At 44.7% G+C, this 230,686-nt stretch carries 215 protein-coding genes, 5 tRNA genes, 1 other RNA gene and 3 pseudogenes (1 of these 224 running past the window's edge); 44 read left to right on the forward strand and 180 right to left on the reverse strand.

Annotated features, from left to right (window positions below; all coding sequences use genetic code 11):
* The 23 genes and pseudogenes from H8698_RS00305 to H8698_RS00410 all read right to left on the reverse strand — a co-directional run.
* A protein-coding gene (locus tag H8698_RS00305) for a glycosyltransferase family 2 protein (RefSeq protein ID WP_249310515.1) crosses the window boundary here: on the reverse strand, positions 1-762 show its 5' portion. Its footprint begins 228 nt before the window's first position; 762 of the gene's 990 nt are visible here — the first part of the coding sequence; its start codon is at positions 760-762; its stop codon lies off the left edge, out of view.
* A gap of 12 nt (positions 763-774) precedes the next feature.
* On the reverse strand, positions 775-1,566 hold the full coding sequence (locus tag H8698_RS00310) for a hypothetical protein (protein WP_249310516.1): 792 nt from the start codon (positions 1,564-1,566) through the stop codon (positions 775-777).
* A complete protein-coding gene (locus tag H8698_RS00315; RefSeq protein ID WP_249310517.1) occupies positions 1,544-2,746 on the reverse strand; it encodes a glycosyltransferase family 4 protein in 1,203 nt (400 codons plus the stop codon). Before H8698_RS00315 ends, H8698_RS00310 begins: the two co-directional genes overlap by 23 nt.
* Positions 2,743-3,267, reverse strand: coding sequence for a glycosyltransferase (locus H8698_RS00320; protein WP_249310518.1), 525 nt, complete (start codon positions 3,265-3,267; stop codon positions 2,743-2,745). Before H8698_RS00320 ends, H8698_RS00315 begins: the two co-directional genes overlap by 4 nt.
* Before the next feature lie 172 nt (positions 3,268-3,439).
* On the reverse strand, positions 3,440-3,646 hold the full coding sequence (locus tag H8698_RS13460; RefSeq protein ID WP_430393554.1) for a glycosyltransferase: 207 nt from the start codon (positions 3,644-3,646) through the stop codon (positions 3,440-3,442).
* A 100-nt stretch (positions 3,647-3,746) separates the two neighbouring features.
* Entirely contained in the window at positions 3,747-4,475 is a 729-nt protein-coding gene (locus H8698_RS00325; RefSeq protein ID WP_249310519.1) for a glycosyltransferase, read from the reverse strand.
* Positions 4,476-4,489: 14 nt separating this feature from the next.
* The gene (locus H8698_RS00330) at positions 4,490-5,719 is read right to left on the reverse strand and encodes a glycosyltransferase (RefSeq protein ID WP_249310520.1); all 1,230 of its coding nucleotides are present in this window, start codon (positions 5,717-5,719) and stop codon (positions 4,490-4,492) included.
* Between the two features lie 15 nt (positions 5,720-5,734).
* Complete coding sequence (locus tag H8698_RS00335; protein WP_249310521.1) at positions 5,735-7,135, reverse strand: glycosyltransferase; 1,401 nt, start codon at positions 7,133-7,135, stop codon at positions 5,735-5,737.
* A 15-nt stretch (positions 7,136-7,150) separates the two neighbouring features.
* Positions 7,151-7,894, reverse strand: a complete 744-nt coding sequence (locus H8698_RS00340) for a CDP-alcohol phosphatidyltransferase family protein (protein WP_249310523.1) — start codon at positions 7,892-7,894, stop codon at positions 7,151-7,153.
* Between the two features lie 21 nt (positions 7,895-7,915).
* Complete coding sequence (locus H8698_RS00345; RefSeq protein WP_249310525.1) at positions 7,916-9,040, reverse strand: glycosyltransferase; 1,125 nt, start codon at positions 9,038-9,040, stop codon at positions 7,916-7,918.
* A complete protein-coding gene (locus tag H8698_RS00350) occupies positions 9,037-9,963 on the reverse strand; it encodes a transketolase family protein (protein WP_249310527.1) in 927 nt (308 codons plus the stop codon). The genes H8698_RS00345 and H8698_RS00350 overlap by 4 nt, the downstream gene beginning before the upstream one ends.
* Entirely contained in the window at positions 9,963-10,946 is a 984-nt protein-coding gene (locus H8698_RS00355; protein WP_249310529.1) for a transketolase, read from the reverse strand. Before H8698_RS00355 ends, H8698_RS00350 begins: the two co-directional genes overlap by 1 nt.
* Positions 10,943-11,878 (reverse strand): aldo/keto reductase, encoded by a 936-nt coding sequence (locus tag H8698_RS00360; RefSeq protein ID WP_249310531.1) that lies wholly within the window; start codon positions 11,876-11,878, stop codon positions 10,943-10,945. The genes H8698_RS00355 and H8698_RS00360 overlap by 4 nt, the downstream gene beginning before the upstream one ends.
* 23 nt (positions 11,879-11,901) lie before the next feature.
* A complete protein-coding gene (locus H8698_RS00365; protein ID WP_249310533.1) occupies positions 11,902-12,630 on the reverse strand; it encodes a sugar transferase in 729 nt (242 codons plus the stop codon).
* An 865-nt stretch (positions 12,631-13,495) separates the two neighbouring features.
* Entirely contained in the window at positions 13,496-13,840 is a 345-nt protein-coding gene (locus H8698_RS13465) for a sugar transferase (RefSeq protein WP_430393561.1), read from the reverse strand.
* Positions 13,841-13,843: 3 nt separating this feature from the next.
* Positions 13,844-14,044, reverse strand: a pseudogene (locus H8698_RS00375) (DegT/DnrJ/EryC1/StrS family aminotransferase); the annotation flags it as partial.
* Positions 14,045-14,196: 152 nt separating this feature from the next.
* Positions 14,197-14,757, reverse strand: coding sequence for a TetR family transcriptional regulator (locus H8698_RS00380; RefSeq protein ID WP_249310535.1), 561 nt, complete (start codon positions 14,755-14,757; stop codon positions 14,197-14,199).
* Between the two features lie 367 nt (positions 14,758-15,124).
* Positions 15,125-15,976, reverse strand: coding sequence for a tyrosine-type recombinase/integrase (locus H8698_RS00385; RefSeq protein WP_249310536.1), 852 nt, complete (start codon positions 15,974-15,976; stop codon positions 15,125-15,127).
* 124 nt (positions 15,977-16,100) lie between these two features.
* Positions 16,101-17,237 carry an N-acetylglucosamine-6-phosphate deacetylase gene (nagA, locus tag H8698_RS00390; protein ID WP_249310537.1) on the reverse strand — a complete coding sequence of 379 codons (1,137 nt, stop codon included), beginning with the start codon at positions 17,235-17,237 and terminating at the stop codon, positions 16,101-16,103.
* A complete protein-coding gene (gene nagB, locus H8698_RS00395) occupies positions 17,221-17,949 on the reverse strand; it encodes a glucosamine-6-phosphate deaminase (protein ID WP_249310538.1) in 729 nt (242 codons plus the stop codon). The genes nagA and nagB overlap by 17 nt, the downstream gene beginning before the upstream one ends.
* Before the next feature lie 14 nt (positions 17,950-17,963).
* Complete coding sequence (locus tag H8698_RS00400) at positions 17,964-18,806, reverse strand: sugar phosphate isomerase/epimerase family protein (RefSeq protein ID WP_249310539.1); 843 nt, start codon at positions 18,804-18,806, stop codon at positions 17,964-17,966.
* A gap of 16 nt (positions 18,807-18,822) precedes the next feature.
* Complete coding sequence (locus H8698_RS00405; RefSeq protein WP_249310541.1) at positions 18,823-19,884, reverse strand: Gfo/Idh/MocA family protein; 1,062 nt, start codon at positions 19,882-19,884, stop codon at positions 18,823-18,825.
* Complete coding sequence (locus tag H8698_RS00410; protein WP_249310543.1) at positions 19,881-20,744, reverse strand: sugar phosphate isomerase/epimerase family protein; 864 nt, start codon at positions 20,742-20,744, stop codon at positions 19,881-19,883. Before H8698_RS00410 ends, H8698_RS00405 begins: the two co-directional genes overlap by 4 nt.
* A gap of 123 nt (positions 20,745-20,867) precedes the next feature.
* Here H8698_RS00410 and H8698_RS00415 point away from each other — a divergent pair, with 123 nt between their 5' ends.
* Positions 20,868-21,695 carry an AraC family transcriptional regulator gene (locus H8698_RS00415; RefSeq protein WP_249310545.1) on the forward strand — a complete coding sequence of 276 codons (828 nt, stop codon included), beginning with the start codon at positions 20,868-20,870 and terminating at the stop codon, positions 21,693-21,695.
* Here H8698_RS00415 and H8698_RS00420 read toward each other — a convergent pair.
* The 9 genes from H8698_RS00420 to rpmH all read right to left on the reverse strand — a co-directional run bounded on the left by H8698_RS00420 (position 21,692) and on the right by rpmH (position 29,296).
* Positions 21,692-23,605, reverse strand: coding sequence for an ABC-F family ATP-binding cassette domain-containing protein (locus H8698_RS00420; protein WP_249310547.1), 1,914 nt, complete (start codon positions 23,603-23,605; stop codon positions 21,692-21,694). The two genes, H8698_RS00415 and H8698_RS00420, sit on opposite strands and share 4 nt — an antisense overlap.
* A gap of 1 nt (position 23,606) precedes the next feature.
* Positions 23,607-24,767, reverse strand: coding sequence for a tRNA uracil 4-sulfurtransferase ThiI (gene thiI / locus H8698_RS00425; protein WP_249310549.1), 1,161 nt, complete (start codon positions 24,765-24,767; stop codon positions 23,607-23,609).
* Entirely contained in the window at positions 24,745-25,539 is a 795-nt protein-coding gene (locus H8698_RS00430) for a class I SAM-dependent DNA methyltransferase (protein ID WP_249310551.1), read from the reverse strand. Before H8698_RS00430 ends, thiI begins: the two co-directional genes overlap by 23 nt.
* A gap of 2 nt (positions 25,540-25,541) precedes the next feature.
* Entirely contained in the window at positions 25,542-26,813 is a 1,272-nt protein-coding gene (locus H8698_RS00435) for a replication-associated recombination protein A (protein ID WP_249310553.1), read from the reverse strand.
* Between the two features lie 76 nt (positions 26,814-26,889).
* Positions 26,890-27,525, reverse strand: a complete 636-nt coding sequence (gene jag, locus H8698_RS00440; protein WP_249310555.1) for an RNA-binding cell elongation regulator Jag/EloR — start codon at positions 27,523-27,525, stop codon at positions 26,890-26,892.
* 66 nt (positions 27,526-27,591) lie between these two features.
* Positions 27,592-28,485 (reverse strand): YidC/Oxa1 family membrane protein insertase, encoded by an 894-nt coding sequence (locus H8698_RS00445; RefSeq protein ID WP_249310557.1) that lies wholly within the window; start codon positions 28,483-28,485, stop codon positions 27,592-27,594.
* Positions 28,482-28,736: a membrane protein insertion efficiency factor YidD gene (gene yidD / locus H8698_RS00450; protein ID WP_177678963.1), complete on the reverse strand. Its 255-nt coding sequence runs from the start codon at positions 28,734-28,736 to the stop codon at positions 28,482-28,484. Before yidD ends, H8698_RS00445 begins: the two co-directional genes overlap by 4 nt.
* A gap of 5 nt (positions 28,737-28,741) precedes the next feature.
* Positions 28,742-29,092 (reverse strand): ribonuclease P protein component, encoded by a 351-nt coding sequence (gene rnpA, locus H8698_RS00455; RefSeq protein WP_177678965.1) that lies wholly within the window; start codon positions 29,090-29,092, stop codon positions 28,742-28,744.
* Between the two features lie 69 nt (positions 29,093-29,161).
* A complete protein-coding gene (gene rpmH, locus H8698_RS00460; protein WP_249310559.1) occupies positions 29,162-29,296 on the reverse strand; it encodes a 50S ribosomal protein L34 in 135 nt (44 codons plus the stop codon).
* Between the two features lie 257 nt (positions 29,297-29,553).
* On the opposite strand from rpmH, the gene H8698_RS00465 reads away from it, so the two are divergent.
* Complete coding sequence (locus tag H8698_RS00465; protein ID WP_249310561.1) at positions 29,554-31,515, forward strand: DUF5050 domain-containing protein; 1,962 nt, start codon at positions 29,554-29,556, stop codon at positions 31,513-31,515.
* A 139-nt stretch (positions 31,516-31,654) separates the two neighbouring features.
* Here H8698_RS00465 and H8698_RS00470 read toward each other — a convergent pair whose 3' ends face one another.
* The 9 genes from H8698_RS00470 to H8698_RS00510 form a co-directional block, all read right to left on the reverse strand.
* On the reverse strand, positions 31,655-32,911 hold the full coding sequence (locus H8698_RS00470) for an S-layer homology domain-containing protein (RefSeq protein ID WP_249310563.1): 1,257 nt from the start codon (positions 32,909-32,911) through the stop codon (positions 31,655-31,657).
* Positions 32,912-33,025: 114 nt separating this feature from the next.
* Positions 33,026-33,811, reverse strand: coding sequence for an amidohydrolase family protein (locus H8698_RS00475; protein ID WP_249310565.1), 786 nt, complete (start codon positions 33,809-33,811; stop codon positions 33,026-33,028).
* Positions 33,812-33,878: 67 nt separating this feature from the next.
* Positions 33,879-34,901, reverse strand: coding sequence for a sugar kinase (locus H8698_RS00480; RefSeq protein WP_249310567.1), 1,023 nt, complete (start codon positions 34,899-34,901; stop codon positions 33,879-33,881).
* 16 nt (positions 34,902-34,917) lie between these two features.
* Positions 34,918-35,568, reverse strand: coding sequence for a bifunctional 2-keto-4-hydroxyglutarate aldolase/2-keto-3-deoxy-6-phosphogluconate aldolase (locus H8698_RS00485; protein ID WP_177679324.1), 651 nt, complete (start codon positions 35,566-35,568; stop codon positions 34,918-34,920).
* Positions 35,569-35,765: 197 nt separating this feature from the next.
* Positions 35,766-36,029 carry a hypothetical protein gene (locus H8698_RS00490; protein ID WP_249310570.1) on the reverse strand — a complete coding sequence of 88 codons (264 nt, stop codon included), beginning with the start codon at positions 36,027-36,029 and terminating at the stop codon, positions 35,766-35,768.
* Between the two features lie 67 nt (positions 36,030-36,096).
* A complete protein-coding gene (locus tag H8698_RS00495; RefSeq protein ID WP_249310572.1) occupies positions 36,097-37,866 on the reverse strand; it encodes a phosphoenolpyruvate carboxykinase (GTP) in 1,770 nt (589 codons plus the stop codon).
* A 164-nt stretch (positions 37,867-38,030) separates the two neighbouring features.
* Positions 38,031-38,900, reverse strand: a complete 870-nt coding sequence (gene rsmA / locus H8698_RS00500; protein WP_249310573.1) for a 16S rRNA (adenine(1518)-N(6)/adenine(1519)-N(6))-dimethyltransferase RsmA — start codon at positions 38,898-38,900, stop codon at positions 38,031-38,033.
* Positions 38,901-39,079: 179 nt separating this feature from the next.
* Positions 39,080-41,176 (reverse strand): type IA DNA topoisomerase, encoded by a 2,097-nt coding sequence (locus tag H8698_RS00505; protein ID WP_249310574.1) that lies wholly within the window; start codon positions 41,174-41,176, stop codon positions 39,080-39,082.
* 70 nt (positions 41,177-41,246) lie between these two features.
* On the reverse strand, positions 41,247-41,519 hold the full coding sequence (locus H8698_RS00510; protein WP_177680244.1) for an HU family DNA-binding protein: 273 nt from the start codon (positions 41,517-41,519) through the stop codon (positions 41,247-41,249).
* A 344-nt stretch (positions 41,520-41,863) separates the two neighbouring features.
* Between H8698_RS00510 and H8698_RS00515 the strand changes: the two genes are divergently transcribed.
* Positions 41,864-41,950, forward strand: a tRNA-Leu gene (locus H8698_RS00515).
* A 105-nt stretch (positions 41,951-42,055) separates the two neighbouring features.
* A complete protein-coding gene (locus H8698_RS00520) occupies positions 42,056-42,862 on the forward strand; it encodes a hypothetical protein (RefSeq protein WP_249310575.1) in 807 nt (268 codons plus the stop codon).
* Positions 42,863-42,947: 85 nt separating this feature from the next.
* Here the strand turns inward: H8698_RS00520 and H8698_RS00525 are convergent, their stop codons facing one another.
* The 10 genes from H8698_RS00525 to H8698_RS00570 all read right to left on the reverse strand — a co-directional run bounded on the left by H8698_RS00525 (position 42,948) and on the right by H8698_RS00570 (position 68,664).
* On the reverse strand, positions 42,948-46,145 hold the full coding sequence (locus tag H8698_RS00525; RefSeq protein WP_249310578.1) for a polysaccharide deacetylase family protein: 3,198 nt from the start codon (positions 46,143-46,145) through the stop codon (positions 42,948-42,950).
* A 76-nt stretch (positions 46,146-46,221) separates the two neighbouring features.
* The gene (locus tag H8698_RS00530) at positions 46,222-49,062 is read right to left on the reverse strand and encodes an S-layer homology domain-containing protein (RefSeq protein WP_249310580.1); all 2,841 of its coding nucleotides are present in this window, start codon (positions 49,060-49,062) and stop codon (positions 46,222-46,224) included.
* A 41-nt stretch (positions 49,063-49,103) separates the two neighbouring features.
* Positions 49,104-50,870: an S-layer homology domain-containing protein gene (locus tag H8698_RS00535; protein ID WP_249310582.1), complete on the reverse strand. Its 1,767-nt coding sequence runs from the start codon at positions 50,868-50,870 to the stop codon at positions 49,104-49,106.
* Between the two features lie 4 nt (positions 50,871-50,874).
* Positions 50,875-55,314 carry a carbohydrate binding domain-containing protein gene (locus H8698_RS00540; RefSeq protein ID WP_249310584.1) on the reverse strand — a complete coding sequence of 1,480 codons (4,440 nt, stop codon included), beginning with the start codon at positions 55,312-55,314 and terminating at the stop codon, positions 50,875-50,877.
* Positions 55,315-55,342: 28 nt separating this feature from the next.
* Positions 55,343-57,403, reverse strand: a complete 2,061-nt coding sequence (locus tag H8698_RS00545) for a carbohydrate binding domain-containing protein (RefSeq protein WP_249310586.1) — start codon at positions 57,401-57,403, stop codon at positions 55,343-55,345.
* A 120-nt stretch (positions 57,404-57,523) separates the two neighbouring features.
* Complete coding sequence (locus H8698_RS00550) at positions 57,524-60,361, reverse strand: carbohydrate binding domain-containing protein (RefSeq protein WP_249310588.1); 2,838 nt, start codon at positions 60,359-60,361, stop codon at positions 57,524-57,526.
* An 85-nt stretch (positions 60,362-60,446) separates the two neighbouring features.
* On the reverse strand, positions 60,447-63,146 hold the full coding sequence (locus tag H8698_RS00555) for an SGNH/GDSL hydrolase family protein (RefSeq protein ID WP_249310590.1): 2,700 nt from the start codon (positions 63,144-63,146) through the stop codon (positions 60,447-60,449).
* Positions 63,147-63,168: 22 nt separating this feature from the next.
* A complete protein-coding gene (locus H8698_RS00560; protein ID WP_249310592.1) occupies positions 63,169-67,485 on the reverse strand; it encodes an S-layer homology domain-containing protein in 4,317 nt (1,438 codons plus the stop codon).
* 362 nt (positions 67,486-67,847) lie between these two features.
* A tRNA-Leu gene (locus H8698_RS00565) sits at positions 67,848-67,936 on the reverse strand.
* A 56-nt stretch (positions 67,937-67,992) separates the two neighbouring features.
* On the reverse strand, positions 67,993-68,664 hold the full coding sequence (locus H8698_RS00570) for a hypothetical protein (protein ID WP_249310594.1): 672 nt from the start codon (positions 68,662-68,664) through the stop codon (positions 67,993-67,995).
* 183 nt (positions 68,665-68,847) lie between these two features.
* Between H8698_RS00570 and H8698_RS00575 the strand changes: the two genes are divergently transcribed.
* Positions 68,848-69,333 (forward strand): QueT transporter family protein, encoded by a 486-nt coding sequence (locus H8698_RS00575; protein WP_177679616.1) that lies wholly within the window; start codon positions 68,848-68,850, stop codon positions 69,331-69,333.
* 51 nt (positions 69,334-69,384) lie between these two features.
* On the opposite strand, the gene H8698_RS00580 is transcribed toward H8698_RS00575, so the two are convergent.
* The 6 genes from H8698_RS00580 to H8698_RS00605 form a co-directional block, all read right to left on the reverse strand.
* Positions 69,385-71,133 (reverse strand): NADH-dependent [FeFe] hydrogenase, group A6, encoded by a 1,749-nt coding sequence (locus H8698_RS00580; RefSeq protein ID WP_249310596.1) that lies wholly within the window; start codon positions 71,131-71,133, stop codon positions 69,385-69,387.
* 21 nt (positions 71,134-71,154) lie between these two features.
* The gene (nuoF, locus tag H8698_RS00585; RefSeq protein ID WP_249310598.1) at positions 71,155-72,951 is read right to left on the reverse strand and encodes an NADH-quinone oxidoreductase subunit NuoF; all 1,797 of its coding nucleotides are present in this window, start codon (positions 72,949-72,951) and stop codon (positions 71,155-71,157) included.
* Positions 72,952-72,970: 19 nt separating this feature from the next.
* Positions 72,971-73,345, reverse strand: coding sequence for a (2Fe-2S) ferredoxin domain-containing protein (locus H8698_RS00590; RefSeq protein WP_177678610.1), 375 nt, complete (start codon positions 73,343-73,345; stop codon positions 72,971-72,973).
* Between the two features lie 31 nt (positions 73,346-73,376).
* Entirely contained in the window at positions 73,377-73,922 is a 546-nt protein-coding gene (locus H8698_RS00595) for an ATP-binding protein (protein ID WP_177678612.1), read from the reverse strand.
* Between the two features lie 15 nt (positions 73,923-73,937).
* Positions 73,938-74,429 (reverse strand): NADH-quinone oxidoreductase subunit NuoE family protein, encoded by a 492-nt coding sequence (locus H8698_RS00600; RefSeq protein ID WP_177678615.1) that lies wholly within the window; start codon positions 74,427-74,429, stop codon positions 73,938-73,940.
* A 240-nt stretch (positions 74,430-74,669) separates the two neighbouring features.
* Positions 74,670-75,227, reverse strand: coding sequence for a helix-turn-helix domain-containing protein (locus tag H8698_RS00605; protein WP_249310600.1), 558 nt, complete (start codon positions 75,225-75,227; stop codon positions 74,670-74,672).
* A 206-nt stretch (positions 75,228-75,433) separates the two neighbouring features.
* Here H8698_RS00605 and H8698_RS00610 point away from each other — a divergent pair, with 206 nt between their 5' ends.
* Genes H8698_RS00610 through ytfJ form a run of 5 tightly spaced genes read left to right on the forward strand, consistent with a single transcriptional unit; the run spans position 75,434 to position 78,478 of the window.
* Positions 75,434-76,081: a site-2 protease family protein gene (locus H8698_RS00610; protein ID WP_177678619.1), complete on the forward strand. Its 648-nt coding sequence runs from the start codon at positions 75,434-75,436 to the stop codon at positions 76,079-76,081.
* Between the two features lie 3 nt (positions 76,082-76,084).
* Positions 76,085-76,843: a segregation and condensation protein A gene (locus H8698_RS00615; RefSeq protein WP_249310602.1), complete on the forward strand. Its 759-nt coding sequence runs from the start codon at positions 76,085-76,087 to the stop codon at positions 76,841-76,843.
* Positions 76,833-77,387, forward strand: coding sequence for an SMC-Scp complex subunit ScpB (gene scpB, locus H8698_RS00620; RefSeq protein WP_249310603.1), 555 nt, complete (start codon positions 76,833-76,835; stop codon positions 77,385-77,387). Before H8698_RS00615 ends, scpB begins: the two co-directional genes overlap by 11 nt.
* 42 nt (positions 77,388-77,429) lie before the next feature.
* Positions 77,430-78,026, forward strand: coding sequence for a DUF2953 domain-containing protein (locus H8698_RS00625; protein WP_249310604.1), 597 nt, complete (start codon positions 77,430-77,432; stop codon positions 78,024-78,026).
* 14 nt (positions 78,027-78,040) lie between these two features.
* On the forward strand, positions 78,041-78,478 hold the full coding sequence (ytfJ, locus tag H8698_RS00630) for a GerW family sporulation protein (RefSeq protein WP_177678627.1): 438 nt from the start codon (positions 78,041-78,043) through the stop codon (positions 78,476-78,478).
* 49 nt (positions 78,479-78,527) lie between these two features.
* Here ytfJ and H8698_RS00635 read toward each other — a convergent pair whose 3' ends face one another.
* Complete coding sequence (locus H8698_RS00635; RefSeq protein WP_249310606.1) at positions 78,528-80,828, reverse strand: ATP-dependent Clp protease ATP-binding subunit; 2,301 nt, start codon at positions 80,826-80,828, stop codon at positions 78,528-78,530.
* Positions 80,829-81,003: 175 nt separating this feature from the next.
* On the opposite strand from H8698_RS00635, the gene sigG reads away from it, so the two are divergent.
* Positions 81,004-81,774 carry an RNA polymerase sporulation sigma factor SigG gene (gene sigG, locus H8698_RS00640; protein WP_249310608.1) on the forward strand — a complete coding sequence of 257 codons (771 nt, stop codon included), beginning with the start codon at positions 81,004-81,006 and terminating at the stop codon, positions 81,772-81,774.
* On the opposite strand, the gene remB is transcribed toward sigG, so the two are convergent.
* The 7 genes from remB to spoIIID all read right to left on the reverse strand — a co-directional run bounded on the left by remB (position 81,771) and on the right by spoIIID (position 86,609).
* The gene (gene remB, locus H8698_RS00645) at positions 81,771-82,034 is read right to left on the reverse strand and encodes an extracellular matrix regulator RemB (RefSeq protein WP_177678633.1); all 264 of its coding nucleotides are present in this window, start codon (positions 82,032-82,034) and stop codon (positions 81,771-81,773) included. The two genes, sigG and remB, sit on opposite strands and share 4 nt — an antisense overlap.
* Positions 82,035-82,049: 15 nt before the next feature.
* The gene (recF, locus tag H8698_RS00650) at positions 82,050-83,123 is read right to left on the reverse strand and encodes a DNA replication/repair protein RecF (RefSeq protein WP_249310610.1); all 1,074 of its coding nucleotides are present in this window, start codon (positions 83,121-83,123) and stop codon (positions 82,050-82,052) included.
* Positions 83,124-83,127: 4 nt separating this feature from the next.
* Positions 83,128-83,349 (reverse strand): RNA-binding S4 domain-containing protein, encoded by a 222-nt coding sequence (locus H8698_RS00655; RefSeq protein WP_249310612.1) that lies wholly within the window; start codon positions 83,347-83,349, stop codon positions 83,128-83,130.
* A 3-nt stretch (positions 83,350-83,352) separates the two neighbouring features.
* Positions 83,353-84,690, reverse strand: coding sequence for a chromosomal replication initiator protein DnaA (gene dnaA, locus H8698_RS00660; protein WP_249310615.1), 1,338 nt, complete (start codon positions 84,688-84,690; stop codon positions 83,353-83,355).
* Positions 84,691-84,712: 22 nt separating this feature from the next.
* Positions 84,713-85,345 (reverse strand): hypothetical protein, encoded by a 633-nt coding sequence (locus tag H8698_RS00665; RefSeq protein WP_249310617.1) that lies wholly within the window; start codon positions 85,343-85,345, stop codon positions 84,713-84,715.
* A 125-nt stretch (positions 85,346-85,470) separates the two neighbouring features.
* Positions 85,471-86,262, reverse strand: a complete 792-nt coding sequence (locus tag H8698_RS00670; protein WP_249310619.1) for an HAD-IIA family hydrolase — start codon at positions 86,260-86,262, stop codon at positions 85,471-85,473.
* An 80-nt stretch (positions 86,263-86,342) separates the two neighbouring features.
* Complete coding sequence (gene spoIIID / locus H8698_RS00675; protein WP_177680216.1) at positions 86,343-86,609, reverse strand: sporulation transcriptional regulator SpoIIID; 267 nt, start codon at positions 86,607-86,609, stop codon at positions 86,343-86,345.
* Positions 86,610-86,811: 202 nt separating this feature from the next.
* Here spoIIID and H8698_RS00680 point away from each other — a divergent pair, with 202 nt between their 5' ends.
* The 6 genes from H8698_RS00680 (at position 86,812) to H8698_RS00705 (ending at position 91,542) form a co-directional block, all read left to right on the forward strand.
* Positions 86,812-88,248, forward strand: a complete 1,437-nt coding sequence (locus tag H8698_RS00680) for an NAD(P)/FAD-dependent oxidoreductase (RefSeq protein ID WP_249310621.1) — start codon at positions 86,812-86,814, stop codon at positions 88,246-88,248.
* Positions 88,245-89,495, forward strand: a complete 1,251-nt coding sequence (locus tag H8698_RS00685; protein ID WP_249310623.1) for an NAD(P)/FAD-dependent oxidoreductase — start codon at positions 88,245-88,247, stop codon at positions 89,493-89,495. The genes H8698_RS00680 and H8698_RS00685 overlap by 4 nt, the downstream gene beginning before the upstream one ends.
* Complete coding sequence (locus H8698_RS00690; protein ID WP_249310625.1) at positions 89,492-89,842, forward strand: DUF1667 domain-containing protein; 351 nt, start codon at positions 89,492-89,494, stop codon at positions 89,840-89,842. Before H8698_RS00685 ends, H8698_RS00690 begins: the two co-directional genes overlap by 4 nt.
* Positions 89,843-89,853: 11 nt before the next feature.
* The gene (locus H8698_RS00695; protein ID WP_177680212.1) at positions 89,854-90,399 is read left to right on the forward strand and encodes a glycerol-3-phosphate responsive antiterminator; all 546 of its coding nucleotides are present in this window, start codon (positions 89,854-89,856) and stop codon (positions 90,397-90,399) included.
* A gap of 10 nt (positions 90,400-90,409) precedes the next feature.
* Complete coding sequence (locus H8698_RS00700; RefSeq protein WP_249310627.1) at positions 90,410-91,234, forward strand: HAD-IIA family hydrolase; 825 nt, start codon at positions 90,410-90,412, stop codon at positions 91,232-91,234.
* Positions 91,235-91,359: 125 nt separating this feature from the next.
* The gene (locus H8698_RS00705; RefSeq protein WP_177680210.1) at positions 91,360-91,542 is read left to right on the forward strand and encodes a hypothetical protein; all 183 of its coding nucleotides are present in this window, start codon (positions 91,360-91,362) and stop codon (positions 91,540-91,542) included.
* 46 nt (positions 91,543-91,588) lie between these two features.
* Here H8698_RS00705 and H8698_RS00710 read toward each other — a convergent pair whose 3' ends face one another.
* The 3 genes from H8698_RS00710 to H8698_RS00720 are packed head-to-tail and all read right to left on the reverse strand — an operon-like array spanning position 91,589 to position 95,760.
* On the reverse strand, positions 91,589-92,956 hold the full coding sequence (locus H8698_RS00710) for a transglutaminase domain-containing protein (protein ID WP_249310630.1): 1,368 nt from the start codon (positions 92,954-92,956) through the stop codon (positions 91,589-91,591).
* 12 nt (positions 92,957-92,968) lie between these two features.
* Entirely contained in the window at positions 92,969-94,846 is a 1,878-nt protein-coding gene (locus H8698_RS00715; RefSeq protein WP_249310632.1) for an HAD-IC family P-type ATPase, read from the reverse strand.
* Between the two features lie 44 nt (positions 94,847-94,890).
* On the reverse strand, positions 94,891-95,760 hold the full coding sequence (locus H8698_RS00720) for an AraC family transcriptional regulator (RefSeq protein WP_177679743.1): 870 nt from the start codon (positions 95,758-95,760) through the stop codon (positions 94,891-94,893).
* A gap of 183 nt (positions 95,761-95,943) precedes the next feature.
* Between H8698_RS00720 and H8698_RS00725 the strand changes: the two genes are divergently transcribed.
* The 3 genes from H8698_RS00725 to H8698_RS00735 are packed head-to-tail and all read left to right on the forward strand — an operon-like array spanning position 95,944 to position 100,030.
* Positions 95,944-97,338: a family 4 glycosyl hydrolase gene (locus H8698_RS00725; protein ID WP_249310635.1), complete on the forward strand. Its 1,395-nt coding sequence runs from the start codon at positions 95,944-95,946 to the stop codon at positions 97,336-97,338.
* A 9-nt stretch (positions 97,339-97,347) separates the two neighbouring features.
* Positions 97,348-98,661 (forward strand): tagaturonate reductase, encoded by a 1,314-nt coding sequence (locus H8698_RS00730; protein ID WP_249310637.1) that lies wholly within the window; start codon positions 97,348-97,350, stop codon positions 98,659-98,661.
* Positions 98,651-100,030, forward strand: coding sequence for a UxaA family hydrolase (locus H8698_RS00735; protein WP_249310641.1), 1,380 nt, complete (start codon positions 98,651-98,653; stop codon positions 100,028-100,030). Before H8698_RS00730 ends, H8698_RS00735 begins: the two co-directional genes overlap by 11 nt.
* Before the next feature lie 50 nt (positions 100,031-100,080).
* Here the strand turns inward: H8698_RS00735 and H8698_RS00740 are convergent, their stop codons facing one another.
* Together H8698_RS00740 and H8698_RS00745 are read right to left on the reverse strand one after the other, a co-directional pair.
* Entirely contained in the window at positions 100,081-101,445 is a 1,365-nt protein-coding gene (locus H8698_RS00740) for a sialidase family protein (RefSeq protein ID WP_249310642.1), read from the reverse strand.
* Positions 101,442-102,224 carry an HpcH/HpaI aldolase family protein gene (locus tag H8698_RS00745; RefSeq protein ID WP_249310643.1) on the reverse strand — a complete coding sequence of 261 codons (783 nt, stop codon included), beginning with the start codon at positions 102,222-102,224 and terminating at the stop codon, positions 101,442-101,444. The genes H8698_RS00740 and H8698_RS00745 overlap by 4 nt, the downstream gene beginning before the upstream one ends.
* Before the next feature lie 111 nt (positions 102,225-102,335).
* Between H8698_RS00745 and H8698_RS00750 the strand changes: the two genes are divergently transcribed.
* Positions 102,336-103,205 (forward strand): helix-turn-helix transcriptional regulator, encoded by an 870-nt coding sequence (locus H8698_RS00750; RefSeq protein WP_249310646.1) that lies wholly within the window; start codon positions 102,336-102,338, stop codon positions 103,203-103,205.
* Positions 103,206-103,245: 40 nt separating this feature from the next.
* Here H8698_RS00750 and H8698_RS00755 read toward each other — a convergent pair whose 3' ends face one another.
* The 29 genes and pseudogenes from H8698_RS00755 to H8698_RS00895 all read right to left on the reverse strand — a co-directional run bounded on the left by H8698_RS00755 (position 103,246) and on the right by H8698_RS00895 (position 134,355).
* Complete coding sequence (locus H8698_RS00755; RefSeq protein ID WP_249310649.1) at positions 103,246-104,430, reverse strand: glycoside hydrolase family 88 protein; 1,185 nt, start codon at positions 104,428-104,430, stop codon at positions 103,246-103,248.
* Between the two features lie 27 nt (positions 104,431-104,457).
* Positions 104,458-105,891: a Gldg family protein gene (locus tag H8698_RS00760; RefSeq protein ID WP_249310652.1), complete on the reverse strand. Its 1,434-nt coding sequence runs from the start codon at positions 105,889-105,891 to the stop codon at positions 104,458-104,460.
* Between the two features lie 4 nt (positions 105,892-105,895).
* On the reverse strand, positions 105,896-106,630 hold the full coding sequence (locus H8698_RS00765; protein WP_177679738.1) for an ABC transporter permease: 735 nt from the start codon (positions 106,628-106,630) through the stop codon (positions 105,896-105,898).
* Positions 106,614-107,651, reverse strand: coding sequence for an ABC transporter ATP-binding protein (locus H8698_RS00770; RefSeq protein ID WP_249310655.1), 1,038 nt, complete (start codon positions 107,649-107,651; stop codon positions 106,614-106,616). The genes H8698_RS00765 and H8698_RS00770 overlap by 17 nt, the downstream gene beginning before the upstream one ends.
* Positions 107,652-107,758: 107 nt before the next feature.
* Entirely contained in the window at positions 107,759-109,552 is a 1,794-nt protein-coding gene (gene aspS / locus H8698_RS00775) for an aspartate--tRNA ligase (RefSeq protein WP_249310658.1), read from the reverse strand.
* Between the two features lie 23 nt (positions 109,553-109,575).
* A complete protein-coding gene (hisS, locus tag H8698_RS00780; RefSeq protein WP_249310660.1) occupies positions 109,576-110,841 on the reverse strand; it encodes a histidine--tRNA ligase in 1,266 nt (421 codons plus the stop codon).
* A gap of 82 nt (positions 110,842-110,923) precedes the next feature.
* Positions 110,924-114,481: a chromosome segregation protein SMC gene (gene smc / locus H8698_RS00785; RefSeq protein WP_249310663.1), complete on the reverse strand. Its 3,558-nt coding sequence runs from the start codon at positions 114,479-114,481 to the stop codon at positions 110,924-110,926.
* Entirely contained in the window at positions 114,471-115,481 is a 1,011-nt protein-coding gene (locus H8698_RS00790; protein WP_249311488.1) for an elongator complex protein 3, read from the reverse strand. Before H8698_RS00790 ends, smc begins: the two co-directional genes overlap by 11 nt.
* Positions 115,481-116,182: a ribonuclease III gene (rnc, locus tag H8698_RS00795; protein WP_249310666.1), complete on the reverse strand. Its 702-nt coding sequence runs from the start codon at positions 116,180-116,182 to the stop codon at positions 115,481-115,483. The genes H8698_RS00790 and rnc overlap by 1 nt, the downstream gene beginning before the upstream one ends.
* A 197-nt stretch (positions 116,183-116,379) precedes the next feature.
* The gene (gene acpP / locus H8698_RS00800) at positions 116,380-116,607 is read right to left on the reverse strand and encodes an acyl carrier protein (protein WP_177677953.1); all 228 of its coding nucleotides are present in this window, start codon (positions 116,605-116,607) and stop codon (positions 116,380-116,382) included.
* A gap of 142 nt (positions 116,608-116,749) precedes the next feature.
* Positions 116,750-117,769 carry a phosphate acyltransferase PlsX gene (gene plsX / locus H8698_RS00805; protein WP_249310670.1) on the reverse strand — a complete coding sequence of 340 codons (1,020 nt, stop codon included), beginning with the start codon at positions 117,767-117,769 and terminating at the stop codon, positions 116,750-116,752.
* Between the two features lie 65 nt (positions 117,770-117,834).
* Entirely contained in the window at positions 117,835-119,694 is a 1,860-nt protein-coding gene (gene uvrC, locus H8698_RS00810; RefSeq protein WP_249310673.1) for an excinuclease ABC subunit UvrC, read from the reverse strand.
* A 103-nt stretch (positions 119,695-119,797) separates the two neighbouring features.
* Entirely contained in the window at positions 119,798-120,061 is a 264-nt protein-coding gene (locus tag H8698_RS00815) for an HPr family phosphocarrier protein (RefSeq protein WP_249310676.1), read from the reverse strand.
* Between the two features lie 153 nt (positions 120,062-120,214).
* Positions 120,215-121,603, reverse strand: coding sequence for a glycine--tRNA ligase (locus H8698_RS00820; protein ID WP_249310678.1), 1,389 nt, complete (start codon positions 121,601-121,603; stop codon positions 120,215-120,217).
* Positions 121,604-121,683: 80 nt separating this feature from the next.
* Positions 121,684-122,559, reverse strand: coding sequence for a tRNA epoxyqueuosine(34) reductase QueG (gene queG, locus H8698_RS00825; protein WP_249310680.1), 876 nt, complete (start codon positions 122,557-122,559; stop codon positions 121,684-121,686).
* Positions 122,560-122,614: 55 nt separating this feature from the next.
* Entirely contained in the window at positions 122,615-122,866 is a 252-nt protein-coding gene (locus tag H8698_RS00830; protein WP_177677751.1) for an IreB family regulatory phosphoprotein, read from the reverse strand.
* 108 nt (positions 122,867-122,974) lie between these two features.
* The gene (gene rnr, locus H8698_RS00835; protein WP_249310682.1) at positions 122,975-125,215 is read right to left on the reverse strand and encodes a ribonuclease R; all 2,241 of its coding nucleotides are present in this window, start codon (positions 125,213-125,215) and stop codon (positions 122,975-122,977) included.
* Positions 125,216-125,337: 122 nt separating this feature from the next.
* Positions 125,338-125,571, reverse strand: coding sequence for a preprotein translocase subunit SecG (gene secG / locus H8698_RS00840; RefSeq protein ID WP_177680933.1), 234 nt, complete (start codon positions 125,569-125,571; stop codon positions 125,338-125,340).
* 38 nt (positions 125,572-125,609) lie between these two features.
* Entirely contained in the window at positions 125,610-125,816 is a 207-nt protein-coding gene (gene rpmE, locus H8698_RS00845) for a 50S ribosomal protein L31 (RefSeq protein WP_177680930.1), read from the reverse strand.
* 158 nt (positions 125,817-125,974) lie between these two features.
* Positions 125,975-126,649: a DNA/RNA nuclease SfsA gene (sfsA, locus tag H8698_RS00850; protein ID WP_249310684.1), complete on the reverse strand. Its 675-nt coding sequence runs from the start codon at positions 126,647-126,649 to the stop codon at positions 125,975-125,977.
* Positions 126,636-127,262 carry an SGNH/GDSL hydrolase family protein gene (locus H8698_RS00855; protein ID WP_249310688.1) on the reverse strand — a complete coding sequence of 209 codons (627 nt, stop codon included), beginning with the start codon at positions 127,260-127,262 and terminating at the stop codon, positions 126,636-126,638. The genes sfsA and H8698_RS00855 overlap by 14 nt, the downstream gene beginning before the upstream one ends.
* Complete coding sequence (locus tag H8698_RS00860; RefSeq protein WP_249310690.1) at positions 127,259-127,972, reverse strand: NAD-dependent protein deacylase; 714 nt, start codon at positions 127,970-127,972, stop codon at positions 127,259-127,261. Before H8698_RS00860 ends, H8698_RS00855 begins: the two co-directional genes overlap by 4 nt.
* Positions 127,973-128,791: a purine-nucleoside phosphorylase gene (locus H8698_RS00865; protein WP_249310692.1), complete on the reverse strand. Its 819-nt coding sequence runs from the start codon at positions 128,789-128,791 to the stop codon at positions 127,973-127,975.
* Positions 128,792-128,841: 50 nt separating this feature from the next.
* Positions 128,842-129,987, reverse strand: coding sequence for an AI-2E family transporter (locus H8698_RS00870; protein WP_249310695.1), 1,146 nt, complete (start codon positions 129,985-129,987; stop codon positions 128,842-128,844).
* A gap of 13 nt (positions 129,988-130,000) precedes the next feature.
* Positions 130,001-130,555, reverse strand: a pseudogene (locus H8698_RS00875) (N-acetylmuramoyl-L-alanine amidase); the annotation flags it as partial.
* A gap of 34 nt (positions 130,556-130,589) precedes the next feature.
* The gene (locus H8698_RS00880) at positions 130,590-132,134 is read right to left on the reverse strand and encodes a recombinase family protein (protein WP_249310700.1); all 1,545 of its coding nucleotides are present in this window, start codon (positions 132,132-132,134) and stop codon (positions 130,590-130,592) included.
* Positions 132,135-132,568: 434 nt separating this feature from the next.
* Positions 132,569-133,225 (reverse strand): SGNH/GDSL hydrolase family protein, encoded by a 657-nt coding sequence (locus H8698_RS00885; RefSeq protein WP_249310704.1) that lies wholly within the window; start codon positions 133,223-133,225, stop codon positions 132,569-132,571.
* A gap of 21 nt (positions 133,226-133,246) precedes the next feature.
* Positions 133,247-133,765: a nitroreductase gene (locus tag H8698_RS00890; protein WP_249310706.1), complete on the reverse strand. Its 519-nt coding sequence runs from the start codon at positions 133,763-133,765 to the stop codon at positions 133,247-133,249.
* Positions 133,766-133,779: 14 nt separating this feature from the next.
* Complete coding sequence (locus tag H8698_RS00895) at positions 133,780-134,355, reverse strand: LOG family protein (RefSeq protein WP_249310709.1); 576 nt, start codon at positions 134,353-134,355, stop codon at positions 133,780-133,782.
* A gap of 188 nt (positions 134,356-134,543) precedes the next feature.
* Between H8698_RS00895 and H8698_RS00900 the strand changes: the two genes are divergently transcribed.
* Together H8698_RS00900 and H8698_RS00905 are read left to right on the forward strand one after the other, a co-directional pair.
* Complete coding sequence (locus tag H8698_RS00900; protein ID WP_249310711.1) at positions 134,544-135,644, forward strand: CobW family GTP-binding protein; 1,101 nt, start codon at positions 134,544-134,546, stop codon at positions 135,642-135,644.
* Positions 135,645-135,660: 16 nt separating this feature from the next.
* Positions 135,661-136,602 carry a TIGR03943 family putative permease subunit gene (locus H8698_RS00905; protein ID WP_249310714.1) on the forward strand — a complete coding sequence of 314 codons (942 nt, stop codon included), beginning with the start codon at positions 135,661-135,663 and terminating at the stop codon, positions 136,600-136,602.
* Between the two features lie 31 nt (positions 136,603-136,633).
* On the opposite strand, the gene H8698_RS00910 is transcribed toward H8698_RS00905, so the two are convergent.
* The 5 genes from H8698_RS00910 to H8698_RS00930 all read right to left on the reverse strand — a co-directional run bounded on the left by H8698_RS00910 (position 136,634) and on the right by H8698_RS00930 (position 141,955).
* Positions 136,634-137,866: a histidine phosphatase family protein gene (locus tag H8698_RS00910; RefSeq protein ID WP_249310716.1), complete on the reverse strand. Its 1,233-nt coding sequence runs from the start codon at positions 137,864-137,866 to the stop codon at positions 136,634-136,636.
* Positions 137,863-139,560 (reverse strand): hypothetical protein, encoded by a 1,698-nt coding sequence (locus H8698_RS00915; RefSeq protein WP_249310718.1) that lies wholly within the window; start codon positions 139,558-139,560, stop codon positions 137,863-137,865. The genes H8698_RS00910 and H8698_RS00915 overlap by 4 nt, the downstream gene beginning before the upstream one ends.
* A 31-nt stretch (positions 139,561-139,591) precedes the next feature.
* Entirely contained in the window at positions 139,592-140,332 is a 741-nt protein-coding gene (locus H8698_RS00920) for an amino acid ABC transporter ATP-binding protein (RefSeq protein ID WP_177680301.1), read from the reverse strand.
* Positions 140,322-141,059: an amino acid ABC transporter permease gene (locus H8698_RS00925; RefSeq protein ID WP_249310721.1), complete on the reverse strand. Its 738-nt coding sequence runs from the start codon at positions 141,057-141,059 to the stop codon at positions 140,322-140,324. The genes H8698_RS00920 and H8698_RS00925 overlap by 11 nt, the downstream gene beginning before the upstream one ends.
* A 71-nt stretch (positions 141,060-141,130) precedes the next feature.
* Positions 141,131-141,955: an ABC transporter substrate-binding protein gene (locus tag H8698_RS00930; RefSeq protein ID WP_249310723.1), complete on the reverse strand. Its 825-nt coding sequence runs from the start codon at positions 141,953-141,955 to the stop codon at positions 141,131-141,133.
* Between the two features lie 340 nt (positions 141,956-142,295).
* Between H8698_RS00930 and murA the strand changes: the two genes are divergently transcribed.
* The 3 genes from murA to pgeF are packed head-to-tail and all read left to right on the forward strand — an operon-like array spanning position 142,296 to position 144,940.
* Positions 142,296-143,558 carry a UDP-N-acetylglucosamine 1-carboxyvinyltransferase gene (gene murA, locus H8698_RS00935; RefSeq protein WP_249310726.1) on the forward strand — a complete coding sequence of 421 codons (1,263 nt, stop codon included), beginning with the start codon at positions 142,296-142,298 and terminating at the stop codon, positions 143,556-143,558.
* Positions 143,559-143,586: 28 nt separating this feature from the next.
* Positions 143,587-144,129, forward strand: coding sequence for a 2-oxoacid:ferredoxin oxidoreductase subunit gamma family protein (locus H8698_RS00940; RefSeq protein WP_249310729.1), 543 nt, complete (start codon positions 143,587-143,589; stop codon positions 144,127-144,129).
* Positions 144,119-144,940, forward strand: a complete 822-nt coding sequence (gene pgeF / locus H8698_RS00945) for a peptidoglycan editing factor PgeF (protein WP_249310733.1) — start codon at positions 144,119-144,121, stop codon at positions 144,938-144,940. Before H8698_RS00940 ends, pgeF begins: the two co-directional genes overlap by 11 nt.
* Before the next feature lie 39 nt (positions 144,941-144,979).
* Here pgeF and H8698_RS00950 read toward each other — a convergent pair whose 3' ends face one another.
* The 3 genes from H8698_RS00950 to metG all read right to left on the reverse strand — a co-directional run bounded on the left by H8698_RS00950 (position 144,980) and on the right by metG (position 149,270).
* Positions 144,980-146,179: an acetate/propionate family kinase gene (locus tag H8698_RS00950; RefSeq protein ID WP_249310735.1), complete on the reverse strand. Its 1,200-nt coding sequence runs from the start codon at positions 146,177-146,179 to the stop codon at positions 144,980-144,982.
* Between the two features lie 38 nt (positions 146,180-146,217).
* Positions 146,218-147,231 carry a phosphate acetyltransferase gene (gene pta, locus H8698_RS00955; protein WP_177680439.1) on the reverse strand — a complete coding sequence of 338 codons (1,014 nt, stop codon included), beginning with the start codon at positions 147,229-147,231 and terminating at the stop codon, positions 146,218-146,220.
* A gap of 89 nt (positions 147,232-147,320) precedes the next feature.
* Positions 147,321-149,270, reverse strand: coding sequence for a methionine--tRNA ligase (metG, locus tag H8698_RS00960; protein WP_249310736.1), 1,950 nt, complete (start codon positions 149,268-149,270; stop codon positions 147,321-147,323).
* 164 nt (positions 149,271-149,434) lie between these two features.
* Between metG and gpr the strand changes: the two genes are divergently transcribed.
* Both gpr and H8698_RS00970 read left to right on the forward strand, forming a co-directional pair.
* On the forward strand, positions 149,435-150,409 hold the full coding sequence (gene gpr / locus H8698_RS00965; protein ID WP_177680441.1) for a GPR endopeptidase: 975 nt from the start codon (positions 149,435-149,437) through the stop codon (positions 150,407-150,409).
* 53 nt (positions 150,410-150,462) lie between these two features.
* Entirely contained in the window at positions 150,463-150,918 is a 456-nt protein-coding gene (locus tag H8698_RS00970) for a superoxide dismutase family protein (RefSeq protein WP_249310738.1), read from the forward strand.
* A 37-nt stretch (positions 150,919-150,955) separates the two neighbouring features.
* On the opposite strand, the gene H8698_RS00975 is transcribed toward H8698_RS00970, so the two are convergent.
* The 18 genes from H8698_RS00975 to H8698_RS01055 form a co-directional block, all read right to left on the reverse strand.
* Entirely contained in the window at positions 150,956-153,157 is a 2,202-nt protein-coding gene (locus H8698_RS00975) for an ATP-dependent helicase (protein ID WP_249310741.1), read from the reverse strand.
* Positions 153,154-154,464, reverse strand: coding sequence for a methylenetetrahydrofolate--tRNA-(uracil(54)-C(5))-methyltransferase (FADH(2)-oxidizing) TrmFO (gene trmFO, locus H8698_RS00980; protein WP_249310743.1), 1,311 nt, complete (start codon positions 154,462-154,464; stop codon positions 153,154-153,156). Before trmFO ends, H8698_RS00975 begins: the two co-directional genes overlap by 4 nt.
* Positions 154,465-154,466: 2 nt before the next feature.
* Positions 154,467-155,348 (reverse strand): DUF2156 domain-containing protein, encoded by an 882-nt coding sequence (locus H8698_RS00985; RefSeq protein WP_249310746.1) that lies wholly within the window; start codon positions 155,346-155,348, stop codon positions 154,467-154,469.
* A gap of 9 nt (positions 155,349-155,357) precedes the next feature.
* The gene (gene aroE, locus H8698_RS00990; protein ID WP_249310749.1) at positions 155,358-156,212 is read right to left on the reverse strand and encodes a shikimate dehydrogenase; all 855 of its coding nucleotides are present in this window, start codon (positions 156,210-156,212) and stop codon (positions 155,358-155,360) included.
* Positions 156,205-156,885 (reverse strand): Mg2+ and Co2+ transporter CorB, encoded by a 681-nt coding sequence (locus tag H8698_RS00995; RefSeq protein ID WP_249310751.1) that lies wholly within the window; start codon positions 156,883-156,885, stop codon positions 156,205-156,207. Before H8698_RS00995 ends, aroE begins: the two co-directional genes overlap by 8 nt.
* Positions 156,886-157,305: 420 nt before the next feature.
* Positions 157,306-157,374 carry an Arc family DNA-binding protein gene (locus H8698_RS13470; protein ID WP_430393562.1) on the reverse strand — a complete coding sequence of 23 codons (69 nt, stop codon included), beginning with the start codon at positions 157,372-157,374 and terminating at the stop codon, positions 157,306-157,308.
* A gap of 307 nt (positions 157,375-157,681) precedes the next feature.
* Positions 157,682-158,134, reverse strand: coding sequence for a divergent PAP2 family protein (locus H8698_RS01000; protein ID WP_177680448.1), 453 nt, complete (start codon positions 158,132-158,134; stop codon positions 157,682-157,684).
* 20 nt (positions 158,135-158,154) lie between these two features.
* Positions 158,155-159,036 carry a polyprenyl synthetase family protein gene (locus H8698_RS01005; RefSeq protein ID WP_249310752.1) on the reverse strand — a complete coding sequence of 294 codons (882 nt, stop codon included), beginning with the start codon at positions 159,034-159,036 and terminating at the stop codon, positions 158,155-158,157.
* Positions 159,037-159,273: an exodeoxyribonuclease VII small subunit gene (gene xseB, locus H8698_RS01010; RefSeq protein ID WP_249310754.1), complete on the reverse strand. Its 237-nt coding sequence runs from the start codon at positions 159,271-159,273 to the stop codon at positions 159,037-159,039. It abuts the gene before it with no gap.
* Complete coding sequence (locus tag H8698_RS01015) at positions 159,266-160,123, reverse strand: DNA-3-methyladenine glycosylase family protein (RefSeq protein WP_249310756.1); 858 nt, start codon at positions 160,121-160,123, stop codon at positions 159,266-159,268. Before H8698_RS01015 ends, xseB begins: the two co-directional genes overlap by 8 nt.
* 11 nt (positions 160,124-160,134) lie before the next feature.
* Complete coding sequence (gene trmL / locus H8698_RS01020) at positions 160,135-160,626, reverse strand: tRNA (uridine(34)/cytosine(34)/5-carboxymethylaminomethyluridine(34)-2'-O)-methyltransferase TrmL (RefSeq protein ID WP_249310758.1); 492 nt, start codon at positions 160,624-160,626, stop codon at positions 160,135-160,137.
* A gap of 20 nt (positions 160,627-160,646) precedes the next feature.
* Positions 160,647-161,810 (reverse strand): aminotransferase class I/II-fold pyridoxal phosphate-dependent enzyme, encoded by a 1,164-nt coding sequence (locus H8698_RS01025; RefSeq protein WP_249311493.1) that lies wholly within the window; start codon positions 161,808-161,810, stop codon positions 160,647-160,649.
* The gene (locus tag H8698_RS01030; protein ID WP_249310759.1) at positions 161,810-162,301 is read right to left on the reverse strand and encodes an Lrp/AsnC family transcriptional regulator; all 492 of its coding nucleotides are present in this window, start codon (positions 162,299-162,301) and stop codon (positions 161,810-161,812) included. The genes H8698_RS01025 and H8698_RS01030 overlap by 1 nt, the downstream gene beginning before the upstream one ends.
* Before the next feature lie 5 nt (positions 162,302-162,306).
* A complete protein-coding gene (gene yihA, locus H8698_RS01035) occupies positions 162,307-162,924 on the reverse strand; it encodes a ribosome biogenesis GTP-binding protein YihA/YsxC (protein WP_249310760.1) in 618 nt (205 codons plus the stop codon).
* An 11-nt stretch (positions 162,925-162,935) separates the two neighbouring features.
* On the reverse strand, positions 162,936-165,263 hold the full coding sequence (gene lon, locus H8698_RS01040; protein WP_249310762.1) for an endopeptidase La: 2,328 nt from the start codon (positions 165,261-165,263) through the stop codon (positions 162,936-162,938).
* Between the two features lie 47 nt (positions 165,264-165,310).
* Positions 165,311-166,123, reverse strand: coding sequence for a Nif3-like dinuclear metal center hexameric protein (locus H8698_RS01045; RefSeq protein ID WP_177680454.1), 813 nt, complete (start codon positions 166,121-166,123; stop codon positions 165,311-165,313).
* Positions 166,117-166,827 (reverse strand): tRNA (adenine(22)-N(1))-methyltransferase, encoded by a 711-nt coding sequence (locus H8698_RS01050; protein WP_249310764.1) that lies wholly within the window; start codon positions 166,825-166,827, stop codon positions 166,117-166,119. Before H8698_RS01050 ends, H8698_RS01045 begins: the two co-directional genes overlap by 7 nt.
* A 2-nt stretch (positions 166,828-166,829) precedes the next feature.
* Positions 166,830-167,174: a phenylpyruvate tautomerase MIF-related protein gene (locus tag H8698_RS01055; protein ID WP_177680456.1), complete on the reverse strand. Its 345-nt coding sequence runs from the start codon at positions 167,172-167,174 to the stop codon at positions 166,830-166,832.
* 149 nt (positions 167,175-167,323) lie between these two features.
* On the opposite strand from H8698_RS01055, the gene H8698_RS01060 reads away from it, so the two are divergent.
* The gene (locus H8698_RS01060; RefSeq protein WP_249310766.1) at positions 167,324-168,268 is read left to right on the forward strand and encodes a helix-turn-helix transcriptional regulator; all 945 of its coding nucleotides are present in this window, start codon (positions 167,324-167,326) and stop codon (positions 168,266-168,268) included.
* 52 nt (positions 168,269-168,320) lie between these two features.
* Here H8698_RS01060 and H8698_RS01065 read toward each other — a convergent pair whose 3' ends face one another.
* The 16 genes from H8698_RS01065 to murJ all read right to left on the reverse strand — a co-directional run bounded on the left by H8698_RS01065 (position 168,321) and on the right by murJ (position 184,115).
* Entirely contained in the window at positions 168,321-168,467 is a 147-nt protein-coding gene (locus H8698_RS01065) for a hypothetical protein (RefSeq protein ID WP_249310767.1), read from the reverse strand.
* Positions 168,468-168,584: 117 nt separating this feature from the next.
* Positions 168,585-170,006, reverse strand: coding sequence for a transcription termination factor Rho (rho, locus tag H8698_RS01070; protein WP_249310769.1), 1,422 nt, complete (start codon positions 170,004-170,006; stop codon positions 168,585-168,587).
* 161 nt (positions 170,007-170,167) lie between these two features.
* The gene (locus tag H8698_RS01075; RefSeq protein ID WP_249310771.1) at positions 170,168-171,229 is read right to left on the reverse strand and encodes a branched-chain amino acid aminotransferase; all 1,062 of its coding nucleotides are present in this window, start codon (positions 171,227-171,229) and stop codon (positions 170,168-170,170) included.
* Positions 171,230-171,298: 69 nt separating this feature from the next.
* Positions 171,299-171,961, reverse strand: a complete 663-nt coding sequence (locus H8698_RS01080; RefSeq protein WP_249310773.1) for a CvpA family protein — start codon at positions 171,959-171,961, stop codon at positions 171,299-171,301.
* Positions 171,962-171,983: 22 nt separating this feature from the next.
* On the reverse strand, positions 171,984-173,111 hold the full coding sequence (locus H8698_RS01085) for a DUF5711 family protein (RefSeq protein ID WP_249310775.1): 1,128 nt from the start codon (positions 173,109-173,111) through the stop codon (positions 171,984-171,986).
* Positions 173,112-173,186: 75 nt separating this feature from the next.
* Complete coding sequence (truA, locus tag H8698_RS01090; protein WP_249310777.1) at positions 173,187-173,927, reverse strand: tRNA pseudouridine(38-40) synthase TruA; 741 nt, start codon at positions 173,925-173,927, stop codon at positions 173,187-173,189.
* A 10-nt stretch (positions 173,928-173,937) separates the two neighbouring features.
* Positions 173,938-174,741, reverse strand: a complete 804-nt coding sequence (locus H8698_RS01095; protein ID WP_346726817.1) for an energy-coupling factor transporter transmembrane component T family protein — start codon at positions 174,739-174,741, stop codon at positions 173,938-173,940.
* Entirely contained in the window at positions 174,734-175,606 is an 873-nt protein-coding gene (locus H8698_RS01100; RefSeq protein ID WP_249310779.1) for an energy-coupling factor transporter ATPase, read from the reverse strand. Before H8698_RS01100 ends, H8698_RS01095 begins: the two co-directional genes overlap by 8 nt.
* Complete coding sequence (locus H8698_RS01105; protein ID WP_177680466.1) at positions 175,596-176,447, reverse strand: energy-coupling factor transporter ATPase; 852 nt, start codon at positions 176,445-176,447, stop codon at positions 175,596-175,598. The genes H8698_RS01100 and H8698_RS01105 overlap by 11 nt, the downstream gene beginning before the upstream one ends.
* Before the next feature lie 3 nt (positions 176,448-176,450).
* Positions 176,451-177,698, reverse strand: coding sequence for a glutamate-5-semialdehyde dehydrogenase (locus tag H8698_RS01110; protein ID WP_249310780.1), 1,248 nt, complete (start codon positions 177,696-177,698; stop codon positions 176,451-176,453).
* Between the two features lie 16 nt (positions 177,699-177,714).
* Positions 177,715-178,500, reverse strand: a complete 786-nt coding sequence (proB, locus tag H8698_RS01115; protein ID WP_177680468.1) for a glutamate 5-kinase — start codon at positions 178,498-178,500, stop codon at positions 177,715-177,717.
* Positions 178,501-178,520: 20 nt separating this feature from the next.
* Positions 178,521-179,057: a DUF4330 family protein gene (locus tag H8698_RS01120; RefSeq protein ID WP_249310781.1), complete on the reverse strand. Its 537-nt coding sequence runs from the start codon at positions 179,055-179,057 to the stop codon at positions 178,521-178,523.
* Positions 179,054-179,575 (reverse strand): DUF4330 domain-containing protein, encoded by a 522-nt coding sequence (locus tag H8698_RS01125; protein WP_177680470.1) that lies wholly within the window; start codon positions 179,573-179,575, stop codon positions 179,054-179,056. Before H8698_RS01125 ends, H8698_RS01120 begins: the two co-directional genes overlap by 4 nt.
* Entirely contained in the window at positions 179,562-180,662 is a 1,101-nt protein-coding gene (locus tag H8698_RS01130; RefSeq protein ID WP_249310784.1) for a glycosyltransferase family 4 protein, read from the reverse strand. The genes H8698_RS01125 and H8698_RS01130 overlap by 14 nt, the downstream gene beginning before the upstream one ends.
* A complete protein-coding gene (locus tag H8698_RS01135) occupies positions 180,659-182,557 on the reverse strand; it encodes an O-antigen ligase family protein (protein ID WP_249310785.1) in 1,899 nt (632 codons plus the stop codon). Before H8698_RS01135 ends, H8698_RS01130 begins: the two co-directional genes overlap by 4 nt.
* A 4-nt stretch (positions 182,558-182,561) precedes the next feature.
* Positions 182,562-184,115, reverse strand: coding sequence for a murein biosynthesis integral membrane protein MurJ (gene murJ / locus H8698_RS01140; RefSeq protein ID WP_249310787.1), 1,554 nt, complete (start codon positions 184,113-184,115; stop codon positions 182,562-182,564).
* A 303-nt stretch (positions 184,116-184,418) separates the two neighbouring features.
* On the opposite strand from murJ, the gene rpsB reads away from it, so the two are divergent.
* The 3 genes from rpsB (at position 184,419) to H8698_RS01155 (ending at position 187,311) form a co-directional block, all read left to right on the forward strand.
* Complete coding sequence (gene rpsB, locus H8698_RS01145; RefSeq protein ID WP_249310789.1) at positions 184,419-185,165, forward strand: 30S ribosomal protein S2; 747 nt, start codon at positions 184,419-184,421, stop codon at positions 185,163-185,165.
* Positions 185,166-185,185: 20 nt separating this feature from the next.
* A complete protein-coding gene (gene tsf / locus H8698_RS01150) occupies positions 185,186-186,097 on the forward strand; it encodes a translation elongation factor Ts (protein WP_249310792.1) in 912 nt (303 codons plus the stop codon).
* 83 nt (positions 186,098-186,180) lie between these two features.
* A complete protein-coding gene (locus H8698_RS01155) occupies positions 186,181-187,311 on the forward strand; it encodes a tRNA(Met) cytidine acetate ligase (protein ID WP_249311494.1) in 1,131 nt (376 codons plus the stop codon).
* A gap of 32 nt (positions 187,312-187,343) precedes the next feature.
* On the opposite strand, the gene ytxC is transcribed toward H8698_RS01155, so the two are convergent.
* Entirely contained in the window at positions 187,344-188,180 is an 837-nt protein-coding gene (gene ytxC / locus H8698_RS01160; protein ID WP_249310793.1) for a putative sporulation protein YtxC, read from the reverse strand.
* Between the two features lie 50 nt (positions 188,181-188,230).
* A complete protein-coding gene (locus H8698_RS01165; RefSeq protein ID WP_249310794.1) occupies positions 188,231-188,929 on the reverse strand; it encodes a DUF6873 family GME fold protein in 699 nt (232 codons plus the stop codon).
* Between the two features lie 94 nt (positions 188,930-189,023).
* On the opposite strand from H8698_RS01165, the gene H8698_RS01170 reads away from it, so the two are divergent.
* A complete protein-coding gene (locus tag H8698_RS01170; protein ID WP_249310796.1) occupies positions 189,024-189,563 on the forward strand; it encodes a DJ-1 family glyoxalase III in 540 nt (179 codons plus the stop codon).
* A gap of 153 nt (positions 189,564-189,716) precedes the next feature.
* Positions 189,717-190,862, forward strand: a complete 1,146-nt coding sequence (locus tag H8698_RS01175; protein ID WP_249310798.1) for a D-alanyl-D-alanine carboxypeptidase family protein — start codon at positions 189,717-189,719, stop codon at positions 190,860-190,862.
* A 145-nt stretch (positions 190,863-191,007) separates the two neighbouring features.
* Here the strand turns inward: H8698_RS01175 and H8698_RS01180 are convergent, their stop codons facing one another.
* On the reverse strand, positions 191,008-191,580 hold the full coding sequence (locus H8698_RS01180) for a helix-turn-helix transcriptional regulator (protein WP_249311496.1): 573 nt from the start codon (positions 191,578-191,580) through the stop codon (positions 191,008-191,010).
* 384 nt (positions 191,581-191,964) lie between these two features.
* Here H8698_RS01180 and H8698_RS01185 point away from each other — a divergent pair, with 384 nt between their 5' ends.
* The 5 genes from H8698_RS01185 to H8698_RS01205 are packed head-to-tail and all read left to right on the forward strand — an operon-like array spanning position 191,965 to position 197,540.
* Positions 191,965-192,903, forward strand: coding sequence for a hypothetical protein (locus tag H8698_RS01185; RefSeq protein ID WP_249310799.1), 939 nt, complete (start codon positions 191,965-191,967; stop codon positions 192,901-192,903).
* 15 nt (positions 192,904-192,918) lie between these two features.
* Complete coding sequence (locus H8698_RS01190; protein WP_249310801.1) at positions 192,919-194,625, forward strand: DUF5696 domain-containing protein; 1,707 nt, start codon at positions 192,919-192,921, stop codon at positions 194,623-194,625.
* Entirely contained in the window at positions 194,612-195,691 is a 1,080-nt protein-coding gene (locus tag H8698_RS01195; protein WP_249310803.1) for a hypothetical protein, read from the forward strand. The genes H8698_RS01190 and H8698_RS01195 overlap by 14 nt, the downstream gene beginning before the upstream one ends.
* A gap of 18 nt (positions 195,692-195,709) precedes the next feature.
* Positions 195,710-196,603 carry a hypothetical protein gene (locus tag H8698_RS01200; RefSeq protein ID WP_249310804.1) on the forward strand — a complete coding sequence of 298 codons (894 nt, stop codon included), beginning with the start codon at positions 195,710-195,712 and terminating at the stop codon, positions 196,601-196,603.
* Position 196,604: 1 nt separating this feature from the next.
* Positions 196,605-197,540: a hypothetical protein gene (locus H8698_RS01205; RefSeq protein WP_249310806.1), complete on the forward strand. Its 936-nt coding sequence runs from the start codon at positions 196,605-196,607 to the stop codon at positions 197,538-197,540.
* Here the strand turns inward: H8698_RS01205 and H8698_RS01210 are convergent.
* From H8698_RS01210 to H8698_RS01255, 10 genes and pseudogenes are all read right to left on the reverse strand, one after another.
* The gene (locus tag H8698_RS01210; RefSeq protein WP_249310807.1) at positions 197,523-198,899 is read right to left on the reverse strand and encodes an MATE family efflux transporter; all 1,377 of its coding nucleotides are present in this window, start codon (positions 198,897-198,899) and stop codon (positions 197,523-197,525) included. The two genes, H8698_RS01205 and H8698_RS01210, sit on opposite strands and share 18 nt — an antisense overlap.
* An 8-nt stretch (positions 198,900-198,907) precedes the next feature.
* Positions 198,908-199,087, reverse strand: coding sequence for a DUF6472 family protein (locus H8698_RS01215; RefSeq protein WP_249310809.1), 180 nt, complete (start codon positions 199,085-199,087; stop codon positions 198,908-198,910).
* Between the two features lie 17 nt (positions 199,088-199,104).
* Positions 199,105-199,851, reverse strand: a complete 747-nt coding sequence (locus H8698_RS01220; protein WP_249310810.1) for a sialate O-acetylesterase — start codon at positions 199,849-199,851, stop codon at positions 199,105-199,107.
* A gap of 60 nt (positions 199,852-199,911) precedes the next feature.
* Positions 199,912-199,985, reverse strand: a tRNA-Gly gene (locus tag H8698_RS01225).
* Positions 199,986-200,106: 121 nt separating this feature from the next.
* Positions 200,107-201,162, reverse strand: coding sequence for a glycoside hydrolase family 172 protein (locus H8698_RS01230; RefSeq protein WP_249310812.1), 1,056 nt, complete (start codon positions 201,160-201,162; stop codon positions 200,107-200,109).
* Positions 201,163-201,177: 15 nt separating this feature from the next.
* Positions 201,178-201,699, reverse strand: coding sequence for a DUF6125 family protein (locus tag H8698_RS01235; RefSeq protein WP_249310813.1), 522 nt, complete (start codon positions 201,697-201,699; stop codon positions 201,178-201,180).
* A gap of 63 nt (positions 201,700-201,762) precedes the next feature.
* Positions 201,763-203,397 (reverse strand): glycerophosphodiester phosphodiesterase family protein, encoded by a 1,635-nt coding sequence (locus H8698_RS01240; RefSeq protein WP_249310815.1) that lies wholly within the window; start codon positions 203,395-203,397, stop codon positions 201,763-201,765.
* Between the two features lie 75 nt (positions 203,398-203,472).
* Positions 203,473-204,006: pseudogene (locus H8698_RS01245) on the reverse strand (manganese catalase family protein).
* A gap of 105 nt (positions 204,007-204,111) precedes the next feature.
* A complete protein-coding gene (locus H8698_RS01250; protein WP_177679139.1) occupies positions 204,112-204,324 on the reverse strand; it encodes a cold-shock protein in 213 nt (70 codons plus the stop codon).
* A gap of 171 nt (positions 204,325-204,495) precedes the next feature.
* Positions 204,496-205,956, reverse strand: coding sequence for a GntR family transcriptional regulator (locus H8698_RS01255; protein WP_249310817.1), 1,461 nt, complete (start codon positions 205,954-205,956; stop codon positions 204,496-204,498).
* A 578-nt stretch (positions 205,957-206,534) separates the two neighbouring features.
* On the opposite strand from H8698_RS01255, the gene H8698_RS01260 reads away from it, so the two are divergent.
* Genes H8698_RS01260 through H8698_RS01270 form a run of 3 tightly spaced genes read left to right on the forward strand, consistent with a single transcriptional unit; the run spans position 206,535 to position 207,566 of the window.
* On the forward strand, positions 206,535-206,954 hold the full coding sequence (locus H8698_RS01260; protein ID WP_249310820.1) for a sensor histidine kinase: 420 nt from the start codon (positions 206,535-206,537) through the stop codon (positions 206,952-206,954).
* Positions 206,869-207,240, forward strand: coding sequence for a sensor histidine kinase (locus H8698_RS01265; protein WP_249310821.1), 372 nt, complete (start codon positions 206,869-206,871; stop codon positions 207,238-207,240). Before H8698_RS01260 ends, H8698_RS01265 begins: the two co-directional genes overlap by 86 nt.
* Positions 207,241-207,290: 50 nt before the next feature.
* On the forward strand, positions 207,291-207,566 hold the full coding sequence (locus H8698_RS01270; protein WP_249310823.1) for a hypothetical protein: 276 nt from the start codon (positions 207,291-207,293) through the stop codon (positions 207,564-207,566).
* Between the two features lie 256 nt (positions 207,567-207,822).
* Here the strand turns inward: H8698_RS01270 and H8698_RS01275 are convergent.
* The 3 genes from H8698_RS01275 to H8698_RS01285 form a co-directional block, all read right to left on the reverse strand.
* Positions 207,823-207,898: transfer RNA gene (locus tag H8698_RS01275), tRNA-Ala, on the reverse strand.
* A gap of 107 nt (positions 207,899-208,005) precedes the next feature.
* On the reverse strand, positions 208,006-208,233 hold the full coding sequence (locus H8698_RS01280) for a hypothetical protein (RefSeq protein WP_249310826.1): 228 nt from the start codon (positions 208,231-208,233) through the stop codon (positions 208,006-208,008).
* Between the two features lie 32 nt (positions 208,234-208,265).
* Positions 208,266-208,349: transfer RNA gene (locus H8698_RS01285), tRNA-Leu, on the reverse strand.
* 103 nt (positions 208,350-208,452) lie between these two features.
* Here H8698_RS01285 and rnpB point away from each other — a divergent pair.
* Both rnpB and H8698_RS01295 read left to right on the forward strand, forming a co-directional pair.
* Positions 208,453-208,836: RNase P RNA component class A (gene rnpB / locus H8698_RS01290), an RNA gene on the forward strand.
* A 157-nt stretch (positions 208,837-208,993) separates the two neighbouring features.
* Positions 208,994-209,779 carry a polysaccharide deacetylase family protein gene (locus tag H8698_RS01295; protein ID WP_249310828.1) on the forward strand — a complete coding sequence of 262 codons (786 nt, stop codon included), beginning with the start codon at positions 208,994-208,996 and terminating at the stop codon, positions 209,777-209,779.
* Positions 209,780-209,799: 20 nt separating this feature from the next.
* Here H8698_RS01295 and H8698_RS01300 read toward each other — a convergent pair whose 3' ends face one another.
* From H8698_RS01300 to H8698_RS01410, 23 genes are all read right to left on the reverse strand, one after another.
* A complete protein-coding gene (locus H8698_RS01300; RefSeq protein WP_249310830.1) occupies positions 209,800-210,057 on the reverse strand; it encodes a GIY-YIG nuclease family protein in 258 nt (85 codons plus the stop codon).
* A 12-nt stretch (positions 210,058-210,069) separates the two neighbouring features.
* On the reverse strand, positions 210,070-210,675 hold the full coding sequence (locus H8698_RS01305) for a haloacid dehalogenase-like hydrolase (protein ID WP_177680904.1): 606 nt from the start codon (positions 210,673-210,675) through the stop codon (positions 210,070-210,072).
* A gap of 12 nt (positions 210,676-210,687) precedes the next feature.
* A complete protein-coding gene (locus H8698_RS01310; RefSeq protein ID WP_249310832.1) occupies positions 210,688-211,593 on the reverse strand; it encodes a DMT family transporter in 906 nt (301 codons plus the stop codon).
* Positions 211,590-212,333: an alpha/beta hydrolase gene (locus H8698_RS01315; protein ID WP_249310834.1), complete on the reverse strand. Its 744-nt coding sequence runs from the start codon at positions 212,331-212,333 to the stop codon at positions 211,590-211,592. The genes H8698_RS01310 and H8698_RS01315 overlap by 4 nt, the downstream gene beginning before the upstream one ends.
* Positions 212,334-212,347: 14 nt before the next feature.
* Positions 212,348-213,781 carry a 4-alpha-glucanotransferase gene (gene malQ, locus H8698_RS01320; protein ID WP_249310836.1) on the reverse strand — a complete coding sequence of 478 codons (1,434 nt, stop codon included), beginning with the start codon at positions 213,779-213,781 and terminating at the stop codon, positions 212,348-212,350.
* A 163-nt stretch (positions 213,782-213,944) separates the two neighbouring features.
* Positions 213,945-214,913 (reverse strand): 50S ribosomal protein L11 methyltransferase, encoded by a 969-nt coding sequence (gene prmA, locus H8698_RS01325; RefSeq protein WP_249310837.1) that lies wholly within the window; start codon positions 214,911-214,913, stop codon positions 213,945-213,947.
* A gap of 10 nt (positions 214,914-214,923) precedes the next feature.
* Positions 214,924-216,420: a threonine synthase gene (gene thrC / locus H8698_RS01330; RefSeq protein WP_249310838.1), complete on the reverse strand. Its 1,497-nt coding sequence runs from the start codon at positions 216,418-216,420 to the stop codon at positions 214,924-214,926.
* Positions 216,421-216,507: 87 nt separating this feature from the next.
* Positions 216,508-217,863, reverse strand: a complete 1,356-nt coding sequence (locus H8698_RS01335) for a glucose-6-phosphate isomerase (protein WP_249311497.1) — start codon at positions 217,861-217,863, stop codon at positions 216,508-216,510.
* A 20-nt stretch (positions 217,864-217,883) separates the two neighbouring features.
* On the reverse strand, positions 217,884-219,077 hold the full coding sequence (locus H8698_RS01340; protein WP_249310839.1) for a pyridoxal phosphate-dependent aminotransferase: 1,194 nt from the start codon (positions 219,075-219,077) through the stop codon (positions 217,884-217,886).
* A 113-nt stretch (positions 219,078-219,190) separates the two neighbouring features.
* Entirely contained in the window at positions 219,191-220,129 is a 939-nt protein-coding gene (locus tag H8698_RS01345) for a dipeptidase (protein WP_249310840.1), read from the reverse strand.
* A gap of 63 nt (positions 220,130-220,192) precedes the next feature.
* On the reverse strand, positions 220,193-220,549 hold the full coding sequence (locus H8698_RS01350) for a YraN family protein (RefSeq protein ID WP_249310841.1): 357 nt from the start codon (positions 220,547-220,549) through the stop codon (positions 220,193-220,195).
* A complete protein-coding gene (rnhB, locus tag H8698_RS01355) occupies positions 220,546-221,160 on the reverse strand; it encodes a ribonuclease HII (protein ID WP_249310842.1) in 615 nt (204 codons plus the stop codon). Before rnhB ends, H8698_RS01350 begins: the two co-directional genes overlap by 4 nt.
* On the reverse strand, positions 221,157-222,023 hold the full coding sequence (ylqF, locus tag H8698_RS01360) for a ribosome biogenesis GTPase YlqF (RefSeq protein ID WP_249310843.1): 867 nt from the start codon (positions 222,021-222,023) through the stop codon (positions 221,157-221,159). Before ylqF ends, rnhB begins: the two co-directional genes overlap by 4 nt.
* A gap of 78 nt (positions 222,024-222,101) precedes the next feature.
* Entirely contained in the window at positions 222,102-222,983 is an 882-nt protein-coding gene (gene lepB, locus H8698_RS01365) for a signal peptidase I (protein WP_249310844.1), read from the reverse strand.
* Positions 222,984-223,150: 167 nt separating this feature from the next.
* On the reverse strand, positions 223,151-223,492 hold the full coding sequence (rplS, locus tag H8698_RS01370) for a 50S ribosomal protein L19 (protein ID WP_249310845.1): 342 nt from the start codon (positions 223,490-223,492) through the stop codon (positions 223,151-223,153).
* Positions 223,493-223,672: 180 nt separating this feature from the next.
* Positions 223,673-223,897 carry a DUF1294 domain-containing protein gene (locus tag H8698_RS01375; RefSeq protein WP_249310846.1) on the reverse strand — a complete coding sequence of 75 codons (225 nt, stop codon included), beginning with the start codon at positions 223,895-223,897 and terminating at the stop codon, positions 223,673-223,675.
* A 48-nt stretch (positions 223,898-223,945) separates the two neighbouring features.
* Positions 223,946-224,758: a TlyA family RNA methyltransferase gene (locus tag H8698_RS01380; RefSeq protein WP_249310847.1), complete on the reverse strand. Its 813-nt coding sequence runs from the start codon at positions 224,756-224,758 to the stop codon at positions 223,946-223,948.
* Entirely contained in the window at positions 224,755-225,402 is a 648-nt protein-coding gene (nth, locus tag H8698_RS01385) for an endonuclease III (RefSeq protein ID WP_177679016.1), read from the reverse strand. The genes H8698_RS01380 and nth overlap by 4 nt, the downstream gene beginning before the upstream one ends.
* A 5-nt stretch (positions 225,403-225,407) precedes the next feature.
* Positions 225,408-227,723, reverse strand: coding sequence for a phosphodiester glycosidase family protein (locus H8698_RS01390; protein ID WP_249310848.1), 2,316 nt, complete (start codon positions 227,721-227,723; stop codon positions 225,408-225,410).
* A gap of 21 nt (positions 227,724-227,744) precedes the next feature.
* Positions 227,745-228,455 (reverse strand): tRNA 2-thiocytidine biosynthesis TtcA family protein, encoded by a 711-nt coding sequence (locus tag H8698_RS01395; RefSeq protein ID WP_249310849.1) that lies wholly within the window; start codon positions 228,453-228,455, stop codon positions 227,745-227,747.
* Between the two features lie 81 nt (positions 228,456-228,536).
* A complete protein-coding gene (locus tag H8698_RS01400; RefSeq protein WP_249310850.1) occupies positions 228,537-228,860 on the reverse strand; it encodes an AzlD domain-containing protein in 324 nt (107 codons plus the stop codon).
* Complete coding sequence (locus H8698_RS01405; RefSeq protein ID WP_337400438.1) at positions 228,857-229,606, reverse strand: AzlC family ABC transporter permease; 750 nt, start codon at positions 229,604-229,606, stop codon at positions 228,857-228,859. Before H8698_RS01405 ends, H8698_RS01400 begins: the two co-directional genes overlap by 4 nt.
* 179 nt (positions 229,607-229,785) lie before the next feature.
* Positions 229,786-230,601, reverse strand: a complete 816-nt coding sequence (locus H8698_RS01410; RefSeq protein ID WP_249310851.1) for a glycoside hydrolase family 16 protein — start codon at positions 230,599-230,601, stop codon at positions 229,786-229,788.
* Positions 230,602-230,686: the final 85 nt, after the last annotated feature.

A 230,686-nucleotide genomic window follows, 5' to 3' on the forward strand; every position in this document is an offset into this window, starting at 1 on the left:
GCCTATCAGTCTTTCATATGCCTTAGTCAAGAATTCCGAATAGTTTTTTTCAACAAATTTATATCTATCCCTAAAGGCTGAAAAGAGATCGTACCCCCACTTCGCATTTTGTGTATAAGAAGTAGAATCCTCCCGGATAAAGTAATGATACTTTCCAGCTGACTTAACCACTACTTTGTCAGCATTTGCAAATACCTCGTGCATGATTGCTATATCTTCATATACTCGTCCTTTCGGAAACAATATTCCATCCCATAAATTTCTATGAAACAATTTGTTGCATGGCTGGCTTCCAATAAGCTCATCATTTAAAAGTTCCTTCATTGCTTGCCTATTATTAAGTATTATTGTTTCTGCCTCTTCCTGTTCTCCGATGATTTCACCTTTTTCTGAAAATTTCTTAAATGAACAGGCAGCTATGTCGCAATTGTTTTCAGTCAGGGTTTTTAAGAGAAACTCATACATATCTTTGTCTACAAAGTCATCGCTATCACAAAAACCTATATAAGTACCTTTTGCAATAGCCAGACCTGCGTTTCTTGCGCTGGCCAGACCTGCGTTTCTTTGATGTAATACGATAACTCTGGAATCTTTTCTTGCAAATTCATCACAGAATTCTCCGCATCGATCTGGAGAACCGTCATCAATCAGGATAATCTCTATATTTTCATAGGTTTGTTCCAGCAAGCTTTCTACGCATTTACAAATGTATTTTTCCACGCGGTATACCGGGACTATAATCGAAATAAGTGGTCTTTTCATGTTGATCCCCTTTTATATCAGCGAACGAATATGGCTGATTTTTTTTATACACCATCTCAGGTCACGTTTTGGCTTTCCTTTAAGCTTAATGGTTTCATAATAGTTTCGTATACATTCCCGACCGGACAAATCAAATTTAATTCCCAACTTATTCTCCAGTCTTTCGACCTCATCTAAATTCCATTTCCCGCCAATTATTGGTTTACCCCAATTGTATGTAAAAACATAATTCTCTTCCGAGGCCCATGCATAAACTTTTTCTTTATATCTTCTGCTTCTAAAACTGCCGTATTTTTCAAATTCCCACGGACTTTCAAATCTCCGAAGCAGTTTTAGAAAATAACTTTTATTCCAAAGCGCCGCCTGGCAATTGATCCTGTATTTATCTCCTGGCATTTGTTCTTCCCATTCTGGATAGTTTTTGCATCTTCCATATGTTCCTTTTCCACAAGTAAATTGAACCACGCCAATCGAATAATCCTGCTCCATACGTAGTACACACTTTTCGAGCTCGTCTGCATCAACCTGTTCTTCAAATATAAAATCATCCAAAATCGTTATAATAAACTCGGAATCAATTCGTTTTAATGCATCTTCTAATCTGCCAGACCATGCTGCCTCACGGACATCGGTACGAATATTTAACGGATTAATATCCAGACCATCACAAGAATAAGATTTTGTTTCCGTATTCAAATATACTTTATATTCACATTTCGGCCAAAACCGTTGAAATTCTTTGAAAAAAACAGGCCATATTTTTTCATATTTATCGCATGTATTAATCAGTATTGATACGCTCATGGAAATCATCCTCTTCTACTTCTTCGATGTATTCTTCTTCGATTATATTAGCTTTGCTCATTGGTCCTTCCGCAAAGAAAAATTGTTCCTTCATGTTATTCATTTGTGATAGTGTGAACAAAAAGCGCTGTGCTACATACCCCGGATTCCATAAATCTGTGATTGTATCTCTGGCTTCCCATGCCATTGATGTTCTAATGTCAGGATTCTCTATCAAAAACCGCACCGCAGATAACAACTCATCATAGCAACCATCTCGATAACATACTCCATTTTTCCACTGCTTAATAAGGTATGGAACCGCTCCTATCATATGGTTTGCAATCGGAACACAACCGCTGTTCATCGCCTCATTTAAAACGGCTCCCCATCCCTCTTGCCTGTCGCTGGTCATTAAAAAAAAGTCCGATTGCTTCATATACGTACGCACTTCCTCAGGAGACATACTACCCGTAAATTCAATATCAGAGTAAGCCGCGGATTTATCTGCCATTTTTTTAATCGAATCAAATAGAGGACCGGATCCAATCATGGTCAAACTCACGTTCTTGTAGCCGATTTTCTTCAAATCCGCCATAACATTAACCGCAAGTTCAGGATGTTTCCAATCAATAAATCTTCCGACCCATAGTAATTTTACCTGTCCGTCTGTTCGTTTTTGAAAATTTTCCATATCTACTTCCGGAAAATATCCCCATTTATACATTTTATTTCTATACAAATGAAAACAGCTAAAATCTAAGGCTGTAAAGGCACTTGCGCATAACACATATACGTTTTTGTTAGAAAAGAAACGATGTTTACTCCAAATTGCAAGCTTTCTTTTGAAAGATACATCTTCAAAGCTATGTTTCTTGAAGATTCTTTCCATATAAAAGAACGTTAATTTATTGTCTCTGATCCTCCTTTTTACGAGATCAATCGGAACCGATCCATATGCGAAAATCACAACGTCACTCTCGTAAAGGATTTCTTTACACCTCTCCGCTTCTCCGAATAAATATGCTAATCTACAAAATGAATATTTATTGTTCATATTCTGATATCCTAATTCACGTCTCTCCTCCGGCAGCATTTCTGTGGCAATAAAGACAAAATCTTCTCCTAATTCACCAAAAAAGGCTTTACATAACGGAAGCTGATGATGATTCAAAAAATTGGAAACAATGGCTAATTTCATCTTTTCTGCTCCTCGGATTCAATAATACTCTGGTAAAGGCCTATGTATTGTTTATATTTAATATCTTTATTAAATGCTGCAGCATGTGCAACACAGCCCTCTTTACAAAAAGGCTTTTCATTACATATACGGATAATTTCCAATTTTAATGCTTCAACATCATCGCAACTAACGACACCTCCGCATGTTGGATCAACTTCTTCCGGGCTCCCCCCGGTATCAAATGTGACAACGGGCGTACCGCAGGCAATTGCCTCCATGTTTACTGTCGGATAATTATCTTCTCTGGACGGATTAACAAACACATCCGCTGCTGTGTAAATCTCTGCTAATTCTTTTTTGTTTTGTGTTCTGTGTATAGATACAATATTATCAGGAAGTAATTTATCAATTTGTTCGTCTGTTCCGACCAAAACGATTTGATATTCATTCCCCAGCATTTTTGCTAATTCAATAAATACATCCAGACCCTTTCGTTTACCCCAACCGAAAGCCACACCCAAAACCATATACTTTTTCATCATAACCTCTCATATAATCTAAATATATTCTTTCATCTTATCAGTATCTGCGAATTCTTTCGCACGTTTCAAACAGCCTTCCAAGCAAACCGCTTTTTTCTCACAAATATTCCTAACAGCCGATATCAACCCTATAATATCTTCCTTCTCTGCAAAAATGCCGCTACTCGCATCAAGACACTCCGGGCATCCTCCAGTTTTGAATGTTTACAACAGGCGTTCCACATAAAAGGCTCTCTATGCTTACCATACCAAACATCTCTTCTCCCGTCGGATTGAGGAAAACATCTGCCACTGAATAAATCTCAGCCAATTGCTTTTGATTAGATGTTCTATGAATCGAAATAATATTAGCCGGCAATTTTATCAACAGCTGCATTTGTTCCAACTAGCATAATTTTATAGTTATTAGACAAGCATACCTCAAAGCTTAATAAACACATCCAGTCCCTTTAATTTACTCCATCCAATCACTACTCCTAAGAGAAGATACTCCCCCCCCCCCCAGATTTTGGAGTAATGCCATGTGTCTCACGGAAATCACTCTCAGTCGGCTTGAATACATTCAAATCAATTCCATTATTAATTACTTTCACAGGATAATCGGACAGGAATGATTGTTTCACTAAATCTGCCAGCCATTGTGAAGGCGTTACAATCGTCATGTTCTCTATTCCTGTAAACCATTTTTTCTTCAATCGATACATCAGTTTGGTTTGATCAACATATGCCTGCGGATATAATCTATATTGCTCACAATCATAACATCCTGTTTTCCATTTATTACACTTTACCATGGTAAAGTGTGGACATTGCCCGGTAAACGACCAGCAATCGTGCAGTGTCCATACCGTGCGGATGTTATGTTTCTTGATATAATGAAACAGCATAGGAAGATTTATGTACCAAAAGTGCAGGTTGTGCAAATGTATGATGTCTGGATTTATCTTCGTGATTTCTTTTAATAATTTGTATGTCCCAAGAAGCGAAAAACAACCATTTAAGCCTGTTATTTGGGATAATACAACATGTACAGCATTCTCCAAATAACTTCCAAATGGAATGGCAATAGCTTCAGCTTTATTGTCTTTCCATTTCCTGCAGTAACACTGTGCCATATTCCCTGTCAGATTTGCATAATGCGTTATATCTTTCATAATGTGTCCAGTACTTCCATACGGAACGGAATTAATAGAAACAATTTTCATTGATAATGTCTCCTCTACTTCTCTCTATGTAAGCTGACATCAATCATGTCAACAACTTTTTTCATCTGTACGTTACTGGCCTTATGATCGAGCACATACATTTGTGCCTTTTTTCCAATCATATTCAATTCTTTTTGCTCCATCTTCATTACCATGGGCAAAGCCTTCTTAAAAGAATCTGTTTGAAATCTTTCCGGCGTAAGAAGATAATCCGCATAAATTGGATCCATTCCGGGCAAAAGATTCATAAATACAGGTCTTCCAGACAGCATATATTCCATCGTCTTAGACGGGAATGAATATTTCGCATCTATTCCATCTACCGGACGCGGATTAACAAGTATCGTTGCTTCCCTCTGCAGCTTCAATATCTCTGGCATTTGCAGAGTTCCAAGGAATACTATGTTAGATTGTTCCTTTTCCGCTTTTTTTACTTCATCCTCCGCGTTTCCACTACCGGCGATAATCAGTTTCCAGTCCTCACTTTCCTCACAGCAAAATGCCGATAATAACTCGCAAATTCCATATTCTCTGTGCAATGAACCTGTATATACCATCGTTTTACCGCTGTTCTCAATAGCATCCTCAAATTTATTCTTCACAGAATACAATCCATCTATCACACAGTAGGGTTTCCGTCCAACTTTCAACATATCTTTCATCTGTTCCGTTAACAATACAAAGGAATCAGCTGCCGACAAATAAAAGTCCAAATGTTTAAGATTATAAGCTATTGTTAACTTGCTGTATAAATCCTTTCGTTCTCCATAATGAGCCAAAAGGCTTGGAATATCAGGGACTATCAAACACGCATGAAATGAAAATCCTCTTTTTTTTAATTTATATACTGCGCTCATCATTGGATAACTCAAAGTATAAATAAAGACTATCTTCCTTTTCTCATCGTAATTTTTCACTAGCCATCGTTTTAAACATGCATAAAACTGTCTAGCCTGATCAAATTGCCGTATGCCACGTATATTAATGAAACCCAGTCCAATATCGTTTGCCCCATTACAGTGTCTCCATGAGAAACTTTTCACTTTTTTGTATTCATACTTAGGATATGTCGGAAGAAAATACGCACTTATCAAATCTACCGGACATTTTAAATTGCTTTCCAAACCTTCTATCATGTTCCACTGATGCAGATTCGCCGCAAACGATAGCTTTCCATGGCTATATTGGAATAGTTCGACCTGTATTTCCTTAGGATATAAACCTCCCAAAAAGATACATTTCATTAGAACACCTCTCAACTATCTTGTCGTCATTTTCTTATGCAACATCACATATAATCGTATCATAATGAACAGGCGATACTTTACACAGAAAAGAAAAACTTTTTTTGATCTGCTTAAAATTTTTCTTCCATTTGACTGATACCAATCCGGATAATTCCTTTCATACTCATCAATATATTTTCTTAATTCTCCATTAGCAGCCCTATTTTCTGTGAGCAGCAGCACCCCTCCATAAAGCAATAATCTGATAGAAGAAATCTGTATTGCAAAATGAAGAGATTTATCTGTATTCTTATAGAGATATGCATACACCTCTGGAAAAACATTTTCTTTGATTCCGTTATGCGATAATGACCCTGCCCTTTGATGAATAAAATATAAGGGTTCCTTGACATACTCAATCACGATACCAGGTGTATGCGAAAAAAGCATCGTATAAAAAGCAAAATCTTCGGCTCTCATAAAATGCGGAAAGTAAATAGCATTATCACAGATTGCTGTTCGCTTAACACATTTTCTGATACCCGGTATGCTAAATGCGATAGCCTCTTCTGCTGTAATCTTTCCAGCACCTTTTCCATACATTGAAGATGCCCGCTGTACAACCTTATTATTTTTGTCATATACCAAGCTGTCATAGATAATACAATCTATCCTATCATCTGCCGAAACACGATCCAGCTTTTCGAAAAAGTCAACACAAAGGCCATCATCGCTATCCAAGAACACAATCCATTTACCAACAGACTTTTTTATCCCCAGGTTTCTTGCCCCACCTGGCCCTCCATTTTCATTTGTTTTAAATAATTTTAAATTAGCTTCACTATCGTTTATATATTGTTCCAGTTGTTCATATGTACGATCCGTCGAACAATCATCAATTAAAATAAACTCTATATCCCTACGTTTTTTATTTTCCTCGACCGTTTTAAAAAAGAAGTTCATAAATTTATACGAATTAAAAACCGGGGTAATAACGGAATATTTGATTCCTGTTTCTTTCTCTTGCAAAGATTTTCTTATTTTTGTCGAAGAAATCCCTTTGGTATAAGGCAAATATACAACATCCACCCCATACGGCTTCAGTGCTTTTTCAGTTGCGATCCACCTTTCGTTTCCTTTCCAGTCATCCCCAATAAAAATCGCATCAAAATGCGTTTGTTGCCAAATTTGCTCTTTATCTAATGAATCAGTCAAAAAGGCATGATCTACTGCCTTAATGTTTTTTATTATTTCCAATCTCATACTATCACTGATATGAGGCGCGTGATTTTTATATTTCATGACCAGATCGTCGCTATTAACGCCAACCACTAATTTATCACAATCTTTTTTAGCCAAGTTTAACAAATTTAAATGCCCCACGTGAAATAAATCGTAAACACCTTGTGTATATCCAATTTTATACTTCTTCATGCAAATATAACCTCTTTAAACTCGCTTGTCTAATGCAAAGCCTTTTTTTACGAAAAAGATTCCACTTCCAAGCATAACCAAAAAGCAATATATACTATAAATCGATATCAAAAAATCAAATTTATGAAAAATACAAGCACAAATAAACAAGGGCATAAATGACGAAGAGAAACCCATATTCTTGATAATTAGATCTGCAATGTGATGAATCCCACTATTTCGCACCTCATCTATATTTTTCTCTTCTTCTATTAAATTTAAACGATATTCTGTCACTATGTATTTCTGATAAATTAGCCTCCCTAAAATGTCCGATACGGAAGCTACTCCTCCCAATACTATAAACCAATAGCTATAATCAGTTGTTATGGTTGTTGTATGGTATGCTGCAACTCCAACAGCAAGGTAAACAAAGGCCGGAGCTGTATATCCGCTTACTGCATCAAAATACTCTCCTCCGTATGAGCTTGTTTTTTTTACTCTGGCAATATTTCCATCGCAACAATCCAATATATGCCATAACACAAACATTCCCACTCCTATTGGTGTAAATCTTCCACCTAACATAATAAATAAACTCGCCAAAAGTGATTCAATCATAGATATTACAGATACCGTATTGGCTGTGAGTCCGCAATTTATAAAAATATATGTTAGCGGAAATGACAAAGGTCTACTAAAAAAGCGTGCCCAAAAGCATGACTTTTTCCTTTTTTCGGGCGTATATGATTGTAATATCTGCTTCATGGTGTACTTCATATTTGTTATCTCCTCATTAATTTAATCCATCAATATATTTATTGTTTTTAAAAGCCTCATTCTAACGTATCGCAAATCAAATTGCTGTACTTTTTCTTTGTTGTATGCTAATATTGAACTTACCTTCCCTATTTTTTCTTTTGCTAAAAGCAATGCCTCCTTGCAGGACTCAACTGAGTTTGGATTGAAATAAATTCCTTTGCCCTTTTCTATGAGATCAACATTTCCTCTTATTTTTGACACAGCGCACAATATCTCATTGGACATTGCTTCCATTAGAGCCACTGATAATCCTTCTTGAAATGTGGAGAAAACAAATACATCAGAAATGCTCAGCAACTCTGCTATGTCGTGACGATATCCCAGTAGATAAACCTTATTTAACAGATTCATATTCAGTATCATTTGTCTTAACTTTTCTTCATGGGAGCCCACGCCGCAAATAATCAAGATAGCATCCTGCATATCTGCTTTAGCAAAAGCTTGAATGGTAGTTTCATGATTCTTTCTTTTTTCTAATTCACCTACAGATATAAATATAGTCTTATCATAAGGAATACCCAACGCATCGCATTTATTCTTTTTATATACACTAGTTGATTTAAATTTAGTTGTATCTACACCAATGCCCGGATACTTCACAACATTAGCTTCTCGAAAATGTTTTTCCGCAAATCTGTAGTCCTCTTCATTAATTGTTATAATCTGATCTGTGTATCTGGACATCCATTTTTCTATTGGGCAAAATAAAGCCCATTTTAACCATGATGCTCCCTTATAAAAATGAAAGCCGTGTGCAACATACAATACACTACATCCTTTTTTTCGTTCCCCTATTGCTGCAAGCCTAGTCATAACGCCCATTACCGGTTCGTTTGTCCAAATTAAGTCAAAATTTCCATTTTCAATAAGGTCTTTTAAATCTTTATACCCTTTCAGATTTCCTAGTTTTAAAGGTTTCCTGCAAAGTCGTACCTCGCGGAACCCTATCTTATTACCGATTTTCTGCTTTATCTCTTCCATTCTATTGCCCACATTTGAACAGGCAATTGTTACTTCGTATCCATTTTTGCTTAAGTAAATAACGTGAGGGATCAAAAATTGAATCATCATAAGATCTGTCGATGTAATTAGTATATTTTTCATACCATCATCTCTTTAATTCGATTAATTATTGTTCCCTTATCCATTCCGTACTGTTCCCTTAAGTAGTTCTGGTTTCCAACGCTCACGCAGTACTGGTCATTAAGTCCTAACCTCACTAATCTGGCTTTTCCGCCGTACTCTGCCATTACTTCCGCAACGGCTCCGCCAAGACCACCAATTACATTGTGTTCCTCTACTGTTACGATATAGTCACAGTTCTTGGCGCAGTTTTTAATGACATCGGTATCAATAGGCTTAACCGTCGGGAAGCTATACTGCGATATTCCATACCCTTCTTTTATAAGCTCATTGCAAGCATCAGTTGTGTCATCCAAAATAGCTCCTGTGGAGAACACTGCTGTCCTTCCTCTTCCCTCAGACTCTCTAATTTTTATCGCTTTTCCGATTCTAAAAGCATCTATCTTCTTATGGACACGTTTCTCTCCTCCGCGTCCAAGCCTTAAATAACATGTCCCCAGCATATTTGCGATAGCCTTAGTCGCTTCTTCTGCCTCAACCAAATCACCAGGGCAGACAACAGTCACATCCGGTAATGTACGTAATACTGCAATATCCTCTGTTGCCTGATGGCTCATTCCCAGGCTTCCATAAACAAAACCACCGCCAATGCAGACTATCTTTACGCTGGCATTGTGATAAGCACAGTCGTTCCTTATCTGCTCGAGACAACGAAGCGTCGGGAAATTTCCTATCGAGTATGTAAAAACTGTCTTCCCTTCCAGCGCCATGCCCGCGGCCATCGTTGTCATGTTCTGCTCCGCAATGCCGACATTTGTAAACTGGTCAGGTAGTGCCTCATAAAACGGCTTTAAAACACCAAATCCCAAGTCACCGGTAATTAGTTCAATATTCTTGTTCTTTTTCGCCTCTTCAATTAAAGTGCGTACAAATGTATCACGCATTACTTGTACCTCCCGGAACAATTCTTTCCCAACTCCACTGAAATCCGTTCTCTTACGGGGTAGCTCGGATGCCACGTATACGTGGTTGTATGGTCATGGTAAATATCGGCATTCTTCCCCGGTAAAGCCGGATTTTTGATTCCTCCCGGCGTGTAGGGATCCTCTATTCCATTGGGCTTTACGGTATAGAGTTCATTTACTGCGCAATCATATTCCCAACCGTCATGCGGGAACCTGTAATGCCACAAAATATCGTTTTCCATAAAGCTGACGCCTTTTCCTTTTGTTGTATTCGCAACAATAACGGTTGGTTTTTCAGCGGATCCATTTGCCTCTCCAAATGCTTTTTTCAGTTCAACATGATTATTTCCGTCTATTTCAATCACATTCCATCCAAAAGCACGCCATTTGCCGCCCATATCAACAACTTCAATTGTGTTATCACAGAAATCCATAGACTGCATATGGTTATAATCCACAACCGCTATCAAATTGTTCAGCCTATTATGGTTTGCAACTTCAGCCGCTTCCCATACAGAACCTTCATTACACTCACCGTCGCCCAAAACAACATATACTCTGTTTTCTTTTCTGTCTTTTTTTAAAGCATATGCCATACCGACACCGGCTGAAAGTCCGTGTCCCAGCGAACCGGTGGAAAAATCTACTCCCGGAAGATGGTGCGATACATGCCCGGAAAGTCTGCTACCGTTTGCGTAATGTGTTTTTAATTCCTCAACCGGGAAAAATCCGGACTCGGCCAGTGCGGCATAAATGGACGCACCCGCATGACCTTTACTAAGAATCATTCGGTCCCTCCCACCCCATTTAGGCTCATCCGGTTTATAATTCAGAACGTCTGCATATAAAACTGCAATAATATCTGCCACAGACATAATCGCCCCGATATGACTGCCCCCGGATAGATGCGTCATTTCAACCCCATGTCTTCTGATTAACCAGGCTAACTGCTCACTTGTCATCTACTTATTTCCTCCAGTTTTTCTATCTGGTCTGCGCTTAACTCCCAGTCAAATGCTTCACAGTTTCCATATAATTGTTTGGGATTTTTCACCCCTGCCAATACAATGGAATTCGGTACATAATCCAAAATAAAACGTATTGCGATTGCAGATAAAGGCTTGTCGACTTCGCCTGCAATTTCTTTCATCGCATCCACTATTTCCAAATTTTTAAGTAATTTCTCTCCGTGAAAGTTCACATAGGTGTCTCGGCTTCTTCGATCATCCCTCCCGAAAGTACTGCTGCGATCATATTTACCTGTCAGGATACCCTGCCCAAGGCTTCCCCACGTGAGCGGTGTCAGCTGAAGTGCTTCGGAAAGTTCAAACATATCCTTCTCATGTTTACGACAAGCCAAACTATATTCGTCCTGGAAAGTGACAAACTTGCCCTTATAATCTTGTAGTTCAGATATATCCTCTTTGTGGATATTGCTTAATCCATAGTAACGTATTTTTCCTTCTTGTTTTAGATTTTCCAGCTCCCCTAAAACTTCGGCAATTGGCGTAATTCCATCTCGATAATGTATTTGATATAAATCGATATAATCTGTTCCAAGTCTTTTCAGGCTGTTTTCTATTGCTGTTCGAATCCAAGCAGGGCTGTTATCATAAAAAGTACTGCCGTTTTCAACACGAACCCCAAATTTAGTTGCAATCACAACATCTTTGCGTTTATTGGCTAACCCCTTCCCCAAGGTAATCTCTGACTGACCGAGTCCATAGGTATCTGCTGTATCAAACATCGTAATTCCTGAATCAAATGCTGCACAAATAGCATCTATCAAATTCTGTTCCTCAACATTGCCCCAGCCATATCCGCCCATCGGGCATCCGCCCATACACAGGCGAGATACCGTTAAATCTGAATTTTTAAGAGTTATGTAATCCATATTATCCTCCGATATGTAAAACCCTACCGATGTTTTCCTTTGAAAAGAAATCCAAATGCTTTCTCAATCACTTTATAAACAGTCATAAAGAATATTTTTATATCAGTTCTCAAGGATACATCAGCAGCATATTTGATTCTAAGCCTATTTTTCTTCGGTAATACTTTCTGCTCGTATATTTCATCGGCATTTCCACTGCCAACAATTTCATCAAGATTAATAAATTCAATCGAACTGTAATCAGTTATTCCCGGACGAACCTCTAAGATCAGTTTTTCAACACCTTTGTATTGATTTGTATATCGCAGAAGCTCCGGTCTTGGTCCGACAAAGCTCATCTGTCCAACCAGAATATTATATAGATTAGGGAATTCATCGATCTTAGTTTTACGCAGAATATTTCCTGTCCTAGTAATCCGTTTATCACGAAGCGCCGTTGTACCTCCGCCGTTCTTATCAGCATTTTTTACCATTGACCGGAATTTACATATTTTAAAAGGCTTGGCGTGTAATCCACCGCGTTCGGCCCGATACAGAATCGGCATTCCATCCTCGATAAAGATTGCAATGGAAGCAATCGCAAGGATTGGAGAAACACAGACTGTAATAACAGAAGCTAATACAAAATCTATTACACGTTTCACCAAACGGTTATATAAACTCTTATATCCTATAACTGTTGACGCATCTATATCCGGCGCTTTCGATATTTCAATCGAAGCCTGCGCATCAACCATCTCATTCACGCTCATTCAATTTTCTCCCTCATAAATCCTTCTTTATTCATTGATTTCGTACTCCGTTAAAGGTTTGTTACTTAATTACGCCCCACCAAAGAGGTTCGGCGCAGCTCCGTATTTTGTGAATGTTCTTTTATCCAGTCCGGCTAACCGTTATTGCAGCCTGCCTGACCAGTATTGCAATCATTTTGGTCTTTGTTGCATTTCGACTGCTCTGCACCTGACCTTTTAGTCTGCTCTATATCCACAGCTGCATCAGTCGTCTTACTCATCTTTCCTATCATATTTCTCCTTCACGTAGCTAGCTTGCTGTGTTCAACTCGCCAAAGCCCGCTAGAATCTCAAATTCTAATGGTCTTTATTCCCATGCATAGTCGGAGAGCTTAGAGTTAAGTTAGCTTCTCATGAATCATATGTTCTTAATACATTAGCTACCAAAATCCTCGTTTTTCTCATCATTTTCTCCAAAATTCCACTTGTTCCTATTATCTCAACATCAAGAAACTCTCTTTTCAATAGGGCAAAATTCCATTTTTTCTTTTCCTCTTAGCTTCTTGTTATTTGTTGAAATGTTTTAACCAAATGAAAGTAATATAAATAGCCTGCTTACCAAAGCAGTAACACAGACCAATAAACTAAACCATATCGTGTTGCAGCGTGATTGTTTGCAATAACAAATTTAGTTTATCAACCATGTACCTTACTCATTTCTCCGTTTGATTTTATGGAATGACAAATAGCCGAGCGATTTTTCCATGCGCGGCTAATTCAACCTCCTTATCAAATTTTGTACGCTTATCAGATTGGGTCAAAATAAGCAATTAAGAAGCCATCGATTTATCGGCTGCCATTGCCTTTCCCAACCTCGCACAAAACCTCATAGCGAAATTGAATTAACCGTGACAATCCTTGAAAAATCAACACTTTTCTTGGTTGTCTCTATTATACCTCTACCCTCTACTAGAGACATGGTTATGGCAACTATGTTCAAAAGTTCAAGCAACTCATCAAGTGACATGCTGCGCAAAAATCTGCCGTAAGTATTCAAGCTCTGAAAGTCTGGAGGTAAGTTACCAGCCTTATCTTTCGCGTTGCTCATCGTTTTAAACTTGAATAGCTTGAAAATTTTTTCATCTTTTTCAGGTCTAAACTGTTCAAAAAAGGGGTTCCCAGTTCCATACGCTGATTGATACCACAGCGCTGGTTCCCGCGCCTGTGTAATTCAATATAAAACCTTTTTCAGACGTTCTTCATCGTCCGACACCAACATTCCACCACCGGACGTAGTGATAATTTTGTTTCCGTTAAAAGAAAAAATACCATATTTCCCGAAAGTGCCCGTTTGTTTTCCTTTATAGGTTGCTCCAAGACTTTCAGCTGCATCTTCAAACAAGAGCACACCATATTCATCACAAATAAGCAGTATAGGTAAAATCTGTGAAAAAGCTGTTTTAACAAACATAAATAAAGCAGCAATGCAAGCTAAAACAAGGATTAATAATTTATGGTTCCACAGATTTAACAGTAAATTTAGTAAATCTATGCCCTCATCATCAATTCGTTCTTTCTCTTTTTCGATCATGCACCGAGCTCCTTATCAATCAAATTATAAATGCAGCTTAATTTTATATTTGCCAGTTCTTCGTTTTCCCACAGGCAGAAATCATGAATGGTTGCAACAAAAAGCAGGAGAATTGATTCAAATTTGTCTTTGTTCAATCCGTAAACAGCTGCCAGCTTATCTGAATACCGAATATATTCCATATAAATATTTGAAAGTTCTCTGCGTCCAAGTTCTCCATACTTAGGGCTTGAAACCACCTGATAAATAAAACGCATCATGAATTTTTCTTTCGTAAACAGCAGAAAAAAACGGCGAACCTCTTCTTTTAAATCGGAAGACAAGCTTTGAAGCTCTTTTTGAAAGATAACGTTAAGATTTCGCATATAAAGCTTGATACATTCAATAATAAGCACATCTTTAGACTTAAAATATTCATACATATTCGATGCATAAATTTCGCAGGCAGATGCAATTCTTCTCATGCTCGTATTCTCAAGCCCATTTTTCACAAACACGTTTAAACTTGTTTCTAAAATTTTTTCTTTCCGAATCTGTTTTTCGTCAAATGAAATCACGATTATCCCCCGCAGAACAAGTGTTCTAAATATAGGCAAAAAAACAGTTCACAACATAATTCTCATTATGTTGTAAACAAGAAGTGTAACAAAGTTATTCACAAGAATATGATACTATATTTATTGCAATTTGTCAATAGCTTTTGTCGTTTTTGGATGTAATTACAATTATTTTGGCATAACAAACAAAACCAATGAAAGTTCAATTTTCTTCATTGGTTATTTTGTCATTCTATTTTACAGTGTGTTTTGCTTTTTTTGAAGTGTGTAAGCAGCCGTGGAGGGCTGCTTTTTATTTTTTACACAACATAATGAGAATTATGTAACATGATACTATATAGCAACAACATAATGAGAATTAGGTTGTTTATTTTTTAATTTGTTGATATAACAAATTTAATTCCTGAATTTGTTGCCTGTGAATTTCTCCGCTCTCCATTGTGTAAATCCTTGTGGTGTTTACACTTGCGTGTCCCAATATATCTGCAAGCCTTACTATGTCTTTGTGCAGAGAATAATAGGTTTTCGCAAATAAATGACGTAGATTGTGAGGAAACACTTTGTCTTTAGAAACGCCAGCAGAATCACAAAGCTTTTTCATATCGGCCCATATATTGCTCCTGTTCAGTGGCCGTCCTGTTCTTGTAACAAAAACAGGCCCTCTTATTATTTTGTTTCGTTTTACATACTCTTTCAAAATTTTGCAAAGCTGTTTTGTCAGCATAACCACGCGCATTTTTCCCTTGCAGTTGATAAAAGCTTCTCTCGACTCTACCGCTTCCACGGTTATAAATTTCAGTTCCGAAACCCTTATTCCTGTAGAACAAATAGTCTGCATCAGGTAGAACAATCTTTCATTGCCATTATTAAGCGCCGCTTTTAACAGCTTTTCATAGTCAGATTTTGTCAGTTCCTTTTCGCTAGATGCAAAAATTTGTTTTTGAATTTTTACAGATTTTATTTTGCAGTCTACGCGGTCACAAAACTCAAAAAAACTGTTTAGCGATGAAATTACCGCATTAACGCTGGCGGGCGCAAGCTTTTGCATTATGCCCTGCTTATATTCCAGCACAAGCTCCTTGCTCATCGTCCGGCTTCCCAGCCAGACAGAAAACACCGTACAGTCGTGAATATACTTTTCCAGCGTTGATGCAGACTTTTCTTCGTTTAGCAAATGCGTTTTAAAGCTTCCAATTAAATTTTCACTTATCGTTCTCATATTGAACAACTCCTTTTTTCTAAATGTAACATTCGTATCAAACTTTTTTAGAAGTTGTCAATAGTTTGTGCAATTCTGTTGAAATCATAAGATAAAAAAAGGACCACATTTTGGTCCTTTTTGTTCAAAAAATTAACGTTCCGCGCAGAATAACGTGTTTTATCGCAAGCTTGTCATTTAAAATTAAAATGTCGGCAAGTTTTCCCGGTGTTAAACTTCCGGTTTTATGATAAATACCTGCTGTTTCTGCCGGATTTTTCGACGCCATCATACAGGCGTCCTCAAGAGGGATGCCCACAGACACCAAATTTTTAACACAGTCAATTAAACAGGAATATCCGCCGGCCAAAGAACCGTCTTCCGTAAAGGTTTTTTTATCTCTCACCGACAGCACTCGTCCGTTCACGCAGTAATCCCCGTCCGGCATGCCTGCGGCAATTTCCGAGTCGGTTATCAGGTTTATCTTGTGCCTGCCCTTAATTTTATAAACCAATTTCACTACCTCAGGGTGAATGTGAACAAAATCGCAAATGAGTTCGCATTTTACCGTTTCATCTGAAAGAAGCGCCCCGGCCGTGCCCGGTTCTCTGTGAGAGAGCGGACGCATGGCGTTAAAAAGGTGCGTTCCCTGCTTTAATCCAAGTGAAAGTGCATGTTTCACTTGTTCAAAAACTGCGTCTGTGTGGCCCGCCGAAACGCAAACGCCTGCTTCACAGGCTTTTTGAATTACGCTGTCTGCACCGGGCAGTTCCGGCGCCATTGTAATAATTTTTAAATATCTCCCTGCGGCATTTAACAGCCTTTCAAATTCCTGAACATCAGGATTTCGAATATTTTCCGGCAGATGCGCCCCCTTATACTTTAAAGAAAAATAGGGGCCTTCTAAATGAATTCCATAAACAGCGGCGCAGTTTTTCTTTGTGTTTTCAGCACAGCTGCGTAAATATTGAATAGAGGAAATCAGCTTTTCCTCTTTTGCTGCCGACAACGCTGGCACCAGCGAGGTAGTTCCGTTTTTTGCTTCAAAACCTGCTATTGTTTCAAATGTGTCTGCATCAAAATCAATAAATGTTTTTCCCATTGCGCCGTGCATATGCGTGTCGATAAACCCCGGCACAACATAGCAGCCGCTGGCGTCAATTGCTTTCGCTTTCTCACAGCTTCCAATTGCTTCAATCTGTTCACCGTTTGTTTGCAGGTCGCCTGTAATAAACTGAAAGTCGTCATTTAAAAGCTTGCCGCCCTTAATCCACATCGCCATACGCCTCCCTGTCGCAGATTAAAACAACATCCGGGTGCACCTTTAACATTGTGGCAGGAACTTCCGTGTCGATTTCTTCTGTTAACAGCTGGCTCACTGCATCATGTTTTTCTTTTCCGTTTGCCAAAAGAATGATTTTTCTGGACTTTAAAATAGTTGCTATCCCCATTGTCAGTGCCTGTTTGGGAACACTCTCAATGCTGTCAAAAAATCTTGCGTTGGCCTCAATGGTGCTTTCTGTCAGGTCAGTAATGTGCGTGGAGGTGTTTAACGCATCATCCGGCTCGTTAAATCCAATGTGGCCGTTTCGTCCAATTCCTAAAATCTGCAAGTCAATTCCGTCACAGCTCTCAATTAATGCGTCAAAAGCATCACATTCTGTTTCCGGGTCATCTGTTTCGCCATTTAAGATGTGAACATTTTCCGGCGCAAGATTTACCCGGCCGCATAAATGCTGATTCATAAAATAGTGATAACTCTGCGGGTTGTCAGGCGAAATGGGATAATATTCGTCTAAGTTAAACGTAACCACGTCTTTAAAATCAATCTCGCCGGCGTTGTAAAGACGCACAAGCTCCTCATACATACCAATTGGCGTTGCGCCTGTGGCAAGCCCCAAAACGCAGTTTGGCTTTAAGCAAATTTGGCTGGCAACCAGCTTTGCTGCGTTTTTCGATAGTTCCTCATAAGTATTACAAAGTATCACCCGCATGTTTTTCTCACCTTTCAAATAATTGTTCTTAAAAATGCTAATCCTTCTGAAAGGGCAGTCGCACAATCTTCCGTCCCTTCAAATTCCACGTCTACAAAGCCATCAAACCCAGCCCGCTTTAAAATTGCCAAACACTGGGCAACGGGAACAATTCCCTGCCCAACCGTTGTTCCCTTCAGGCAGTTGCAGCCCCGGGTTTCGAAATAACCCTCATCGTTTTTGCGGTCTGCAAACGAAATTTTTACAAAATCCTTTGCATGAACCAAAAACGCCAGGTTTGCCACCTTCGACACCGCTCTGGCCGAATCTTCATCGGTGCACAAAAAGTTGCCCATGTCAACAAGCGTTCCAAAGTTGGGATGATTGACAGCGTTCACCAGCCGCTCCACGCGGTCGCTGTCCTGACAGATATAGCCGTGGTTTTCCGTCATTGTTTGAATGCCCAGCGTTTGGGCATATTCCGTTACCTCCCGGATTGCTGCAACAAGTGTTGGCAGCGCCTGGTCGAACGACCTGAAAACGTCATAACCATACATTACATCGTGCCGAAAAAGCTTTGCGCCAAGCGCGTTTGCCACATCAAGACTTGTTTTAAGCCGCTCAATTTCAGCACTGTTGTCCTTTTGCGCCAAATTTGCCCCCACTAAATAGGCTGAAATTTCAATACTGCATTTGTTCGCCTCCGCCTTAATTTGTTTTGCATATTCCGCCTGCGAAACCCCCTCCGGCGGCATGAGTTCTGTAAATTCAATGGCATCGAACCCCAGCTCTTTCGCTTTTGCAACCGCGGTTAGCTGTGTTAATTTTCCACTCTTAATATATTGTGAAAAGGAATAAGAACTTACACCTATTTTCATGCTAATCCAACCTTTCTCATTTTAACAGCACTTCATGGCCTGTGCGGGCAGATTCATAAATCGCCTCTAAAATTTTCATAATCACCACGCCGTCTTCTGCCGGGGCTTTGCAGGGTGTGCCGTTTAAAGCGCAATCCACAAAATGCTCCATTTCTGCGGTGAACATTTCTTTCCCAAACTTGTAGTTTTCCGTATGCGGCGTAACGTCTGCCAAAAAGTTGTTCCATTCCGTATAAATTTTCATTCCATCTGCGTCAATCTTAATTCCGCCTTTTGTTCCAAACAGTTCTTTTTTCGTGGTCTGCTCGCCGTTTAAACTGTAGCTGGTTTCCAATAAAGTGGTTTTGCCGTCTTCATATTTAATCATGGCAACCGCAAAGTCTTCCACATTAAAGGGGTCGTCCGGCTTTGCATCTTTCGGAATCCAGCCTACATTCGTTTTTAAATATTTTCTGTCTTTTAAACGGTCAGACGTGGAGGCAAAAACACTAATTGGTTTCGGGTTTCCCATCAGCTGCCTTGTCAGATCAATTACATGCACGCCCAAGTCAATTACCGGGCCGCCGCCGGACAGTTCCTTATTGGAAAACCAACCACCGGGCGAACCGTGCCGTCTTAAATAGGTGGCTTTTGAGTAATAGATGTCTCCCAGATATCCATTGTCGACAAAGTCCTTTGCAATGCCGCTTTCCGGGTCAAACCGAAGCACAAAGCCAATCATTAAAAGTTTATTGTTTCGTTTTGAAGCCTCCAGCATTTCTTCTGCTTCCTTCACGGAATATGCCATGGGCTTTTCACACAGCACATGGAGCCCTGCGTCAAGAGCGTCAATGGTGCATTTTGCATGATTACAGTTCCACACACACACATCGGCCGCATCTAGCTGTTCGTTTGCCAGCATTTCTGCCTCTGTTGCATATTTTTTTTCAATATTAAATAAGTCGGCTGTCTCATTAAGCCGTTCGGCGTTAATATCGCAAATTGCCGCGATCTCTACATTGTCCAATGTTTGATAGGCATTTAAGTGAACGTTAGCAATGTTTCCCGCGCCAACCATTCCAATTCTTAGCTTTTTCATTTTTTATCGCTCCCTGTCAGTTCTTTTAAATAATCCACGGCAATTTTAATATCCCTTGCAGGATTATCGCCGCACTCGCGCTCAATAGTTAAAAAACCTTCATATCCAATGTCCTCTAAAGCCGCCAAATATTCTGGGAACGGAACCGTTCCTGCACCCAGCGGCACCTCTCTAAAAAAGCCGCCCTCGGTATATTCCGGAGGAATGGGGTGCACCACTCTGTAAATAAATTCCGGGTTCGACTCTTTCAGCTTAATCCCGTCCTTCGCGTGGGTATGAACGATATAATCCTTAAGGGTATAAACTGCCTGCACTGGGTCGTCCCCTGTCACCATCACAAGGTTTGCCGGGTCTAAGTTTACAGCAACGCCTTTTGAGCCGAGTCCGTCTAAAAAAATCTTAAGCGTTTTTGCGGTTTCCGGCCCCGTTTCAATTGCAAAGTGGGAATTTAAACTGTCCGCAAAGCTGGCAAGTTCAAAACATGCCTCCTGCATAATTTGATAGCGCTCTGCATTTTTGTCCTCCGGCACCACGCCAATGTGGGTGGTAACAATGTCACATTCCAGCATCTTTGCAAGCTCCATTATCCGTTTGGATTTTTCAACATTCTCCGCATTTTCTGCGCGGTTACCAAATCCATGGCCTAAATCCCCGCAGATGGCGGAAAACTTTAATCCCCGCGACTTCACAATATTCAGTACCTCCGCGGTTTTTGCAGTTGTCATGTTCTCCGGTGCGAAGTCGCCTTTTGTGCAATACATCTGAAGTCCCTCAGCTCCTAGCTGGCTGGCTTTTGTTACGGCAGTAACAAAGTCCGTCCGAAAAGAATCTACCATAACTCCGATTGGAAAACGATACATAAAATCCCTCCTGTTTTAAAAATGATGTTGCTCTCTTGACAAATTTATTGTATAATGAAATCAGTAAAAAATCAACGAATGATATTGCCCGTGTTTATGACGATATTGCGCAAAGGAGCTTTTATGGAACGAAAAAGTTTTGAATCGCATCTGTTTGGGAGCAAGCAGCTTCCATTTATCTTCCATTTAGACATCCATAAAGAAGACTTAAAAGACGGCCTTGATATGAATTGGCATCCCAGCATAGAGCTGCTTTACTTCACAGAGGGCAGCGGCAAGGTGTTTTGCGGAACGCAGATATTTAACGTCGCCGTCGGAGACCTTTTTATTGTGAATTCCAATATGCCCCACGCCATTGCATCTGAAACGGTTGTTTATTACCACTGTTTAATTGTAGACAACGAGTTCTGCATGGCAAACGACATAGATACCGACAACATCATTTTCAAAACGCCGCTGAAAGAAACCCATGCCGCCGATATGTTTGAGACCGTAGTTCAGGAGTTTCACGCATTTCAACCCTATAAAAATGCCGGAATTAAAGCTGCAGTTTTAAGCCTGCTGGTCTATCTGGCGCGAAACTGCGCCGAAACCATTGCTGTGCCGCAAAGCGCGGTTTCCATGAAGGATGAAAGTATGAAGCTTGCAATTGGGTATATCAAATCACACATCAACGAAAAATTGTCTTTAGATGAAGTTGCAAACGAGGCAGGCTTAAGCAAATATTATTTTTTGCGGGAGTTTAAAAAAATGACAGGCGAAACCCCTGTGTCCTTCATCAACAAAACCAGATGTGAGAATGCAAAAAAAATGCTGAAAACCGGGCGTTATTCCATTAAAGAAGTGTGTGAGAAAAACGGATTTGAAGATTTATCCTACTTCTCCAAGAACTTTAAGCGCTACACGGGGCAAACACCGTCAAAGTATTTAAAAAAGAACACAGCAGATTAATCTGCTGTGTTCTCCTGTAATGTATCCCATTCTGAATAGTAGCTTAACAAAGTTTCATTCATTTCGTCCAGCTTTTGAGAAATTTCAGCACACTTTACATAGTCTGATGCCGTTTCCGGTTTTTCCAGTTCCGCTTTTGCGGCTTCAATGTCATTTTCTAAGACTTCAATGTCCCGCTCTAGCTGTTCTAACTTATTTTTGCGCTTTCGCTGTTCCGACTCTAACTGTTTTCTGCGCAGATAGTCCTCTTTGCCGCTGGTTGTGCTTTTTTCTTTTCCGCCGCTTCCGTCTGCCTTATCTTCCTCTCCGTGCTTTTCTAAATAGTAGCTGTAGTTTCCGGGGAAAGACATCACAACTCCGTTTTCCATCAGCAAAATCCGATTGGCAAGCTTATTAATAAAGTATCGGTCGTGAGAAATTGCAAAAATCGTGCCGTCATATTCTGAAAGCGCGTCCTCCAGCATTTCTCTTGATTGAATATCCAAGTGGTTGGTCGGCTCATCCAGCAATAAAAAATTGGCTTTTTTCAGCATGAGCTTTAGTAACATAAGCCTTGCACGCTCGCCGCCGGAAAGCTCGCTGATGCGCTTAAACACGTCGTCTGCCACAAACAAAAAACCGGCAAGGGCGTTTCTGATTTCCGTATTGGAAAGCGACGGATATGCGTCGCTGATTTCGTCAAAAATTGTTTTAGAGTGGTCCAGCGTTTCCTGCGTCTGGTCGAAATAGCCAATGTCAACATTTGCTCCGATTGAAACACTTCCGCTGTCTGGCTCTAATGCGTTTGTCATAATTTTAAATAACGTGGTTTTTCCGCAGCCATTGGCACCCAATAAAAACGCGCGTTCTTTTCTCCTCAGCAGAAAATTCACATTGCAAAACAACTGCCGCCCGTGAAACCCTTTCGAAAGGTTTACAGCTTCCGCAACATCGTTGCCGCCGGTTTTTGCAATTTGAAACCGCGGCTTAATTCTGTCTAACTCCTCCTGGGGCACAATTAAGTCGGCTTTCAGCCTGTCCACCATTTTTTGCTTGCTCTCGGCGGTTTTAATATTCCGCTCTCTGTTCCAGCGGCGCTGCTGTTCAATGATCCCTTCAATGCGATTAATTTCCCGCATGGTGTTTTCATACCGCCGGGCAATATATTTCTCGTTTTCTTTTTTTTGCTTTTGATACACAGAATAATTCCCGTCATAGCAATTCAGGCGCGCATTTTCAAGTTCAAAAGTTTTATTGGTTACCTTGTCTAAAAAATACCGGTCGTGGGATATCACAATAAATGCGCCCTTGTAGCTTTGCAAAAAGCCCTCCAGCCACTCAACAGACTGAATGTCCAAATGGTTTGTCGGCTCGTCTAACAGCAGCAAATTTGCTTCACTCAGCAAAAGCTTGCAAAGACAAACCCGCGTCTTTTCACCGCCGCTTAAAGCGGAAAAGGGCTTATTAAGGTCTTCCTCCTGAAAACCCATACCAAGGAGCGCAGACTTTGCCAAATTTTTATACGTATACCCGCCCAACGCTTCAAATTGTTCTGTTAAAACGTGGAGCTTTTCGGCATTTTCCTCAGCTTTGCCGATTCCTGCCTCAATTGCGCCGGTTACGTCCAATATCTGTTCTTCCAGTTTTTGCACCCTGGAAAAGATGGTTAACAGCTCGTCACACACGTTTTTATCAGAGTCTGTTCCAATATGCTGTTCTAAATATCCAAACTTTGTTTGCCTGGGAACAAAAATATCTCCGCCGTCAGGGGCGGCTCCATCTAAAATCATATGAAACAGCGTAGTTTTTCCCGTTCCGTTTGCCCCGATTAGCCCCACTTTGTCGTGGTCTTCAACAGAAAACGAAACGTTTTCAAACAAACACCGTTCACCAAAATATTTATTTACTTTCGACAATCCAAGTAAATTCATTTTAAACCTCTATCGTCTCAATTCCCGCAACCGCGCTGGCGACTAATCCTTCAAAATCCAAAAGGCCTTCGGACTTTACAATGTTTTCAAGCTTTGGTTTTGTCAGCGGATGCCGGGGCGTAAAAATCGTGCAGCAGTCCTCATAAGGCAGGACAGACGTTTCAAACGTATCAATCCTGCGGGCAATTTCTACAATTTCCTCTTTGTCCATTCCAATTACAGGTCGAAACACAGGTAAATGCACCGCGTCGTTCGTCACGCAAAGGGCCTCCACAGTCTGGCTCGCCACCTGGCCAATGCTCTCTCCCGTTACCAACGCTTTTGCGTTTACCCTTTGGGCAACCTTTTCAGAAATGGCCATCATAAACCTGCGCATAATCAGGGTTAACTGTTCCGGCGGGCATTTTTCCTTAATTTCGAGCTGTATTTCCGTAAAGGGCACAATATGCACCTTTAGCCCGCCTGTGTAGGCCGCAATAATTTTTGCAAGGGCAAGCACCTTGTCCTTTGCGCGCTGGCTGGTGTATGGATGGGAAAAGAAATGCACGGCCTCTAAGGCCACGCCCCTTTTGGCAACCATAAATCCGGCAACGGGACTGTCAATTCCGCCGGAAAGCAGCAAAACCGCTTTGGAGTTCGAGCCAACAGGCATTCCGCCCAAACCTTTTATGCGGTTGCAGTAGAGATATACATTGGTTTCCCGCACCTCCACCGTGACAAGCTTGTCCGGACGAATTACGTCCACCTTCAGGTTTGGATAGCAGTCGCTTAAAAAGCCACCCAGCTCACGGCAGATATCCGGCGACTTCATGGGATATTTTTTATCTGCCCGCTTTGCCTCCACTTTAAACGTATTCGCGCTTTCCAGTTCTTCTTTTAAGCAATCACGCGCCTCCTGCTTTAACTGTTCAAACTCTTTTGACAATACATAAGCTTTTATGATTGCCACAATGCCAAACACCTTTTTCAGGCGAAAAATGGCCTCGTCCATTTCATTTTCGTTTTTTATATCGGCATAAATCGTCGCCTGCGCGCGCCAAACCTCTGCCTGAATGGGCCCCAGCGCCGCGTAAATGTTTTTAATCAGCATGTCCTCAAAGGTGTGGCGGTTTAAACCTTTTAAGATAATTTCACCGTATTTAATCAAGATTATTTGTTTCAAAAACGTTACCTCCGCGTTGTAAATGTTTCAATTGTATAGAATCAATGTTTTCACAGACATAGAAAACCCGCTCGCTGTCGGTTGTAGCTTTTTTGTTTGTAAACCCGTCGCATTTTTTCTTGACAGAAAACCCGTTTTGCTCTAAAGCACGGCAAATTTCACCGTCTGAATAACAGCGCTCTGTGTGCATCTCGTCAAACCGCTCATAAACATTGCCTTGTTTTACAAAAAAGGTCAAATAAAAATCACAGAGCTTTTCTTCCGCTGAATAGTCATTTTCCCAGGTGTAATAAATGTCTTCGCTGTCAAACGTAAAAATGTTGTCTGATAAAATGTGCTCAAACTTATATTCAGAATTCACGTCAAATAGAAGAAGTCCGCCTGGCTCCAAATAGTTGTTGCAAAGCTTAAAAACTGTGTTCAGCGCGCCGTCCTCCGTTAAATAGTTCAAACTGTCCAAACAGCAGACGATTGCTCCAACCGTGCCATAAAGCTCAAGCTCCTCCATAGGCTGATTTAAAAACAGCACACCGGGATTCTTCTCCCGCGCTTTTATCAGCATTTCTGTGGAACTGTCCGCCCCAATCATTTCATATCCTTTTTGACGCAAAAGGCCGGTCAGCGTACCGGTCCCGCAAGCCAAATCCAGAACAATGCGATTGGCAAGTTTTTGTACTTTTATTTCCCGGTCAATCAGCTCTGCAATTTGGCCGTAGGGCACGTCAAGCATCAATCGGTCATACACACCGGCAAATTTTCCATAAGCGTCCATCTTTAATCGTCCTTTTTTATTTGTTCCCAGTAGTTTTTAATGGCCGTTTCATTTTTATTGTTTTGCGGCCTGTAATATTTTTTCCCCCGGAGTTTTTCGGGTAAATAGTCCTGCTTCACATAATGATTGGGGAATTCATGCGGATATTTGTATTCAATTCCGCGGCCAAGCTTTTTTGCACCGCCGTAATGTGCATCTTTTAAATGCTGAGGAACATCTCCTGTATCGCCCGATTCAATGTCGTGCATGGCTTCGTCAATGGCGCAAATAACGGCGTTTGATTTCGGCGCAGTTGCCAAAAGGAGCACTGCGTGGCAAAGGGGAATCCGCGCTTCCGGAAGGCCCACCTGCAACGCGCTGTCCACACAGGCTTTCACAATGCTTGCCGCCGCCGGATACGCCAAACCAATGTCCTCCGAAGCTGTTACCATCAGCCTGCGGCAGGCCGACTGTAAATCGCCTGCGGCTAAAATCCGCGCAAGATAGTGCACTGCCGCGTCCGGGTCGCTGCCGCGGATAGATTTCTGAAACGCTGACAGAACGTCGTAGTGGCTGTCTCCGTCCCGGTCGTGACGAAACGCCTTTTTAGAAGACGCCTGCTCCACCATTTCAACACTAATATGGAGGGTGCCGTCAAGCGTGTCACCTGCAGACATTACGCACATTTCCAGCGTATTGAGCGCCTTTCTCACGTCGCCGCCGCAAGTTTCGGCAATTGCCTCAAAAGCAAAATCGGAAAACTCAATTTGCAGCTTCAGCTCGTCTTCTAAAATGCAAACGCCGCGGCGTATGGCCTTTAAAATGTCTTTCACTTCCAGCGGCTTAAACTCAAACACCGCAGAACGGCTTAAAATCGCGTTATACACATAAAAATAAGGATTTTCCGTGGTGCTTGCAATCAGCGTAACCGAGCCGTTTTCAATCACCTCCAGCAGGGACTGCTGCTGCTTTTTATTAAAGTTTTGAATTTCATCCAAATAGAGCAAAATGCCGTTTTCACTGCCTAGCGAACCTACGTCAGCAATCACTGCTTTTACATCAGCAACCGAAGCATTGGTAGCGTTTAACTTATACAAGCGTTTATTAGACATTTTTGCAACAATATTTGCCATTGTAGTTTTCCCAGTGCCGGAAGGGCCGAAGAAAATCATATTCGATATTTTTCCAGCATGAATTAAATTATAGAGGAGCTTTCCGGGGGCAATCAGATGACTTTGCCCAACAAAATCTTCTAATGTTTCCGGTCTAATTCTGTCTGCCAGCGGGCCGGTCATATCAATCACTCCCTTTTCGTGTTAAAAAAGGCCTGGTTAACACGAATGTTTAACAGACCTTTTTAAAAATCTTAAATTATTTCTTTTTCGGTGCAATAACCACTTTTCTGTTAGGTTCGTCGCCAATGCTGAACGTGTCCACATTCGGATTGTTCTGCAGCGTAGCGTGAATGATCCGCCGTTCGTTTGAGTGCATAGGCTCAAGTGTAATCTTCCGGTTATTTCGCGTTACAGACGCCGCAAGATTTTTCGCAAGCTTAATCAGCGTCTGCTCCCGTCTTGCGCGGTAATCTTCTGCGTCTAAAATCACTTTCACATATTCGCCGTCGCCTTTATTAACGCACAGGTTTACCAAATGCTCTAAAGCATCTAAGGTGTCGCCGCGTTTTCCAATGATAATTCCTAAATTGTCTCCAATTAAGTTAATCGTCATGATTTTGCCTTCTGTTTTTACGTCCAGTTCAACCCTCAGCCCCATGGAAACAAACACATTGTCTAAAAATTCCCGCGCGCGGCCTTCTAAATTAATGTTGGGCGTCACTTTCACAACCGCATCTTTCGCGCCTAACCCAAACAGCCCTCGGCTGCCCTCTTCAATTACTTCAATTTCAACATTATCCCGATCAAGGCCCAGTTCCGCTAAAGCGAGCTTTACAGCTTCATCAACGGTTTTGGCCGATTTTTCTACACATTTACTCATCTCAAATTTCATAGCCTTTCCTCCCGCATAATCGATGTTTATGGTTATATCCGCGGGCAGAATATAAACCAGAACAACTTATTTCTTCTTTTTCTTACGCTCTCTGTAGTGCGCAGGCCTGTCCTCGTCCACAGGCACATCTACCGTGATATGCTTGTTCATTAAATACATCTGCAAAATCTGAAACAGGTTTGAAACCGTCCAATAAAGGCCTAAGCCAGCAGGAAGTGTAACCGCAAACCACGCTGTCATCAACGGGAACAAATAGTTCATAACTTTCATGCTGGATGCAGTGGGGTTATTTTCCTGCGACGCCATTCCGCTCATCTTGTTTGAGATATGGGACACTAAAAACGTAGTACCGCCGGCTACTATCGGAATTAAAACATAAATCCAATGTTCGGAAATATACTGCAGCGTCGGCGTAACCGACAGGTTAAATCCAAAAAAGTCAAAATTAATCAGATCGTGGGAGCTGATAAACTCGCCTACTTTATCGAAGGAGCCCCGCATTTTATTGGCCAGGTCAATCTGGTCAATCCGGGCAAAATCAGCGGCGGCGGAACCGTTTATCCGCTCGTAAATCTGCATGATAACGTCGTTCGACAGCATCATAACATAGCTGATTGGCTTTCTGATGATATTATACAGCGCAATCAGAATTGGGAACTGGATCAGCATCGGCAGGCAACCACCCATGGGGTTTACGCCGGCCTCCTGATAAAGCTTCATTGTTTCCTGATTCAGTTTTTCCTGATCATATTTATACTTCTCCTGAATTTTAGCAAGCTTCGGCTGAATCGCCTGCGTTTTTTTCATTGATCTTTGCTGTTTTAAAGTGAGCGGAAACAGAATCAGCTTCATGATAAGCGTAAATAAAATGATTGTCCAGCCGTAATTCCCAACTACATAATAAATCCACTTGAACAGATAACCAAGAGGAACGTTGATAATATCAAAAACAGAGTTCAAGATTTTCCTCCTTCAATTTTTCCAGTAATGTTTGTATCCGTCTTCTCTACAGGGTCGAATCCGCCTTTTCCAAACGGATTGCATCGAAGCACACGCCATACCGACATAAATCCCCCCCGGATTACGCCCTTCTTTTCAATCGCCTCAATCGCATAGGACGAGCACGTGGGGTAAAACCGGCAACAGGGTCTTTTCAGCGGTGAAACATATTTTTGATAAAGACGAATCAATCGAATTAAAAGTGTTTTCATACCTTTTACTTGCCGGTGCGCAAGAATAGTCCGGCGCGGCCAAAAAGCCTGTCCGTTATGTGCGAAATGTCTTCCAGCGAATCAATGGTCAGGCTGCCTTCCCGAGCCGCCAGAATCAAATCATATCCCGGTTTGATGTTTGCTTCCGAAAGCCTGTAGCTTTCTTTTAAAAGCCTTCTTACACGGTTGCGTTTCACGGCTTTGGCTAATTTTTTTCCAACTCTAAAACCCAAACGGTTCTGATTAAGCCCGTTGGGCAAATAGTACAGCGTAAAGTATTTGTGGTATGACCTTTTTCCGTTTCTGTAGACGGATAAAAACTGTTCGTTTCTGTTTAAACTTATCGTATTTTTCATGTTTTTGTAAACTATGAATAAAGTCGCTGAAGAAATGCCCTCAGCGACCAAATGTTCATAAATTCAAGGTTATGCAGATAAAACCTTTCTGCCCTTCAGTCTTCTTCTGGCTAAAACCTTTCTACCCGAACGAGAACTCATTCTGTTTCTGAAGCCATGATCTTTTTTTCTTTTGCGCCTATTCGGCTGATATGTTCTGAGCAAGTGCCACACCTCCTGTAAATAACTGTCACAGCACACCACAAATTCCCTGTGTATCCTTGAATATTATACATAAATAATCTTTAAATGTCAATACCTTTTTCAAAATTTAAAGAATTTTGTTTTGCGCATTGCCCGCAAATTATATGAATAAATAGTAAAATTTTAATAAAACACTTGTTATCCTTTTTTATCCTGTGATATAATGAAATACATTGTACAAGTCTTTATAGACGAATATTTTTTTGGGAGGAACATTTATGCAAATTGATTTGTCCTGTCCTGTTGAAAATCAAGGGACAATTGTAAAAACCAATTCCGAAACAAACGAACCTTATCTTTTACTAAAGCTTTTCAATTTAAGCGAAAAGGAAATTGCTGCTTTAACCTTTCACGTTTTGGCCTACGACGCGAACGGCGGTGAGCTAGGAACAGTTCCTGTTACGTTAGACGGGCTAAACGCACAGCCTAAAACATTTTTTGCAGAATCGAAAGCCGTTTCCCTGGTAGGAATTGAAGACGCAAAACACTTTGTTGTAGTAGTTGACAGCGTAACATTTTCCGATGACACCTCCTATGAACCGTCGGAAAACCACACCGTTGATGCTGATGATTCGGAAGCCTCTATAGACGATGCAATGCTTCTGCGCCAGTTTGTGCCGGAGGCGGTATGCTTTTCGTCTGAACACGGCAACTATTGGAGATGCGTGTGCGGACGGGCAAACTTTGTTGATGCAGAAAACTGCGTTCGCTGCGGACGGGCGAAAAGCGATGTTTTGGCAAAGTTCAGTTCCAGAGATGCCTTAAGAGAAACCATTGTAAAGGCACAGGAAGAGGCTGAAAAACAAAGGCTTGAAGAAGAGGAACGCTTAAAAGCGGAAAAAGAACTGAAAAAAGCAAAATTAAAGAAATCCTTGCTGATTGCATTAATCGTACTTATTGCAGCCGCAATTGTGGCTTGCGCCGGCTTCTTTATTTACCGGGCCGTGTTAAATTCCAGCGCTGACAAGGCGCTGCAAAGCGGTGACTATTTAAAAGCCTATGAAAACTATGAAAAAACCGGCAACGTAAAACTTGCGGAAGTAACGGAACATATTCAGGGCAACACTCCGGCAAACCTGATGTTCCAGAGCGGGCTGATTGCTTCAGACGAGGAAAACGTGTATTATCTTGCGCTGGATAACACGTCTTATAACTTCCACTTGATTAAAGAAAACAAAATTTCAAAAGAAAAAACAACCTTAACCGACGCAGCCGGCGGTTCATTAAACGTTACAAAAGACTGGATTTATTTTGTAGATGTTGAAAACGGCTATGTAAAACGCATCTCGAAAGACGGTCAGACCATCGAGCCAGTTTTGGACACGGGCGCTTCGTTCCTCTCGGTGCTCGGAAACACCATGTATTACATCAAGGTGGATTACGACAATCCGGACAAACTGCCGGAAGAACAATGTCAGACTCTGGCCGCACAGGGACAGATGAAAACATTCCGCCATCTTTATAAGATGGACTTAGACAGCAAAAAGTCCAAACTCATCAGCGAGGAAAGCATTAGCGCATGCTCCATTTACGGCGACAGAATTTATTACCTCACCGACAATGAAGACGAGTGGCAGGCATATAATCTGTACTCTATGGATCTAAACGGCAAAGACAAACAAGTGGTAATTGACGTGCCGGTTGCTTCTTTCTTAATCAACGGCGACGATTTATACTATGTAAGAATGTATAACGACGCATCCAAAGGCAACAAGATTTCCAGCGGTGCAGATTTGGATTATACCATCGTACGCAAAAACTTAAAAGACGGCGGGGTTTCCGAACTTGGCCAGCAGTATATGGTTACTTATATGAATGCCAACAGCGACAAGCTTTTCTTCATTGGTTTAAACAGAGAGGACTATTTAAATTCGCTGTCAGGTGAATCGGAAGCGCAGGCTGCACCGGCGCTCTATGCCATGGATTTTGCCACAGGCGACATCAAACAGCTGGTTTCTGGCGAAGTGCAGATCTTTAATGTGTTGGATGACGACGTAATTATTTACATTGCTACCCAGGGTATGTGCAGGGTGAAAGCTGACGGTACAGGCTTTGAGCAGCTGTTAACCAGTGACGCCGCGCCGCAGGCGCCGCAGGACGGGGTCAGCCAGAATACCGACACTCCGGAAGGCGACCAGGCGAACGTTTCTCAGGCTCCTGATGCTGAGCCTGCCGAATAAAAAATAAAGTTCTATGTATAAATAAAAAATAATGTGAGCATAATGAAAATAGACCTCACAAAATACATTTGGCATCTACGCGATGCTGTCCCCCTTTTTTAAAAAACGGGATTGCCTGACAGGCAGTCCCGTTTTTTTGTTAATCTCCGTAAATAACGGTTGTAAACACCGCGTTTGAGGTTCGTTTCGCATCTAAAAATTTTAAAGCCTGCCAAATCATTTCAGCAGCCTGTGCGCGGGTGATGCTGGTATATGGCCGGATTGTGTTGTCCTCATACCCTTGAATAATGCCATATGCCTCTAAATTTTTCACAGACTGCATTGCCCAGTCTGGAATGTTTGTCACATCTTTAAACTCCGCTTCGTCCACACCATAGGAATCAAGCCGCAGGGCATAGTCCACAATCGTAATTGCTTCAGCCCTTGTAATTGAGTCATAGGGATTAAAATAAAGCAGCCCATCCTTCCCCTTTGTGCCTGCAATAATATCATATTCATAGGCCGCAATGCCCACTCGCATTACATAAGAGGGAACGTTTTTGTCTGAAAACGGATTGTCGGCCAGGCTGTCTTTTGGTTTCACGCCAAAAATGGCGTTAACCATCAGCACAAATTCAAACCGGTTGATTTTTTCGTCAGGATTAAAATAAAAATTGTTTCCGAAATCTTCACCAATTACATAGCCCCGCGATGCAAGCATACCAGCAGAATATGCACCCCAGTGAGAAAGCATATCCTCATATCTGAGAGGCTTTAACTCGTTATTTTGGCTGGGCGCCGCTTCTTTCGTTTCTTCCTGCTTCACTTCTGCATTTTGCTGTGCATTGTTTTCAGATTTGCCGTCATAATTTTCTTTTTCAGCATAATTCTCCTGCTGGGGCTGCTGGGTTTCGCCTTTTTCCGGAACTGCCGGCGTCTGTGACTCCTGCGGCGTTTCGCCCTCCTCTGTTTGCTCTCCCTCCGGGATTACAGAAGGGGTTTCCACTCCTGAGCCAATTGTTATGACAACAGCACCGGGATAAGGCGACTGTGCCCCCCCATAGTTTGCCGTCCAGGTGAAAATTGCTTCGCCTTCATATCCGGTTGTGGGTACAAAGGTCAGACCGTTTAAATCGCCCACAGAAACGGTGTTCCCCTTACCCACCACACTTCCATTAAGCTTTAAATTTCCGGCTGTGGGGTTTGTCACCTGGTCAAACCGAATAAAAACCAAACTCTTCCCGCTGGGCGGGTTTGCGCTTCCTATAAAATCGTTTGCGCTGAAAGAAAGCGTCGTATCCCTGGGGGTAGATTTTGTAAAATCGTTTGCAACCAAGGTTTGTGCGAACGCCGTCAGTGGATATAATAACAACTGAAACATAAAAACTGTTATAAATGTTACCGATAATTTTTTCATTTCACACCTCCAAAATTAAATTTGAAAACATCTAATGTTGATATTTTCATACATTTAATTTCTGCATGCAAAGCAAATATATTCCCGATACATTTTAACAGTTTTGTAAGAATATTATTTTAAATTTAATAATTGGAATGCATTTTTCCAATAAATTTTTTCATATTCATCATTTGTTAAATTTAGCTTTTTCATACATTCAAATTCAAATTTATGATTTGAAAGCGGATAATCCGTTCCGAATAGAACCCTGTCAGTCCCATGAGCCCTAATAATGGCCGCAGACTCTTCCGGCGGCAGGAACCGAATGGAACTTGAGGTATCAATATACACATTTTTACCAATAAGGTATTTTTTTGCTTCCTCCCACTCGCCATATCCGCCTAAATGAGCGGCGATAAAGGTCACCTGGGGCAGCTCTTTCATAACGCTTGCCAACCGCCCTGGCGTTGCGTCTTTCACGTTTTTGTCGCCCACGTGAATCAGCACGGGAAACTTGCTGCCAATTTTTTCATACATTTGCATGGCCTTGTCATCGTCAATTTTAAAGCCTTGAAAAATCGGATGAAACTTAATCCCCGATAGGCCCAGTTCTTTGAAACGGTTTATTTCAGCGTCCATTTCGTCAAAATCGCAGTGCAGCGTTCCAAAGCCAACAATGTGTTCGCTTAAAAGCGAGGAAACATAGTCGTTAATCATCTGCACCTGTTTTGGTTTTGTGGCGGTTGCACAAACCACCAGCTTATCAATTTTATTTTTTTTCGCGCTCTCCGTCAGGTGCACCAGCCTTCCGTCTGCTGCCGGCTGAATATCGTAATAATGGTGCAAATTTTCAGTTGCTTTTACCGCAATTTTGTCGTCAAACGCATGTGCATGAATATCTACTATTTTTTCAGGCAATATTTTCACTCCCAAACATGAAACGGCACAGCTTACAAAAGCTGCGCCGCTGATAAAACAGAATCAACTATCTCTGTACCCGTCCTGAACCGTCGCCGCCCATTAAAGCTTTTACTTCGGACTCAGAAACTAAATTAAAGTCACCCTCGATGGTATGTTTTAAACAAGACGCAGCAACCGCATATTCAATGGTATCCTGCATGCTGTAATTCTCCAGCAGCGCGTGAATTAAACCGCCGCCGAAAGAATCGCCTCCGCCGACTCTGTCTACAATGTTAATGGTATATTTTTTTGATTTATAAAAATCTTTTCCATCATAAAGCAGTGCCGACCAATTATTCACAGAAGCCGAAATGCTCTCACGCAGTGTAATTGCAACCTTTTTCACACCAAACCTGTCAATTAATTGCTGGCAAACCTCTTTGTAGCCTTCGTCGCTGAGCTTTCCTGATGTGATGTCCGTCTGAGAGGCTTTAATGCCAAACACCTTTTCCGCATCTTCTTCATTGGCAATGACCACGTCAACATACTGCATAAGCTCGCCCATTACCTTGCCGGCCTTTTCGCTGGACCAAAGTTTTTTTCTAAAGTTTAAGTCACAGCTTATTTCCACGCCTCTTGCCTTCGCAGCTTTGCAGGCCTCAAGGCTGATTTTCGCTGCATCATCGGAAACAGCCGGAGTGATGCCGGTAAAGTGGAACCACTTTGCACCGTCAAAAATCTTATCCCAATCAAAATCCTCTGTTTTTGCTGTGGAAATAGAAGAATGTGCCCGGTCATACACAACGTTAGACGCCCTCTGTGACGCGCCCTTTTCAACAAAATAGATGCCCAAACGCTCGCCGCCGCGGGCAATATAATCGGTATGAACGCCGTATTTTCTAAGCTCCGACTCACATGCCGCTCCCAGTGGATTTTCCGGAAGCTTGGTTACGTAGTAAGCGTCGTGTCCATAGTTTGCAAGGGAAACTGCAACGTTTGCTTCTCCGCCGCCGTAAACCGCATCAAAACTTTTTGCCTGTATGTATCTCTGATAATCCGGCGTCTGCAGTCTGAGCATAATTTCGCCGAATGTTACTACCTTTGCCATATTTATTTACCTCCAATCATGAATTAAGGCCTCTGGCCTCTTTAATTTTTTGAATGAACTCGCGGCCAGTTTTCGTAATCTGCGCATAGTCGCCTGTTTTAGCGCCTGCGGTTAACGCGCCGCCGGCTCCAACTGCAACTGCACCGTTTTTGATCCACTCGCCGACATTATTTACGTCAACACCGCCGGTAGGCATTAATTTTGCCTGCGGGATAGGTCCTTTAATTGCTTTTAAGATTTTCGGCCCAAATGCTTCGCCTGGGAACACTTTTACAATGTCTGCACCGGCTTCCATTGCCTCAACCACTTCTTTAATCGTCATGGCGCCGGGCATACACGGAACCCTGTAACGATTACAAAGCTTAACAGAATCTGCATTAAAGTAGGGACTTACAATATACTGTGCACCGGATAAAATCGCAACTCTTGCTGTTTCTGAATCCAGCACAGTGCCCGCGCCCAAAATAATTTCTTCAGGGGTATATCGTTTTGCCAATTCTTCAATTACCCGATGTGCGCCAGGAACAGTAAATGTAAGCTCAATTGCAGCAACACCGCCCTCAATGCAGGCGTCGGTAATCCGCATTGCCTGCTCGCTGTCAGACGCTCTGACAACAGCAACAATACCAGCGTCACAAATTCTGGTAATTACCTTTTCCTTATCCATATTTCGTCACTCCTTGTAAATTTTAACTCAAATCCAATCCAGATTATACTTTACCATATTCCGCGAAAAAAGTCAATAAAATTTCTTGCTTTCATGCCATGAAAGGTTTACCTAAAAATGCTGAAAAAAGCCGTGCACTTTAAAAGTGCACGGCCTAACTTATCTTTAGTAATTTTAAAATTTTGTCAATTGTAGATTTACTCTGCCGCAGCCGCTGCGTTCGGCGAAGCGCTTGCCGCCGGAGAACCGGAGGGGCTTGCTTCCGCTGTTGTGGGAGCCGCAGAGGATTTGGTTTCAGGTGTTGTAGTTTCTGGCTTTGCAGACGCCGCAGGCGACACAGTTGTTTTTGCAGGTGCCTCCGTGTTTGTTGCAGCTGAATCAGCATCGCCGTTGCCGCAGCCGGTTAAACAGCCAACAGCCACTACACAGCTGAGGATTCCGAGCACAAGTTTGTTCTTCATCCTATTTCCTCCTCATAAATCTTCAATTTTTATTTTTAACAGACAACGCTGCCTATTAAACATGAAATTATTTTGACAAGTTCTTTTTCAGTGTTTCCAGTTCTTCTTTAATTTCCTTCGGAAGCCTGTCGCCGAACTGTGCAAAATACTGTTCCTGATTTTCAACGTCTTCCAGCCATACTGCTTTGTCAACGGTCAACAATTCTTCCATTGTTGCATCGTCAATGTCGAGGTTGTTAACGTCAAGATCCTCTTTCTTCGGCAGATAGCCAATGGGGCTTTCCACTGCGTCTTTTTTGCCTTCGCATCTATCTAAAATCCAAAGCAGCACGCGCATGTTGTCGCCAAATCCAGGCCAGATAAAGTTGCCGTTTTCGTCCTGTCTGAACCAGTTAACATGGAAAATCTTCGGAGCTTTGTCAGCATCCATTTTCTTGCCCATTTCAATCCAGTGTGCAAAATAGTCCGCCATGTTGTAGCCAACAAACGGTTTCATTGCCATGGGGTCACGTCTTACAACGCCAACCGCACCTGCAGCGGCCGCTGTGGTTTCAGAAGCCATGGTTGCGCCAACAAACACGCCGTGCTGCCAGTCTCTTGCCTGGTAAACCAGCGGAGCAGTTTTTGCACGTCTGCCGCCAAATACAATTGCAGAAACCGGAACGCCTTCCGGATTTTCAAATTCACTGGAAATGCACGGGCAGTTAATTGCCGGAGCTGTAAATCTGGAATTGGGATGTGCAAGCTTGCCTTCATAAGTTTTGCCGTTAACTAGCTTTCCTGTCCACTCTGTGCAGTCTTCCGGAGGGTTCTTGTCAAGCCCTTCCCACCAAACGGTGTTGTCGGCATTATTGATTGCAACGTTTGTAAAAATTGTATTTTTCTTTGCAGATTCTAACGCATTAAAGTTTGTTTTTTCGCTTGTGCCAGGAGCAACGCCAAAGAAGCCAGCTTCCGGGTTAATTGCATAGAGTCTTCCGTCCTTACCAATCCGAAGCCATGCAATGTCGTCGCCGACCGTCCAAACCTTGTAGCCTTTTTCTTTTAAATATTCCGGCGGAATTAACATTGCCAGGTTTGTTTTGCCGCAGGCAGACGGGAATGCAGCACAGATGTATTTCACTTCGCCCTGTGGGTTTTCCAGTCCTAAAATGAGCATATGCTCTGCCATCCAACCTTCTTTTTTACCGAGGTAAGAAGCAATTCTGAGTGCAAAACATTTTTTGCCCAGCAGCACGTTGCCGCCGTATGCGGAGTTAATAGACCAGATTGTGGAATCCTGCGGGAAATGCACGATATATCTTTCGTCGGGATTCACATCTTTTTTCGCGTGAAGACATTTTACAAAATCAGCGCTGTCGCCAAGTTGGTCTAACACTTTTTGACCGATCCTTGTCATAATCGCCATGTTTAAAACAACATAAATGCTGTCGGTCAGCTCAATGCCGATTTTAGAAAACGGGGAGCCGACAGGTCCCATGGAATAAGGAATTACATACATGGTTCTGCCCTTCATGGAGCCGGTGTAAAGTGCCTTTAATTTTGCATACATCTGCTCAGGAGCCATCCAGTTGTTCACCGGACCCGCTTCCTCCTCTGTGGGGGTGCAGATAAATGTCCTGTCCTCAACGCGGGCAACGTCGTTTTCCGCTGTTCTATGATAATAACAGCCCGGGAGTTTTTCCTGGTTTAATTGAATCATCTCACCTGTTGAAACTGCTTCGGCCCTTAAGTCCTCCAATTGTTTTTCAGAACCGTCAATCCAAACGATTTCGTCGGGTGTGGTCATAGCTGCCATTTCATCAAGCCAGCTAAGCACTGTTTTGTTGTTCGTCATTTTCATTTCTCCTTTCACCGTCGGGTGCTTTTCGTGAGTATTCAGCTATTTTTATACATATGTACCAACAGCATGAAATATCACACGTAAATTTATTCATTTTAATTATACACTATTTTTCCCAAAATTAACAGCACTTTGTTAAAAATATAACCCGTTTTATTCTACAAATTTCTTTTTATAATCGCATTGGATATTTGTGAAAATTGTACCAACGACAGCGCCTCTCCGCGGATATTTTCAGAAATATGAAGCTCCCGCAGAATCTCGCGCAGCGTTTCTTTTTTCACGTTAATTACCTCGTTTTGTGAAACACAGTTTAAAAATGTTTTCCGGCGCATTAAAAACGCCGCTTTAATCAGGGTAAAAAAGTGCTGTTCGTCTATAACGTCCACAGGCGGTTTTTGACGCGCCGTCAGTTTTATGACGGAGGACCAAACCTTTGGAACGGGCATAAATGCCTCGGGGGGAACATCAATCACCGTTTCGGCCTCGCAGCAAAAGTTTACGCTGTAGGTAATTGCGCCGCAGTTTTTGTCGCCAGGGTGAGCGGTAAGGCGCTGCGCAACCTCTTTTTGCACCATAATGACCAAGCTCTCAAACCCCGGATTTTCCTCCAGCAGCTTCATCACAATTGGCGTGGTGATGTAATATGGAAGATTTGCAACAACTTTTACGGGGCCGCTCTCAAACTCATTTTCAAAAAGTTCTTTTAAAGAAAGGTCCATAATGTCGCCATGAATAATATTTACATTGTCAAACCCGGACAAATTCTCGCCCAAAAGCGGCAAAAGCCCCGTATCAATTTCTACCGCCGCTACCTTTTTGGCTGCCGCTGCAAGCCTGCAGGTTAACGCCCCGGCGCCGGGGCCAATTTCCAAAACATTTGTGTCTGCGTCAATTTCTGAAGCCTCAACGATTTTATCCAAAATGGAATCGTCTATTAAAAAGTTTTGTCCCAAAGCTTTGTTAAACTTAAGGCCCCGTTCGTTCATCTGACCTTTTATCACATTTCTGTTATTCAGTTTCAGCAAAATAATACACCTCGAATTCTAACTGTTCACTATATAACCTATTTGCACACACCGGCACAAATTCTTATCAGCGAGTTTCATTATAGCATATTACTTTTAGAAATTCCAACAAATCTAACAAAATTAACCATTCAGACACAAATCATTCAAAAGTCGTTAAAACAACAGGACGGCAATGATTAACGAAAATCAAATACCGCCCTGCCGTTATCAAGCTTTAATTTGGCGCTGAACACCTTGCCGCTTTTGGGAGAGATGAACCCTTCAATCTTATATGTTTCGCCCTCTGAGAGCAATTTTTTTACATTGCTAAGTGAAATTACCCGGCCGCAAATCACGCCATTAATCGTAAATTTGCAGCCCTCTTTATATTTGCTGCAGCCATATCCAAAGCTTGTTCTTCGAACTTCCCCGCCGCACAGGGGACACGTTCCCGCCGCGTCTCCCATAAATCCGTCGTCTGCGTCCAGTTCCGGCGGCACTGCCTTTTTTTGAAATACCGCAGCAATTTCCTGCTCCGCAAGATGAACGCTGTCAAGAATGGAACACTCCGATCGGTAAACCTTTTTCAACGCTTTGCCAAGCTCAGCCGTTTTATATTTGTCCATGTTAATTCCCATTCGCATTAACGCTTCAATCAGAAATTCTCCATCTTTTAAAATGGTATAAACATCTTTTTTCAGCATAATATAGCCGCTTTTTCTGGCATTGTCGATAATTCCTGTTCTGGTAGCTTCTGTGCCCAGCTCCAAGCCCTCGAACACCGCGCGGTATTCCTCTGAGTCATCTTCTGACTGGGCATTCGCCTTTTCTTCCCGAAAGGGATTTTTTAAATAGTTGTTTAACGTTTCAATGGTATAGTGCTTTGGCGGGCTTGTTTCCTTTTCCACAGGCTTAAAGTGAATGTTTACTGCGTCACCCTTTTTTAAGGGCGGCAACAGCTTATCCTTTTTTAAATAATCGTCATATTTTGTCCAGCCCGGCTCTAAAATCACTGTTCCTCTGAGCGTAAATTCTTCTAAGCCGCCGACGCTGATTTTAATTTCTGTTTTTTCTGCAACGCACTTTTCCGCGCAGAACACCGCCACAAACCTTCTCATAATGGTGCTGTAAACAGCATATTCCTTTTCCGATAAGTGCTCTTTTTTTGGTATTTTGGTTGTTGGCGTCAGCGCGGAGTGGGATTCAATTTTGCTGTCGTCAAAAATGGTTTTGGAAAACTGAAACGCCACTGGATAGCCAATGCCGCCAACAGCCGCAATTACTTTCTTCACCTTATCCTGCTCTGCCACAGCCAGATATTCCGAGTTTGTTCTCGGATAGGTCACATACCCCTTTTCATATAAACCCTGCACCGTGTTAAGGCTTTCTTCCATAGACATTTTATATTTTTTTCCCAGCGCATTCTGCAGTTTTGTAAGAGAATACAGTTTTCCCGGCTTTAACGTGTCCTTTTTACGTTTTACCGAGGTGACAACTGCCTTTTCATTGTTATATTTTGCACAAAGAGCCTGTGCTTCGGCCAGCTTTTCCTTTGAGAACTTTTCTTTTGAAAGAAGCTCAATTTCCGCGCCGTTTGTTTCTTCTTTGCTGAAAATTCCAAAATATTTTTCCGGCACAAAGTTTTTAATCGCCATGTCCCGGTCGTAAATTGCCTTCACAATGGGGACAATCACCCGGCCCACGCGCAGAAGCTTTCCTGATTTTAAAGTTGCATAACGGGTTAAATTTACGCCATACAGCCAATCGATAAAAGTGCGTGCATAGCCCTCGTTTGCCAGATTGTCATATTCTGTTTCGTCCTTTAGCTCTTTTATGCCTTCTAAAATTGTTTCCGGCGTCTGGTCCGGCAGCCACAAGCGCTTTAGCTGTTTCGGCTGTTTCAGCGCTTTGTCCACGCACGTTCGGATAATAATTTCACCCTCACGGTCTGAGTCGCCGGCGTTTACAATGGTCTCAACATCATCCCTGTTACAGAGGGAAGATATAATTTCAAACTGGGCTTTCACACCGCCGTCTGTCTGCTTTTTTTCATCGCGGCGGAGCTGAAACTCAAACTTTTTTGGAAAGCATGGCAGGTTATCCATAGTCCATTTTGGCCGAGGTTCTTTGCCGCCCGTGTAATATTCCACATCTGCCAGAGAAAACAGATGGCCAAAGGCCCAGGTTACGATAAAGCCATTGCCTTCAAGATACCCATTGAAACGTTTCATTCCGCCTATGGCAGAAGAAATATTTCGCGCAAGGCTTGGTTTTTCTGCAACAATTAAAATCATTTTGAAGCCCTCTTAAACGTAAAAAAGTGAAAGAGCGGTGCCACTCTTTCACCTTAAAAATTTCTTACAATTATTTCAGCGCATCTTTCAGCGCTTTGCCTGCTTTGAATGCAGGTACCTTTGAAGCCGCAATTTTAATTGCTTCGCCTGTCTGCGGGTTTTTCCCCATTCTTTCAGCGCGGGCACGAACCTCGAATGTACCAAAACCAACCAATGCAACTTTGTCATCATTCTTTAAGCTTTCTGTGATTGCATCAATTGTTGCATTAACAGCAGCATCAGAATCTTTCTTAGAAAGTCCTGTCTTTTCTGCAACTGCCGATACTAATTCTGTCTTATTCATCATTATCACCTCATTTTTTTACAATATGAAAACATTTTAACATATTTTCTAAAAAAAAACAAGTGATTTTTCAAAAAAATATTATGAAAAATGGCTTATTAATACGTTACCTAGAGCCAATGATTAAAATTGCGGCATAAGCCACAATAGAAACCACCATCGCCAGCGCAACGATGAAACTTAAAATTCTTGCTATTCTTTTTTGTTTTGAATTCATACGATTCTTCTCCATCATTTTGTCGTTAAGTTGGTTATACCACATTTTTCAAAAAAAATCAATGGATTTTTAATTTCATCTTGACAAAAATAGAATTTAATGCTAAACTATTTAAGTCAGGTTTTTTGCCGCTGTGATGGAATTGGCAGACGTAGCGGACTCAAAATCCGCCGGTAGCGATACCGTGCCGGTTCGACTCCGGCCAGCGGCACCAAAAAAGTCAGGACGAAATAGATGTAATATCTGTTTCGTCCTAATTTTTTAATTATAAGAAGAGATTTTTCAATTTACAGTTAATATAAGCTCGGGAGGTAATATTATGGCATTGTTTACTCCAGCGGACAGAAAAAGTATTATGGATTACATCGTATCCTTTACAGAGCAGAACGAGCATATAGTAGCACTAGTTGCTGTCGGTTCAGGCTCTTTTGGTTATACTGATGAATTATCTGATTTAGATTTTGTAGTAGCAATTGACAGCGGCGAGAATTTGGATATAGTGAAAGACTCTGTCGCAAATGAACTTAGCAAGAAAGCGTCGATTATCTACTTTAAGCAAGACCCCGATATACCGCTGCAAGTTTATTTGTGCGATAATTTTCTTGAGATTGACATCGGCTACGGTGTCTATACCGATGCCGCAGCTACCCGAGCACATTGGAAAGTGCTGTTTGACAAAACCGGCACCGTTCAGGAGGCGATGCAAACATCTTGGGAGAAAGCAAAAAAAGATCCAAAAATAGACGAATATGCAAAGGAACTCTCGGAATGTTCCGATCGCGTGTGGAGCAATCTGATGCACGGTGCGGTTGCAATAAAACGCAGACAATACTTTAGAGCAATTGCGGAACTTGACATCGCACGTAACTTCCTTGTAAAATTGCTCGGCTTGCGATATTCTCTTGATACTGAACGCGGCAGAGATGTTGATAAACTTCCGGAATTCGAATTACATACTCTAAAAAAGACTCTTGTCAGAGATTTTTCACAAGAGGCACTCTGGTCAAACCTTACCTGCCTTACCAATGCTATATATGCAGAACTTGAGCGTAGCGAGAAGCAAGCTTGTATTAAAATAAATCGTCAGCAAGTAAATGAATATATAAATGCATGCCGAAATTTTTAGTCGATACCAAGGATTATTCGCATAATTCACCTGCATTTATTTTGACCTAATGATGCAAAAATCCCCCGAAAATCGGGGGATTTATTTATTTTACCGAAACGTTTACTGCTTCTGCAATGGGCCTTAGCGTTGTTAAATTTTCGATAAAAAGTATCTTTAATCTTTTTACCTCCTCTGATAAAAGAGAAGTAACATCTACGTGATATGGCGTATTTGCCTCTATTTGAACATCCTTTTGAACAACGCCCTCCACCAGCCTGTTCTGTTCGTCATATGCCGCGATGAAAACATCGCCGCAAATTCCTGCAGGCGAGGTTATCAAAAGGATTCCGTCCGCGTTAACTTCTGCTGAGGTGCATTTGTTTAATAATTCTATTATGACTGCCGTTTGCGCACTTGACAAAGTTTGGTTTAAACAGGTTTCGCTATCTTCCAACGGCACAATGGCATTTGCTTTCACCAAAACCGTTTTCCCATTCGATTTGAGATAAATATCTTGGTCAGATGGATTATAAACAGCATTACCCTGTCCTGTCTGCTTTAAATTCCGGAACGATGTTGTATATTCGGCAATTTCGCGGTTGGTGGCATACCACACATCGTTTCTGTCCGACACTTTTGTCAGCAATTCCTCCATGACATTCCACGACTTAGGACTGCTTTCATTCAGCTCGTAAGTGTGGCCCCACACAGAAAATACCCGAAGGTCTTCCCCATCCGCCAAAAACGGTTCAACAAAACTAAGAGCGCTGTTGTGGTGACATGTCATTTTCCAAGCCAAAAAATCGTTGGGCAATGTAAAATCCCCGGTGGTGGCAACAGGCCGGGCATATAAAACATTGTTTTTTCTGAGCTGCTCAATAACAAACGCATTGTTCCAGCCTGCACCGCCGGGATATGCATAGCCCACAGGTTCAATCCCTGTTAGGGTTGTAATTCTTTGTCTGTCTTTCGTAATTTCCGTTTCAATGTTCTCTGCTGTAATGTTTTCATCCCGCAGGGGAAGGTGGGTGTAGCCGTGCATACTTGCTTCATGCTTTTGATATACGCGCTTTACATCATACATTTGGAGCAGATTATGGCCGGACTGAACGCCCCCTAATTTTCCCGAAATGACATTAAATGTCCCTTTGACCCCATACCGGTCCAGCATGTTCACCAGTTTTTCGTCGCTTTCCAGCGCGTCGTCGTAACTTAACGTAAACGCCTTTGTTTTTCCGCCGGGAAGCAGCATAGAATAGGTGGCAGGCCGGTTTTGAAAAGACACGGTGGCAGTGGTTTTTGGAATAATTTCACTATTTTCTAAATCGCAGGACTCGATAATTTTAATCTCATCGGTTTCCGTTACCGTTAACCCTGTTTTAAATTCATATAATTCGCCCTTTTTGAAAGTAGTATTCTTAATTAAAAATGAGTCTTTCAGCGTATCGCCATGAAACACCGCGATTACAATGCTTTCCGTCTTGTCCACAGGCGAGGAAATAAAGACCGTTCCATCCGCTGCAGAAAAATAAACATTTGCCGCACTGCCTTTTTTCGTTTTTACCCCAGCCAGTTCCCTTAAAAGTTCTTCATAAGCGTTTTCAATGCGGTAAGTGACCATTCCGCTCCTGATTTCAGACAGATATTTTTCTGCTAAATCGGCCAATTGTATCTGCTCATTTGACCCATATTGACTGAAATCCACCTGCGAAAACGCATTCTCCGCTTTTTCTGCATAGTAGTTTTGCAGAAAGGTTAAGGTTTGGGTTGCGGTCAGCGTTGTGTCCGCGGGAACAGACACTCTCATGTTTGTCAGATCGACTGCCGTTTCCTGCATTGCCGCAAGATAAATCAGCGTGTGGGCGCTGTCTTTTAAAAAGCCTTGTTCGTCGTAATAGCTTTCGCTTAAATATTCCACGTCTGCAATGGGCTTTAGCACATGAAAAACATTTGCAACGCAGAGTTTAATTCCATTATCTTTCACGTAGGCCTCCTCCGCTGCATCAATCAGCGCCTCAGAAAAAGCTTCCAGCAAAAGATTATTTTCCCGTTTGGCGCTTGGCACAGGCGTCAGGAGCATAAGCGCAATGTTTCGGGACTTTGCTGCAGAAATAATTTTTGCAACGGCTTGCTTATATTCTGAAACCGTTGGCGTGCCTGTTCTGTCTCCTCGGTAAAGCGCCGGGATTTCAGGCATTACGATCGCGCAAGTCACATCAGGATATGCGTCGAATTGCGCACCGATTGTCTCTGCAATTGCTTGCGCCTCCTGACCGCTGTTAGACAAATCAACCACTCTCTTGTTTTGATAGCGAGAGTCGTTTCTGAGCTTCATTCTGATGAATTCGGGATATGTCTGGCAAAAGCCGGCTGACGCCGCTGCACCAGCTGTTGCACTGCCGCCGGTAATCAAAACAGAATCATATGCGGCAGAGGCTAAGCTTGACAGAAAAGCGTTATTTAAATCTGTCAGTTTGCTGTTAATGTCGGTAAAATCAGCACGCTTTTTACCCCTTTTTAAATCTACTTTAAAGTCTAACTTTTTTTGCGTTTCATTCATTTGTTTTGGGGTTAAGGAAAGAACGCTGCTGTCCTTCACGCCCAAACCTTTTAAAATTGCTTTTGCAATTTCTGCTTGCCCAAAGCGGTTGGGGTGGTAGGCGTCGGCCTCGTAATAATCCGCAAATGCCGGCAGGTTTTCATCTGTACCATAAGCAATATTGTCAAAGACTGTGGACAGGTCAATGTGAGTGATGTCGTAGCCTTGTGCTGCCATCTCCTCCGCCACCGTTTTAATTCCCGCTGAAATTTGCGTCAGCTTATGAATACTGCCATTCGAATTCATGGGAATTGGTGTAAACAAAATGATTTTACGGTTTTCCGGCACACCAACTGCAACGTTTTCCGTTGATGGAACGATTTTTTCAATTAGCGTTCTATATTTGTCTGTAAACACTGCTTCTGTGTCAGATTTGTTATTCGTCCCCAGAAAAACAGAAACGATTTCCGCCTGATATTTCCCCAGCATATCGTCAAAGTTATTCAAATAGTCCTCAACCTTAAAGCCCGGAACTGCGGTTTTAACAAAACGAAAATTGTTTCCTTGCTCAATGTTAAAATAGTATTTTAAATAATCGTCATATTTTTTATACCCGCGGCAGTAGAAGTCGCTGGTGATGCTGTCACCTGCAACCAGCCAGGTTTTCGTTGTCTCGTCCGGCGCCGCATTTGCCGCTGGAAGCACCAAACCGGGCAGGATGAATACAATGGCAAGAAGTAAATAAAGTTGTTTTCTAATCATAAAACCCCTCATTTCCTTTGTAAAATAAAACGACCATCTCGTTTTAAAATAAGATGGTCGTTTTGATTGCTTCCTCTTAGTCCATATTCGTATAAATTACGATAGAACGAACCTCGCCGTATCTCGCATTAATTGCCATCTTCGTCGCGGTAGTTGTGTCGCGGCAATCTCTGTAAGATGTTAAATCTGCAACAGATGCCGTGCGCACGGTTTCTTTATTGCCGTCATAGAGCATGATGGGAACGGATTTTAATGCATATACATAAGATTCCCGGTCAGTATCCTTTTCTGCCTCATTCGGGTCGAATACCAGCTCTGCAAAGCCGTTGTAACAGTCGTACAGCATGCCATAGACTGTTCTTGATGCAACTCCGTGATTGTTCAGATTTTGATAGGCCTCGGGATTGCTTGCGTCCACAACAAATTCAACTTCTTTAATATATCCTTCAGAATCTGTTCCGAATCGGATAACATCGCCCGTTTCTAAAACAGGAGTTCCGTTGTAGGAATTATTTAAAATTACTGATGCGTCTGGATACGGATTGGTACCGTCGTACATTTTAATTGTAAAGCCGTCCGGCGAAAGGTCGTTGGTGAATGCTACGCCGTCTTTCATGCCATAAACTCGAATTACGTTTTCACCATTAGCATTTACTGCAGTTGTAATTTTTTCAATTACGCTGATATAAGTGTTGGCAGTCATACTTGCGCTGGTTTTTCCGTAGATAACCGCAAGCTCTATGGCGTTGGATCTACCTACATTGTAAACGTCAAGATATGGCTTATCATCGTTACTGAGGACTGAAGAAACAGAACCCACAGAGAAGTTTTTATCATTGTCCCATGCGCCACCTTCGGTAACCTCAACCGTTGTTTTGCCGCCGTTTCCGTCGTCAATTTCAACCGTTTCTTTTGCAGGAACACAGAAGAGGACTGCTGTTGAGTCGAACACGAAACGGTCGCCCAGGGTTTTGTCGCTGGATTTATATCCCAGTGTATTTTTCAGTTCACCGTAATATCCCAAACTTGACGAATTGTTTCCACCGGCATCCAGTTCTTTCGTATCTACAACCTTAATCTTTCCGTCATTGTTGGTGGAATATCCGATAATCTGTTTCACAGCTTTGCCCGAATTGTCCGTTAAGGCCGTAAAAACATCAGATTTAGAACCATCAAACGCCTTAACCCCCCGTCTTCCGTCCAGTGTTACCTTATCGTTACAAACAAATTCTGTAATTTTTCCTGTGCTCTCCAAAATCTTAAGGCGAACGGTACTGTCAATGGTTGATTTTGCATCAACACCCAGTAAATATCCATAACCGCCCGCTGTTTCCAAACCTTCATCGTCAATTGTTACGATTTCGTGGTCGCTGTTAAAGTGGAAAGTGTAAATTGCGCCTAAATTCGGTTCGTAAATTTTGTTCGTTTTAATCAGGTATTTATAATACTCCGACACGTTATAAACCGTACCATTAACGGTTAGAGTATCTTCGTCGTATGTGCTGATTACACCAATTTCATTGTATGTGGTCGCTACAACATCATAATGGATAGATTTTGCGCTGTCAATCCGGCGAATTCCTTCGTCGTCTACATATTCACTGCTTGCAGCAACCGATAAAACATCCCATTGAGAAAGACCTGTAATATCTTTTACAAGTTTTCCATCACGTTCAATACGATATGTAACGCTGCTGTCCTGTGGGTCAAGCATGATTTGGTTCTGTCCATACATATCCGAAATTGTAAACCTGTCTGCGTTTACTGCGCTTACTACATACATAATATAAGATGTCACTAAAACAACATCATAATCGCCGCTGTTATCTGAATCGAGCAGCAGAACCTTTCCGTTCTCCGGGGTAAGCAAAAACTTAGAATTTAACGACCGCGCCACTCCGTTATAAATTAGGTCAGCCGTGGGAGAAACAGTTTTTCTTTTTAAGTTTTCATTCTCATCATAAAAAGCAAGCGTTTTTAAAGTTGTTTCCCCCGGTTCAATATCCCGGGCATCAACTTCAACACACTCCATTCGCTCCATTCTGGGACGGATATATCGAATGGTTCCAACCGTATCGTCTTTTGATTTGTAATAATAAATTTCTACATTATAACCAAGATAAATTTCAGCGTTTGTCTCACCGACATTATAAAGAGTGCCGTCAATCATAATTTTATCTCTACCGGCTTTTGAACCAAGCGCCGAAACAGCAGAAACACTGTTTGCCGTTATCTGGCCTTCCACTTTATAAATCTGAAAGTGTTCCGATAGAACTGTTTCTCCTTCTATACGCTGATACTTTGTCTTATCTCCAACTTCCACAAGCTGAAGAAGGTCCGTATCAACAATATTTACCAAAAGCTGATAAACGTCGCCGGCCGTTACAAAATCATTTGGTGCGCAATCAACCCTGTCTAACAGATTCAGCTTTTGCGCCTGATTAAAATAACCAATGGGATATCCTGCCTCCCGTGCATACACGTCATAACCCAGAGCCACTACAGACATTTTTACGGCCTCGTTTAAGGTCACAGCCCTGTCAGGATAAAAATATCCGTCTCCCGTACCGTTGATAATTCCCATGTCATAAGCCGCACGGATGGCGTCAGAATAAACAGAAGCGGGTGGAACGTCATTAAAAATCTGCTTGTTGTCATGCCCTAAGGTAGTATAGCCCATTGCTTCACATAGTAAAGACACGAACTGGCCTCTGCCAACCACTGTGGTTTGCTGTAGGGATGTATTCTTTAAAACACCCAGCGCCTGCAGCTTTTCTGCGGCAGCTGTATAGTTGCTGTTTTCTGTTACCTCCTGTACCGGAGCCACGTCCTCGGAGGCCTCCTCAGCAAATGCAACAGGTGAAACAGACATCATGAATACAAGCACACCTGCAAGTAGTTTCTTTGCTATTTTCATTTTGTGATCATCCTTTCACTCTTCGACTACTCTATCATAATTTAAGCCAATGACAACAGCTGTGAAATAATTTTGCACGCCTGTGCCCTTGTGGCAAAACTGCCGGGAGCAAAATTGCCGTCTCCAACGCCGTTTATAATGCCGTTTGCACTCATTGCCGCAACTGCTTCTTTTGCATAACTTCCAATTTCAGCTTCGTCAGAAAACGCAATTCCGTTACCGCCCGAAAGGTCAACTCCTGCATATACGGCAATACGGTAAGCAAGTGTTGCCATGTCCTGTCTTGTAATTTCGCTGCCTACTCCAAAATGCCTTTCGTCAACGCCGTTTACCAATTCCTTTTCCATGCCGCTTGCAACGTATTTATAATACCATGCGTTATCTGCTACATCATCTAACTCGCATACTGCGCCATCGCTTACCAGATTGAACGCTTCCAGAGCAATTTTTAAAAATTCTTCCCGTTTAATGTTGTCGTTGGGACGAAATTTTTTGTTACCGTCACCGGATACAATTCCCTTTTCTGTCAGGGACAAGATGCTGTCTTTTGCCCATGTTACGCTTTCTAAATCGTCATAGGGCTCGTTAGAAGGTTCCACAACATTGCTCGTATCATCTTTATCTTTATCGCCGACATAAACGTCGGTAACTTTGTTACCGCCTCTGTTGCCTCCGCCGCCCGAGCTTCCGCCGCCACCGCCGGAGGAACCGCCGCCTGGGTTGTCATCTTCTTCGTCTTCATATTTTTCCAACAAGTCATCAAACTTTGTTCTGGCCTGTTTTATGGTGTCAAAATCAGCCTTTGCCATTTCTTTTGCAATTGCAGTCTGGCTGTCCTCATTTAAATCCTCAAAACGATCCATGTCAAAATTTAAATATTCGTTGTTCTCTTCAACAAATTTCACAAAATCGCCGTATGCAATTGCATTTAAATATGGAACGCACAGTTCTTCGTTAAAAGCTGTGCTAAGGTCATCTTCCTTTTCAAATGGCTTTCTGCCATACACCGCTTTATAAACAAGTTCTTTTTCTTCCGAAGCAAGGCTTCCGTATAATCCCTTTTCAGACAAGTCGAACTTAAAAACAGAGTTATAATCGGTGATCGCCTGCATCATTTTTTCCGCGTCAGAAGCATGGTTCACATTGGAAAGCGCAATAGCATTGTTAAACACAACGGCTGCTTTGTCGGATGCATCGTCGCCTATGTAATCTCCACGGCTTGCATACAGTGCCTTGTTAATTTCCAACTGCTGCGTCTCAGACATTGCTGCATAGCTGTCGATCAAAAATCCCATAGCGTTGTAAAGCTTATTTAAATATTCTTTTTGTGCTTCGTCGTCATCTTCCTTACCAAGCAGAACGCTGGTTAATGCATCGGCGCTTGGCGCATTAACAATGTTGTCGATTGCGTCTAACCGGTCATTCTTGCTGGCATAATAAAACTCTGCATTTTCAAAAAAGGTCCCGTTGGCGCCTACTGTTGCTGTATATGTTCCGCTTTCACTGTCGTCTAACATGAAAAACGAAAACGAATAGGTTCCATTTTCCGGAGTCGTGTCATTTGAATAATGGCAAGCCTTTTGAAATTCATCAACCGATAATTGGTTCACATCAGAATAACCGGGCTTTAAAACGATACAGATAACGTTATCCATATCGCCTGCGCTACCGCTTATGGTTACATGAGCCCCCAAAAGACTGACGCTTGGTTTTTCAGCCGCAGAAACAGTTGATGTCAGCATTAAGCCGAGAAGCAGGCTAACTGCAGTGACAAGACTTATCATTTTTTTCAGCTTATGAGTCTTCATAAACTTAATCATTCCTTTCCACACTGTTAATTTGCTTATTTAGCATCACTGTTTTTGCCGCTGCCAGAGGAACAAAATTTGAATTTCCAATGCTGCTGCCTTCCCAGATCAGCAATTTCACTTTTTCGCATTCGATGTTTGACAAATTAAAATGGTATTCCTGTATTTCAGAAAATCCTGGTTCGACAGAAAGAACACTTGTTTTTAAATCTACAAGCGCACCGTCCTTGTCATAAGCCGCCAGCATAATTGTGGCGCTTACAGGTTCTCCCAAAGTGTTTTCAAACTGAACTGTGCTGCCTGCGCCGTCAGAGTCGGCTCTCAGGGTTGTATATGCGCGGACATAAGCAGTTAAATCTTTGTGATTCTCTGCTATTCCTGCGCTGTTTATAATTTTTTGGGCTTTTTCCGGCCAGTTTAAGTCTGTCACATAATAGGTTTTACCCAAATAGTTGTTCTGCCCGTGGTCTTCCCAAAGCTGGTAATCAGAGGCATAGTTTTCGTCTGCAAACATGTCGTTGTTGTCCTTCGACCAATAGTTCAGCCATCTGTGCTCCTGATTGGCGTTCGACCAAGCAGGGCTGCCGCTAAGATTACTTACGTTGCGTTCCACCTTCCAGAAGCTTGAGCCCTGGTCGTTATAGACAGAACCGCCGTATCCGGACTGGCCCTCAAAATAATTTTCGTAAATAAGGTTCGGAGCTTGATCCGTACCGCTGGTTGGGCCAATGGTATAAATTCCGCCGCCGTCGTTGATTACGGTGTTCATAACATTCAAAATCCGATTGTGGTGGATTTGATTGTTCCGCATGATGCTGGTGGGAATGCTTTTCCAGCCGTAACCGATATGCATACCGCTGTAAGCCGTATCGGAAATAGTGTTGTAGGCAATTTCCATGTCAATCGGGAAACCGGCCGAAATTGCCGCCGCACTTCTGTAATCAACCGCCGTGTGGTGAATGTAATTATTAATAATGTTGTTGTTTCTGATATAATACTTTTCGTGTGCCGGCAAATAATTGAAATTGTTGGGATATGCATTGTCAATTTTGCCGGTTGCAGGTTCGCCGACATTCACGGCGCTGCCTGAAATGTCGTAAAACCGGTTTGTATAAATTCTGCAATCCTGAATGCACCGAATCATTTTAAGAGCCGATATGCCCAAATGCGAAAATTCGCAATTTGTAAAGTCAACAGAGTGGGCATACTGTGCAGATACAGCCGCCGGCGGAAGCGTATCGCCGGAAAGCGTTTTGTCCGCCGAGTCTCTTAAGTGGTTATTTTGAGCGTCTGAGTGGCCATATGCTGTACTTGGCCGCATCCAGGTGGAATAGGAAAAGGTAATGCCTGAAAACAGTAGATTTTTGACAACGTTGTCGGGTGAGCTGCCGGCAATCGTTACCATTTCCCCATCGTTTGCCGCAAGAACGGTATAGGCATTTTCAAGATTTTCACTCTGACGAGGTTTGTAATAGAGATAACCGTCAGCAGCGTCTAAATACCATTCCCCTTCTTCATCTAAAAACTCATAGGCATTTTCAATATACCATGGATTTTTTGCAGAGCTTCCGCCCTTGTTGCGAATGGAATTCCAGCCAGGCTGCTGCATTTCCACTTTCACCGTTTCGTCTTCGTCCACCGACACAGACTTTATTTTGCAACGTGGATTTGTCCACGCCGAATAATAAACAAGTTCCGCCTCGGACAAATTGTGAAGATCCTTTAAATAAGAAAATTCCGCAGGGACGGTATGCCCAAACTCTCCGCTATCGTAAGTCCATCCGGCAGCATCAATATCTTTCCGGGCGCGCGTTGCGCGGATACCGTTTACGTAAAACTGCCTTGATTGAATATGTTCAGCCGGCGCACGGTATATGTTCTTTTCACTGTCGAACAACGTCCAGCCGTTTATTTGTTTGCCGCCGTTAATCACCGGCAGTTCGCCGCTGGGGGCCCGGTATACGATATAATATCCGTTTTTTCCGGAGTCCTGCGCTGTAAAAGTTAAATCCATTTCGCTATAGTCGTAAGTTCCGCCAAGCAGATTGACAATGATGTCGCCGTCCATTTGGTACGAAATGGTCTGCGCCGCATCTCTGGCCCTTTCTATTGAAAGGAACGGTTCCTCTTTGGTTCCGCTGTTTCCGTCGTTTCCATTTACCGGATCCACAAAAAATTCTGCAAAGGGCACAAGACCGCGCTGAAAGTCATATACAGCATCATTTAACATACGTTTTATTTCAACAATTTCTTCATAAAAAAGTTCTTTTGTGCCATTTATCATTTCTTCTACAGAGGAAATTGCTGCTTGCAGCGTTTGTTTGTTTTGCTCTGAACTGTGTCCGGGCGCGGTGCCCACCGGCGTACTTTCATAAACGAAACGTGCGTTTTCCAAAACAGGCTCTAACACGTTTCGGTCTGCCGCGCGCAAAAAACGTTCTGTGGCGTCTTCTAACGCAGCCGATGCCAATGCTGCTTCTTCCAGCGTTGGCTGAGATAAAAGCACCTGACGAGCCTTGTCAATTTCCGTCAAAAACCGTTTTTTCGAGCCGGAAATAATTTCGTCAGTTTCTTCATAAACAGTCTCTGCACGGTGAATGGTATCTTTTAAATTTGTAAGCTCCGAAACTACTTTTATCAGCACATTTTTTGTTAAATCTGGATAGATTTTAGACGTTACGATTAAATTCAGTTCACATTCAGGTGCGCTGCTTTGCACAGTGAGTTTGTTTCCGGCAAATGTAATGCCGCTTGGCAGAGCATCGGTTATTTGAAAAAATAACTCGTCCCGGTCAAACTCATAGGTAATGCCATCAAACTCCTTTGACGCAACAGCGCTGAACGGTTCCTGCTTTTCACCGCTTTGCGGAATGATAATTTTTGTATTTCCCCGGAACGTGATTTGGTCCGGTTCCACAGGTTTCACAGAAAAGTCGTCAAAATAATATGGTATTTTAGAATTTTTGGGATCGCTTCCTATTCGTAAAAACAGCTGACAGTCTGCTACTCTGTTTGTTCCGTTATATTTAAAATAAGAGCTTACTTCAGTCCATTCCCGGTCGTTCACCGGCGTGCCAGAGGCCATATACATGCTTCCGGTATCAACATCGTCGCTGATTTGCGTGCGAATAATTTCCGCTTCGCTGTCGCCCTGTCCCTCTTCCAGTTTCACCCAGAAAGACACCTGATACCAAACATCTTTTTCCAAATGAACAAACTGGGCACACCGCTGCAAGTTATTTGTTATCGGAACAATTTTTGCAGCGCCTGAGCCAGAGTGCGTCGGCTCGCTTACCCATTGGGGCATAGAAGATGACCATATGGTTTTCCCGTTGGCATCTTTATAGCTTTCAATCCAACCGGTAACGTCGTTTTCTAACTCAAAATTACCGTTTATGTAGAGCTTTGTGTTTTTTGTAACAGATACATCATCAATATAATAGGTTAATACCGAAGTGTTATTTTTCCCCCCGACACACAAATATACGTCACCGCTCATAGCGCCGATTTCTCTTGTGTAGGATTTATAAAATGCTTTCACATCTGTCCACTGGTCGGTTACGGTAAAGGTATTTCCAATATATTCCACGGTATAGTTGTCGTGGCGAACGGCAAATTGCGCCTTTGCGCTGCCGCTTTCCATTTTTACCTTTGCCGACATAATATACCAGCTGTTTTGCTCCATAGGAACATACTGCGTTGGAACAAAAGGTGCCGAATTTCCAGTGGTCACTTTTACACATTTTCCGGTTCCATCAGCGCCAGGAGAAGCAGATGTAACCTCTGCGTCAGAGATTAGCTCCTCACAGTTGAAATCGTCAATGTAATAATCAAAATCAGCCTCATTCTGTTGTCCTGTCGGGCCGATCCGGACATACATTTTTGCCAATCCACCGTAATTTTCCGGGTCGTTTCTTGGTGTGAAGATAAAATCAAATTTCGACCAGGTTTCGCTGTTCACAGGTATATTACTGGGATATTCCGTTTTTTTCTTGTCATAAGAAAACAGCATTGTGGCCAGCGATTCGGTATATTCTCCGTTCTTTTCAGCAAGTTTAATACTGCAGGTTATCCGGTAGCTTGTGCCAATGTTAAGCATAACATTCTGGCTGATGTCGTTAAACCCGTTTGTAACTTCCACAAAGGCACAGCCGGAAGAATTGTCAGCTCCGCCTTTCGTCCACGTGCAGCTTGCGCCGCTGACGTTCCAGGAGGCCACATCCTTTTCAAAACCGCCGTTTTGGTTTAGCAACTTTCCGGCATTGATATCCCAGCCTTCCAGCTCCGCTTCAAAACCCGGATTCTGAATTAGATTTTCGTTCCCCGCATTATCGGCGGCAGGCAATATTTCAGTTCCATTTATAACGCTCGGTAAAGTTAAAAGAACCACAAGAACCATTAACGATACTGCTGTTATTCGCTTTATTAACCCCAATTTCAACATTTAACTCCACCTTTACGCCATCGCGCTGCTATTCATTCTGATAAGAAATGCTGTCTAACAGAGAAACCATGTTGGTAATTCCGGTTTTTCCAAAAGGAGCTTCCCAAATCATAATTTTTGCAGTATAACCTGTTACATCTTCCGGCAGTGTCACCGGTGTTTGAAACACAAATTCAGCCTTTCCGCCGAACTGGCCTGCGTCCTGCTTGTCTGCCACAACGCCACGCATTGTCCCGTTAGCGTCGTAAACGGCCATAACAACTGTAATGGTTTTATCTTCCGACGTATTGTTTACAATGGTTGCCAAAGGCTTAATTGCACCGTTCGGTTCAATTGTTCCATCAAAAGAAATATTTGCTTCATATGCTCTTTTAATTCTCGGTAAGGCAATTGTCTGCATTTTTCCAACAACACCGTTGCTGTCTACAGGTGTAATGTCAATCACCAAACGTTTATTTTCAAACTGCTCTGTTAATGCAAGTGTAACCGGTTTTCCCGACTGGGTCGTTCCGCTTTCCAGCTCCTCATAGAAAATACTGTCTGCCATGCGGATTCTGTATCTGGATTCCCCTTCGTCGCTGAGTCCAGCATTATCAAAGGTATAATCAACTGAGATTGTTTCGCCAACCAAAGGATTTCCTGTAACTGAAATATTCTCTGCTTTTGGCTTGCTTTTACCAAACTCCACATCATCAAGGTAGTAGGTGTGCGCATTTCCGTCCGCTGCCTCAAAGGTAAACGGCTGATCAGTCACATCTTCTTCCGGTGTATATAAAAACGTATGCCTATTCCAGTTGGTACCAATTTCAACGGCCTCACATAACGCAGTTTCGCCAACCTTGGGAATGAGGCTTAATGCCGCGTCGGACTTTGCCCAAAAACTTACTGTATAGCTTTCGCCGGCCTTTAAGCTTACGTTCTGTGCGGGCGAGCCGCCTGCCTGTGCCTCAACTTTTAATGACTGGCCAGAGTCTGCATACGTGTCATCGCTGACAGCGAGCGCTGCATTTTGTGCATTCCACATGGAGGTATTATAATCAAAATCACTGTTTAAAATTACTTCATCATCAGAAACGGGTCTGATTGCCGCTTCGTCAAAAAAGTAATTGGTCACTGCCGAGTCGTCACTGGGCCGGAACAACATTCTATGCGTTCCTGTGTCCGAGGTGTTGTCATATTTATAATAAAGCTTAATTTTTTTCCATTCTGTCCCCAGCGATATGTTCGACAAAATATTTTCTGTTTTTCCTGTGGCCTCATGGTTCATGAGCACCACGCCTTTATTTGTCTCGCCCTGTTCCAGCTTCGCCCAGAAAGACAGTTCATAATACCGCCCGTGTTCTAAGGAAACGCTCTGTGTAAATAAAACATTGTTGTTCACTTTTCCGCTGTCAACCGTCACTTTAGCGGCTTTTTCCGTGCCGTTGGCGCCTCCGTCAACGGAAGTAACAATACAGCCACCCGGATTCCAGCCAACTGTTCCATACTCAAAATCGTTATTTACAAGCAGGTTTTCCCTTGTATTCAGTTCAACACAATAGAAATCGTCAAGATAGTAGTCAAAGGAATATTCATTTTGCGGCTGTGGGCCAACACGGATATACATTTTTGCCGAACCGCCATAATTATCTGGTTCATTTTTCGGTGAGTAGATAACTTCAGCCTTTGTCCATGTTTCATGATTTAAATCATATTTGGTCTGAATGGGATATTCTGTTTTTTTGTTATCATACGAGAATAACAGCGTTACAGGCGCAGACTTCCCGGTGTTGTTTTGCTCTGTAAGCTTTGCCTTAAAGGTGATATAATATTTTTTCCCGATTTCTAAATTAACTTTCTGGCTGATGTCGTTAAAACCATTGATAACATCAACTTTCACACAGCCTTTCGAGCCGTCCGCGCCGCCCTCCTGCCAGGTACAGGTTGCGCCTCCCGGAGTCCAGCCGTCAATATTGTCTTCAAACCCGCCGTTTTTAGACAACACCCTGTCGGTCAGCACCGATGCAGAGGCAGGCAGAACAAACTGCGTGCAGGTCATAAGCACAGTTAAAGACGCAAGTATTGATACTAATTTTTTTACTTTGTTCATAAGCTTAAAAGCTCCCTTCGATAGGGACTCCCCTTGTGAATCGCCGCAAGGGGTGCCAGATTCATAATTTTGCATAGGTTAAGCTGCCTTTTGGCAGCTTAACCCGATACAAATCTTTATTTATTTTTTAAAATAGATATTTGATTTTGAAAGTGGGATTGCATTATCCAACCCATCCCAAACGAACACTTTCATATAGTCTGCTGCTGCATTTGCATGAACCTCAAACTCAAAGTTATGAGCACCGGTGAAGAACTTATCGTCATTACCATATCCATTTTTGTCTTTATAAATTGTGGTTGCCACAACATTGTTAACGGAAACCAGCGCGTTGTTGCTGTCATACTGCGCGACCAAAATAGTAGCGCTTTGGTCTTTGCCCAAAGTGTTTGCCAGACCCACTTCCATTTTCACGTTACCGTTTCCGGCATAGTCCGTTTTCAGTTCCGACGTCACAACAAACTGGTTGGCCGGAATTTCTTCAATGGTAACGTCGTCCAGATAATAGTCAAACCCCTTATCCTGTGGGTTGCTGTCGTTAAAATGTCCCAGTTTAACTTCTGTACCTGCTCCGGTGATATAATTGGTTGAGCTGATACGCGGATAGAGATAGAACCCGATCTTTTCCATGTTTGCCGCAGCTAAGCTATCAGCAGGAACTTTCCACTTGCAGTTATAAATGGTTTCCGTTCCTTCCGTTGCAGAAACAAAACGATTATAATGAGATGGATTATAAACAAAGGACACATTGTGCCATTCACCGTCTGAAATGTCATTTGCAGTCGGATACATGGTTCCAACATCGCCAATCTCGCGGATTGTTCCGCCTTCTGCAAGCGGCCTGTCGTAGTAAGACATATAACCGGCCAGCAGTCTTGCATAAATTTTTGCATCCGTATTTTCGGGATTAATTTCCAACAAGGCAGCTTTTGCCGCTTCTGGGTCTTTTAGTTTAATCCAATAGGAAACCTTATAGTATTTATCCAGTGATGCATCCAGCATAACATGCTGTTTTGCTGCGCCAGCCGTTTGATTTGCCTTAGAGCCCTCTACCAAAAGGCCATATTCGCCGCTGTGTGCAGCCTCTTTTGTAAACGTTGCGTTATTTAAATCAGTATAAGCATTTCCCTGTGTCAGAGAATCGTTACTTGCACCATCGCCTTTTTTTATTGCATCGCCATATACATGGTTGTTATTAAACCGAACTGTGTTTACATCTTCCATACCGCCATTTGCAAATGCTCCAACTTCCTCAATGATAATATCATCAAAGGAAACGTCACAGGATTGAATTGCACTGTTATACAGCCGGAATGCAAACACCGTATTTTCGTTATTTAAATATTGAACGGGTTTTCCCTCTTCGTAATATCCCTCTTTCGTAGCCGGAGCCGTTTCAATTCCACTGAATCTTAAATAGGAAACTACTTCCGTCCAGCCATCAGCCTTTTTCACTTGGAAAGAATCGGTATTGTAGTAGGATTGATCTGTCCAGGCGTCATTGACAAACTTTGGTTCAGATGTGTTAAATATATACATCTGAGCGTTTACAGCGTCGGCTTCTGCCGCTTCCAGTTTAATTTTTGAAGATATCCGATACCATGTGTCGCGTTTAATCAGCTGATTATTAGACGGCCGAAGGTTCTGTGCAATGATATTTTTTGCACCGCCGTCGCTCATGCCGGCGCCGATAAGCTTTACATAACCGTTGCCGTTTTCATCAGAAATCCACTCTTTTGAGGTAATACCTGAATAGCTCCAACCGCTAAGTGTTTCGTTGTTGTTAAACTCGCCATAAATCAATTGATTATTTTTGTTTAAATCATCCGGCTTGCCAACTTCCATGATAGATAAGTCAGAAAGATAATAGCTAAACTTCCGTGCGTCTGTGTCTGGATTGGTGTTTGAAAATTTGCCTTCCGCATCTGCTCTGAGCGGTCTTAATTCCAATGCAAAAGACGATTTTTTGGTCACCGTAAAGGAGAATTTCGTCCATGCGTCAGATGTAATTTTTGTAGGAGAACCATAGCCTGTGCTATAGTCACCCGAACCGCGGGATTTTAAAATCGGATACAGTCCAACATCTGCCGGCAACTCTGTATCCTGCACAACAGCTGTGGATTCGTCAAGCTTTGCATAAAACGAAACCATATATCTTCTGTCTGTTCCGTCAGGATTCACCTCAACTGGGAGGTAATATTCAGAGAAACTGGAACTCTTATTGTTTCTGGCAAAATGAAGCACATTGCCGGTAGAACCATCCTGTTTTTCCATTGATACGCTTTTAACAGTCATATTAGGATTGCTCGCTGGGGCGACCCAAGGGTTGGGGGTGCCCTCCTTTGTGTAGTCAATAACCAGTTTTTCTGGTTCAGACACCTTCACAATGCTGAAATTATCAACAGCATAGGTTCCTGCATTATTCACTTCAAGACCAAAATCTGTTGTAAAGCCACTCGCTTTGGCGCCATTGTAACGGTAATAGCCCGAAAGTGTCGTCCACTGGTCGGCAGGCAAGTTCCCTGTGTAATCCATGGCAATTCTACGATTTACATCATATTCCCTACCTACTTCGTCGCCAATCAAATCCGTTGCTGCAGAATCGAGAATACTAATTGATGTGTTTTTGTTTACTAAATCCTGCGACAGTTTCACATCAACTGAAAGTTTATAGAGTGCGTTTCTTTCAATTGCAATTTTGCTGTCCATTAAAAAACGTTTGCCGCCTGCGTCTTGGGTAACGGCTATGGCTTTTGAGCCGTCAGGGCCTGTTGTTTCCTCCGTTGTGGTGTTTCCTTCGGTTTTCCAGCCCGTTCGGCCGTTTTCAAAATTTCCGTTTGCAATCAGGTTTTTGCTTAAGGGTTCTAGCCCTGCGGCTGATGTGAGCGCCATTGGTGCTGTGGATACCAACAGCGCTGTTGCCATGCAAACTGTTAAAAGTTTTTTCAGACATCTCATTTGTGTCCGCCCCTTTCATTTTCACTTTTGGTGAGTTTTTATATTCCCTCCGCAGAGCGGCTTTTTACCGTCCTGCGTTACTTCACTAATCTTTAATTAATAGTGCTCCGATACTTAATGTGCAGTCGTTGCAGGCAGGATTCTTTTCACCGCTGACTGAAATGTTCACGGTGTGCTCTGCTCTGTCTAACGAAGTTTCCAAGAACGTGTAGAAAATACGGTCCATACCCTGCTTTACATACTGGTCGCAGGTGTCAAACTGTTTGATTTCACCGCCGTCAATCTGGAAATTAATAATTCCGGTGTCCGGCGCTACACGCATGTAAAGTCCAAGACCTGTTCCTGTAAAGGTATATTCAATAGTATCACCCGGATTGTTGGAGTCCCAAAGGTTATGCTTGCCGGCTTTTCTGTTTTGTTCCGCCCAGGTTCCGGTCTTTTTTACACCTTCCTGATCAAGTCCAACAACACTGCCCGTAAAGTAGTTTTCATCCATGGGATCAACCAAAACCGAAGATTCAACGCTTAAATCTGCGTTTGCGATCATGGAGTCAATCCATCTGGCAATGGTGTCTTTATAATTTGTATGTCCAGGATCATCCGGATGAGCGTTATCCTTCATATAATAGCCTGGTTCTGTTTTGCCTTCGTCTGTATAAGTGTAGTAAAGAGCTTTGCCCACGTTGATTACGCCCAAATTATAATGGTCGGCCACTTCGTTTTTATACTGCACAGCCGTCGGAATCTTCTTAGCGCCATAGTCATTTGCAAATCCCGGAAGCTGCAGTGTGTTAATCAACACAATGTCTGCATTCGGGTTATGCTCTTTCACCTGACGGATAATTCCTTCAGTAGAAGCTTTTTTGCCCGGGTCGCCGCCGTCGTTCACTGCAAATTCAACAAACACCAAATCAGGATTGTAAATTAAAAGTTCTTCGTTTAAGCGGCATGTGCCTAGGTCAGAGCCTGTGCCGCCAACACCTGCAACATGGCCTTCAATTTCATACTGTGAAAAACGTTCTTTCATCCACTTGATTGTCTGATAAGCGTAGCCATAAGTCGTGCTCGCGCTTGCGCCGGACCCCTGTGTAATGGAACCGCCGATAAATCCAACACAAAGTTTGCCTGTAGAATATAGTTTGTTCAAAGAATTATTAATCTTATTAAAATCTCCTGTGATTTCGCAAGGAGCAGCATACGGTTTTGCAGTTTCAAAATTAGAGGACCAAACCATAAGCTTTGCTTTTGTAATGCCTTTTGAAATATTCAGTGCATTCTGTGTTTTATAGGTTACAGAGTTTTCATTTTCTCCAATTGTAAGTGGTTCAGAAATAAGCTGAACAAGCTGGTTTTTATAGTTGTAGCCAGCCATCATCACGTTCACACTGTTCTCTTTCCCTGTGTTATTTGTAATATTTACTCTCCCGAAGATTTCATCTGTTTCGGTCAGATATTCAATCGGAGCCAAATCGTGAGATTCAAAAAATTCCATCTGGCCAACCTGAATGTCCGACGCAGTAATGGCTACATCATCCACATAATAGGGAATCACAATATCCCTATTCTCAACTCCGTCCACAACCGCAGTCAATCTGAAATACATGCGTCCGTTGCAGTTTGCGGGGTCTTTTGCTTTTCCCCTGCTCGTTGCTTCAATATTCCATGAAGTGTTATAGTCTTTCGTAAGCTGATGCCATTCACCGTCTGCAATATTCACCGTCGCAACGTAATCGGTTCCGCAGTCCATCAGCTTGCGTTCTTCTGTTTCGGTATCCGTAGCATAGGTATTGTGTGTAAACAATATTTGAGCTTTCGCTTCGGTAACACCTTCGGGAAGTGTATATCCGTCTGCAATTTTCATGGAAGCAGATATATTCACATTTTGTCCCAGGGGAAGACTGACGTCCTGCGACAGCGCCGGAAGTGTGGAAGTAGTTGCGCCAGTCATCTTTACGTGTGCTCCCAATGTTCCCGTTTGTGCTGTTTCTTCAGAAAAAACAACATCTCCGCTGGCATGTACACCCCAGGGGTTAAACGAGGTTGTGTTTCCGGCAGTGCTGGAAATTCTGCCGGACGTAGAATACCCAGTGTCTTCAAATCCGCCGTTGGCAACGGGGTTAGCAATTTTGTAAACCTCAATATCATCTACATAATAGCTGATTTTTGTATTGTTGTCGCGGGAGCCGCGAACCTGAAGGTTACAGTTGGCGTTATCATAGCTTTCCGGTCCGGAGTATTTATAATATCCCCGAACGGTTGTCCACTCGGTGGAACACATTGTTTTGCCGTCTTTCTCATACTCCGTCACCGGAATCGGCGTATCCTGCGCCACAACCGCATATGCATGCCATTGCTTTTCTTCGTTTGTTAGTTCAGGAAGATCCGTCATATAAATTGATGCCGCAACCTTGTCTTTCGGCGTGTTAGAGTTTGATGGGTCAAAATCCATTATTTTCACTCTGGCAGACATAACATACCAAGCGTCACGTTCCAATTTTATGCCTTGCGTAAATCCAGGGTTTCCGTTGTTTTGCGTTGCATCTTCACTATAAACGATAGACAGGCATCCATCATTTGTGCCTTCAACACCGTCCACCCAGCTGGAAGTTCTTCCACCTGAGGTGCCAAGTCCATTCCAGCCTTTTGCGTCTTCTTTAAAGTTCCCGTTAACAACAATGTTATCCCCCATAGCGCCAGGCGTCGTTGCACATGCAACGCCTGACACTGTTGTGGCTATAAGTGTTGCTGTCAGAAAAACAGATAGTTTTTTCTTAAGCCCAACCATAAACACTACATCTCCTTAATATTTATCTGATTTCTACAACTTCATAAACCCTCTGAATTAAAGCTGCGGCTTCTGCCCTTGTTGCAGTTGCTTTTGGACGGAAGTTTCCGGTTTCATCACCCTCTAAATATCCAATTGCAGAGAGGGACCTTACGTCATCCTGCGCCCAATCGGCAATCTGTGCTTTGTCGGCAAAATCTTTTCCGTTGCCATAAATGGTTTCAAAGGTGAGGTAACGGTATGCACGCATCAGCATAGAAGCCATTTCCTCGCGGGTAATGTTTGCTTTTAAATCATAGTCTGCGCTAAGCAACGCTCCGTCTATCAGGTCGGCAAACTGCGCCCCTGTTAGAATTTCCTGGTACCAGTTCTCTGTTCCTGCGCTGGCAACCGCCTTGTCAAAGACTGCCTGCTGCGCTTTTATCTTCGCTTGGAAGGTCGGCGTGCCCCAAGAGGATGCGTGGCGCGACCACTCCATATCTTTTTCATACTTCAGCCAACGAAGCGTCAGCGTTAAAAATTCTGCGCGGGTAATCGGACGGTCAGGCTCAAACATTGTATCGCTGACACCCGTTATCATTTTGTTACGGTACATTTTATAAATTAAGTTTTCTGCCCAGTGACCTTTGGTATCCTGGAATTCACCAGCAGCGACTACCGGCTCTTCCACCTCGGGCGTTTCTATTTCAACCGGAGGCTTCACGGGGGAATATTTATCCTTTAATGCGTCGTAAACGTCTTCATTCCCTGTCACTATGCCATCCGGTTCCTGCGGCTCGTTGGTACCAGCAGATTCTCCTCCTGTCACAACCTCCTGGCTGTGGGGCGTTGCCGTAACGGTACCATTTCTTGAAACAATACCAAAGTAACCAGGCTGGGTGATTCGGCCTGCATCCGTGTCTAAATAGTCAAAAATTCTCTTGCCGTCAACAGTCAGCACCAGGCGAACACCACTTGCTTCGTTCATTGCGCCTGCCTGAACATGCACCGTCTTTTTATACGGCAACACGTTCGGTCCGTTGGGATATGCTTTTCCACCAAAGGCGAGCGCACCTTCAACATCGCCAAAGAACACCCTGCGGCTTCCGCCATTAAATCTTTGAAGCTCAATTTCCGATTCCTTAATTACCATAATATATCCTGTGCTGTTGTTTGCCGTCTTGTTGCCTTCCTGCATTCTGAACTGGATTGACGGCCAGCCGCCCTGGTTATCGATATTAATATCAAAGTCAAAGATTTCGTTTGTGAATTTCTGTCCTGTATAGTTTGCTGATCCTCCGGGGGTATTAAACACAATTCCGCCGTCTTTGGCCGTCTTTGTGCCGCTGCCCTCAACCGTCCAGTTATTCACATCGCTTAATATCGGGGAGATGTCATAAGGCGTGAAGCTGGCAGGAGATGAAGAAACATAATCTACCACGCGGATTTCCATTGAATCTGTAAATGTTTTTCCGCCGCAAACAGCAGTTGCTGTTACAGTTGCATAGCCCTCCTGCATTCCGCGAAGCACGCCGTCGCCAACAACTGTAAGCACACTGGGATTACCGGATTCATATGTCACGTCCGATACAGGCAGTTTTGTTCCGAACAGCGATTCACCCTCAACAGAAACAGTTAAATCGTCGCCTTTTAAAACGCCATTTTTTTCTGATACGATGTTCACTTTTTCAGCTGTGTCGTCCACCTGGACAAGCACGCTGTTTCTTACTGTAATTCCATTATACCGAATTAAGATGTCGACATGTGTGCTGCCGCGTGAAACTGCCGTAACCGTTCCATCCTGCGACACCTTTGCAACACTTTCATCTCTCGATCCGTAAAGCACTTCAGCTTTCGACGTGTCAAAATCCTTATTTTTAGAGGTTTCAACCCGATAAGAAAGTTTTTCTGTTTCGCCGGAATTTAATGTAAACAGATCCTTATCCAGCAAAATTTTCTGAGGTACCTGGGACATATGCAGATATTCAGGTTCTAAGCCTGCCTCATCAATTATATCCAATGCCTCCTGCGGCCAGCCCTGAGGGCAGTAGATTGTGCCCTTTATTTCGTTATAGTCCCCACCGTCGCGAACCACATGAGAAATGTTGGTATAGTTTTCATCTGCAAAGCAATGACTGATATCTTTCCCCCAGCCTTTAAACCATTTTGGCTTACCGCTTACCCAATCAATAGCCCGGCTCTGATCCATTACATTTTTATATACCTTATAATAGGTCGAACCCTGGTCGTTGTAAATGGGACCGCCGTCGTTGTTCATGTCGGTAATGTAGTTATATGCCAGCATATTCGGGTCTTCTTCCGATGCACCTGTAGGTCCAATTGTATAAATGCCGCCGCCGTCATACAGCTTGGTATAGAACAAATCGTGAATGTAGTTGTGAGTTACATCAAAATTTTTAATTGCGCTGGTCGGAATGCCTACCCAGCCGTATCCCAAATGCATGCCGCTGTATGGAATATGGAAGATTTCGTTATGAGAAATCAGTGTATCCTGCGGGAAACCAGCCGAAATTGCCGCCGCAGACATATACTCTTTACAAACATCATGCATATAGTTGTTGGTAATGGTGTTATTTTTAATTAAATATTTTTCTTCCTTAGGATTGTAATTGTTTGTATCATGGGTATAAGGCTCGCCAAGGTTCACACAGCTTGACGAAATATCATAGAACAAATTACCGTTTACCGTACAGCCTTGGATGCCGTCTATTAACTGCAGTGCATTTAAACCAATTTTAGAAAAGACGCAGCTGTCGAAAGTAATTCCGTGACCATACTGAACATTAATTGCTGCCGGCGGCAACCAGTCCCCCGAAACGCCCTTAGGTTTTGGGGAACTATCCCTCATATGGTTGTTTTGTGCATCAGATACCCCCCATTCACTGTTCGGCCTGAGCCATGTGGAATATCCAAACTGAATTCCGCGGAATTCTAAGTTTTCAACCGGTTTGTCCTCAGAATCCCCCCGCACGCTCATAAGCTCCTCCAGCGTGGGCGCAACAATTTCTGCAGTATTCATGTCTTCACCCAAACGCGGCATATAATAGAAAGTATAGGTACTTCTGTCTAAATACCACTCGCCGGGCTCGTCTAAAAGTTCAAAAGCATTTTCATAATACCAAGGTGTCTTACAGGAAGTCTGCCCTTTATTAATTGCCGATTTCCAGCCGGGCTGCTTCATCGTAATATAGCAGCGTCCGTCGTCACCGATTTTAATGTTGTCCACACCCTGGCGCGGAAGCGTCCAGTTCTGGGCAAACACCATCTCAATGTCGCTTTGATTTTTCCAGTTTGCCAAAAACGTATCAGAGGTAATCAATCCCTCATCGGTTCTCTCCGCGTCTGAAAGGCCGGTGTTGCTCTTTGCGCGGACTGCACGCTCGCCGTTTACATATAATGACCTCGTTTCAATGGGGCCGTCAGCTTTTGCGCAGTATATATTTTTTGATGCGTCAAAAACCTGCCATCCTTCGATTACTTTAGGTCCTCTTACAAACGGAGCTTCTTCCTGGTAGTTCTGCCAGATAATTTTATGACCGTTTGTTCCGGAATCCGATTTTGTAAACTGAATGGGTTCAGTTATTTCATAGTTCCCGCCGCGCAAGTACACATTGATATCAGATTCCATTTCCTTATTAAATGTTCTGATGACATCTCTTGCATGTGCAATGGTTTTGTAAGGAGACTGCAAAGTACCTGCATTGGAATCGCTGCCTTTCTCGCCATCAACATAAATTTCACTTCTAAACTCTGCAGTGTTCTTTTCTTCTTCAGCAGGTTTTTCATTACTGCCGTTTGCAACACTGTCAAGTGGAATGACTCTGAAATTATTAAAATAATACGTTTTATCACTCATCGTATTATTATCAGTTTTCAAAGCAAGGTCAACCGTGTCGCCGCCAAGCTTCGTACAGGTATAAATCTTTTTCAGCGTTTTCCATGAAGAACCTACCGTAGCCTGAACTGCTTCATCGTATGTTGTGCCATCGTCAGAAGTATGTCTCATTTCTACCGCAACCAGCGATGTCTGACCTTCTCCAACCTTCACATTGACAGCAATCAGATACCGTTCGCCTTCGTTTAATGTAATTGAATTCGTCCACATTTTTCCGGCTTTCGAAGTTTTGGTATACTTCATAGTGGCCAGGCCGCCGTAGCTTTCGCTTTCATCTACTGCCGCAGTGGCTGCATCAATTCTCCAGCCGGCTGTACCTTCCGAAAAGTCATAGTTTGAAACCAAATTCGTCTCGCCCTCAGCCGCCGCAGCAGGCACCAACAAGCTGATAAGCATCAGCATGGTTACCATCAATGACGCTGCACGTTTAAAATTTCTTGTCATTAAATAACACCGCCTTAATTCTTCTTTACCCTTTCAGGCTTTTAATTTATTGCTGCAGATTTGCCGTTTTGCATTGGAATTCTGCAAATAAACATGGTTAGCAAATATTATTTGTTATATGCATATATGCATATAACAAAGGGGGTACCCCCTTTGGACAACTCATTTTGGCATTACGCACAAAATGACTCTATTAATTTGTATATATTTTATAATATTTTTACACATAATACAATACAAATCTTGCGTTTACAGGCAAAATTTTACAACATTTCTTGCAAGTAAAATTATTATGCCAACATAAAAAGCACTTTAGCAAAGTAAGCTAAAGTGCATAAAAAAAGACGGGCAATGCCCGCCGTTGGTGCTCGAGACCGGAATCGAACCGGTACGAGAGGTAAATCTCACGGGATTTTAAGTCCCGGGCGTCTGCCAGTTCCGCCACTCGAGCACTACTCGATTAGTATAACATAATTGGCATGGTTTGTCAATACTAAATTAATATTTTTACGATTCTTTTATCAGGCTATTTGCCAGCGCAACACAATTTTCAAAGCTTTTCTGCAACTTTTCATCCTCTGGTTTATAGTTCATTCTCACCGCAACAAACATACCTGAAGCGTCGATTCCCATCTCTTTTAAAATAGCGCTGTTTTTTAAATTTACTGCGTATATTCCATCGCCATATTCATAGAGCAGTTCCTCTGAAAGATCCCCATCCGCCCATTGGGAAACAGGAACGAACACGCCTTCTGTAGCGCTCATGTCAAGAACATCTTTCAGCATGGCTTCATCAAAAAGAAACATCATTTCATCTTCTGAGGCAAACACTGTCATTAGCTTATTTTCCAGCGCCATAATCTGGTTCGCATTTTGCATTGCTTCATCTGTAAAATTCAGCTGTGTGACTGAAACGTGTTTTTCACCATCTCCATTCCCGTCTTCAATCTGCTCCGCTGCTTTATTTGCCAATTTGTCCGAAACGTCAAATGATAAGACATCGGATGCAATATAGTTGATATTCACATCGTAGTGAACTGTGTTTAAAACCTCGACCACAGTAACTGCTATTAACGCAATCACTGCAACTGCAACAAGAATATGGACCTTATAATAATCCCAGACGTAGCGGAACCACTCGCCGGAGAATTTTTTTGGTTTTTCAAACATTTCTGCCATGTTCTCACGCACCCTTCATTCCTATCAAACATTATAAAACCCGAATTTAACAATGTCAATCAAAATGGAAGTTCGTTTACAATTATTTTAAATGTTGACATTTTTTTTGCTTCGTGGTAAAATATCCAATTAGTGAGTTCGAGACCTTCCTCACTTAAAACAAAACTAAAGGAGATTAAAAAAATGATTTCTAAAAAAACAAGGTTTCTTGCGCATGCATCCATCATTGCGGCACTTTATGTGGTGCTGACGTATCTTGCCACGCTTTTGGGACTCTCCAGCAACGCGGTGCAAATCCGGTTTTCAGAAGCGTTAACCGTGCTCGCCGCCTACACGCCAGCGGCAATTCCGGGATTGTTTATTGGCTGTTTCCTTTCCAACATTTTTGCCGGCGGCGTAATTTGGGACATATTGTTCGGAAGCCTGGCAACGCTGCTCGGAGCGCTCGGCACATACGCTTTAAAGAAGCATAAATACTTAGCTCCCCTGCCACCAATTATTGCAAATACACTTATTGTTCCATTTGTTTTGCGCTACGCCTACGGCGCACCGGGCAGTATCGGATATTTTATGCTGACCGTTGGGGCCGGAGAAGTAATTTCCTGCGGTATTTTAGGGATTTTGCTCATCACCGCGGTAAACAAATTAGAAAACCGAATAAATTGGTAGAAAAAAGAGCTGCTAATTAGCAGCTCTTTTTCATTGCATTATTTTATAACATTATTTTTGAATTCTTTCACGTGCTACATAGTGTGTGTGCAGCAGTTCGTGGGCCTTATGTCCGCAGGGTTCACCCATATACTCGTCATATAGCGTTTTTACAAACGGGTTTTCATGGGACTTTCTGATGGGAAGACTTTCGTCTTCATCATAAAGCGCTTTTGCGCGGGCCGCTTTTAAATCTACCTCGCACATTGTTTTTGAAGAAACAATCGGCTGTCCGCCGCCGGTAACGCAGCCGCCCGGGCAACCCATAATTTCAATGAACTGGTAGTCGGCTTCGCCAGCGCGAACCTTTTCCAACAGTTCCCTTGCGTTCCCCAAACCGTGGGCAACAGCAACTTTTACGTCCATGTCGCCAATTTGAACGGTTGCTTCTTTAATGCCTTCTGTTCCCCTTACGTCGCTGAATTCCACTTTTTCAAGCTCTTTGCCTGTCAGTACCTCTGAAACAGTACGCAGTGCAGCCTCCATAACACCGCCGGTTGCGCCAAATATAACGGCTGCGCCGGTTGCCGCGTCGCCAAAGGGATTATCGAACACAGAATCAGGCAGTTTGTCAAATTCCAGACCCGCTTCTTTAATCATTTTCGCAAGCTCGCGGGTTGTTAAAACCGCGTCTACGTCAGCATATCCGCCATTTGTCAGTTCGTCACGCTGTGCCTCAAATTTCTTTGCTGTGCAGGGCATTACTGAAACAACGTAAATATCCTTCGGGTCGATACCCGTTTTTTCTGCATAGTAGGATTTCAAAATTGCGCCAAACATTTCATGCGGCGATTTTGCGCTCGACAAATTTTCGAGAAAATCCGGGAAGTTGTGCTCACAGAACTTCACCCAGCCGGGGCTGCAAGAGGTGATAAGCGGAAGCTTTCCGCCCTCTTTGATGCGGTTTATCAGTTCCGTTCCTTCCTCCATAATGGTTACATCTGCACCGAAGTCAGTATCGAACACCTTGTCAAATCCCAAATATTTTAAAGCGGTTGCCATTTTTCCGGTAACTCTGCTGCCAATGGGCATGCCAAACTCCTCACCCAGCGCTGCGCGAACTGCCGGAGCCGTCTGCACAACCACATGTTTTGAATCATCTGCCAAAGCAGCCCAAACGTCTTTCACGCTGTCCTTTTCATACAACGCGCCCACAGGACATGCCACGATGCACTGTCCGCAGTTTACGCAATCTGTTGCGGAAAGAGGCATGCCAAAGGTAGAGCCGATTTTTGTTGTAAATCCCCTGCCCTGCGCGTCGATTGCGCCCACAGTCTGCACTTTTTTGCAAACAGCTACACAGCGGCGGCACAGAACGCATTTATTATTGTCGCGGACGATGGACGGCGACAAGCTGTCAATCTCGTGGTGGGAAATTTCACCTTCAAACGCAATGTCTTTTACACCTAAGTCGTCACAAAGTTTTTGCAGTTCACAGTTTTGATTGCGGACGCAGGTTAAGCACTTTCTGTCATGGTTGGAAAGCGTCAGCTCTAAAACGGTTTTTCTTGCCTTTCTCACCTTCGCTGTGTTGGTGTAAACTTCCATTCCTTCATTAACGGGATAAACGCACGCAGTAACCAATCCCTTTGCGCCTTTCACTTCCACCAAGCACATTCTGCATGCACCGATTTCGTTAATATCTTTTAAATAACAGAGTGTGGGAATGTTAATTCCCGCTTCTCTGGCCGCCTGCAAAATTGTATAGTTCTGCGGTACGCTGAGGTCAATCCCGTTGATTTTTATATTTACCATATCCATTGTTGGTTTCTCCTCCTTTGATTATTGTTTGCTGATTGCCTTAAATGGGCACTTTGATTCACAAACACCGCATTTAATACATTTCGCAGGATCAATTGAGTACGGGCTCTTGACCTGTCCCGAGATTGCTTCAACAGGACAATTTTTCGCACAAATGCTGCAGCCCTTACATTTTTCAGGGTCAATTTTATAAGAAAGGAGCGCCTTGCAGACACCAGCGGGACATTTCTTTTCTGTAACGTGCGCCACATATTCGTCTCTGAAATAATGAAGTGTGCTCAAAACAGGGTTGGGTGCAGTCTGTCCCAATCCGCAGAGTGCAGTGGTTTTAATGGCTTCCGCCAGCTCCTCTAATTTGTCAATGTCCTCTAAGGTGCCTTTGCCCTTTGTAATTTTGTCAAGAATTTCAAGCATTCTTTTGGTGCCCACACGGCAGGGGGTACATTTGCCGCAGGATTCGTCTACGGTGAACTCTAAAAAGAATTTCGCAATGTCCACCATGCAGGTGTCCTCGTCCATAACGATTAAGCCGCCGGAACCCATCATAGAACCGATTGCGATTAAGGAATCGTAGTCGATAGGCGTGTCGATTAACGATGCGGGGATACAGCCGCCGGAGGGGCCGCCTGTCTGCGCTGCCTTAAACTTCTTGCCGTTTGGAATTCCGCCGCCGATTTCTTCTACAATTTCACGCAGTGTTGTTCCCATAGGAATTTCAACCAAGCCGGTGTTTTTAATTTTGCCGCCCAGTGCAAACACTTTTGTTCCCTTGCTCTTTTCGGTGCCGATTTTATTAAACCACTCGGCGCCGTTTAAAATAATCTGCGTAATGTTTGCATAAGTTTCAACGTTGTTCAGCAAGGTAGGCTTTTGCCACAGACCCTTGTTGGCAGGGAACGGCGGTCTCGGTCTGGGTTCGCCCCTGTGTCCTTCAATTGACGTCATCAGCGCTGTTTCCTCACCGCAGACAAACGCGCCTGCGCCAAGTCGTAATTCTAAATCAAAGTTAAAGTCTGTTCCAAAAATGTTTTTACCTAAAAGGCCATATTCCTTAGCCTGGTCGATGGCAATCTGCAGCCGCTTTACGGCAATGGGATATTCTGCACGAATGTAAATATAGCCCTGGTCTGCGCCAACCGCATAGGCCGCAATGGCCATTGCTTCAATTACTGTATGGGGATCTCCCTCAAGCACAGAACGGTCCATAAATGCACCGGGGTCACCCTCGTCGGCGTTACATGCCACATATTTTCCGTTTGCGCCGTCTGCGTTTGCCGTAAACATCCATTTCAATCCTGTGGGAAAGCCTGCGCCGCCGCGTCCGCGGAGACCGGAGGCTTTAATCACTTCAATCACTTCGGCGGGCTTCATTTCCGTCAGCACCTTACCCAAAGCTTTATAACCATCTGTAGCGATATATTCTTCAATGTTTTCAGGGTCGATAACACCACAATTTCTCAGCGCAATACGAAGCTGTTTTTTATAAAAATCAACTTCATTTAAGGATTTAATGGTATCGTCTTCTACGGTTTCATCATATAAAAGACGTTTTACAATTCTTCCCTTCAGCAAATGTTCGGTTACAATTTCTTCAACGTCTTCCGGCTTCACCATGCTGTAGAATGATCCTTCCGGGTATACAACCACAACCGGACCCAACGCGCAAAGACCGAAGCAACCCGTTTTTATTACTTTTACTTCTTTATCTAAACCGTTTTCTTTAAGGCTTTTCTCAAATTCGTCAATGATAACTGCACTGCCTGACGAGGTACAGCCCGTACCGCCGCAGACTAACACGTGCGCTCTTGCAAAATCCATTTACTGTTACCCTCCCTGATTATTTTTCAGCTGCGCCAATAGTATATTCGGTAACAACGTTGCCGTTTACTATGTGCTCAGCAATAACCTTTTTCGCTTTTTCTTCCGTCATTTTCACATATGTAACCCTGTCTTTTCCGGGCTCTAAAACTTCAACAATGGGCTCTAAACGGCACATGCCAATACACCCTGTCTGTGCCACCGTAACGTGGGACAGCCCTCTTTTTCCCACCTCGTCCACCAGAGCGGAAAGAACGGGCCTTGCGCCTGCCGCAATACCGCAGGTCGCCATGCCGACAACGATTCTGATGGTGTCTTCATCGGTATCCTTACGCACATCAACCTGGTTTTTTATTTTGTTTTTAATTGCTTCAAGTTCTGCTAAGCTTTTCATTACTAATTACCTCTCTTCATAAATGAATAAATTATAACGAGATTTCTTTCAGTCCTTCTTTAATGTATTCCCTGAGCCAAAGCACAATTTCAGGACTGCCCAGACTGATCTCTTCTCCCAGAATCTGTTTGATTTCACGAGTGTCAAGCGAAAATGTCTTGTCGTTTACCGTATGCGTGTAAACAAAGTCCACCGTGGTGTTGCCGGAAATTAACGTCAGCATGGTTTCCGCCATGTCGCCTAATGGCTGCCTGTCGATATGGTCGTAAACAAAGTCCACCAAAACGCGTGTTCCAACACCCTTTTTCGAGTCGATGGTTAAACCACCGCCGGTGCTCTCCGCCGCCGCCTTAAATAAAGAAAGCCCCATTCCAACCTTACGGGTTGTTCTTGTTGTCTGAAACGGATCTGTCACGTGAGCTAAAAAGTCTTCATCCATTCCGCAGCCATTGTCCTCAATTGAGATTTTAAGCAAATTGTTACGAATTGCCTCGTCAACAGTCACCTGGATAAGGCTGGCGCCGGCTTTTACGGAATTATTCACAATATCTAAAATATGCAGCGACAATTCAAGCATGACAACCTCGCAAAATTACATGTACTTTTCTAAGATACCGTCTACATCGTCAGGAGTAAGCCTGCCGTAAACGTCGTCGTTTACCGTCAGAACCGGCGCTAAGCCGCATGCGCCGATACAGCGTGTTGCATCAATGGAATATTTCCCGTCGGGCGTGCATTCGCCGACTTCAATGCCGAGCTTTTCCTTAATTTTGTCTAAAATGATGCCGGAGCCTTTCACATAGCACGCCGTTCCAAGACAGACAGCAATTTTATACTGTCCCTTCGGATTGGTGGTAAACTGTGTGTAAAAGGTTACAACGCCGTAGATTTCGCTCATGGAAATTTTCAGATTTTCTGAAATGATTTCCTGAACCTCAATGGGAAGATAGCCGTAAATTTCCTGTGCCTCGTGCAGCACGGGAATCAGCGCCCCATCCTTGCCTTTGTGCTTTTCAATGACCTGAATCAACTTTTCTTCCTGCTCTTTCGTGCCGGAAAACGCGACTTTTGTTTGCTCGCTCAAGTGATTTACCCCCTTAGTTTTATATAAGTATTAATTAAAAACATTGTGAATAAAATAACAAATAATCACAAATTAACGTATATAGTATAACAGAAAAATTTCATGATGTCTATAGAAACTTACTATTTTTTTGTCTAAATTCCGTCTTTTTTCGGTGAAAACCACAGAATTGCAGAAAAATAAGCAAAACAAAACCAGCCGCCAAAGTTTGGCAGCCGGTTTCTCTTTCGTAAATAGCGTTTAGCGCATAATGACACAGACAAACTTTGCCGGCTTTCCGTCTAACGCTTTCATGCCATGGGGATAGCTCGAGTCAAAATACAAGCTGTCGCCAGGTTCTAAAATCACAATATTTTTGTTGATCATAATTTCCATTCTGCCCTCAAGCATGTAGTTAAACTCCTGCCCGGTGTGAACCGTTTCCTGCATGGGCTCGTTTTCATCGGACACGGGAACGGTTACCAGCAGCGCCTCAGAGTGCGCATGGGCAAAATTATAAGACAAACTCTGGTATGTATATTCTTTTCTTCTGGTTACGTTTAGCCCTTTCCCCTGCTTAATAAAGCTAAAATCCTTCAGCTTCGGCGCAGAACCCGACAAAAGCTCGGTCAGTTCCAGCCCGAAATGGCCTGCAACATCATATAAAACACTTACCGGAATGTCTTCCTCTGCATTTTCATATTTTTTATACGTTTCAATCGGCACACCAATCACAGAGGCAAGCTGTTCGCATGTCATGTCCTCCGCTTCCCTCAGGCCTACCAAACGCTGTGCGATTTGTTTTACCTGTTCTGTCATAGCCATCAACCCCTTATTATTTCTTTCTTTGTTATTATTATATCAAATATGTACGCACATGAAAAGAGTTTTTTTGCTCTTTTTTTATTTTTTTATTAATAAGCGGCAGGAAATATGAATTTGGTATGAAATTTCGCGGTTTTCTATTTACAGCTTGGATAAAATAAACTATAATGAAGATAATAAAAGTTTCGGGAGTGTCGAATTTGTTTAGACAATTAATGTATTCTGGTTTTAGTTTTCAAAGCATTATTTATGTGCTGATACTAGCTGTGGTTGTGCTGTTGGCTCTTAGCATTCATGAAACGGCTCACGGGTTTGCAGCCTATAAGCTTGGCGACCCTACCGCCAAGTATGACGGCCGGCTTTCGTTAAACCCTTTAAAGCACATTGACCCCATTGGCGCTCTGAGCCTATTCTTTTTTGGATTTGGCTGGGCAAAACCTGTTATGATTAACCCCAATTACTTTAAAAATTTAAAGCGTGACACCGCTCTTACAGCCCTTGCCGGTCCGGTTTCTAATATATTACTGGCGTTTGTGGGCATGCTTTTTTGGGTGCATCTGGTTCCGGTTTTGCACAACGCCTATTTTACCATGTTTATCCGTATGTTTATTTTGCTGAATGTCAATCTTGCAGTGTTTAATTTGCTGCCGATTCCGCCTTTGGACGGTTCAAAAATATTTTTAACGCTTCTGCCACAGAAAATTTATTATGAAATTATGCGTTATGAACGTTTTGGATTTTTGATTTTGATTATCGCACTTTATCTGGGCGTTCTTGACCCGTTTTTATATTTTTGCAACAATGCAATTACCAGCGGGCTTCAGTTTCTGGCCGGAGGTGGCTTTTAACCGATGGAGGAATTATATGAAACAGACAGGCACGCGGTGAAGCTGTCTGTTTTTGAAGGGCCGTTAGAGCTTTTGCTGCACCTTCTGAAAAAAAACAAGGTCAGCATTTATGAGATACCCATTGTAGAAATTACGAAGCAATATTTTGAATATATGGAAACCTGCAAGGAATTTGATATTGAATATTCCAGTGAATTTATTGTTATGGCGGCAGAACTTTTATACATAAAATCGAAAATGCTGCTGCCCAAACGTGAGGAAGCAGAGGAAGAAGACCCCAGGGCCGATTTGGCCAAACGGCTTTTAGAATATCAGAAAATGAAACTCATTTCTGAACTTTTAAAGACAAAAGAATTTTCCGATTTTCACAACTTTTATAAACGCCCGGAACCCCTGCCAAAACTTGCGCCGGACTATTCTGACCAACGGTTTGACATTGACAGGCTTTGGCAGGCATTTCTAACGGTTTTGGACAAAAAAGAACGGAAAGAGCCGCCTTCTAAAACGGCATTCGGCGGCATTGTCGGCCGTGAAACGGTTTCGGTAAAATCGAGGGCAGATTTTATTCAGGAACGGTTAAAACGCAAAAAACGGGTTCCGTTCGCTTCCCTTTTTAACGGCATTGATTCGCGTCCGGCTGTCATTGCAACCTTTTTAGCGCTTTTGGAAATGATTAAGCTGGAAATTATTCAGGCCAACGGCATTGGCGGCGAACTTTACATTGAACAGCTCAAGGAGGGTGACATTGTAGATGAATATTAGTTCGGTTTTGGAAAGCCTGCTGTTTGTTTCGGGCGATGGTGTTACCATCTCTCAGCTTGCCGAAATTCTGGAGCTTTCAGCAGATGATGTTTTGGGGCAGATTGCAGAGCTAAAAACATTTTATGAAACGAACCGGCGGGGTATTACCGTGGTGCAGTATGATGAATATGTGCAGCTGAAAACCGTTGAAGAAAATTTTGGGTATGTAAACAGACTTGCAGAATCGAAAAAAAAGCTTCCCCTGTCCCCTGCCGCTTTGGAGGTGCTGTCCATTGTGGCCTATCACCAGCCAGTTACTCGGTCAAGCATTGAATTTATTCGGGGAGTAAATTCCGACGGTCCCATGGGAAAGCTGTTGGAGCGCGGGCTGATTGAGGAAAACGGCAGGCTTGACGCGCCTGGCAGGCCGATTTTATATGTCACCACAAAAGAGTTTTTGCGGAGTTTCGGGATTCGTTCTCTTGCCGACCTGCCAGACACAGAAACGCTGGAGGAAGCTGTTTCTCAGCCTCAGCAGGAGGATTTGGAAGAAACGGCACAATAAGATAACGGACGGGTGATGGATTTGGTTGCTGGATTGATTATATTGGGTGTTGTTTTTCTTATTCTGCTGCTTTTGTTTATGCCCATGCGGTTTGGCATTCGTTATGAAAAAACAGCGGCTTTAGAGAAAATTCATGTTTATGTCAGTGTTTTTGGTATTTTAATCCGAATTCCGATTCATAATAAAGAAGAACGCGGCACAAAGAATACGGACAAGGACAAAGGTAAATTGCTGGAGCGTTCCGGACAGGAGCTTACGTTTGCATCTTTTAAAGAGCATGTTGACGCCTTTGGCGAAGTGTTTGAAGTATCAAAAAACGAACTGAAAAACATGCTTTCCTTTGCGCGGAAGCACTTAAGCTGCAAAGAGGTTGACTTTAACATCCGCTTTGGGCTGGACGATGCGGCAAAAACTGGGATTGCCACCGGCGCTGTGTGGACTTCGGGAACCTTTTTGTTAAAGTTAATTGACACGTTAATCGGCATAAAAAAAATTAAAATGAACGTGTATCCCGATTTTAACGAAAAAAAATTTGAGATTTATTTGAAAACCATCTTGATTATGCAGCCCATTCATTTTATAATGATAGTAAATCAGATTCATGATACAATCAAATATATTAAAACAAAAATAAATTAAAGGCGGTGTTATTTATGTCAGAACATCCGATAAACGGACTGATGCAAACAGCAATGCAAAGTATTAAAGATATGGTAGACGTAAACACAATTGTGGGAGAACCGGTTGAGTCGAAAGACGGAACGGTTATTATTCCAATTTCCAAAGTTTCCTTTGGCTTTGGCGCAGGCGGTTCGGATTTCGGTCAGAAAAATGTTGGAAATTCCGACGCAAATTTCGGCGGCGGTTCCGGTGGCGGCGCTTCTATAGAGCCTGTTGCGTTTATGGTAGTGGGACAGGAGCAAATTAAGCTGATGCCCATTGAAAAGAACACCTCGCCGGTGGAAGACATTATTGACAGTGTTCCCACCTTGCTGGATAAAGTAATTAAGGCGATTAAAAAGAAAAAGGACAAGCCGGAAAAAACAGAAGTGAAAGCCGCCGACAGCGCGGAAGAGGTTGAAACGGTTTAATATTTTAAATAACGAAAAAACATCCGGGGAATGCCGGATGTTTTTTTCGTTAGATTAAATTTTCACATTTTACATTAAAATTATTTTGATCTGCATCAACTAAAATTTTGCAGTGTTTTTTTGCTTCGCCCCGAATAACCAATGACGCAATGGGATTTTGAATATATTTTTCAATGGTTCTTCTTAAGGGCCGTGCGCCAAATTTTGGTTCATAACCTTTTTTAAGCACTAGGCTTTTTGCCTCCGGCGTCAGCTCTAAAATAATATCCTTTTTAAACAGCTCACCTGCAAGTTCAAACACCATCAGTTCCACAATTCTTTCCAGGTTCTCCCTGCTCAGTGCGTGGAACGTGATGATATCGTCAACACGATTTAAAAACTCAGGACGGAAAATTTCTTTCAGTGCCGCCTTTGTCCGGGCGGAATTTGAATCGTCCTCCGTTTTGTTAAAACCATAGGTAGAAATTTTCGACTCAGACCCGGCGTTAGACGTCATGATAATAACCGTATTTTCAAAGTTCACAATTCTGCCATGGCTGTCTGCCACCCTGCCGTCATCTAAAATTTGCAATAGGATGTTAAACACGTCTGCATGTGCTTTTTCAATTTCATCTAACAGAATAATGGAATAAGGTTTTCTGCGGACCTTTTCCGTCAGCTGTCCTGCGTCGTCATATCCCACATATCCCGGAGGCGCGCCAATTAGCTTCGAAACGGTGTGCTTTTCCATGTATTCTGACATGTCAATGCGAATCATCGCGTCTTCGCTGTTAAACATAACGCGGGCCAACGTTTTTGCAAGTTCTGTTTTTCCCACGCCAGTGGGGCCTGCAAAGATAAAGCTAACCGGCCGGCGGGCCTTTGTTAAGTGGGCACGGTTTCTGCGAATTGCTTCGCAAACAGTGTCAACTGCATGGTCTTGCCCCACTACATACTTTTTAATTCTGTTTTCCAAATCCAAAAGCTTTGCACTTTCCGATTCCGTTAGGTTTTTAACGGGGATTTTTGTCCAGTCTTCAATAACCTCGGCAATGTTTTCAACGGTAATCGGCGTGTCAATGCCGGAATTGTTCAGTTCGTCGATTTTGGCAATTAACGCACATTCCGCTGCCTTTAATTCCGCCGCTTTTTTATAGTCCTCCGTGGAGTCGCTGGAAACGGCAGTATCTTTTTCCTCCTGAATGCGTTTCAGCTCGTCCGTCAGCTTTTTCAGCTCAATCAGCTTCATGTTGAAAAGATTTGCCTTAGAACCTGCTTCGTCAATCACGTCGATTGCCTTGTCCGGCAGAAACCGGTCTGTAATGTAGCGTTCTGACAGATACACCGCCTGGCTGATAACTTCGTCTGAAATTGTCACTCTGTGATATTTTTCAAAATAGTCCTTAATACCCTTTAAAATCTCTATGGTATCGGAAACACTCGGCTCATCCACAATAACCGGTTGAAAACGTCGCTCTAAGGCCGAGTCCTTTTCAATGTGCTTTCGGTATTCATCCAGCGTTGTGGCGCCTAAAATTTGGATATCGCCCCTGGCTAAAGATGGTTTTAAAATGTTTGCCGCGCTCATGGCTCCCTCTGCATCGCCTGCGCCGACTATGTTATGAATTTCGTCAATTACCAAAATAATATTGCCCAGCCGTTTGGCCTCTTCTAAAATCTTTTTCAAACGCGCCTCAAACTGTCCGCGGAACTGTGTTCCTGCAACAATGGCTGTAAAGTCCAGCAGATAAACCTCTTTGTCAAACAGCTTGGCTGGAACGCGTCGTTCGCTAATCCGCACGGCAAGTCCCTCTGCAATGGCAGTTTTCCCCACACCGGGCTCGCCCAACAAAATAGGGTTATTTTTCGACCGTCTGTTTAAAATCTGAATTACCCGGTCAATCTCTTGATTTCTGCCAATAATCCGGTCAATTAGCTGGTCTTCGGCCTTTGCCGTCAGGTTTGTGCCAAAGCTGTCTAAGATACGTTTTTCCTTTTTGGGCGGGCGTTTCGCCGTCTTCACCGTTTTTGGGCTTTCGTGACGGGCAGGTTCATTTGAACCCATTTTACCAAAAAAATTACTCAGGCCGTTCATCATTGCCAATGGAGAATTATCTGCGTCAAACCCGTCCTCTTCACCCGCAGGCTCATATTCACCCATGGAAGTGATGATTTCGTTCATACCATTATTTATTTCATCAAACTGTTCCGGCGTGATGCCCATGTTTTTCAAAATCTCGTCCACCGGGCCGATATTCAGTTCCCGCGCGCAGTTTAAGCAGTACCCTTCATTGGTCTGCTTGTTTGTGGCAGGGTCGAGCCGGTTTACAAAAAGCATGGCCGGATTTTTTTTGCATCTTACACACAACATATTTATCATCTCACTTTATTTGATTTCCTATGGTTATTATAGCATATCATTTTTATTTTAAAAAGGGGTATGTCAAAAAGTTAACATCTTAGAAATAATTCCTTTGCAATTGAATAGTTCAAATTTGTTTTGGTAATAATGTTTTTACAATCCAAAAAAGGCAGGTTAATGAACTATGACGAACAAAGTGGAAATATGTGGAGTTAACACGGCTAATTTGCCGCTTCTGTCTAATAAAGAAAAGATGGAGCTTTTTGAAAAAATTAAAACAGGTGATATGGCGGCCAGGGACAAGTTCATCGGCGGAAATTTAAGGCTTGTTTTAAGCGTAATTCAGCGCTTTAACAACCGGGGTGAAAATGTGGACGACCTTTTTCAAATTGGGTGTATCGGCCTGATTAAGGCCGTTGATAATTTTGATACGTCACATAACGTAAAGTTTTCAACCTATGCGGTGCCCATGATTATCGGCGAGCTGCGCCGCTATCTGCGGGACAACACTCCAATTCGGGTAAGCCGGTCGCTGCGGGACATTGCATATAAAACTTTAAAGGCAAAGGAAGAATATATTAATCTTCATTCCAAAGAACCCACCGTTGAGGAGCTTGCAAAAATCATAGAAATTCCCAAAGAGGACATTGTGTTTGCCTTAGAGGCAATTCAAGACCCGGTTTCGCTGTTTGAGCCTGCCTATAACGACGGCACAGACACGCTGTTTGTTATGGATCAGGTAAAAGACGAAAAAAATTCCGACGAAATGTGGCTGGAGGAGATTGCATTAAAAGAAGCCATGACACACCTTTCCGACAGGGAAAAACACATTGTGAACCTGCGCTTTTTCTCCGGCAGGACACAGATGGAGGTTGCCGATGAAATCGGCATTTCCCAGGCCCAGGTGTCGCGCCTTGAAAAAGGCGCCTTAGAACGCATGAAAAAATATATCTAAAAATTCACTGTAAAACTGCCTGCGCGCTTCAAAAGCGTTGCTGCGGAAATAGGGGAAACATAAACCCTGCTTTCTCTGTTTGTTTCGGCTAAGACATAGGATTTCGGCAAATCTTCGGAAACGTTTATCACAAACCCTTCCTCCTCTGCGACGTGTAAAAACTCTCTGGTAATTTTGGATATACTGGTAATGTCTAAGTCAAAAATGGCGATTACGTCTTTTAGCGCAACTACCGTATCGCCGCCAAGATGCAAAAACATGTAACTTCCCCTCTTTTAAATAATTTTTCCGTTCTCAATGTGAATGAGTTTCGCGTTTGCGCTTTCAGGCAGGTCTTCCGCATCCGTACAGGTGATGATGACCTGCTTGTTTTTTATTTTCCCTGAAAGGTAGCTTCTCCTTCCCGCGTCCAGCTCCGACATGATGTCGTCTAACAGCAAAACGGGATATTCCCCCGTGTCTTCAAAAATCATGTCCGCCTGAGCCAGCTTTAAGGCCAGCACTGCGCTTCGGTGCTGCCCCTGGGAGCCATAGGTTTTAATATCTTTTCCCCCTATGTCAATATCTAAGTCATCCCTGTGAGGGCCGTAAAGAGTAAAGCCCATTTCAAGTTCCCGGTTCAGCGAGTGGTTTAATTTTTCTAAAAATTCTTCTTTTGACGAAAAGCCGGTTCTATAGGCAAGGCCAAATTCTTCTCCGGAAATTTCCAAATGAATTTCTTTGGCATAGGTCTTAAGGGTTTCTACAAACTTTTTGCGGTAAGTTACCACCGACATGCCGTAGTCTGACAGCTTTTCGTTCCAAACGCCTAAGGTTTCCTTCAGCGTTTCGTCGTTGGTATGACGAAGCTTTTTAATCAAGTTGTTTCGCTGCTCTAAAACCTTGTTATACCGTCTTAAAAGGTGGTAATATTTCGGGCGCATCTGGCTTACGGCAATGTCTAAAAACCGTCTTCTTGCGTTGGGCGAACCTTTAGTTAAATTCAGCTCGTCCGGTGAAAACAAGACAACGGTGAAGCAGCCAATGAGCTCGCCCATTTTATTAATGGGAACGCCGTTAATTTTAATCTGTTTTTTCCGGTCTCTGCGCACTACGATTTCAATTTCATTTTCCCGCTGCGCGTCGTCAAAGCAAACGTCAATTTTCGTAAAGGCTTCATCAAAGCGAATTAGCTCCCTGTCCTGCTGTGTCCGAAAAGATTTTCCGATGGAAAACAGATAAACAGCCTCTAAAGCATTGGTTTTGCCCTGGGCATTGTTTCCGTATATGATATTTGTGCCGGAGCAAAACGAAAACGATTCTTCCTTATAGTTGCGAAAACCGCTCAGCCTTAGTTCTTTTACATACATAAAATCATTTCTCCACACAAATTTCTTCGCTGCATTCATCTGGTATGTTCACGCATACCCGGTCTCCCGGATAGACCTTTTTGCCGCGCATTAGGCAAACCGTGCCGTTATAGGTTACAAACCCTTCCGCAATCAATTCCTTAGCAACGCTTCCGCTGTCTGCAACACCGGAAAATTTCAATAGAGAATCCAGCTTTATAAATTCCGTAGAAATTTCAATTTTCATTTCTTACTCCCTGTTTTCAAGGTTTTTCACAAGCTCATCAATAATTTTTCTGGTGTCTTCGTTTTTTTCAATGCTTGCTTTTATGTTGTTAATGCCGTTTAAAATAGTAGCGTGGTTTCTCCCACCCAGCTCTTTTCCAATTTTCGGCAGGCTCAGGTTGGTAAACTCGCGGATTAAATACATGGCAATGTGCCGGGCATAAGCAATTTCCTGGGTCCGCTTCGACGATAAGATTTCATCTGAGGTCACGTTAAAATAATTTGCGACCACCGATAAAATATATTCCGTGTTGATGTGCGGGTCGTCAGAGTTGTTTAAAAATTCTTTAATTGCCTCGTCTGCCAGCTCCATGGTAATGGGCTTACCCATGAGAACGTTATATGCCATAAGGCGTTTTAACACGCCCTCTAAATTTCTGATGTTGGATTTTAAGTGCTCTGCTATGTAAAACATGATGTCGTCTGACACAGCAAAGTTTTCCTCGCTGGCCTTTTTCTTTAAAATGGCCACCCTGGTTTCCAAATCCGGCGGCTTAATGTCCACAATCAGGCCCCACTCGAACCGGTTGCGCATGCGCTCCTCCAGCTCTTTAATTTCCTTAGGCGGCCTGTCCGACGTGATGATAATTTGCTTGTTGGACTCGTGCAGCGCGTTAAAGGTGTGAAAAAATTCAACCTGCGTCTGGTCTTTATTGGAGATGAACTGAATATCGTCTATGATCAGCACGTCGCAGGTGCGGTATTTGTTGCGGAACTCAATGGTGCTGTTCTCGCTGATAATGGTGCTGATAAACTCATTCATAAACTTTTCGCTTGTCACATACAAAATGTTATAATCCGGCCTGGTTTCTTTAATTTTGTTGCCGATGGCATGAACCAGATGGGTTTTGCCAAGCCCAGGACCACCGTAAACAAACAGGGGGTTAAACGCGTCTGCCGGGCGTTCAGAAACAGCCTTTGCCGCAGCGTGGGCCAGTCGGTTAGACTCCCCCACCACAAACGAAGAAAACGTATATTTCGGATTTAAGGTAACGGCGTCGTCGCTTCTGGTGTTGTAAGATACATTATATTCTAAACACGCAGGAACCGGCTCGTTATAATCTACCAGTTCTAATCTCAGGTCGCTGTCGGAAACGGCGTTCACCGCTTCTTGAATATGGTCTAAATGCATGGATTTAATAATTTCTAAATGCACCTCAGTGGGCATCTTAATATACAGCACGCCCTCGTGAATACCCAAGGGCTTTAACGGCTCAATCCAATGCTCATAAGACGTTTCGCTAACTGCTTCTTTCAATAGTTTCAGTGACGAATTCCAAATGGAAGATAATTGCGCTTTCATATTTTTCCGCTACCTCTTTCAACTAATTTTTATCTTTTGCCGATTCCGGGCTTTTCTGAATTTCAATTTCTGAAATATCTGAAAAGTTGCCGTTCCTGATTTCATCTGCCGTAAACGACACCGTAGCGCCGCACATGCAGCACTCTAACACCAGCTCGTCTTCTAACACATCGACGTCAATCATGGCGGAACCACACGCGCACGTCAGGTTCCCGTCGTCAGAAAGCTCCTGAATTTTATCAAGAGCCTTCAGCATGGTAATGCCGTTTTTCCCTGTGTGCTCCAAGCCGCAGGCAGCCACCATTTCTTCTATATATGTATCGTTTTCCTTCACCGCGTCCATAACCGCTTCTTTTTTCCCAATATAGGCCAAACCGATTAAAATGTCCGGGCAGGAAAAATCAATGCAGCTCTGCCGCATGAAATCGATCAACGGAACGTCGAACTCGTGCTCCTCGTCGCACACCAGACAGCGGAGTGAAACCGAATACAGCGTTTTTGTTTTCGGAAATATTTTAAGCTGCGACTTGCCGCAGTCGCATTTCACAGAAATACCCCGTTCGCCCGAAAGCTCAAACAGGGAAAACTCTCCGAATGTCATATCCCCGCAGCCGGGGCACATATATGCCACAGTTCTGTTAAAATCTACAACCATTAAAATTCCTCACTTAAATTTAAAGACTATTTTTAATCATACTACATAAACTGAAAAATGTCAAATGGTTAATTGTATTCAAATAAAAAAATCCTTCTGCTAAAAGGCAGAAGGACTTTATTTTACTACACCACCTTAACGGTGCTGTTTGTCAGGACGTCGCCTACGCTCTGAAAGACATAGGTGGGACGGAATGCAAACTTTTGCACGTCGCTTTCCTTTGTAATTCCCGAAAGTACCAGAGCCGTTTCAATTCCAGATTCAATACCGAAAATAATGTCCGTGTCCATTCTGTCGCCGATGAGAAGCGTTTCCGCTGGCTTCACGCCGAGAATATTGATAATTGCCTTCATCATCAACGGGTTTGGTTTTCCTAAATAATATGCGTTTTTTCCCGTAGTAAGCTCAATGGGTGACAGCAGCGCACGGCAACCGGGAATCAGACCGTTTTCCGAAGGAAGCGTTAAGTCCGGATTGGTTCCTAAAAGCTTTGCGCCGTGTAAAACCAACTGTATTGCTCTTTCAATTTTGCCGTAGTCGTAGTTACTGGTTTCACCAAGAACCACATAGTCGGGATTGACGTCATTAATTGCAATACCCGCGTCACAAAGTGCATCTGTCAATCCGTTTCCACCGATGGCATATGCTGTGGCACTGGGGTTCTGGCTTTTGATAAAGTCGGCGGTCACCAAGCCGCTGGTGTAAAAATGCTCCTCGCCAACCGCAAGCCCCATTCCTGCAAGCTTTTGAGAAAGCTCCTTGGGCGAGCGTTCACTGCAGTTGGTGAGAAACAAAAAACGTTTCCCGCTGTCATTCAGCCATGTAACAAACTCTTTTACGCCGGGAAGGAGTTTATTTCCATGGTAAATAACACCGTCCATATCACAGATAAATCCGTTTTTTTTATCAATCGACAAAAATGTCAGCCCCTTTTCGTTATGTTGGAAGTAGTATATCACATCCGACGTAAAAATAAAATGGGCTGATTGAATAAAAATTAGTGTGATAATGTGGATTTAATTATCTCATATTTATGTTTTGTTGCCTGGCCTCCTCTTATGTGCCTGTCTGCTTTATTTTCGGATAGGATCAGCTGAACTGATTTTGCCAACGGCTGGTTAATTTCCCAAAGGCGCTCGGCCACGTCCTTGTGTACGCTTGATTTTGAAATGCCGAATACCTTTGCCGCTTCTCTGACTGTAGCCTTGTTTTCAACAATATAATTTGCAAGAGTCACTGCTCTTTCTTCAATATAGGCTTTCATGCTTCCACCCCAAAATTTCTATTGGTAAAATATATGTGCTCTGCTTTCCACATATGCTAAAATTTCTTTTTTTCATTTTCTGCTTGACACTGGCAGAATTTGTGGTAAAATTAAAATAGTGCAGAGATGATGAGACGCACAAAACAAGGGCTTTGTCCCTTTGTTTTGTTGTGTCTTTTTTTAATTTTAGGGAGGTTTTGTCATGTATGACGTTATCGTTATCGGCGCTGGGATAATCGGCGGCGCCGTGGCAAGGGAGCTTATGCGTTACCAGCTTTCTGTATGCATACTGGAAAAGGAGAACGACGTGGCCACTGGCGCAACAAAAGCCAACAGTGCCATCGTTCACGCAGGATTCGACGCGAAGGAAGGTTCCATGAAAGCCAAAATGAATGTGCGCGGGTCGCATCTAATGGAAAAGAACGCAAAAGAGCTTCATGTGAAATATAAAAACAATGGCTCTATGGTAATTGGTTTCAGCGAAAAAGATGAAGAAATGCTGCAAGAACTTTTTCAGCGGGGCGTTCAAAACGGCGTTCAGAACCTGCGCCTTTTAACAGGAAGCGAAGCAATTGCGTTAGAGCCAAACTTAAACAAAAACGTCACTTGCGCACTTTACGCTCCAACGGGGGCCATTGTGTGCCCCTATGAGCTGGCGGTTGCCTGCGTTGGAAACGCCATGGACAACGGTGCGCACCTGATACGAAATTTTGAAGTGAAAGCAATTAGCCGCCGTGACGGCTGCTTTATTGTTTCCGACGGCAAACAGCAGGCAGCGGCGCGTTATCTTGTAAATGCCGCCGGGCTTTTTGCAGACGAAATTGCCAAGATGGCTAGGGACTGCTCTTTTCATATCCATCCGCGCAAGGGGGAATATCTTCTGCTGGACAAAACGGAAAAACCGCAGGTAAGTCACACTATTTTTACGACCCCCACCAAGATGGGAAAAGGAATTTTGGTTTCCCCCACGGTGGACAACAATACCATTTTAGGTCCCACATCGGAGGATGCGCTTGATAAAACAGACACCGCTACCACTGCAAACGGGCTTTCAAGCGTTTTAAAGCGCGTGCCGGACATGGTAGACGGCGTTCAGACAAACACGGTTATTACCTCCTTTTGCGGACTGCGTGCAGTAGGCGACACCGGCGATTTCATTATAAATAATCCCATTCCCAATTTCATTAACGCCGCGGCCATTGAGTCGCCGGGGCTTTCCTCCGCCTTTGCCATCGCTGAGTATGTTGCAGGGCTGTTAAAGAAAGCGGGGCTTGCGCTTTATGAAAATTCTGGCTTTAACCCCAATCGGCCGTCATACCACGAATTTCGTGAACTGACAATGGAAGAAAAGAACAAGGTAATTAAAAAGGACAGCGCCTATGGCAGAATTATCTGCCGCTGTGAGCAGGTCACGGAGGGCGAAATTTTAGAAGCCATTCGCAGAAACCCCGCCGCAGCCGATTTAGACGGTGTGAAACGAAGAACCAGAAGCGGCATGGGGCGGTGCCAGGGCGGATTTTGTTCCACCTTTATCACGGAACTTTTGGCCCGGGAACAGCACGTGGATTTTGGGGAGATTACCAAATGCGGCAAAGGATCCAAGCTGTCGCTTGGCAAAACCAAGGAGGTAAGGCAATGAAGCATATCAGTCTTGTAATCATCGGCGGCGGTCCGGCGGGAATGAGCGCGGCTGTCGCTGCGAAACAAAACGGAATTGACAATTTGTGTATTTTAGAGCGGGACGAGTCACTGGGCGGTATTTTAAATCAGTGCATTCACAACGGATTTGGCCTGCATAAGTTTAACGAAGAATTAACTGGCCCGGAATATGCGGCGCGGTATGAACAGCAGATTTTTGACCTGAAAATTCCCTATGTGCTAAAAACCACGGTGCTTGACGTAACGAGCGAGAAAGTAATTACCGCCACAAACGAAACTGAAGGCATTTTTCAAATTCAGGCGGACGCCGTAATTTTGGCAATGGGCTGCAGGGAGCGGCCCCGCGGCGCGCTGAATATTGCCGGGACGCGGCCAGCAGGCATTTACAGTGCCGGAACGGCCCAGCGGTTTGTAAACATAAAAGGCTACATGCCCGGTAAAGAAATTGTTATTTTAGGCTCCGGCGACATCGGCCTTATTATGGCCCGCAGAATGACCTTAGAGGGCGCGCACGTGAAAGCGGTATGCGAGCTTCTTCCCTATTCCGGCGGGCTGACCCGAAACATTGTGCAGTGTTTAAACGATTTTGATATTCCCCTCTACTTAAGTCACACGGTGACGGAAATTCACGGGAAAGAGCGCGTAACAGGTGTTACCGTGATGGAGGTGGATGCAAACAGAAAACCCATTCCCGGAACGGAGATGGAGCTGTCCTGCGACACGCTGTTGCTTTCTGTGGGACTAATCCCTGAAAACGAACTGACAAAACAGGCAGGAATTTTGTTAGACCGCACAACCAGCGGAGCTGTTGTTGGTCAGGACAGGCAGACGAATGTTCCCGGAATTTTTGCCTGCGGCAATGTGCTGCACGTTCACGACCTGGTGGATTTTGTTTCGGAAGAGGCAGAAACCGCAGGTGTGAGCGCAGCGGCATTTATAAAAAAAACAGACGGATTTTCCCAGGCAGATATTTCCGTTATTCCTCAAGGTTTAGCACGCTACGTCGTGCCGCAAAAAATAACCCGCGCATGCGACGTTAAGCTTTATTTCCGCGTATCGGACGTGTGCCGCGATGTAACAATTCAGATAAAAGACGGCGGCAGGGTGATTTTTAGCCGTAAAAAACAGAAGGTTGCGCCGGGTGAAATGGAAACAGTTACGCTGAAGCACGATCTCATTGAAAAAATATCCGGCAGAGAGTTGATTGTTGAGGTGATAAAACAATGACAAAAAATTTAGTTTGTGTAATCTGCCCCAGGGGATGCGCCCTAAACGTCACCACGGAAAACGGCGTGGCTGTGTCGGTTCAGGGCAACGCCTGTAAAAGAGGTGAGCTTTACGGCAAAAACGAAGTGACAAATCCCGTAAGAACACTTACAACCACCATAAAAACCGAAAACGGAGCGCTGCTGCCTGTGAAAACTGCTGCGCCCGTTCCCAAAGCAAAGCTGTTTGAATGTATGGAAATTATCAATCAAACAACCGCGAAAACACCTGTTGAAATCGGCGACGTTTTGATATATAATATTGGAGGCAGCGGCGCAGATGTTGTTGCAACAAAATCCATGAAATAAGGTGTTTAATTTTGAATTTTGACGAATCATTGGTAATTGCCGCTGTGCGGACGGAAAAAGAATTTGCTGAAGCCTTAAAAAGCCCTGTGAAAACCATTTTTCTGCTCCATGCAGACATTTTAACCCTTAAAGAGCAAATTCTTCAGGCAAAAACAGTTAGAAAAGAAGTGTTTGTGCACATTGATATGGCGGACGGCATTGGGAAAGACAAAAAAGGTGCAGCGTTTTCGGCTGCCCTTGGCGCGGCAGGCATTATTTCCACCAGGCCGGCGCTGATTAAAGCCGCGAAAGAAGCCGGTCTGCTCACCGTAATGCGCTTTTTTGTAATTGATTCCCGCTCTATTGGCACAGCCATAGAAAACATAAAAAGCTCCGCCCCCGACATGGTGGAGATGATGCCCGGAATTCTTCCGGAAATCATAAAAGAGTTTAACCGAAACATAGGCATTCCCATCATTGCCGGCGGGCTGATTAAGACGAAAAATGAAATTTACCAGGCACTTGGCGCGGGAGCAAAAGCCATTTCAACCGGCAAACAGGAGCTATGGAACAGTTAAGGAGAAACCCATGCAGAACTATGCGAAATTTTTCAGAAAAGAAATATCCGGTTTAAAACAAAAAAAACTGTTTTTGCTGGACATGGACGGTACCATTTATTTAGACCACCAGCTCTTTGACGGCACCTTAGACTTTCTGGATTATGTAAAATCCATTGGCGGCCGGTATTTGTTTTTAACAAATAATTCATCGAATAGTGCGGATAAGTATGTGGAAAAACTAAAAAGCCTTGGTATTGCGTCTGAAAAAGAGGATTTTTTAACCTCTGTTTTTGCCACAGCCCTCTATTTAAAAAAACATTATGCGAACAAAAAGCACTATGTTTTTGGCACAAAATCGTTTCAAGAGGAATTAGCTGACGCAGGGCTAAACGTAACCGACACGCTTTCTGACGACATCGACTGCCTGGTAATGGGCTACGACACCGAGCTTACCTTTCAAAAATTAGAAGACGCCTGCATTCTTCTGGGCCGCGGTGTGCCCTATATTGCCGCCAACCCGGATTTTGTCTGTCCCACATGGTATGGATATGTGCCGGACTGCGGGTCGGTAGCACAGGCGCTTTTTAACGCTACAAAACGCATGCCGAAATTTATTGGAAAACCGGAGCCGGAAATGGCGCTTTTGGCCTTGGAGCGAACTGGCTTTCAAAAAAGCGATACCATTTTGCTTGGTGACCGGCTTTATACTGATATCGCCTGCGGTGTTAACGCCGGAATTGACACGGCACTGATGTTAAGCGGCGAAGCCACCATGAAAGATTATGAGGAAAGCAGCGTTAAGCCAGACTTTATTTTTGAAACTATAAAAGAATTCCTGAAATTTCTAAAATAACGAAAAAATGTGAATGCTTACACAATTTACATATGACTTTTTCGCCATATTTGCGATTGCTTTTGGGTTTTTATCGCATAATAAGATTGTGGAAAACACATTAAAAACGGAAAGGTCTGATTGAAGTGAAAGGGAAAGTATTTATTGGCGCAGTTGCTGTCGGCGCCGTTTTAGGCTCTGCCGCAGCAGTTGCCATTGCACCTTGCTGCACCAGCTCGCACAGCAGAAAGAAGCTTATGAGATATAAAAACCAAATGTTTAAAACAGTTGGCTCGGTGTTAGATGCAGTGGCAGATTTTAGAAGATAACAAATACAAGCCGGCGGAATTTTGTAAAAATCCGCCGGCTTGTTTGTTAATTGTTTATTGTAATGTCTGCCGCTGCTGATGTATATGGTGAAAAGGTTGTGCCATTCCACAAAAACAGTTTTGCATACCCCTCTTTTAAGCTTATAATGTCTGCCGAAATTGTTATAACCTTTAAGCCGCCTGCGCCGGAAACAGATGCAGCGGAGCATGTTTCCACTTTTGTCATTTTGCCCAGATTATCGTAATATGCAATAAAAAAAAGCGGGTTTTCAATAGTGCCAACATTATTTTTCAGTCTAAGCGTTACATTGTCTGTTTTCTTGTCGGGATTTACAACGGTTTGCGCAAAAGAAACCGCTGTTTTTTTCAGTCTCCCAAATGTATAGTTCCAATTGGTTTTCACACCCTGTTCATTCACTTTCTGCACGGTTTGGAACAGGCCGTTTTGAAACGAAAACTTGCTTTGTGCACCATTAAACACATAACCACTTTCAATCTGCTTGCTGCTGCAAACCGGAAGCTCGGCATCTAAACCATACGTTGCAAAATCGTCTGTGTTTTTCAAGGCAATCTGCGTTTCATCACTGGTTAAAAAGTAATCGTGTCCCACAATTGCAATGTTTATTGGGTCGTCCCATGTGGCATCTAAATGATACCACAGGCCGTCTGCATTTACATAATTCCAAATATGCTTTAACCGGCTGGATATACAGGATTTATGTAAAATTCCCGCCTGCGACAATAGGTAGGAAATTGACTCTGCATAGCCCTGGCAGACGGAAAGGCCCTCAATAAGGTTTCCATAAATGCTAAACGTTTTCCCCGGCAAAGTTTCCAAATTGAGGCTATCCGTGTCATACCTTGCATTGTCCACAACCTCGTCATGGATAATTAAAAGCTTTTCAACATCTGTCATTCGATTATTTAATTTGGACAAAATTTCGTCTGCTTTTTCATCCACCTTCGCCTTAGCTTTCCGCGCGTCAGCCGGGGTAAACAGGTAGGAAAATGATATACTTTTTAAATATTCCGTGCTCCCCACAATGTAATATGTGTACTGGTAATACTTCGTTTTGTCAATGAACGAACACGGATATTGATAGATAAAATCATCCACCAGCTTTTTAAAATTGTCAACCGTACAGGTATATTGTTCAAGGTCAATTTCGTCAGACGTATTTAAAGTCTCCTGGTATAAATACGAAAGCATTGCATCGTAATTCGTTTCAAGGCCATTTACGGTCTCGAAAATAACAGCCTTGTCTGGAGCCGGGACTTCTTGGCCAATTCCCTTTTCCTCCATGAAAATGATGCGTGCGTTTTGTTCTATGGGGTCCTGTGCAAACACAAACGTTTGATTTACGGTGAAAACTACGCACAAAATAGAAATCAGTAACAACAGCTTTTTTCTCATTCACTTGCCCCTTTATTTTTTTATTAAATCCTTTGCGGAAAACAAAGCTACCAAAGTAAGCAACGCTTCAATGACAATTGCAGCGGCAATGTTAATGGCGCCGAACAGACCCAAAAGTGCCAAAATAATTTTTACGGCAGATGCACAATAAAAATGCAATTCAATTTTTCCACAAGTGAGTCTTGAAATTTCAATGGCCTCAGCGAGCGTTTCCAAGTCTCCCAGCAGAACTGCTTTTGCATATTCTAAGCCGCTGTCTGTCTTGCTAATGAGCGTAAGTCCTACATTCGCAGCATCCAAGGCTTGTTCCCCCATAACGCGGTCGCCCACATAGGCCAACGTCACCTCATCGTCTTTTTGCAAATTTTGAATGGCTTCTACGCGTCCGTAGGGCGAAAGGTCTGCGTAATACTCGTCTGCGCCGCAGTCGATGTAGGCCAGCTCTGCAGTTTCTTTCCGTTCAGAGGAAAACATCACAATTTTTTCAACGCCCGTCTGCCTGAGTTTCCGAAGCGTTTCGCCGGAATTTGGCTTAATCAAATCCTGAATCAGCATGGCGCCCATAATCACGCCGTCAATGGAAACATAAATTGAATATCCGGTAAGCTCCGAAACGTCAATACTGCATTCTGCCATAAAGGTTTCCGAGCCGCATAGGAACGATTTGCCCATAATCGTGCATTCCACGCCTTTTCCGGGAAACTCAATCACGTTTTCCGCAGGAATGTATTGATTCATATATTTTGTTAAAATTTTAGAGATAGGATGCTGCCTGCCGCCAATGCAGTTTGCAGCTATCATCAAAAAATCCTCTTCTGAAATGCCTTCGGCGGTGTATATGTCTTTAATTTTAAAGATCCCGTCAGTTAAAATGCCGTTTTTCTCAAACGCCACGCAATTGATGTCTGCAATTTCGTCTATTAAATCGCCGGTGGCTAACGCCAGGCCCTTTTTCTTTAAATTCCACACGGCACAGGAGCTCAACAACGGCACCGCTATGATGTAAGAACTCGTGGTTGCCACAATAAAAAGCACGCTCACTCTGAGCATGGCAAGCGTCCACGCGCCTTTTGCAAAGCCTCCGATTAAAAGCGCCGCAACCGCCACAACCAAAACCACCAGCGGATACCATCTGGCAATGGTCAAAAACCGTTGTTCTCCCTTTGTGCTTTTTGTTTCCGCCATCGATGCCATACGGTTTAAATCCATCACCAAAGACTCATCATAGTCACAAACCGCCTCACAGGTAACAGAGGTTCCGGTGTTAATAAATCCTGCTAAAACCTTGTCGCCCGACGACAGAGACACGTTTTTTTCCGATTCATAGACGTTTGACGTGTCAAAATCAGAAAACCCATCGGTAATCACACAGTCTACCGGAACAGTTTCACCGGTTTTCACCATAATTTTCGCTCCATTGGTTAACGATTCACTGTAAACCCTTCTGATATTTGAACCGCTGTCAACCAAATTAGCATACTGGGGCAAAACGTCTGCAATTTCCTGAAACGATTTTCCAAGACGGCCGGAAATGAATAAAATTAAAACGCTTGACAGCTTATAAATCGCCATAGCAATTGCCGCAATAGAAAACCTGCCCAAAAAGAACGGCACCAACACTGCTAAAAGAATAAACACACCGTCGTCAAACTTGCCTTTTTTTGCGGATTTAATCAACCTCGACACCGTTTCCCCGCCGGATAAAATCAGCGAAACCGCGCTGAAAATACAGATAACCACCGTATTTTTAAACAGTGCCCCCACAATGGCAAGGATGAGCGATAGCCCTCCTGTGATAAAACCATTTAACAATTTTTTCTTTGTAAATGCATATCGTTTTAAGTATGTACTCTGATGTTCCTGTCCCATGTTTTTCACTTTCATTGTCATTTCTTGCGCCAAACTGCCTTGGCGCGCTCCTTTCTGCCATATTTTTAGCTTTGTCTTCTGCGCTTTGCAATCGACCTATATTTGCTTGGAGAAATTCCATATAGCGTTTTGAAAACCCGGACAAATTGTTTTTGGCTGCCAAAGCCGACAATTTCAGAAATAGCCTCCAGCTTTTCGTCCGTCTCATCAATTAACAATTTTGCTTTATTTACCCGGATAATGTTGACATATGCCACAAAGGTAAAGCCCGTTACCTCTTTAAACAGCCGTGACAAATAGTAGTAGCTCAAATAAAATTTTTCACTCGTTTCCTTTAAAGAAAGGTTTTTGTTATAATTGTCGTTAATATAATTTAAAATTTCAGAAATTTTATACCGGCTGCTGACTTCGCTCGCCTTGTTCGTTTCGTCTATGCTGCTCAAAATGTCTAAAATCAGCCCTCCCACAGAAAGGCGGCATTTTAATTTGTCAAAGGTGTCTTCGCTTTCATCGCTTTTCACCAATAGGCGGCAGGCTTTTAAAATTTCGTCTTTGTGTTCTTCGTTTCTGAAAATAATATATCCGTTTGACAAAAGCTGTGAAAACTTCTTCCGGATATCAATGCCGCCTAAAAATGCGTTTAAATCGTCTAAATATTTCTCGTCAAACTCAATCAACAGCCTGGAATGCGGATTTTTATCAATGTTAGATGTTTTGTGCACCAAGCCGGGCGCAATGAAAACCACATCGCCGGTTTCAATTTCATATACGCTGTTTTTTAAAAAATAGCATCGTCTGCCGCCCATCTGAACATAAATTTCATAGTGGATATGGCAGTGTCCGCAATACATAGTTTCCTGGGTGTGGGGGCGCTCAACATATTCAATTGCAAAATTCTTGTTGTCGGACAACAAGTTTTTTTGATAACGCTGCATAACAGTTTCCCCTTTCCCCAAAATTCATGTTTTTTCTATTATAACATATTACCGTTTAAAAGTAAAGCAAAATGTGTCCTTTTAAGCGGCGATTTCATTTGAATTAAGCAAAAATAGTAGTTGCAATTCCGTTTGTCAGTGTATTATAATGAAAATGATAAAAATTAAATTGGAGGCTATGGAATGAAAGGCAGCAAGGATTTAAAAAACATTAAAATCGCCTATATTGGCGGCGGTTCAAGAGGCTGGGCTTGGCAGCTCATGCGCGATTTGGCAACTGAAAAAGAAATTGCAGGCCAGGTGGCGCTTTATGACATCGACTTTGAAGCGGCAAAGCATAACGAAGCTATTGGAAACGAGCTAAAAAAGCGGGAAGACGTTGTTGGAAAATGGGATTATAAAGCATATGAAACCATTGACGGCGCGCTTACCGGCGCCGATTTTGTTGTAATTTCCATTATGCCCGGCACCTTTGAAGAGATGGCGTCTGACGTGCATCTACCCGAAGAATATGGAATTTACCAGTCTGTTGGTGACACGGCCGGGCCGGGCGGCATTGTCCGCGCTTTGCGCACGATTCCGATGATGTTTGAAATTGCGGAGGCCATTCAGGCATATTCCCCCAATGCCTGGGTCATTAACTACACAAATCCCATGAGCCTCTGTGTGAAGGCTTTATATACAAAATTTCCTGAAATTAAGGCCTTTGGCTGTTGCCACGAAGTGTTCGGAACAGCAAGCTTTCTCTGTGAGATGCTGAAAGATATGGAGGGAATTGACGGCGTTAAGCGTCAGGACCTTACCTATAACGTAATCGGCATTAACCACTTTACGTTTTTTGACAAAGCATCGTATAACGGTGTGGACCTGTTCCCCATGTACGACAAGTTTGTTGATAAATATTACGATACAGGCTTTTTTGACGAAGCTTCAAAAACCAACTGGATGAATAACACCTTCTCGTGTGCACACCGCGTTAAGTTTGACTTGTTTAAGCGGTATGGCAGCATTGCCGCTGCCGGCGACAGGCACTTAGCTGAGTTCTGCTATGGAAAAGAATATTTAAAAGACCCGGAAACTGTGAAAGCGTGGAAATTCGGCCTTACCACGGTGGACTGGCGTAAGAAGGATTTAAAGGAACGGCTGGAGAAAAGCCGCAAATATTTATCAGGCGAAGAACAGATTGATGTTACCCCCTCCGGCGAGGAAGGCGTTTTGCAAATGAAAGCGCTGTTAGGGCTTGGAAACTTTGTGACCAACGTAAACATCATAAACCGCGGCCAGGTTCCCCAGCTCCCCTTGGGAAGCATTGTGGAAACCAACGCATATTTCAGTGCCGACGAAGTGCGCCCCGTTTTGTGCAGCGACATTCCTTCTGAACTTTTGGCGCTGTTTTCACGCCACATTTATAACCACGAAAGCATTATGAAATCGGCGTTAACCGGAGATTTAAATCATGCGTTCCGTGCATTTTTAAATGATCCGCTGGTAACGCTTGACGTAAAAACTGCCAAAGAGCTGTTCGACAGGATGATTCACAATACAAAAAAATATCTCACCATGTATCAGATAGGATAGGAGCAAAAAATGAAAAATATCAGCGAAGTTGTTTTAAAACCAATTCGCCCCGAGCGGGTGATTCAGTTCGGCGAGGGCGGATTTTTAAGGGGATTTGTGGACTGGATGCTGCAAAAGCTAAACGACCAGACTGATTTTAACGGCAGCGTTGTGGTTGTGCAGCCCATTGAACAAGGCATGTGTGATGCTTTGGAAGAGCAAAACTGCGTTTATACCCACATTATGCGTGGATTAGAAAATGGGAAACCGAAAGTCGAAAAACAGATTGTAGATATCATTTCCCGAACGGTTAAACCCTATGAGGATTATAACAAATACTTAGAGCTGGCAAAAAATCCTGATTTCCGGTTTATTTTTTCCAACACCACGGAGGCGGGCATTGCCTATGTGCCGGAGGATAAGCTGACCGACACGCCGCCTTCCAGCTACCCTGCCAAGCTCACAGCTTTGCTTTATGAACGGTTTAAAGCGCATTTAGACGGATTTTTAATTATTCCCTGTGAGCTCATTGACAAAAATGGTGAAACCCTGAAGGAAATTGTGCTGAAATATGCCCGCGACTGGGAATTGGGAGAGGAATTTATCACCTGGATTAACACCGAAAACCACTTTTTTAACACTTTGGTGGACAGAATTGTAACCGGCTATCCGAGGGGTGAGAAAACCGACTTGGAATATGAGGATGCTATGCTCGACACCTCAGAATTGTTCCATCTTTGGGTGATTGAGGGCGACACAAGCTTTCAGTCTGAGCTGCCCTTTCATGAAATCGGCCTGAACGTTATCTGGACAAAAGACGAGCTTTTCAAATACCGCACAAGAAAGGTGCGCATTTTAAACGGCGCCCACACCTCTTTAGTGCCCTATGCCATGCTGAAAGGGTTTGATACCGTGAAGGAATGTGTGGACAATAGTGCATTAAACGCCTATCTTCGCGCCTGCATTTTTGACGAGATTATTCCCACACTGGATCTGCCGGAGCAAGAGCTGAAAGACTATGCAGAAAACGTGCTGGAGCGGTTTGCAAATCCGTTCATTGTGCACAAGCTCTCCTCCATTGCTTTAAATTCCGTCAGCAAGTTTAAGGTTCGTGTTTTGCCATCCATCTTAGAGTACATCAAACGGTTTGACAAAATGCCGGCGCATTTGTTAACGGCATTCGGCGCGCTGATTCGATTTTATAAAACCGATATGGCAAACGACAGCGCTGATGTTGTGGAGTTTATGAAAAATGCGGACACTCAGGCTATTTTGAAAAAAACAGATTATTGGGGCGAGGATTTGTCCTTCCTTTACGACGAGGTATCGAAATATGATCATTAATCCCTTGGACAATGTGGAGGTTGATTTAAAATCTGGCCATAAGTATGCCCTCCGTGACATAAAAAAAGGCGAAAATATTATAAAATACGGCTTTCCCATTGGTCACGCAACGTTGGACATAAAAAAAGGAGACCATGTACACAGCCATAATTTAAAGACAAACCTTTCCGGCAATTTGTCCTATACATACCGCCCCAACAAACCAGACATTCCCAAAGTGACTTCAGACCGAACCTTTTTGGGTTACCGGCGTGAAAACGGCGATGTGGGAATTAGAAACGATATTTGGATTGTGAGCACCGTAGGCTGTGTGAACAAGGTGGCAGAAGAGCTGGCACGTAAAACAGGCGCAAAGCACTTCCCTCATCCCTTTGGCTGTTCCCAGTTGGGAGACGACCAGTCGGTAACGCAAAAAATATTAAGCGGCATGGTGCACCACCCCAACGCAGGCGGTGTTTTGGTATTAGGGCTTGGCTGTGAAAACAACAACATTGACGAAATGAAAAAAGTGTTGGGTGAAATTAACCCCAACCGCGTGAAATTTTTAAATGCTCAGGACTTTGATGACGAAATCTCCGAAGGAATTCGGCTGATTAACGAACTGAAAGCCCATGCGGCAAAAACGCAACGCACGCCTGTTTTGGTCAGCAAACTCAAAGTGGGCTTAAAGTGCGGCGGCAGCGACGGACTTTCCGGCATTACGGCAAATCCGCTGGTGGGAAGCTTTTCCGACAAGCTGATTTCCATGGGGGGAACAACGGTTTTAACCGAGGTTCCCGAAATGTTCGGCGCGGAAACACTTTTGATGGAGCGGGCTGAAAATGAAGCTGTTTTTCAAAAAACAGTGAACCTGATTAACGAATTTAAAAATTATTTTACCCGGCACAACCAGGTAATTTATGAAAATCCATCCCCAGGAAACAAAGCCGGCGGCATTACAACCTTGGAAGAAAAGTCGTTAGGCTGTGTGCAGAAAGGCGGAAAGTCCACAGTGGTAGACGTTTTAAATTTTGGCGACACACTGCAAAAAAGCGGCTTAAATCTCTTAAACGGGCCGGGCAACGACATTGTGGCTATCACCAACTTAATGGCGGCAGGCGTACACATGATTTTGTTTACAACAGGCCGGGGCACGCCGGTTGGCAGTGCGGTGCCAACGGTAAAAATTTCCACCAACCAGACTCTGTTCGATAAAAAATCCCGCTGGATTGATTTTAACGCCGCACCGCTTGTTGACGGTATTTCTATGGAGGATTTGACCAATTCGCTTTTAGATTTCTGTTTTGAAGTTGCCAGCGGCACGCTGACAAAAAATGAGGAACATGGCTATGAGGAAATCTCTATTTTCAAAGACGGCGTAACGCTTTAATGAACAAAACGGATTGAAGCCATACTTATCGTATGGCTTCAATCCGTTTTTTAAATAGCTCCTAAATTAAAATACAAAATATAATTTGAGTCGTGAAAAGAATGTGCGTTGTTAAAGGCCGAACGCACAGAAACCGAAAGACCGCTTTCATCAAACAGATATGCTGGATATTGAAACCCAACCAGCTGCGGGTCGTCATCTTTTCTGTTCACAATGTTGCGGACACGTTCCCAGTTTTCAAGGTCTTCGGAACGAAAAACAGCCAAAACATTCCGGCAGCTCCAGCAATCACATTTTTGTCCATCTTCTTTTATGTTTGAAATCAAATAATAAATGCCGTCTTGGCTAAAAAGCCGAAACATAGAATTTGTTACCGGCATTGTTGCAATACTGTGAAATTCTAACGGTGCATCAGGATGTTCGGCATCTACCTTTAGCTTTAGCGCCTTACCTGTATCCCAACGCAAATAATTATACATTGTTTGGTCCGGCGCAAGGATAATATTTCCCTCCATTGTGTCGCCCTGCGTTTGCGCTTCTTCTCTCCATTTTCCTTCAAAGGGCAAAAAGCCTGTGCACAACCAGTTTTCCGGAACCATCAAATCTTCATTTTCATCAATTGAAAGAACCGCAGGCAAATGCGAGCCCATGTCCCAGCTTCCATATTCACATGTGGTGTAAAGCCTTCCCTGAAAGGGCACCATTTGCATTGGCGCGCGGTGCATTCCCCCATTGTCGCAAAGCTTACTGGAACCATAAAATATGGTAACGGGCGCAGACCATTGCTTGCCCCCGTCGTCTGACGCGGCAATCTGGAGGTTTCCATATTCTGTGGAAAGCCCTAATATATACAGTCTTCCCCTGTGACAAAAAAGCGAACCCCAATAAAAGGGATATAAATCGGTAAGGTAGCGCCAGGTTTTTCCGTTATCCGTTGAACGAAACAGCAGGGTTAGGTTTTGCCCCATTGCTGTTCCAAACAAATCCATTCCGGCAACAATGGTTCCGTCTTCTAGCCGTACCAGGGACGGGCTGCAAAGATACCGCCCACTGAAGCTGTAGGCACTGTCCTCCGGGTGAAGATAATTGATTACAACAGCGCCCTCGGGAACAGCTCCGGTGCGCACCAAACGGATTTTACTTTCCGCCGCATTTTCTTCAGTTACCTTGCATTCATAATCGATGTTCTGCTCTAAATGTTCAATGCGCATACACCTATTCTTCGCTTTCACGCTTGCCCATTCGCTTTCGCCGCACTTTCTGTATAAAACCTGGTTTTCCGCTCCCTTCGCCAAAAATTCCAGTTCAAACCCGTCTGCAAACGGCGCGAGGCGGCAAATGTACGGTTTATCCGCTTCATCCATGCGATTGAGCGGTATATAGGGTCTGTGATGTAATTTGTTGCTGCCTTTCATTGTATATCCCCTTTCTGCAAACGCTTTATCGTTTTCAGCGTCTCAGCTGCATTTTTTAAAATATATTCATAGTCTGCCCCGGTTGAAATCATGTTAATTCCCATTTCGTGATAGCGCTTTAATATCTTTGGTGCAGTTGAAAAAGTAGACACACCCACTGTTTTTTTCTGTTTGGCAAAGGCAGCAATGCTCTTTTTGGCAAGCGTCAGAGTTTGTTTGCCAAAAATGTTGCCCAGGTCCCCAATGGAACCGGAAAGGTCGTGCATGCCAAGTACGCAACCGTCAAGATACGGCAATTTCGCAATTTCCTCAGCCTCCTCCGCTGCGCTTTTCTGTTCAATTTGAATAAACCTGCAAAGGCTGTTTAAATGTCCCGCACCGTAGTATTCCGCTTCACTATCAAGCCCGTAACGAACAGCGCCCCGCGGACCGCAACCACGCTTGCCGTATGGCGGATACAGCGTCCACGACAAGAGTTCCTTTACATGGGTGCAATTTTCCGTCATTGGAAATACAATACCATCGATCCCCATTTCCAGTACCCGTTTGGTTGCAGTAAGGTCGTTTACAGGAACGCGCACAAATAAGGGCGTTCCCCCGGCCCGGGCGGCCAGCAGATGCGCATGCACCTGGTCGCAGGAGAGCCTTGTGTGTTCCATATCCACCCATAAAAAGTCATATCCGAGCTGTGCTTCCATCTCCGTTACTGTTGGGTCTGACAAGTTTATATGCGTCCCGCAGATTGGCAGGCATTTTGCAACTTTTTCTTTTATGTTCATGTTAAAAATCCTTTCTTGTTGCTTTTTTTATATTTTTATATTATAATAAATATAACGAATATTCAAGAAAGGGATGCGACATATGTTTCTTGTTCGTGTCGTTTTTGTGCAATGAGAAACTTTCAGTCCGATCATGAGTTTTATATTCTGCGTTCCGAAAAAGACGGCTTAAAATGTGAATATATGCTCCAGCGGGGTTTTTCCGAAGGGGTTGCTCACAGCCGCATCTACCATTCCCACTCCGTTTTCGAAATTTTTTTCGTCGTTTCGGGCCTTGTTCGTCTTTTCATTCAGGAACATGATGTAACACTTTTGCCTGGGGATATCCTAATTATTCCGCCCAACTGCGTCCATTTTGTTTTCGCAGATACGTCCTCTTTAAAAAGAAGCTTTCGTTTTCTCTTTTCCGCCGCAGAGGAAAACTGTGCCGCCGGCTCCCTTTTTTCTGAATTTTCCTCGTTTTTCAGCTCCATAAAGGACTATTACATTGTAAACGCTCCGGATATTTATCATTCCTACATAGAGCCTGCAATCCGCAACTTTCACAACGGCTTGCCGGACGATACTGTTGAACCTCTGCTTCTGCTTGCACTGACGCACATTGCAAGACAAAATCATGTTAACAAAACCGATGGAACAAAAAACTGGTCTGACAGCCACAGCATTATTATCATTGAAGAGTTTTTAAACAGTAACTATCATGCGCCATTAAAGCTTTGCGATATCGCGGCGCTTCTCCATTTAAGTTGCCGCCAAACAGAACGTGTGATAAAAAAATTGTTCCACACCACATTCTGCGGACTTGTTACACAAAAACGTCTTACAATTGCGAAATATATGCTGAAAGAAACGGATATTCCAATTTATAAAATTTCCGAAATGGTGGGATTTTCCAATCAGAGTTATTTCTTTCGTAAATTCCGTGCATCGGAACATGACACTCCAAACAACTACCGCAGAACAAAAAAGGCCGTGCGTTAACCGCACAGCCTTTTTAATAGAGCCTTTTAAGCCCCGCCCTTTACCAATATGCTTTTATTTTGTTCTTCGTAATCATTCTCGCCAAAGCTTCCATGTAGAAATAATCGCCCCATATGTTGCACTCGTCCACCCCGCCGTTGTGCGGTTTGGAATAGGTAGCATGTAGCAAAAGGCCGTTAGATTCCGGAATGTCTTTCGTCAGGTAGTTGTCTATTAACGAATTCATAATGTGGTTTGCCGCGCTCAGATAGGTTGCACGCTGGCTTTCATCATTTAACACCTCCGCCGCCTCAAGCAGTCCACAGACCGCGATTGCTGCCGACGAGCTGTCCCGCGGCTCGCTGCCTTCGGTAAAATATAAATCCCAATAGGCCACATAGTCGTCGGGCAGTCTGTTTAAATAATAGTTGGCAACCGGCACAAACAGCTCCTCTGCCTTTCTGTTCTTTTTATACATATGCGTCAGCATCAGCCCGTAAATGCCCCAGGCCTGCCCACGGGACCAGGTCGAGTCGTCGGAAAAGCCCTGGTGCGTCGCGCCGCACTTGGGCGCTCCGGTTTCTTTGTCAAAATAAAACGTATGATATGTAGATCCGTTGCTTCTAATAATATTGTCCGCTGTGGTGTTAAAGTGATGAAAGGCCATTTCATCATAAGAGGCATCGCCCGTCACTTCAGCCGCCCAATATAAAAGGGGAATATTCAGCATACAGTCGATGATCAAACGGTAGGAGTCCTCCTCACCTACGTTGCCCCAAGCCTGAATAAATTTTCCCTTTTCACAATATCTGCTCACCAAGTGTTTTGCGGCAAGCAGAGCCGTATTTTTGGCCTCAACATTGCCAGTCAGCTTATATGCCGCCACACAAGAGGGGGTGAACAAGAATCCCATGTCGTGGTGGTTCACTCCCAGCTTTTCCGTAATCCGTTTGGTGTAGGTGGGAATTTGAGCAAGTGCGGTTTCCTTGTATGTTTCCTTCCCGGTAAGCTCATAGGCCAGCCAGAGAATTCCGCTCCAAAACCCTTCGTTCCAGCCATCGTTGTTTTCCATGGGAAAATAAACATTGTGTTCGCTGGCGTGGGACGGGAACATTGTGCGGAATGTTTTTAGATTTCCATCTATTTTTTTCAATGCCTCGTTTAAGGCGTAGTTTAACTTTTCCTTTGAAACTGTAAAGCCCGGCTCATATCTTTCAGGCTGCCGAATCTGTTCTGTTTGAACCACTCTCGTCTCCCCCATTTTAAAAGAATTTTATTTATACCGTCTTTTCATCCATACGACTAAGCCCCATACGCAAATGCCGACGGGAATGAACACCACCAGCACAATGAACCACGGCCAGAACTGAGAGTTCGGCATGGTTAAACTGCCCTGAGGAAGCTCTTTTGCGCGCACCGTAATGCCCGCTTCGCTCCCGCGCATCCAGTTGATGGAGTTTAGCAGCAAGTCCTCATTTGCAAACCTTGTGTCGCCGATGAGCGTGTCCATGGTATAACCGGAGCCGCTGACCAAAAGCTTGCCTGTGAATTCTTCTTCGTTTAAGGTATATGCTTTGCGGGTAGCGGCAACTAAAATATCAAACGTGCCGCTTTTATCGTCTGATGTTTGATTTTCGCCAATGGTTGCTACGTCTTTTAAATATGCGTTATTTGAGGTTTTTAAAACCGGGGTAATCTCTACCGTTCCCGGCTTGTCCCCTGCAATTTCAAGGCTGTTCGACGCAGAATAAAGCACGCTTCGTTTGCTGGTTTTAATCGGCGAAACAATTTCGCTGTCAGTAAGCTCTGCCAAAGCCATAATGCCGTATTTCGCGGCAGTCTCCTGGGCAGACTCCAATTTGTTCGACATGTCAACCACAACGCCATGGTTCCGCTTAATTGCCCACTCGTTGGCAAGATAGCTTTCCAGCCTGGGAAGCTCCGCATTCGACGCCAGCGGGTCAAAATAAATTTGTACGTTGCCGCCCCGGTCTAAAAAGGCGTCTAATTTGTCAATTTCTTCTGCAGAAAAGTCGCCTGTGGGAGAATTAATGACCACCAGTGTTTTTTCGTCTGCTGGAATATCTTCTTTTAGCAGGTCGACAGACTTTATGTTATAGTTATACATTTTTAAAACGGACTCAAATCCGGAATTTGTTTTTTCACCGTGGCCTGTGGTCATGGTAATGGAAGAAATTTTAAACCCGTCCACAAACGAGGCCAGTTTGTTCGTAATAATGCGCTCAATATTACTGGTGCCCTCGGTGGAAATGTAAGACGAAGCTTCCGCCGTGTCGAACTGGTCACCCTGGGCAAAAATCATGGCATAGTGGGGGTTGGAAATGGACTTAATCGCCTCAGAATAAGGCGCCAAATCTGTGGGGTTGTTGGCAAAGTCCACGGTTTCCATTTTAATTTTGTCGTTTCTCTGGGTATATTTTTCAATAATGTCTGTGAGAAGCATCATATCTTCTGTGGTCTGACCGTTATACAGCACCACAATTTTTGTGTCATCCGTCACGCGGTCAACAATTTCTTTTGTTTCGTCGGTCAGCTCATAGATTTCATCCCGGGTCAGGCTCACTTTCAGCGGGATTTTGCTGTCAAACGCCACTAAAACCGCGTTTAACAAAACCGTCACGAGAACGGCGCCAACTATGATAACAGAGGAGTTAATTAAGTATTTTATTTGTTTATTATTTTTCATTTTCCTACCTCCAGCGCCTTTTCTCAATCACCCGAATGGTGAGCAGAATAAACAGTGCGGTAATACTCAAAAAATACACCAGCGGAACAATGTTCAGTGTTCCGGCAGCAAAGTCGGAAAACCGGGCGTTAATATTTAGAAAATTCAAAACACCGTTTAAAAATGTTCCCAAAAAGGCAAATGCACCGTTAAACAGAGTGGTAAAATCAACCCTGATGCTTCCTGCAAAGGAGAGCACGCCAACAAGCGCAAGGGTCGCAACCGCGGCAATTACCTGGCTTTGCGTAAGCGATGAAATGAACATTCCAATTGCGGTAAGCATTGCGCCATAGAGCAAAACGCCGAAATATCCCACCAAAGACTGTGCCACCGCCGGGTTACCATAAAGCTTCATGAACACTAAATAAAGCAGCGTTGCGCCCACGGCAATTGCCAAAACTGCAAGGCCGGACAAAAATTTTCCGAACACAATTTCCGACACTTTAACCGGAGACGTGAGCAGAAGCTGGTCGGTTTTGAGTTTACGTTCTTCCGAAAACATTTTCATGGTTAACAGCGGAACAGCCACAATGAAAATGTAGCAGTTGCTCATGAAATATTTCGTCATGATTGTAGTTCCAAAATTAATATTGGTTCCGAAAAATACCAGGGAGGAAAACGCCAGAAATAGGCCCAAAAAGATGTAGCCCAGAGGCGACTTAAAGTAGGACTCAAACTCCCGTTTAAAGATTGCTTTCATCGCTGTCATCCTCCTTGTTTGTTTCTTTCTTTGCGGCAACAATTTCAATGCTGCTTTCGTCAATGTCTGCAAAGGAGGCAATATTTCTGTCCTTTGCGGTCACCTCCAGGAAAATGTCCTCTAACGACAAGTCCACAGCCTGCATGGATAAAATGGGCAGGTTTGCTTTTGCCAGGCCGTTAAAAATCAGCGGACGAACGTCAACATCCGGCTCTGCCTCAACCAAAAAGTCGATTGAGCTTTTCTCTTTCCGGCCTAAAGATTTTACATATTTTACGCCGTGGACAGCGCCAATAATATCTAAAACCGACCGCTCGTCGCCGGCGACCCGCAGACTGAATTTGTTTTCGTTTGACAGCGTTTTTGCCAAATTGTCCGGGCTGTCAATTGCGGCGATTTTGCCTTTGTTAATAATGACAACACGCTCGCACACCGCCTGCACCTCCTGCAAAATGTGGGAGGACAAAATTACCGTGTGGTGTTTTCCAAGTTTTCTGATCACATCGCGGATTTCGATAATCTGCATGGGGTCAAGACCCACGGTAGGCTCGTCTAAAATTAAAACCTCTGGGTTTCCCACCATTGCCTGGGCTAAACCAACCCTTTGTTTATACCCTTTCGAGAGGTTTGCAATGAGCCTGTCTGCCACGTCGGTAATTTTCACTGCGTTCATAATTTCTGCAAGGTGTTTTTTTCTGTCTGTTCCGCCAGCCTTTTTCAGGTCGAAAACGAAGTTTAAGTACTCGCGCACCGTCATGTCTGTGTAGAGCGGCGGCATTTCCGGTAAGTATCCGATTTTCTTTTTCGTTTCCACCGGATTGTCCAAAATGTCCAGTCCGTCAATTAATACCTCGCCGCTGGTAGCAGACAAATAGCCTGTTAAAATATTCATGGTTGTGGATTTTCCTGCACCGTTCGGTCCAAGCAGTCCTAAAATTTCGCCTTGCTTCACCGTGAAGGAAATATGGTCGACGGCCTTATTCTCGCCGTATTTTTTCACCAAGTTTTTGATTTCGATCATAAAATGACCTCCTGAATTTCATATGCGGAAATATCCTATCCAAATAGAACATTTCCGCATATATTGTATCATATCATGTTATTGTGTTTGTGAACAAACCGTTAATTTTAATTTTTTTCTTCCGGCAAATCCAGCTTAATGTGAAGCTCAGCAAGCTGTTTTTCGTCCACAGTTCCCGGCGCCTCGGACATAAGCTCCGACGCGTCTTTCACTTTCGGGAAAGCAATAACATCGCGGATGGAATCACGTCCGGCAAGCAGCATTACCAGCCGGTCTAAGCCGTAGGCCATGCCGCCGTGAGGGGGCGTGCCATACTGGAAGGCACCCATTAAAAATCCAAACCGTTCCCATGCTTCCTCTTTGGTGAAGCCAAGCTTTTCAAACATTTTCTGCTGAAGCTCGGTGTTAAAAATACGCAGGCTGCCGCCGCCAACCTCTGTTCCGTTATACACCATGTCATATGCTTTTGCGCGGACTTTTGCCGGGTCTGTGTCTAAAAGCGGAATGTCTTCGTCTTTCGGCATGGTGAACGGATGGTGTTTTGCAACAAACCGTTTTTCCTCTTCGCTGTACTCAAATAACGGAAAATCTGTTACCCACAAAAGGTCGCAGGAATTTTTATCAATCAGGTCAAACCGTTTTGCAAGCTCTAAACGAAGCGCTCCCAGCGCGTCATAAACAATTTCATTTTTGTCGGCCACAATCATAATGATGTCGCCAACCTCTGCCTCCATACGGGAAAGTATGCCGTCAATCTGCTCCTGAGAGAAGAATTTTGTAATGGGAGATTTTAATTCGTTCTCGCCAATTACAATCCAGGCAAGGCCTTTGGCGCGGTAGGTTTTCACAAAGTCTACCAACCCGTCTAAATCGCGGCGGGAAAACTTTGCGTCTCCGCCCTTGCAGTTAATCGCACGGACGCTGCCGCCCTTTTTCACCACGTCGGTGAACACTTTAAATTCACTGTTTGCCACAATGTCTGAAATGTCTTTCAGTTCTAAACCAAACCGTGTGTCAGGCTTGTCGGATCCAAACCGGTCCATTGCCTCCTGATAAGGAATTCTTCTAAAAGGCGTTTTTAAGTCAATGTCCTTCAGTTCTTTAAACAGCCGTTTCATCATTCCCTCGTTGATCGACATTACGTCGTCTTCGTTTACAAAAGACATTTCCAGGTCAATCTGGGTGAATTCCGGCTGACGGTCTGCCCTTAAATCCTCGTCGCGGAAGCATTTCACAATCTGATAATACCGGTCCATTCCCGAAAGCATTAAAAGCTGTTTATAAAGCTGGGGAGACTGCGGCAGCGCGTAAAACGAGCCGGGGTGAACACGGCTGGGCACCAAATAGTCCCTCGCGCCCTCTGGTGTGGACTTTTGCAGCATAGGCGTTTCAATTTCCAAAAAGCCGTTTTCGTCATAATAGCTGCGGGCAATTTTACACACGTTGTGACGCAGTTCCATTAAGCGCTGCATATCGGGCCTTCTTAAATCCAGGTATCTGTATTTTAAACGGACCTCTTCCCTTACATTGCTGTTTTCTTCAATGTAAATCGGGGGTGTTTCCGCTTTGGACAAAATACGCAGTTCGCTCATTCTAACCTCAATTCGGCCGGTTTTAATTTTATCGTTTACGGTGTCTTCATCACGCTTTACAACCTCGCCCAAAGCGGCCAGCACATATTCACTGCGCACCATGTCTGCCTTTTGAAACACCTCTTCGCCGTCTTCAATCCGTGCCACAAGCTGCAAAATTCCCGAGCGGTCGCGCAAATCAATAAAAATTACGCCGCCTAAGTTACGGTAAACCTGAACCCAGCCCATTACGGTTACTTTCTTGCCTACATCTTCAAGCGTCAGCTCACCGCAGCGGTGGGTGCGCTTTAGTCCAACCATTGTCTCCATGCTTATTCGTTCCTCCATTTATTTTATCTTGTCATTGTATTCGTCTTAATAAATTCTGCCAAATGATCAAACGGCACGTTATCTGTTTCTCCGGTCTGCATATTTTTCACAGACGCGCTTTTCGCTGCAATGTCATCGTCGCCAATCACCGCCGAAAACTGCGCGCCAGTTTTATTGGCATATTTCATCTGGGCTTTCACACTGCGCGACAAATAGTCCCGCTCGGCACTGATGCCGGCGTTTCGCAGGCCGTAAACCAGTTTTTGCACAAACAAATCTGCCTGCTCCCCAACGTTTGCAATAAAAATATCCGGCCGTTCCAGGTTCTCCGGAATCAGGTCAAGGCTTTCTAAAACCAGCAAGAGCCGCTCTAAGCCCATGGCAAAGCCAACGCCCGTCATTTCAGGGCCGCCGATTTCGGCAATCAGCCCGTTATACCGTCCGCCTCCACAGATGGTGCCCTCGGAACCCTTGTTTTTCGAGATAATTTCAAACACGGTTTTCGTGTAGTAATCCAACCCTCGCACAATTGTGGCGTCAATCTGATATGGAATTTCCATCACTTCAAGATAGCGCTTTAATTGCTCAAAATGCGCCGCGCAGTCTTCACAAATATTGTCTAACAATACTGGCGCATGGTTGTAAATCGCCTTACAGGATTTCACCTTGCAATCTAAAATGCGAAGCGGGTTTTTCTCATACCGCTGGCGGCAGGTTTCGCACAGCTCGCCTAAATGAGGTTTAAAAAACGCTTTTAACTTTTCGTTATAGGCCGACCTGCATTTTGGGCAGCCAATGCTGTTAATGTTCAGTTCAATTCCCGTAACGTTTAAGCGGGAAAACACCTGCATAGCAAGAGAAATCACCTCAGCGTCTACGGCCGCGGTGTCCGCACCCATTACCTCAACACCAAACTGGTGAAACTCTCTAAGGCGGCCTGCTTGGGGTTTTTCGTAACGAAAACAAGGATATAAATAATACAATTTGGTAGGCTGGGGCTGTGCGTAAAGCGAACTCTCCACAAAGCTTCTTACAATTGGCGAGGTGCCTTCGGGCCGCAACGTTACGCTCCGGCCGCCCTTGTCCAAAAACGTATACATCTCTTTTTGCACCACATCTGTGGTGTCACCCACGCCGCGCTCGAATAGCTCGGTGCTTTCAAACATGGGCGTTCTGATTTCCTTATAGCCAAACTCCAAACAAATCTCTTTAATTTTATCTTCTATCAAATGCCATCGGTAGCTTTCAGACGGCAAAATATCGTGTGTACCGCGGGGGGCAATAATCATGTTTTTCACAACCTTTCACAGGGGACAAAAATACAAACAATTTTAATTATTATATCACAATTTTTCCCAAAATGCAAATATTTTACTCTGCAATTTCATCTAAATGAAGCGTAAGCAGCTTTGAAACGCCTTTTTCCTGCATGGTAACACCGTAAATTACATCGGCGGCTTCCATCGTGCCGCGCCTGTGGGTTACAACAATAAACTGTGTGTTGCCGCTGTAGCGCTTAATATAGTCTGCAAAGCGATAAACATTCACATCGTCTAAAGCCGCCTCAATTTCGTCTAAAAAGCAAAAGGGCGTAGGGCGGGTTTTCAAAATGGCAAACAACAGCGCAATGGCAGAAAGCGCCCGCTCCCCGCCGGACAAAAGGGAAAGGCTTTGCAGTTTTTTCCCCGGAGGCTGCACGTCAATGTTAATGCCGCTTTCTAAAATATTATCCGGGTCTTCTAAGGTGAGCGCCGCAGTTCCGCCGCCAAACAACTCTGTAAACGTCCCTTTAAAATAACCTGCAATTTCACGAAACTTTTCTTCAAACTCTGTCCGCATTACCTTTGTCATGTCGGTGATAATGCCGGTCAGGTCTTTTTGTGCTTTCAGCAAATCGTCCCGCTGTCCGCTTAAAAATTCATATCGTTCAGAAACGGCTTTATATTCTTCAATTGCATCTACATTTACGTTGCCAAGGCCGCTGATTTTACGCTTTAAAGAAACAATCTCCTTAGAAACCTCCTGAGGCGTGCCCAGCTCTTTTTTGTAAGGAAGCGCATCGGAATAGGTCAGCTCATATTCCTCCCAAAGGTTGTTAATGGTGTTTTCCAGCTCTGTTTCTGCTTTTACCTTTCTTTGCGAAAGTCTGCCCTGCTCGTCTGTTAGGGTAAACACATCTTCCCTTAACGCTTTTATTTCGGCAAGCAGCGCCCTGTCTTTTTCGTCAAAATCCTTTTTCTCCGTTTGAAGCTTTGTGTTTTCTTCGTCCAAACGTGCAACCTCTGCCGCGCCAGCCTCTGTTTCTTGCTGCTTCTGCTCAATTTCCAAAAGCAAGCTTTTGTTCTTCTCGTTAATATCTTCAATTTCGCTTTCGTGCAAAGCCGCATTGGTTTCACAGGAGGAAATTTCCTCAGCAAGCTGAGACAGCCTTGCGGAAATGACCTCTAAGTCTTTCACTACGCCAGACCGCAAAATATTCTGCTGGGTAATCTGTTCCGAAATCTCCTGTTTTTTTGCAATGGCCTCGGCCACGCCGGACTCCTTTTGCTGAATCTCATCGTGTTTTTCAGAAATTAACTGTTCTTTTTCGACAATTTCCTGTTCAATTTCTGCCTGACGCGAAACGGTTTCTGCAATTTTTGCATCTAAGCTCTGCAGTTCTTCTTCCACACGCCGCCTTGCCGTGTCAATTTGGTTCAACAAAAGTTCGTTGTGAGATTTATCACGCTCTAAAATCAAAATCCCACCGCTGTTGTCGGAAATCGCCTCTGCGGTTTTTTTCATCTCCTCCGCAGTTTTTGCAATGGCGGTATTAAGTGCCTTTTCCTCGTCTTCAAGCGTTTCAATTTGCCGTGCAAGCTTTGGAATCTCTTCGGCTAAGGATTTTATTTCATTTTCGCGCCCCATCAGCGACGCCTGTCGGTAAAAGCTTCCGCCGGACAAGGAACCGCCCACATTCAGCAATTCGCCCTCTAAGGTTACTAAGCGGTGGGTGTTCTTAAACTTTTTAGATATGGCAATGGCATGGTCAATATTGTCGATAACCGCCGTTTTTGCCAACAAAAATTTCACCACGGGCAAAAACTGTTTTTCGCAGGTTACAAGGTCGCAGGCCATGCCCAAAAAGCCGTCTTCTCCTGCAAGCTTTGCTTCCGGCTCCTTATATTTTAACGAAGACAGGGGCAAAAACGTTGCCCGGCCTGCGTTTTTTGATTTTAAGCACGCAATGGCCTGCTTTGCGTCGTTTTCTGACTTCACCACGATGTTTTGAACCGCGCCGCCCAAGGCAATTTCAATGGCGGTGTTATAGTTTGCAGGCACTTTTATCAGTTTTGAAACAGGGCCATAGATTTGGACAGACGCAAGCGCACCGTTTTCATGCTCCCGCAAAACGGTTTTAACCGATTTTGCATACCCCTCGAAGCTCTGTTCCATGGTTTCCAAAAGCTTTCTGCGAGACCGTTTTTCGCTCAAGGATATGGTCAGGCTGCTGCGCTCCTGCCGCATCCGGCTCATGTCGTTTTCTTGCCTTTGCCGTGTTTCACGCAGCATTTCCAGCTCCTGTTCAGTTTTTTCCCCAAAGGCTGCTTTGCGCTGAATTTCTGCTTCAATCTCTCTATTTTTATTAAAAATGCTCTGCCGCTCGCCGCTGCGGTCGCTCGCCTCGCTCTCTATGGTTTCTTTCCGTGCAAGATAGCTATCCCGTGTAATTTTCTGATTGGAAAGGGCAATTTTCAGTTCACTCAGCCGCTCAATCTGCACGGCTACAAAGCTGTTCAGTTCTTCAATTTCACTGTTTTGTTCCCCGGCGCCGCTTTCAGCTAAGACACTCAGCTCTGTTAATCGGTCGATTTCTTCCTCAATTTGTAAAAGCGTTTTTTCTTTTTCTGCGGCTTCCTGCTCTGTGCCGCTTCTCTGGGTTAAAAGCGCTTCTTTTTTTCCCATAATTTCTTTCAGTTCGTTTTGAATGCGCTCCGTCAGCGTCTCATTTCCTGCAATGGTGTTTTTTAAAATATCAATTTCACCTTTTTTAATAGAGATGCTTTCAGAAAGCTCCCGGGTTTTACGGGATGTTTCCTGGGCTGATTCCTCTCTGTCCCGCGCCGCCTGGTAGAATTCTGCCTGGGTGCGCTCCGCATTATCAGCCGCATTTTTTGCTTCTTCCAGCTGTTTTGTAACAACGCCCAGCTTTTCGTCCAGCCCGCCGATTACATCGTTCGCGCCCTCAATAATCCGAAGCGCGTCGTTAACCTCATAGGTTTTCAGTTCCTCTTTAAAGGTCAAATATTTTTTTGCCTTTTCCGACTGAATTTTTAAAGGCTCCACCCGGTCCTCAAGCTCCGCAATAATGTCGTAAACGCGGTCTAAATTTTCGTTGGTGCGGACGAGCTTGCGCTGCGCCTCTTCCTTTCTGTACCGATATTTTGAAATGCCGGCGGCCTCTTCAAAAATCTGTCTTCTGTCGTCCGATTTTGAGGATAAAATTTCCTCAATTTTTCCCTGTCCCACCATGGAATAGCCGTCGCGGCCAAGACCTGTATCCATAAAAATTTCGTGAATGTCTTTTAAACGGCAGGCAGACTTGTTAATCATGTATTGGCTTTCGCCGGACAAAAACACCTTTCTGGTGACCTCTACCTCGTCGAATTCAATGTGGAAAGTTCTGTCTGAATTGTCCAAAATCAGCGTAACCTCCGCAAATCCCATGGGGTTTCTCTTTTGCGTGCCGCTGAAAATAACATCCTCCATCTTTGCTCCGCGGAGCATTTTTGCGCTCTGTTCGCCCAGAACCCAGCGAACCGCGTCAGAAATATTGCTTTTTCCGCTGCCGTTAGGACCGACAATTGCGGTAATTCCGTTTGAGAAGCTCAGCGATATTTTATCGGCAAACGATTTAAAGCCGTTGATTTTTATTCCTTTAAGACGCATGTTCCGCCGCCTTTCCTGTGACTAGTTTAAATTTCTGCGGCAAGACGGTTTCGTCCTGCACAAATTTTATGGTATAGCCCAATTGCTTCATTTTTTTTATATTTGCTTTGTTGTTCCCCACAAATGCGGAAAGCGAACGGGGATTTACGGCAATTAAGCAGTCCTGGTGCACCGCTTCCTTTAATCTGCAAAAATTAAGTTCGCTTTGCACCAGCTCGCCGAATGCCGGGTGATAAGGCCCGGCAACCACGTCGTTTTCGGGACGGATATTGTCTGACGACATGAGCCCCATACGGATCACTGCAATGTTATTTTGGTCAAACATCTGCTTTAAACCGGCGCAGAGCACAACCGCCTCCTCCAGGCTCTGGGGCACATACTTCCCCGCTTCATAGAGCTTTGCAAGATAGGTACCCTTTAACACCAAAGTGGGATATATCCGCACGCAGGAGGGGGTAAGGTCAATGATTTGTTTTGCCGTTTCGCGGCTTTTTTCCACCGTGTCTTCAAAAAGCCCCGTCATCATTTGAAGTCCCAGCTTTAAGCCGCCCGAAATGATAAGCTCAGAAGCACGGACGGTGTCTTGACTGGTGTGCCCCCTGTGGTTTGCTGCAAGCACCCTGTTGTCCATAGACTGGGCGCCCAGCTCAACCGTTGTCACACCGTAGGCTTTTAGCATGGAAACGGTTTCTGCATCAATATAATCCGGCCGGGTAGACAGCCTGACAGACGTTACGCTGCCCTCTTTCACATAACCGTATGCCACCGAAAGCAGCTGCCGCTGCAGCTCCTTTTCAATTCCTGTGAAGCTTCCGCCGAAAAAGCCAATTTCAACATTTGCCCCTTTCGGCACAGTTTTTAAAGAGTCGTTAATAATTTCGTCCGCTTTTTGGGGCGTTACCGTTTCGCTGTGCCCGGTAATTTTCCGCTGGTTGCAGAAAGAGCAGTCGTTAGGGCAGCCCATGTGCGGCACAAAAATCGGGATTGTTTTATGCTTCATCACTTTTGCTTGTCCGCTCTTGTTTTAATTAACGCGTTCTGTGCCGCCTTTTGCTCCGCTTTTTTCTTGCTGGTGCCCTCGCCCGTGCCCATTAGCGTCCCGTTTAAATAGACGTTCACCACAAACAGTTTGTCATGGTCCGGCCCAGACTCGCTCTGCACCTCATATTTAATTTCTACGTCGCCGTTTTTCTGAACGACCTCCTGAAAATCGGTTTTATAATCTTTAAACATCTTGCCTCTCGACGCGTCTAAAATGGTTTCATAAAGCTGGCCCAAAATCCATTCCCGCACGGTTTCTAAGCTGCTGTCCAAATAAATTGCAGCAATGAGCGCTTCAAACGCGTCGGCCAAAATAGACATGCGCGTTCTTCCGCCTGTGTGTTCCTCGCCGTGTCCTAAAATCAGGTAATTGCCCAAATCAATGTTCACGGCGCACTCCCACAGGGAACGTTCGCAAACCACGGCGGCCCGCATTTTTGTCAGTTTTCCCTCCGGCAGCTTGGGAAAGTTCTCAAATATATAGCGGCTGACGACAAGTCCCAGCACCGAGTCGCCCAAAAACTCCAGCCGCTCGTTAAACGGAATGTGTTTTGACCTGTTTTCGTTGGCGTAGGAGCTGTGCGTCAGCGCAACCTTTAAGTATTCACAATTGGTAAATTTATAACCGATAATTTCCTGAAATTCTTTTAAAGCGTTCATATTCCCTTCCTTTCAAAACAAAAAGCAGGCATAGCCTGCCGTGCCGCCCGAATGGCGTTTTGTGCTAAAATAAAAGCACTTTTTTGTCTAAAACGAAAATAAACGCATAAATTCGCTTCTTACAAAGCTGTAGGAAACAGATTTATACGTTCCATGCGTTTTTGGGGAGGGCCTGCAAAACAGCCCCTCCCATCTTCTTACTGGTTGTTTTTAATATAATCAACTGCATCGTTTACAGTGATAATTTTCTCTGCTTCCGTGTCAGGGATTTCCATATCAAAAGCTTCCTCAAGCGCCATAATCAGTTCAACAACGTCTAACGAGTCGGCTCCCAAATCGTCAATAAATGCCGTATCAGGCTTTACAGCGCTGGCATCAACGCCCAGCTGTTCCACAATAATATCGCGCACCTTTTCAAATTCCATTGCTTTCACCTCCAAGCCGTGACATATGATTCCTCTTAGTTATTTATATATCAAACCTATGAAGTTGTCAATAGGATTTTTATAAAAATTTAAAAATTTATGGTTGGTCCAATTATATAATATGTAGAAAAGTAGGATAAGTTCACATTTTTGCTGCATCCTGATCTTGCTGTTGTGCGTAAAGCGCCTTTAAATCGGCGTTTAAACCGGTTTCAGAAAAAACAACCGCGCTTCTGACTGCGTTTTCAAAGGCCTTTGCGTCTGAGCTTCCGTGAGCCTTAATCACAACGCCGTCAATTCCCAAAAGCGGCACGCCGCCATATTCCGAATAGTCCAGCATGGACTTCAGTTCCTTAATGTGCGGTTTCATCATCAGTGCAGAAATTTTTGTGGCCAGCGTTTTCATAAAGCTTTTTTTAATCAGACCAAACAACGCCGAGGCGGTGCCCTCAATTGCCTTTAGGATAATGTTGCCCGTGAACCCGTCACAGATAATTACGTCGGCAAAGCCCGCTGTCAGTTCCCTCGACTCAATATTGCCACAAAAGTTAATGTTTTTGTTTTCTTTCATCAGGGCATGGGCTTTCTGTGAAAGCTCATTGCCCTTATGCTCCTCGGTGCCGATATTCACCAGATATACTTTTGGATTTTGAATGCCCAGAATTTTTTCCGCATACAACGAGCCCATCTGGGCGAACTGCTCTAAATTTTCAGGCTTGCAGTCCGCATTGGCGCCCACATCCATAATCACGCTTTTGGTGTTGTTCACCGTGGGCATAAACGCCGTCAGTGCCGGGCGGCGAATGCCCTTAATGCGCCCAAGCACATGAAACGCCCCGGCAAAATATGCACCGGTGTTCCCCGCGCTCACCACAGCGTCGGCTTCACCGTTTTTGCAAAGCGAAAGCGCTACCATCATGGAAGAATCTTTCTTATGCCGTACTGCATCTACGGGAGCGTCCTCCCCGTCAATCACTTCAGACGCATGTTGAATGGTAATTTTGCTGCCGCTATATCCGGCTTGGGCCAGTTTATTTTTTAAAATGGTTTCGTCTCCAACCAAAATAATTTCACAGTTTAAGTTTAAAACCGCCTGAACGCTGCCTTTTACAATCTCGTCGGGCGCATTGTCGCCGCCAAAGGCGTCTACAGCGATTCGCATACCAATCAGCTCCTATACACAGTTATTAAAAATATTATATACTGTCTGAAAAAAAATAGCAAGTTTTATTTTCTGAAGTGGCTGTAAATATTCTCCGCCGTTGTTCGGCTGACACCTGCTTTTTTAAGCTCCTCAATTTCAGCATTTTTTACGGCGCCGATAGATTTAAAATGCATAAGCAGCTTTTCCGCCGTTTTACGCCCCACCCCGTCTATTGCTTCCAGCGCGGAGCCCTTCATGCGTTTACCCCGCAAATTGCGGTGATATTCAATGGCAAAGCGGTGCACCTCCTCCTGTATTGCCGACACCAAGCGAAACTCCTCTGACCGTGGTTTTAGGCCCACACGGCTGCCGTCAGACTTCAAGAGGGCAGCGGTTCGGTGCTTGTCATCTTTCACCATTGCAAATAGCGGAATGTCGGTGTCAGTCAGTTCCAAAAGTTCTGAAATAACAGAAAGGTGCCCTTTTCCGCCGTCTAAAAAGATGCAGTCGGGCAGCGGCAGAAATTTTGCTTTTTCTTTCAAAAGCTCCCCCGTTTCAATTTGTTTTTCTTCCTCACGGGCATGTTTTAAGCGGCGCAAAATCATTTCCGCCATGCTGTGATAATCGTCTCCTCCCATGGCGGTTTCAATTTTAAATCTTCTGTAATAGCGTTTTGCAGGCTCCCCGTTTACAAAAACAACCATGGAGCCTACATTATCTTCCCCGGCAGTGTTGGATATGTCGTAAGACTCAATTCGGTAAGGCGGGGACGTAAGCCCCAGTTCTTCCTTTAAATCTAAGATCAGCCGTTTTACACCCTTCCTGCCCTCGGCATTTTTCAGCATAAAATTCAAGGCCGCCTGCTTGGCGTTTTTGTTGGCCATTTCCACCAACGCCTTTTTTTCTCCCCGCTGAGGTGTGCGAATTTTTACACTGCGGCCGGAAATCTCGGAAAGCCATGAGGACAGAAGTTCTTCGTCTTCACATTCATATTGAACATAAATATTCTGCGGCACAAAGTCTGCATCCTGGTAAAACTGCTTTAAAAAGCTGGAGGCGGTTTCCCCCTCTGTCATTCCTGCGGTGTTGGTCATCACCGTGTCACGCCGTCCCATGAGCCGGCCGGAACGAATGAAAAACACCTCTACAAACGTTCTGTTTTCCTGGCTATAAAACCCGATTACGTCCTCGTCGGCATGCCGGTCTGAAACAATTTTCTGTTTTTTCTCCATCTGACGGATGCCGCCAATTTTGTCACGCAGCGAGGCCGCGCGCTCAAATTCCAGGTTCTCCGCCGCGGCGTTCATCTCCTCCGTCAGTTTTTCCAAAAGCTCTGTTGCGCCGCCGCCTAAAAATAAACAGGCCTCCTTAATCCGTTCGTTATATTCCTCTTTGCTGATGGGAATTTCGCAGGGTGCACAGCATCTTCCAATCTGCGCGTTGATACACGCCCGCTTTTTCCCCAAATCTTTCGGCAAATTAATTTCACAGGTAGGAATCTGAAACAGCTTGCAGGCTAAATCCATGGCCTCGCGGACGGCTGTCCCGCCGGAATATGGCCCAAAATATTTTGCCCCGTCCTTTTGCATCCGACGCACGAACCGAATGCGCGGATACTCCTCATTTGTGGTAACTTTAATATAGGGGTAGTTTTTGTCATCCTTCAACAAAATGTTGTAATAGGGGCGGTATTTTTTAATCAGGTTACATTCTAAAATCAGGGCTTCCAATTCGCTGTCGGTTAAAATATATTCAAACGTGTCCACATGAGAAACCATAGCCGCCACCTTGGGCGCGTGCCGCTCTGTGTTTTGAAAATATTGCCGAACGCGGTTTTTCAATACCTTTGCCTTGCCCACATAAATAACCTTGCCGGTTTTGTCTTTCATAATATAAACGCCCGGGTCGCCCGGTAAATTTTTCAGCAGTTCCTTGTCAACCATATTAAGCCCCCTTAACGCCGGTCTGTGCGCTGTATATAGTTTTGTGAAAAAAAGGAAGGGATATGCGATAAAATCACATATCCCTTGATTGCAAGCTCTTTTTTTAGTCGCTGAAATTCGATTCTATCAATTTCTCAAGTGCTTCAATCGCTTCTTTTTCGTCTGTACCGTCTGTAATAATCGTTATTTCCATACCCTTGGTAATGCCTAAGGACAAAACGCCCAAAAGGCTTTTCGCATTTACGCGGCGGTCGTCTTTTTCCACCCAGATGCTCGATTTAAACTCGTTGGATTTTTGTATAAAAAATGTAGCCGGTCTTGCGTGCAGACCTACCTGGTTTTGTACAACAATTGTTTTTGATAACATAAAAATTCCAGCTCCTTAAAAGATATTCCCTGAGACTATCTAATATTTAGAATACTAAATATTTTACCCAATGTCAATAAATAAAAACAAATTTTGTGAATAATTTGTATATTTTCTTATATTATATACTGTATTTTTATCAATAATAGATACTTAAAAGTCAAATTTATCCGCAAAATAAGCGTCAAGTCCGTCAATCGGAAGCGTTACCTGTTCCATAGTGTCCCGATCGCGAACGGTAACGGTACCCTTTTCTAAGGAATCAAAATCATATGTCACACAGAAAGGTGTTCCAATTTCGTCCTGTCTTCTGTAACGCTTGCCGATGCTTCCAGCATCGTCATAATCACACATATATTTTTTAGAAAGCATACCATAAAGTTCCATAGCGCCGTCGGAAAGCTTTTTCGAAAGCGGAAGAACTGCAATTTTCACAGGAGAGAGCGCCGGATGAAGCCGAAGCACGGTTCTTGTTTCCTTCTCGCCCTCTTCCTCGTCATAGGCGTCAACCAAAAAGGCCAGCGTCACGCGGTCTGCTCCCAACGAGGGTTCAATACAGTATGGAACATATTTTTCGTTTGTAACAGGGTCGGTATACTCAAAGTTTTCGCCGGAATGGGTTGCATGCTGCTTTAAGTCAAAATCGGTTCTGTCTGCAATGCCCCACAACTCTCCCCAGCCAAAGGGGAACATAAACTCAATGTCGGTGGTAGCGTTGCTGTAGTGGGAAAGCTCTTCAGGGCTGTGGTCGCGCATTTTAATATTTTCTTCCTTTACGCCTAAAGACATCAGCCAGTTTTTACAAAAGTCTTTCCAATAGGCAAACCACTCTAAATCCTCGCCGGGCTTGCAGAAGAATTCCAGCTCCATCTGCTCAAATTCCCTTGTTCTGAAAATAAAGTTTCCGGGTGTAATTTCGTTGCGGAACGACTTGCCCACCTGTCCGATTCCGAAAGGAACTTTTTTTCTGGTTGTGCGCTGCACATTTTTAAAGTTTACAAAAATACCCTGCGCAGTTTCGGGACGCAGGAATATTTCAGAAGAACTGTCTTCTGTAACACCCTGAAAGGTTTTGAACATCAGATTAAATTTGCGGATATCGGTGAAATTTTTCTTTCCGCATTTGGGACAAACGATGTTGTTTTCAGTGATAAAGGAAAGCATCTTTTCGTCTGACCAGCCGTCCACCACTTGCGGTTCGCATTTTTCAAACATAAAGTCTTCAATCAGTTTATCGGCACGGTAGCGCGCTTTGCACTCCTTGCAGTCCATCAGCGGGTCAGAGAAACCGCCCACATGGCCGGAAGCCACCCAGGTTTTAGGATTCATTAAAATAGCCGCGTCCAGTCCCACATTATAAGGGCTTTCCTGAATAAACTTTTTCCACCAGGCACGTTTTACGTTGTTTTTCAGCTCCACGCCTAAAGGACCATAGTCCCACGCGTTTGCAAGGCCGCCGTAAATATCCGAGCCGGGATATACAAATCCTCTGCCCTTACACAGCGCCACGATTTTTTCCATCGTTTTGTCAATGTTCTTCATTTAGAAACCTCCAAAAATTTCAACCCATATTTGTTTCAATAATATAATATATTATATTAAAACAGATGGGCTTGTCAAGCTTATTTCTCAAAATTCTTCAAAAGAGCGTCTTTTCCGCGCCATGAAAAGGGATATTCTTTGTAAATACGTTTAAATTCCCGTTTGCTCATGGCCGAAATTTTCTCCTGTTCCAGGCTGGTCAGTTTCGGCTGCTTCCATTCGTCAATGGGTGTTTGCGGTATGTCCTGATTATGGGGGCAAACTTCCTGACAAACGTCACAGCCATAGACGGATTGCTGTGCGGATAGAATCTTTTTTTGCTTCGCATCTGCTTCTTTTAGCTGGGTAATATAAGAAACGCACCGAAACGCGTTTAGTCCGCCGCCGGAAAGTGCACGCCCCGGGCAAAGCGCTAAGCATTTGCCGCAGCCCATACAAGTTTTGTCAGACGGTGTGTCGGGTTCAAGGGGTAAATTGGTAACGATATAACCGACAAACACATATGAGCCGTATATTTCGTTTATCAAAAGCGTGTTTTTCCCAAAAAAGCCCAGCCCGGCCTGAAATGCCAAATACTTGTCCGCCAACGGTCCGGTGTCCACAAAGGGAGCAAGATTGGCTTTTGGGAACAGCCCTTTGATAAATCCGCACAATTTTTCCAGCCGCTCCATAACTACCGTGTGGTAGTCTGGAATTTGGGCAAATTTTGCGAGGTTTTGCGCTGCGCAAAGTTCGCTGTGATAAGGGAACAGGCACACAACAATGCTCTTTGCTCCGGGCAGCGTTCGCTCCGGCACCGTGCGCTTCTCCAAATCCGGTTCTTCAAAGGCGGGCAGGCCAAAGGTGCGCCGCCTATCCTGCAGAATTTCTCTTAGCTCATTCATCGGTTCTGCCGGGGCAATGCCAGTAAATTCTATTTGCAGCGTTTTCGCAAACGCCTTAATTTTTTCTTTCATTCAAATTCACCTGTGCGAAAAGGGCTGTGCCAACTGGCACAGCCCTATGAGTTCGTTAATTGTTTTCCACGTAATATTTTACAAGCGCTTCTAAAATTTCGTCCCGCTCAACTTTCATAACCAACGCGCGGGCGTTTTTATGGCCGGTAATATACGTCGGATCACCTGACAGAATATATCCCACCATTTGGCTGATTGGGTTGTATCCTTTTTCTAAAAGCGCAGAGTAAACTTCCATTACGATGTTTTTAATAAAATCGTCTCGGTTTGCTCCGAACTGAAACATCTGTGTTGTGTCTAAATCCATGAATATACACCTGCCTTCTGATTTCTTGTTACTATAATTATACACCAGACCCGCGATTTATGCAAGTTTTATTTTAGAAAGCCCGAAAACATTAAAAGAAAGTTCACATTAGTGTTTTTTCTGTCGCTTTTTTAAATATTTTGCGGTCTTTATTTTCGTATTCTTTTTCGTTTTTACCTGTTCCCGGTGCTTTTTTAAAAACGCTTTCCGACGGCTGTTCTGGTTGTTTTCCTGAGCATTTAATACAAAATCAATTTTGCCCGACTGCGGGTCTGCCCGGGCCACACGGATTTCAATTGTTTCGCCCACCTGAAAGGTTTTCCCGTTGTGTTCGCCGGAAATTGATCTGGTTTTTTCGTCATAGATATAATAGTCGTCGTTTAAGTCTGCCAGACGGATTAAGCCTTCAATGGTGTTTTCCAATGCGGCAAACATGCCAAAGGGTGTAATGCTGGTGATAACTGCGGAATAAACGTCGCCAACGCGGTCGTGCATAAATTCCGCCTTTTTCATATCCTCAATGGTGCGCTCTAAATCAACCGCCTCAAGCTCGCGGTCGCTGGACTGTTTTGCAGCCTCTGCCGTGAACGCCGCAAGCTTTTTAACGTTTAGCCTGCCATTTAAGTGTTCTTTTATAATCCTGTGAATGCAGAGATCAGGATACCGCCGGATCGGGGATGTAAAGTGGCAGTAATATTTCGCCGCAAGACCAAAATGCCCTAAGTTTTCATTGCTGTAGCGCGCTTTCATTAAAGAACGCAGGGCAACGCTGCTGATAATCATTTCTTCCCGTTTACCCGTAAGGCTGCGGATCAGCGCGGCCAGCTCCCTGGGATGAACCTTTCCATTGGAATGTTTAATGCTATATCCCAGCGGCGCAATAAACTTTGCAAATTCTTTCATCGTATCCGGATCGGGTTCTTCATGCACCCGGTAAACAAAGGGGATATTCAGCCAAAACATGTGCTCTGCCACCGTTTCGTTGCAGACGAGCATAAACTCCTCAATCATGCTGTTCGAAACGCCCCGCTCTCGTTTTACAATGTCAATGGGTTTACCGTTTTCGTCCAATACAATTCGTGCTTCGTCGAAATTAAAGTCGATGCTGCCTCTCGACACGCGCTTTTTGCGCAGGATGGCCCGAAGCTCCGCCATGCGGCCGATCATCTCTACCAAGTCAGAAAACCGTTCCCGCTTTTCCTCATCACCTTCCACAATTGCCGTAACATCTGTGTAGGTCATGCGCTTGCTTGAGCAAATCACGCTTTCGTAAATTTTGTGGTCCACCACCACGCCGCTTTTGTCAATCTCCATAATGACGGACAGCGTCAGTCGGTCTTCTCCTTCATTTAGGCTGCAAATGCCATTTGACAGCACCTCTGGCAGCATGGGAATCACCCGATCTGCAAGATAGATGCTGGTGCCGCGCAGATAAGCTTCGCGGTCGATTTTGCCGCCGACCGGCACATAATTCCCTACGTCCGCAATATGAACGCCAAGTTCAAACCTGCCGTTTTCCAGTTTCTTTACGTGGACTGCATCGTCTAAATCCTTTGCGTCGTCGCCGTCAATGGTGATAATTTGTTCCGACCTTAAATCGAGCCTTCCCTCTGTGTCTTTCGGCGAGACCGTTATTGCCGCATGCTTTGCGGCGTTTAAAACATCTTCGTCAAACTCGTAGGGAACGCTGCGGCTTTCAATGACAGACAGAATGTCCATGCCCGGCGTGTTGATGTTTCCAATCACAGAAATGATTTTTGCCTCGGGGCTTTTCTTTCCGCTCCCCCGCTTTAAAAGTTCCGCCACAACCATGTCTCCGTCTTGTGCGCCATTCCGGTTGCCCGGTTCAATATAAAAGTCCGTGGCGTATCTTCTGTAAACAGGAACCACAAATCCGGTGTTTTCGTTTCTTGTAAATCTGCCGACAATTTTGTGCTCTGCCGGCTGAACAATTTTTACAATCTCGCCTTCGCGCCGCCTGTCTCCGTCCGGCTTTGTAATAATTTTCGTCATGACGATGTCGCCATGAAGCGCACCGCCGGTGTTTTCGGCGCCGATGAACACATCGCCGAAGTTGTCCGCTCCGTCGTTTTCCTCAGGCTCAACAAAGCCGAAGCCGCGCTCGTTACCAATAAATTTACCGGTTACAAGTCCTAAAAGCGCGCCGGTAGCAAACCGCTTTTTCTTTGTTTTCACGATTTTACCTTCCAGTTCTAATTCCTCTATAATATTGAAAAACTCCGTCATGTCCTGTTTCGGAACGCTGAGCATTACCGCCATTTCTTCCGCAGTCATGGGAATTTTCATATTTTCTTTCATAAAGCCTAAAATCTTTTCTTTTTGTGTCAAACCGTTCACCTCCTCTATTTATAATTTGTTAAATGTAACGTTTCTAATCAAAAAAAATAAAAGCCATTTCCGAGGGAAATGGCTTAAATCAATCGCGCATATCACAATTTGCACATCGGTCTTTAAGATAAGAAAAACAGCGCAACAGAGGTTACTAAAAACGCGATAGCAACAACCGATGTCCACTTTTCTAATATCGCATCAATCGTTCTGCCTTTGTTCTTACCAAAAAACGTTTCAGAACCGCCTGCAATCGCACCGGAAAGCCCCTGTGCTTTTCCCGACTGCAGCAAGACAACCACGATTAAAATTAATGACAATATCAAATGGATTATACGAACAATCGTAAGCCACATAGCCTACCACACCTCCAAACAAGCTGAAATTCTACCAATTATTCGGATTTCATACCAAATCTCTTTCTAAACTTTTCAACACGGCCGCCCGTATCAACAAGCTTCTGTTTTCCTGTAAAGAACGGATGGCATTTTGAACAAATTTCGACGGTGATGTTCTCTTTTGTCGAGCCTGTTTCAATCACTTCGCCGCAGGCACATTTAATTGTGGTCTGCTTATATTCCGGATGGATTCCCTCTTTCATGTATTTCACCTCTTTCAACCAAGTAAATAAACCAAATCATCATTTCAAAATGCTAATCATACGAATCTCATTTTGAAATACAACGCTATGATTATAGCACATTTCTTTTTCATTTGCAACTGTTTTTTTCAAAAATTTCACAAAAAATCATTTTCTTCTCAAATTTTGGTCTCAATTTCCCCCAACGCCATAATTTCGTCGGGTTTTACACAACAGTTCAGCGCCAGAACACGAACGCCTGCCTGCTTTGCCCGCGAAAGCTCCTCGGCAAAGGCCAGGTGGGTTTTTGCGTTGGCACAAAAATAGGCTGCCCGCTCCATCTGAACAATAAACACGACAAGCGCGTCAAATCCTTCTGCAACGCATTTTTCAAGGCCGCGCAAATGCTTTAGCCCCCGCTCTGTGGGCGCATCGGGAAACATCACCACACCGTCTTGTTCCAGCGTTACGCCCTTTACTTCCACAAATGTGCGCTTCAGTCCGGCTTCCATGTAAAAATCGAATCTGGAGTCGCCATGTGTTACCTCAGGCTTCACCAGCGTCAGACCGTCAATGTGCGTTTCGGCCCACTCTGCAAAAATTTTGTTTGGGGCCTGTGCGTCCATGTTAATGAGCAAATCGCCTTTCTGCACCGCTACCAAATCGAACTGCGTTTTGCGGTTGGGGTTGCCGCTTCGTTCCAAAAACACTTTAGCGCCTTCTATTAAAAGCTCCTTGCACCTGCCGGTGTTCTTCACATGAACGGTTTCAGTTTGTCCGTTTATTTCAACCTTTGCAATAAACCGGTTTGGGCGGGAAATAAAAATTCCCTCTGTAATATTATGATAGTTCATAGGTCTTTTTAAGGCCGAACAGGCCAATTACCTGACCTGCAATAAACGCCGCATGAAGTGTGCGGACATGGGGTTTAAAGTGTACATGGTCACAGAACACGCCGTCCCCTAACTTTTCGGTAAAATCGTGAAGGTCGATAATCGGAACGCCCATCTGCTCCATAACCTCTTTTGCAATGTGGTTGTATTGCTTAATATCCTCATTTTTCCGAAAGAAAACGGAACAGTTCTTTTTATGTATTTCATCATCTACTGTGGTGGACATGACCCAAACCATTTGTTTTCCCAGCTTTTGGATATGCGCCGCAATTTGTTTTAAGTTTTCCCTGTAGTCCTCCGGCTCTACCTGAAGGTGTCCAACCTCATGATAAAATTTAATATCATGCAGGCCGCAGTTTATAATAAAAATGTCTGCGTCAATGTCCGGCGTTGCCTGTAGATATCCCAAAACGCAGGCGCTGTCGCCGCCGTTTACCTTCGATTCATAGTCCAAATCACCTGGTTTTTCGCCCTCGCCCTTTCTCTTTAGCATGGCATAGCCCGACAAGAACCGTTTTAAATCGTCGTTGTAGTGCATAGAAATGCTGTCTCCCACTACAAAAATCTTTGTCATTTGTCTCCCTCCAAAATTTCTTTAAAAACAGAGCCTAAACTCTCGTTGATCACAATGTCTGCCCTGCTGTCAAAGGGCGTTACAGTTTTATTAATTAAAATCAGCTTGTCTCCGCGAAAATAATCGATCATGCCTGCCGCAGGATATACCGTAAGGGACGTGCCGCCCACCACCAATAAATCCGCATTTTGTATAGCCGCAATCGCACCGGACACTGTTTTGCCGTCTAACCCCTCCTCATACAGCACAACGTCAGGCTTAATCGTTCCGCCGCAGCTGCATTTGGGCACGCCGTCTGCTTCTAAAACAGCGTCTAAGCCGAAAAATTTGCCGCAGTTCATGCAATAATTTCTGTGCACGGAACCGTGCAGCTCATAAACGCACTTGCTGCCGGCCATTTGGTGCAAACCGTCAATGTTCTGCGTTACCACCGCTTTCACCTTACCCTGCTGCTCTAAGTGCGCCAGTGCTTTGTGCGTTACATTGGGCGCGGCGTTTGGATAAATCATTTTGTTTTTATAAAACCGAAAAAACTCTTTCGGATTCTTCACAAAGAAGGAGTGTGAAATAATGGTTTCCGGCGGATAATCATAAATTTCATTATAAAGCCCATCTACGCTGCGAAAGTCTGGAATTCCGCTTTCTGTGGACACGCCCGCGCCGCCGAAAAAAACAATATTTTGGTACGTATCAATCAGTTCCTTTAACATTTAAATCATCTCCGCAAGCTTGCATATCAGCGCCTGAAATGGCTTTGACGCTTTGTTTGTAATCATTTGAACTTCGCTGTGGGAAAGGGCAGTTTTCGATATTCCCGCCGCCATATTGGAAATGACAGAAACAGCACAAATCTCCATTCCGGCGTGTTTTGCCGCAGCGGCCTCACAGGCGGTACTCATGCCCACCATGTCGGCCCCCATTTGTTTCATCATATTAATTTCGGCAGGCGTTTCATAGTTGGGACCGGTGGTTTGTATATATACACCGGATTTTAATGAAATTTTTAAATCCGCGGCGCAGTTTTCAGCTATGTTTCTCATCCGCGGGCTGTAAACCGCGCTCATATCGGGAAACCGCGCTCCTAACTGACTTACGTTTTCCCCAATCAACGGCGACGGGACAAAGCTTAAAATATGGTCTGAAATCATTACCAAATCGCCGGGTGAAAAGCATTCGTTCACTGCTCCCGCCGCGTTGGTTAAAATCAGCTTGTCCGCACCTAAGGCGCGCATCACTCTGATTGGGCGAACCACCTCGGCCATGGAATATCCCTCATAAAAATGCACCCTGCCCTGCATTGCAACCGTTTTCTTGCCTCCCAGCGTTCCAAAAACAAACCTGCCCGCATGACCGGAAACGGTGGAAACAGGCATACCAGGAATGTTTTGATATGCAATTTGCACACCGTCCATTCTGTCCGCCAGGCCACCCAGGCCCGAGCCAAGCACCACCGCCAGCTCCGGCCGTTCGCCGCATTTATTTAAAATATAGTCACAACAGATTTGAATTGCTGTATATTCTGATTCCATAACCCCTCCGCCAATGCGCAAAAGCGGCAGACAGCCTGCCGCTTTTATATTTACAGGTTAATATTCTTTGTTCCCAGCCGCTGTTCAATAAAGCTGTCATAAAAGACAAGCTTAATCACCGCAACCAGGGGAACGCCGATAAACATGCCGATAATTCCGCCGAAAGTGCCGCCGATTGCTACCCCGGCAATAACCAGAAGCGGGCTGATGCCCACCCTGTCGGACATGATTTTCGGGCCGATAAATAAGTTGTCGACAATCTGCATTCCAATGATAAACAACAGCACAATTAAACCCTTAATGGGATTAAACACCAGTGCCAGAAGAACGCTGGGAATTCCGCCCAGCCACGGGCCAATGTAAGGTATCATATTGGTAAGCGCCAGAAGCAGACTGATGAGCGGTGCCAGCGGGATGTCGAACGGCACTAAGATAATCAGGCCTAAAATGAAAATGACAAACGCCTGCAAGAGCTTGCTGATAATGAAATCGAAAAATATTTTATTAATTGCCTTTCCGTAATTCATAATGGTTTCAGCCCGCTCGCGGCTGAACACCGCATAGATAAACCGCTTAAAGTGTTTGGTAAGCTCCTCCTTGCCAAAAAGAAAATAAATTGATATGACAATGCCGAACACCACGCGGATGACTGTTTTCGCCGAACCGCTAACTGCAGTAGTTACGGTTTTGCCCACATGGGCCATATCCATTTCCCGTTCAACCCAGCTATATATGTTGGTTGCAAAATTCGACATATAGCCCTCAAAGTTTTTTGCAAGGTCAGGATTAATCGACCGCAGGCTGTCTGTCACCCAAATCTGAAAATTGTTTAAATATTCCGGCAGGCCGTTAATAAAATCGTTCAGACCGCTGACTATGGTAGGCACGATATTCATAACAAAAATGGAGATGAAACCCAGCACCACTGCGTAAATTACCGCTATAGAAATGCCGCGCTTGATATTTTTCTTTTTCTGATTGTCCGTTTTTTTCACGATATTGCGTTCAATAAACACCAGCAAAGGATTTAGAAAATACGCAAATGCCAGCCCGTAAACAAAATATGCAATACAGGAGTACAGCATGGAAAACAAGCTTGACAAGGATATATTGGTCGTAAAAATCAGTTTGCACAACAAAAACGCAATTACTAAAACAGGCAAAACGTTTAAATAGCGTATTTTCCAGTTTTTCAACTTTACCAGCTCCTTATTCTTCGTTAAAGTATTTTAAAATCCCGCAGTAAATCGCCCACGCGACCTGCTTTTGATAAGAATCGTCCAACAATTTTTTCTGTTCTTCTTCGTTTGACAAAAACCCGCACTCCACTAAAATTGCGGGCAGTTTTGCCTGCTTTAAAAGGTAAATACTCCCGTCTGCCTTTTTCACTTCCCGAGAAGACGGCGGCGCAAGCGCCTCAATTAAAGCCGACTGCACCTGTTTTGCAAGCCCCTCGCTTTTTTCATTGTTTCCGGAAAAGAACACCTGGGGCCCGCTGTACTGTCCGTCCGGAAATTTATTCATATGTACGCTGACAAACGCATCTGCGCTGGACTCTTTCATCAGCTTTTCCCGGTTTTTCAAGTCGGAGTTCTTTTTGCTTCTGATGTTGCCCGAAACATCGTAAATGCCGTTATCGTCTGAGCGGGTTACAATTACGTTTGTTCCGCCCTGCTCTAAAAACTGCTGAAGCTTTTGGGCAATAGCAAGGTTTAAGTCCTTTTCCAAAACGCCTGCGCTGCCCACCGCACCGCCATCTGGTGCACCATGTCCTGCACAGTGTTAATACCATGAACAATTATAAATTCCAACAAATTGTAATCTTTCGGCTGTCATTTTCCGGCTCGCCAATGAAAACTTTGTCAATCAATTTTGAAACGGCAAATTCATTCAAGGTTATTGTGCGTGGAAAACTGTCAATATATTCCTGAAAGTTGAAATCTTCTGTTTTGTCTTTTTTCTGCTCTAAGACAGAGAGCCGCTTTTCCAAAGCCACAATATCGGCTTTTATATCTCCATATATATCGCAGAATACTTTATTATCTATTATACCATCTAATTTATCTTTGTAAAGCTGTTTTATGTTAAGATTTTGTTTCAAAATATTCTCTTTTATGAGCGTTTCTTCTTTCATTTCCGTTTTTTTGTCATTGTAAATCAGGCTGTTTTTGTTGATTTTAGCAGGATTATAATTGTTTAAAAATAGCTTTTTCACTTCCATCTCCACCGCCTCAAACACCGCGTCGAACCGGATACTGTTTGTGTTTGTGCAAACCGAAACGCCGCATTTTGTGGCCTTGCATTTTAAATATTCATACCTGCCGTTTTTTAGCTGGTAGCTCATTTTCCACATACTGCTGCCGCAGACGGCGCAGAAAATTCTGCCTGCAAAAACGTGGCGCTTACCGTCTGCCTTCTGCATTCGTCTGTGGGAACCGATTTTTTTGTTCACTTCGTTCCACAAGCTCATATCCACTACCGGCTCGTGGGCGTTTTTTGTTCTGATAAAATCCTGTTCGTTCACGCGTTTCCGTTTCTTGTTTTTATAGCTTATGGTAGCGGTTTTTCCCTGCACAAGATTCCCGACATACACCTCGTTTGTTAAAATTTCGCGGATAACGGACTCCGTCCAGATTTTCGACGTGGGCTTTCCCCCATGGGTCTGAAATTTGCTCCCGCAAAGGCGCTTATATTCCGACGGGCAGGGAATTCCCTGCCGGTTTAACTCCTGAGCAATTTTCACATATCCGTGTCCGCCTGCATACATCCGGTAAATCTCCCGCACTGTTTCTGCCGCCGGCTCGTCCACAAAAAGCTTTCCTTTTACATCTTTGTTCAGCTTGTACCCATAGGGTGCAAAGGCACCGGTAAAAATACCGTTCTCCTTTTTGTGCCGCAGGGTCTTTTTAATGTTTTCCGACAAATCCTCCAAATACCACTCATTTACCAACCCATTAATCTGGCGGGACTTTTTGTTGGCGAAGTCCTCTGTGTCTGCATGGTCTAACAACCCGATAAACCGCACACCCCACTCGCGAAAGCGGTTATGAATGTAGTGCTCCACCACCTCAATGTCGCGGCTGAAGCGCGACTGGGTTTTGCACAGCACAATGTCGATATATCCCTTTTCGCAGTCTAAAATCATCTGGTTAAACTGCGGGCGGTCCCGGTCTGCGCCAGACATGTCCTCGTCGCAGTAAACACCGGCCACCTCCCAATTCTGCTCCCGGCAATATGTAAGCAGCAGGGATTTTTGGTTTTGAATGCTTTCACTTTCGTCCATCCGGCTTTTTTTGTTCCGGTCTTCGTCCGACAGACGGCAGTAAACTGCGACGCGAATCAATTTGATTCACGCTCCTTAATGCTTTCTTTTATAATTTCCTCCGCAATTTGCTGAACCTTTTCCTGCCTCGTGCGCTCATCCTCGGTTTTAAATTTGTTTTCCACAGCATATTCCATGTTAAAACCTCCAAAATTGGTCATGCTGTATTATACATAGGAAAAAAATTAAATATTACAAAAAAGTTTAAAAAAAGTGGGAACTTATTTTGTCCCGCTTCGTATAAGTTAATAGAAAATAGGTAATAGGAAGATATCAGCGCCGCCAAACGCCAACTGTTTTAATTTTAAATTTAAAGTTAATTGGCGTATATCACAGGGCACGCTGTTTATATATTCATAATAACATTCTCCACTTCATCTCCTATTAATTGGGGCCTCAGCACTGCCCCAAACGGAAAAAACAACCCGGCGGGTCCGGGTTGTTTTTTTGCATTTTTATAAGGTTTTCAAAAAGCCCTCTAACCGGTCTGCAATGCGAATATGCCCTGCGTCGTTGGGGTGCAGTCCGTCAGGACAGAAGTGCTCCCGCATAATTTCAAGCTTCGGCTGAATTCCGCTAACTGCAAAAAGATCCAGCACCGGAATGGAAAAACGTTTTGCAATGACCTTTATGGCATCAACATATTCAGAAAGCGTTGCAACATCTTCCGGCTTGTTTCCACCCCGAGGATTGTCTTCATTTGACCTGTGCAGAGGCGTCATCACCACAATCTGCGCCTGGGGATATTTGTTCATCAGCTTTTCAAACAGCTCATGGCACGCGCCGCAAAAGGTGTCTGCCGTCTTGTCTGACAGTTTTCCGAACGGCGCGTCACCGTGGCCAAAATCGTTTGTGCCGCCAAACACTACAACCAAATCTGCATTGCCGTCCATCTCATCCACCCGAGACACAAAATCTAAATCGTGCCGCGCTACGGCTGACGGTGTTTGCTGTTTTGCAATTCTCGTGCCGCCAATTCCGTAGTTTACAACATCTGAAAGACCCAACCGCTGCTTCATCAAATTAACATAAATGTGCTCCGCTCCGCTTGTGCCGTGTCCCTCTGTGATGCTGTCTCCTAAAAATACCGCTTTTTTTCCTTTAAAATCCATGCTGTCTAACCCCTTTTTTTCTCATTTATCGTATATAACATAATTTGCCTTATGCGTTTTTTCCTCCGGAATTTGCGCTGCATAGCCTAAAATGCAATTGCCAATTCCAATATACTGGCTGCCCAGCCCCCACTTTTCTTTTAGCTTTTTGCCCTCCGGCGTTTCAAACACCTCGCGTGCCCGGTGGATCCAGCAGGCTCCAAGCCCCAAAGACGCAGCCGCGTTCAACAAGTTACCCATCACCAGGCACCCGTCCTCTTTAAAGGTGGACACGGTGGTGTCGGAAAACACAATAATAACCACCGGCGCGCCATAAAACGCGTCGGTCGAAGCGCCCATGATTTTTGCGTTCAGGTTCCCGATATAGCGAACCGTTTCAGGATCTGTTACAGCCACCATTACCGGCGACTGTCTGTTCATTCCAGTAGGTGCATTAATGCCCGCCTTTAAAACCTCTTTCAGCATATTCTCAGGCACCGGATCACTTTTATAGCTCTTTACACTTCTTCTTGTTTGTAAAACATTTAAACAGTCGTTCATTTTTCTAACCTCCGTTATATATGTCTTAAATTCTGAATGTCCAAATCATCCGGCTTGTAGCCTTCAATATAATCTAACACCTCATCTGGGTTTGAAAGAACTTCATAAAGCTTTAAACAGCCGGGCGCAACAAACCCTTCATCAACTGCTTTTTCCATCATTTCCGCCATTGCGTTATAATATTTTCTGAAATTAAACACCACCATTGCCTTGTTGTGACGCTTCAGCTGCTTCAGCGTTAAAATTTCAAAAAACTCGTCAAAGGTTCCCACGCCGCCAGGCACCATTATAAATGCATCGGCTGTCTCCTCCATAATTTTTTTACGCTCACGCATAGTTTCCGTTCTTATCAGCTCTGTGCAGTTTTCGAACAGCACGCCGTCTACGTTAAAAAAAGTAGGGGCAACACCAATAATTTTGCCACCGCCGGCATACACGCCGCGGGCCACTGCGCCCATTAAGCCGCCGGCGCCGGCGCCGTAAACCAGAGAGTGGCCGCGCTCCGCCATTTTTTCCCCCAGCGTTTCCACCGCTTCTATATACGAAGGATCTATATTGTTGCTTGCCGCTCCATATACACAAATTGTCATAAAATCCTCTCCTTTATATGTTTGATATGATTTTAGCATAAACTTTTTTTATTTTCAAGCTTTCTATTAGTTTATTCACAAACTACACAATTATATTTTACAAAAGTAATAACTTTTTTTGATTTTATTTACAGAAAGAAAAAAAAGTGGTATAATGAACAAAACGATTGTGATAAGGAGCTATTAAAATGACAAAAATCGATATTTTTTCCGGATTTTTAGGTGCCGGCAAGACAACTCTAATAAAAAAATTGATTGATGAAAGCTTTAAGGGCGAAAAGTTAGTTTTAATTGAAAATGAATTTGGTGAAATTGGAATAGATGGAGGATTTTTAAAAGACGCTGGAATTAACATTACCGAAATGAACTCCGGATGTATTTGCTGCAGTCTGGTGGGTGACTTTGGCGCGGCTTTGAAAAAAGTGCTCCGCGATTATAGGCCGGACAGAATTTTAATTGAGCCTTCCGGCGTGGGCAAGCTCAGCGACGTAATGAAAGCGGTTGAAAACGTTCACGAGCACGCGCTTGCATTAAACAGCTACACTGCTGTTGTTGACGTAAACCGGTGTAAGATGTATATGAAAAACTTCGGTGAATTTTTCTGCGACCAGATTCGTTATGCCAAGTGCATTGTTTTAAGCCATACGGGCGGCGCAAAGGAAGAAAAAATTGCCGAGTGCGTAAAGCTGCTGCGGGAGCAAAACGCAGAAGCGGCAATTGTTTCCACCCCGTGGGACCAGCTTTCCGGCACACAGTTTTTAGAAGCGATTGAGGGCGCGTCAACCATAAACCGGGTTTTAGAGGAGCTCAAGGAAGAAGACGCCTGCCCGGTTTGCGGTCATTCGCACAAGCATGACCACGAACATGATCATTGCCACGAGCATAGTCATGAACATCACCATGAGCATTGCCGCCACGACGGGGAGCAGAAGCATGAATGCTGTCATGGTCACGAACAGGAGCACGAGCACTGCCATGGGCATCACCATCACGGACACCATCATGCAGACGAGGTGTTCCAAAGTTTTGGAACAGAAACTACAAAACAGTTCTCCAAAGACGAGCTTGTTTCTATGCTGTCGCAATTTAACAACGAAGAAAAATTTGGTGTTATTCTGCGTGCAAAAGGCATTGTGCCAGAGAAAGACGGAAGCTGGCTGCACTTTGACTATGTTCCCGGCACGCCCGATGTGCGCGAAGGCGCGGCCGACATCACCGGGCGGATTTGCGTAATCGGCGCCGGCATAAAAGACGGCGAAATCCGCAAGCTCTTTGGGTTAGACGAATAAGAAGGGTGTTGTAACAATGGAAATTCCGGTTTATATCTTTACAGGCTTTTTAGAGGCTGGCAAAACAAAATTTATTCAGGAAACACTGGAGGACGCACGGTTTAACGACGGCGAGCGCACTCTGCTTTTACTGTGCGAGGAAGGGATTGAAGAATTTGACCTCTCCCGCTTTACAGGGAAAAACGTGTTTATTGAATCCGTAGAAAATGAATCAGACCTTACGGGAAAATGGATTTCTTCCCTGTTTAAAAAGCACAAGCCAGAGCGCGTAATCGTGGAGTTTAACGGCATGTGGCAGTTAGACTCCCTTTACAACAACCTGCCGAAAACCTGCACAGTTGTGCAGGAAATGTTTTTTGCAGACGCTGGAACGTTTTTAAACTACAACAGTAACATGCGCTCTCTCGTGGTGGACAAGCTAAAAAGCTGCGAGGTCGTAATTTTTAACCGCACTACAGAGGAAACCGATAAAGAGATGTTTCACAAAATCGTCCGCGCCACCTCCCGCCGCGCCAACATTGCGTTTGAATATGCTGACGGGCATGTGGAATATGACGAGATTGAAGATCCGCTCCCCTTTGACGTGGACGCACCGGTTATCGCCATTAAAGACGAGGATTTTGCCCTGTGGTACCGCGATGTTTCAGAGGACGTAAAAAAATATGTGGGTAAAACTGTTAAGTTTAAGGGCATTATCGCCCACAACAACACCTTGCCCAAAGACGTTTGCCTCATTGGCCGGCACATTATGACCTGTTGTGCAGACGACATTTCCTATGGCGGCATGCTGTGCATTGTGCCAAAGGGCACCATGTTTAAAAGCCGGGACTGGATGCTGGTTACCGCCACTTTGCGGTATGAATATCACAAGCTATATGAGGGGAAAGGGCCGGTGCTTTATGCAGAAAGCCTGGTGCACGCGCCTCAGCCAAAAGAACAGGTCGCAACATTTTATTAAAAAGAAGCCTGCTGTCTAGCAGGCTTCTTTTTTACAGCTCCAAGTCCTCCGGGCGGCTGAATTCATATAATTTTCTCTCCGGCAGCAAAAATGCCTTTGGCCCCCAAACTGCGTTGAAATGGCAAACGCTGTTTTTGTCGTTTTGTTCCGGCTTCCACGGCTCTCCGCTCGTGCCGTGACCATAAAAATACCACTCACTTTTGGTTTTTACCTCATACCAGGCGTGGGCCACGGTGCAGGTAATGCCGCCGATTTTCAGCTGCGTGTCCGGTGCCAGCACTTTCGCAAAGGGCGCATGTTTTTTAATAAGTTCCGGCAAATCGTTATTTCCGGGCACAACGTAAATTTCTTTTGCGCCGGAATTTTTTAATATGTCTGCAATTTGAATCAATCCGGCTTCATACTCCTCCCTTGTGCCAATCATTCTGCCCGCTTTTACCTCGTCCACCATATCGCCTGTGTGTAGAATGATGTCGGGCTTCACTTTTAAAATCAGTTCATGATAATATGGATATGTAAAGGACGATGTATCCCCAATGTGGAGCAGCTTTAAGGAGTTGGAAGCGGAAAGCTCTTTTGGCACATTGATTCCGCGCTTCATAATTATTTTCATTTTCTCCCCGTCCAAGTCTGACAGCATAACGGTGTTCATGCCCACCATTTTGTACGGCAAGTGCGCCGTGTCAAAATACAGAGAGTTTTTTGAGTCTTCCGTGTCTAAAATAGAAAGACTGCAATTGCACAAATTGCGTCCGCTTTTTTTCGGAATGTTCAAAAAATGAATTAAATGCCCTGCCGAAGCGCCGTGTCCCACGAACATTGCATCCTCCTGGGGATTCAATTCCGAAAACCCCTTGCTTACACGCGCAAAAACGTCTTCCTCAGTATCGGAATGAGGACTCCACCACGGATAAGGAAGACCTGCGCTTGCGTCCACATGGCGAAACCGTTTTTGAATTTGCTCCAACCGCATGCCGTGAAATGTTCCCGGAACCCACTCTGACTTCAAAATTTCCCGCATGAACGCAGTGGGAATAATTTTTGAGCCTGTTTTGTCCGCAATGATTTCTGCGGTTTCCATTGTTCTGGCATAGGGTGAGGTGTAAAGCGGGCCGCGAAACCCAATGTGACGCATATAGTCTCCCAGCCGCGACGCCTGCGCGCGGCCCAGTTCCGTCAGTGGAGGATCGCCTGCCGGGAACTGCGCGTCTCCGTAGTTTTCTTTCGGCGCTACCTGGCCGTGCCGGGTGATATAAAACTTCATTGCCTGCCCTCCCTTTCTGCAAGGCGGCAGTTTGGAATTTCAAACGCCGCCTCGTCTGATTTCACAATGTAAATTGGATTCGTCAGCAAAATGCACATTCCGGTTTCATCGTAAACTTCCACCCGCTGAAAGCTCACGGTGGTAAGACCAGTCCGCAGAACAGACCTTGTTGTAAATGTGCCTCCGTCAAGCGTTACAGACGCACAAGTTTTTCCGTTTTCAATGAGCTGGAACTGCCAGCCGGGCTCGGTGTGTTCCATGAAAAATTCTATTTCTACCTCGCTGCTTTCTTCCGCTTTAAAGATAGTTCCCATTTGATAGCCGTCTGTGGTTTCAAACCGAACTTCGCCGTTTATCTTCACCGGGTTCCCCGTATAGGCCATCCCCTGTTTCATAGAACGGGTGAACACCGCCTCGCCGATGGGATGGGACAAATCCTGCGGCGCCGCAAGGTATGTTGCAAAATTGTTGCCATTAAACCAGCCGTCGTTGTTTCTGTGGCTGTCGCTGCTGCCATATCCGCAAAGAAACAGCCCGCCCATGGAGAGCAAATCCCACAGCATGACATATTCCTCTAAAGAAAACCCGTTTCGCCCGCAGGGAAAGCCTACTTCAATTAAATGTGCCCCATAGGCATGGTTTGCCAAAAGGCACGCCGCCATTTTTGCTACTGTTTTACTTCTCTGTGTTTCTGAAAAATTTTGCCGTTTCAGCACTTGAATGGCCAGCGGATGGTTGATGGCAAAAATGCCGCCATGCTTCTTTACATGCTTTACTGCGTCCATGTTGGAAACCTGAAAGTTTTGTTCTGCATAATCAATGGTAGGAACGCAGGTGGAAAAGCAATTTTTATGTTCCCCCGCGTCGGAAATTTCAAAAGAAACAAAGGGCGTAACGCCGTAGCGATTTCCCACCTTAGCCGCGAGCTTTTTTTGCTCCTGATGAGCTGCTTCAAAAAACTTTCTTACCTTAATTTCAAAATCCTTTAGCGCTACCGAGAGGCACGCACCGTTTCTCACCTGCAAGACAATGGCAATGGTGTCGAATACATTGTCCCTTCCGCCAATGTCCGCATCGTCTGAAACGTCTTCCGAAATTGGCAGGCGAATTTCTCCGCCGGCAATTTTAAGGGGCAGAATCTGGGTATGGGGAGCGGATAGCCCATCTGCGCTTCCTGCTACATATAAAAGATGTGCAGGTTTTAACGAAGGCGGCCGCTGTGACAGACGGATATCAAAAATCAGCCTGCTGTCGGGGCTGATTTTTTCTGCCGTGACATTTAAATTTAGGCACACATCCATTAAAAGCGCGGCTGTATGCCGCGCTCCGCTGGATACAAAATGAATTCCTGCGCTCTGCCAGTTTTGGCTTTTTTCAGCGCAGGCGTTCATAAATAATGTTTTGGTTTCCGTAAAAATATTGTGGGTAAATTTTGCGGTGTTTTCGAACGATGTGATTTCAAAGCCGCAAAAAAGGCCGTTCCCCTCGTCCTTCATTAAGCTGCCAGTGTCAAAAGAAAATCCTGTAACCGGCGCTTTTTTAATACCTGTGCGAACGTCGTGGTCTGTAAACCAAATATATTTCATTCCAAGCTTGCTTGCGTTATAAAAATGGTTTGCCATAGAAGAACCGGGCTGAAAACAGGTATGAATATGCATATGCATTGGATAATAAGTAAACTGGCTGTTGTGCATTGGTCCTCTCTCCTTTCCCGATGCACATTTGTTATAAAATGCTTTTTAAAAACTGTCTTGCGCGTTCGTCTTTCGGGTTGGTAAAAAATTCGTCCGGCGTGTTTTCTTCTAAAATTTTACCGTCGCACATGAAGATGACCCTGTCTGCCACGTCCCGTGCAAAGCCCATCTCGTGCGTGACCACCGCCATGGTCATGCCGTCGTTGGCGAGTTTTTTCATAACGTCTAACACCTCGCCTACCATTTCAGGGTCTAAGGCCGATGTGGGCTCGTCAAACAGCATTACGTCCGGATCCATACACAGGGCGCGGACAATGGCAACACGCTGCTTCTGACCGCCGGAAAGCTGGGAAGGAAACGCCTCTGCCCGATCGGAAAGCCCAACGCGCCCCAACAGCTCCATTGCCCTTTTTTCCGCTTCCTCTTTGCTTTTTTTCAAAAGCTTTATAGGGGCCAGCGTGAGGTTTTTTAAAACAGTCATGTGGGGAAACAGGTTAAACTGCTGAAACACCATACCCATTTTCCGACGATGGATATTAATGTTCACTTTGGGGTCTGTTATATCGACTCCTTCAAAATAAACATTTCCGGCTGTGGCAGATTCCAAAAGATTCAATGACCTTAAAAAGGTAGACTTTCCGCTGCCTGAAGGGCCGATGATAACCACAACCTCGCCCCGCTTGATTTCTGTTGAAACACCGTCTAAAGCATGTATATGTTCGCCGTAATATTTACACAGTCCTACCGTTTTAATAATGACATTATCGTTCATTTTTACGCAGCCTCCTCTCTAAGATACTTACAAGCTTTGTAAAGAACATAACCATAACAAGATAAATTAGGGCTACGGCAATAAGCGGCAGAAACGGCGAATAGGTTGTGGCACGGATAATATTTCCGCCCATTGTCAAATCCCTAATTGTAACATAGCCCGCAACAGACGTCTCTTTCAGCAAAACAATAAATTCATTTGCAAGTGCAGGAAGCACATTTTTAAATGCCTGAGGAATGATAATATAAATCATGGTGCTTCTGTAATTAAATCCAAGGCTTCTCCCAGCCTCAAACTGCCCCAAGTCAATTGACATTATGCCCGAACGAACAATTTCGGCAACATAAGCACCGGAATTGATTCCAAAGGCAATAATTGCAACCAACAGGCTGTTTCTGGAGGACGCAAAAATTATGTAATACATAATCATCAGCTGAACAACCACAGGCGTTCCCCGAATTACGGTAAGGTAAATCTTACAAATTCCGTTCAGAATCGAGAAAAGTATTTTTTTTATGCCCTTGTTCATTTCGGAATACGTCTTGTCGTAGCTCGATCTTACAATCGCTACAACAGCACCAAGAAAAAGACCTAAAATAAGCGAAAAAAACGTAATGATAAGGGTATTTTTAAGGCCGCTTGTAATAAACGTCCATCTTTGTTTTTCTACAAAATTAAGAATAAAATCTGCTTTAAAATCAGCAAACCACGCCATAAAACGATCCATATTTTCACCCCAACTTGTAAAGGTAGAAAAATGGGGACGGAGATGCTCCGCCCCCATGATTTCTTCTAAAATTATTTGTTGTTTGCCGCAACATAAGCCTTGGCAGGCTCGTTGTCAATAATTACGCAGTCAACCTTACCCGTAATCAGCGCCTGAACCGCTTCGTTACCAGAAGCGTATTTCATAACTCTGTCCGCGCCGAAATCCTCTTCCGCATAAATATCACCTGTTGTACCCTTCTGTGTACCTACGAGGTAGTTTTTCCCTTCTGCATAAAGGTCGTCGACAGATGTAATTTCGCTGTTCTCCGGAACGATGACCGACTGGATGCCGGTTGCATAACTGGAAGAAAAACTGATGTTTGCAAGTCTTTCCTCTGTAACGGTCATGCCAGCCATACCAAAGTCAGATTTACCCGTTTGAACCGATGTAATAATCGCGTCAAATTCCATATCGTCAATCACAAGCTTTTTATCCAGCTTGTCGGCAATTGCACTAGCCATTTCAGCATCAATGCCGACGATTTTCTCACCGTCGTAGAACTCATAAGGCGGGAACTGTGCGTTGGTAGCCATATGAATTTCTTCTTTTCCTTCAGCATCAGCCTGAAAAACAAGGTCATGCTGTTTGTCTGAAATATATTTGTCAACAATGGCCTGGGCTGTTCCGTCGGCTGTAAGTTCCTCAAGAGCTTTGTTAATGCTTTCTAAAAGCGCCGTGTTTTCTTTTGCCACACATACTGCATAATCTTCAACAGCATATTCCGTGTCAAGGATTTTTAAAGAAACCTTACCGTTACTGCCGCCTGCGGCGCTGTTTCCTGCATTGTTTCCTCCGCATGCTACCAGTGAAAATGCCGTAATTACGGCAACCGTCAGTGCTAATAATTTTTTCATAAATACTCTTTACCTTTCCGCTCACATAATATTTTAACAATGCACACACGTGAGCCATGTGTTAACAGGTAAATGCATAAACTTACATTTTTGTGCATAAACCCCTCCTAAAAATCTTTTTAATTATATCATTACTTTCAAATTTTGTCAATCAAAAAAGCACAATTTTTTCATATATATTCTGCTTTTAGAAAATAAATTCGAAATTATCATTGATTTTTGCGCAGAAAATGGTATAATGTATTTATGTGGTTTTTTTTATGATGGTAGATTGGGATAAAAACTGTAGTTTTAAATGAAAAAAGACTCTATCGAATATTTTTTCGGAGGTTTGATAAGTTTGGAAAAACTGGTGATAAAAGGGGGCAAGCGGCTTTGCGGCGAGGTCACTATCGGCGGCGCAAAAAACGCGGCCGTCGCGATTATTCCGGCGGCTATTTTGGTCGACGGCCCCTGTACCATTGAAAATGTGCCGGCAATTAAAGATGTTACTGTTATCTGCGGAATTTTAGAAGAACTTGGCGCAACGGTAGAATTTTTAGATAAATATACCTTAAGAATTGATTGCTCGAAAGTGGATAAATATACAGCGCCATACGAAATGGTACGGCGGATGCGTGCATCTTATTACCTTTTGGGTGCACTTTTGGGAAGGCTGAAAAAGGCCGACGTGGCAATGCCCGGCGGGTGTAATTTTGGCTGCCGCCCCATTGACCAGCATTTGAAAGGATTTCGAGCTTTGGGCGCTACGGTGTTTGAATCCTCTGACAGCGATGCAATTTTGGCCGAGACTGACGGTTTGGTGGGCACCAATATTTATCTTGATGTCGTAAGCGTTGGCGCAACCATCAACATTATGCTGGCAGCGACTCTGGCAAAGGGCGTTACGATTATTGAAAACGTTGCCAAAGAGCCTCACATTGTTGACGTGGCAAACTTTTTAAACGCCATGGGCGCTAAAATTAAAGGCGCCGGCACCGATGTGATTAAGGTTTACGGTGCAGAACGGCTTCACGGCGGTACATACTCCATTATTCCCGACCAGATTGAAGCGGGAACCTTTATGGTAGCTGCTGCCGCTACAAACGGCGACATTTTAGTGAAAAATGTAATTCCGAAGCATATGGACTCCATCAGCGCGAAACTCATTGAGACCGGTGCTGAGGTAATTGAATATGACGACAGCATTCGCGTACGCGGGGCGGAGGTCGTAAAACAGGTAAATATTAAAACGCTTCCCTACCCCGGTTTTCCAACCGACATGCAGCCCCAGTTCGTGGCACTGCTTTCCGCAGCAAAGGGAACGAGCATTGTGACGGAAAGCGTTTGGGAATCCCGGTTTCAATATGTGGATGAACTAATTCGCATGGGGGCCGATATAACCATTAACGCTAGAACTGCTGTAATTAAGGGCATTCCCGCTTTAAGCGGTGCCATTGTAAGATCAACTGATCTTCGCGGCGGCGCTGGAATGGTTATAGCAGGCCTGATGGCTAGCGGCGTTACCGAAATTACAGACATTCAATATATTGACCGTGGCTATGAAAAAATGGAAGAAAAGTTTAAGGCTCTTGGGGCCGATATTAGCCGTGTTGATGAGTAAATTACACTTTTAAGGAGATGCATATACTATGAAAAGCAGTCAGATTATTTTAGCAGGATTTGGCGGACAGGGAATTTTGTTTGCCGGCAAGGTTTTGGCCTATACAAGCCTGGAAACCGAGCGCAACGTGACTTGGCTCCCCTCCTACGGACCTGAAATGCGCGGCGGCACATGTAACTGCAGCATTGTGGTTTCAGACGGGAAAGCTGTTGGCTCGCCGGTTATTTCCAATCCTGATGTGTTAATCGCATTGAACCGTCCCTCACTGGATAAATTTGAAAACGCAGTTGCCCCCGGCGGCTTTATTATTTATGACGACTCTTTGGTTGACCGCGATGTTGAGCGCACCGATGTGAACGTGATTAAAATCCCCGCAACCGAGCTTACTATGGAACATCACTTAGAAACCCTTGCAAACATGGTGATTTTGGGTAGAATGCTGAAAGCAACCGAGCTGTTCACCACCGACGAAATTAAAATCGGCATTGAAAAAAGCGTTCCGAAATCGAAGGCCTGGCTCATTGAAAAGAACATTGAGGCTGTGAATTTGGGGTATACTTATGACAAATAATTTTTATAAAATATGTGCTGCAAACGGCGCCTGGTTTTATAAAAATGAAATACTGGAACGTACGGGACTTGTTAACCATGCATTCAGTACGAGAATCGGAGGAGTAAGCGAAGGCGCTTACTCCTCTTTAAACCTCGGCGTTAACTCAAAAGATGAAAAACAAAACGTTTTAAGTAATTTTCAGCTGTTTTCAGAGGCAATTGGCATTCAGACTGAAAAAATGGTGCTGTCGAACCAGGTGCATGACGACAAAATTCGAATTGTTACAAAAGCTGACTGCGGCAAGGGCGTTTTGCTAAATTCGGACATAAAGGGGATTGACGCTCTGATTACCGCAGAGTCCGGCGTTGCCCTTGCAACGTTTTACGCCGACTGCACTCCGGTTTTAATTGTCGATTTACAAAAAAAAGTAATTGCTTCTGTCCATTCCGGCTGGCGGGGAACGCTTTTAAAAATCACGCAGAAGACCGTTTTAAAAATGACCAGAGAATTCGGGTGCGACCCGAAAGATATGGTTTGCGCCATTGGTCCTTCGATTAAACAGTGCCATTTTGAGGTGGGGAAAGAAGTATATGACCAATTTGTAAATGTTTTCGGCCAGCCTGCGGCAGACAACACCATTCAGAAAAACGGCAAGTATTATGTGAACACCGATGCACTGAATGTTGACGCATTGGCGGCTTGCGGCGTGCCGTTAGAAAATATTTCCGTCTGTCCTCTCTGTACCTTTTGTCATAACGACGTGTTCTATTCTCACCGCGGGGACGGCGGCATAACCGGCCGCATGTGTGCGGTGATTGAACTGCGATAAAAAACCCGGCGCCAATAAATTGGCGCCGTTTTTTTATTCTTATTTATTTTCAATAATTTTCTTTGTATCTCTTGCAATGGTGAGTTCTTCATCTGTAGGAATTACGAACACCTTAACCCTTGCGTTGTCTGCTGAAATCTCGGCCTCAACGCCTTTCACATTGTTCTTTTCCGCATCAATTCGAATTCCCATAAACTCCTGGCCTGCTAAAACGTCTGCACGAACATCAGGCCCGTTTTCGCCAACACCCCCTGCAAAAGTAACAACGTCAACACCACCCATGATAGACGCATATCTTCCGATATAACCTTGCACGCTGTGACGGAACATTTTTAAAGCGAGCAGTGCGCGTTTGTTGCCCTCTGCCGCTGCGGCGTCTAAATCACGAAAATCGCTGCTGACGCCGGAAATTCCCAAAACGCCCGACTTTTTATTTAAAATGGCGTCCACTTCTTCAATGGTCAATCCCTCATTGTTCATTAAAAAGGGAATGATGGCCGGGTCGATAGAGCCGGAACGGGTACCCATAACCAAGCCGTCTAACGGTGTGAAGCCCATGGAGGTGTCAACCACCTTGCCATTTTTCACAGCGGCAATGGACGAGCCGTTGCCTAAGTGGCAGGTAATAATTTTCAGTTCCTCGATGGGTTTTCCACAAAGCTCTGCCGCCCTGTGGGCAACATAGTTGTGGGAGGTTCCGTGGAACCCGTATTTTCTGATTTTATATTTCTCATAGTATTCATAAGGAATTCCGTACATAAAAGAAGCCGGCGGCATGGTCTGATGGAACGCCGTGTCGAAAACGCCGACATTGGGTACGCCGGGCATCGCTTCCTCACAAGCTGCAATTCCCGTTAAGTTTGCCGGATTGTGCAGAGGCGCCAAGGGGTTACATTCCGTAACAGCCTTTTTCACCTCATCGGTAATTAAAACGCTTGAGCTGAAAAATTCGCCGCCATGCACCACCCTGTGACCTACTGCCGAAATTTCACTCATGTCGCTGATAACGCCGTGATTTTTGTCTGTCAGCGCGCCTAAAACCAGTTTAATTGCAACGCCATGGTTCGGCATGTCCTTTTCAATGATTACCGTGTCTTTATCCCCAGGGGTATGTTTCAGCCGGGACTGGTCTAAGCCGATGCGCTCGCACAGGCCCTTTGCCATTACGTTTTCGTTATCCATATCAATCAGCTTGTACTTTAAAGACGAGCTTCCTGCGTTGATTACTAAAACTTTCATTTTCTTAAATTTCAAACCTTTCTGACTAAAATTATGTGTTATTTTTGTTGTTTTTTGTCCTGCTCCTGAGCCTGTACACAGGTGATGGCACATACCCCCACAATGTCTTCAGCCGAGCATCCTCTCGACAAGTCGTTGCACGGCTTTGCAATTCCCTGGGTAATTGGGCCATAGGCCTCGGCCTTTGCCAGTCGCTGGGTTAATTTATATGCAATGTTTCCAACGTTTAAGTCAGGGAATACCAAAACATTTGCTTTTCCGGCAACCGGGGAGCCGGGTGCTTTCGAGGCGCCCACCGACGGCACAATTGCAGCATCCGCCTGTAATTCGCCGTCTAAAACCAAATCTGGGCGTTTTTCCTTTGCAAGCTTGGTGGCAAGCTGCATTTTATCTACCAATTCGCTCTTTGCGCTGCCGTAAGAAGAATAAGAAAGCATGGCAATGCACGGGTCTGCTTCGATTAATGTTTGGAACGATTCAGCCGATGAAATTGCAATTTCTGAAACAGCCTCGGCGTCTGGGTTTTCGTTCAGGCCGCTGTCTGCATAGATAAACGTTCCATGGTGGCCATATTCGCAGTCAGGAACAACCATAACAAAAAATGCGCTGACCAGCTTTGTTCCCGGCGCGGTTTTTAAAATTTGCAGGCACGGGCGGAGCACGTTAGACGTGGAGTTCACCGCGCCTGCCACCTGTCCGTCTGCTAAGCCGAGCTTTACCATCATTACGCCAAAATAAAGCGGGTTTGCCATTGTTTCGAACGCCTTTTCCGGTGTCATGCCTTTGGCTTTTCTCATTTCATAAAACTTGTCGGCAAATTCCTGCCGTCTTTCGTCTGTGGCGGGATCTAAAATCTGCGCCTTTGAAAGGTCTAATCCTGTGGCCAATTCTGCAATTTTTTTCTTGTCCCCCAGCAGAATAATGTCCGCAATGCCTTCCTTCAGAATCATATCGGCGGCTTTGACGGTTCTTATGTCTTCCCCTTCTGCCAATACAATTGTTTTTTTGTCCTGTTTTGCACGTTCTTTGATTCTATCCAAGAACTTACTCATAACAGATGTTTCCTCCCTTAATATGTAATAAAAATTAAAAAACAAAATCAGGGGAAGCCATCATAACGGCTTCCCGCTTACGTTTTTCTTTAACCAATTTCTGTTCCGTCATCAATGTCCATATCGGGCGTTAGCAGCGCAAACGGCTCGCCGTTTCTGCCGCCTGCCGCCAGAATCATTCCCTCAGACAGAACGCCACGGAATTTCACAGGCTTTAAGTTCATTACCACAGCAACCTTTTTGCCAACAAACTCCTCAGGGGTACGGAACTTTGCAATGCCCGAAACAATTTGGCGCACCTCGCCGCCCACCTTAATTTTTGAAACCAGCAGCTTGTCTGCCCCCTCAACTCGTTTCGACTCGAGCACCAGGCCCACTTTCAGTTCCAGCTTCGCAAAATCGTCAATGGAAATATAGCTGCGTTCGCCCTTTTCCGGTTCCTGCTTCTTTTCCGGCTCCGGCGCCGTCTGTTTTGCCAAGCTTGCTTCAATTTCCTTCAGCTTTTTCGCCTCGTCAATTCTGTTAAACAGCGGTTTCCCCTGGCCAATTGTTTTACCAGCTACTGTGGCGCCAAAGGCGCTTAAGCTGTCCCACCCGGTAGTTTCTGCGCAGATTTGCCCGAAAATGCTGTCCGCCGTGGTGGGCATAAAGGGCGTCAGCAGCACGCCGATGAAACGAATGCTCTCTAACAAATTATACAAAACGCCGCCCAAACGTTCCTTTTTGCTTTCATCCTTTGCCAATGCCCAGGGCATAGTTTCGTCGATATATTTATTCGACCTGCGCGCTAAGGAAATAATTTCTTCCAGTGCGTCGGCTGTTTTAAACTCGTTCATTTTTTCTGTAACCGCTTTTGCCGCTTCCAGCGCCGTTTGTTTCAGTTCGTCGTCAAACTCGCCGTGGCTGGGATTCGGAACAACGCCGCCAAAATATTTGTGTACCATGGCCACCGTGCGGTTTACTAAGTTTCCCAGCGTGTTTGCCAAATCGCCGTTAAACCGCGCAATGATATTTTCATAGGTGATAGACCCATCCTGCGCGTAGGGCATTTCCTTTAAAAGGTAGTAGCGGATTGCGTCCACGCCGAACAGCTCAACCAAATCGTCGGCATACATTACATTGCCTTTCGATTTGCTCATTTTGTCGTTGCCAAACAACAGCCATGGATGGCCGAACACCTGTTTGGGGAGCGGAATCCCTAAAGCCATAAGAAAAATGGGCCAATAGATGGTGTGGAACCTTAAAATATCTTTTCCAATGATGTGCACGTCGCAGGGCCAGTTTTTTAAAAACAGCTCTGTTTCCGGCTTTTCCGGGTCATACCCCAGCGCCGTGATATAGTTTGACAGCGCGTCCACCCACACATAAATCACATGCCCGGGGTCGAACTCCACGGGAATGCCCCAGCTAAACGAGGTTCTTGACACGCACAAATCCTGCAGACCCGGTTTTAGAAAGTTATTCACCATTTCTTTTTTGCGACTTTCCGGCTGAATAAATTCAGGATTTTCTTCAATGTGTTTCATTAAAGCGTTCTGATATTTGCCCATTTTAAAGAAATAGGCCTCTTCCTTTGTTTTCTTCACTTCCCTGCCGCAGTCCGGGCAGCAGCCGTCTGCAAGCTGACTCTCTGTAAAAAACGATTCGCATGGCACACAATACCAGCCCTCATACTCGCTTTTGTAAATATCGCCCTGGTCGTAGAGCTTTTTAAAAATATGCTGAACTGCCTGCTCGTGATAGTCGTCTGTTGTGCGGATAAACTTGTTATAGCCCGCGCCCATCAGATCCCAAATTTTGCGGATTTCTCCCGCCACGTTGTCCACATACTGTTTGGGGCTGATGCCCATTTTTTCTGCTTCTATCTGAATTTTCTGGCCGTGCTCATCAGTTCCGGTGAGGAAAAACACGTCGTAACCCATTTGCTTTTTAAATCTTGCAATTGCGTCTGTGAAAACCACCTCGAAGGTGTTGCCGATATGCGGCTTTTTGGATGTATATGCGATGGCAGTTGTAATATAATATTTCTCTTTCCCCATCTAAAAGCTCCTTCCGTGCATAATTACTTATTTATATAATACCACTTTTTTCTTACATTTAAAAGGGTTTTCACAAAAAAAGTTAAATTTTAAGAAAAAAAGCACATAATGTCAAAGTTTTTTGCACAAAATACACCTAAAACCATAAATTTGGAGGCGCTGTTATGCGGAACGTTAGAACCGACCTGGCCTTGGAAGCCCACGAGCTTTTCATGGAGGCGGCGGAGGAAATTGCGGGAATTGAGTTGTCTGACCGCTCAGAGGGGGAAATTCATATCACCCACGTTGCAGTAAAGGACAAGGAGGCATCGCAAAAAATCGGCAAGCCCATAGGAAACTATGTGACATTAGAGCTGCCCGACCTGCGCTATATCGACAAAAACCTTTATGAGACGGCATGCAAGAAAATTTCTGCCGAAATTGGTGAACTTTTAAAAGGTATTGATCCGAAACGCCCCATTTTAATCATCGGGCTTGGAAACCGCTCCATCACCTCAGACTCGCTGGGCCCTGCCGTGATTGACAGATTGATGATTACGCGACACTTGTTCCACTATGCACCTGAGGCCGTGTCGGACAATTTAGGCTCTGTGTGCGCCATTGCCCCCGGCGTATTGGGGGTTACAGGTATTGAAACGGGTGAAATCATTGCCGGCGTGTGCGAAAAGGTGCATCCCTGCGCGGTGATTTGCGTGGATGCATTGGCCGCTCGAAATATTGACCGCGTAACGCGCACCATTCAAATTTGCGACACTGGAATAAACCCCGGCGCAGGGGTGGGCAACAACCGAAAAGAGATTTCGCAAAACACTCTGGGCGTGCCGGTAATTGCCGTGGGCGTGCCCACAGTGGTGGACGCGGCAACCATAACAGACGACACGCTAAATCTTGTCATTGACAATCTTTTGTCGCAAAACGATGACAACACCGCTTTTTTTAAAATGCTGAAAGGGCTAAACCCCGAAGACCGGTTTGGATTAATTAAAGAGTCAGTTTCAAAGTCCATGCCCAACTTTATGACCACACCCAAGGAGATTGACATTTTGATTGATAAAACTGCAGAGGTTGTGGCAAATGGCATTAATTTTGCTCTACACAAGGATATAACCTTTGAAGATATAGATATTTACGTTTCTTAAAACACAAAACATCCCTTTACCGCATATGGTGGTTTAGGAGGTGTTTTTATATTATGATGAAACATAGAAACCGCGCAGTCGCCGCTATTTCAGGCGGAAAAAAATATCCCGATCTGCGCGGAACCGTTACATTTAACGGCATGGAAGAAGGCGTTTTGGTAACCGTTCAGGTTACCGGCCTGCCGGTGCAAAACGAGTGCTGCGGCTGCGGCGTTTATGGGTTCCATATTCACAGCGGCGGCTCCTGCACAGGAACCGAAGCCAACGAGTTTGCTGATGCAGACGGGCATTTTAACCCTCGGGGCTGCCCACATCCATACCATGCAGGCGATATGCCGCCATTGTTTGGGAATCACGGCATGGCATATATGTCGTTTTTAACCGACCGCTTTACGTTAGAAGAAATTATCGGTAAGACAGTGATTATTCACTTAGATCCGGATGATTTTACAACCCAGCCCAGCGGAAATTCAGGCGAAATGATTGCCTGCGGCGTGATTGCACGATAAGTAAAAAAGCTGCCTTTCGGCAGCTTTTTTACTTATATTATTGTGCTTTTTTCAGTCTTGCAAAAGAACCCATCAGGGATTTCGTGCCCACTTCGTCGAACACTATTTCTAATTTTACGTCGCCGCCTGCCGGGGTTACAGACAAAATCATGCCGGTGCCAAACTTTTTATGCACCACCATGTCACCCGCTTTAAAGTCGTAAGACACAGGCTCGGTGCGCACACCCGCGCTTTTGCGTTCAAAGATTTCCTGAAACAGGTCGCTCTGACTTTTGGCCTTTTTTCTGCCGCCCACTTCTGTTTTCGGGCTCCGGTCTGCTTCAACAATATCCACATACTGCTGCGGGATTTCATCTAAAAACCGGGAGGCTTTGGAATAAACCGAACCGCCGTACATAGACCTTCTCATGGCGTAGGAGAGCGTGAGGCGTTTTTTTGCCCGCGTAATACCTACATAACACAGGCGGCGTTCCTCCTCAATTTCCTCCTCGGAATACATGGAACGCTGGCTGGGGAACAGCCCCTCCTCCAAGCCGCATAGGAAAACTGCCGGAAACTCTAAGCCTTTGGCGGAATGAAGCGTCATAAGAACCACGCTGTCGGCCTCTGTGTCGTAATTGTCCACGTCTGCAATTAAAGCCGTGTTCTCTAAAAATTCAAACAGGGTTGGCTCCTCGCTGCTCTTTTCATATTCCTCTGCAGAGAGGATAAACTCCTGAATGTTTTCTATCCTCGTTTGGTTTTCAACAGAATCCTCCGACAAAAGCATATCCATATAGCCCGAACGCTTATAAACCGCCTCAATGATTTTTGAGGGCTGGGTTTGGTCGGTGTCTGTCTGAATTTCGCGGATTAATTTCGTAAACGTCAACAGCTTTTCCGTTACCTTCGCAAGCTCCGGAATGGTATCTGCAATTTCCATGGCGGCAAACATGCTGATGTCCCGTCCGGCTGCCGCTGCCGCCACCTTTTCTACCGTGGTGACGCCAATTTTACGAGATGGCTCGTTTACCACGCGCATAAGTGACAGGTTATCGTTGGGGTTAAACACAAGCCGCAAATATGCCAGCATGTCTTTAATTTCCTTTCTGTCGTAAAACCGCAGCCCCGCCAGCACACGGTAAGGAATTCCGAAGCCGGATAGCGTGGTTTCCAGCACGCGTGACTGCACGTTGGTGCGGTATAAAATTGCGCAGTCGCAATAGCGCATTCCGTCTACCTTCACCAATTTTTCAATGGTTTTTCCGATATAGTCGGCCTCTTCATATTCGTTGTCCGCTTCAAACAGCAAAATTTTATCCCCGGCGCCGTTGCTGGTCCACAGCTCCTTGCCTTTTCTTCCGGCATTGTTGGCAATCACGCAGTTTGCAGCGTTTAAAATATTTTGGGTAGAACGGTAGTTTTGCTCAAGCTTAATGACCTTAGCCTGATCGAACTCCTTTTCAAAGTCTAAAATGTTATTGATGTTGGCGCCGCGGAACTTGTAAATACTCTGGTCGTCGTCGCCCACCACGCAAATATTCCGATATTTTCCCGCCAGCTGGCTGGTTAAAAGATACTGCGCGTTGTTCGTGTCCTGATACTCGTCCACAAACACGTAGCGGAATTTATTCTGGTAAAACTCCAGCACCTCCGCGTCTAAAGAGAACAGCTTCACTGTCAGGATAATAATATCGTCAAAATCCAGCGCGTTTGCCTCAAACAGCCGTTTTTGATAGAGCTTGTAAAGCTCGCCTACCTTTGTCATGCGGAAATCGCCGTTATAGGCCGCCAAAAACACATCTGGCTCCATCAAATTGTCCTTCGCATTCGAAATCTCCGCCAACATAGATTTGGGCGGAAACGTTTTTTCGTCCATGCCCAGCTCTTTTAAGCACCGTTTTATCAGCGTTTTCTGGTCGGCAGAGTCGTAAATTAAAAAGTCCGACGCATAACCTAAAAGGCTAATGTTCCTGCGCAGGATTTTCATGCACACAGAATGGAACGTGCCAATCCACATACCCTCTGCCCCGTCGCCAATTAAGCCCTCGACCCTGTCTTTTAATTCATTTGCGGCCTTGTTGGTAAACGTGATGGCTAGAATTTGATAGGGACGAGCCAAGCTTTGTTCTAATATGTACGCAATTTTGTTTACCACCACTGTGGTTTTGCCCGATCCGGCGCCCGCCAAAATAAGAAGCGGACCCTCGGTAGCTAAAATTGCTTCTTTTTGCCTGTCGTTAAATTGATCTAAATTCATAGTTCCCTCGCAATTAATTCTTTCATTTGTGTCAGGGCGCGCTGCGAAATCTTTGCATACCGCTCCCGCTTGTTTTTAATTCGTTCCGTTAATCCGTCAATAATTCCAAAGTTAATGTTCATTGGCTGAAAGTCCGCGCCGGAAAACGTTGAGATGTAATGCCCCAGCGCGCCGGTTGCCGTTGTGGATGGAAACATGAGCGCACTCTTTCCCTCCAAATGTCTGGCGGCGTTAATTCCGGCAACAATGCCCGATGCGGCAGACTCCACATAGCCCTCCACGCCCGTCATTTGCCCTGCAAAAAACAGGCCCTTGCGGCTTACCGTTTCAAACGCTGCCGTCAGCACGCCGGGCGAATGGATATAGGTGTTGCGGTGCATTACCCCATAACGCATAAATTCTGCATGTTCTAAGCCCGGAATCATGGAGAAAACACGTTTTTGTTCTGAAAACGTCAGATGGGTTTGGAAGCCTACAATGTTGTAAAGCGTGCCGTCCTTATCGTCCTGCCGAAGCTGCACCACGGCGTGATACCGCTCCCCGGTTTCGGGATGTTCCAAGCCCACCGGTTTAAGCGGGCCGAAGGTCAGCGTGTCTCTTCCGCGCTGTGCCATTACCTCAACGGGCATGCACCCTTCAAACACCTTGTTGTTTTCAAATTCGTGAAGGTGTGCGGTTTTCGCGTTTACCAGTTCTGTGTAAAACGCCTCATACTGTTCCTTTGTCATGGGGCAGTTAATGTAGTCTGCCGTTCCCTTGTCATACCGTGCTTTTTTGAACACCTTGGTTTTGTCAATGGAATCAAATGTGACAATCGGCGCCGCAGCGTCGTAAAAATATAGATAACCGTTGCCAAAAAATGTTCCGATATGTTCCGAAAGCGCGTCTGATGTAAGAGGCCCGGTGGCCACCACCACGCAGCCCTCTTTTGGAATTTTGGTAATCTCCTCATTTTTAACGGTGATGTATGGGTTTTTCGTAACTTTGTCTGTCATCATCTGGGCAAAACCCACCCTGTCCACCGCCAGAGCGCCTCCTGCCGGAACTTTTGTTTGGTCGGCGCACGCTGTCACCAACGAACCTAACAGCCGCATTTCAGCCTTTAGGAGACCTGCGCCGTTTTCTAAAGTATCTGCTCTGAGAGAATTTGAGCACACAAGTTCTCCCAAAAGGTCGGAGCTGTGCGCAGGCGTTTTCTTTTCCGGCTTCATTTCATAAAGCGTTACGTTAATTTTATGCTTTGCAAGCTGCCATGCCGCTTCGCACCCGGCTAGACCGCCGCCAATCACTGTTGCATTCATATTCATATTCATGTTCCTTCATATTCCGTAAAATATTTTTCAACCATTCGAACGGGCCTGTAGGCCATTTTTGCTTTTCTTAAGCCCTCAAGCCCCATGTCCTCCTCGCGGTTAATAAATTCAAAACCGCTCCACTCGTTTTGCACAAATTGCTGATTTATCATGTTAAAGGATCCCCGGATGGAGGTGTCGGCATATTCAATGTGAATGAGCGCCATGTCGTCTGTTATGGGTTCGCCTGCAGAAAATGCCGCAAGCTTTCCGTCAACGCGGATTCCTCCTAAGGTTACGCCAAGCTTGTCCACGTTGTCAAGCAGCCGCACCGTTGCTTCTTCCGACAGGCCTGAGCCATGGTTCTTCTGTCCCTGTTTCCAGTTTAAAAACAACTCCTTGCACTCATCTGCGTTTTTCTGCCCCAATCGCTCATACTGAAAATCGTAGTGATTTAAAAATGCGTTTAAGTGGTTTTTCTTCTGATGGAGCTTTTTGCCCCGAAGATGAATTAAGCTGTCGCTTAAATAAACATAGTCCGCATTGTTGCGGTCGCTGTAGATGCGAAGTTTATTTCCAAAAACTGCGCCACACTCCTCTGCCATTTGTTCTGTCATTAAAATAAAATGGGGCGAACCGCTCTGGCGGTTCATAAACTCAAAGGATTTTTCTGCCGCCGCCTGTCGGTTCCCGTTCCCCAGAGGATAGGTGCAGCCCACGCCGTGGTGCCTGCCATGAAAAAACAAGACAAGGCAGCCGTCCACAATATCATACTGAATTTTTCCGCTGCCCGCCCACATGAATAGCGTAGTAAAGTTATAAGTTGAGCTTTCGCTCTTTCCCAAATATTCCTGTAATACGTTTTTATCTTCAATTGCAATGTCTTTCGGACTCAACATAGTTTCACCTTAAATTCTGTAGTAGTCAAATAAATGCATCAGCTGTTCATACGTCCTTTTGTGGTCTAAGGAAATTTCACAAAACAGCTCAAATGCCAAAATGCCCTGAAGCACCAACATGCCCAAACCGTTATGAATACGCGCGCCCCTTTTCTTAGCCTCTTTTAAAAACACCGTTTCTTTCGGGTTATAAATAATGTCGCTGCACACCATGTTTTCGTGAATCAAATCCATAAAACCGCAGGGGTTGCCGCTGTCGCCGGCGCCGTGCATTCCCACAGGTGTGGTGTTGATTACAATGTCGTAATCCTTGGCTTTGTCCAGCGTATCGTAAAATATAGTTTCAGTATAGTGTTCTACCATTTCGCCGATTATATGTATTTTCTCCATGCTTCTGGACGTAATGGAAATGGATTTTGCGCCGGATTTGGCGAGCGTAAAGGCAAGAGACCGGGCAGAACCGCCAGCGCCCATCATTAAAATATTTTTATTTTTAATTTCATGTCCCTCTAATAAAAGAGACTCACAGTAACCATTCCCGTCGGTGTTAAAACCGTGCCACACGCCGTTACGGTTTACCACGGTGTTCACCGAGTTCATGTGCTGCGCCTCAGGGCAGATGTGGTCTAAATAGTCCATCACGCAAATTTTGTGGGGCGCGGTAATGTTAAAGCCACACGCTCCTATGGCTTTCACGCCCCGCATGGTGTCACCAAGCTTTTCCGGCGGCACGTCGAACGCTAAATAAGCCATGTCAATTTTGTTTTGCTCCGCCATGAAGCTATGCATGGCAGGAGACAGCGTATGCGCAACCGGCGTTCCCAAAATGCCGAACAGTTTCGTTTTATTTGTTGTTTCAATCATCGTTTTCTTTCGCCGCCTTAGCATTTTCAGATTTTGGCTTTGCCGTGTTTTTCTCTTTCACCGGAGCAATAAAGCTCACAATTTTTCCCACGGTAAACACAATGGTGCCGGACTTTTCAATGGCCACCCGCTTTCCCAGCGCCTTGCCGCCAATGGTAAGCGCCGCAACAACCGCGGTTAACACAATGGTTAAAACAAACTCACTTTTAAAATAGCCCAGGGAAAACAGCATAATGACAATTGCCGTTGTGGCGCTGCCTGAAATGATGCCCACAATGTCGCCGATAACGTCGTTACAAAAAGAGCCAACCTTGTCTGCGTTGCGAATGAGGCGCACAGCTTCTTTTGCACCCCGCACCTTTCTGGAGGATAGGGAGTGAAACGGCGTTTCCTGCGCTGAGGTTACCGCCACACCGATAATGTCGAACAATACGCCGATGGCGATGAATATGCTCAAAATAATAAAAGCCATAATCAGGTTTACCCTGTTCATTAACCCCGACTGAATCATCTGCAGCATGGCAGAAATCACAAAGGTCACCAGAACAATTGTAACAACCCATTTACGGCCCTCTTTTTTATTTCCTGTTTTACGATATGTTTTAATTTTGTTTGCAGTTACCCGCTTATTACTACTGTCGTCAGACAAGCAAAACACCAGCCTTAAATTCAAACTAAAAGTTACGCCGCAAACTGAATTTACGGCGCATACAAATCTTTATACGATAAATTTTATAAAAAAATAGGTGGCAATACTTGAGGTAAATTTTGCGGTTTAGGTTCGGTAGGCTTTCCCGACGGACTGCTGATATGTCGCCAAATCAGTGGTTTCCCTTTAACGTCCGACCTGCACGGTCTCCCTATGCAGAACCGAATCACCACTTAAGTCCGCACTACAATCCCAAAAGTATCTCATACGAACAGCCTAGAGGTTTTCCCAAACAGTCAGACTTGCTCTTAGCCTCTTTTGCAGCCATGGTTTCAAGCAGCGATAACCTTTTTGTTTTGGCCGGAACGAAAAAGGTCTGTCCGCTATCCGCCATACCCACTCAAGGCAGGCTACGCTGTCCCCAGCACGCGTGCATTGCGGCCGCTAAACCGCACGGCAGTTGCACCAAGCAACAGGTTTCACCCTGTTTCGTACCTCAGTAGGCCACCTCAAAACGATACGGTTTTAAAGCGGGCAGATGAAGCACAAGAACAGGTCTCCACGGAAATGGGGTCGAATTTCGCATGCCATTGCGAGACGCCCCAAAGCCTTAACTCCCAGCACCAACCCCCGACTGGGCGTCGAAAGCAAGCACCAGGAACTTCATCGATGTGCCCTTCAACGGATTTTTAGGCCCGTCCTGGGAGCAAGCAGCGCTGACTAGGATACTGCACCACCGTGATTTTTTCTTTATCAAACATCATTAATATACCATAAATTTTGCTTTAAGTAAAGGCTCAATTAAAGTTTTAACAAAAATTTAAAATATGTTGTGAGTGACAATTGCCACTGCAATTCCCAGCGCCGCGCCGGCAATTACCTCTAAGGGCGAGTGCCCCACAAGCTCTTTCAACCGTTCTCCTGTAACCTCAAGCTTTTCCCTGCCAAAGTTTTCCACCAGCCGATTTAACAGCGCAGCCTGTTCGCCTGCAGCGCGCCGCACACCGGAGGCATCGTACATCACCACAAACGAAAACACTACGCAAACTGCGAATAAAGACGACGATAAGCCCTCATTTAATGCCACTGCTGCCGTTAAAGCGGTGACGAACGAGGTGTGTGAGCTGGGCATGCCGCCGGAGCCTACCAGGCGCTCAAAGTTAATTCTTTTGTCCTCAATCAACACCAGCAAAAATTTAATAACCTGGGCGCTGAACCAGCCGATGATCGCTGCAATCAAAATTTCGTTTGCCAGAAGTTCTTTTAACCACACGTTTTTTACCACCTTAAATTTTATCTGTCACGGTCTAACAAAAATTTTGAAAGATTGATTAAAAATTCTGCCTTAGCACCGTATTTTGACAAAGCGTCGACCGCCTTGTTGGTATAGTCCACAAGCATTTTTTCAGACTGCTCCAAGCCATAGATTGTAACAAAGGTCGATTTTTGGCTTGCATTGTCCTTGCCCGTTGTTTTGCCCAGGTTTTCGGCGCTGCCCGCCACGTCTAAAATATCGTCTTTAATTTGGAAAGCAATGCCCAAATACCGCGCAAACTCCTCCATTACAATCAGGTCTTCCCTGCCGCCACCGCCAAGCAGCGCCCCCACCTTCGCAGACGCCATAATCAGCGCCGCCGTTTTGTGCAGGTGCATGGTCATCAGCGTAATTGCGTCGATGGTTTTACCCTCAGACTCAATGTCAATCACCTGTCCGCCAATCATGCCCTCCACGCCTGCGCTGTCTGCAATTAAGGAGAGTGCCGCCAGCGTCATATTGGGCGAAACCTGGGACTGCTTTAAAATAGTTTCAAATGCCAAATTTAAAAGCCCGTCCCCTGCCAGAGTTGCAATTGCTTCGCCGTAAACCTTGTGGTTGGTGGGCTTGCCCCGGCGCAGGTCGTCGTTATCCATGCACGGCAAATCGTCGTGGATTAAGGAATAGGTATGTATCATTTCAATGGCACAGGCAAAGGGCATAACCTTATCCGTCTCCGCTTCTAAAACCTCGGCGCATGCCAGCGCAAGCACGGGACGGATACGTTTGCCGCCAGCGTGCAGACTGTAGTTCATTGCCTTATAGATAGTTGCCTGAGGACTGTCTTTCTCCTCAAGGTATTTATGCAGACTTTTATTCACTTCAACAATTTTGGCTTCTAACGCTTCTAAAAAATCCAATTAACTGTCCTCCCCGCTGTTAAAATCTGTTGTTTTAACAGTTCCTTCTTCATTCTCTGTTAAAAGCTTTACCTTTTGCTCGGCCTTGTCAAGCTGGTCGTGGCATTTTGCAGAGAGTTTCATTCCCTTTTCAAACAGAGCCACCGCTTCGTCTAACGGAGCGTCGCCGCTTTCTAAAAGGGTTACAATTTGCTCTAGTTCTGTGATTGACTCTTCAAAGGTTTTTGCCTTAGGCATGTTTCATTCCTCCCGTTTTGTCAAATCCCGCATTACGCATATAATAAAACAAATATTGCTGTGCAAAGCCCGCAAGTGGTCCGAAGGCCTCCACCGCGAACTCCCGGGGCGTTTTTGTTTTCATGGCTTCGCCGTACAGGCTGTTTAAACAGCGTTTGACCCAAACGTCAACGGGAAAGACCTCCCGCCGTTCTAAGCCGAACAGCAAAATGCAGTCCGCCACTTTAGGCCCCACTCCGCTTATGGTGAGCAGCTTCTTTCTAGCGCTGTCTGTGTCAAGCGCTGCGATATCTGAAAAATTGCTGCTTAAAAAGGTTTCACAGGCATTTTTTATGTAGTGTTCGCGGTAGCCAGCCCTTAAAAAGGATAAATCGCCTACAATCCTCTCCGGTCCGGGAAACGTAAAATAGGTTTTCCCGCCGTAACTTAAACGATCTCCAAACTGCTGGCAAAGCCTTTGAATGATTCCCTGAATCCGCGGAATATTGTTGTTGGCGGATATGATAAACGATACCACACATTCCCACAAATCCTGGTTTAAAATCCGGATACCACTGCCATATTCTGTGGCATCCTTTAAAAATCTGTCATGTTCCGAAAGCGTTTTCTTAATTTGACCATAATCGGTATCAAGGTCGAAATAGCCACGCCAAATATCATGAAATTCTTCTTCCGTCACATTACGAAAAACGATAAATCCCTTTTCTTTGCAAACGTTTATCACGCGGTTTCGGGCAACAACGGTGTAACTGCCGTCTTCCTCCCTTTCCCAGCGAAAGCACTGTCCACATTCAAAAATATGCTGCGGTTCAAAGCTGCAAAGGTTTTTCAGCACAACTTGTTTTTTCATAAAGGTATCTCCTAATCGGGCCTGCCCGTAAGAACCCCCTCCTCTTTCAATGTCAGAAAGTTCAGCTGCCGCAGCGCTTCATAAAGCACAATTGCCACAGAGTTAGAAAGGTTTAACGACCTTGCGCCCTCCGCCATGGGGATGCGGATGCAGTTTTCATAGTGTTCCTTTAACAGCGGTTCCGGCAGGCCGTGGGTTTCTTTGCCGAAAACAAGGAAGTCCCCGTCTTGAAATGTTTGGTCGCTGTGGCGTTTGCCGGCCTTTGTGGTGCAGAAATAATATGTTCCCGGGCATTTTTCAAAAAAGTCCGTTAAATTTTCATAATATCGAATGTCTAATTCGTGCCAGTAGTCTAACCCGGCGCGCTTTAGCTTTTTATCGTCAATCGCAAAGCCCATTGGCTTTACGATATGCAAAATGCTGCCCGTTGCCTTGCAGGTTCTTGCAATGTTTCCAGTGTTTTGGGGAATTTCAGGTTCAACGAGCACAATGTTCATTGCCATGTCTATTTTGTCCTTTCGTGTTAAAGCGATTTTAAAAACCGCTCAATTCTGCTTAAAGCGTCATTGATGCTGGAAATGGAATATGCGTAGGAACAGCGGATGAACCCTTCGCCGCTTGCGCCAAAGGCAGAACCGGGAATTACGGCAACCCTTTCTTTGTTTAAAAGGGCCTCGCAAAAATCAGATGAGGTCATTTTCGTGCTCCGAATGTCGGGAAACACATAAAAAGCTCCCTCCGGTTCGAAGCAGGACAGGCCAATGTTCCGAAATCCGTCTACAATTACCCTTCTTCTGTAATCGTATTCCTCCCGCATTTTCTTTATGTCCTCATCCCCCTTCTTCAGGGCCTCAATAGCCGCATATTGGCTGGTAGTCGGCGAGCACATAATAGCGAACTGATGAATTTTAAGCATTTGCTGCATAATTTCCTTAGGCGCGGCAACATAACCCAGACGCCATCCTGTCATGGCATAACTTTTGGAAAATCCGTTCACATAAATGGTGCGCTCTGCCATGCCGTCAATAGAAATGATGGAGGTGTGTTTTCTCCCATAAGTAAGCTCGGAATAAATTTCGTCTGTTAAAATGATGATATTGGTATCTCTTAAAACAGCCGCAATTTCCTCTAAGTCCGATTTTGTCATAATGCCGCCTGTTGGGTTGTTGGGATAGGGCAAAATCAGCATTTTGGTTCTGGGGGTAATGGCGTCTTTCAGCTGTTTTGCAGTGAGCTTAAATTTATCCTCCACCTTTGTCACAATTGGCACCGGAACACCGCCGGCTAAAATGGTGCAGGGCTTGTAGCACACAAAACAGGGCTCGGGAATAAGCACCTCATCACCTGGGTTAACAATAGAACGGATTGCAAGATCAATAGCCTCGCTGCCGCCCACCGTGACCAAAACTTCGCCTTTGGGGTCGTAACTCACCTGGGTGTTACGCTCAATATAGTTTGAAATTTCTTTTCTCAGTTCCAAAAAACCGGCATTGGCTGTGTAGTGAGTTTTCCCTTTTTCCAGGGCGTAAACGCCTTCATTTCGGATATGCCAGGGGGTGACAAAATCCGGCTCGCCAACGCCTAAGGAGATAACCCCCTCCATGTCGCTGGCAAGGTCGAAAAATTTTCTAATGCCCGATGGCTCAATGGTTTTCACCACGTCAGACAAAACGCTGTCGTAGTTCATCATAGTGTAATCACCTCGCGGTCGTCTTCCATCTTGTTGTTTAAAATAACGCCCTCCGCCTTATATTTCTTTAAAATAAAGTGGGTGGCTGTGCTGATAACCTCGTCCATAGGGGCGAGCTTTTCCGCGACAAACAACGCGACTTCCTTAACCGTTTTGCCCTCAACAATTACTGCAATGTCAAATCCGCCTGAAACAAGGTAAACCGACGAAATTTCGTCATACTGGTAAATGCGCTCTGAAATGCGGTCAAAGCCCGAACCTCGCTGGGGCGTAACCTTAAGTTCAATAATGGCCGAAACCAGTTCCCGCTCAGTTTTCTCCCAGTCGATAATGGTTTTCTGACCCAAAATTGTTTGATTTTGCACACATTCGTCCAAAATTTCCTGAACATAAGCTTTGTCCTTGCCAATCATCACCGCAATTTCTTCCGGGGTTGCATGCACGTCCCGTTCAATCAGTTTTAAAATCCGTTCCTTGTCACCTATCATACCGATTACTCCCCTTCTTCGTCGTCTAAGTCGAACAAAATATAGTCATAGATATAGTCCCAGAAATTTTCTGCACTTTCAGCTGTCTTTGTGGAAAACGGCAGCAAAATGTCGCCGTCTGAAAGGTTTAATGTTTCAATTATACGGTCAAGATTTTCTTCCAGCTCCCGCTTGGAAAGCTTGTCGGTTTTCGTTGCGATTACCACCGCCATGCCGCCGGCACTTTTAATGGTATCCATCATGCGACGGTCGTCCTCAGTGGGTTTGTGGCGGGAGTCCACCAGCAAAATCAACTGCACCAGCTGCTTGCGCTCGGTTAAATATTCGTTTATAATGTCGCTCAGCGCCTTCCGCTCTCCCTTGCTGGCGGCAGCATAGCCATAGCCCGGCAAGTCCACCAGCATTAGCTTTTTGTCAATGTCGTAGAAGTTAATGGTTGCAGTTTTACCCGGCGTGGCGCTGACCCTTGCAAAGTTTTTGCGGTTTAGAATTTTGTTAATCATGGAGGATTTCCCAACGTTCGACCTGCCCGCAAAGGCAACCTCGGGCATGGTCGACACTGGGTAGTGCTCCTTTTTCACACCGGACAGCAAAAAGCGCGCGTTGTGTATATTCACTTTCATAAAAAATCCTTTCAGGCGAGCGCTATGTGCAGCACTTCATTCATGTCGTGTACGGGTTTAATGTCAATGTTTTCTTTCACGACCGGCTCTAATTCGTCAATATCCTTTTTGTTTTCCCAGGGGATAATAATGGTTTTTATGCCGGCGCGGTAGGCCGCCAGAGTTTTCTCCCGCAGGCCGCCAATGGGCAGCACCCTGCCGCGGATAGTGATTTCGCCGGTCATGGCAACATCGTGCTTCACCTTTTTGCCGGACAAGGCCGACGTTAAGGCCGTTGCAATGGTAATTCCGGCAGACGGGCCGTCTTTCGGCGTGGCGCCCTCCGGCACATGAATATGAATATCCCGGTTTTGATAAAACTCCCCGTCAATATCTAAATTCTCGGCGTTAGCCCGCACGAAGCTTACAGCGGCTTTGGCCGACTCTTTCATCACGTCGCCCAGCTGGCCGGTTAGCTCTAAGTTTCCCGTGCCCTGCATAACGTTCACTTCAACAGAAAGCGTGTCACCGCCCACCTGCGTCCAGGCCAGGCCGGTAACAATGCCTACCTCGTCCTTTTTGGATGCCTGTTCCCGCTCGAAAAGATGTTTGCCAAGAAATTCTTCCATGTTTCTCGCCGTTACACGTACTTTTGTTTCGGGATCGTCCACTAATAACAGCGCAGCTTTTCTGCAAATGTTTGCAATTTTACGCTCCAGCGTACGAACGCCTGCCTCCCGGGTATAGTGTTCAATCACGGTGCGGATTGCGCCGTCGTTTATACTGATGTTGTCGTTCTTAAGTCCGTGCTTTTTCAGCTGTTTCGGCAAAAGGTGGCGTTTCGCTATGTGAAACTTTTCTTCCGACGTATAGCCCGGAAGCTCAATAATTTCCATTCTGTCCAAAAGAGGACGGGGAATGGTGTCTAACGTGTTAGCCGTAGCGATGAACAGTATGTTAGACAGGTCGAAATCAATTTCCATGAAATGGTCGCGAAACTTTGTGTTCTGCTCAGCGTCTAACACCTCTAAAAGCGCAGCCGAAGGGTCGCCTTTATAGTCCGACCCCATTTTGTCGATTTCATCGAACAGCATAAGTGGATTGTTGGTTCCTGCCTGTTTTAAAGCCGTTATAATTCTGCCTGGCATAGAACCGATATACGTTCTTCTGTGGCCGCGTATGTCCGCCTCGTCGCGGATGCCGCCTAAGGAAATGCGCACATAGGTTCTTCCCATGCTCTCAGCAATGGATTTCGCAATGGACGTTTTACCCACACCCGGAGGGCCCACAAGACACAAAATCGGGCCGGCCATGGTGCCGGTAATTTGTTTCACCGCCAGAAATTCCAAAATGCGCTCTTTCACCTTTTCTAATCCATAGTGGTCTTTTGCCAGTACAGCTTTCGCTTTTTTTATGCTAAGTGTGTCTTTCGTAACGTTGTTCCAGGGCAGATCGCAAACCCAAGTAAGATAGGTGCGAATTACATTAGACTCCGGGTTGCTGTAGGACATTTTCATAAACCGTTCCAGTTCTTTGTCGCACTTTTCGCGTACAGCTTCCGGCAGGTCTAATTCTGAAAGCTTTTGTTTATACTCCTCCGCCTCCAGCTCAACGCCCTCTTTGTCGCCCAGTTCCTCCTGAATGACCTTCATCTGTTCTCTTAAAAAATATTCCCGCTGGTTTTTATCAATATTGCTTTTTACTTTTTTATCAATTACGCTGTCGATTTTTGCAATTTCCGTTTCGCGGATTAAAAGCGAAATTAAGTTTTCTACACGGGTTTTCACGTCCACCGTGTTTAAAATTTCCTGTTTATCGGAAAGCTTCAATGGCAAATTCGACGCTAAGTTGTCCGCCAGACGGGACGTGTCATCGGTGTTTTGCTGGGTAAACAAAAACTCACCGCTCACCTTGCGGTTAAACTCGCGGTAGTTCATAAACTCGTCAATGAGCTTTCTTTTTAAGGCCTCGTTCTCCAGTTCTTCTTCGTCAAATTCCTCGGGCTCAATTTCATCCACCAAAGACACAAAATATGGCTTTGTTTTCAAAATTTCGCTGATTTTAGCCCGTTTTAACCCTTCCACTAAAACGCGCACCGTATTGTTGGGCATTTTTACCACCTGGGTAATTTTACAAATGGTGCCCATTGTTTCAATGTCCTCCGGCGCAGGGTTTTCTATTGTTATATCTTTTTGCATCGTCACAAATGCCAACTGTTTGTTCACCATTGCATTTTCCAATGCTAAAATGGATTTTTCCCGGGCCATATCAAAATGAAGAAGCGTATTTGGGAACACCACAAGGCCGCGGACAACAATCATTGGCAAAGCTTGCGTCTGCTTCATGATTACCTGATTCATGCTTACCTCCATATAATTTGTTAAACCAGTGTATTATTTCTATTATATCACGTTTCTGTGTCAATTACAAGTTCATCCAGCTGTTTCCAGATGTCTGTGTTTTTATCTGTCACCAAAACCTCCAGCTCACTGCCGAACCGGTTTTCCAAAAGCTGTTTTACATACCCACAAAAAATGATTTCAGCCTGGTAATGGGGAACCTCCACCAGGGCCAAATCGTTTTCATAAGCAAACCGTGCCTGGTGATATTTCATGTCGCCGGACACGAAACAGTCCGCACCCAGCTTCTTTGCCTCATAAATATAATCTGCCCCGCCGCCGTTAACCACCGCAATTTTGCGGATTTGTTTGTTTTCCGGGCCAATGTAACGCAAAGACTTAATATGAAACTCTGTTTTTATTCTGTCCAAAAGTTTAGAAAAAACAAGCTCGCCTTTTACATCTGCAATTCTTCCAATGCCGTTTTCACCGTCTCCCTCTATGGGAACGCGGTTTTGTGTTTCGGCGATTTTGTCTAAAAACAAATCGCCCAGCCCACATTTTACGCTGTCAAAATTGGTGTGCATGGAAAAAAGCGCAATGTCGTCTTTAATCAGCGACAAAACTGTCCGTGAGACCGCGTCCTCACCCGTTATCCTGCCCAGCGGCCTAAAGATCAGCGGATGGTGGGACAAAACCAAATCCGCCTGTTTTTCCCGGGCGTCAATGGCCACAATCTCGTCTGTGTCTAAGGTAACAAGCACCTTCCGAATTTCTTTTTCTTTCTCTCCAATTAACAGCCCGACGTTATCATAGCTTTCCGCCAGGTGCGGCGGCGCAGTCAGATTTAAAAAGTCTATAATGTCCGTTAATTTTACCATAACGTGCAGGCCTCCTTAATTTTATTCATTTCATTTCGCAAAAACAAAAACCATTCCTGCTTTTGGGCTGCTTCCTCACCTTTGGCAAATTGTAATGAAGCAATTGCACGGCCTAACTCATACATCTTTCCGTCTAATAACTCCGAAAGCAGCGGATCACGGTTTTCTATTAATTTTTCCCCTATGTAATAATGAATTTCCTTTTCAATTCTCATTTGTCCCCGGACAACTGACATAATGGTATATATTTTGTTCTCTTCCTTCGCCAGACACTCGTCTTGAATGAAGAATCCATTTTGCTCTAAAAACTTTCTGGTTTCTTCAATGGCCGTCATCGGCTGGAGAACATAGTGTTTTATTGAGGAATAAAGATGCGCTGCATTCTCTAAAATCTGGTTAATTAAAATTCCGCCCATTCCGGCAATCACCACCGTGTCCGCCTCATTCGGCTCCAGCGCCGCCAGCCCGTCAGACAGTTTGGTACGGATTTTTGTTTCTAAGCCAAATTTCCTGATATTTTCTTCTGCCCGCAAAATCGGACCCTGGTTAATATCCATTGCCACAGCACCCGGGCAAACGCCGTTCTTTACAAGCCAGATGGGAATATAGGCATGGTCTGTCCCCACGTCGGCCACTGTTGCGCCGCAGGAAACAAACCCAGCCGCGGACATGAGCCTGGGCGTCATCATTTTGTTAATATCCATGCTTAAAAGTTGCTTCCGTTCCAACCCCAGTGGGCAACTTCTTCATATTTCACATAGGTGTTTGCGCCGTCGATGCCCAGTTCTTCCTTTAATATATCGCAAATTTGTTTTGTAAGCATTGTTAAATGCTCCCGGTCAGACGTTCCGAACAGCTTCACTTCCACAAAGGCCATAGGTTCGCCGGTTTTTCCTCCGAAATACATGGTGGCGTCTCCTTCAAAGCCCAGCATCAAATGTGCCTCAGACTTTCCGGGAATGGTGGTAATGGCCGTTCCAAACCGTTTTGCAAGAGCGGCTTTTTTCTCCTCTGTAAGCGTCTTCGTTGTCTTTGTCCCAATATATGGCATGTTTATCCACTCCTATTCGATTATCATGAAAACAGTATAGCATAATAAAAAAAAAGTGTCAATAAAGTTAAAATACTGTTTACATTTCGGCAATTTTATTGTATAATAAAACAAATTTCATTAATTTTTGTTGGAAAGGTGTGTTCTCTATGCCAAACAGCGACCAGCTTCCCCGCGCGTGGGACGAATTGGTAGAAAAACTAACCTATATGCCGGCCATAGTGAAAACAATTGAAAAAATTCACGACACCAACTGGTCGATGACTGCAAACCGCCACGACCATTTTGAAATGGTTTATATAAAAAAAGGGACTGCTGTTTTTCAAATTGAGGGGATCGATGTCAGCATGACGCCGCACTCCATTGTCATTATCAAGCCCGGCAGGTCGCATAAGTTTGTGGTGAAATCCGACGTGTGCGAGTTCATTGTGCTGAGCTTTACCTTTAAAACCCAGAAAAATGAGCTTGACAGCCACGTGTCGCTTACGGATTTTATTGAATATATTGAAGATGAGGCCACCGGCGATTACCTGCATTTAACGCTGTCTAAGAAAAACGACATTGTTCACGTAATGAACCGAATTTTAAGGGAGCGCATGAAATATCAGGTGTGGGGCGATTTTTTAAGCTGTTTGTTAATTATTGAGCTGTTTGTGCTCCTTTCCCGTACTCTTAAGCAGGAGTGGGAACAGAGTGCAAAAAACCGTAATTTGAAACTTCACGAGCTGTTAGGCATTGCAAAGGAATATATCGACAACAACTACGACAAGGATTTGACGTTAACTCAAGTTGCCAAATATATTTATCTTTCCGACAGTTATTTTGCGCATTCTTTTAAAGATAAATTCGGAATCAGCCCCAAAAGTTATATTTTAAAGGTGCGCATTGAGGCAGCAAAGGAATATTTGCAGAATACCGACGTAAAAGTGGCGGACGTTGCAAAAATGGTTGGGTTTTCCAGCCAGCAGCGGTTTAATGATATTTTCAGAAAGCACGAGAACGTAACGCCGCTGTCTTATCGTCAAAAGTGTAAGATTGACCGTTTAAACGTAAGCGACTATCAAAACCGCATTCCGCCGAAAGACGCCGAATAGCAAGAAAAAAGCCGCCCTATAAAAAGGGCGGCTTTTTTGAACTTCTCTAAAATTAGAACTGTTCCCTATTCTGATTTTTGTTCTGATTTTGATTGTTCTGGTTTCTGTTTTGGTTGTTGTTCTGGTTATTTTGGTTCTGATTCTGGTTCTGGTTATTCTGGTTTCTGTTTTGGTTGTTGTTCTGATTCTGATTGTTCATTTTTTTCCTCCCAAAGCTTGGTTAAAGTATTATTTGAGCACACTTTTGCGCTCAATACTATTATGCAAAATACGCTTTGGAATTATACGAAAAAATTTTTTAAATCAAATTATTTTGTCAAAACCTGTTTTTCCTGCCCCGGTCGTACGACCGCAAAATCAGCTCCACAAACTCCTCGTTATCCTTTGTACGGATTAAGTTGTTAATCAGCTGTTCCGTCACGTCCTGGGTAGTTTGACTGGAAAGCTCCCGGCGAACGGCCCAAACCGCCTCAAGTTCCTTTGGCGTTTGCAGCAGTTCTTCTTTTCTTGTGCCGGATTTGTTGATGTCAATGGCAGGGAAAATCCGTTTTTCCTGAAGCTTTCTGTCTAAGTGCAGCTCCATATTGCCCGTACCCTTAAACTCTTCAAAAATCACGTCGTCCATGCGGCTGCCCGTTTCAATCAGCGCGGTAGCCAAAATGGTGAGGCTGCCGCCGTTTTCAATATTTCTTGCCGCGCCGAAAAACTTTTTCGGTTTGTGCAGGGCACTGGGGTCAAGCCCGCCTGAGAGCGTTCTGCCCGAGGGAGGCACAGTTAAGTTATATGCCCGGGCAAGCCTGGTAATAGAGTCTAACAGCACAACAACGTCCTTATTCTGCTCCACCAGACGCTGGGCGCGTTCTAACACAATTTCGGCCACCTTTGCATGGTGTTCCGGCACCTGGTCGAAGGTGGAATATACCACGTCGCCGGAAATCGACCGCTTCATGTCTGTCACTTCCTCAGGTCGCTCGTCAATTAAAAGCACAATCAACGTAATTTCCGGATGGTTTGCTTCAATGTTGTTGGCAATATTTTTTAAAAGCGTTGTTTTACCGGCTTTCGGCGGTGCAACAATTAAGCCCCTCTGCCCTTTTCCTATGGGGGCTATTAAATCCACCAGCCGCATGGCATAGTCCCTCTGGTTGTTTTCCAGCCGGATTCGCTCTGTGGGAAAAATGGGTGTTAAATATTCAAAAGGCTTGCGGCGAATTGCTTTGTCAGGTGTGTCGTCGTTCACATGCTGCACAAAAATCAGCGCCGGAAACTTTTCCTCCTCTTTCGGCAGGCGGGCAATACCCGTCACCTTGTCGCCGGTTTTTAAGTTAAACCGGCGGATTTGCGTAGGCGAAACGTAAACGTCTTTCGGCGTAGAAAGGTAGTTTTCCCCGCGCAGAAAGCCAAATCCATTGTCCGGCAGCACCTCTAAAATCCCGCCTACGATATTGTCGGAGCCGGAAACAGTGAGCTCCGGGCGCTTTTGCCCGGCCTTTTTAGCAGGTGCCTTGTTTTCCTGTTTTACTGCACCATTTTGTTCGGTTTTTGAGGCTTCCGCAGTGACTGTTGTTTCCGCCGTTTTCTCAACCGCTTTTACCTCCGATTCAGCAGAAGGGCAGGCTTTTGGCGTTTCCGAAATGGCCGCAATCAGCTCGTCCTTTTTATATTTGGTAATACTTTTTATGCCAATTGCTTTTGCGATTTCACGCAAATCCTGTAATTTTTTATTTGATAAATCCATAAAATTCCTCCGATATGAAGTTTAAAATAAACGAAAAGCGGGATAGTAGCTCATGCTAAGAAAAGAAAATTTAAGATAAAGTTTGACAATAACAAATTCAGAAGCAAAATAACGGTTTCCGCAGCGCTAAACGCTGCGGAACACACATTTATCGTTTAAGCTTAAATTTTATAGGTGAAATTATATTTGTCTTCAATTGCGCCTTTCTGCATTCCGGTGATGGTGTCATACAACATTTGCGAAACCTCTCCGATTTCGTTGTTGTTAATCACCATTTTCTCGCCCTTATAGCAAAGCTCGCCCACAGGAGAAATGACAGCGGCGGTTCCGGTGCCGAACACCTCTTCTAACTTGCCGTTTTTATAAGCCTCGTGAACCTCGTCAATAGAAATTTTGCGTTCCGTAACCTTGTAGCCGCTTCCCCTTAACACCTCGATTACCGAGTCCCGGGTAATGCCGCCTAAAATGCTGCCGTTTAAAACAGGTGTTACAACTTCGCCGCCGATTTTAAAGAAAATGTTCATCGCGCCAACTTCTTCCACATACTTTTGCTCCACACCGTCCAGCCAGAGCACCTGGGAATACCCTTTCTTTTCTGCAACTTCCTGGGCCTTTAAGCTGGCAGCGTAGTTGCCGGCTGTTTTCGCCGCGCCGATACCGCCGCGCACTGCACGGACATATTCGCTCTCAACCCAAATTTTAACAGGAGAAAGTCCGCCGGCATAGTAAGAACCCACAGGGCTTAAGATAACAATGAATTTATATGTATGGGACGGGTGAACGCCCAGCGCGTTGTCTGTTCCGAACACAAAGGGGCGGATGTAGAGAGATGTTCCCTCGCCCTCGGGAATCCAGTCTTTGTCCAGGAGAACAAGCTGGCGAATTGCGTCAACGGCAAAATCTTCATCAATCTGCGGAATACAAAGCCTGTCGTTCGACCGGTTCATGCGCTTCATATTTTCATACGGCCGATATAAAAGCACGCCGCCGTCAGCGCCTTTGTAAGCTTTTAAGCCTTCAAAAATAGACTGTCCGTAATGAAACACCATACAGGAGGGCTCAAACTCAAACGGGCCGTAAGGAATAATTCTTGCGTCGTGCCAGCCCTTTTCCACACTATAGTCCATAACGAACATGTGGTCTGTAAAATATTTTCCGAAACCTAAGGCGTTTGCAGCCGGTTTCTCTTTCGGTGTTGTTGTTTTCACAATTTTAATTTCCATTTTAAAGCCTCCATATTTTTTTATCTGTTATTCATTATACCTCTGTTGAATTTCATTGTCAAACAGGAATTAGCCTTTATAGATAAAATCCAAAAGAACATTATCATTATACATCACTTTAGCAAATTCCGAGTATTTTATTGCACGGGAAAGAGCCCCGTCCGGTGCCATAGATGCAGCAAATGTCACAAAAGCCAGCAGCACATAAACGAAAAGCAAACCGCGAAACAAACCAAACAACGCTCCCAAAAGAGAGTCTCCCCAGCCAATGATAGGGAGCTTGTGAATGAGCCCCGCCGCACCGGCGACAATCATCAGCAGAAACCGCGCCAGCACAAACACGCAGAGCATGCTGACAAGCTTTACAACAGATGATGCAACCGTGTCTGCAACAGAAGACGCAACTGCGTCGGACGCTGTGTCGATGTTCTTTTCCAAATGATTTGTAAAGTCTCTCGGTAAATTGAGTTTGCCTGTTCCGAAATCAGACAAGCGGCCGGTATTCTCCTGGGGAACCTGAATCACGGCGGCGGTGTTGTCATATACCGTGTCGTAAACAGGAGTTTTCATAATCAGCTCCGCGGCATATGGGTAAAGCGTCATGGCCAAAATGAGCGAAATTACCATTGCCGCAAGGCCTGTAACGGTTCTTAAAAATCCCTTTTTGAAGCCGAATAATATGGATAAAACGATAATCAGAAGCACAGCAAGATCTAAATAGTTAATGCTCACAGCGCGCCTCCTTTACAAAAAGTTATGTGATTTTAAAAATATATGCCCCGTTGGCCGTGAAGCCCACGGCGGTGGACACACCGCCGATAAAGCTCAGGCTGTCGATGTCAATTCCCGGGTCAATCAGCTTTTTTTCACGGCCGGAAAGGTCCACCGTGTTAATCAGCCGGCCGCGGCTGATGGCAATGGTGTCCTGTGCAAAATCAATATAGTCAATTTTATAGTCCAGCTCATAGGTTCCGATTTGCTTGCCTGCGGTGTTATAGGATTCAATGTCATACCGCTTGCCAGTTAAGGCCGACTCGGAAAACGCCATAACAATATTGGCGTTGCTGGTTTTATATGTAATCAGCGTTTTTCCGTTATAAGGGATTTCCGCCGTTTTCTCGCCTGAAACGCGGTAAACGCAGGCTTTCGAGTCACCCACGCAGAACACATAGGTTCCACGAATTTCCACCGCGGCAATGAGCTCGTTTTCATACTCCTCCGTGGCAATGGGGTCTGCAGCTGAAATATTGTAAAACGACAAAACCGATTTCATTTTGCCTTCCTGTGTGTCTAAAGTTGAAATGATAATGTTTTTGTTGTTGTCCGCAACTGAGGCGCTTAACACAAACAGGCTTCCCGAATTCCAAACAAACTGTTCTTCCCCTTTGGTATTATACACCGTCACGTCCCGCTTATGCATGTCACCCTGGGTTACCAGCACGCAGTAACCCGAGGCATTGACCGAAACGTCCACCAAAGCGCCTTTCGTAACAATGGTGTTTTTTAAATCGGTGCCGTTTAACAGATAAACGTTGTTTCCGCCCACGTCGCCAACAATAACGTATTTTCCGTTGGATTTTACCACGGGTTCTGACGTAACAATGGCAATTTCAGCCTTTTGCTTTCCGCTGCTGTCGCAGACTGTAACTTTGTCTACGTTCACAAAATAGATATACTGGTCGGTAACGACGTGTTTATAGTTCTCACCGGCGTCCAGCGAAACCTCCACCTGCTTTGCCTTTTTCTGCTGGCTCTCTGAAATGGCCGGCGGCTTGTAGCCGAAAAACCGGACGGCGATTTCCCTGCTGACAAACAAAATCAGCAAAACGCCGGCAACAATGAGCAGCGCTATGATAATTTTTTTGATAATGGAATGTTTCATATCCCGCTTTCCAGCCTTTCCAACCCACTTTTTAAGCTAAGCTGCGCCGCTGTGGGCTTATTTTAGCGCAGCGTTTTATTCATATTCAATCTCATAAAGCATAAGCCCCTCTGGAGGCGCGGTAATGCCTGCACGTTTGCGCTCTTTCGACAAAATAATTTGTGGAATTTCCTCCCCGCTTAAAAAGCCCCGTCCCACGCTGACCAAAGTTCCGGCAATAATCCGAACCATGTTATATAAAAACCCGTTTCCGCGGATTTTCATGGTAATCATATCGTCCTGCCTGGTGAGGGAGCACTCATAAATTTCTCGTTCAAAGGTTTTGGCCTGCGCGCCTTTGGACATGAAAGCCGAAAAGTCGTGTCTGCCCAGAAAAAACGGCGTACACTTTTGCATATTTTCAAAATTAAGCGGATATTTAAACCGCCAAACATAGGGCTTTTTAAACACGTCGCCATAAATGGACGTATCAATTTGATAAACATAGGTTTTCGATTTTGCGCAGTATCTTGCATGGAACGCCTCGTCACATTCCTTGATGGACTTAACCCGGATATCCTCCGGCAAAACAGCGTTCACGCCGGACAAAATTCTGCGTTCTTCCAAATCCGTGTCAAAAAAGGCATTGGCTGTGTAGTTTAAGGCGTGCACGCCTGCATCTGTCCTGCTGGCTCCGATAATCGACACATCTTGCCGCAAAATAGTGGAAAAGGCTTTTTCAAGCTCCTCCTGAATGGTAACTGCGTTTTTCTGCACTTGCCAGCCGCCGTACCGCGCACCGTTATACATCAGCGTAATTTTATGGTTCTGACTCATAGTTCCTCCATCAGAAAACAATGTCTAAGGTAATAACCGCCGCAAAAAACAAGGCAAACACCAAAAAGCCCCAAAGGTCTGTTATGGTAAAGCGGATTTCTTTGAGCCTGGTGCGGGAGTCACCGCCCCGGTAGCACCGGCTTTCCATTGCAACGGCCAGCTCGTCAGCACGGCGAAACGCGCTGATAAACAGCGGCACTAGCATGGGAATAAGCGATTTCGCGCGCTTTATCAGCGAGCCGGTGTCAAAGTCTGCCCCCCGGGCCTGCTGTGCCTTAATAATTTTGTCGGTTTCTTCAATTAAGGTTGGAATAAACCGTATGGCAATGCTCATCATCATGGCTAGCTCATGCGCCGGAAACCCAAGCTTGGAAAAGGGCTTTAACAGCTTTTCAATCCCGTCTGTCAGCGCCATGGGCGAGGTGGTGTAGGTCAGCGCGCTGGAGGCAATGATTAACAGTACCAGCCGAAGCGCCATTTTCACCGCCATAATCACGCCCTCCACCGTCAGGCCGATAGAATGGCCGAACACCGGCAGGTCGCGGCCGTCGGTTAAAAACATGTTCAGCACGGCGGTAAACAAAATGATGAACAAAATAGGTTTTAACCCTTTAAAATACATATTCACAGGCACTTTTGAAATTTTGACAATGAACAGGGTGAACAAAATAATCAAACAGTAGCTGTAAAACGATTGTGCCATAAATATGGCCACAATATCTAAAATCAGAAGCAGAATTTTCGTTCTTGAATCCAGCTTGTGAAGCTTGGAGTCAATGGGAAAATACTGTCCCAAAGTGATGTCTTTAAGCATTTCCCGTCCCCTCTTTTTGTTTGTTAAAATAAACCATCAGCGCCGCTTTTGCCTTTTCCACCGTGTAGATATTTTTGCTTAAAGGCACGCCGCGTTTGATAAGCTCGTCCACCAAAAGGTGCACCTGGGGCACGTTTAAACCCATTCCCCGAAGCTCGTCACCGTGGGCAAACACCTCAGAAACGGGGCCGTCCATCGCCACGCGGCCCTGGTTCATCACAATCAGGCGGTTTACCAGCTTTGCCACGTCCTCCATAGAGTGGGAAACTAAAATTACCGTCATTTTGCTTTTTAAATAAATGGATTTCACCTGAGTTAAAATCTCTTCGCGGCCAGCGGGGTCTAAGCCTGCGGTGGGCTCGTCCAGCACCAGCACCGACGGGTGCATAGACAGCACGCCGGCAATGGCCGCCCGCCGTTTCTGTCCGCCGGAAAGGTCGAAAGGGGACTTTTCCATCAAATCGTAAGAAAGGCCCACATAGTTCATGGCTTCTTTTACCCTCTGGTCTATCTCCTCTTTTGAAAGTCCAAGATTAGCCGGGCCAAATGCAATGTCTTTATAAACGGTTTCTTCAAACAGCTGGTGCTCGGGATACTGAAAAACCAGCCCCACCTCGCACCGCAGTTTTTTTAAGTCTTCGCCTTTTGTGGTAGTTTCACGGCCATTCACCACCACACTTCCGCCATGAGGTTTTAAAAGGCCGTTTAAATGCTGAACCAGGGTCGATTTGCCTGAACCGGTGTGCCCGATTAGGCCAATAAACTCCCCATCGTTTATTTCAAGATTAATATTGTCCAGCGCTTTGCGCTCGAAGGGGCTGCCCTGCATATAAACATAATCCAGTTTTTCAATTTTAATGCCCACGCTGTGCCACCTCCAGATATTTCATAATTTCATCGGCACATTCCGTAACGGTTAAAACGTCAAAATTTATGGGAATTCCCGCTTTATTCAGTCCGTAGGCAAGCTCTGTCACCTGGGGTACGTCGAGCCCCAGTTCCTTTAACGTTTTCACCTGGGAAAACACCCTGTGGGGCGTGTCATCCATCACAACTTTTCCCTCGTCCATTACAACCACACGATCTGCCCGGGCGGCTTCATCCATATAGTGGGTAATGAGCACAATAGTCATGTTTTCCTCGTTTTTCAGCTTTAAGATGGTTTCCATAACCTCACTGCGGCCTTTTGGGTCTAACATGGCGGTGGGTTCGTCCATCACAATGCACTCCGGGTGCATGGCAATGGCCCCGGCAATGGCAACCCGCTGCTTTTGCCCGCCGGACAAAAGGTGGGGCGCATGTTTGCGGAACCGATACATGTCTACAATTTTCAAAGCTTCGTCCACTCGCTGCCGTATCTCCTGTGACGGCACACCCAAATTCTCCGGTGCAAAGGCCACGTCCTCCTCCACCACGGTGGCAACAATCTGGTTGTCGGGATTTTGAAACACCATACCCACGCGCCGCCGGATTTCCCACAGCATTTCCTCGTTCTTTGTATTAAAACCATCTACATACACATTGCCGGCCACAGGCATCAGAAGTCCGTTGCAAAGCTTGGAAAACGTAGACTTTCCGCAGCCGTTGTGACCCAAAACGGCCACAAACTCACCTTTGCGTATGTTCAGGTTTAAGTCTTTGAGCACAAATCTGCCGTCACCGTTTTCCGAACCGTATGTATATGAAAGATTTTCGGTGGTTATCATTCTCTATCCCCTTACTTGTCCGTTTCCATAAATAATATATTTGCACGAGGTCAGCTCTTTTAACCCCAGCGGTCCCCGGGCGTGGAGCTTTTGTGTGCTGATTCCGATTTCCGCGCCGAATCCAAACTCAAATCCGTCGGTAAACCTGGTGGAAGCGTTCACATACACCGCCGCCGCGTCGATTTCGTCTAAAAATTTCTGTGAAGCTTCATAATTTTTTGTAACAATGCTTTCTGAATGCTTGGTGCCGCAGCGGTTTATGTGGCGAATTGCCTCGTCAATCCCGCTGACAACTTTCACGGAAAGAATAAAATCGTTATATTCTGTATAGTAATCCTCCTCCGTGGCCAAAACCGCCTGAGGAAGAATTTTTACCGTCTTTTCGCATCCGCGGATTTCCACGTGAAAAGGCTTTAGCCCCTCCGCAATGGCAGGGAGCGCGTCTTTTGCAATTTCTTCGTCCACCAAAAGGGACTCTGCCGCGTTGCACACCGATGGCCTGCTTGTTTTTGCGTTTACTGTAATCTCTCTCGCCATGGTGATATCCGCGCTCTTTTCCACATAGATGTGGCAGTTACCTGTTCCTGTTTCAATCACCGGCACGGTGGCGGTGTTTACAACGGCCCGAATGAGTCCTGCGCCGCCGCGGGGAATCAAAACGTCGATATATTCGTTTAACCGCATCATCTCAGCAGCAGTTTCCCTGGACGTATCCTCCACCAGCGAAACGCTCCCTTTTGGAAAGCCCGCGCCGTCTAGCGCTTCGTTCATAATATCAACTAAAATCTTATTAGAATGAAACGCCTCGCTTCCGCCCCTTAAAATGCAGGCGTTAGAAGTTTTAATACACAGCGCCGCCGCGTCAACAGTAACGTTCGGCCTCGCCTCATAAATAATTCCGATAACGCCTAAGGGCACACGCTTTTTGCCAATTATCAGGCCGTTGGGGCGTTTTTCCATGCCGGTGACTTCCCCCACCGGGTCGGGCAAAAGCTCAACCTTCCTCACCCCGTCCGCTATTTGAGCAATGCGGTCTTTCGTGAGCTTCAGCCGGTCTGCAAATGATGCCTTTGCAGGGTTTTTCAAAAGCGTTTCTAAATCCTTTTGATTTTCTGCAAGAATTTTATCTGCATTGTTCTCCAAGCTGTCAGCAACGGCCAAAAGTGCCTTCGATTTTTTTTCCTGGCTCATTGCCATCAACACAAAGCTGGCCTGCTTGGCCGCCTGACCCTGTTTTTTTAAATCATACATAAAAGCACCCGCTTTCTTATTTTGCTGTTTTTGCTACAAATCTTGTTCCCACGGCTTTTCCATCTAAACAATCGTAGATAGCCTTCGGGTTTCGACCGTTTAAAATTACCATCTCCACGCCGGCCTCCATTGCACCTTTTGCGGCAATGAGTTTTGTCACCATTCCGCCGGTGCCGCGTGCAGAACCGGCTCCCCCGGCGCTTTGCATTAATTCCTCCGTAACGGTTTCTACCACAGGAATCAGCTTTGCATCGCTGTGTGATGCCGGGTCTTTGTCAAACAGTCCGTCAATGTCCGACAGAATGATTAAAAGATCCGCGCCGATAAGCCGGGCCACCACGGCGGACAGCGTATCGTTGTCGCCAAACTCAATTTCAGCCGTTGAAATAACGTCGTTTTCATTGACAATGGGAATCACGTGCCAGTCTAAAAGTGTGCGGAACGCATTTACCGCATTGGTGCGGCGCTCGTTGTCCTCCAGCACATTTTTCGTAAGCAAAATTTGTGCCACCTGGCAGCCATATTCTGCAAAAAACTTTCCGTACATGCTCATCAGCTCACTCTGCCCAACAGCAGAGGCCGCCTGTTTTCCGCGGGTATTGTCAGGCCGCTTGGCAAATCCAAGCTTGCCAACCCCAACACCAATGGCGCCGCTGGACACCAAAACCACCTCGCACCCGCTGTGGTTTAAATCGCTGATCACCTGGGACAGAAGTTCAATTCTTCTAAGATTGATTTTGCCTGTTTCATAGGTTAAGGTAGACGTTCCCACCTTGATAACTACCCTTTTTTTGTCTGTCATGGCCCAATCCTTTCCGCCCGCTATTTTGAGGTCTTCGTCACTGTAATTTCGTCCACCTTCGGCACAGTCTGAATGGTTGAGGTTTTAATTTCCATTTCCTTGCCGTATAAAAGATGAATGTTAGAATCGGTGTAGAAGCCCTCGTCTTTTCTCTTTCCGTCTGCGTCCACAACAATGGTCACGTCAAACCGGTCCGGAACGGGCGCGGTGTAAACCGTACCATCATCGCTGACAACGTCGCGCATTGCAGGCTCACTTTCCACCCGGGAAACGGTGCCCAAAATCTTGTCGTTTGCCACAAGATACACATCGTCGCCCACAATGATCGAGTCCCGCGTTACATCGCGCACTTCTTTTGCTTTCAGCTTAATTTCCAGCTTATCTTTTTCTGCAGAGGTCTTAATCAGCATTTTTGAGTCGTCTGACAAAAGCTTTTCATTGTCTAATTTCACCTTTGTGACAAAAACTCCCACAATGCCGATGATAATGACCAAAATGACAAAAATGTCCACGATGCTCACTTTTCCAAAAAGCTTGCCTTTTTTATCCATAATCATTTGCTTTGCGCCTCCTTCTTTTTCAGAAGTGCCTTATCATAATCTAAACTGATAACCGTTCCGTTCACAGCGGCATCGCCGACAATGCAGTCAATCCGCTTGCCTACTTTAATAGATACCGTATCAATAATGATGTTGGGATATTCCATTGTGGCTTTTCCCTCCACCTCTAAAATTACATCTACCTTGTTGGGGATTTCAACATATTCAATGGTTTTGCTCTCATGGTTTTCCGCAATTTCCCGGGCCGGTTTTTCGTGAATGGCAACAATTTTACCCAGTTCTTTCTTGGTTGCCCCGTCGTAAATGGTTTTGCCCTCTTCCACATAGTTTAAGAATTCAGGATCGTTTTTTGTGGTTTCAATGGAGAACATCACATTGTCCTGAACGCCCTTTTGCTTGTTATCTAAAATTCCTGTGATAGAAACCACCGCAAAAACAATCACAGCGGCCAAAACAACGAAAAAGACCAGATCTATGATGTTTATTCCCTTTCTGCCGGTTTTATTTGCTTTCATTTGCAACCTCCTCATAGAGTTTTTCAAGATTTTTTACCATGATCTCAGCTGTATAATGCCGCCTGTATAATTCACCGGCATGTTCAGCACATTGTTTATAAAACGCTTTGTTTGCAGCCATTTTTAAAAACGCCTCCGCCATGCCGCCGCTGTCGGAAAATTCGGTTAACAGCCCGTTTTCTTTCGGTTTCACCAGCTGGGGATTTCCGCCGACATTTGTTGCAATGGTGGGTATTCCTAAGCTCATGGCCTCTAAAATTGCCAGGCTCATGGCCTCAGACCGGGAGGACAATACGTTTACGTCTGTAATGTTTAAAAGCGTTGCCGTGTCCGGCACATAGCCGGTAAAAATAATTTCCGGAACGCCTGCGGCCTGTTTTTTCAGTTCCTCCATCAAGGATCCGTCACCTACGATGAGAAACTTACCTCTACCGCCTTTTTGCAAAAACTGTTTTGCCGCCTCAATAAAATATTGATGGCCTTTCACTTCTTCAAGCCGGGCAAACACGCCGAACACCGTTTCGTCTTCTAAAATGCCCCGTTTGTTTCGCTCCGCGTACCGCTCCGTTTCAGAAAGCTTTGTAACAGGCTCAACACCGTTGCAGACGGTTTGAATTTTTTCCCGTTTTATTCCGCAGTCTGCAAGGTTTTGCGCCACGGCATCTGACACTGCAACATAAACGTCGCACAGCAGATTGTTTAAAATACCTTTTACGACAGAGGTCGGAAACCGGCCCGGTGGTTCAATGCAGTGTCTTGTGGAAACAACCGCGCCGGCCTTTGCCCTTCTTGCCGCAATCCTTGCCGAAAGGCTAGCATGGGTGTGCACAATGTCAATTTTTTCGCCGCTGAAAATTTCCTGCATGGCTTTCACACACCGCTTGTCGTAGGATTTGTCCGCCATGAACGGCACCTCAATTACCGTAATGTCAACCACGTCTTTTAAAAGCGGCTTTAGCATGCTGTTTTCCGGAATAAGCACCGTAACCTTAAAATGCTCCCTATTAAAATGCTTTACATAATTCAGCAGATACCGACCGGCGCCGCCCACATTGGTGTCGGACACCACCTGGTACACGTTCATCATTTGACGCTGACACCCCCTTCGTCTACAGAGGGTTTCGACATGAGGTTTACGCCGCAGATTGCCAGTGCAATGATAATCCAGTAAATCATCAATATTTTATAGTTATACCAAACATAGTCGGTTAAGCCCTGGAACATGAAACCCAAAAAGCCTGCCCCTAAGGCAATCACAATTTTGGCCCCGCTGTCGGTTTTGCGTGCGCTGATCACTGTGCTTGAAAAAACCTGCTTTACAAACATCAGCGTCATGGCAAGCAGCGCGCTAATTCCAATAATACCCGATTCCACCCAAACCTGCAGGTAAAGGTTGTGGGAATGGAGGGCAAAGTCCGCGCCTGACAGCGAATAAACCGGGTAAACCATTTTAAACGCCTCGGAGCCAATTCCAATGCCCGAAATCCAGAAATCGCGAATCATTTTTATAGCCGCCTGCCAAATGGCCACACGATAAGCCGTTGAGGAATCTGACGTGTTGCCAACGCTAATCAGCCGCTCTAAAATGGCCGTGTTACCGCTTAGAACCAGCAAAATTGGCAGCACTAAAAGAGCAATCACCCCAACAAACACCCAGCGCTTGTCCATAATTACAAAAAAGAGTGCACAGGCTAAAAACACGCCCAGCCACGCGCCGCGCGACCAGGTAAAAATCATGCAGGCCACCATGGAAAGCAGAACGAACCCAAACAGAGCCTTGTGCTCCTCACGCATATTGCCCCAAATTACTGCGGCTGTTAGCGGAATGGTCATAACCAAAAACTCGCCCAACACATTGGGGTTGTTAAAGAAGGAATAGACCCGAACCTTAATGTCTTCAAACATCTCCTCATCCAGCCAGGACTCGGTTGAACTGACGCCTGTAAAATTCTGTAGAACGCCATAGGCTGCAACGGCAAAGGCGGAAAGCAGAAACAGCTTAATCAGCGCCGTCCACTGCTGCCGGGTGCGAATGGTGTTCACCACAATAAAGTAGAACAAAATAAACGAAATATGCACTGCCGCCTGGCTTGCGCTGGCAGCAAATGAAAACGAATTGATACAGCCCCAGAGGAGCGCAATGATGAAAAACACAACAAATGTGTTCATGGGATTTTTCACAAATGTAAACCCTTTGTCGGTAATTACGTGAACACAGAACACCAGAGCGCAGATTAAACTGAGCCCCACCAGCGCCATGGTAGGCAGCATGGGCGAAAGCGCAACGGTTAAAAACACGCCCAGACTTAAATATTTCAGCAAAAACGCAAACGCCAAAACGCCCCCGGTTAAGATAACCAAAAGCTTTACGCCAAAAGCCAGACAGAAAAATGAAAGCAGAAGCCCCAGTCCCAATGCTGCAATTATCTGTGCCTTGCCGCAGGAAACACTTTCGTGGGACGCTGTGTCAGGGGTTGTAAAAAGCCCCATCAGCGCAGTAACAACAACGCTCCCGCCAAACAGCTGGCGCAGGCTGCGGTTAAGTAAAATCATTACAATACCGGCAGCAAAAACTGCCGCAATTAGCAAAAGCCCCAGTCTGCCCGACTCTCTCAAAAACAGCAGCGGCAAAGAAAACGCACACAGCACAAAGCCATAAAACCGAATGCTCACGTCTGCCCATTTGCTGAACCAAACGCACACCAAACTGTTTTTTAAAACATGGTTAAAAGGGCCAGATAACTTGTTTTGCAAAAACAGCAAAAACCGCCCCGGTAAGCCAAACAGCTTGCCCAAAACACTGTTTTGAAACACATCTCTGTGTTTTGGGCCGGCAAAAAAGCGGCTTACAAAGCTTTTTTGGTAAACCCTGTTTAACCAGGCACAGAATTTATTATAATATTTTCCACACGCGCTTTCGTCAAACCACACTGCAATGCGGGAAAAGAGCGCCGCGAAAAATGAAAACACCCTGCTCTCCATAAAATTAATTCCTCCCTTTCGAAATGAGCTGCTTTAATTGCCGAACCTCGTTTGTTTTCAGAACAACTGCACAAATGAGATAGACGGCAAGTCCCGCCAAAGCCGGCACCGCGAGCGTAAAAAACCTGCCCATAAGCGAATCTGAAAAAGCAACGAATCGCCGGGTAATAGCCAGCGCCGCCCACATTGCGCCGCCGCTTGCCAAAAGCTTTGCAAAATTGAAAAAGAACGGCCTTCCAAAGACCTTATATTTTTTATTTAAAAGAACCGCCAAAACCACGGCGATAAAGTTTGCGGCAACCGAAGCCGCCATTGGAAGCCCCGCAATTCCCAAATTCAGTCCCCGGACAAAGAGGAAACTAAGCGCCACATTGAGTGCAATTCCGCAAACAGAAACCCGCATGGGAGTTTTTCCGTTTTGCCCGGCATAAAAGGCTTTGTTGAGCATTTCCTGAAGTCCGTAGCCAAGCATACCGAAAGAATACCACAACAGGGCGGTTGAGGTAATTTGCGTCTGCTCCGGCCCAAACGCGCCCCGCTCATACACCAGCCGCACAATTTCCACCCGTTCTGTTAAAAACACAATCATAATGGGAAGCAGGATAAACAGTACGCTTCCGATGGCGGTTTTCACAATTTCGGTGAACTCGCTTTTTTTGGTTTCGTCCGCTGCTAGCCTAGAGATGGACGGGAAAATCAGGTTGGAAACCGCGTAGGTTAAAACCCCCACAAAAATAATGTACAGTTTATTTGCATAATCCAGCGCCGACACAGCCTGTCCTTCGTTGATAAAAGACGCCAAGAACATGTTGACCATGGCGTTTATAGGCTGCACCCAGGAGCTGACCAAAATGGGCAGCGCCAAAAACAACGCTTTTTTCAAGCCGGGGTTATGAAAATTGATAAATGGCCGGTAGCGATATTTCTTTTTTATCAGTGAGGGTAAAAGTACAATGAGCTGAAATCCCCACGCCACCAGCATTGCCACCGACACTCCGTGAATTCCAAACTGATTCTTGGCTACGAGCAGATAGCCCACCATAATTCCATTAGAAACCAAGCTGATAGCCGCCGGCGCGTTGAACTCGCCGTATGACTGAAGCACGCCCGTTAAGGAATAGGCAAGAGCCGTAAAAATCATAGACGGGAACATAATGACTACTAAGCTTTCCGCCAATGCCTTAACCTGCGGCTGAAGTCCGCTTCCCAAGAGGTTTACAATGGGGCCGCGGAACAGAATGCCAACTGCGCATAAAAACCCTGTAATGAGAAATATTATATTTAAGAAGCTGTTTGAAAACTCGGCTGCCTCTTCCTTTTTTCCCCTTTGCAGAAACTCGTTGAAAACGGGAATGAAAGAAGAAGAGATTGCGCTTCCCAGAGCAATGTCAAAAAACAAAAGCGGAATTCTGCTGGCAGTAGAATATGCAACAGCTTCCGCACCCGTGCCGTAGAGCGCCGCGAACAAAATGTCGCGGTACATCCCCATGAATTTGGCCAAAAGCGTGGCGAAAACCATGAAGCCGGCGGTTTTTATGGTCTTTTTTGCGCCATTCATACGTTTTTTTCCCTTATCTAACATATTTTATCATTCATACATTATATATGATTATGTGAAAAAAGTCAATTGCTTATTGTATGAAACGATAAAAATAGTATTTGAGTAAATGCGCAAAACTTTCCTTATTTTTCACAAAATTTTAAAAATATGAAAAAAAAGCTTGAAATTGTGGCTTTAATGTGGTATAGTATTAGAGCAAAAATACGCACGCGCAACGATTTTGCGGGCGGTGCCTAAAATTAGGTTCCCGCAGAATGTGACTTGTGCGGAGGATTGCAAATAAAACCGGAGGTGACTTAAATGTCAGTAATTTCAATGAAACAACTGCTGGAAGCAGGCGTCCATTTCGGACATCAGACAAGAAGATGGAACCCCAAAATGGCGGAGTACATCTTTACAGAAAGAAACGGTATCTACATCATCGACTTGCAGAAAACCGTGAAGAAAATTGAGGAAGCTTATGCGTTCGTAAAAGACCTCGCTGAATCCGGCCAGGAAATTTTGTTCGTAGGAACAAAAAAGCAGGCGCAGGACTCTATTAAAGAGGAAGCGGAACGGGTTGGCATGTATTGGGTCAATGCAAGATGGCTCGGCGGCATGCTGACAAACTTTAAAACCATTAAAAAGAGAATTGACAGGTTGGAACAGCTGAACAAAATGGAAGAAGACGGCACGTTTGACCTCCTTCCGAAAAAAGAAGTATTAAACCTGAAAGCAGAACGTGACAAGCTCACAAAATATCTCGGCGGCATTAAGGATATGAGGAAGCTCCCCGGCGCTTTGTTTGTTGTTGACCCGAGAAAAGAAAAAATTGCCATTGAAGAGGCAAAGAAGCTGGGAATTCCCGTTGTTGCCATTGTTGACACCAACTGCGACCCCGAAGACATTGACTATGTAATTCCGGGCAACGACGACGCTATCCGTGCGGTAAAACTGATTGCATCTACAATTGCAAACGCTGTTGTTGAAGGCAACCAGGGTGCTGACGGCGAGGCTGCGGCTGCTGCAGAAACGCAGGAGCCTGCAACAGAAGAACTGAATGCATAATTGATTGGAGGATTTTATAAATGGCATTTACAGCTGCTGACGTAAAAGCGCTGAGGGAAATTACCGGATGCGGTATGATGGATTGTAAAAAAGCGCTGACGGAAACAAACGGCGACAAGGATAAAGCAATTGAATTTTTAAGGGAAAAAGGCCTGGCAACGGCTGAGAAAAAGTCCGGCAGGGTTGCTGCTGACGGCATTGTTTACGCAGACGTTACAGACGGCATAGGCGTTCTGCTCGAGGTAAACTCTGAAACAGACTTTGTTGCAAAGAACGCGGACTTTCAGCAGTTCGTGTCTGACGTTGCAACGCAAATCAGAACCACTTCCCCGTCTGACGTTGACACACTGTTAAACGAAAAGTTTGTAAACGGCGACGAAACAATTTCTGCCATGCTGGTGAACAAAATTGCCACCATTGGCGAAAATATTACGGTAAGACGGTTCGAGCGCTATGACGGCGTTGTGGAAACTTACATTCACGGCGGCGGAAAAATCGGTGTTATGGCTGCGTTTACGCTGGCTGACGCTTCGAAAGCCGACGCAGCGGAATTTAAAGAGTTCGCACACGACATTGCAATGCAGGTTGCCGCTTCAAACCCGGCATATTTAGACCGCGACAGCGTTCCGGCTGACGTTGTGGAAAAAGAAACCGAAATTTTAACCGCACAGGCAATGAACGAGGGTAAGCCCCAGAACATTGCTGAAAAAATGGTTGCCGGCAGAATTAATAAATATTTTAAAGAAATCTGCCTGGTTGACCAGCCGTTTATTAAAGACGGCGACATGACGGTCTCCGCTTATACAAAGAGCGTTTCCGACAAAATTGGTACAGAGATTAAAATTGACAAGTTTGCACGATTTGAAAAGGGCGAAGGCATTGAAAAGAAGCAGGACAACTTTGCCGAAGAAATTGCAAGCATGGTAAAATAATTATTTTAACTGAAACTTTAAAATCTCCGGAAAAGTTTTTTCCGGAGATTTATTTTTCACCGGAGGTTTTGGAATTGAACATAATGGCCGTTATCTGTGAATATAACCCGTTCCACAATGGGCACGCATATCAGCTTAAAACCCACAGGGCGCTTTTGCGCGCAGACGGCGTGGTGTGCTTGATGAGCGGAAGCTTTGTGCAGCGCGGAGCGCCGGCCGTGTTTGACAAGTGGACCCGGGCAAAGGCCGCCATAATGTGCGGTGCGGATTTGGTGTTAGAACTGCCTGTAGTATATTCTGCCCAGTCTGCCATGCGGTTTGCCGCAGGGGCTGTGACGCTTTTAAACGAATTGGGCTGTGTGAATTATTTGTCCTTTGGGAGCGAGTGCGGCAACCTTCAGCTTTTGCAAAACGCCGAACCTGTGGTTTTTTCAGATGAATTTGCCCGGCTAGTTTGCGCCGAGATGAAAAAGGGCACAAGCTACCCCGCCGCCCGGTTATCTGCGGCAAAAAATTACTTCCCCACTCTTTCCTGCGACCTGCTTTCATCACCCAACAACATTTTGGCTTTAGAATATGTTCATGCCCTTGCCCGCTTAAAAAGCGCCATCCAACCTATAACGCTCAAGCGAAATGACAGCTTTGCCTCTGCTTCGCAAATTAGAGAAATGATGGACCAGGGCCGGGATATTTCAGAATTTGTGCCAAATAAAGCTGCATTTCACACAACGCCTTATGACAAATCAGTTTTTGACCAGCTTGTGTCTTACCAATTCCGGAGGGAAACACCGGAGAGCTTAAAAACCATTGCCGACGTTTCTGAGGGACTGGAACACCGTTTTATAAAGGTTGCCAAAACATCGTTCGGTGCGGAGGAGCTTGCAACGCAGGTAAAAACCAAGCGCTACACCAGAACACGGATTGATAGGATAATTGTAAACACCCTATTGGGCATTACCGGCGCTGACGCAGAGCTCCCCCCCCAATACGCCAGAGTTTTGGCGTTTAACAAATGCGGAACTCAAATTTTGAAGGAAATGGGGCGAACATCTGCCATTCCCATTATTACGAAAACGGCCGACGCCGTTTCTGCAAAGGATGATTTTTGGCGCATGTTCCAAAAAGACCTGCTTGCCACAGACATTTATGCGCTGATGACGGATAACAAACAGGCCGGGCAGGATTTTAAAACCTCCCCCATATATGTAAAATGATGCGGAAAAAATTTCCGCATCATTTTTTGCAATTACAGTTTGCACTGCGCCGCCTTAACGCCGCACATTTCACAGCCTGTGCAATATTCCACCTTGCCGAACACCTTATTAATTGTGTCAAACAGTTCGGCGTTTTTAATATCCACGCTGTTGTGTACAATAATTTTTTCCGGTGCCAACGTAATCAGCATGCTGATAAGCAAATCGTCAAAATTGTCAGTGCTGATTTCCTCCGGCCGGGCAAAATCAGAAATACATTCTGCGGTAATATCCTCTTTATCCTCGTTCAAAATTGTATACATGCCGCGGCTGTGTACAATCAAATGGGTTAAATGGGGCCGGGCGCTCTGCACGTTTACAAAATAGCGCAAAAGCTCTATAAATTCCTCATACTCTTTGTGCGTTAGGTAAATGTCAAAAAGCTGTTCCGCCGCCTGGGTTAACAAAGCCTCATATTCTTTCATTCTGAAGGTAACCAACCCCTCCACGCTGGCGGAGTCGTTTTCTTCAAAATAGCCATACAGCCCGTCTTTCACCACGCTGCGCCGTTTGGCACGGCCCGTTTCTCTGTCTTGCTCCAGTTCGGGAAGATGGCGAACAATATCCTGCAGCTGAAACGGCTTTAAGTCGCCGTAATTATTTAAAATAATACGCTTTAAAATTTTCTTTTCGTATTTATTTATAATATAATCGGCAAGTGCTGTAATAAATTCGTCAAAAATCCTTTGGTTGCTGCCGTATTTGAAAAGCACGTCAACGCGCTCGTCAGGTTTTTGCAGAACTTCTACCGGAAATTCCTTTTCGGATAGAAGCCGTTCATTTACAAGAGCTTTTTCATTTCTGAAGCCCAATTGTATACGGTCATTCAAAAACTTCACCTCTCAACTCCTTTTCCTTATCCGAAATTATTATCTGCATTTTATTTACCATCTATACCGATAATTGTGCCAACATCCGTTAAAGGGAAATCTTTTATATACTCCAGCTCCACGCCTTTTATTTCTGCAAAACGTTTTATGTTTTGAAAGCTTTTGTGTTTGCAGATATCGCCAAAAAACAGAAGACGGCCGTAAGCAAAACCTGACGCGCCGCCGATAAAGCCATAGTCGTAGCCAGACAGCACAACATCTCCCGGCTCAATCTTCAGCGTGTCGATGTGTTCTTTCGCACACGCGTCCAGCAAAGACGGGTCGGCAGTGATAATTCCGCCGGCAAGCTCCGCCGCCGCGCAGTTTGCGTAGCCCTGATTTATATTTATCAATTTCAAATTTTGCTTTTTTAGTTCCTGTTTTACAACACGGTCGGTATATTGAAAGTTTGCAAAAGCAGTTTTTCCGGATATCAATACATTATATGCAACATCAAACGGGTAGTGACTGTCAAGAACCGTTTCGCCGCAAATCACGTTGCTTCCCGAAAGCTTCTGTTTATAATATTCATATACCGTTTTCTCTGCAATATACGTGTTTCCTATTTTGCACAGCGACAAATCCGGGTGGCAGGAAACCGGTTCGGATAAATGATTTAACTTGGGCGATGAAATAATTTCAAATTTACTCCCCCACTTTTTTTCAGCAACGCCTGCAAACCGACAGTCAATTAACAATTTTTTGCGCATTTCATTTCCCTCTATTGTTTTTTTGTTCTTCATTTGGTATACTATGATTGTATCAGTTTTTAAAACGAATTTCAATACAGGAGATGAAACAACCATGGTATATGTTTTTTTGGCTGACGGGTTTGAAGAGATTGAAGCTTTGGGCACTGTTGACATTTTAAGGCGGTGCGAGCTGGAGGTGAAAACCGTTTCCATCACCGAAAACTTGCAGGTAACCGGTTCTCACAACATTTCTGTTATTGCTGACCTTGTAAAAGAGGACATGAAAGAGGATGATATTGACGCTCTGGTGCTGCCCGGCGGGATACCCGGAGCAGACAATTTAGAGCAGTGCGGATTTGTGACCGACCTTTTAAAACGCAAGGCCGAAGAGGGCAAAATTATTGCCGCAATCTGCGCCGCACCAAAGGTTCTGGGGCTTATTGGACTTTTGTCCGGTGTGAAAGCCACCTGCTTTCCCGGATATGAGGCAAAGCTGGTCGGCGCAATTACCAAACGCGGCGACGTGGTATGTGACAAAAATTTTATTACCTCAAAAGGCGCGGGCACAACCCATGCCTTTGCGCGGGAAATTGCCTCGGCGCTGGGCAAAAGCATTCAGGCTCGTCGGGTGATTAAATCGATGCAATATTAAGCATGTCCCGATAAAATTCGCTCTTTTTTGTCATATGGGAAACAATTGAACATAAAATAGGTAACAGAAGCGTAAAACGTGTTTTTTATTTGGCGCGCTGTCTGCCTGCGGACTTTGCGTAATAAAATTTCGCAGGCAGAAAGGTTTGTCAATATGAAAAAGCTGTTATCTGTTTTTTTGTCCGCGTTGTTTGTTCTGTCGTTACTCTCTGTCACGGCCTTTGCCGAAGCCCCTCAAATGGAGCTTTCGGCCAAATCCGCTGTGCTGATTGAACCTACAACGGGGAAAATTTTGTTTGAGCAGGCTTCGCACGACAGGCTGCCCCCTGCCAGCGTTACCAAAATTATGACCATGCTTTTGGTGATGGAGGCATTAGACAACGGCCAGTGTAGATTGGACGACATGGTTCGCACCTCGGCGTTAGCCGCTTCCATGGGCGGGTCACAGGTGTTTTTAGAAGAAAATGAGGAAATGAGCGTGAACGACATGCTAAAAGCTGTGGCTGTGGCCTCGGGCAACGACGCAGCTGTGGCGCTGGCAGAGTTTATCGGCGGCTCGCACGAAAACTTTGTGGCCAAAATGAACGAGCGTGCAAAGCAGCTTGGCATGAACGACACCACATTTATAAACTGCAATGGGTTAGACGATCCCAATCACTTAACCTCTGCCAACGATATTGCACTGATGTCCTGCGAGCTAATAAAACACCCGAAAATTTTTGACTATACCACCATTTGGATGGACAGTTTACGGGGCGGCCAGTTTGGCTTAGTGAACACCAACAAAATGATTCGATTCTACTCCGGCGCAACGGGCCTTAAAACCGGCTCAACCAGCGTTGCAGGCTTTTGTGTCAGCGCTTCAGCCAAGCGGGACGATATGAACCTGATTGCGGTTATTATGGGCGCGCCATCCTCCAAAGAGCGGTTTGCCGATGCAACAAAGCTGTTAGATTATGGATTCGCAAACTATGCCATCTCAAAATCGCTTGTCTCGGAAGACGAGCTGCCGGACGTCAAAGTGGAAAAGGGCGCACAAAGCGCGGTGGATATCGGTATGTCGCAGGACTTTAATATGCTGTTGGAAAAGGCAAAAATCAGTAATATAGAAAAGAAAATCACGCTGCCCGAATCAGTCAGCGCACCGGTGAAAGAAAACGACAAGGTGGGCGAGGTAGAATTTTTTATTGACGGGGAGTCTATCGGAAAGTCCGACATTGTGGCAAAGTCTGCGGTGAAAGGCTTAGGCCCTGTGGGCATGTTTGCAAAGCTTTCGGGCTATATGCTGTACGGCGAATAAAAAATATCGGGAAAATATTTGAATAAACTCTTTCAAGAAACGGACAGGGCAAGATCTCTTTGCCAGCTGTCCGTTTTTTTGAATAGTGTCTTTTTTATCGTTATCCATTTTTTATGGGCTCATTCTGTTTTGAATAAATCTCTTTTTATATATTGTTTTTAAAAGCCGCCCGAAACTGTGACGGTGACAATCCTGTTACCTTTTTAAAATAGCTTGAAAAGTATGTGCCGTTGCAAAATCCAACCTTTTCTGAAATTTGTCCTACCGGCAAATTAGTGTTTAACACCAGCCGTTTTGCCTCGTTTATTCGCAAATTTAAAATATATTTGTGCATACTCATACCGGTATATTTAAAAAAAATCCGGTTTAAATGGAATTCATGATATCCAGAGAGTGCTGCTAAATCCTTATTGTCAATATCCTCATAAAAATGATTGTGTATAAAATCAATAACAGCTTTAACTGATTCAGAGGCATTTCCGCTGTTATATAACTGCCCGCGGTGAAGGTCGATGAGTACTTCTTTTAAAAGCGCACTGCATTTTTCGCGAAAATATTTTTTTTGCAGGGAAAATTCATCACATATTTTTTTCAGTGGAGGTAAAAACTCTGCCCCGTTCATTTGCAGCAAATGCGTGTTTAAAAACCCGCTGTTTAAAACAGATGGTGGGTTTTGTTTTACCGTGTCTAATTCGGCAGCAGAAATAGGAACATTCACCAAAAAATGCTGGTTTTCCGACTGTGTTAAATCAAAATTAAGCGAAAGTAATGAAATGCCGCTATCAGAAATAATATTATATCTGCTCCCGGCAACACAATAAAACACAGAATTTGGGATAAGGGAATAATGTTTATTTTCAATAAATATATCAGCATTGCCAGACAAAATGTAAAACAAACGTGCGTCCCGCACAAAAACCGGATTATTGCTTGATTTATAAAAAATTTGGCCTGCAAACCTGATAAAGGGATTTAAATCGCAAAGATACATTTTATCACCTGACAAAATCTTTGTTTTATTAAAATTAAAGTTTGTTTTGTTACTTTAGATTATCATATTTATATGATAAAATCAAGAAAAAGGGAAAGGGAAATAAAAAATATGAAGTTCATGGTGGGATTGCAAACGGCAAACAATGCGTTTTTAGACCATATTATAAAAAGAAAAGAGCATATTTACGAGGTTTACTTCTCATGGGGAGATTTTGCAAACGGAAGAAACAGCCAGATAGAAAACAGTGCATTTTTGCCTTGGGACTTGCAGCAGAAGCAAATAGAGGCACTTCACAGATTGTCTCAAAACAATATCGCACTTAATCTCTTGTTTAATGCAAACTGTTACGGGCGTGACAGTCTGTCCCGTTCCTTTTTTCAAAAAATAGGCGACGCCGTTGATTATATTGTAACCCGCTTCGGACTGCAGTCTGTTACCACTACTTCGCCTTTGATTGCAAAGTTCATCAAACAGAATTTCAGCGATATAGAGGTGCGTGCCTCGGTCAACATGGGAATCGGAACCACCCAAGGTATGGACTATGTATCTAATTTATTTGACAGCTTCTATTTGCAAAGAGAACTAAACAGAAATTTTGACAAAATCGCTGCTGTGAAAAAATGGTGCGACACCCGCGGCAAGAGGCTGTATTTACTGGCCAACAGCGGCTGTTTAAATCACTGTTCCGCCCATACGTTTCACGACAATTTGGTTTCTCACGAATCTGAACTTGCAAAAATGGACAATGCTTATGCGTTTCATGGAATTTGCAGAGAATATTTAAAAAATCCGGCTCATTTAGACACTTTAATTACCGACACCAGCTTTATTCGTCCGGAAGATACCGATTTATATGCGCCTTTTGTTCCTGCTGTGAAACTGGCTACGAGAATTCATAAAAACCCTTGTTTGGTGCTGGAAAGCTACATCCGCAGGAAATATTCCGGAGATATTTTGGCGCTTTTAGAACCTGCTCACAGCATATACCCCTATGTGCTGGAAAACGGAAATCCATTGAAACTTGTGAAACTAAATGAAGAACTTTAAGAAAAGAGGGATTTTGTGTTCGGAATTACATCTAACAATAAAAGAATAAAACTGCCCGTTCAAATTGAAAAAACAAATGATTATGCCTGCGTGATTGTATCAAAAGACCTTGATTACAGTAATATCCGTCAGGTGGAGGCAGATTTTTTTGGCATTGTGGCAAATACAAGCGACAGCGGATATCTGGTGCTGCCCAGAGGGGTGGGAAATCAGGACTATTCCCTGTTCTATTTTAACCGTCAAAAAGAAAATTTTGAAAGCCGCATTGCAGAGAGCAATATGCCATTCTTCGGAATAAAAACAGAACAACAGACGGTATTGGCAATCGTTACCGGCATGCCTTACGATTACACGCTGAACATAAGTCTGAAAAATGGTAAATACCGCGTTTATCCTGTATTTAAACTTGACGGAGAATCACCCTATGAGGATTTGAAAATAGAATACTTTTATTTGACTGGTGATGACGCAAACTATTCCGGTATGGCCAGGCGATATCGGCGCTATAAACTGGACAAAGGCGAAATTGTGCCGCTGTCAGTGCGAATGCAGACAAATGAGGCTTTAAGTTATGCGGCAAATTCAGTAATGATTCGAATTCGCTGCGGCTGGAAGCCGGCTCCCCCGCAGGTGCTGCATCAAACCCCGGAAAACGAGCCACCCATGCATGTAGCCTGCGATTTTAACAGAGTGGGAAACTTGCTTGACGAACTAAAAACCCAGGGCGTTGACAAAGCGGAAATCTGTCTTGTGGGTTGGAATGTAAAAGGTCACGACGGAAGATGGCCCCAGGCCTTTCCTGTTTGTCAGGAATTAGGCGGAGAAGAAACATTAAAACAACTAATTTTAAAAGCGCAGAAGCTTGGCTATCAAATTACATGCCACACGAACCACACCGACCAATACGAAATAGCAGACTGTTACAATCCCGAAAATACCCGTCGGAACCGCGCGGGAAAGCCTGTGATAAACGCCAACGGCTGGAGCGGCGGAGAAATGTTTGACCTTTGCCCGGGAATCGGACTGAAACAGGCAGAACAGGTCTTGCCAAAAGTGGCAGATTTGGGCTTTCGCGGAATTCATTACATTGATGTTTTAGGTACGGTTTATCCCCGGAAATGCTACCATCCGGCTCATTTTGTAAATTCAAAAAAGGCGGTAGAATGTGCAAAAAAAATGTGTATCCGAGCAAAAGAACTGTTCGGCGGCATCTCTTCCGAGGGGGCATACGACTTTTTGGCTCCGTATTTAGATTACGGTCTATACATCAGCTACTCCCGTGAAACCGGCGGACTTTGTCACAAACCAATTCCCTTTTGGCAGCTTGTTTATCATGGCACTGTTCTGAGCAATCCATACACAGACACGGTAAACAGCTCCTTTAAAGACAAAGAGATACAGCTAAAGCTAATCGAATACGGCGGCAGGCCAACGTTTTATTTTTATTCTGCCTTTATGGACAACGGCAACAACTGGATGGGGGCTGTTGACGCAAAATGCGATAACGAAACAGAGCTGGCGGCGTCTGTTTCCAAAATCAAACAAAGTTATGAAGAATATAAAAAGCTTCGTTACCTTCAAACCGCGTTTATGGAAAAGCATGAAGAAACGGAGGATAATGCGTTTGTTATAACCTATTCAAACGGCGCAATTTTAAAGGTTGATTATAATAAAGGCCATTATGAGCTGATAGAGGAAGGAAAAAGAAATGCTGACAAGTGAAATGATTAAGGCTGCTGCAAAAGCCGCAGGGGCAGACGCCTGTGGCATTGGACCTATGACCAGATTTAACGGTGCACCCGATGAAATGAATCCGCAGTTTTTGTTCCCTGAGGCCAAAAGTGTAATTGGGTTTGTGTTTCGCATCCCCCGAGGCGTGCAGCGGGGCATAGAAGAGGGAACACAGTTTTATCAATACCCATCCATGGCATATGGCGGAATCAACGAAATCTTTGCCCCGGCAGTTTTATATCAGGTAGGCAAGGTCATTGAAGACGAAGGTTACGAAGCGTTTGTTTACCGTAATACCGGCGCACGGGGCGTGGTGTCCGATATGGACGGTTCCCCCGGCAACACCCTGTCACCGGAGGAGCAAATTGAAGTAAACGAAAATGCAAAAACGTCAACCGCCCACCACAGAAGCGTTCAATTTACGCGTCCGGCAAGAAAGGGCGGCGTGGCGCCGGACTTACAGTTTCAGTTCCGGCTGGCTGCCGTAGCCTGTGGCCTGGGCGAAATCGGCTGGAGTAAAATGCTGCTTACGCCGCAGTTTGGTCCGCTGCAGCGCGTGGCATTTATCTTTACCGACGCCGAACTGGAATACGACGAAATGTATCACGGAAAGCCGCTTTGCCGAAAATGCGGCGCCTGTGTGCGCGAATGTCCCGGGGGCTGCATTCCGGCAATCAATTCAGGAAAAACAATAACGGTAAATTTAGACGGGAAAATCTGTGAGTGGGGCGACATCGACATGTGGAGATGCTATGCCTTTTATACTCATGCAGGCAGATATTATAATCCCTTTGTGCCGAAAGAGGTATGGGATAAAAACGAAAATCACGATCTTGACTTAATGGAAGGCTTAATCAACGTGGCAGATGAGCACGAAATTATGAAAATTTATACTGCTCTGCAAAAATACTTTCCAAGCTGGGTGGGCTATAACATGGCAAAATGCGGCGGCTGTATCCGCGCCTGCGTTTCCATGCTGGAGAAAAAAGGCGGCTGCATGGAAAATCGCTTTCATGAGCCTTTAAGAACAAAAAAAGCATGGAAGCTTGACCGATAAAAACAGGAGGATAGCAGAATGTTGACAAGTGAAAGCATAAAGGCAAAAGCAAAAGAACTGGGAGCAGCGGTATGCGGAATCGGCCGGATTTATGAGGAAACAAACCCGCAGCGTGACCCAAGAAAAATTTTGCCTAATGCAAAATGTATCATCGGGTTCGGTTTTTCTGTGCCGAAAGGGCTTTACAAGGCAATGGAGGCAGGCACGCAGGTTTACACCTACACTTCTATAGGCGTAAAATATATCGATGAGGAAATGGTGGAAATTTTTCTGTTAAAAATCGGCGGAATGATTGAAGATGAAGGCTATGATGCCTGCCTGCAAAAATCTGTGCCAAATTTAAGAATTAAAGGAGATAAAACAACCAATCCCGAGGTATTTGATACCTATGAACTGATTCACGCAGAGGCGGTCGAAAGCGGAAAGCCCGTTCCAGATGTCATCATTGATTTTGGAAAGGCAGCAAAAGCCTGCGGCTTGGGTGATGTGGGACTAAACGGAAAAATTATTAACAAAACACATGGACCATTCATGCGGTATTGTTTTATTATTACCGATGCGCCTTTAGCCTGTGACGCTCCGCTCAAGCAGCCAAATTGCGACAAGTGCGGTGCGTGTATCAAAGCATGTCCGGGAGGCGCCGTGAGCTGGCAGGGGCTTGATACCTGGCAATGCAGTGTATATTACAAAGGCGCTCACAAATCCAATCCGTTTATGACAGAGGAATTTTTAAAAGGCGACCCGGAACGTGAGCAAATTATAAACGGCGAAAAACGGTTTGATGCAAATTCCGCCAGAGAAATTTATAAAAAAATGGACTTTCTGCCCAAAACAAATTGGGGATATTCCCCTTGCCTGTGCGGTAGAAAATGTGATATTGCCTGCTACAGGCACTTGATTGGAGAACTGTAAAATGAAAAATGAAATTATTGCTTTAGCAAAACAAAATGGAGCAGATTTAGTTGGGTTTGCACCGGCTGAAAGGTTTGATAGCGAAAACGCTATTTTTAAAATAATGCCGGAAACAAAAACCGTCATTGGGCTGGGCTTCCGTGTCCTGCGAGGGACATTCCGCGGAATTGAGGAAGGTACAACCTACTATCAATACACAACAATGGGTGTTGAAAACATAGAGGAAACAATTATGCCCATGGCGCAGCTTAAAATTGCCGCATACATAGAAGAAAAAGGCTTCACTGCTATCCCACAGCGGCGGCACCAGCAAATTATGGCAGAAGAAAACAGCACCAATCCCGAGGTGGCTTATGACGCAATATACCGCAGCAGACCGCAGGAAATTCAGATGAACTTTTTAGACGCAGCAGTAAGATGCGGATTAGGAGAAAAAGGGCTGCACAATGCCCTGCTGACTGATGAATTTGGTCCGTTTGTGCGTTATTGTTTCGTATTAACAAATGTGGAAATTCCTGCAAGCAAAATAAAAAAGCCACATTTGTGCGACAATTGTGGCGCATGCATTCACGCATGCCCCGGCAAGGCGATAGATAAAAACGGAAATGTTAACAAATGGCAATGCGCTGTGTATTATAACGGAGCAAACGGCACAAAAAATCCGTTTATGCCGCCGGACGCATTTGCAGACTTTGAAAACAGACTTGAAATTATTGCAGGCGAAGCAAAGGTGACACCGGAAACAGCCAAAAAAATTCTCGATAAAATTTACTTTTATCCGCCGGCACAACACGCCTACCAATGCTCTATCTGCGGCAGGGCATGCGATGTTAACTGTTATATTCACTTGGAAGAAAAAGGTCTGTTAACAAAAACATTTCAGTCGCCGTTCCGAAAACGAAAAGCTTGGAGCTTTTCTTTAGAAAGCTTTCGATAGCTGCTTTTGCTGTGCTTCGTGGTTCAGCGTCTTTATCCATTTAAACCGGTTCACCTTCACCACCGCCACAAAGCATTTTGTAATTTGGTCGCTTTTTAAGCAGATGAACACCACCGCCGGCGAAAGTTTTAAATAAAACGCAGCGATTAACGACATGGGAAGCACAATGCACCACATGAAAATCATGTCGTTTTTAAACACGAACGACGTGTCGCCCCCGGCCCGCACCAGCCCAGTAAGGCAGGGCATTTGGTAAGACGTTCCCACCACCGTGACAGACAAGATGGTTAAAAATGTAACCGCCAAGTTTTTTGCTTCCTCCGACACGTTATAGAAGTTAATGATTGTGCCTCTCAAAGCAAAAATGGCCGCCCCGGTTGCCGCACCAATGATTAAAAACAACACCTGAAACGTTTTGGCATAGGGCTTAACAAGCTCGTGCCTGCCTTCACCAATTGTCTTAGAGATGATAACCGTGCACGCGCTGGCAGAAGCGTAAGTGATGACGGAGATAATTTGAAACAACGTGTTTGCAATGCTGTTTGCCGTTACCACCGATTTTCCCATGTGACCCAAAATGCCCAGCTGAATGGACATTGCAAGCCCCCAGGTAAAGCTGGACAGAAACACGGGCAGGCCCTTTTTAAAATAGTCGGCAAACAGTGTTTTGTCAATTTTTCCAAAGTCCCTAGCCCGGATACAGATTTTTTTGTCAACAAACCGCACATAAATCAATATAACAGCACATTCCACAATTCTGGAGCAAAGAGTTGCCACAGCTGCGCCGCGGGCCCCCAGTTCGGGAAAGCCAAAGTGACCAAAGATGAGGCAATAGTTTAATGCTACGTTAATGCACAACGTCATAATCGAAGTGACAAACCCAATGCGAACGGTTTCTACGCCGTTTAACGCTGTTATCAGCGAGGTGGAAACTGCAAAAAACAGATAGGAAAACAAAATGATTTTTAAATAGCCTGCTCCCTCTGCCACAATGTCGCCCTCGTTGGACAGAAGGCTCAAAAGGCCGTGGGGAAAGACGGCAGCAAGCACCGCCACCAGCACTGCAATAACAGCAGTGCATTTTATGGATATGTTTATCATTTTTTTAATGGTAGTGTTGTCCTTTGCACCCCATGCCCGGGAGATGAAAATCTGCACACCCTCGCACACGCCGGTTACCATGAGCTGCAGCATAAACTGCACCTGGTTTACCAGCGCCACGCCCGACAGAGCGTTTTCAGAATATGCCCCCAGCATCACGCTGTCCGCCAGATTCACGGTAAACGTGATAACGTTTCTTAATGCAATGGTCAGCGTAAGCGTTAAAAAAAGTTTATAAAATGTTTTATCTTTAACCATGTTACCCCTCAATTCTGTTTTTTCACAATAGTATAGTCGTCGCCAAAACGGAAATATGGACATTTTTGATACCTGCTGCTTAGAAGCACCAGCATTTCGTCTTCGTCTAAATCCCTGCAGCAGGCATAATCTTCCGAATCTTCGTCATATGTAAAGTTCATGCAGTTTTCGCACAACGTATCATCCATCGCAGTTCCCCCCATTATTACAAAAGCTCCATTTCGCTTTTAATTTTTCCATCTTCTAAATGCTGGCTTTCTGCTGTTTTTGCTTGTGGCGCCAATGTTTGATAAGCCGCATAATATCTTTTGCCAAATTCAATCAAAGCTTTTGCGTTAAAGTGTAGATTATCAGGATTTGCACCCAGCCCTTTAGCGGAAACAAACGCCGTTTGATGCTGCGTTTGGCAAATATGTTCAAGTGCACAATTTACTACAGGTGCCCAAGGAATAAAATTTTCGGCGCACAAGGGAAGAAAATCTCCCAATCCGCCAATTAACACTGGTACATCGGGAAGGTTTAAATCTTCACGAAAACCGTTCAAAATTTTTAGAAACTTTTCTTCATAGCGAGCAGCATTTTCTGAGGAACATTCCGCTTCTCCCTGGTGCCATAAAATACCTCTAATTATGGATGTTCTCTGAGCCAGACTCGCTTGCATAACAGCATGGTCATAAAGCAGACCGCCTCGCTCCCACTCGTTCAAAGACGTTCCGCCGTCTGCACAGGGAATCAAACCCACGTCAACATTATGTTCGCAGCTGTAGCTGTCTGCAAAGCTTTCTGCCAAGCACACGCCGGAAAAGTAACGGTCGCATACCACCGGACGGTACATCTGCTGCCATCTTCCATTTCGCAGCACAAACAAATGTTTATTTTCAAATTCCGGAACTTCGTTTGTAAAACCACGTCCGGCCATGTTAGACTGGCCGACAAGTAAAAAAGAATCCATAAAGCTTTCTCCTTTAAAAACATGAAAAATGCCCGACCTGCTGTCGGGCAAACAATGAACTGGAGCGGATGGTGGGAATCGAACCCATAACCTCAGCTTGGGAAGCTGATGTTTTACCACTAAACTACACCCGCTTATTGACTATTATTATAGCACATTGCGTCAAGTTTGTAAAGCACAAATTTTGCGCTTTGACGAATAAATATATAGAAAGACAGGTGCGCAGAAAAATGTTTTCCGCGCACCTTAGAACACTCAAACAATTTCCAGCGCATTTCTGTCAGGAAATTCGGGAAACGTTTTGCAGATATCCTTTTGATACCAGAACGCAACCGACGATATATCGTCCTGCAGGGGCAGATAGCGCCCGCCGCTTCTCCACCCCAAGGCCTGAATAGTAACTTTAATGTCCTGCTCAAAATAAATGGGGTCTAAAAGGTGCCAGCGGTACATAGAAAACCGCGTTTGAGAGTAATACAGTCCATCTGGCCTAAGAACTTTGGCAAGGCCTGCATAAGGCGTACAAAATTCCTGATATTTCCCGCCAATGTCGAAGTTATAGGAGCCGCAGAAATAGTCCTCCGTACCGGTGCCGCAAATAGTAGGGAATTCTCTGTCGCCGTCTAAATAGAACTTAATTTCGCCTTCGCCCCACCAGCCGCTATTGTTCACGCCCCAGAACAAATAGGTTCCCACATAGTGACCGCGGCCTTTTACGTTATCTAAAATGGTGTAAACCTCCTTATATGGCAGGGGGTTCACCCGTCTGAACTGGGCGTGGAAATAGGCGCTGTTTTCCGCAACGGCCTCCTCGGTGTAGTCAATCTGGTAATAAACCGTAATAGGTTCTGTGTGGATATTTTCCAGAGTAATTTTACATGCATTGTGAAAAGGCATTTCCCAGTAGCAGTTAAAGGCCCGTTTGGGATTGACACAAACCGCCGCAGAGGTGAGCTGGGCAAAGGTTTGATAGTCCGCGCTGGCAAAAAAGTCGCACAGGGGCGTTTCCACCGACGGCGTGGTGCTGCCGTCCCAATACATTCTTAAAATCAGCTGGCGGTTTAAATTGCAGTCGTCCACAATCCAAATGTGTTTAATCTTTCCCTCACCAAAAATCTCGGCCAGAACAAAGGTTTCACCGGGCGCAATTTGAATCGATGGCGACACCTTCCAGCCTATGCCAAGCTCCCGGGCACAGCCGGCTCCTGTGCCGGTTTCTGCCCTACCGCCGCCGCCTTTTTCACCGGTAAAGTTTTCAGGGCAAATCGATCTGGATTTTATGTCTTTTAACGTACTAAGTTCGCTAAACATGTGTTTTCCTCCTTTTTATTGTTCGTTTAAAATAAATTTCCATTTACAGCAGCAGGTTTCGTCCGTTACCTCCGGGTAACAGCTGACGCATTCGCAGGAAATTCTGCTGTCAATTACCTTAGCAAATTCTGAATATTCAATAATGCCTACTTCCTTGCAGGGGTGAAACGGCATATTTTTCCGCTCCCGGGCTGTTTGCACCCGGCAGTGAACCGTGGAATAGGTTAAGGTGTTGCCGCAAATTTCAATTTTGTCTTCATTGATGTTTGCATAAAACCGAAGCCCCAGAGCCTTCTTTAATCCCTCAAGCCCGGGGTTTTCCATAAGCTTTAAAAATTCTTTAATCCGTTTGGCTTCAATCACAGTGAACCGCCGCCAGGCCTCCCCGTCGTGAAACATGGCTTCGTCCATGCCAAGCTTTTGCTCCACAGACTGAAACCATACACCGTCCATTGCCAGCCAGTTTTTAGAATAAATTTCAATGAGACGGATTAAATCGTCTTTAGAATATGCGTTTAAATTGTCGTAGTTTTTCATAGAGCCGCTCCCGGTATTTTCTTTTTATTATATAATTAGTTCACAATATAGATGCCACTATAATTAGCCTTTAACCACTTGTGATATTCTATTATAGTCGTTTGTAAGTATGGTATCTATACCCATATCCAAAAATTCTTTGGTTTCTTTTGGTTCATCTGACCAGAACACATTACATCTAATTCCATTTGCATGTGCCTTATCTATCATATCCTGATTGAAATATGGTTTATAAAGCTGTACCTTTTCGCAACCAAATTTAATTGCCCTATCTACAATTTCCCATGGTCTGTCTTCTAAATGACCTACACATACCGAAATTTCAGGTGCATATTCTTTGAATTGTTCAATTTGCATATCAGTTTCAAGCATAAGATATACATACTTTTCACAGTCATACCTTTTAATAAGCTCAATAATTTTTTTCATCGTATTTTCAGGATATGGTTCTGAATATGATAAAGGCTTAATATGAATATTCATAATGACATGGCAAGAAAACTTTTTCAAAATTTCTTCAAATTTTATAATATGCAAGCCTTTAAATTTTTCGCCGAACTTAATTCCGAAATCCAATTTTTCCAGTTCGCTTAATGTATGCTCCGTTATAAGCCCAGTGCCTGTGCTTACTCTTTCAAGATTTCTATCATGACAGGATACAATTTCACCATCAAGCGTCGGCCACAAATCAAATTCAATTTCTTCAGCACCCATTGCTATTGCTGCACCAAATGCAGGCATACTGTTTTCAGGAGCAATTGTACTAAAGCCTCTATGTGCACACACTCTGGGATATTTAAGCATATACTCGTTTTTTATTATTGCACTTCCTGCCGGTCTGTATTGCCACGGTTTGCGTCCAAACTCTAAGTATTCATAATGAGGAGCATCAGGATTACCAAAGCCTGCGGGTTTATAGTGTTTATCTTCAGGGTCAAACTCAACAATTTCCATGCCAAATTTACCTTCCATATTTTTAAGTACTTCCCCATAAGGTGATACTACCATACTTGCGCCACATATATCGGAATTTTCATTAAAGCTCACTGATGAACGAATTACATACGCATTTGTGTTGTATGCTAAAAATCTGCATATTATTTCAATGGCAGCATGGCTATCACTTCTTTGAAGTGAACAACCTATAATAATGTCCACATTTTTTCTTGCAATATTTGCAAAAGATTCATAAAAATAAAAATCGTAACAAGTTAAAAATCCATATCTTAACCCGTCAACTTCAATAACATAAGGTTCTGAAAATTCAAAGGTGTAATCAGAATCTAACTCTAATGTATTAAGTTCAAGCGGTGGCAAATGCTTTTTAAAATATTTTCCTATAAGCGCACCCTTTCGATTATAGACATACGTTGTATTTCTAAAATTATTGTTTTCTTCGTAAAGTGCATTGACAAAAACAAGTGCATTACATCTCTTTGCGGTTTCAATACACTTATTTAGGAGAATATTAATGTATTTATTGTGGAAAAAAATCGTTTCCTCCCTCGTGGCAGTTGCACACGGAACATCGCTATATTCCGGCAAAACAATTATGTCTACTGTTTCATCACATTTGTCAAGCTGTTGTATTTTATAATCAAAATATTCATCAGAATTTGACGAATCTTTAGAATATGGTGGTTGAATGATGCATGCTCTCACTTTATATCTCTCCCTTGTGATGCTTGTTGGGTCCATTATAGCACATCTTTTTTCTTTTTACAATAATAAAAGCCGGCTGCTATTTTGCAGCCGGCTTATGCGAAAAATTCATTAACGAAACGAGGGCGATGTAACCTGTGTATCCTGAAAACTGGAGTCGGGTGAGTGGCTCGAAATGCTGAAATACATTTAGCCGCCTGAGTTGAGCCGAAATTCTGGTTAGAACCAGTGTCCTGCACGCACTTAAACGCCTCTCTGAACATGTCGTTGTGCGCTTCTTCCCGGTTCAGCAAAAAATCTATGGTTTCTTTTACTTTTTTGTCGTCAATTTGGCGGTACAGAAATTCATAAACCAATTTTACACGCTGTTCCGACGCAATGTCAGGCGGTAAATCGGCGCACAAATCACCAGTTACCGTAACATAGTCACTGGTCCAGGAATAGCCGGAGGCATTGAGAAGCCCGGGGTTAGGCCTTAAAAATACATGGGTTTGCACTTCACCCGCCGGCACCTTCGATGCATCTACGTCGTGGCCGTTTAACAAACTAATGGTTTGTGCCGCCAAGCTGTTCTTGAAGCAGTGCTGCAAATTGCGGCTGTTCCACGCCTACAGGATGAAACATAAGTTTTTCGTGTTTGAACATATCGTCAATCACTCCCTTCTCCTATAAAAATCCCCAGCTAAAAACAAATTTACTCCAAGCATAAAAATAAGCCGCAGGAAAATTCCCGCGGCTATGCTTTTTAGGTTATGCTGCGCAAACGTTAACAGCTCTTAATTTGCTGCTGTTTTTCGGGTCAGCCTCGGTGTCAAATGTGACGCTCTGGCCTTCTGTTAATGTTTTAAAACCGTCGGAAACGATTGCTGAGAAATGTACGAATACATCTTCGCCGCCGTTATCGTCTGTGATAAAACCAAAACCTTTTTCTGCATTAAACCATTTTACAATACCTTTATTCATTATAAGGGTACCTCCTAAATATTAATTTTGTACCCATATAAAAACAAAAAAAACACATACAGTACAAATCAAACAACTCGATCAGCACTACATGTGAGATAAAGCAATTATCGTGAATACAAATTTATTATAGCACATGCAATTATATTTGTCAAGCGTTTTTTATTTATTTTATTTGGTAATATCTTCATCATCAAAAACAAGGATAGCGGAAACGTTTGGGATTCCCAGGTCTTTCAGATAATTTACGGTAAATTCTAACTCTTTTCGCATCAGCTGCTCCAGGATGAGTGAAAAGTCCAAAAGTTCATTCTGTTCAAGACAGTTTATCAGACCATTGAGATACGGAAGATAAAAGGCGTTAATGGACTCCCTTGTTCCGTGCATATCCCGCAGGGGATATCCCCAAAACAACTGTTCCAACAACTGGGCATAGCTTTTCTGCAGCGCCTGGTAAGGAGAAAATTTAGAAATAAATTCCATACAGGCATGAACCATAATTTCATACTGTCCGCTGCGTTTCACTTTTTTTAGCTGATTTACCCAAGCATTTATTCCGAATTTTGTTAGGGAAACCGCTGTCATTTGCGCGCAAGCGCGGCAAGATAAAGTCAAAATCTGAACACACTGAGCAAAAGTCAAAAGGCGGTTTTGAATAACTGGGTGAGTAACGTTTCTATTTTTCACACTTTCCAGAGGCGACAGCACCTTTGTGCCTACGCCGTTTATTGTTTGTGTTGCACCCAGTTTGTTTAAAATAGAAATGGTCCTCCGCACTGTGTTAAGGGAAACGCCGTTGTCCTCGGCGATATTTGTGGGAGCAGACAAGTAAGTTCCTTCTAAAATGCTGTCCTCGCGAATTTCGTGCAGCAGCTTCAGTCCTAAAGAATAGCATATCTGCGAAGATTCTTTGTAGATACTCCAATCAAATTCTACCTGTTCCCCACCGCCTTTCGGAATGCGTTCATTATAAAACAAGCGCAGTGCCGATATAAACTGGCGCTGAAACAGTTCAATTGCGTTCCAAAGCGCTTTCCAGTCTTTTTTCCGGCACAGCTGCACCATATCGCGGAGCGGCCCTGCGCCGTTAAAATAGTTCCTGTTTTGCGAATAGCTTAAAAAAGGCGCCTGCAAAAACAAAAGCATTTGCCAGATGAGCCTGATAAGCAAATCGTTTCCCAGGGAATTGTAAATTAATAAAAACTGCTGCACGCGCCTGTAGGGTGAAGGCGTATTTTTTGCTGTGCAAAAGGCTTCTACTTCATCTAAAATCTCCGGGCCGGCATACCTTAGTGAAACCCATTGCGCATTGCTCAGCAGCGGAAATGTTGAATGGGCCAAATCGAACAGTGCAGTCCTACGGCGGGCAAAAAAATTTTGAATATTGCGCCGAATTGCCCTGTTTCCATACCGCACACTGACCACAGCGCCAACGCCCGTACTAAGGGTGATATATCCCTCCTGCTTCAGCTTAAGGTAGGCCTTGCGGACAGTGTCAACTGACACAAAAAAATATTCGCTGGCCTCTTTCATTGTTGGGAGCGTATCCTCAAAGTGGTGAACGCCAAACATAATTTGCCGTTTGAAAAGTTCATAAATTAGCTGATGAAGCTCCATTCGGTTGGAATCCAAAATCTGTTTCCCCCTATACCCCTTATCATATTTTTCATTATTATATCATACCACTATAGAAAAAGAAAGCAGTTTCACCCTGCTTCAAAACGAAATTTTCGCAGGTTGTTGCATTTTATCGTTTTTTATGGTATGCTTGTTTGGTAGGCTAAAAAATAGAAACGGTGGGAATGGCGGCGCTGTTCCACAACCGCCCGTACCTTTATTATCCGTATCACCCAATACGAAGAGGAGCTAAAAAAATTCAAAACGTTATAAAAGAATCAATTCATGCAGGTGAAACGAAATACAGCCTTATCACCCAAATGCCAGTTAAGGGCGGCGGACATGTGTGGGTGCAGCGTAACGGCGTTATCACATAAAATGAATTTGATGGTTTTCCTATTGCCTACTCGGTCATGATTAACGTAGATGATTTTGTTCAAATAGAAAAGACACAGTCCATTATATGATAATATTTCGGGTTTTGTAGCTAAAGATCTCATTAAAGACTACCATCACATGGAGCCTTTAGAGGCCAACAAAGAGCATATCATTCCCCAACTTGACAAGGTGAAACAGGGCGAACACGTCCCTTTTTGGCGAAGCTTCAGGACGCTTTAAAAAGCGCCCAGCAGACCAACACCGCGAAACGGGATTTTCTTTCCTGCATGTCTCACGGAAACCGCACTCCCATGAACGCCATCATTGGTATGACCACAATTGCCGCCGCACAGATTGGTGACAATGCACGCACAAAGGACTGTCTGGAAAAGATCAGCTTTTCTTCCAAACACCTGCTCTCCCTCATTAACGATATTTTAGATATGTCAAAAATTGAAGACGGCAAGCTGACCATTAACCATGAGCCGTTTTACATTCAGCAGGTTATGGAGTTGGTTACAACCATCATTTATTCCCAGGCGGCTGCACGTGGACTGGAATTTAAGGCGTCTGTACACAATTTTACTGGAGAAGCTGCTGGGCGACGCAATACGTATAAACCAGATTTTAATTAATCTTTTGTCAAACGCTGTAAAATTTACGCTGGAAAATGGCAGAGTGCCTTTCGATGTGAAAAGTCTTCCCGGCAGTGACGAGGTGAAACTGCGGTTTACGGTGTCAGACACGGGCAGGGGCATGAGCGAAGAGTTTTTGCAAAAGCTCTATGAACCCTTTGAACAGGAGAACACGATTGGCGGGACCGGTTTTAAAATGCCCCTTACCAAAAACCTTGTCGGTCTTTTTAATGGCACCGTATCCGTAAAAAGCAGCCCCGGTGAAGGAGAACCACCTTTGTTGTAGAGGTGCCGTTTGAAAAAACCACACAATGCGAAGCAGTTCTATATCCTGCAATGGACTCACTTCGTGTGCTGATAAGCGACGACGCCCCTGACGACTGCGCATATGCTTCTTTTCTTTTGAAGAAGTTTGGAATTCGTGCAACCATTGGCCCCGATACTCCAATCATTATCATAACCGCTTACGACTACAGCGAAATTGAGGCGGAGATTTTACAAAAGTCCGGAGCTGAGGTTGTGTGCGTACGTAACGATAGGGAAACGGTTGACTGGTTCTGCTCTTTAAAAGGACGAAACTGCAACTGGACGGCTATCAGGCCACAAAGGTAGTCCGAAGCTCCGGCTGCCCCAACGCCCGCACCATCCCTATTATTGCTATGACCGCCAACACGTTCCGCGAGGATGTGGCGCTGGCACTGGAGGCAGGAATGAATGCGAATATTGCAAAACCCATTAATGTGGAAATGCTGTATCAAACGCTGGAGGACGCTATGAGACACAAAATTACAATAAATACAAAATAGATGTAACACGCAAACGTGTTTTGCAAAAGAAAAAGCGGCAAGCTAAAATGCTTGCCGCGATGTGGTGGAGAATAGGGGGATCGAACCCCTGACCTCGTGATTGCGAACCACGCGCTCTCCCAGCTGAGCTAATTCCCCAAAATGAAACCGCAGCGTGATTGCTGCGGCTTTTGGTGTGAGTGTTCTTACAGAACTTAGTCACAAATGCAGTAAAAGCAAAGGTTCTTGACGGCCGAAAAACAGTGTTATTGGCTCTTTTCTTCGTTCTTTTCAAGAATAACAAATGATACAAGGGTTTCTTTATGCAGATAATTTTCAAGCTTAGGATCTACATCAACAGTATATGGATTCAACTGCGAAATTGTCCAGCCTTCTTCTAATAATTTATTTATGCGCACGAGATATTTATTGTCATTGATATCGTTTTGTTCGGTATAATCCCGACTGTTGCTGATATAAACTATTTTTTGCATCTGCTACCCACCCTATCATGTTATTAAAATGTTGGTGCGAGTGACGGGACTTGAACCCGTACGTCTACGACACACGCCCCTCAAACGTGCCTGTCTGCCGATTCCAGCACACTCGCTAACAGAAATATATTATACTATCAAACACATAAATTGTCAAGTATTTTTTTAATTTTACCGTTTTATTGACAAACATTTGTTTCAATGATATAATAAAAAAGTTGAGTAAGTCAGATGGTTGCGGGAGAATTGTTTCTCACGAGGAAAGTCCGGGCTTCGCAGGGCAAGGGTGCCGGGTAACTCCCGGTGGAGGCGACTCTAAGGACAGTGCAACAGAAATAGACTTCCTGCATAGCTTTCTGTAAAGATTGAATTGTACAATATGTGCCTGTGCAGGTAAAGGTGGAAAGGCGAGGTAAGAGCTCACCGGCGCTGCGGCGACGCTGCGGCCATGTAAACCCCATCCGAAGCAACACCGTATTGGCTTACGCAGGCTTAGCCGGCCCGGCATGCCTGTGTTTGGCGGTGGCTTGAGCCGTGCAGTAATGTGCGGCCTAGACAGATAATCATCAAATACAGAACCCGGCTTACAGATTTGCTCAACAAAGTGAAAATTTGCGCTCTGTTATAAGAGCTTTTTGGGAATGTCTGCTTGGCATTCCTTTTTTGTTACAATCCTGTGGCAAACACGCCTAAGGGGTTGTTTTTTTCTGTCGAAAATGATAAAATAGTGACATTCTTTTATATAGGAGGCAATTTCGCTGTGAAACATTTAAAACTGGCCGTTGTGCTTTTGTTTGCCGTTGTTGTGCTGACGCTTGACGCCTCTCCTGCCTGCGACGTTTTGGCGGAACCCTCGGTTCCCGTTTTTATGTACCACAGCATCAGCGACGTTCCTGTGGGAAAAGACGAGGCATTAAGCGTTAAGGTGAAAGATTTTGAACAGCAGCTCGCCTACTTAAAGCGCATGAAATATACCGGCATTTTTGCGGAGGAACTACCGGAGGCAGGAAAAACCCACCGCCCCGTTGTCATCACCTTTGACGACGGATACATCGACAACTACACCACTGCTTTTCCACTTTTAAAAAAATATGGCCTAAAAGCAACTATTTTTGTGGTTTCAGACGAGATTGGGAAGCCCGGACGCATGACTGGCGCCCAGCTGAAAGAAATGTCTGACAGTGGTTTGGTAAGCATCCAGAGTCACACGGTTTCCCATCAGAATTTAAAAAACCTGACCCATGATGAAACGGAATATCAGTTTTCCCATTCAAAAGCTGTCATTGAAACCGTCACTAAAAAACCCGTGCGTGCGCTGGCAGCACCAGGCGGTTTCTGGTCGAAAGATTTAGGCGAGCAGGCCTCCCGCTATTACGACATCGCTTTCCGCTCCTTTGGATGGGGAACATGCAAACGGGAAAACCGCTTTCGCGTTCCCCGGGCAGGCATATTTCGCTCGAACACCCTGGCCGAATTTCAAGCCATCACCCGGGAGCGGTCGCAGACCGCAATTCGAACAAGCGATGAAGCAAACGACCGCGGTTAAAACCACACTTTTGGCAGCGGTTATAACCGGCCGCTGTTTTGTTGTTCAATCAGTTTTAGCTTTTGGCTCTTTTTCAACTTTTTCACGGCGCATTCGCGCTTTAATGCGTCTGACTTGTCTTCATAGGCCTCGCTGTAAACCAGACGTACGGGAAGCCGGCTTTTCGTATATTTTGCACCCCGGCCGCTGTTGTGGGCTGAGAGTCTCTTTTCTAAATTGTTGGTATAGCCGCAGTATAGGGTGTTGTCGCGGCAGGCGAGCAGGTAAACATAAAACATTTCTCTCCCCCGCTATCCAATGTGGTTCAGCGCGAATTCTTCGCAGCTGGTTCCGTCAATCAGTTCTAAATCTTCGCCCTTTACCATATATGTTCGGTTTGCTATTTGCATCATTGCGGCGTCATTTTTCGAGTCGGTATAAAAATTTTCTATTTCCGCACCGGGAAACCGACTGTAAAAAAGCTGCACCTTGTTTTTCCGGTAACAAATTTTTTGAACCTCTCCTGTATATTTGTCCACCTCTGTGGCCAAATAGTTTTTTACGCCAATGCGGGAAAATAGCTCCTCCAGCAAAAAACCAATAGACGCGGATATGATAACGTCGTCTTCCCGTCTGGAGCAAAGATAAAAATGTTTTATCTTGTGCTGATTTTTATCCCAAAAATCTTTTATTAAAAAATCAATGTCTTTCAGCTGAGATAAATAGTTTTGGGCGTGCTTCTCTGCAATCTTTTCAAACTCCTCCGTGGTAATGCGGCAAAACTTATACTTTAAAAACGCTTTAACCACCACAAACAAGTAGCGAATGAGCTTTGGCTGTCTGCGCACGCTGTAGAGGTAAAAATCGAAAACGCTTTCCCCGTCGTAAATGGTGTTGTCGAAATCATATACGTTCATAAATGCAGTCCTTTAATTTATAGTTTGCGTATGCTGTTCGGAAGGCTCCATTTGTTTTGTAGGCATGGAGGCAAGCACAGAGCCGGCCACCACTAAAATTAAAGCGGCAAACACCTTTGGCGCCGGAGCAATTCCATTGATGAAAAACGCCGCAAAGGGCGTTAAAATGGGTTTTATAAAAAACGCTGTGGAAGCCGCCGTGGCGGAAGACTTTTCCATGGCCCTAAAAAATGCCCAGTAGCCCAGTCCTGTAACGGCAATTCCTAAATAGAGCATAATTCCAATGGTTTTGCCTGTGGTGAGGCCGGAAAAAATGCTTTCACCAGTGAACAGCAAAATGACCAGTAGCACCAGGCTGCCAAAAAAGAACGAAAATCCGGTTTGGATAACGCCGCTTAACTTAGCAGAATATTTTTTGCTCAAAACCGTATACAGGCTGAAGGTTAGCGCCGCGCCCACGGCAAGCAATATTGAAACCACGTTTGTGCCGGAAGAAAAGTCTGCTAAAACAAGCACACCGGCAATGCACAAAACCATTGCCAAAGCCTTTTTTACCGTCATCTTTTCTTTTAAAAACACCGTTGCCAATAAAATGGTGAACACAGAGTTAGAGCAAAAAATGATGGCGATTAAAGCCGGAGAGTCCGCCTTTAAAACAGCCACCTGCAGCATCAGCATGCTGATACAGATGCATAAAACCCCCAAAAGAGCCAGTGTGATAAAATCCTTTGCAGAAAGCTTCATGTTGTTCTTGCGCAGTTTTGTAACAGCAAAGGGCAGCAGCATTGCGCCGCCGATAAAAAACCGGATAAACGTCATGGCCAGGGGAGAAACGTCTGCTGCGATGAGCTTGCTGACTGGCTCTAAAGTGGTAAACAAAACTGCTGTAAGCAATATGTAAAAAAACGAATTTTTCAACGTGCGTTCCTCTTTTCTATGAAGTCGTAAATCATTTGCGCAAAAATGGGCTGGGAGCAGTAGGAACAGTGCTCGCTGTTCTCCATCAGCTGAAATGCGATGTTTTCTTTTGGGTAACCGAAATGGTTCATGGTGGAAAGCAAAAGCTGCGTCTGCTCATACCGGTTTTGCATATCGTCGTCCGAAACAATTACCAGCACAGGCGGCTCGCCGCTGTAGTCATTAATATGGAAGATGGGGGCACAATCGTCTATGATAACCCGCCGTGGGTCTTCTCCACGCTCCCTTAAAACGTTAAAGTGGGTTGTTGGCTGGCCCGCGTCGAACACAAAGCCTGCAAAATCGTTGGGCGAAAGTTGAAAGGGCGCCAAATATTTTTTGTCGAAATACAACATCATGGCAATGTATCCGCCGGCGGAGGAACCACCGGCAAATATTGTGTCACTGCCGCCATATTCTTTGATGTGGTCTTTTACCCATGCAAGGCTTGCCGCGCAGTCGCGGATAAAGTCGGGAAACTGCGCAAAGGGATAGAGCCTGTAGTTTACCCGCGCAACCGCAATATTTTTGTCAATTAACCCGGCAAATTCATCAATGCACTCCCCTTTTGAGCCTGATTCTAAACCGCCGCCGTGGAAATAGACAAACGTCTTAAAGTTTTCTGTCTCAGGCAGATACAAATCCAGCAGCTGTCGTTCGTTGTTTGTGTCGGCATAAGCAATGTTTTGAATTGTCCTCATAATTTTGTCTCCTTTTATGTGCGTTTATAAAGTTCGTTCAACTGTTTAAATTTTTCTTTGTCAATAGCGTTTAGTTGTTCCTCCGTCACGCGGTATTGCCAGTTCCCGTCCGCCTTTCCGGGAATGTTTAAGCGCGTGTCCGAGCCGTAGCCCAGTAAATCCTGAATGGGCAGAACAACAAGCCCGGCGTGGCTTGCAAACATGGTTCGCAAAATTGCGTCGTAGCCTTTCTCCCAGTTTTCGTCGGTATAGCCGCAATATCTTAGCATATGCCGTCGCGTTTGGGGATCAAGCTCCCAAAGGTAGCCCAAAAGAGTATTGTTGTCGTGAGTGCCGGTGTAAGCCACGCAGTTTTTTGGATAATTGTGAGGCAAATGTGGTGTGTCGCCGCCACCCATAAAGGCGAACTGGAACACCCGCATGCCGGGGAAACCGCTGTTGTTCACTAGATCGATAACCTCCTGGGTAATGTCGCCCAAATCCTCTGCGATTACGCTTCTTTCCCCCTGAATTTGGCGAATTGCTTCCACCAGCTCCATGCCCGGGCCTTTTTCCCACTTGCCTTCGCGGGCTGTTTTCGCGCTTCCCGGAACCGCCCAGTAAGATTCAATTCCCCGAAAATGATCAATTCTTACGCTGTCAAACAAGGAAAACATGTGCATCATGCGCTCCCGCCACCATGAAAAGTTTGTTTCGCGCATTTTGTCCCAGTTATAAATAGGGTTACCCCAAAGCTGGCCGTCCTGCGCAAAATAGTCCGGCGGAACGCCGGCAACGCTTGTAGGACGGTTATTTTCGTCCAGCAAAAACAATTCTTTATTGCTCCAAACATCCGCGCTGTCCAGCGACACATAAATGGGCATGTCGCCAATCAATTTCACGCCGCGGCTGTTGGCGTATTGCTTAATTTCGGCCCACTGGGTGAAAAAGTGGAACTGAATAAACTTCCAGGCAAACAGTGTATCTTTGTCCATTTCAAAATTGGTCCATTCATACCAGGGCGCCTGGTGGTTGGCCTGCTTTAACGTCATAAACTCACAGAAGGCTTTTAAGTGCGAATCATTTTCAATGAACGTTTCAATCTCCTGAACATTTTCCGCCCGCTGCGAAGCCACCGTCAAAACAGAAACGCGGTTGTGGTAAAGCCGAACATATTCACAGCTAAACGGCGTTTGCTGCCGCTGGGAGCTCATCTCCCCGTCGGTTAAAAGGCCCTGATGATACAGCGTATTCAAATCAACAAAATAGGGGTTTCCGCCAAAGGCAGAATAGGATTTATAAGGCGAGTTACACTCGTCAATCATACAAAACGGCAAAACCTGCCAATAGGTAAAGCCGCAGCTTTTTAAAAAGTTTATAAATTGTTTCGCTTCTGTTCCGAAGCTTCCGATGGAATATTCACCGGGAAGCGACGAAATGTGCATTAAAACTCCGCTTTTACGTTCCAAAAATATACACAGCTCCTTAATTAAATTCCTCCTGCCAGCCCTTGCATAAGTCAATGTAGGAGGCGGCTTTCGCTGTCGTAAAAAGCTCGTCTGGTTCAATTGCGTGTTTATTGACTGTTTTACTGAAAATTACTCCCAAAACAAGCTGTCTTGGGAGTAAATGTCATTTAATATATTGCAGTGCTACCCAGCCGCCCTGTTCCTGCCGGCCGGTTAAGGTTAGCCCTGTTTTTTCGTATGCAGCCGTCACATCGGCTTCGCGCTCTTGAATAATGCCTGAGGTTATGAACACGCCGCCGGACTTTAGAAGTTTTGGAATAACCGGCTCCATGCCGATAATCACATCTGCCACAATGTTGGCCAACACAATGTCATATTCTTTGTCGGCTACCGCACGAAAAAGCGCTTTGTCGCTGACAATGTCGCCGGAAAACGTGCGGTATGTATTTAAGTCTATCCTGTTACGCTTTGCGTTTTGCACTGCAATTTCCACCGCATTGGGGTCAATGTCCACCGCTGTGGCGTCTTTTGCGCCCAAAAGCAAAGCAATGATAGATAAAATTCCGCTGCCGCACCCCAAGTCTAAAACAGACATTCCGGGTGCTATGCGCTGCTCCAGGCCCTGAATGCATAGCTGGGTGGTGTGATGGGAGCCTGTGCCGAAGCTCATGCCCGGGTTTACAGTGAACACCGTGCGGTCTGTCGGCTCGGTTAAGCGTTCCCACTCAGGCAGAATCAAAATTTTGTCGCCTACGTTCATCGGCTTAAAATATTGTTTCCAATTTTCCGCCCAATCCTCCTCCTTCATGTTGGCAGAGGTGACAGAAAGAGCGCCATATTCGCCTTTTTCGTCCATAGCGGCCAGGCGCTTTAAGCCCTCGGTGACCTGTGTGCGCATGTCGGCGCCGCAGGCGTTGTCCGTAACGTAAAATTTCACGCAAGTATCGCCGCCAAAAGCCGACATCAGTTCTTCGTCCACATAGTCCCATGTGCTGCGGTTGGCTTCTAAAAAGCAATGAAAATCTTTCGCATCTTCTATCTCCATGCCCGTAATGCCGGCGTCCATCAACACGGCACAAACAGGCTCAATGCCCTCTGTTGTGGTGGAAATGCGAAGCTGTATCCAATCCATGAAAATCCTCCTACGCCAAATTCAGCATTTGGCTGACAACGTCGACCATCTCGTCTTTTTCACAGGTGGTTCTGAAAATCACCGGCTTTGTTTTCAGCTCGGCCAAAGATTTTGGGATTGACGCCTGGGCTGTTTCGGCAAGCTCAGCTAACTGCGTAAAAGCGTCCCCTGTTTCCGGCGCGCCTTTTATGGCTGTTAACACGCTGTCTGAGAACTTAAATGGACTTGCGGTGGAACAGATCACCGTTTTTGTGGCGTCGCCTGTTTCTGCCGCATATTGGTTCAACACCCGTTTGGCCACAGCCGTGTGGGTGTCCATTACATAGCTGGTCTCGCGGAATACGCGGTTAATTTCGTCTAAGGTATCGTCGTCGTCGCAGAATCCACCCCAGAACGTTTCCAGAATTTTTTGTTTCACGCCGGCAGACACTTCATATTTTCCTGTGGATTTTAAATTTTCCATCCACGCTTTCACCTGCCCGTCGTCACCGTTGGTGGCTAAAGACAAAAGACGCTCTAAATTGCTGGAGATTAAAATGTCCATCGAGGGGGAAACTGTGGTTTTAAAGCCGCGGTTTTTGTCGTAGACGCCGGTTTTGATAAAGTCTGTCAGCACGTTATTTTCGTTAGAAGCGCAGATAAGCCTGTTCACCGGCAGGCCCATTTCTTTTGCATAATAGGCCGCCAAAATATTTCCAAAATTGCCGGTGGGCACTACAAAATTAATTTTGTCCCCCAGCTTAATTTCGTTGTTTTTCACTAAATTTGCATAGGCTGAAAAATAGTACACCACCTGAGGAACCAGTCTGCCCCAGTTTATGGAGTTTGCGCTGGACAGCATAAAGCCGTTTTGCGCCAGCATTTCATTATAATCTTTGTCAGTGAAAATCTGTTTCACGCCGTTTTGCGCATCGTCAAAATTGCCGCAAACCGCCGCAACGTCTACATTGTTGCCGTCTTGGGTTACCATTTGCCGTTTTTGAATGTCAGAAACGCCGTCGGCTGGGTAAAACACAATAATTCTTGTGCCGGCTACGTCCTTAAATCCTTCTAACGCCGCCTTGCCCGTATCGCCCGAGGTTGCCACCAAAATGACCACCTCTTTGGTTTCGCCTGTTTTATGAATGGACTTCAGCAGCAGGTGGGGCAGAATTTGCAGCGCCATATCTTTAAACGCGCAGGTTGGGCCATGCCACAGTTCTAAAAAGTATGTGTTTTGGTTCAGCTTGAAAATAGGGGCGATTTCCTCCGTTTCAAATTTTTCGCGGCTGTAGGCGCGGTTAACGCAGGTGGTAATTTCCTCCTGTGTAAAATCCGTCAAAAACCGGCTTAAAATGTCCACCGCCCGTTCGTTATAGGTCATGCCGCAAAGGGACTCAATTTCAGACAACGAAACCTGTGGAACCGTTTCGGGCAGAAAAAGACCGCCGTCGGGCGCAAGGCCGGTTTTAATTGCCATTGCAGATGTTACTTGTGTGTTACTGTCACGGGTGCTGCGATACTGCATTTTTCAATCCTCCGAACCGCTGGGCAATGTTTGATGCTTGCGGTATTTTTTGCTGTTAGGTGTATCAATCAATTCAAAATTAGTATATCACATGCCAAGTCTTTTTTCAAGTGCTTCTTTTTCCTGCTCAAAGCCAGGTTTTCCCAGCAGGGCAAACATGTTCTTTTTATAGGCTTCCACACCGGGCTGGTTAAAGGGGTTTACGCCGAGAATGTAGCCGCTGATGCCGCATGCCTTTTCAAAGAAATAAATCAGCATCCCCAGATAATATTCGTTAATTTCTGGGATATTCACAACCATATTCGGCACGCCGCCGTCGTTGTGTGCCAGAAGCGTTCCCAAAAATGCCTTGTTGTTCACAAAGCTCATGGTTTTTCCTGCCAAAAAGTTTAATCCGTCGATGTTGTCCTCTGTTTCGTCAATGGTCACGTCGTCGCTTGATTCTTCTACATTCAGCACAGTTTCAAACAGAACCCTGCGCCCGTCCTGAATATACTGGCCCATGGAGTGCAGGTCGGTAGAAAAGTCAACAGCAGCCGGTAAAATTCCCTTGCCGTCTTTTCCCTCGCTTTCGCCATAGAGCTGCTTCCACCACTCGCCAAAATAGTGCAGTCTTGGCTCATAGTTCACCACAAGCTCCGTCTGCTTGCCCTTGTTGTATAAAATATTTCTGATTGCCGCATACATGTAGCAGTCGTTCGTCTTTAAGTCGCAGCCTTCATATTCTTTCACAGCCGCCTGTGCGCCCGCCATAAGCTGGTCGATGTCCGCGCCGGAAACAGCAATGGGAAGCAGGCCAACGGCAGTCAGCACGGAAAACCGGCCGCCAACGTCGTCCGGCACGACAAAGGTTTCATAGCCCTCGCTGTCCGCCAAATTTTTCAGCGCACCTTTTTCTTTGTCGGTTGTGGCATAAATTCTTGATTTTGCGCCTTCCTTGCCATATTTCTTCTCCAAAAGCTCCTTAAACACACGAAAAGCCACAGCAGGCTCAGTGGTTGTGCCCGATTTGGAAATAACGTTCACAGAAAAGTCCTTCTTCTCCACAAATTTTAAAAGCTGGGAGAGGTATGACCCGCTGATGGAGTTACCGGCAAACAAAATCTGAGGCGTTTTCCGTTCATCTTTGGAAAGCAGGTTATAAAAATTGTTGGAAAGCATGTCAATGGCCGCTTTCGCACCCAGATATGAACCGCCGATGCCGATAACAATCAGCACGTCGGAGTCACTTTTAATTTTTTCTGCACTCATCTTTATGCGTGCAAATTCTTCCTTGTCATAGTCGAAAGGTAAATTGAGCCAGCCAAGATAGTCGCTGCCCTCCCCTGTTTTTTCCGTCAGGGTTTTGTGGGCGGCTAAAACCTGCTGTTCCATGGCCTCAATTTCCTCTCGGGAAACAAAATTTAACGTTTTTGAATAATCAAGTTTAATGCTTCTCATTATTTTCTCTCTCCTTAAAGTGTTTATTTAAGTTCCTGGGCCAAAAACGTTTCTAACCTGTTTAGGCCCTCCACTATGTTTTCCATGCTGGTGGCGTAAGACCATCTTACAAAATCGTCAGCGCCGAAGCCGCTGCAGGGAACTAGGGCAAGCCCGGCCTTCTCCAGCAGCACGTCGGCAAAGTCGTCAGACGTATGAATGGTTCTGCCGCCGAGTAGTTTTCCCTTAAGCTGGGAAATGTTCATCACTACATAAAACGCACCGTGGGGATTTCTGCAGGACACTCCGGGAATGGAGTTAATGCGCTCCACCATATAGTCCCTGCGCTTTTGAAACTCCGCTTTCATGCGGGCAATTTCTTCCTCGCCGCCGTTTAAAGCCGCAACCGTTGCTGCCTGGGCAATGGAATTGGGGTTTGACGTGGCGTGGGACTGCAAATTGGAAATTGCTTTTGCAACCTCCGGATGGGAAGCGCTGTAGCCAATTCTCCACCCCGTCATGGCGTAGGTTTTCGACACGCCGTTAATGATGATGGTCAGGTCCTTAATTTTATCGTGAAACGAGGCAATGCTCACATGCTTGCCTTCGTAAATTAAATGTTCGTAAATTTCGTCGGCCACAACATAAATATTATGTTTTACCGCAACCTCGGCAATGGAACGAAGTTCTTCCTCTGTGTAAACCATGCCGGTTGGGTTTGAGGGACTGTTTAAAACCAGCGCCCGGGTTTTGGGGGTAATTGCGTCTTCAAACTCTTTGGCCGTGAACTTAAACTCGTCTTCTTCCTTTGTTTCGATAATCACCGAAACACCGTCGGCTATTTTCACCATTTCGGGGTAGCTCACCCAGTAGGGCGATGGGATAATCACTTCGTCGCCTTCGTTTAAAATTGCCATGAAGGTGTTCACTAAGGCGTGTTTTGCGCCGTTGGTTACGACGATTTGGTTTGGCTCATAGTCAAGGCCGTTTTCCCGCTTTAATTTGTCGCAGATTGCGCGGCGCAGTTCCATAGTACCTGCGGCGGGGGTATATTTGGTTTTGCCGCCGGCGATAGCCTCAACCGCAGCTTTTTTAATATAGTCCGGCGTGTCGAAGTCCGGCTCGCCGGTGCCAAAGCCCACAACGTCAACGCCCTCTGCCTTCATCTGTTTAAACTTTGAGTCAATCGCCAAGGTTGACGAAGGACTGATGCTTTTCACTTTGTCTGATATGTACAAGTTAATCGCCCCTCTAAATGATTTTTCAATGAAACACGGTTTCATTTTATCTTTTTTATCTCTTCTATTTTAATATATCCGGCGTAAAAATGCAACAGAAAATACAAATATTTTCATTTTTCTATTCTTTCCATAAAGTTTACCATGTTTTTGTGGGTGATTTTGTCAATTAATGCATCACTGTAGCCGCAGCGGGACATTTCGTTGAACAGTTTTACATAGTCCTCCGCGCCAAAAAAGCCTTGCGGCAGTCTGTCTACCCCGTCAAAATCGGAGCCAAGCCCCAGGCTGTTTTCTCCGCCTAAAGATAAAATGTGGTCGGTGTGGCGCAGAACGTCTGTTACGTCAGCCGTTTTGCCGTCCGTCAAAAAATCGGGATAGATATTTACGCAAACCATGCCGCCGGACTGCACAAGAGCGCAGATTTGCTCGTCATTTAAATTTCTCCTGTGACCGCACACAGCCGCTGCGTTGGAGTGGGAGGCCAAAACCGGAGCGTTTGTGTGCTCTAAAACGTCCCAAAAGCCCCTGGGCGTAATGTGAGACACGTCCACCATCATGTGCAGGCGGTTCATTTCCCGCACAACGTCTTTGCCAAAGGCTGTTAACCCTGCGCCCCGCTCAGACGCAGCGCCGTCGGTTACGTCGTTATTGTCGTTCCAGGCCAGGGTAATTGCTCGCACGCCCAGCCTATGAAACATACGCAGAGCGGAAAGGGAGCCGCAAAGCGCCCTTGCATCTTCAATGGCAAGAACTGCGCCGCGCTTCCCGCGGGCCAGCACAGAATTTAGTTCTTCTGCCGTTCTAATTTCTTCCATGTATTCTTTGTTTTTTTCAAGCTCGCACTTAAGCCTGTCAATGATTTCCACCGCACGCAAAAGGGGGTTTTTTTCCCGCTTGCTGACCCAAGCCGCGTAAAACTGAACGTAGCTCTGATAGCCTTTCATTTTTTCAATGGACAAATGCCCCGTGTTTGAAAAAAGGCATTCGTTTTTGTCCAGCAGTTCGCTTGCGGTGTCGCAATGGGCGTCAATCACAGTGAATTGCTTCATAAATTACCGAACCTTTCCCCTGCTACCATGAAAGCAGGCGCTTTATTTTCTTTCTTTAGTAATTTATGTAATAAATGCGTTTTCTATGTGGTTCACCGACAAAACCTTTCCGCCGGACAGAAGCACCTCAATTACATCAAAAGCAATTTCTCCGTCTAAGCGGTGTTCAAGCAGGTAGCTCTGTGCGGTTTTAATAATCTTTTGCTGTTTATAATAGTCCACCGCTTCGCTGGGCATTCCATAGCCCGCGCCGGAACGGGTTTTTACCTCGACAAACACAATTTTGCTTTTTCTTTGCGCAATAATGTCAATTTCGCCGAACCGTTTGCGGTAGTTTCGGGCCAAAATAGCGTAGCGTTTCTTTTTTAAATATACGCAGGCCGCGTCTTCCCCAAGCTTTCCGCTTTGTTGTGCATTCATTTAAACTCACCAAACTTTTTCTTTAAAAATGAACGCCGGTGCTGGGGGCACGGACCGAACTCGGCAATTTTTTCAAAGTGTAGTTTTGTGCCGTAGCCCTTGTGCTTTTCAAACTGATACAGTGGATATTCTTTTGCCAATACCTCTTTTACAAACCGGTCCCGCGCCACCTTTGCCAAAATAGACGCTGCAGCCACAGACAAGCTTTTATCGTCCCCCCCCACAATGCAATCGTGGGATAGTTCAATTCCCGGAGAACGGTTGCCGTCTACCAAAACGAACTCCGGACAAACGGTGAGCTTCGCCAGGGCCGATTTCATTGCGATAAACGTAGCGTTTAAAATGTTAACTTCTTCAATTAACGGAACCTCTGCCGCGCACACCGAAAATGCCAGGGCTTTTTCCTTTATTATTGCTTCTAATGCCTCCCGTTTTTTTTCGGAAAGCTTTTTCGAGTCGCGGATACCTTCTCCCGGAAAATCAGGCGGCAAAATCACCGCCGCTGCGAACACAGGCCCTGCCAGCGGGCCGCGGCCCGCTTCGTCCACCCCGGCCAAGCAGGAAACGTGGTGTGCGGCCCGAACAGTTTGGTCAAATTCAAACAACGTCATTGCACGCTTACCTCCAAATCTTCGGGCTTTTCCAGGCTGATTCGTCCGATTTTTCCTGCACGAAACTCGTCCAGCAAAATGTTGGAGGCCCGCAGAAGGTCAATCTCGCCGCCGGAAACCACAAAACCGCGTTTTCTGCCCAGCAGTTCCACCAGCTCAAACCCCTGAAGCCCCTCTGTGTTTTCCAGCTTATACCGGGCGCAAAACAACTCCCGGTAATTTTGGTTTAAAAATTCTGCCAGTTTGCAGGCCAAAAGCTCGGTGTCTATAATTTCGTCTTTAATGGAGCCGGTAAACGCCAAATGCAGACCTACCGTTTCGTCTTCAAACTTGGGCCACAAAATTCCCGGGGTGTCTAACAGTTCAATGCCGTTTTTCAGGCGGATCCACTGCTGCCCCCGGGTGACTCCGGGGCGGTCGCCCACAGCGGCGCGCCGGTTACCAGACAGGCGGTTTATATAAGAGGATTTGCCCACGTTGGGCACGCCGGCAACCAAAATTTTAATAGCGCGGTTCATGCCCTTTTCGCTGTCATTAGACAGTTTTTCGGCCAATGCGCGCTTAACCGCGGCCACCGACTCGTTAATGCCGCGGCCCTTTGCACAGTCTGCCAAGGTGACCTCAACATTGTTTTGTTTATAAAATGAAACCCACTGTTTGGTAACAGTTTCGTCTGCTAAATCTGCCTTGTTCAGCACCGCAACCCGAGGCTTGCCTTTTGTCATTTCCGAAATGTCGGGATTTTGAGACGAAACGGGAATCCGCGCGTCTAAAATCTCCACCACCACATCAATGAGCTTTAACTTTTCTTCAATCTGCCGTCTGGTTTTCGCCATGTGTCCCGGAAACCACTGTATATTCATAATACACCTCAAATTCGTAAAAAATAAGCACAACGGCAAGTGCGCACCGCCTTGCCGTTGTGGAATTTATTTTTTGTCTTAATCTATTTTGCCGATTTTAGAAAACGGAAACAGCCTGATAGAGGATTTTCCCACCACTTCACTTTCAGGAATTAACCCTAAGGTTCTGCTGTCGCTGGAATGATTGCGGTTGTCGCCCATAACGAAATAGCAGTTTTGCTTATAGGTGGTCTTTCCTTCTTCAAACACGCCGTCTGCCACCAGCTCGCTTCCTTTAATTTCCACACTGCCGTCCGCCCGCATGTCGAACGTCATCGTGCCCTTGCCCGCTTTTAAATTTGCCTCAGACATAATATAATCCAAATTTGCGATTTCGCCCTTTTTCGGCACGGTTAAGGGGTAGGCATACAGGTTTCCGAAAGAAATCTGCTTTTCTTTAATATACGGCTCATCTAAAGTTACCCCGTCAACCACCACGTTCCGCTCGCCGTCAAAGTCTACCGTTTGGCCCGGCAGAGCAATGACACGTTTAACAATATATTTTTGAATGGCTTCGGATTTTAAAATGACAATGTCTTTTTGCTTTGGCGTGTAGAACGCTTTGCGCACCACCAGCCGCTCGTTATGGTAGAGCGTTGGCTCCATGGACTGACCATCCACCTGCACCAGCGCAAACAGGAACTGGTTTATTAAAAGCGCCAGCACCACGGCAATGGCAATAGATGACGTCCATTCGTAAAGCTCCTTGGCCCAGCCGCCACGCACCTGGGTTTGGCCCATTTGGTCTAAAACATTGTCGGTATAGGCCTGAGCGGTGATATATTCCTCCTCGGTGAGGTTATCGTCTGTTTCCGCGGGTGCCTCCGCAGGCTGCTCGCAGCTGTCAGGCTCCGGCACATTATTTATTTCTTCAGGTTCCTTTTTTTCATCTTCTTCAGGAAGTCTGTTATTTTCATCCATAATTTACGTCCCCTTTCGAGACAATAATTCTATGCGATTTTTCAATAGGAACGCATAGTTTAAATGGCAAGGGAGTTTAATCCGCACCCCTGCCATTACGACTACACATGTAAAAGCGGCAATCTGCGCTTTTCATAGTCTTGCCGCGAACGCGGCAAAATCCGATTTTAGAGTTTTTCTTTTACCTTTGCAGCCTTGCCGACTCTGTCTCTTAAGTAATAGAGCTTTGCTCTTCTTACTTTACCCTTTCTTACAACCTCGATTTTTGCAATCTTAGGTGAATTTACAGGGAAGGTACGTTCAACGCCAATTCCGTAGGACAGGCGGCGAACGGTAAACGTCTTCTGAATTCCGCCGTGCTGAACCTTAATGATGGTGCCTTCAAACACCTGAATTCTTTCACGGTTTCCTTCTTTAACCTTTACATGCACTTTTACGGTGCTTCCGACTTCTAACTCCGGCAAATCTGTTCTGATTTGGTCTTTGGTTAATTCCTTAATTAAATCCATTAAAAACTCCTCCTCTCCTTCAAAGACGTTCATGCCCGGCTAAACCGGCAGAGGACCATCCGTAGTACGAACATGAAACTGCAAAATACAATTTCACACATTCGTATATTATAATATAAATACCAAGAAAAAACAAGTGTATTTTTAAAAAAAGTTGAATTTTTTATCCATTTGTTACATTTAAAGCAGCACTGACGCCAAAACACCCAAAATTACGGCATTTACCACGCAGGCAAGCGGCACAAAAAACCGAAATTTTTGCTTTGCTGTTTTGTGGTGGAAAAGCGCCATTCCAAGCACTGCGCCAAAGCTGCCCATTAAAAACGCACAGGCAAGAAGCGCCTGCTCGCTTACCCGCCGGAACGAATAAATCGCGCACAGCTTATCCAGCCCGTATATCAGCATGACGCCAAAATTCCAAAGTAAAAAGTGAATTAAAAATATTTGCATGGTTTAGTCCCTTTTGTCCAAAACCTCGTGAGAACAAGCCACAACAGATTCCGCGTCCTCAGGCTGAACGGTGGTTTCTCCACCCTTTTTTAAATAAATTAAATATTCAATATTGCCCTCAGGCCCTTTGATGGGAGAAAAGGAAAGGCCCAAAACGCTAAAACCCGCTTCCTGTGCAAAATCGTAGATGGCGCGCACCACCTCAATGTGGGTGGACTGTTCTTTCACCACGCCCTTTTTGCCCACCTTTTCCTTGCCTGCCTCAAACTGGGGCTTTATAAGCGCCACAACCCCGCCGTTCTCTTTCAGCAGCTGAAACGCCACAGGAAGCACCAGCTTCAACGAAATAAACGCCACGTCCACCGAGGCAAAATCCAACGCTTCGCCTATGTCTTCCGCCGTGACGTAGCGGATGTTGGTGCGCTCTAAGTTCACCACCCGGTCGTCGCACCTTAATTTCCAGGCAAGCTGGCCATAGCCCACGTCCACAGCAAACACCTTCTTCGCGCCGTTTTGAAGCATACAGTCCGTAAAACCGCCGGTTGAGGCGCCAATGTCCATGCAAACCTTATCCTTTAGCGAAATGGGAAACTCCTCCATGGCCTTTTCCAGCTTCAGCCCGCCGCGGCTGACATATTTTAAGCCGCCGCCACGCACCTCAATGGTTTGTGCCGCTGTTACAAAGGTGCCGGCCTTGTCGCATTTCTGGTTGTCCACAAACACCACGCCCGCCATAATCAATGCCTTAGCCTTTTCCCGGCTGGGCGCTAAGGCGTGTTCTGTTAAATAAGCGTCGAGCCTGATTTTATCCGTCAATTTTTTGCCCCCGTATTTTTGTTATAATAGTCGCAAACCGTGTTCATGCCGCAAATGGAACACTGCGGCCGCCTTGCAATACAAATATTTCTGCCGTGCTCCACCAGCTGATGACAGAACAGACTGCCATATTCCGGGTCTACAATTTTTTTTAAATCCACCTCAATTTTGGCAGGGTCGGTGTTTTTGGTCAGACCCAAAAGGCCGGTTATGCGCTTGCAGTGGGTGTCCACCACAATGCATGGCTTGCCAAACACGTCGCCCAACAAAAGATTTGCAATTTTGCGCCCCACCCCGGGGAGGGAGAGTAAATCTTCCATGTTGTCCGGCACTTTTCCGTCAAACCGGTCTATCAGCACATTGGCGCAGGCCACAATATTTTTAGCTTTGTTTCTGAAAAAGCCTGTGGAGCGAATGATCTCCTCTACGTCTGCCGTATCGGCCTCGGCAAAGGCTTTAACCGTAGGATATTTTGCAAACAGCGCCGGCGTTACCATGTTCACCCGCGCGTCGGTGCACTGGGCCGCGAGGCAAGCCGAAACCAAAAGCTCGAAGGGGTTTTCATACGTTAGCGTACAGGGGGTGTCGCCATAGGTTTGGCACAAATAGTCGTGAATCACCTGCATTTTTTCTTTTTTTCGCATTGTTGTCAGTCTCCTATAATCGGTCTGTATTCATATGTCACTTCATTTCCATTAATGGTAACCAACACATATTTTATGTAAGAGGGGCTGGTACCGTCAATCGCTACGCTTGGGAACACACCTGCGGTGTTTATGTAGCGCACGCCGTCGTCCACCGTGTTCTGGTTTACGAAGCCGCCGCCGAACACATACACATTTTTTCCGCTTTGTGCTGCTGCGTTCACGGTTTTCGTAAAGGATAAAAACTCTACCTGGTTATTGGAAATGAAATTTCTGTCTAAAAAGATAAACAGATTTTGGCCTGCGTTTTTCACATCGTTTTGGAATTTCGACCACACGGAAACATTCCCCGTGTAAACCTTGCCGGACACGTTAGGCAAAGTGATGAACGTATTTGGCCCGTCGCCGAAACAGTTATAATTTTTTGCCAGCACATAGTTGCTTGAAACCTTTTCAATCTCCTTTGTGTTGACGTTTGCTCCCAAAAATACCTGAAAGTCAGAAGAAAGCTTCATTTTATACAACGCGTTGTTCATGATAAATTGGTCAAACAGAGTGGAAACATCTCTGGTGTTGCCGAACACGGAGAAGCGGAACGCCCCTTCCTCGGTTAAATCTTTATATGTGTTTTGTGTATCTGGTACGGTAATGTTGTCCGGCACGGCAATTTCCTCTGCCCCGTCAACCATCACGGCCATATTGGCTGAAATTTCGCCCAGAACTGCCGTAACCACCGCAGCGCCGGGGGCGGCTGCCGTAATAGTATCGCCGGAAACGGTAACCGCGCCGCCTGACACCGTGACAACCGCGTCGGACAGACGGATTTCCGCCTTGCTGCCGCTTGCGTCTTTGCCGATAATCACAGGTGTGTAGCTTTCGCCGGAATTTAAGGTGATTTTCGTTTCTTTAAAGTTCATTTCTCTCGGCGCCGGCAAAACGGTAAAGGTCTTTTCCGCGATGAACCCGCCGCACTCTGCCGTAACGTAAGATGTGCCTGTTTTAGACGGGTAGAACACGCCGTCTGATACAGTGCCGCTGCCGTCGGTGGCATAAACTGCAGAGGAAGTGTCAATCGCCGCCTGGCGGTTATAATCGTCCACCCCGGTAAGGTTTAGTTTCACCGATGCATTCACAAACACATTGTCCTGAGCGTTAAACCGGGCTCTTGTTGCCGGTGCGTTATCCTCCGCCGTGGTCATAATTCCTAACGAGTTTGTCACCTTTCGGTATCCGCCGTCAGAGGGCTTGTTTACAACCTCTTTTTCGCCGTTATTGTCCACCGCCATTAAGGTAGAGCCGCCGCCGTCAAAGTTCAGCGCTGTGTAACAGCCAAGATCTGCCATTAAATAGCCCAGTTCTGTTTGGGTCATTCCTTTTGAGTCTGTTCTTCTGCCGTCCACCGCAACAATGGTAACAACTGTGCCGGTTTGGTCAATGCCCACTGCGCTTCTGGGGTTTCTTCCCGATATGTTGTGGGAGAATTTCGACGGCACTTTGCCCTCGCTTAAAATAATTCCGCCGCCGCCCACTGCAGTTTCAATGTAATTGATGTCCGGCGTGGACTGAATATCCACCGAAATCACGTCGCCTATGTTTACATTGTCTAACAAAAACGTGTTGTAGGACATGTGGGACGCTAAAACATAGCCGCCCTTTGGAATCACGATGGGGTCTGACTCCGTCACCTTGTTTACCACAGTGCCGTTTTCGTCTACGGCAACTTCAATGCTGCCGCCTTTTGATCCGACGGAATATTCGCCCCAATCGTCGGTATACATAACGATACCTGTTAAATCGTCGTATTTGTTCACAACCTTAATTTTGTCGGTCTTGCCGTTTGCGGCAGTAACGCTCATGTTAAACACAAAAGCGTTTACATAGAACCGCTCGTCTCCGAATACCTTATAAAATGTGTTCATGTTTTCTGTTACCGAGGCAGAAGACGTGAGTTTTCCGTCCCGCACCTCAACGCCCACGGCGCTGCCCCGGCCGCTCTGGCCCCGTTTTGCCGCAAAAAAGTCAGCATTCACCGCAGCTAAGGCCCCACTGTCTACTGCCATTTGATAGGTGTTTTCCAAAAAGCTTTCTCCGTTTTGACTTTTTAAAACCTCTAATTTCACGCCGGGGGCCTTTAAGTCTGCCTGCACGGCGTAAACGTCCTGCCAGCCATAGTCCTCAAGCCGCTGAATATGTTTATAGGTCACGCCGCCGATCAGTTCGCGCTCCTCCACAACCTCGTTTAAAACAGCGGCGTCTGCGAAAAAGCTGCCAGACAGCGCCAGGGTAAATATTGCAATAAAACTTACCATTCGTTTTTTCATAATTCGCTCCTTTCTGATTGCCTAAAGGCTCCATCCCTTTATTCCGGATTTTTGAACCGCTGTAAAAATACGGTGTTTTAAGCCGGGATTTTCCTGGTCTAACCCTTCTAACAGGTCGGCCACATACTGCCGTTTGGTGTTTTTGTCCGCCGGACAGGTGCTTTTCACCACCGGCAGTGCGGTGTTATTGGCAAACCGCACAATGTCTTTTTCCTCCACATAAATCAACGGACGCAGCACCGTCACGTCCATCCGCTCTAAATATGTAACGGGGGCAAAGCAGTTTAGCCTTCCCTCATAAAACAGGCTGAGGAAAAAGGTGTTCACCACGTCGTCAAAATGGTGGCCGTAAACAATTTTTTTAATGTCCCGCTTTTTTGCCGCGGTACACATGGCGCCGCGCCGCAGATTCGCACACAGCGAGCAGGGATTTTCTTCTTTTCTGTAATCAAAAATGATTTGTTTTATGTCTGATTTTTCTGTGTGATATGGAATGTCGTTTTCTGCGCAAAGCGCGGCCACGGCTGTAAAATCCATATTGTCAAAGCCCATGTCGATGGTAATTGCCTCTAAATAAAACGGTTTCGGGTAAAAGCGCTGAAGGTTTTTCATGGCCATTAGGGCCGCTAACGAGTCCTTCCCGCCGGAAACCCCCACAGCGATTCTGTCGCCGCTGTCAATCATGCTGTAGTCTTCTGCCGCCCGGCGCAGTCTGCTTAAAATTCGTTTCATGTTTGGTCTCCTTACAGGTGCTATATTTATTTTACCATAAAACGCCCTTTTTTTCAACCTTATTTTTTTTAGCATAAGGCCTTAAAGCATGAACGCGGCGCTTAAAACCAGTTCTGCCGCAAACACCACAGCGCAGCTGATAACCGCCACCTTAAAAAGCCCTGCGCCGCGCCAGGCCGAAACTGCTCCGGCAGCAAGAGCTAACCCGCCGGAGACGGGGCTTTGCGTGGCGTGCAAAATTGCGGGAAAGGTCATCACCGCCAGGGTTACGTAGGGCACATAGTATAAAAATGATTTTAAAAATCTGTTTTGAATTTGTTTTTGAATTAAGGCAAGGGGCAGCGCACGGATTGCAAACGTTACGCCCGCCATAATTAAAATGTAAGCATACATGTTGTGTGTCATGCCGTTTTCTCCTCCGGTTCGTCTTTTTTCGGAAAAATCAGGGCCGCAGCGGACGAAATTGCCACTGTTAAAATGATAATCCGCACGCCCTCGGAAAGCTGGGACAAAACCGGCAGGACAGACGCGGAAAAGCTAAGCACAAAGCAGGCGATTACAATTCCCGCTATGACTTTATCTTTCCTCGCAGGCGGCACAAACACCGCCAGAAACATGCCAAACAGCGCAACGCTTAACGCGCTGACAATCCGCACTGGGAGCACATTGCCCGCAACTGCCCCAAGGGCTGTCCCAAACGCCCAGCAGGGCGACGCAACAAAAAACGCGCCGTAGGAGTAGTATGGATTTATACTTCCCGGCCTTGCCACCGCAATGCCGAACAACTCGTCCGTTAAGCCAAAGCTTAGAAGCAGACGGTGCAAAAGGCCTGTGGCCGGCGCAATTCGCTGGCTCATGGCGCAGCTCATCAAAAGATACCTGGCGTTGGCAACCATGGTAATAATTGCCACCTCCACAAAAGCAGCGTCTGCCGCAATTAAGGTAAACCCTGCATATTCCCCCGCCGAAGCGTTACACAAAAGACTGACCAAAAAACCTTGAAACGGCGAAAGTCCGGCGTTTTGGGCGGCAATGCCCAAAGAAAACGAAACCGCAAGGTAACCTAAGCCGATTGGAATTCCGTCGCGCATGCCAGTGCGGAACGCATGGTAATTCTCTTTTCTTATAATATTGTTTTTTTTGCTTAACACGTTTTTTCCACCTCAGTTTATATTGTACCAAAAAACGAAAACGGTTGCTTGCAAGCATTTTCAAAAATAATTATACCATGCAACAGTGGGTTTGGTCAAACGAAAAGAAAGAGTGCAAAAGAAAATTTGCACTCTTTCCCTTAATCTGAATTTAAAATCCGTTAAATCAATGCTTTTTTCTATTTTATCTCGTCAAATACACGTACATAATCCACTGTGAATACGTCTCCTACAGCCTCTTTCGCCTCATTTGTTGCACATCGTTCTTTAGCGCGGTAGCCGTTCACCTCGGTAGAAATCAATATAAACTGCGGAATTTGTGAAACAGGCCCGCTGATGTGTCCGTCTTCTTTTCCATCAACGTAAAAGGTATATCCATTTTCATTCCATTTCATTCCAAACACATGCCATTCGTCCACATCAAGTGCCAATCCGTTTCCGGCCTTTGCAACCTGATGATCTTCGCCGTACCCGTTAAAATGATTGCAATGTTCAATGATTTTCCCAGGCGTAAAGCTTTCCATAATATCATTTTCCACGCCGGAAACTTGTGGATCAGAACTGGAACCGATGACCGGAGACTGCAGCCAGAACGCAGACCACCACCCTGTTTTTTTCTGAAGCTTGCACCGGCATTCATAATATCCGAATTTATGCAAAAATTTGTGTTCTTTAAATTTGCCGATTGGCCAAACGAGGCCGCCGTTCCAACAATCCTCCTCCGCGCTTTCTGCATCCATAAAATTATACCCTGTCTGAAGCTGAGAGGAACATATTTCGCCGTTTTTTTCGTATATGGAAAACACAGCATGTGACTTTCCATCAAGTCTTACGCCCTCATCATCCCATGTTTTATGGCGCTTTCCCATCATATGCAGCCGAAAATCCCATTTGCTTCTGTCAAGCTCCGTTCCGTCAAATTCATCGTACCAAACCAATTTCCAGTTTCCCGGAGGCAATAAACTCGGTGCATGTCCCTTAACTTGAAATTCCATTTTTTTCATCACGTCCTTATTTTTTATTGACTTTTATAAATTTTTCTAAGATAATATTTATTATAGAGATATTTCACCTATTTTT

The organism is Congzhengia minquanensis (assembly GCF_014384785.1).
Taxonomy (GTDB): domain Bacteria; phylum Bacillota; class Clostridia; order UBA1381; family UBA9506; genus Congzhengia; species Congzhengia minquanensis.

Coding starts and splice junctions, on each gene's coding strand:
- H8698_RS00665 (WP_249310617.1), bottom strand. CDS start 85,345: ATGGTTGTAGATTTTAACAGAACTGTGGCATATATGTGCCCCGGCTGC.
- H8698_RS01135 (WP_249310785.1), bottom strand. CDS start 182,557: ATGGAGAGCAGGGTGTTTTCATTTTTCGCGGCGCTCTTTTCCCGCATT.
- H8698_RS01345 (WP_249310840.1), bottom strand. CDS start 220,129: ATGAAGCAATTCACTGTGATTGACGCCCATTGCGACACCGCAAGCGAA.
- H8698_RS01300 (WP_249310830.1), bottom strand. CDS start 210,057: ATGTTTTATGTTTACCTGCTCGCCTGCCGCGACAACACCCTATACTGC.
- H8698_RS00480 (WP_249310567.1), bottom strand. CDS start 34,901: ATGGCAAAGGTAGTAACATTCGGCGAAATTATGCTCAGACTGCAGACG.
- H8698_RS00385 (WP_249310536.1), bottom strand. CDS start 15,976: ATGAGAACGATAAGTGAAAATTTAATTGGAAGCTTTAAAACGCATTTG.
- nagA (WP_249310537.1), bottom strand. CDS start 17,237: ATGGCGATGTGGATTAAGGGCGGCAAGCTTTTAAATGACGACTTTCAG.
- H8698_RS00890 (WP_249310706.1), bottom strand. CDS start 133,765: ATGAACGACTGTTTAAATGTTTTACAAACAAGAAGAAGTGTAAAGAGC.
- H8698_RS00745 (WP_249310643.1), bottom strand. CDS start 102,224: ATGAACATAAAAGAAAAAGTTGCAAAATGCCTGCCAATCTGCGGGACG.
- H8698_RS00530 (WP_249310580.1), bottom strand. CDS start 49,062: ATGAAAATAGCAAAGAAACTACTTGCAGGTGTGCTTGTATTCATGATG.
- murJ (WP_249310787.1), bottom strand. CDS start 184,115: ATGAATGGCGCAAAAAAGACCATAAAAACCGCCGGCTTCATGGTTTTC.
- H8698_RS00310 (WP_249310516.1), bottom strand. CDS start 1,566: ATGAGCGTATCAATACTGATTAATACATGCGATAAATATGAAAAAATA.
- H8698_RS01105 (WP_177680466.1), bottom strand. CDS start 176,447: ATGATAACCACCGAAAATCTTTCATATACATACGGTTCGGAAAACGGT.
- H8698_RS00725 (WP_249310635.1), top strand. CDS start 95,944: ATGAAAGGCAGCAAGGATTTAAAAAACATTAAAATCGCCTATATTGGC.
- proB (WP_177680468.1), bottom strand. CDS start 178,500: ATGACAGACAAAAAAAGGGTAGTTATCAAGGTGGGAACGTCTACCTTA.
- rnhB (WP_249310842.1), bottom strand. CDS start 221,160: ATGACGTTGTTTGAATTTGACCAAACTGTTCGGGCCGCACACCACGTT.
- rnpA (WP_177678965.1), bottom strand. CDS start 29,092: ATGAAAAATACGATAAGTTTAAACAGAAACGAACAGTTTTTATCCGTC.
- H8698_RS00355 (WP_249310529.1), bottom strand. CDS start 10,946: ATGACAAGTGAGCAGTTAGCCTGGTTAATCAGAAGACATGGGGTTGAA.
- H8698_RS00415 (WP_249310545.1), top strand. CDS start 20,868: ATGGAACGAAAAAGTTTTGAATCGCATCTGTTTGGGAGCAAGCAGCTT.
- H8698_RS00485 (WP_177679324.1), bottom strand. CDS start 35,568: ATGGATAAGGAAAAGGTAATTACCAGAATTTGTGACGCTGGTATTGTT.
- H8698_RS01395 (WP_249310849.1), bottom strand. CDS start 228,455: ATGAAACGAATTTTAAGCAGACTGCGCCGGGCGGCAGAAGACTACAGC.
- H8698_RS00735 (WP_249310641.1), top strand. CDS start 98,651: ATGATCATTAATCCCTTGGACAATGTGGAGGTTGATTTAAAATCTGGC.
- H8698_RS01200 (WP_249310804.1), top strand. CDS start 195,710: ATGTTGACAAGTGAAAGCATAAAGGCAAAAGCAAAAGAACTGGGAGCA.
- H8698_RS00710 (WP_249310630.1), bottom strand. CDS start 92,956: ATGAGAAAAAAGCTGTTGTTACTGATTTCTATTTTGTGCGTAGTTTTC.
- H8698_RS00490 (WP_249310570.1), bottom strand. CDS start 36,029: ATGAAGAACAAACTTGTGCTCGGAATCCTCAGCTGTGTAGTGGCTGTT.
- H8698_RS00350 (WP_249310527.1), bottom strand. CDS start 9,963: ATGCGTGATACATTTGTACGCACTTTAATTGAAGAGGCGAAAAAGAAC.
- H8698_RS00540 (WP_249310584.1), bottom strand. CDS start 55,314: ATGTTGAAATTGGGGTTAATAAAGCGAATAACAGCAGTATCGTTAATG.
- acpP (WP_177677953.1), bottom strand. CDS start 116,607: ATGGAATTTGAAAAGGTGCGCGATATTATTGTGGAACAGCTGGGCGTT.
- H8698_RS01230 (WP_249310812.1), bottom strand. CDS start 201,162: ATGTTTAGCGAACTTAGTACGTTAAAAGACATAAAATCCAGATCGATT.
- scpB (WP_249310603.1), top strand. CDS start 76,833: ATGAATATTAGTTCGGTTTTGGAAAGCCTGCTGTTTGTTTCGGGCGAT.
- H8698_RS01085 (WP_249310775.1), bottom strand. CDS start 173,111: ATGAAACATTCCATTATCAAAAAAATTATCATAGCGCTGCTCATTGTT.
- H8698_RS01240 (WP_249310815.1), bottom strand. CDS start 203,397: ATGGACCCAACAAGCATCACAAGGGAGAGATATAAAGTGAGAGCATGC.
- spoIIID (WP_177680216.1), bottom strand. CDS start 86,609: ATGAAAGCCTATATTGAAGAAAGAGCAGTGACTCTTGCAAATTATATT.
- ylqF (WP_249310843.1), bottom strand. CDS start 222,023: ATGAATATACAGTGGTTTCCGGGACACATGGCGAAAACCAGACGGCAG.
- trmFO (WP_249310743.1), bottom strand. CDS start 154,464: ATGAATATGAATGCAACAGTGATTGGCGGCGGTCTAGCCGGGTGCGAA.
- H8698_RS01305 (WP_177680904.1), bottom strand. CDS start 210,675: ATGAACGTATATGATTTCGACAACACCATTTACGACGGGGAAAGCGTT.
- rpsB (WP_249310789.1), top strand. CDS start 184,419: ATGTCAGTAATTTCAATGAAACAACTGCTGGAAGCAGGCGTCCATTTC.
- H8698_RS00560 (WP_249310592.1), bottom strand. CDS start 67,485: ATGACAAGAAATTTTAAACGTGCAGCGTCATTGATGGTAACCATGCTG.
- H8698_RS01250 (WP_177679139.1), bottom strand. CDS start 204,324: ATGAATAAAGGTATTGTAAAATGGTTTAATGCAGAAAAAGGTTTTGGT.
- hisS (WP_249310660.1), bottom strand. CDS start 110,841: ATGATTATTGCCCCCCGCGGTACACACGATATTTTGCCGTCTGAAAGC.
- trmL (WP_249310758.1), bottom strand. CDS start 160,626: ATGGCAATGAACATTGTGCTCGTTGAACCTGAAATTCCCCAAAACACT.
- plsX (WP_249310670.1), bottom strand. CDS start 117,769: ATGCGAATCGCTGTAGACGCCTTTGGCGGCGACAATGCGCCCGACGAG.
- sfsA (WP_249310684.1), bottom strand. CDS start 126,649: ATGAACTATCATAATATTACAGAGGGAATTTTTATTTCCCGCCCAAAC.
- thrC (WP_249310838.1), bottom strand. CDS start 216,420: ATGCAGTATCGCAGCACCCGTGACAGTAACACACAAGTAACATCTGCA.
- H8698_RS00580 (WP_249310596.1), bottom strand. CDS start 71,133: ATGGATATGGTAAATATAAAAATCAACGGGATTGACCTCAGCGTACCG.
- H8698_RS00405 (WP_249310541.1), bottom strand. CDS start 19,884: ATGAAAAAGCTAAGAATTGGAATGGTTGGCGCGGGAAACATTGCTAAC.
- H8698_RS00860 (WP_249310690.1), bottom strand. CDS start 127,972: ATGTTAAAGGAACTGATTGATACGTACCAAAATATTGTTTTTTTCGGC.
- H8698_RS00900 (WP_249310711.1), top strand. CDS start 134,544: ATGACAAAAATCGATATTTTTTCCGGATTTTTAGGTGCCGGCAAGACA.
- prmA (WP_249310837.1), bottom strand. CDS start 214,913: ATGGATTGGATACAGCTTCGCATTTCCACCACAACAGAGGGCATTGAG.
- H8698_RS01055 (WP_177680456.1), bottom strand. CDS start 167,174: ATGCCATATATTGGGACAAAGACAACGAAGACGCTTACAGAGGAGAAA.
- H8698_RS01030 (WP_249310759.1), bottom strand. CDS start 162,301: ATGATAGGTGACAAGGAACGGATTTTAAAACTGATTGAACGGGACGTG.
- H8698_RS00400 (WP_249310539.1), bottom strand. CDS start 18,806: ATGAAAATAGGTGTAAGTTCTTATTCCTTTTCACAATATATTAAGAGT.
- H8698_RS00615 (WP_249310602.1), top strand. CDS start 76,085: ATGGAGGAATTATATGAAACAGACAGGCACGCGGTGAAGCTGTCTGTT.
- H8698_RS00685 (WP_249310623.1), top strand. CDS start 88,245: ATGAAGCATATCAGTCTTGTAATCATCGGCGGCGGTCCGGCGGGAATG.
- H8698_RS01125 (WP_177680470.1), bottom strand. CDS start 179,575: ATGAAAGCAAATAAAACCGGCAGAAAGGGAATAAACATCATAGATCTG.
- rpmE (WP_177680930.1), bottom strand. CDS start 125,816: ATGAAAGAGGGAATCCATCCGGAATATAAGCAGACCACAATTAAATGT.
- H8698_RS01165 (WP_249310794.1), bottom strand. CDS start 188,929: ATGCGCAAAAAATTGTTAATTGACTGTCGGTTTGCAGGCGTTGCTGAA.
- H8698_RS00525 (WP_249310578.1), bottom strand. CDS start 46,145: ATGATTAGAAAACAACTTTATTTACTTCTTGCCATTGTATTCATCCTG.
- H8698_RS00320 (WP_249310518.1), bottom strand. CDS start 3,267: ATGAAAAAGTATATGGTTTTGGGTGTGGCTTTCGGTTGGGGTAAACGA.
- H8698_RS00510 (WP_177680244.1), bottom strand. CDS start 41,519: ATGAATAAGACAGAATTAGTATCGGCAGTTGCAGAAAAGACAGGACTT.
- xseB (WP_249310754.1), bottom strand. CDS start 159,273: ATGCCTAAGGCAAAAACCTTTGAAGAGTCAATCACAGAACTAGAGCAA.
- H8698_RS00915 (WP_249310718.1), bottom strand. CDS start 139,560: ATGCACAACAGCCAGTTTACTTATTATCCAATGCATATGCATATTCAT.
- H8698_RS00595 (WP_177678612.1), bottom strand. CDS start 73,922: ATGCTTGAATTGTCGCTGCATATTTTAGATATTGTGAATAATTCCGTA.
- H8698_RS01400 (WP_249310850.1), bottom strand. CDS start 228,860: ATGACACACAACATGTATGCTTACATTTTAATTATGGCGGGCGTAACG.
- H8698_RS01095 (WP_346726817.1), bottom strand. CDS start 174,741: ATGCTTAAAGACATCACTTTGGGACAGTATTTTCCCATTGACTCCAAG.
- H8698_RS00720 (WP_177679743.1), bottom strand. CDS start 95,760: ATGCAGCGTTATCAAAAAAACTTGTTGTCCGACAACAAGAATTTTGCA.
- H8698_RS00865 (WP_249310692.1), bottom strand. CDS start 128,791: ATGGAATCAGAATATACAGCAATTCAAATCTGTTGTGACTATATTTTA.
- H8698_RS00575 (WP_177679616.1), top strand. CDS start 68,848: ATGATTTCTAAAAAAACAAGGTTTCTTGCGCATGCATCCATCATTGCG.
- H8698_RS00570 (WP_249310594.1), bottom strand. CDS start 68,664: ATGGCAGAAATGTTTGAAAAACCAAAAAAATTCTCCGGCGAGTGGTTC.
- H8698_RS00740 (WP_249310642.1), bottom strand. CDS start 101,445: ATGAAAGGCAGCAACAAATTACATCACAGACCCTATATACCGCTCAAT.
- H8698_RS01050 (WP_249310764.1), bottom strand. CDS start 166,827: ATGGATATTAACAAAATGATGACGCCCAGGCTCATGTCCGCGGCTGGG.
- H8698_RS00410 (WP_249310543.1), bottom strand. CDS start 20,744: ATGTATCGTTTTCCAATCGGAGTTATGGTAGATTCTTTTCGGACGGAC.
- H8698_RS00435 (WP_249310553.1), bottom strand. CDS start 26,813: ATGACCGGCCCGCTGGCAGACAGAATTAGACCGGAAACATTAGAAGAT.
- remB (WP_177678633.1), bottom strand. CDS start 82,034: ATGTTTTTGCATCTTGGCGGCGATACGGTAGTTGCGCTAAAAGACGTA.
- H8698_RS01075 (WP_249310771.1), bottom strand. CDS start 171,229: ATGGAAATTAAAATTGTGAAAACAACAACACCGAAAGAGAAACCGGCT.
- H8698_RS01205 (WP_249310806.1), top strand. CDS start 196,605: ATGAAAAATGAAATTATTGCTTTAGCAAAACAAAATGGAGCAGATTTA.
- H8698_RS00770 (WP_249310655.1), bottom strand. CDS start 107,651: ATGATCGAAATCAAAAACTTGGTGAAAAAATACGGCGAGAATAAGGCC.
- H8698_RS01170 (WP_249310796.1), top strand. CDS start 189,024: ATGGTATATGTTTTTTTGGCTGACGGGTTTGAAGAGATTGAAGCTTTG.
- H8698_RS00715 (WP_249310632.1), bottom strand. CDS start 94,846: ATGACAATGAAAGTGAAAAACATGGGACAGGAACATCAGAGTACATAC.
- H8698_RS00520 (WP_249310575.1), top strand. CDS start 42,056: ATGGCATTGTTTACTCCAGCGGACAGAAAAAGTATTATGGATTACATC.
- H8698_RS00940 (WP_249310729.1), top strand. CDS start 143,587: ATGAAAAGCAGTCAGATTATTTTAGCAGGATTTGGCGGACAGGGAATT.
- H8698_RS00655 (WP_249310612.1), bottom strand. CDS start 83,349: ATGAAAATTGAAATTTCTACGGAATTTATAAAGCTGGATTCTCTATTG.
- H8698_RS00635 (WP_249310606.1), bottom strand. CDS start 80,828: ATGTTGTGTGTAAGATGCAAAAAAAATCCGGCCATGCTTTTTGTAAAC.
- H8698_RS01215 (WP_249310809.1), bottom strand. CDS start 199,087: ATGGATGATACGTTGTGCGAAAACTGCATGAACTTTACATATGACGAA.
- H8698_RS00885 (WP_249310704.1), bottom strand. CDS start 133,225: ATGGATTTTAAAGGAAAAAAAGCGGTATTTTTAGGAGACAGCATCACA.
- H8698_RS00335 (WP_249310521.1), bottom strand. CDS start 7,135: ATGAAGAAGTATAAAATTGGATATACACAAGGTGTTTACGATTTATTT.
- pta (WP_177680439.1), bottom strand. CDS start 147,231: ATGAGTAAGTTCTTGGATAGAATCAAAGAACGTGCAAAACAGGACAAA.
- nth (WP_177679016.1), bottom strand. CDS start 225,402: ATGCGAAAAAAAGAAAAAATGCAGGTGATTCACGACTATTTGTGCCAA.
- ytfJ (WP_177678627.1), top strand. CDS start 78,041: ATGTCAGAACATCCGATAAACGGACTGATGCAAACAGCAATGCAAAGT.
- H8698_RS01155 (WP_249311494.1), top strand. CDS start 186,181: ATGGCCGTTATCTGTGAATATAACCCGTTCCACAATGGGCACGCATAT.
- H8698_RS00340 (WP_249310523.1), bottom strand. CDS start 7,894: ATGAAGTACACCATGAAGCAGATATTACAATCATATACGCCCGAAAAA.
- H8698_RS00820 (WP_249310678.1), bottom strand. CDS start 121,603: ATGAAGAACATTGACAAAACGATGGAAAAAATCGTGGCGCTGTGTAAG.
- metG (WP_249310736.1), bottom strand. CDS start 149,270: ATGGGGAAAGAGAAATATTATATTACAACTGCCATCGCATATACATCC.
- H8698_RS00700 (WP_249310627.1), top strand. CDS start 90,410: ATGCAGAACTATGCGAAATTTTTCAGAAAAGAAATATCCGGTTTAAAA.
- secG (WP_177680933.1), bottom strand. CDS start 125,571: ATGTGGCTTACGATTGTTCGTATAATCCATTTGATATTGTCATTAATT.
- H8698_RS00910 (WP_249310716.1), bottom strand. CDS start 137,866: ATGAAGTTTTATATCACCCGGCACGGCCAGGTAGCGCCGAAAGAAAAC.
- H8698_RS01025 (WP_249311493.1), bottom strand. CDS start 161,810: ATGAACTACGACAGCGTTTTGTCTGACGTGGTGAAAACCATTGAGCCA.
- smc (WP_249310663.1), bottom strand. CDS start 114,481: ATGCGTCTTAAAGGAATAAAAATCAACGGCTTTAAATCGTTTGCCGAT.
- yidD (WP_177678963.1), bottom strand. CDS start 28,736: ATGAAAACACTTTTAATTCGATTGATTCGTCTTTATCAAAAATATGTT.
- tsf (WP_249310792.1), top strand. CDS start 185,186: ATGGCATTTACAGCTGCTGACGTAAAAGCGCTGAGGGAAATTACCGGA.
- H8698_RS00765 (WP_177679738.1), bottom strand. CDS start 106,630: ATGAAAGCAATCTTTAAACGGGAGTTTGAGTCCTACTTTAAGTCGCCT.
- H8698_RS00750 (WP_249310646.1), top strand. CDS start 102,336: ATGAGAAACTTTCAGTCCGATCATGAGTTTTATATTCTGCGTTCCGAA.
- aroE (WP_249310749.1), bottom strand. CDS start 156,212: ATGATTGAAACAACAAATAAAACGAAACTGTTCGGCATTTTGGGAACG.
- H8698_RS00590 (WP_177678610.1), bottom strand. CDS start 73,345: ATGAAAAGCTTAGCAGAACTTGAAGCAATTAAAAACAAAATAAAAAAC.
- H8698_RS00895 (WP_249310709.1), bottom strand. CDS start 134,355: ATGACAATTTGTGTATATGGAGCGGCAAGCAACAATATAGATCCTTCG.
- H8698_RS00555 (WP_249310590.1), bottom strand. CDS start 63,146: ATGGTTGGGCTTAAGAAAAAACTATCTGTTTTTCTGACAGCAACACTT.
- H8698_RS00925 (WP_249310721.1), bottom strand. CDS start 141,059: ATGGATCGTTTTATGGCGTGGTTTGCTGATTTTAAAGCAGATTTTATT.
- H8698_RS01120 (WP_249310781.1), bottom strand. CDS start 179,057: ATGATTATGGATAAAAAAGGCAAGCTTTTTGGAAAAGTGAGCATCGTG.
- gpr (WP_177680441.1), top strand. CDS start 149,435: ATGCGGAACGTTAGAACCGACCTGGCCTTGGAAGCCCACGAGCTTTTC.
- nuoF (WP_249310598.1), bottom strand. CDS start 72,951: ATGGATTTTGCAAGAGCGCACGTGTTAGTCTGCGGCGGTACGGGCTGT.
- H8698_RS01350 (WP_249310841.1), bottom strand. CDS start 220,549: ATGAATGCACAACAAAGCGGAAAGCTTGGGGAAGACGCGGCCTGCGTA.
- H8698_RS01015 (WP_249310756.1), bottom strand. CDS start 160,123: ATGAAAAAACAAGTTGTGCTGAAAAACCTTTGCAGCTTTGAACCGCAG.
- H8698_RS00855 (WP_249310688.1), bottom strand. CDS start 127,262: ATGACAAAGATTTTTGTAGTGGGAGACAGCATTTCTATGCACTACAAC.
- H8698_RS01315 (WP_249310834.1), bottom strand. CDS start 212,333: ATGAGGACAATTCAAAACATTGCTTATGCCGACACAAACAACGAACGA.
- H8698_RS01390 (WP_249310848.1), bottom strand. CDS start 227,723: ATGAAAAAACGAATGGTAAGTTTTATTGCAATATTTACCCTGGCGCTG.
- jag (WP_249310555.1), bottom strand. CDS start 27,525: ATGAAATTTGAGATGAGTAAATGTGTAGAAAAATCGGCCAAAACCGTT.
- H8698_RS00545 (WP_249310586.1), bottom strand. CDS start 57,403: ATGAACAAAGTAAAAAAATTAGTATCAATACTTGCGTCTTTAACTGTG.
- H8698_RS00690 (WP_249310625.1), top strand. CDS start 89,492: ATGACAAAAAATTTAGTTTGTGTAATCTGCCCCAGGGGATGCGCCCTA.
- truA (WP_249310777.1), bottom strand. CDS start 173,927: ATGAGTCAGAACCATAAAATTACGCTGATGTATAACGGTGCGCGGTAC.
- rho (WP_249310769.1), bottom strand. CDS start 170,006: ATGGATTTATCAAATAAAAAATTACAGGATTTGCGTGAAATCGCAAAA.
- H8698_RS00325 (WP_249310519.1), bottom strand. CDS start 4,475: ATGAAAATTGTTTCTATTAATTCCGTTCCGTATGGAAGTACTGGACAC.
- lepB (WP_249310844.1), bottom strand. CDS start 222,983: ATGGATGAAAATAACAGACTTCCTGAAGAAGATGAAAAAAAGGAACCT.
- H8698_RS00345 (WP_249310525.1), bottom strand. CDS start 9,040: ATGAAAAATATACTAATTACATCGACAGATCTTATGATGATTCAATTT.
- lon (WP_249310762.1), bottom strand. CDS start 165,263: ATGAATCAGGTAATCATGAAGCAGACGCAAGCTTTGCCAATGATTGTT.
- H8698_RS00975 (WP_249310741.1), bottom strand. CDS start 153,157: ATGAATTTAGATCAATTTAACGACAGGCAAAAAGAAGCAATTTTAGCT.
- H8698_RS00495 (WP_249310572.1), bottom strand. CDS start 37,866: ATGACGAACAACAAAACAGTGCTTAGCTGGCTTGATGAAATGGCAGCT.
- H8698_RS01130 (WP_249310784.1), bottom strand. CDS start 180,662: ATGATGAACGTGTACCAGGTGGTGTCCGACACCAATGTGGGCGGCGCC.
- H8698_RS01270 (WP_249310823.1), top strand. CDS start 207,291: ATGGACTCACTTCGTGTGCTGATAAGCGACGACGCCCCTGACGACTGC.
- H8698_RS01110 (WP_249310780.1), bottom strand. CDS start 177,698: ATGTATGATTTAAAAAAACAGGGTCAGGCGGCCAAGCAGGCCAGCTTT.
- H8698_RS00470 (WP_249310563.1), bottom strand. CDS start 32,911: ATGAAAAAATTATCGGTAACATTTATAACAGTTTTTATGTTTCAGTTG.
- H8698_RS01220 (WP_249310810.1), bottom strand. CDS start 199,851: ATGGATTCTTTTTTACTTGTCGGCCAGTCTAACATGGCCGGACGTGGT.
- H8698_RS00430 (WP_249310551.1), bottom strand. CDS start 25,539: ATGGACGCTTATGGAAAATTTGCCGGTGTGTATGACCGATTGATGCTT.
- queG (WP_249310680.1), bottom strand. CDS start 122,559: ATGAAAGAAAAAATTAAGGCGTTTGCGAAAACGCTGCAAATAGAATTT.
- rnc (WP_249310666.1), bottom strand. CDS start 116,182: ATGAACGCTTTAAAAGAATTTCAGGAAATTATCGGTTATAAATTTACC.
- dnaA (WP_249310615.1), bottom strand. CDS start 84,690: ATGAAAGCGCAATTATCTTCCATTTGGAATTCGTCACTGAAACTATTG.
- H8698_RS01195 (WP_249310803.1), top strand. CDS start 194,612: ATGCTGACAAGTGAAATGATTAAGGCTGCTGCAAAAGCCGCAGGGGCA.
- H8698_RS00830 (WP_177677751.1), bottom strand. CDS start 122,866: ATGGATTTAGACACAACACAGATGTTTCAGTTCGGAGCAAACCGAGAC.
- H8698_RS01410 (WP_249310851.1), bottom strand. CDS start 230,601: ATGGAATTTCAAGTTAAGGGACATGCACCGAGTTTATTGCCTCCGGGA.
- yihA (WP_249310760.1), bottom strand. CDS start 162,924: ATGAAAGTGAATATACACAACGCGCGCTTTTTGCTGTCCGGTGTGAAA.
- uvrC (WP_249310673.1), bottom strand. CDS start 119,694: ATGGTTGACAAGGAACTGCTGAAAAATTTACCGGGCGACCCGGGCGTT.
- H8698_RS00950 (WP_249310735.1), bottom strand. CDS start 146,179: ATGAAAGTTTTAGTAATCAACGCAGGAAGCTCGTCTTTAAAGTACAAG.
- H8698_RS00790 (WP_249311488.1), bottom strand. CDS start 115,481: ATGAAGCATAAAACAATCCCGATTTTTGTGCCGCACATGGGCTGCCCT.
- H8698_RS01060 (WP_249310766.1), top strand. CDS start 167,324: ATGCCAAACAGCGACCAGCTTCCCCGCGCGTGGGACGAATTGGTAGAA.
- H8698_RS00605 (WP_249310600.1), bottom strand. CDS start 75,227: ATGACAGAACAGGTAAAACAAATCGCACAGCGTTTGGTAGGCCTGAGG.
- H8698_RS00985 (WP_249310746.1), bottom strand. CDS start 155,348: ATGTTGAGTCCGAAAGACATTGCAATTGAAGATAAAAACGTATTACAG.
- H8698_RS01175 (WP_249310798.1), top strand. CDS start 189,717: ATGAAAAAGCTGTTATCTGTTTTTTTGTCCGCGTTGTTTGTTCTGTCG.
- H8698_RS00730 (WP_249310637.1), top strand. CDS start 97,348: ATGAAAAATATCAGCGAAGTTGTTTTAAAACCAATTCGCCCCGAGCGG.
- H8698_RS00330 (WP_249310520.1), bottom strand. CDS start 5,719: ATGAAATGTATCTTTTTGGGAGGTTTATATCCTAAGGAAATACAGGTC.
- H8698_RS00535 (WP_249310582.1), bottom strand. CDS start 50,870: ATGAAGACTCATAAGCTGAAAAAAATGATAAGTCTTGTCACTGCAGTT.
- nagB (WP_249310538.1), bottom strand. CDS start 17,949: ATGCGGGTGATACTTTGTAATACTTATGAGGAACTATCGAAAAACGCA.
- H8698_RS01065 (WP_249310767.1), bottom strand. CDS start 168,467: ATGAACAATCAGAATCAGAACAACAACCAAAACAGAAACCAGAATAAC.
- H8698_RS00760 (WP_249310652.1), bottom strand. CDS start 105,891: ATGAAAAATAATAAACAAATAAAATACTTAATTAACTCCTCTGTTATC.
- H8698_RS00505 (WP_249310574.1), bottom strand. CDS start 41,176: ATGATTTTAATTGTTGCAGAAAAACCAAGCCTTGCGCGAAATATTTCT.
- H8698_RS00815 (WP_249310676.1), bottom strand. CDS start 120,061: ATGTTATCAAAAACAATTGTTGTACAAAACCAGGTAGGTCTGCACGCA.
- H8698_RS00420 (WP_249310547.1), bottom strand. CDS start 23,605: ATGAATTTACTTGGATTGTCGAAAGTAAATAAATATTTTGGTGAACGG.
- H8698_RS00465 (WP_249310561.1), top strand. CDS start 29,554: ATGCAAATTGATTTGTCCTGTCCTGTTGAAAATCAAGGGACAATTGTA.
- H8698_RS00930 (WP_249310723.1), bottom strand. CDS start 141,955: ATGAAAAAATTATTAGCACTGACGGTTGCCGTAATTACGGCATTTTCA.
- H8698_RS01280 (WP_249310826.1), bottom strand. CDS start 208,233: ATGCAAAAAATAGTTTATATCAGCAACAGTCGGGATTATACCGAACAA.
- H8698_RS00920 (WP_177680301.1), bottom strand. CDS start 140,332: ATGAACGATAATGTCATTATTAAAACGGTAGGACTGTGTAAATATTAC.
- H8698_RS01210 (WP_249310807.1), bottom strand. CDS start 198,899: ATGGTTAAAGATAAAACATTTTATAAACTTTTTTTAACGCTTACGCTG.
- H8698_RS00905 (WP_249310714.1), top strand. CDS start 135,661: ATGGAAATTCCGGTTTATATCTTTACAGGCTTTTTAGAGGCTGGCAAA.
- H8698_RS00550 (WP_249310588.1), bottom strand. CDS start 60,361: ATGAGATGTCTGAAAAAACTTTTAACAGTTTGCATGGCAACAGCGCTG.
- rplS (WP_249310845.1), bottom strand. CDS start 223,492: ATGGATTTAATTAAGGAATTAACCAAAGACCAAATCAGAACAGATTTG.
- H8698_RS01045 (WP_177680454.1), bottom strand. CDS start 166,123: ATGGTAAAATTAACGGACATTATAGACTTTTTAAATCTGACTGCGCCG.
- H8698_RS01185 (WP_249310799.1), top strand. CDS start 191,965: ATGAAGTTCATGGTGGGATTGCAAACGGCAAACAATGCGTTTTTAGAC.
- H8698_RS00315 (WP_249310517.1), bottom strand. CDS start 2,746: ATGAAATTAGCCATTGTTTCCAATTTTTTGAATCATCATCAGCTTCCG.
- H8698_RS00365 (WP_249310533.1), bottom strand. CDS start 12,630: ATGAGCGTGAATGAGATGGTTGATGCGCAGGCTTCGATTGAAATATCG.
- H8698_RS00360 (WP_249310531.1), bottom strand. CDS start 11,878: ATGGATTACATAACTCTTAAAAATTCAGATTTAACGGTATCTCGCCTG.
- H8698_RS00680 (WP_249310621.1), top strand. CDS start 86,812: ATGTATGACGTTATCGTTATCGGCGCTGGGATAATCGGCGGCGCCGTG.
- H8698_RS01375 (WP_249310846.1), bottom strand. CDS start 223,897: ATGCTGATATACGGGCTGGATAAGCTGTGCGCGATTTATTCGTTCCGG.
- recF (WP_249310610.1), bottom strand. CDS start 83,123: ATGTATGTAAAAGAACTAAGGCTGAGCGGTTTTCGCAACTATAAGGAA.
- aspS (WP_249310658.1), bottom strand. CDS start 109,552: ATGGAGACAATGGTTGGACTAAAGCGCACCCACCGCTGCGGTGAGCTG.
- sigG (WP_249310608.1), top strand. CDS start 81,004: ATGACGAACAAAGTGGAAATATGTGGAGTTAACACGGCTAATTTGCCG.
- pgeF (WP_249310733.1), top strand. CDS start 144,119: ATGACAAATAATTTTTATAAAATATGTGCTGCAAACGGCGCCTGGTTT.
- H8698_RS13460 (WP_430393554.1), bottom strand. CDS start 3,646: ATGCAGCTGTTGATAAAATTGCCGGCTAATATTATTTCGATTCATAGA.
- H8698_RS01235 (WP_249310813.1), bottom strand. CDS start 201,699: ATGAAAAACTACGACAATTTAAACGCATATTCTAAAGACGATTTAATC.
- H8698_RS00970 (WP_249310738.1), top strand. CDS start 150,463: ATGATGAAACATAGAAACCGCGCAGTCGCCGCTATTTCAGGCGGAAAA.